Source organism: Streptomyces sp. Tue6028 (assembly GCF_002300165.1).
In the GTDB taxonomy this organism is placed as follows: Bacteria; Actinomycetota; Actinomycetes; order Streptomycetales; family Streptomycetaceae; genus Streptomyces; species Streptomyces siamensis.
Genome location: NZ_MLCE01000023.1, coordinates 226850 through 427565, shown reverse-complemented (window position 1 = coordinate 427565; position 200716 = coordinate 226850). Strand labels below are relative to the sequence as shown.

The following is a 200716-nucleotide window of genomic DNA, read 5'->3' as shown; positions in this document are numbered from 1 at the left end:
GGCGCGGCGGGCGGGCGGGCGGCCCGGGCGGGTGCGGGGGCGGCGGCGCGGCGGGTCGCGGGCGGCCCGCCGCGTCACCGGCGGCCGGGTTCCACGCGGCGTCCCACGGCTGTGCGGGTTCGTCGGCGGCCGGGTCACGCGCGGCGTCCCGCTCCTGCGCGACGTCACCGCCCACGGGGGCCGGCCGCCCGCCGACGGCCGTGTCGCCGACGGCCGTGTCGTCGACGCCGTCGTATCCCTCCTGCCAGCCGTGTGCCTCGGCCGGGTCGGCGTAGGCGTCATAGGCCGGGGAGGCCTCGCCGTCGCTCTGCGGGAGGTACACCTTCGGCGGGATCTCGGGGTCGCCGGGCTGCCAGGACATGAGGGCGGATTGTAGAGACCCCAAGGGGTCCGGGCCCAGTGCGGGGACGAAAGCGACGGAACCGGCACGTCTCACGTGGTGGAAAACACCCCCCACCATGCGTTACGCGGCCGTAAGCTCACGGGCATGCAGGTGATCCAGTCCACGAAGCTCGCCAACGTCTGCTACGAGATCCGGGGTCCGGTTCTTGAGGAGGCGATGCGGCTGGAAGCAGCCGGTCACCGCATCCTCAAGCTCAACACGGGCAACCCGGCCGCCTTCGGGTTCGAGTGCCCGCCGGAGATCCTGGAGGACATCCTCCGCAACGTCTCCTCCGCGCACGGGTACGGCGACGCCAAGGGCCTGCTCGCCGCGCGCCGGGCCGTCGTCATGCACAACCAGACGCTGGGCATCGAGACGGACGTCGAGCACGTCTTCATCGGCAACGGCGTCTCCGAGCTGATCGTGATGGCGATGCAGGCCCTGCTGGACGACGGCGACGAGGTCCTGGTGCCCGCTCCGGACTATCCGCTGTGGACGGCGGCCGTGTCCCTGTCCGGCGGTACGGCGGTGCACTACCGCTGCGACGAGCAGTCCGACTGGATGCCCGACCTCGCCGACGTGGAGCGGAAGGTCACCGACCGCACCAAGGCGATCGTCATCATCAACCCGAACAACCCGACGGGTGCGGTCTACGACGAGGCGATGATCCGGGGGCTCACCGACATCGCCCGGCGGCACAATCTGCTGGTCTGTTCCGACGAGATCTACGACAAGATCCTCTACGACGGGGCGACGCACACGGCGACGGCGGCGGTGGCCCCCGACCTGCTCACCCTCACCTTCAACGGCATGTCGAAGGCGTACCGGGTGGCGGGCTACCGGGTGGGCTGGATGTCGGTCTCGGGGCCGCGCGCGCACGCCGAGTCGTACATCGAGGGGCTGACGATCCTCGCGAACATGCGCCTGTGCGCGAACATGCCGGGCCAGCACGGCGTGGTGGCCGCACTGAGCGGACGGCAGACGATCAACGACCTGGTGCTGCCCGGCGGCCGGCTGATGGAGCAGCGGGACGTCGCCTACGAGCTGCTGACACAGATCCCGGGCGTGACGTGCGTCAAGCCGAAGGGGGCGCTGTATCTCTTCCCGCGCCTGGACCCCAAGGTCTTCAAGATCAAGGACGACCGGCAGATGGTCCTCGACCTGCTGCGCCGCGAGAAGATCATGGTCGTGCAGGGGACGGGCTTCAACTGGCCCGAGGCGGACCACTTCCGGGTGGTCACCCTGCCGACGGTCGCCGATCTGACGGACGCGGTGACGCGGATCGGGAAGTTCCTGGACGGCTACACCCAGCCCTGACGCTCACGCTGTGTGCGCGCCGTGCACAAATCTGCGACTCGGCTCAACTTTAGACGAAATCCAAGCTAGGATGGTTTCCTGTCAGAGCACAGGAGGCCATCCCATGTACGAACCGATCCGCACCAAGTCGGTCCACACGATGGCCGGCACCACTTCCTCGGACTTCCCCCACCGGTCGCGCGAGGAGGAGCTGGACATCCAGCTCGCCGGTCACCTCGCGGCGCTGCTCGCGGTCACGGACGAGATCCGCGCTCTCGCGCCCTCCGCCGACCTGGACGCGGCCGCCGAGCGGCTCACCGCACAGGTGGCGCGGCTGCGGGGCGGAGCGACGCCGGTGCGTGCCGCGGTGGCCGCCGCCCTGCACGAACCGCACCTCGTGGCGCTCCACCAGCGGGCGCACGCGCTCGCCGGCCGCGCCCTCGTCGTCGCGGCGTCCCGCGCCGACACCGCGGCGGCGATCCTCGCCGCCGAGCGCATGGACGCCCATGCCCCGGTCGCCGAGCCCCGCGAGCTCGCGCCCCACTGAGCCTCCGGGCTCCCCCTTGACGGCCCCGGTCCGCGTGCACCCGCAGCGACGCGCGGACCGGGCGCCATATGCCCCACACGTCGCGGTCCGGATCGCGCGGTCACCGCAGCCCGGCACACGCGGTCACCGCGCCCCGGCACGACCGGTCACGGCCCCCGCACGCGCGGACGCTCGCACCGCGGAGCCGGTCGCCCCGGACTCCGCACCTGTCTTGCCCGGGCAGTCGCCCGGGGCTCCGCAGCAGGCTCACCCGAACGGTCGCCCAGGGCTCCGCACCGCGGTGCGCGATCGACCGGGCGACCGTCTCCTCGTCGGTCCCGCGGACCGTGACGGACCGGCCGTCGACGGTGATCGTGACGGTGGGCGCGGGTCGCCGGGCGAAGCGCCAGGAGGAGGCGTGCGCGAGCGTCGGCCGCGGCGGAAGGAGGCGGCCCCTCCGGTTGCGTACCGGGACCCGGTGGTCACCCCCCGTTCACCCGCCGAGACCGGGAACGTTGGGTTCCGAGGCGCACGCTCCAGGCGTGAGACGTATCGCAGGAATCGTCCTGGCGGTGCTGTTGATCGGCGGAGTGGCAGCAGCCGTCGTCGCAGGCCGCGAAGGTCAGGACAAGGGCACGGCAACGAAGACCGTGCGAGGAGTGATCGGATCGGAGAAGGCGGAGTTCTTCGCCGATCCCGACGTGGTGAAGGCCCTGGCCGCCAAGGGCTACACCGTGAAGACGGAGACGTCCGGGTCCTGGGCCATGGAAGGGCTCGACCTCAAGGGGTACGACTTCGCGTTTCCGTCCAGCCAGGCACCGGCAGACGAGCTCGCCGGCAAGTACCACGCACGGCAGCCGCTGCCGAGGCCCTTCTACTCGCCGGTCGTCGTCGTGACGCACCGCAGCGCGGCACAGGTCCTCGCCGCCAACGGACTCGCCACCCTCGACAGGAACACCGGCACCCTCAAAATGGGGGCCTATCTCGACGCGGCCCGGCACGACCGGACCTGGCAGCAGCTCAAGGGCGCCGCGGCACACGGTGAGCTGACCGGCACGCTCTACATCGCCACCACCGACCCGGCCACCTCCAACTCCGGTGCCCTCTACCTCGCCGCCGCCTCCTACGTGGCCGACAAGGGACGCGTCGCGGCCTCCACCGCCGACGTCGAGCGCACCGCGCCCCTGATGCGCAAGCTCATCAGCGTGCAGGGCGCCCAGCAGTCCAGCACGGACGCGGCGTTCCGGGACTTCATCAGCGGCGCGGGCAATCCGCTCGTCCTCGTCTACGAGTCCCAGGTCGCCGCGCTGCTCGGCGAGGACGGCGGACGGGAGGCCGGCGACCTCACCGTCCTGTACCCGGACACCACCGCCAACAGCGACCACACGGTGGTCCCGCTCACCGATGCCGGCCGCGCGCTCGGCGAACTCCTCAGCGCCGACCCGACGCTGCGCAGGCTCGCCGTCCGGCACGGGTTCCGGCCGCAGGGCGCGACCGCCGAGTTCACCGCGGCGACCGCGGGCCGCACCTCGTACCTCAATCAGAAGCTGACCGGCGTCCGGCAGGCGCCCGTGCCCGCCTCCAAGGTGCTGCACGAGATGGCGCGCCGGGCCGGGAACTAGGGGGAAGCACCAAGTGACCAGCACAGACAACGAGTTCACCCTCACGCCGCCGCAGGCCGTGTCGGCCGTGCCCCGCGAGAAGGCCGGCGGGCTCGTCCCCGTCGAACCGTCCGTGCGGGACGAGATGGCGCGCCGCGCCGCCGAGTACGTCGGCGGACTCGCGGGCCTCGACGCCCGCTCCCCCGAATTCGCCGGCAAGGTCGGCGAGATCACGGGTCTGGGCGCCGGGGAGATGCGGGGCGCCGCCGCACAGTCCAACCGCATGCTGGAGCGCACGCTGCGCAGCCTGCCCGGCAAGGGCGAGGACGCCCAGTCCCATGTCGCGGGGTCGCTCGTCGAACTCCGGCGCGTGGTGGAGGACCTGGACCCGCGAGACCTGCCCGCGAGCAAGGGGAGGAAGTTCCTCTCCCGGCTCCCCGGCGGCAACAGGCTGCGCGACCACGTCGCCAAGTACGCCTCCGCGCAGGGCACCCTGAACAAGATCGTCGGCTCGCTGCGGGGCGGCCAGGACGAACTGCGCCGGGACAACGCGGCGTTGCAGACCGAGCGGGTCCGCCTGTGGGAGACGATGGGCAAGCTCCAGGAGTACGTCGTCCTCACCCAGGCCCTGGATACGGCCGTCGAGGAGCACATCGAGGACGTCGGGTCCACGGACCCGACGCAGGCCGACAGCCTCCGCTCCGACGTGCTGTTCCCGGTGCGCCAGAAGCACCAGGACCTGCTCACCCAGCTCGCCGTGTGCGCCCAGGGCTACCTCGCCATGGACGTGGTGCGGCGCAACAACGACGAGCTGATCAAGGGCGTCGACCGCGCGGCCACCACCACGGTCTCCGCCCTGCGCATCTCCGTGATGCTGGCCTCCGCCCTGGACAACCAGCGCAAGGTCGTCGACCAGGTCAACGCGCTGCGCGGCACCACCGAGGACCTCATCCGCGGCAACGCCGAGATGCTCGCCACCCAGAGCGGCGAGATCCAGCGGATCGCCGCCGACCCCGCCGTCGGCGCGGAGACCCTGCGCAGCGCCTTCCAGCAGATCTACCGCACGCTCGACGCGATCGACACGTACAAGCTCCAGGCGACGGAGTCGATGGCCGCGACGGTCGAGTCCCTGACGGCCGAGCTCCAGCACGCGGGCGCCTATCTGGAGCGCAGCCGGTCGCAGGGCGCGCTGGAAGGCGGGCTCGGATGAGACGACGCGCGGCGTGCGCCGTCGTGGCCCTCCTCGCGGTCGCGGCGTGCACGGCACCCGAGGACGAGAAGTCCGGCGGCGGGGCGCCCGAGCCCGGCACCCTGCGGGTCCTCGCCTCCAGCGAACTCGGTGACATGAAGCCGGTCCTCGACCGGATCCACGAGGACACCGGCATCACGGTGAAGCCGACCTACATGGGCACGCTCGCCGCCGTCGACCTGCTGGCGAAGGGGGAGGCGGACCGGTCGTACGACGCGCTGTGGCTGTCGTCGAACGACTATCTGCGGCTGCGCCCGAACGCGGCCCGCCGGGTCGTCTCGGAGACGCCCGTGATGTCGAGCCCGGTGGCCATCGGGGTGAAGCCGGCCACCGTGACCGAGCTGGGCTGGAATCCGGACGACGTCACCTGGTCCCAGGTCGAGAAGGCCGTGGCGGACGGGAAGCTGACGTACGGGATGACCGATCCCGCGCGCTCCAACTCCGGTTTCTCCACGCTGATCTCGGTGGCCTCGGGCCTGTCCGGAGCGCAGTCGGCGCTCACGGACGCGGACGTGTGGAAGGCGACGCCGCGGCTGCGGGAGTTCTTCGCGGGACAGAAGCTGACGTCGGGGTCCTCGGGCTGGCTGGCCACCGCGTACCGGAGGCGCGGCACTGTGGACGCGCTGTTCAACTACGAGTCGGTGCTGGAGGGGGTGAAGGGACTGACGGTGATCCGGCCGCGCGACGGCGTGGTCACCGCCGACTACCCCCTCTCCTCGCTCGCCACCGGCTCGGCGGACACCCGCGAGACCGTGCGCCGCCTCGCCGAGGCCCTGCGCACCCCGGCCGTCCAGCGGGAGATCACCCGGCGGACGCACCGCCGCCCGGTCGTCGCCTCGGTGCCTCCGGCGCCCGGGCTCGACACGAGCAGGCGGCGTGAACTCCCCTTCCCCGGCAACCGTTCCGTCGCCGACCGTCTCCTCGACTCGTACGAGAACAAGCTCCGCCGGCCGTCGCGGACCGTCTACGTCCTCGACACCTCCGGCTCGATGGGCGGCGACCGGCTCGGCCGGCTGAAGAAGGCGCTGACCGATCTGACGGGCGACTTCCGCGACCGCGAGGCGGTGACGCTGATGCCGTTCGGCTCGAAGGTCAAGAGCGTCCGCACGCACGTGGTGCGGCCCGAGGACCCGGAGACCGGGCTCGACGGCATCCGCGAGGACACCCGCGCGCTCACCGCCGACGGCGACACCGCGATCTACACGTCGTTGGAGAAGGCGTACGGACATCTCGGGTCCGACGGCGACACGTTCACGTCGATCGTTTTGATGACGGACGGCGAGAACACGACGGGCGCGGGCCCCCGGGAGTTCGACGGCTTCTACCGCCGGCTCCCCGCGGGGCGACGCGAGATCCCGGTCTTCCCCATCCTGTTCGGCGACTCCGACCGGAGCGAGCTCCAGCACATCGCCGACCTGACGGGCGGCCGTCTCTTCGACGCCCGCAAGGGCTCGCTCGACGGCGCCTTCGAGGAGATCCGTGGCTACCAGTAGGCTCGTCCGCTTCCTCGAATCCCGCAAGAACCTCGCCGGCAGCGCGTGCGGGCTCCTCGGCCTGGCGCTGACCTTCACCGGACTCGCGGGCCCGTACTGGCCCTTCGTCGTCGCGGGCCTGTACGGCGCGGGCGCGCTGATCGCCCCGCCCGAGCGGCCCGCCCTGCCGGACTTCCCCGATCCGTCCGCCCAACTGGAGGAACTGCGCGAGGACTTCGGGAAGCTGCGCGAATATCTGGACGGCGTCGAGCTGCCGCCGGCCGCGGCGGGCCGGCTCACCGAGCTGACCGGACTCCTCGCGGCGCTCTTGGACCCCGGCTGGGTCGCCGAGGTCCTCGCCCAGGACCCGGAGGGCGTGCACATGCTGTCCCGGGCGGTACGGCAGGACATCCCCGAGGCCGTCGACACCTTCGTACGGACGAGGTGGTGGACCCGGCTGGCGCCGGGCACCGAACCGCCGGAACGCCATCTGGAGCGCCAGCTCACCCTGCTGCACGAGGAGTCGGACCGGCTCGCGACGACGCTGCGGGAGGTCGAGGCACGCCGGCAGGAGTCGCACACGCGCTATCTGGAGGACCGGGGCCGCGCACAGTGACGTCACGCGTGCGGCGCGGCGGGCACGAGACCCCGCCCCGTGAGCGTCGTACGGGCCTGCCGTGAGCGCCGTACGGGCGTGCCCGGGTGCCGTCAGCTCAAGAGCCCGATGATCACCAGGACCACCAGCACCGCGATCAGAACGGCGACCTTGAGGGCCGCGGGCCACGGTCCGTCCGGGTCGTCCGGGTCCTGTCCCCGCTGCGGGTCCGGCACGGGTACCGACACCGGCGGCGGCCCGTTGAACACGTCGTGCCCGGTGGTCGCCGCCCGGGTGCACCACGGACAGGACGTGAGGTGGGAGCCGAAGGTGTGCAGCGGGCGGCTCGGGCAGACCCGCACCAGGGACCGCTCCTTGTCCAGCGCACGCAGCCATGCCTCCGCCGGAGGGCGTGCGGCGGGCGCGTGCACGCCTGGGCCGAAGGCGGCGCGGGCCAGGGTGAGCAGTTCGGGGGGCAGTACGGACGGGTCGATGGTGCCGCGCGGGATGACGACGCGCTCCGGGCGTACGACGTAGGAGCAGCTGGCGGCGATGTTGTCCTTGACGGTCGACTCGGAGGCGCTGTCGTGCGGGACACCCCCGAAGGGGTGGTTGCCGGCCGTCAGCAGCTGGTAGACGAGGACGGCGAGGGCGAAGTCGTCGGTGGCGCGGGTGGCGGGGCCGCCTGCCTGCCGCTCGGGGGACGAGTAGTCGGTGGTGTGCATCAGGCAGGGGAAGAGCTCACCGCTCACCGGGTCGTTGAAGGCGATCGAGTCGCAGTCCAGGAAGGTGACGAAGCCGTTCGCGTCGACCACCACGTTGCTGCTGGAGAAGTCGCCGATGACGAGGTTGTCGTAGTGCATGCGGGCGGTCATGAAGGCGAGGTTCCAGGCGACGCCGAGCAGGAAGCGCCAGTCGGCCCGGTCGGGGAACAGCTTGAGGCGCTGGGCGCGGGTGAACAGGCCGATGACCTGCACGTGAGCGGGTTCGCCGAAGCGGCGCATGGCGTAGCCGAGGAACTCCCCCTGCGGGCCTCGGGCGAGCGCGGTGGGCCAGGCCAGTTCGGGCGGCTGGGAGCGGTCGGTGGGGCGCGCGGCGAGCGGGGACATGGTCAGCATCCGCATCAGCCGCCGCTCCTGCTCCAGGCCGGGCGGCTCCCGGTAGAGCTTCACGACGATGCCGTCGTCGCCGACGACCGGGAACACGGCGGCCTGGCCGCCGCCCTTGAGCGGCAGTTCCGCGAGGGTGACCGGCTTTCCGTCGAGGAACACCGTGAGCCCGCTCATGGCCGCGCCTTGAGCACGGCCCGCAGCAGTGTCTTGTCGTCGGCGTTCAGGGCGGTCAGGCGGTCCGACCTCAGCAGGGTCGCGAGGCCCTCGTGGGCGCTGTCGGTGACCGGGCCGGGGGCGTCGAGGGAGCGGAACACGGCGTCGACGAACGAGACGTTCGGGGACGGCGTGCCGCTGCCCGCGCGGTTCAGCGCGGCCTGCACGAGTCCGTCGGTGGACAGCAGCACCCCGTCGATCCCCTCGTCGGACACGCAGTCGGTGTGCACCCAGCGGGCCGCGTCCGGCGAGGTGAGGAACACCGTCTCGTTGCTGTACTCGCTCGCCGCCATCGCCTGCGGCAGCAGATGGAACTGCCGTTCGCCGTCCTCCGCACCGGCCCGCAGCACGACGAAGCCGTCGCCCACGGTGAGATGGCCCAGCCAGCCCGGCGTCAGCACCACGACGGTGAGGGTGGTGGCGAAGTCCGCGGCCTCGGCCCCGGTCCGGTCCAGGAACACCTTGCTGACGTCGTGGAAGGCGTCGACCAGCAGCTCGTGGACGGCCTCGCCGGGGTGGCAGTCCGCCGCCGCGGCGGCCCGCCGCGCGAAGTGCTCCGCGGCCAGCTCCACCGCGAGCCGGGACCCCTCCTCGGAGCGCGGCCTGCTGCCGGCGCCGTCCGCGACCGCGAGGACCGCCACCGACGGCGACGCGGCGTAGGCGCAGGCGTCCTGGCAGGGCAGTCCCTGGCGGCGGTGGCGGTAGCCCTCGACGCTCATGCCGTGGATCCGCCACGGCGACTCCCGCTCGTCGACGGTGGCCATCGGTCAGGATTCCCAGGCCGGGCGCTGCGTCTTGAACTGGCTGAAGATCTTCTCGAAGACCTCGTCGCCCGCGCCCTTCTGCTCGGCGTTCGCGCTGGCGGACATCATCTGGAGCAGCTCGCGGAAGGGGAATCCCTGGAGCCGGGCGTTGAACTTCGGCGCGAAGGCCTGGAGCACCTGCTCGCCCATGTCGGTGATGCCGCCGACGCCTATCGCGTACAGCCGGAAGCGGCGGGCGCGCTGCTCGTCGGCGAGGACGGGGATCAACCGGCGCCAGGAGTCGGTGAGATGACCCGTGCCGTCGGTCGGCAGCCCGTCGGTGACCAGGCAGATCTGCGGCCGGTAGTACTGGAGGCCGGAGGCGCGCAGTTCGGCCTTGCGGGCCGCGACGATGTGCATCGACAGCTCCAGCGCCTCCGTCATCAGGGTCACCCCGGCGGCGGGGAGCTGCGGCGGCTGGAACGTGTGCGCGGGCACGAAGGGGCTCACCGGGGCGCGGGGGGCGAGGAGCTGGGGACCGCGCCAGGCGGCGACGCCCTGCCCGCCGAAGGTGACCACGGCGACCTCCACGCTGTAGCTGAGGCTGACGTCGTCGTGCAGTTCCCGGGTCCACTCCATGAGCGCGTTGTTGAGCGTCTGGATGGGCTGTCCGGCCATGGAGCTCGACGTGTCGAGGCAGAGCACGAGCGGCAGCCGCTGCGCGTTGTTCTCGAACTCGATGTCGGCATACTCCGCCGGCAGCGTGGGCGGGTACTCGCTGTGCATCTGTGTCTCCCGGTCTCAGGTCCTGGTGCCGTTGGCGTGCCGTCCGGTGGCCCGCGGGAACGCGTACAGGACGTCGGAGTCCCGTTCCCGCGCGTCGGTGACGTCGACGAGCCCGCCGGGGGCGGGGGGCGGCCGGCCGGGTTCCGCCCACACCGCCCGGTAGAGCACGCGGTCGATCTCGACGTAGCCCTGCGGGTGCAGTTCGGTGCGGACGACGGCCGACCTGGCGGGGCCGGGCACATTGCCGACGCGGCGTCCGTACCGGGGTGTCGGTGTCACCCTGAGGCGAGTGGTGGTCTCGTCGCGCGGGCGGGTTGTGGTCTCGTCGCGCGGGCGGACGGTGGTCTCGTCGCGCCGGCGGGTGGGTGCCGTGGTGGGCGGGACGGCCCCGACGCCGGGTGCGGCGAGGGCACGGCGGGACAGGGTGCCCACCGCGCGGGAGGACCGGCGGATCAGGAACAGCAGGGCGGCGAGCAGGACGACGAGCAGGACGCACAGGACCGCGAGGATCTGGGTGGCGGTGTCCCAGCCGGCGTCCGAGGCCTGGTCGGACGCCTTGTCCGCGCCCTTTTCCGCACCCTTGCCCGCCCCGGACGACTGCTTGCCGTCCGCCTTCTCGGTGTTCCTGGACGTGCCCGAGGGGGTGCCCGTGCCGCCGAACGGCGGGCCGGAGGGCCCGGCGATGGCGTACGTGTGCTCGGACAGATCGGCCGCCAGGTGCTCGGCGATCAGGTCGGCACCTCGTAGCGGGCCCTTGGCGAGCCGGGCGCACAGGTCCTTGGGGTTCTTGGGCCGGCAGGCCTGGAGATTCGTCAGTTCGCTCACGGCCTCGGCGGGCAGCCGGTCGATCGTGGCGTCCTGCTCGACGAGCCGGCCGGTCGCGTTCGCCAGCAGCAGGAGCGCGGTGCCGCCGCCTCCGGTGTGCCGGCTCTTCGGCACCTCGACGACGAGGTTGGCGCGGTCGCGCCACAGGGCGCCCTCGACGGCCCTGCGTTCCTGCGCGCTGCCGTCGAACCGCACCGGTTCGTCGAGCGTGACCCGAACGGCGCCGTCGCCGATGTTCCGCGACCAGCACTGGAGGCGCTCCCTGAAGTCCTTGCCGCAGGACGCGTCGGCCACCGATCCCGGTACCGCCACGGCGGCTGCCGGAGCCGTCGCGAGCAGCATTCCGGAAAGCGCGATGGAGCAGAACGAACGCCGCATGGGCAACCCCCCGTGGCCTGAAAGGCGCACCCCCGTCGCCTTGAAAGGCACTCGCCCATATTGGGGCCAACCGGCGGGCGTCCAAAAGGGGTTCGGGCCACATGACGGTTTTCACTTCTACAACTTGAATACCTGATGGCAGCGGGTGAACATCTGCCGCGCCCGTTCCACCCAATCACTGGCCAAAGCATCGAAATCCGTTTGGGTCATGCGGCAGGTCAGCGGGAGGTCGCACACTCCGGCCAGGCAGGGGCGTGGTCCGCGTACGTCCCACACGGACAACATGGGGTTCAGTTGTTCGGTATTCCATGCGTTCGACGCCGCGGCGGCGACGGCCAGTTGATCCTGGCGCAGATAATGGCCGTCGGTCGCGAACGCGACGAGAAGCCGTTTGGTCGTCATGAATCTCACGGTGACCATCCGTCCCGTTTCCTTCAGATCGAATTGCATGGAAACGGAAACGGTGTCGGTCACGGTGTGGTAATTCCGCGTGGCCACCCAGTTCTGCACCAACTGCCGCCAGTGCGTGCCGATCTCGAGGATGGCGTGGCCCCGGCCGGGAAAGGACTCAGGCGTCGCCACGGCCCACCGCCTCGGCGACCATCCTGTCGGTCAGACCGGCGTCCAGCAGCGCCTGCGCGTGCAGCAGCAGACAGGACGGCACGGACTCACTGACGCTCTGCCGGCGCCGGTTCGCCAGTTCATGGGTGCGCACCTTGATGCTGTGCGCCACGGTCGGCGGGGGCCAGGACGCCGGTTTCGGGGTCTGCTCCAGCAGGTCGGCGAGCAGCGTGTCCAGCGCGGGCCGGTCCTGCGGCTGCTTGGCCAGGCACCCGGAGATCAGCTCCCGCATCCCCGCGGGAACGCCGTCGAGTTGGGGTTCGGCCAGCACGACCCGGTAGCGCACCGCCTCACCGCTGCCGTGCGGCGGGCGGCCGGTGAGCGCGTACACCAGGACGCCACCGAGGGAGAACACGTCGCTCGGCGGGCCCACCGGAGCCCCCTTGATCTGTTCCGGCGACATGAAGGGCGGGGTGCCGACGACCACGCCGACCTGGGTGAGGCCGGGAGCGCCGTCCACCCGGGAGATCCCGAAGTCGATGACGCGCGGACCGTCGGAGGCGAGGAGCACGTTCGCCGGTTTCAGGTCGCGGTGCACGACACGGGCGGCGTGGATGGCCTGGAGCGCCTCCACCAGGCCCGCGCCGAGCCGGCGCACCTGCGGCTCTGGCAGCGGCCCGTCGGTGCGGACCGCCTCGGCGAGCGAGGGGCCGGGGACGTACATCGTGGCCAGCCAGGGGAGTTCGGCCTCCGTGTCGGCGTCGACCACGGCCGCGGTGTAGGCGCCGCTCACCACGCGTGCCGCGGCGACCTCTCGGGCGAACCGCTCCCGGAACTCGTGCTCGGCCGCCAGTTCCGGCCGCACCACCTTCACGGCGACCTCGCGCCCGGCCGGCGATCGTCCGAGATACACCCATCCCATCCCGCCGGAACCGAGCCGTCCCACGATGCGGTAGGGCCCGATCTTCATGGGATCGCTGACCGGTGTGCGCACCCCGCTCACCTCATTTCGGGGTTAGGTGCAGGATGTCAGGAGTGTCCCGCGAACGTGCGACTTTTTCAGCCGGTCCGGCACGTTCCGCGCACCGGTCGCCGCGGACCCCGGGACGGGCGGGGGCGGCGGGGAGCACGGGAAGAGCCGGGACCCCGCACGCCGTTGTGCGGGGTCCCGGCTCTTGTGAGGTGGTATCACCGCGGCCGGTCGTGACGATCGCTGGTCAGGGCACATCCAAACCGGCCGCGGAGTCTGTACGGGGACTCAGCCCAGGCGCTGCACCAGCGCGCGGTACTCGTCCCACAGTTCCTTCGGGGTGTGGTCGCCGAAGGTGTTGAGGTGCTCGGGCACCAGAGCGGCCTCCTCGCGCCACACGTCCTTGTCGACGGTGAGCAGGAAGTCGAGGTCCGACTCGGACAGTTCGAGCCCCTTGGTGTCGAGGGCGCCCTTGGCCGGCAGGATGCCGATCGGCGTCTCGACGCCCTCGGCCCGGCCGTCCAGGCGGTCCACGATCCACTTCAGGACGCGGCTGTTCTCACCGAAGCCCGGCCACACGAACTTGCCCGCGTCGTTCTTGCGGAACCAGTTCACGTAGTAGATCTTCGGGAGCTTCGACTGGTCCTTGTCCTTGGCGACGTCGACCCAGTGGCCCATGTAGTCGCCCATGTTGTAGCCGCAGAACGGCAGCATCGCGAACGGGTCGCGGCGCAGCTCGCCGACCTTGCCCTCGGCGGCGGCGGTCTTCTCGGAGGCGACGTTCGCGCCGAGGAAGACACCGTGGTTCCAGTCGAAGGACTCGGTGACCAGCGGGACCGCGCTGGCCCGGCGGCCGCCGAAGAGGATCGCCGAGATCGGCACGCCCTTGGGGTCCTCCCACTCGGGCGCGATGATCGGGCACTGCGAGGCGGGCACCGTGAAGCGGGCGTTCGGGTGCGCGGCGGGCGTACCGGACTCCGGCGTCCAGTCGTTGCCCTTCCAGTCGGTGAGGTGGGCCGGAGTCTCCTCCGTCATGCCCTCCCACCAGATGTCGTTGTCGTCGGTCAGCGCGACGTTGGTGAAGACGGAGTTGCCCCACAGCGTCTTCATCGCGTTGGCGTTGGTGTGCTCACCGGTGCCGGGCGCGACGCCGAAGAAGCCGGCCTCGGGGTTGATCGCGTACAGCCGGCCGTCCTCACCGAACCGCATCCAGGCGATGTCGTCGCCGATGGTCTCGACCGTCCAGCCGGAGATCGTGGGCTCCAGCATGGCGAGGTTGGTCTTGCCGCAGGCGCTCGGGAAGGCGGCGGCGACGTACTTGGACCCACCCTGCGGCGGGGTCAGTTTGAGGATCAGCATGTGCTCGGCGAGCCAGCCCTCGTCGCGCGCCATGACGGAGGCGATGCGCAGGGCGTAGCACTTCTTGCCGAGCAGGGCGTTGCCGCCGTAGCCCGAGCCGTACGACCAGATCTCGCGGGTCTCGGGGAAGTGGGAGATGTACTTCGTGGAGTTGCACGGCCAGGGCACGTCCGCCTCACCCTCGGCGAGCGGCGCTCCGAGCGTGTGCACGGCACGCACGAAGAAGCCGTCGGAGCCGAGTTCGTCGAGGACCGGCTGTCCCATGCGGGTCATGGTGCGCATGGACACGGCGACGTAGGCGGAGTCGGTGATCTCGACGCCTATCGCGGAGAGGTCGGAGCCGAGGGGGCCCATGCAGAACGGGACGACGTACATCGTCCGGCCCTTCATCGAGCCACGGAAGACGCCGCCCTGCCCGCCCTCGCCGGAGAAGATCTCCCGCATCTCGGCGGGGGCCTTCCAGTGGTTGGTCGGGCCAGCGTCCGCTTCCTTCTCGGAGCAGATGAACGTCCGGTCCTCGACCCGCGCGACATCGGTCGGGTCGGAGGCGGCGTAGTACGAGTTGGGGCGCTTGATCGGGTCGAGCTTCTTGAAGGTGCCCTTGCGGACGAGCTCCTCGCTCAGTCGCTCGTACTCGGCCTCGGATCCGTCACACCAGACCACGCTGTCCGGCTCGGTCAGTGCTGCGATCTCGTTGACCCACGAGATCAGTTCCTGGTGGTTGGTGGGGACGGCGGTTGTGGGAGCCGCGATGTCGCGCGCCACGATTGCTCCTAAATGAGGGGTTTTGTTGTTGTGCCCCGTGGGGGCTGCGACCCGGATGCTTCACGGTTGTCGATCTCTGGCGCTCATCCGGTGCCGACCGCACTCATTTGATCATCCGACGCATCCGCGCATATGTCCAGAGGTCCTCACACCTGAGCGGAGTGAGCATCGCCACTCGCCGGAAGGTTTCCTCCCGCACACCCGGGGTTCATCCCGGGTACCCGCGGGCCGGGGCGGGTCGCCCGGGCGGGCCGGGCCGACGTTCCCCGCCGTCCGAACACCCCGCGGAGCACGCACTTCGCGCACGGACACGGCCACAGGCCCGGACCGCGCCGGAGGCCGGTCACCCCGCCGCACCCCCCGGGCGCTCCCGCCGCTCGCGTGAGACCATGGCCACTAACGGCGTTCCATCACGCCGCGCTGATACGTAACTTACGGTTCCGTAGGTACCATGCGCGCATGACTGCGTCCGTCCCCGACGCGCCCACGGACTCGCCGGCCGACGGCGGCGATCCCGATGCGCTCTCCCCGTCGCATCCGGTCAAGCCCAAACTGCGCGGCTGGCTGCACCTCGGCATGTTTCCGGCCGTCCTCGTCTCAGGCCTGGTGCTCACGGCCCTCGCGGACTCCACCCGCGGCCGTATCGCCTGCGGGATCTACGTCCTGACGGCCTGCCTGCTGTTCGGCGTGAGCGCGCTGTACCACCGGGGCAACTGGAGCCCCCGCATGGACGGCGTCCTGCGCAGGCTCGACCACGCCAACATCTTCCTGATCATCGCGGGCACCTACACCCCGCTGACCATGCTGCTGCTGCCGAGCGCCAAGGGGCAGTGGCTCCTGTGGGGGATCTGGGCCGCCGCGGCGGCCGGCATCGTCTTCCGGGTGTTCTGGGTCGGCGCACCGCGCTGGCTCTACACCCCCTGCTACATCGCCATGGGCTGGGCGGCCGTCTTCTTCCTCCCGGACTTCATGCGCGCGGGCGGGATCGCGGTCCTCGTCCTCGTCATCGTCGGCGGCCTGCTCTACAGCGCGGGCGGGGTCATCTACGGCATCAAGCGGCCGAACCCGTCACCGCGCTGGTTCGGCTTCCACGAGGTCTTCCACTCCTTCACCCTCGCGGCGTTCGTCGTGCACTACGTCGGCATCTCGCTGGTGGCCTACCAGCACGGATAGCCCCTGCGACCTCCCTGCACCGAAGGGCCGCGGCTTTCGAGCCGCGGCCCTTCGTCGTACCCGGACATGGCTTCCGGACCACCCCGGGAGGGCCTCCGGCCCGGGAGCCATGTTGACAGACACCACTTTTTGAGAGCTACTCTCATTTCATGGTGACTCTCACGGATGATGGCGCCGCCGGGCACGACCCCCGCCGCTGGTGGGCCCTCGGGGCCCTGGTCGCGAGCCTGCTCGTGCTCGGTTTCGACATGACGATCCTCAATGTGGCGCTGCCGACGATGGCCCGGGACCTGGGCGCCTCCACGGGCGAGCAGCAGTGGATGGCGGACGCGTACGTCGTCGTCTTCGCCGCGCTGATGCTCCCGGCGGGCCTGCTCGGCGACCGCTTCGGGCGGCGCCGCATGCTCATCGCCGGTCTCGGCGTCTTCCTCGCCGGATCCCTGGTCGGCGCCCTCGTCGACGACGTCGCCTGGGTGATCGTCGCCCGCGCGCTGATGGGGATCGGCGGCGCGCTCGTGATGCCGCTCGCCCTGGCCGTGCTGCCCTCGCTGTTCGGGCCGGACGAGCAGACCAAGGCGGTCGGCGCGGTCTCGGCCGCCTCCGCGCTGGGGCTGCCGCTCGGCCCGATCGTCGGCGGCTGGCTGCTCGACCACTTCTGGTGGGGCTCGGTCTTCGTGGTCAACGTGCCCATGGCCGCCATCGGCATCACGGCCTGCCTGTTCCTGCTCCCCGAGACCCGCGACCCCTCCTCCCCCAAGGTCGACACCGTGTCCACCGCCCTCACCGCGGCCGGACTCAGCATCCTGATCTACGCGATCATCGAGGCCCCGCACCGCGGCTGGGGCGACCCGCTGGTCCTCGGCCTGCTCGGCGCCGCGCTCGTCCTGGTCGCGCTGCTCGTCCTGCGCGAGCGCCGCAGTGTCCGGCCGATGCTCGACCTCCCCCTGCTCGCCCAGCGCGGTTTCCTCCTGAACACGCTGGCCGCGACGCTGGTCATGTTCGTGCTGTCGGGCCTGATGTTCGTGCTGCCGCAGTACCTCCAGGCGGTGCTCGGGCACGACGCGTTCGGCACGGGTGTACGGATGCTGCCGATGATGGGCGGACTGCTGATCGCGTCCCGCGCCGCGGGCCCGGTGCTGGCACGGTTCGGGCCACGCGCCGTGATCAGCGCGGGTCTCGTCGTCCTCGCCTTCGCCGCGATCCTCGGCAGCCGCACTTCCGTCGACGACGGCTACGGCTTCACCGCCCTGTGGCTGTCCGTGGCCGGCCTCGGCTTCGGTTTCGCCGTGGTGCCCGCGATGTCCGCCGCCATCGGCGCGCTCCCCCGCGACCGGGCCGGCAGCGGCTCCGGGCTGCTGATGACGGTGCGCCAGGTGGGCAGCGCGACCGGCATCGCCCTGCTCGGCTCGCTCCTCGCGAGCGCCTACGCCGACCGTCTCGACACCTCCGCCCTGCCGCGCGCCGCCGCCGACGCGGCCGGTGACTCCGTGGTCGGCGCCCACGTGGTCGCCGGCCGGCTCGGCGACCACGCGCTGGCCGCCTCCGCGGACGCCGCGTACATCCACGGCATGGACCTGGTCCTGCTGGTCAGCGGTGTCGCCGCGCTGGTGACCGCCCTGCTGGCCGCGGCACTGCTGCGCAACCCCGAACCGGCGCCCGGCACCGCCCCCGAGCCGCACACCGGCATGGCCCCGGCACCCGCCGATGCCGGACAATGAACACCATGGCCGCCACCGCACACAGTTCCGCCTCCGCCGCGGGGCCCCGGCCCGGGCTCCGCGAGCGGAAGAAGATGAAGACCCGGACCGCGATCCGCGACGCGACGTACCGGCTGATCCAGCAGCAGGGGTACGACGCGACCACCATCGAACAGATCGCGGAGGCGGCCGAGGTCTCCCCGTCCACGGTGTTCCGCTACTTCCCGACCAAGGAGGACATCGTCCTCACCGACGAGTACGACCCGATGCTCGAGGAGGAACTCCGCGCGCGCCCCGCGGACGAGCCGTGGTTCGACTCCCTGCGGTACGTGCTGCGCAAGGCCATCGCCCTGGGCGACAACGAGGGACCGGAGGTGACCCGGCTGCGCACCCGGCTGATGGTGGAGGTGCCCGCCGTGCGCTCCCGGATGATGGAGAGCATGTCGGTCACCGGCCGGCTGCTGTGCCGGGCCATCGGCGAGCGCACCGGCCTCGACCCGGACGGTCTGGAGGTGCGGGTCTTCGCGATGTCGCTGATCGGCGGGCTGATGGAGACCTCCCTGTACTGGGCCGAGGGCGGTCACCGCGAGGACTTCGCCGAGGTCGTGGACCGGGCGGTGGACGTCCTGGAGCACGGTCTGGGCGGCGCGGCCGGGCAGGCCGCGGGCGCGGAAACCCCCAGGCCCCAGGGGCACCCCGCATGACATGCTGACGGGGTGAACGGACCGGAGATCCACGTCGAATTCGCCCCCGAACTGGGGATGTTCGTCCCGCACGCGCGACGCACGGGCGCCACCGCCGTGGGCACCGACGGATCCTCCACGCTCGGCCATGTCGTCGAGTCGCTGGGCGTCCCGCTGACCGAGGTCGGAGCCCTGGTCGTGGACGGGCGACCGGTGTCCTTCTCGCACATCCCGGCGGCCGGCGAATCGGTCCGGGTGCGGGCGGTCGAGCGCCCGCAGCAGGTGCCCGGCGCCCCGCTCCGCTTCCTCCTCGACGTCCACCTCGGCACGCTCGCCCGCCGGCTGCGGTTGCTGGGCGTCGACACGGCGTACGAGTCCACGGACATCGGCGACCCGGCGCTCGCCGCCCGGTCCGCGGCCGAGCGGCGCGTCATGCTCAGCCGTGACCGCGGCCTGCTGCGCCGCCGTGAGCTGTGGGCGGGCGCCTACGTCTACAGCACCCGGCCCGACGACCAACTCCGTGACGTCCTCGGCCGGTTCGCGCCGGAGCTGAGGCCGTGGACGCGCTGCACCGCGTGCAACGGCCTGCTCGTCGAGACCACCAAGGAGCAGGTCGCGGACCAGTTGGAGGGCGGCACCCAGCGGTCGTACGACGTCTTCGCGCAGTGCGGCGAATGCGGGCGCGCCTACTGGAAGGGCGCGCACCACGACCGTCTGGAGGCCATCGTGGTGCGCGCCCTGGCGGAGTTCGGGAGCCGCTGAGGCGGCGGCTCCCGGGGACCTAACGCTTCACCAGATCCCGTGCGCCGCAGGCGAGTCCGTCCCTACTGGGGTCGAGCCCCAGCGGATCGTCCTTGCCGTTGACCTTCAGCCGCCCGTAGTCGTTCTTCTTCAGCCAGGCGCAGCGGGAGGCCGCGGTCTTCCTCACGCCGTCCGGGAAGACCGTCGGCACACAGACACCGACGCCGCCGTAGTGGCGGTCGCAACCGGAGACGGTGGTGCCGACCTTCTGCGCACTCCGCTTCCGGCCCGGCTCGGCGACCTTGCCCTCCAGGGAGTCGGCGAAGGAGTGGACGTGCGCCGAGGCGGTGTCCGCCGCGAGCGCGGACGGTCCCTGGAGGTGCACCCACTTGGCGACAGAGGGCACACCGTTGGCGTCGACGGCGAAGAGCATGTACCAGCCGGGCGGCGCCAGATCGGGATTGCTCGTCACGTTCAGGTCGACGTTGTCGCCGTCGACGGACAGCGGCAGGTCCACGAACCGCTGGTTGGGGTCCGAGGAGTGGGTCACCGCGGCCGGGCGGATCAGCTCGGCCTTGGCGATGGGCCGGTCGACGGTGATGCGCTGCGTGTCGCCGTACACCCACTCGCTGTCGATCACCGAGGTGATCGTGGGGCGGGTGCCCTTGAGGAGGTAGGGCGGGGTGTAGATGGACACGTTGTGGTTCCAGGTGCCGTTGCCGGGGTTGTCGCCGGTGGCCATCACCCGGCCGTCGGGCAGCAGGAACGCCGACGAGTGGTAGCCGCGGGCCTCCGGGTCGGCGGCCACCGGGTCGAAGGCCGAGGTCGCCGGGTCGAAGATCGACGCCTCGAAGACGGGGTCGGCGCGGTTGTGCAGGCCGCCGCCCGTCTCCAGGACCTTCCCGTCGGGCAGCAGGACGGCGGAGACGTACATCTTGCCCTGGTCGCCGGTCTGGGCGACCTTGCCGTCGCCCAGGTCCACCGTGCCCTGCGGGATCGGCGGGCCGGCGGTGTAGACCGGATCTGCGGCCTTGAGGTCGATGATGTCGGTGAGCCGGCCCGCGTCCGGGTTGGAGTCGATGTTGCCGCCGCCGAGCGTCAGGACCTTCTGGTCCTGGGCCGGGGGCAGCAGCACGCTCGCGGACTGATCACGCTGGTCCTTGTTCTGGAGCCCCGGGACGGCGGTCGTGGTGTTGGCGTCGTAGTCGTAGATCGCGGAGCCCGTGCCCGGGGTGCCGTTGCCGAAGACATGGCTGCCCGAGTAGAAGAGCCGGCCGTCCTGCATGAGGATCATCGACGGGTACAGGCCCCAGTACGACCAGGTCTGGTTGACCTGCCACAGCGGCAGCCACTTCTGCTCGGCCGCCGACCAGCGTTCGGCGGTCACCGAGCCGGTGGAGTCCTCGCGCAGTCCGCCGAAGGAGATGATGTCGCCGTTGCCGAGCTCGGTGGCCGACGGATACCAGTGGCCGTCGTTCATGTCGTTGGTCCTGCTGTACGTCTCGGTGTCCGGGTCGAAGACGTACGACTCCTTGTAGCCCTCGTACCCGTGGCCGCCCGCGACCGGGAACGCCTTGTTGCCGCTCATGACCAGGACCCGCCCGTCGGACAGCTGGACGTGCCCGGCGCAGAACATGTCCTTCGGCGTGGGGATCACCTTGTACGTGCCGTTCGCCGGGTCGTAGACCGCGCTGGTGAACGTGCCCGCCTCGAAGTTCTCCTCGCTGTTGCCGGATCCCGCGATCAGCAGCACCTTGCCGTTCCTGAGGACGACGGAGTGCATGGACCGCACCGGGTTCTGGGTGGGCAGCACCGTCCACCTGCCGTCGGCGCACTCCTTCGCCGTGCCGGTGCACTCGGCGGGCGGGACCGGGTCGGAGACCTGCTCCATCGTGTAGTCGTCGGTGGTCGCCGAACCCGTGCCGTACACCGAGACACCCCAGGTGATGCGGTCGGTGCCGGCCGGGACCGCGGGCGTGCGGACCGTTGCCTGGGCCCAGCCGGCCGCCATGTCCAGGGTCTTGAGGTCGGTCCAGTACTGCCAGCCCGCCGTCGTGTCGTGCCGGAAGAGCGTGATCGCGGCGTCGGGGGTGGTGGTCTTGTACCAAAGCCCCAGGTCGTACTGCTTGCCCGCGCCGACCACCGGGGCGCAGTCGGTGGACTCGGTGATCAGCGCCTTGCGGTCGCCGTCGGCCCGGCGGGTCAGTGTGACCTTCATGGCCTTGGTCCCGGAGTGGGAGTCGGCGACGGTGGCGAACGTGAAGTCGTTGTCGCCCCAGCCGGACTTCTCCCAGCAGTGGGGCATGCCGTCGGCGCCGGCGGTCTCGAAGCCCGGGTTCGTGACGAGGTTGGCGGCGGACGCGGGCTGCGGCGCCACGAGCAGCAGGCCGGCGGCGAGGCCCGCCACGGCCAGCAGCGAGGTGGTCCGGCTCGGTCGCATCCGGAATCCGGTTCTGCTCACGCGCTTCTCCTCGCTGTGCGGCTCCGGCCCGCCGACGTGCCACGCCGGCGCGGCAGGTAGATCAGCGCCTCGGTCCCCACGAAGCGCAGGACGAACGTCGTCACCAGGGCCAGTGCGGTGGCACAGAGCGCGCCCATCCCGAAGCGGTCGACGAACAGCGCGATCAGCGGGATCCGCAGCACCAGGTCGGCGTTGGCGAGCAGCGCGAACCGGCCGACGCGGTCCCACCAGTGCCGGTGCCCGCGCCGCTCGCGGAACAGCAGGTGCTCGATGAGCAGGAAGTTCCAGGCGACCCCGAGCTGGTTGGCGAGGATCTCCGCCGGTACGTAGTGCATTCCGGCGGCGGTGAGGGCGTACAGGCCGAGCAGGTTCGGCACGAAGCCGGTGGCGCCGATCAGCCCGAAGACGATCATGCGGGCGACGGGTGAGGCGGTGCGCAGTCCGACGAGGTGGCGCAGGAAGCGGAAGCCCTCCTGCGCGGTCGACTTGGACTCGCCCGCGTACCGGTCCTGGAAGACGAAGGGCACCTCGGTGACCTGCCGCGGGCGGCTGCGGACGGCGAGTTCGAGCAGGATCTTGTAGCCGAGCGGCTTGAGGACGTCGGCGGTGACGGCGCTGCGGCGGATCGCGAAGAAGCCGCTCATCGGGTCGCTGATGCCGCTCAGCCGGCGCGGGAAGAGCGACTTGGTCAGCCAGGTCGCGCCGCGCGAGACGGCGATGCGGTAGCCGCCCGCGAGGCCTGCGCGGCTGCCGCCCTTGATGTACCGGCTGGCGACGACGAGCCCCGCGCCGGAGCGTTCGCCGCGGGCCACCAGTTCCGGCACCAGGGACGGCGGGTGCTGGAGGTCGCCGTCCATGACGACGATCCAGTCGGAGGTGGCCGCCTTCAGTCCCTCGACGACCGCGCCGCCGAGCCCGCCCACGGGTTCGTCGCGGTGCAGCACCGTCACGGGGAACGGGCAGTCCTGCGCCGCCCGGGAGATGACGTCCGGGGTGTCGTCGGTCGAGTCGTCCACGAAGACGACCTCGCAGGGCAGCCGCGCGGGCACCGCCTCGGTGATGCGGTACAGCAACTCCCGTATGTTCGCCGACTCGTTGAAGGTCGGTACGACGACGGTGACGGCGCCCGGCTCGGGGATCTCGGCCGGGTGTACCGCCGGATCCCCCAGTTCGTCCGGGACAGTGCTCTCGAAGCTGCTCATCGACTGCCTCCGGACGTCGCCGTGGTGGTGGTGTCGTTGATGTGCCTGATCTCGATGCGGTCCTCGCCCCGGCCGAAGGTCGCGACGGGTGTCGAGTGCTCGATGGCGGCCTTGACGGTGGGCAGGTCGACGGCGTCGCGCCGGACCGTCGGCGAGGCGACGACGTAGTCGAGGTCGCGCCAGCCGCGCGGCATCGTCCTGGTGACCGCCGGGTCGAGGTCGGCCTTGTAGAACCAGATGACGCCGAGGCCGGGCCGGTAACCCTGGTGCACGAGGTCGAGCCAGAGGGCGTCGTCGACGAGGACCCGGGTGTCCCGCGGGTCCTTCACCTCGGACCTCAGCCAGGCGGACGCGGCCCGGTAGGGCGCGTTCGCGTCGGTGGTCACGGCGGTTCGGTCCCCGTCGTACCACTCGGGCACGACATAGGCCCCGGCGGCCACCACGAGCACGGCCGCCAGGCCGCGGCGTCCCCAGGTGACGTACGTCTTCTCGGTGGTGTCGCGCCACCGTCGCAGTACCGCGTGGGAGACGCTGGCGGCGCCGCCGGCCAGGACCAGGGCGAGGAACGGCAGGGCCTGGATGACGTACATGGCGGGCAGGTAGCCGCTGGGGCGCATCGCCACCAGGGCGAGGATCGCGACGGTGAGCGCGGGTCCGGCGAGGGCGCGCGCGGTGACCGACCAGCGCCAGGTGACCAGGAGCAGCAGGGCGCCGGCGAGCCCGCCGAGGGGCAGGACGCGGTCGTAGTACAGCCAGGAGTGCAGGACTCCGTACGAGCCGCTGCCGGGGTCGAGGACGAAGCCGGAGCCGGGGCGGCTCATCTGGTACGTGATGCCGTCCCAGAGGGAGACGTGCCCGGAGCCGGGGAACAACTCGCCCTTGAGCAGGGCGAAGAGCGGGTACGCGAGGCCGATCAGCGCGCAGGCGGTGACGGCTCCGGTGAGCGCGAACTTGCGGGTGTCGCGGTGACTGTGGCGCCACATGGTGACGAACAGCGCGGGCAGGATGACGAGCATCGTCTCCTTGGTGAGCACGGCGGCCGCGGCCGCGATGCCCGCCCCGAAGTGGTGCCACAGATGGCGGCTCGGGGACGCGGCCAGGCAGAACGCGAGGAGCGTCCACATCACCGCGATGTTGTCGAGGAAGATCTCGCGCTGGAGCACGACCGACAGCGGGGACAGCCCGAAGAGCACCATCGCGAGGCCGGCCGCCCACGTCGGCAGCGAGAGCCGGCGGGCGAGCACGTACACGAGGACCGCGCTGACGGCGCTGATCAGCAGCATCGCCGTGCGCATCGAGCCGACGGTCATCGAGGAGGGGCTGAGGTGCGCGGGGATCCAGATCAGCAGGGCGATCTGGATCCAGCCGAGCGGCGGGTGGTCGTACCAGTACGTGTAGTGGGCCAGGCCCTTGCCCTGCTGGACGGCCCAGGCCTGGGCGAGGTAGGTGCCCTCGTCGTCGCTGAGGGTGGGGTAGTCGGCGATGTTCCAGCCCTGGACGACGAGGATCGCCGCGAGCAGCACCCCGCACAGGACGAGATCCGGGCGTGAGCTGCGAAAGCGCAGGGACGGGCGGGTGTCGCGGACGTTTTTGGGCGCAGGCGGCCGCTGCGCGGGGACCGTGGGTGTGGTCGCCGCGGGAAGAGTGGAGGTCACGCGGGAACGTCCTCTCGGATCGCTTCGGTGAGGTGCGCGCCGACATGACTGGTCAGCTCCCAGTCGTTGCGGCCCCGTTGCTCGCGCCAGACGGCGCGTACGGCGGCGCCCGCCAGCAGCACCTGGTAGAAGGGGCCGCCGACGATCAGCTTCAGGTAGTGGACGAAGCGGACCCGCAGCCCGTACTGCTTGCCGAAGTCGTGCAGTCCGACCAGTTCGAAGACGAACGTGACCAGGGCGGTCACGGCCGGCAGGAAGGTGATGAAGGCGATGCCGACCGGCACGTCGAGGAAGAGCGCGATGGCCACGTTGAGCGGGATGATCACGCCGGAGACGGCCTGGAGATAGGGCGTCATCAGCGTGTACCGGGCGAGCAGCCGCTGCCCGAAGCCGGGGAGCTGTTTCCAGTCCCTCTTCCGGTAGACCTGGAGGAAGCCCTGGTTCCACCGGGTGCGCTGCTTCAGCAGGGACATCAGCGAGCCCGGGGTCTCCTCCTTGGTCACCATGTCGGAGTCGTAGGCGACGACGACCTTCTTGCCGACGCTGGAGAGGCGTACACCGAGGTCGCAGTCCTCGGCTAGGCAGTCGGGGTCCCAGCCGTCGGCCTCCCGCAGGACGTCCGTGCGGACGAAGACGGTGTTGCCGCCGAGCGGGATGAATCCTTTCTGCGCGTGTAGATGGAGCCGCGAGCGGAACCAGAAGAAGTACTCCAGGCAGTTGCGCAGGCTGTACCAGCTGGAGTGGAAGTTGATGAGCTGGACGCCGCCCTGGACGACGTCCGCGCCCGTGGTGCGGAAGGCGTGGTCGACGTGGGCGAGCAGCTCCGGATGGACCTGGTCCTCGGCGTCGAAGACCCCGACCACGTCGCCCCGGCAGTGCGGCAGGGCCGTGTTCATGGCCTTCGGCTTGTTCTTCTTCTCGTGGTGGTCGACGACCACGCGCACCCGCGGGTCGCGCGCCTCGGCGGCGCGGGCCACCGCGGTGGTCTCGGGGTCGTCGTGGCCGACGATCACGATGATCTCGAAGTCGGTGTGGCCGGATTCGAGGAGCCGCTGGATGGTGTGGTCCAGCACGGCCTGCTCGTGCCGCGCGGGCAGCAGCAGCGAGAAGGACAGGCCCTCCCCGCCGTCCGGGCTGCTGAAGCGGGTGGAGGCCAGCACCTCGGGCGTACGCCACGCGTGCATCTGCCACCACAGGGTGAAGGCGGCCATCCAGAAGAGCACCAGTGAAATGGCAGCGATGAAGACAGACGTGAGCAAAAGATCCCCCCAGATCCCCTGTAACCCCCGGTCGCGACAGTGAGTGACATCTGTCGCGTCCCGGTCAGACACTATGGGGGATCTGTGAAGCGCACAGGATCTTTCGGTGAAGAGCGTGTTTCATCACACTCGGCCGACTAACTGAACAATCGGAACACTGGTGACGTTTGGGCGAGTTGGGATCAGACCTTTCGGCCGCTCAGGGCCGCTTCGAGCCGGTCGGGGTCGGTCGTCGGGACGTCGCAGGCGAAGTTACGGCAGACGTACGCGGCGGGCCGCCCGTCGACCAGAAGTCGGCCGGAAAGCAACGGTAGTTCGTCACTGTCCGCCACCCCCGCGGCGACGACGGCTCCCGGCGCCGTGCCCAGGAGCGCCGTACGGTGCAGCGCCCTGGTCGCCGGATCGCCGGCCGGTCCCACGACGGCGACCTCCCGCGGTCCGTCGAGGAGCGCCTCGGCCACCGCGAGACCCCAGCCGATGAAGCGCGGCGCGCGCGGCCCCAGCGCCTTCACCACTCCCAACGCCCGCTCGGCGGCGGTGCGATGGGGCTCGGCACCGGTCTGCGCCGCATAGCTCAGCAGCGCCCCGGCCGCGGCGCTCCACCCCGAGGGCGTGGCGTTGTCGGTGGGGTCCTGCGGCCGGCGGATCAACTCCTCGGCGTCGGCCGCCGTGTCGAACAGGGCGCCCGACTCGGCGTCCGTGAACTGCGTGAGCACATGGTCGAGCAGGAAGCCCGCGAACTCCAGCCAGACCCCCTCCCCGGTGATGGACGCCAGCGCCAGGAAACCCTCGGCGACATCCGCGTAGTCCTCCAGCACACCGGCGTTGGCCCCGACCTGACCGTCCTTGCTGGTACGGGCCAGTCGCGCGTGGTCGTCCATGTGCAGCCGCACCAGGAGATCGGCCGCGCCGATCGCGGCGTCCACGAGGTCGGGGCGGTCGAAGTACGCGCCGGTCTCCGCCAGAGCGGCGACCGCGAGGCCGTTCCACGCCGCGACCACCTTGTCGTCCCGGCCGGGGGCGGGACGGCCGGCGCGCGCGGCGAACAGCCGCTGCTGCACGGAGGCGATCCGGTCGGCGTCGACGACGCCCTCGTGCTGGGGCAGCCGCAGCACGGAGGCACCCTCCTCGAAGGTGCCCTCCTCCGTCACCCCGAAGTGCTGGGCGGCGAGTCCGGCGTCCTCGCCGAGGACCTCGCGCAGCTGCTCCGGCGTCCACACGTAGTACGCGCCCTCGACGTGGCGGCCCGTCCCGTCGTCGCTGTCGGCGTCCAGGGCGGAGGCGAACCCGCCCTCCTCCGTGCGCAGTTCACGCACCATGAAGTCCGCGGTCTCCAGGGCGACGCGGCGCGCGAGCTCGGAGCCGGTGACACGCCACAGATGGGCGTAGACCCGGCACAGCAGCGCGTTGTCGTACAGCATCTTCTCGAAGTGCGGCACGATCCACTCGCGGTCGACGGAGTACCGGGCGAACCCCCCGCCCAGCTGGTCGTAGATGCCGCCGCGCGCCATCCGTTCACAGGTGTCCACGGCCATCTGGAGCGCGCCCTCGGAGCCGGTCCGCGCGTGGTGCCGCAACAGGAACTCGATCACCATGGACGGCGGGAACTTCGGCGCCCCGCCGAATCCGCCGCGCGCCGTGTCGTAGTCCCGGGTGAGCCCGAGGAGCGCGCCGGCCAGCTCCTCCTCGCCGGGCACCCGGCCGTCGCCGAAACTCATCTCGCGCCCGGCCAGGTCCCGCACGATCTTCCCCGCGACCTCGGCGACCTCGTCGCGCCGGTCGGTCCAGGCGCTGGTGACACCCTCCAGGACCTGCGGGAAGGACGGCATGCCGTGGCGGGGCGCGGGCGGGAAGTAGGTGCCGAAGTAGAACGGCTCGGCGTCCGATGTGAGGAACACGGTCATGGGCCAGCCGCCCTGCCCGGTCGCGGCCTGCACGGCCTCCATGTAGACGGCGTCGACGTCCGGCCGCTCCTCGCGGTCGACCTTGACGCTCACGAAGTGCTCGTTCAGGTAGGCGGCGGTCGCCTCGTCCTCGAAGGACTCGTGCGCCATGACATGGCACCAGTGACAGCTGCTGTAGCCGACGCTCAGCAGCACCGGCACGTTCCGTCTGCGCGCCTCGTCGAAGGCCTCGGCCGACCACGGCCACCAGTCGACGGGGTTGTCGGCGTGCTGGAGCAGATACGGGGACGTCTCATGGGCCAGTCGGTTCACACTCCCACTCTCCCACGGTGTCCCGGGCGGCGGAGCGGCACGCGGGTGCCGGGCGCGCCCCCACGGGTGAGCCGTCCGCGCCGGGCCCCCGGGGCTGCCCGGCGTGGAGGAACAGGGCGGGCACTGCGCGAATGATCGACGGTCCTCTGTCCTTCACGTCCCGCACGAAGGACACTCGTAGGCCAAGGAGTTGCTGCCGGAGGGGGACGTGACATGCGGGACAGCCATCGGGCGGAGGCCGAGCGGCTGTTGGCCCGGGCCGTCGAGGAAGAGGTGCGGCGCTCGGGCGGGCGCGTCGACGGGGGCGTGCTGCTGTCGCGGGCACGGGCCGCCCTCGACGCGATGGGACAGACGGCCACCGAGGAGTACGGAGCGTACACACGCGCACTCGACGAGGCCGAGGCAGGACAGCTGACGTTCGGGCAACGCTACGCACGGGAGCGCGCCGGCACGTCCTTACTGGTCACGGCCGTGGCGGCGGCCGCCGCCGTCGTCGCGGACCTGGCGTTCGGCACGGGCGCGGGCACGGCGGTCGGCGCGGGCGCCACCGTCGCCGTGGCGGGAGCGGCGGCCACCGTGCTCAAGGTGACCGCCTCGCACGTGCCGGCCGCCAGCCGCCGGGCCGGGGCGCTCGGGCAGCCCGGCGGTGCCGAGCAGCTGCGGCTGCAGTGGCTGACCGCCCTGGAGGTCCGGGGCATCCGCCCCTTCCTCGACCAGCAGCGCGTGCTCAGCGCCTCCACGGGCGCCAAGCAGGGGGCGCCCCAGCTGCGCCGCACCGACAAGAGCGCGGCCGCCCGGCGACGCAATGTCCTGGAGCAGTCCTTCGGCCAACTACCCAAGCCGGAGGGCCCGTTCGCGGGCCGGCGGACGGAGCTGTCACGGATCGCGCAGTGGGTGCAAGCGGCACGGGCGAGCACCGAGACCCGACCGACGGTCGTGGTGCTGCACGGAGCGCCCGGCTCCGGCCGCAGCACCCTCGCGGTCCGGGCGGCGCACGACCTCAGGGACCAGTTCCGCGGCGCGTGCGTGGTGGACCTGCGGGGCGACAGCCCGGACGACCCGCCGCTGACCACCCGGGACGCCCTGCTGCACCTCCTCAACCGGCTCGGCGCGCCCCGCGAACAGCTCCTCTTCCGCGAACGCGCCTCACAGGACCAGCAGGTCAGGCGGCTGAGCGAGCTCTACCACCAGCATCTGACGGACCTGCCCGTGACGATCGTGCTGGACGACGCCAGCGACGCCGGACAGGTGCGCACCCTGATCCCCGAGCGCTCCGACAGCCTGGTCCTGGTCACCTCCCGGAAACCGCTCGACCTGTCCGCCGACCTCACCGCCTGGGTGCACCAGCTCCCCGTCGAGGCGCTGGACGCGGCCGGCGGCGAGGAACTGCTGAACGCGGCGGCCCAGGACGCCTCGGGCCCGTACGACGCCGAATCCAGCGACCGGGTGCGGGAGTTGTGCGGCGGGCTGCCGCTCGCCCTGCGCATCGCGGGCTCCTGCCTCGGCCCGCGCACCCCGCGCCGGCTGGCCACGGACCTGGAGGCGTACGGCCCGGTGGAACCCGTCGAGCGGGTGCTGTGGCTGCGCTACACCGACCAGTCGGACATGGCCCGCCGACTGCTGCGCCGGCTGGCCCTGGCGGGCCGCGCCTCCCTGGGCGCCGCCGCGGCGGCCTCCCTGCTGGCGACGGACGAACCGGAGGCGACCCGCCATCTCACCGTGCTCTCGCAGGCGGGGCTGATCGACCACGTGCGCGGCAGCCGCTACCGCCTGCACGACCTGGTCCGCTCCTTCGCCGCGGCCCGGTTGATGGACGAGGAGGAGCCCTCCGAGCGCACGGCGGCCCAGGAACGCCTGATCGTGAACTACGCGGAACTCGCCGACTCGGTGATCCGCCTCGTCGACGGCAAGACGTCCACCCGTGCGGACCAGTTCGGCCCGCACGGCTTCACCTCGCTCGACGCGGCGCTGCGCTGGCTGGACGACGAGTCGAGCTTCATCACGGCGGCGCTGCGGCACGCGGAGGGCGTCAACCAGGCGGCGGTGCTCAATCTGCTCGGCGCCCTGTGCGACTACTGCCTGCTGCGCGGCGACCTCTACCGCCTGGGCGAGATCAGCGAGCTGACCCAGGCCGTCGACCAGGGACTGCTGGTCCGCTCGGTCCAGTGGCGCACCGGCATCGCCGCCCGCCAGCTGGGCGAACTGGACAAGGCGCGCACCACCCTGGCCTCCGTCGTGGACCTCTACTTCGAGGCGCACCACGACGCGGGCGCGGCCCGGGCACTGTGCTCCCTCGGCATCACCCTGCACCACCAGGGCAACCTCACCGAGGCGGCGGCCAAGCTCCAGGAGGCCATGGACCTCCAGGCCTCCCCCGACCTGGCGGCCGACCGGGCCTGGACGATGCACGCGCTCGCCGCGGTGGAGCGGGACCGCTCCCGGCTCGCCCAGGCGCTCGACCTGCTGACCCAGGCGCTCGTCCTGCACCGCGAGAGCGAATCCGTGCACGGCGAGGCGTGGACCCATTTCCACCTCGGCCAGCTGGGCCTGCGCATGGGCGACGTGCCGCGCGCCGACCGCGAGCTGCGCGAGGCCCTGGACCTGTACGGCCGCACCCGTGACCCCCGCGGCGAGGCCTGGGCCCTCACCCAGCTGGCCCGCGCCCGGCTCGTCGAGGGCGACCCGTCCTCCGCGGTCGACGGCCTGCGCCAGGCCGCGTCCCGCCACCGCGAGAACGAGGACGCGCGCGGCGAGGCCTGGACCGTCTACTACCTCGGCCAGGCCCTGGAGGAGGCCGGCAACCTGAACCAGGCGGTCCGCGAGCTGGAACGCTCCCGGACGATGTTCTCCCGTATGCGGGACGTGTACGGGCTCGCGTGCGCCCGGCACCACTCGGCCCGGGTCACCCGCGACCAGCGCGCCGCCCAGACCGGCTCCCTGCGCAACTCCGGCTTCGCCCGCCAGCTCCTCGTCGACGCGCGCGCCGACTTCCAGCGCATCGGGGTCGCCCACGGCGAGGCGTGGACCTGCCTGGAGCTGGCGGTCGTCGACGCGGGGAACGCGCGCACGCAACAGGCTCTGACCCTGTGCGACGAGGCGGTGGACCTCTTCACCTCGTACGGCGACCGGCGGGGCGGGGACTGGGCCCGCTTCCTGCGCTGCACCCTGCTCCCGTACGCGGCCCCCGGGGGCTACGAGGTGGGCGCCGCCGTCGCCGAGGAGGAGCTCGCCCAGCTGTCCCGGGCCGGCCACACCTCCCGCGACGGAAAGCTGGACGACTGCATCGAGGCGTACCGACTGCTTCTGGAACGCGGGGTCGACCTGGACGCCGGCTGGCAGGCCTGGCGCCTGGGGCTGGTCCCGGGCCGCCACGCCCGGGACGTGATGGGGGTGGCGGTGCCGTCGGCCCGGTAGGACGGTCCTGTCGTTCGCGGAGGAGGGGGATCCGGTGGAGCTGGTCGGGCGCGCGCGGGAACTGGCCGGTGCGCGAGAGCAGTTGGCGGGTGGCCGCCCACTGGTGGTGACCGGCGAGCCCGGCATGGGCAAGTCCGCCTTCCTCGGCGTGCTCGCGCGGCAACTCGCCGAGGAGCGGGGGCTTCCGGTGTTCCGCGTGCGGGCCGCGGACTTCGGGCTCCGGTCCGACGTCACACTGCTGCGGCTGCTGGGCGCGTGCGGCGAGGCCGGTGCGCGGGCCCTCGCCGAGGTGGTCGGGCAGGCTCCGGCGGCGGTCCCGGACACCGTCGTGCACATCTGCCGGCAACTGTTCCTCGCACATCCCGCCGTCGTCGTCGTGGACGGAGTCCCCACGGACTCCGCGGCGAACGACCTGCTGGCCGACCTGGTCAGCGCCTTCTCCAGGACGTTGTCGGTCCTCCTGATGGGCTCGACGGACGCCCGGCCACCGCAGGGCGCGCCGGTCGCTCTCTGCCACCTGCGCCCGCTGGACCGGACCGACTCGGCGGCCCTCGTCGGCGAGGCGGCCGGGCACTCCGCCCTCACGGCCGTGGGAGAGTCCCTCGACGGGCTGGTGGAGGCCACGCGGGGCCTTCCCCTGCTGGCCCGGATCGTGGGGGCCCAGGTGGCGGTCGCGGTGGGCAGCGGGCGTCCTCCCACGCCCGTGCGGCTGCCGGCCCCGGCGTGGATGGCCGAAGAGGCGTGGAAGCTGCTCGAAGCCCTGTCCGCGCTCGACACCGAGGAGTTTCCGGCGGAACTGCTGGACACGCTGGCGCAAGGGCCTGGGGCGGTCCACGAACTGTGCCGGTACGAACTGCTCCACCCGGCCGGGGAGGGCGTTCTCCGGCTGCCTCCCGTGATCCGTTCGCTGGTCGACCGGAACTGGAGCGACGCCGAACTGCGCGACCGGTCGGCCGATGCCGAACGGGCTCTCGCCGCAGCCGCCGAGGCGAACCCCGCCGCGTACGACGGCCATCCGGCCGCCGTCGTCGACCTGGTCGGCCGTCCGGCCGTACCGGACGTCTTCACCGACACCCTGGCGCATCAGCTGGCCCGGCACGGCCGCCTCGCCGAGGTGCTGGTCCTGCGGCAGTTCCTCTGGGCCAGGACGGGACGGGTGACGCCGGACGTGCACCTGGCCGTCGCCGCCCGGGAATCCGGGCAGCCGGAGCGGGCGGTGGCTCTCCTCGCCGGACGCCCGGCCGACGACGACAGTGTCCTCGAACAGGCCGTCACGGCCCACCGCATGGGCCGGCTCCACGACGCCGAGGCCCACCTCTCCGCCCTCCCCTCCGGTCGCGGCGCCGACCCATGGGCCCTCCTCACCCGCGCCGCGGTCCTCTGCGACCGGGGTGATCTGCGCCCCGTCGGGCCACTGCTCCGCCGCGCCGTGGAGGCCCATCAGGTCCGGGGCGACCGACGCGGCGAGGCGTGGACGGTGTTCCAGTACGGGCGGCTGTGTCTGCTGCGCGGCGAGGTCGAGGACGCGGAGAAGCTCCTGCACAGCGCGAGGGAGGAGTTCCACACCCGCGGCGAGTCACGGGGTGTGGCCTGGGCGGCGACCGAGCTCGGGCGGCTGTCGCTGCAATCGGGGACCGCCGACATCGAAGGGCTCTACGACGCACGCCTTCTGCACGAGGCGGACGACGACCCGCGCGGCGCGGCCTGGGCGCACCTGTGGTGGATCCTGGCGATGACGGACGCGCCGAGTTTCCTGTGGGAGCACGAGTTCCCGGCGGTGACGAACCGCTTCCGAGAAGTCGGCGACCGGCTCGGCCAGGCCTGGGCGCTGCACCACCACGCGCTGACCCTGGGCCGTACGAGCAACACGGCCGACGGGCGGAGCGAGGCGGATCCGCTGTTCGACGAGGCCCTCCGGCTCTTCGAGGTCACGGACTGCGCGCACGGCACGGCCTGGACCCTGCTGGAGCGTGCCCTCCACGACCCCGTCCGCCGGTTCCCGCACCACCGCTGGTCGGGCGACATCCGCCACTGGTTCGGGCTCGTCGGCGACGACGCGGGCGAGGCCTGGGTCGAGCTCGCCGAGTCGGCGACGGGCTCCGAGCCGTCCCACGAGCTGGCCGGCCGCTACCCCGCCGACCTGCTGGACGCGGTGGAATGGGCCCCGGACGGCAATCTCCGCATCCCCCGCGCCGCCCGCTACACGCAGCCCGAACCCCGCGCCGACGCCCACGATCCGGAAGCGTCCAGATCCCGCGTCCGGGTGACTCTGCTGGACGGCACTCCTACCCGCATCGCCCTGGAGATCGTCTCCGGCGCCCGGCACCCGTGGTCCACGGACCCGCGCCCCGCACTCACCGCCCGCGCCGTCCCGCTCACCCTCGCCGAGGTCGAACCCCTGCACGCCATCAGCACCGAGGGAGCGGAGTTCCGCTTCGTCCCACGTCTGCCCGGTCGCCACCGCATCCGCTTCACGATCACCGACCAGGCCACCGGAACCGTCCTCCAGCAGGTCGAGACGGAGATCGACGTGTGGACGATCGGCCCGGCCCCGCGCACGGCGGTTCCCGAAGAGGCGCGGCGTGCGACGGCCGCCGAACCCGTGTGGAGGGCCTGAGCCCCATGCCCGGCGAACTTCCCACCGAGATCGTCCAGGACCCGAGCCACGGCTTCACCCGGCAGCCCGCCGCCTCCGTCCGCCACCCGGACCTGGTCCTCGCCCTCGACGCCTACGCCGACGACCACATCCGGGCCCGGATGTACGGGCCGGCCGTCCCCCCGTCCCCGACCGAGCACGCGGTGAAGCTGAGCGTGCGGCCCGCGGCGGTGACCGCGGCGGCGGCGGGTCTGCGGGAGCTGTGGAAGCGGGAACTGGTCGACTTCCAGCCGGTGGACGAGCACGGCATCCCCGTCATGGACCGTCCACGGCTGCCGTACGCCATGTGCCCGGATCTCACGGCGGAACCCAAGGAGGAGCACCGCGAGATCCTCGACGAGCTGGCCCGGCAGGGCGCCTACCTGCTGTACGGCGAGCTGTTGGGCGACGGCGGCGCGGGCACCCGGCGCTTCCGTGACGTCCTGACCCGGGTGCTGAGCGGCGACCGCACGCTGCGGATCCGTGTCGACTCCGACCTGTTCCTGCCCTGGCCGATGCTCTGCCTGCCGGAGGATCCCGCCGACGGCCCGGACGACGTCTTCCGGCGCTTCCTCGGCTACCGGCACCAGATCGAACAGACCGGCAGCTACTACCCGTCCATCGCCGACGACGAGTCGGCACCGCCGCGGCCCGTACCGGTGGTGAGCCTGAACCACGACAAGGGCATCGACCCGGAGGGCCGCACCCGGGCCGCCGACGTCGAGACCGCCCTCGCGACGAACACCGTCGCCGTCGAACGCACCCTGCGCAAGGAGCTGCTGGACGCCTTCGGCTCGGGCGCCCTGGACGAGCAGTTGATGTACTTCTGGTGCCACGGACACTTCCGGCACACCGCCGACGACAGCGCCCCGCTGCTCGTCGTGCAGTTGAGCGACCACAAGGACATCGACGCCCGCAGCGTCAGAGCACGGCGCACCTCCGAGGACCCACTGCTCACCTACCGGCCCCTGGTGCTGCTGAACGCCTGCTACGCGGGGCTGCCGGGCTCCGCCGAGCTGGTCCACCTGGGAGGCGCTCTCATCGAGGCGGGCGCGGGCGGTGTGCTGGGGCCGCAGATCGAGATGCCGCAGATGTTCGCCGCCGAGTACGCGTACGCGTTCGTCACCCGCTATCTGGGCGGCCGGGAGACCGCCGGCGAGATAGCCCACGGGCTGGCCCGGCACTTCGCCGACACCTGGAGCAATCCGCTCGGCTTCGCCTACACCCTGCACTGCGGCATGGACAGCAGACTGGAGCGGATCACCCGATGAACGCCACCGCGGCCGGGGTACGCGCCCCCGACATCCGCACCTTCGACCTGGACGAGTCCGGGTGGCCGCTGCGCCCCACCCGGTCGGGCCCACGTCCGGTGCCCGCCGCGCGCCTCGACGCGTATGTCGCCCAGCACCTCACGCCGCCGCCCTGGGCCACCGACATCGTCGTGTACGTGCACGGCTGGCAGACCTCCCGGGACGCGGCGCTGGACGCCGTCCGCGACCTCCTCGGCCTGGTGTCCCGGCAGTACGAGGGGCGTCGTGGTCTGTATCCCCGACTCGCCCGTCCGGGACGGCCGTTCGTCCCGTGGCCGGTCCTGGTCCGCTGGCCCTCCCGTTCCCTCCCGTCGCTCGGCGGCTACCGCCGTATCCGGGACCGGGCCCACGCCATGTCCACCGGTGGTCATGCCGCGCGGGTCATCGGACAGCTGCTCGGCTATCTGGACCGCCATCGGGCGGATCCGGCCGCCGCTCCCGTGCTGGCGAACCGCGACGGGCAGTATCTGCACCTCGTCGGGCACTCCTTCGGCTGCCGCTTCCTGTGCGAGGCAGTGCAGTGGGCGGCGGACGGGCCGCCGGGCGCCACACTCGGCTGGAGCACTCCGAGGCCGCCGGGCCGCCCGTTCACGGTCGACTCGATGCTGCTGCTGCAGATGGCGAGCCCCCGCGACGCGTTCGACTCGACCTTCCGGGCGCTCGCCGGGGCACCGCTGCACGGTCCGGTCGTGGCGACGTACTCGCAGCACGACCGCGCCACCGGCTTCTGGCATCTGCGCGCGGAGAAACGCGCGGGCATCGGGTACGCCGGCATCGGCACGGCGCCCGCGCCGGTGTCCGCCGTCGCCATGCGAGGCGTCGAGGAGCCGTATCCGCACGGCGTCCTCGACCACCGCTTCGTCAGCGTCGACGCCAGTGCCGTGTTCACTCGGGGGAACGGCCCTGCGGGTGCGCACTCCGACCATCTGCGGCCGGAGTGCGCGCACCTGCTGCTGTCCCTGGCGGACCATTCGCGCTGAGCCCGGCTCGGCGCGAGGGCCGGCTCAGCCCTTCGCCGGGGAGGCCTTCCCGCCGGAGCCGACGGCGCCCTTGCCCGGGGCCGCCGTGTCCTTCTCCGGGTCCTCCTCGAAGGTGACCTTGCCCATGTGGCGGTTCATGGACTTCATCAGCCCCCATACGGCCAGGGCCATCACCGCGAAGACGATGAAGCCGAGGACGCCGGGGGTGACCTTGTTCTCGTCGACCTCCTTGGCGAGGGGGACGAGGTGCGTCAGTGCCTGGCTTGCGCTCATGTCAGGCATTGTCGCGGATGCCCGCGAAGAGGTCGTCCTCGGGGAGGGAGGTGTCGACGAGAGACTTGGCGAGCTCGTACTCCTCGGTCGGCCAGACCTCCTTCTGGAGCTCCATCGGGACCTTGAACCAGCCGCCGTCGGGGTCGATCTGCGTGGCGTGCGCGATGAGCGCCTTGTCACGGATCTCGAAGAACTCGGCGCACGGGATGTGCGTGGTCAGCGTGCGCTCCGTGCGCTCGAACTCGCTCCAGCGCTTCAGCCACTCCCCGTACGGGGAGTCCAGGCCGCGGTCCAGCATGGCGTGGTGCAGCGCCTCGGTGCGCGGGCGGTTGAAGCCCTGGTTGTAGTACAGCTTCTGCGGCTGGAAACCCGGGCCGTACTCGGACTCCGGGTACTTCTCGGTGTCGGCCGCACCCTCGAACGCCACCATCGAGATCTTGTGGGTCATGATGTGGTCGGGGTGCGGGTAGCCGCCGTTCTCGTCGTAGGTGGTGATCACCTGCGGACGGAAGGAGCGGATCTGCTTGACCAGCTCACCGGCCGCCTTGTCCACGTCCTCCAGGGCGAAACAGCCCTCGGGAAGGGGCGGCAGCGGGTCGCCCTCGGGAAGGCCCGAGTCGACGAAGCCGAGCCATTCCTGCTTGACGCCGAGGATCTCGCGGGCCTCGTCCATCTCCTTCTTGCGTACCTCGTGGATGTGCTCCTCGATGTACTTGTCGCCCTGGAGCTTCGGATTGAGGATGGAGCCGCGCTCGCCGCCCGTGCAGGTCACGACCAGCACGTCCACCCCCTCGGACACGTACTTCGCCATGGTCGCCGCGCCCTTGCTCGACTCGTCGTCGGGGTGGGCGTGCACGGCCATCAGTCGCAGCTGGTCAGTCAAGACTCAATCCTCGGTCGGTCGGCTGTCGCCTCAGTGGTGGATCAGCGGTCGGCGCCCGGCGTGAGAGAGCGCCTCGGGCGGCTTCTATAGTGACGGAATCGGGGGGCCAATAATTCCAGGGCCCTGTCTACGGGCCCCCTTCCAGGACCCTGGTCCCGGCCCTGCCGAGAGGACGATCATGAGTACGGCGAGCACCCAGCTGCCCGAGGGCCGCTACGGCCGCTCCGCGGACGAGCGCGCCGACCGGAAACTCAAGATCATCGGTGGTGTTCTGGGCGTCGCCCTGCTGGCCCTGATCGGCTGGTTCGCGTACTACTACGTCGGCGGCAGCAAGATCAGCGCGGAAGTGATCACCTTCAAGGCGGTCTCGGACAGCGCCGTCGAGGTGCACCTGGAAGTACGCAAGGACGCGAGCGCCCACGGCTACTGCACGCTCCGCTCCCAGTCCGAGGACGGCGGAGAGGTGGGCCGGGCGGACTTCCGCTTCGACCAGAGCTCGTCACGCGTCGACAAGGTGGTTACCCTGCGTACGACGGCCCGTGGCACCACGGCGGAGCTGCTCGGCTGTCACGCGGACTGAGCGGACCGGCAGGCGGCGGGACCACACGGGCGGACATCGCCCGCAGCTCCTACCAGCACATACCCGCTGACCTGCATTGACGTAATTCTGATGCGTTATGTCCTCCCTTTCGAGCCACTGAATTGTTAGGCTCGTGGTTTCGCCCACCCGTGAAGGAACATTCTTCTGGGTAGGGCGATGCTTTGTATTCCCAGTACCTACGAGGAGCACCTGTGACCCAGACCAGCGAGAACGTCACCTGGCTGACCCAGGAGGCGTACAACCAGCTCAAGGCCGAGCTGGAGCACCTGTCTGGTCCTGCGCGCACGGAGATCGCCGCCAAGATCGCGGCCGCGCGCGAGGAGGGCGACCTGCGCGAGAACGGCGGGTACCACGCGGCCAAGGAGGAGCAGGGCAAGCAGGAGCTCCGTGTGCGCCAGCTGACCCAGCTCCTGGAGAACGCCAAGGTCGGCGAGGCTCCCGCGGCGGACGGTGTGGTCGCACCGGGCATGGTCGTCACCATCGCCTTCGACGGCGACGAGGACGACACCCTGGTCTTCCTGCTGGCCTCGCGCGAGTACGCGAGCTCCGACATCGAGACCTACTCCCCGCAGTCCCCGCTGGGCTCCGGTGTGAACGGCAAGAAGGTCGGCGAGGACGCCCAGTACGAGCTGCCGAACGGCAAGCTCGCCTCGGTGAAGATCCTCAAGGCCGAGCCGTACCAGGGCTGAGCCCGGGACCGACGACTACGACGATGCCCCCGGCCGTGCGGCCGGGGGCATCGTCATCTCGTGTCACGCGGTGGCGGACCGGTACTTGCGCACCGCCAGGGTCCGGAAGAGCACGATGATCAGGACCGAGTAGATCACCGAGGCCCAGACCGAGTGCTGCATGGGCCAGGCTTCCGACGTGGACTGCCCCGGGTTGGCGAAGAGCACCCGGCAGGCCTGGACGGTGGCGCTGAACGGGTTCCAGTCGGCGATGTGGCGCAGCCAGGGCGTCATGTTGCTGGAGTCCACGAACGCGTTCGAGATGAACGTGACCGGGAAGAGCCAGATCAGTCCGCCGGAGGTGGCCGCCTCCGGGGTGCGCACGGACAGGCCGATGAGCGCGCCGATCCAGGTGAACGCGTACCCCAGCAGGAGCAGGAGGCCGAAGGCGCCCAGCACCTTGAAGGCGTTGGTGTCGCCGTCGGAGCCGACGCGCCAGCCGACCAGGAGGGCGACCACCGCGAGGACCAGCAGGGTCAGCGCGGTCTGGACGAGGTCGGCGAGCGTGCGCCCGGTCAGCACCGCTCCGCGCGCCATGGGCAGCGAGCGGAAACGGTCGATCAGGCCCTTGTGCATGTCGTCGGCGATACCCGCGCCGGCACCCGCGGTGGCGAAGGTGACGGTCTGCGCGAAGATGCCCGCCATCAGGAAGTTGCGGTAGTCGGTGGGGCTGGTGCTGCCGCCGATCTGCATGGAGCCGCCGAAGACGTAGCTGAACAGCACCACGAACATGATCGGCTGGATCAGCCCGAAGATCACCATCTCCGGGATCCGGGACATCCTGATCAGGTTGCGCTTGGCGACGACCAGCGAGTCGCGCACGGACTGGCTGACCGGGTTCGAGGGTGCCGTGAGCTGCACGGCGTCACTGGCGGCACTCACTTGCCGGCCTCCTTCTTGCGCTGACGGCCCGTGCCGTCCGCCGCTGAGATGTCCTCGTCCTTCGCCTCGGCCAGATGGCCCGTGAGCGAGAGGAAGACGTCGTCGAGGGTGGGGCGGCGCAGGCCGATGTCGTCGATCTCGATGCCGCGGGTGTCCAGCTCACGGATGACCTCCGCGAGGAGCTTCGCGCCGCCGGTGACGGGCACGGTGAGCTTGCGGGTGTGCTCCTCGACCGTGGTCTCGCCCTTGCCGAAGCCCCGCAGCACCTCGGAGGCGGTCGCCATGTGCTCGCGGTCGTGCACGACGACCTCGACCCGCTCGCCGCCGGTCTGCGCCTTGAGCTGGTCGGCGGTGCCGCGGGCGATGACGCGGCCGTGGTCGACCACGCAGATGTCGTGCGCGAGGTGGTCGGCCTCTTCGAGGTACTGGGTGGTGAGCAGCAGCGTCGTGCCCCCGGAGACCAGCTGCTTGATGACGTCCCACAGCTGCTGGCGGTTGCGCGGGTCGAGGCCGGTCGTCGGCTCGTCCATGAACATCACCGGCGGGGAGACGACCAGGGCGGCCGCCAGGTCGAGCCGGCGGCGCATGCCGCCCGAGTACGTCTTGGCGGTGCGGTCGGCGGCGTCGCTGAGGTTGAACTGCTCCAGCAGCTCCTCGGCACGGACCTTCGCCGCCTTCGCCTTCATCTGGTAGAGCTGGCCGACCATCTGGAGGTTCTCGCGACCGGTCAGATATTCGTCGACCGCGGCGAACTGTCCGGAGAGGCCGACCCTGCGGCGGACCGCGTCGGGGTTCTTGAGCACGTCCACGCCCGCGACGACCGCCTTGCCGCTGTCGGGGCGCAGCAGGGTCGTCAGGCAGCGGACCGCGGTGGTCTTGCCCGCGCCGTTCGGACCGAGCAGGCCCAGGACGGTGCCCTCCGGGACATCGAGATCGACGCCGTCCAGAGCCCTTACGTCACCGAAGGTCTTCACCAGGCCTTCGGCATAGATGGCGCCTGGCATGTGAGTTTCTCCACGTCGTTGGGGATTTTCACGGAAATGTCTTGCTTTTGCCCTGTACGGCACGCCCGGCCGGTGGGGTATTCGTCCGCGGGCCGAGCGTATGGCAAGGGGCACACCGTAACGCGATGTATCGCGTCACTCAACAGATTTTTCCATCCGGGACCGACAGTGGGACGAACAGTGGCCCTGACCTCGGCCGATGCCTCGCAGGGCTCAGTCGATGACGGTGTACCCCGCCTCGCGCAGCGCCAGATTCACTTCGGCGCAGTGCTCGGGCCCCTTCGTCTCCAGGTGCAGCTCGACCTCCACCTCCGTGAGCCCGAGCCGTGGGTCGGTCCGTACGTGGCTCACATCGAGGACGTTAGCGTCCGCCACTGACAACACCCCGAGAAGTGTGGCGAGAGCCCCGGGACGGTCGGTCAGCCGCAGCGTGACCGCGAGGTAGCGGCCGCTCGCCGCCATGCCGTGCCGCAGGATGCGCTGGATCAGCAGCGGGTCCACGTTCCCGCCCGACAACAGGGCCACCACCGGGCCCTCGAAGCTGCGCGGATCCCGCAGCAGCGCGGCGACCGGACTCGCGCCGGCCGGCTCCACGACCAGCTTGGCGCGCTCCAGGCACAGCAGGAGCGCGCTCGACAGATTGTTCTCGGACACCGTGCGGACCTCGTCCACCAGTTCGTCGACGATCCGGAACGGCACGTCGCCGGGCCGGCCGACCTTGATGCCGTCGGCCATCGTCGCCGGGTTGTCGATCGACAGCGGACGCCCCGCCGCCAGCGACGGCGGGTACGCGGCGGCACCCTCGGCCTGCACGCCCACGATCCGCACGTCCGGGCGGATCGTCTTCACGGCGAGCGCGACGCCCGCGGCCAGCCCGCCGCCGCCCATGCCGACGACGATCGTGCGCACCTCGGGGCACTGCTCCAGGATCTCCAGCCCGACCGTGCCCTGGCCCGCGATGACGTCCGGATGGTCGAAGGGGTGGATGAAGACGGCACCCGTCTCGGCCGCGTACGTCTGAGCGGCGGCGAGCGTCTCGTCCACCACCTGGCCGTGCAGCCGCACGTCGGCCCCGTAGTCGCGGGTGGCCGCGACCTTCGGCAGCGGGGCGCCCGTCGGCATGAACACCGTGGCGCGCACGCCGAGCAGCGAGGAGGCCAGCGCGACACCCTGCGCGTGGTTGCCGGCGCTCGCCGCGACCACGCCCGCCGCGCGCTCCTCCGGCAGCAGCCCGGCGATCCGCACGTAGGCGCCGCGCAGCTTGAACGAACCGGTCCGCTGGAGGTTCTCGCACTTGAAGTGGACCGGAGCGCCGACCAGCTGGGTGAGGTACCTGCTGCCCTCCATCGCGGTCATCCGCGCCACGCCCGTGAGCATCTTCTGCGCGCCACGGACGTCGTCGAGAGTCACGCTGGGAAAGGAGTCAGCCGTGCTGTAGCTCATGACCACCAGTCTCGCAGTTCACGCGGGTCCGCTCCCTGCTTGACCACGCTGCGAGACTGGTTTACGCAGCGCCGGTACGACCCGCCTCCCGGCCGCGTACCCTGTCCCCCAACCCAGCCTCCCACGCATGAATTGAGCCCCCGGCCATGCCCACAACACCTGAAATGTCGATGGACATGACGACCGTCGGTGACACCGGTCTTCTCGACACGCTGCAGCACGAGGTCGCGGTGTTCGCGCGCCGTGCCGAACAGACCCGGCTCGGCGGGGTGGGGCAGGTGCGCAACTCCATGGACCGCGCCGCGTACCTGCTGCTCAACCGCCTCGACAAGGAAGGCCCGATGGGCGTCAAGGCGCTCGCCGCGAGCATGGGCATCGACTCCTCGACGGTCACCCGGCAGGTGGCCCCGCTCGTCGACACCGGGCTCGTGAAGCGGACCTCGCACCCCGAGGACGGGCGCGCGGTGGTGCTCCAGCTGTCGCCGCGCGGGCAGGCCCGGCTCGACGAAGTGCGCTCCTCCCGGCGTCAGTTGATGGCCGAGCTGACCCACGACTGGGCGCCGGAGGAGCGTGAGGCCTTCTGCACGCTCCTCACGCGCTTCAATGGCGCCCTCTCCGCACGTCAGGCGGCCCAGGGCGGGCCCGTCGCCGAGTCCCAGCCGACTTCCTGACCTCCGCGGACGCACTTCGCCGTGTCGGAGGCCCGGAGCGCCGCTGCCGCACGCGCGGGGCGGCCCGCCCGGAGGACGGCGCCGGGGAGGGGGTGTCCGGCGCGGGCGAGGTGTGCCCGCGCGCGCGTGGGTGTGCCCCGGGCTCTTGACCGGAAGGCGACGCCTGGCCTCATATGAGACCGGGTCCTCCTCGTACGCGGTGCGGCATGCCGTACGCGGCCGGGACCCCGTCCCCTCGGGGGCGCTCTCAGGCGGGAGGCGTGGTGCGAGAACGGCAGGCGTCCCAAGGCGCCCGCCGGGCCCGGGAGTTCGAGGCGTTCGTCGCGGGCGCGGCAGGGCGGCTGCTGCATGCCGCCACGCTGCTCACCGCCGAACCCCGCAACGCCAACCCGCGCGCGCGACGCCTGCTGGTGCAGGCCCTCGCCCACACGTACGCCTCCTGGGACCGGCTGCGCGGCGAGGACCCGTACGACTGCGCCCGCCAGCAGCTGGCCGTCCGCTTCGCGCGTTCGGCCTGGCACCAGTACGGGAGCTTCGGCCGGCCGCGCCCCTCCCCCGACCACGTGCTGGCCCGGCTCACGCCCCAGCAGCGCCTGATCGTGGTGCTGCGGCTGTACGAGGGGGTCGCCGAGGAACAGACGGCGGCCCTGCTCGGGCTGCCGGCGGAACGGGTGCGGACGATCTGCGCCCGCTCGATGGCGACGCTGCTGCACCCGCCGCGGGGCCCGGCACCGGCCGTCGTGGAGGTGGCGCCGTCATGAACGTGCACGATCGTGAGGCCGCCGTACGGCGGATGCTGGAGCAGGCGCCGCCCACGGTTCCGTCCGACCTGCACGCGGACGTCGTCCGCCGCGGAGGCCGCATGCTGCGCCGCAGGACGGCGGCCCGGCGCCTGATGTGGCTCGTGCTGTTCGCCGCGGCCGTCGCCTTCACCGTCTGGGCGGCGACGGCCCGCCCGTGGGTGGAGCCGCCGTCGCAGACGACCCCACCGCTGACCGGCTGGTGAACGGCTACTGCCCGAGGGCCTGCTGAAGGTCCTGGAGCAGATCGTCGACGTTCTCGATGCCCACGGAGAGGCGTACGAGGTCGGCGGGGACCTCCAGCGCCGAACCGGCCGCCGACGCGTGCGTCATGCGTCCCGGGTGCTCGATCAGGGACTCGACGCCGCCGAGGGACTCGCCCAGCGTGAACACCTTGGCGCGGTTGCAGACCTCGACGGCCGCCTCCTCGCCGCCGTCGACCTGGAAGGAGACCATGCCGCCGAACGCCTTCATCTGCTTGGCGGCGATCTCGTGACCGGGGTGCTCCGGCAGGCCCGGGTACAGGACGCGGGTCACGCGCGGGTGCCGGGTGAGCATCTCGGCGATCTTGCCCGCGTTCTCGCTGTGCCGGTCCATGCGCACGGACAGCGTCTTGGTGCCGCGCAGCACGAGCCAGGAGTCGAAGGGGCCGGCCACCGCGCCCATCGCGTTCTGGTGGTACGCCAGCTCCTCGCCGAGCTCCTGGTCACTGGTGATCAGGGCACCGCCGACGACGTCCGAGTGCCCGCCCATGTACTTGGTCAGGGAGTGCACGACGACGTCCGCGCCCAGCGCCAGCGGCTGCTGGAGGTAGGGGGTGGCGAAGGTGTTGTCGACGACGAGCCGGGCGCCCGCCTCGCGCGCGATCTGCGCGACCGCCGCGATGTCGGTGATGCCGAGCAGCGGGTTGGAGGGCGTCTCGACCCAGACGGCCTTCGTCTTCGGGGTGAGGGCGGCGCGCACCGAGTCGGGGTCGCTCGTGTCGGCCACGGACCATTCGACGCCCCACCGCGAGACGACCTTCGCGAAGAGGCGGAAGGTGCCGCCGTACGCGTCGTTCGGGATGACCACGTGGTCGCCGGGGCTGAGCAGCGTACGCAACAGGCAGTCCTCGGCCGCCAGTCCGGACGCGAACGCGAGGCCCCGACGGCCGCCCTCCAGGGCAGCGAGGTTCTCTTCCAGTGCGGTCCTGGTGGGGTTGGCGCTGCGGCTGTACTCGTAACCGCCGCGCAGCCCGCCGACGCCGTCCTGCTTGTAGGTCGAGACCTGGTAGATCGGCGGGACGACCGCGCCGGTGAGGGGATCGGCGGTGTTGCCCGCGTGGATCGCGAGGGTCTCGAAATGCTGACTGATGTGCCTGTCGCTCATGGGTCCCGAGCGTAGTGCGCCCGGGCGCCCGATGCCGCCGCACGCCCCTGACGCGACGGTCCGGGTCGGTCGGGGCGGATCCGGACCGGGGCCGGGGCCGGGCCGTTCGGGACCGGTCGGGCGGGGTCGGGCCGGGTGGCCGGGGCCGGACAGGGCGGGCCGGGGCCGGACACGGGCGTCCGCACCGCGCCCGGAGCCTGCCTGCCGGACCGGCCGGAGACTGCCTGCCGGACCGGCCGGAGACTGCCTGCCGGACCGATACCGGACCGGGTTGGCCAATTGTCGGACCCGTCTGGTTCGCTTGTGACATGGAGATTCTCTGGGTCCTGATGGCGCTGGCCATGTTCAGCCTGGTCCTGCTGCCGGTGCTGATGCGCAGGCGTGCCGGAATTCAGCAGGTCGCGCCCGGCGACCCGGACGCCGCGGACCCGGCGGACTACGGATTCCTGCGGCAGGAGGAGCTGGACATTCGCATGCCCGGCCCGGACCACGACCTGCTGGACGTGCTCGACCTCGTGCAGCGCACCCAGGACTACCGCGCCGCCTCGCAGCTCCTCGCCGGCACCGAGAGCGACGGGGAGCGCCGGTGGCAGCGGGTGCAGGCCTTCGCGGGCGCCGCGTCCCTGGAGCTCCAGCAGCGCCCCGGCGGTGTGAGCGAGACGCCCGGCGGGCAGTGGCTGCGCGTGTGGCGGGCCGAGGCCCCGAAGGACGCGGGCGGCGCCGCGGTGCACGCGGAGTTCCTGGTGCAGCAGGCGTGGCGCACGTCGACGCCCGGGACCGACGAGTTCCGGATCATCATGGAGGAGGCGAAGTCCGCCTGCGCCGAGGCCGCGCTGCTCGCCCCCGGCGACCCGGTGCCGTACATCGTCGAGCTGTCCGTGGCCCGCGGACTGTCCTACCCCCAGCCCGAGTTCGAGCAGCTCTGGCTGAAGATCCTGGACCGCGCGCCCTCCCACATGGGGGCGCATCTGGCGGCCCTGCACTACTGGTGCGAGAAGTGGCACGGCTCGCGTGACGTGGCCTACTCGTTCGCGGAGGCCGCCGCGGCGCGCGCCCCGCAGGGCTCGCTCCTCGCCGCCATGCCGCTCTTCGCGGTCTTCGAGCACCTCCCCGAGGTGAACCTGGTCCGCAGCTTCTACCAGAGCGAGGTCGTGACCAAGGCGGTGCACGGCGCACTGTTCGCGGTGCACGCCGCCCGCCCCGACGACCCGATGCTGGCCCACGTCCGCCACCTCCTGGTCTTCTTCCTGGTCCGCAGCGAGCGCTGGGCCGAGGCCATGGACCAGCTCCTGCACGTGGACGGCCACGTGGGCGCGCTGCCCTGGACCCTCACCGCCGACCCGGCCTCGGACTACGCGATATACCGCGCACTCGCGGTGGCGGGATACGAGGCGAACGGCGGCAGCCCGGCGACACTCCCGCACTGACACCGGCGGGTCCGCCCCGCGACGCCAGGCCACGCCACGCCACGCCGTTGATGAACGAGTCGCCCCCGTGGGCGAGTTCGGTCCTCATGGCACCGCGGCCCAGGAGCCGGGGCACCCCCTGCGGATCCGTGGGTGCCCGGCGGGCTCGTGTCGCGGGGCGCCGTCGAGACCGGCGGTCGGCGGACGCCGGGGGCGTCGAGCATTGCGGCGGAGGCCGCCGTTCCGTGCGGGCGCGAGACGGCGCACGACCGACGCGCGCGCGGCCCGGGGCGCACTTACGCTGAGAGGACTAACCGCCGACACGCAGGGGAATCCCGCGTTCCGCGGGTGGCGTGTGCGGCTCCTCACGGCACCGGAAGGTGGTCCCGTCATGGCCACTGCGTCTGACGCTCCCGTTCTCGACACGATCGCCGCGATGACCATCGATTCCATCGAGCGCTGCGGCATGGACGAGAGGACCCTGATCCTCACCCGTATCGCCGCGCTGGTGGCCATGGACGCTCCGCCGATCTCGTACCTGGCCCATGTCGATCCCGCGCTCAAGGCCGATCTGAGCATCGAGCAGTTGCAGGACGTGCTCGTAGCCATCGCACCCGTCGTGGGCACGGCACGCGTCATGTCGGCCGCGGGTCACATCGCCCAGGCGTTCGGCGTCGCCATCGCGCTGGCCGACAGCGAGGCCGAGGCCATCGCCAGGGCCGAGGCCCAGAGCCGCGGTCATTCCTGAACGACGGCCGGCCGCCGGGGACTCCCCGCACAGGCGACCGGCAGAGACGACCGGCACGAAGACCGGCAGGGACCAGGCAGGGATAACGGAAGGAGCACGACGCCTCCTGGCAACGTCAAGATCCATAGTGTCTGCGGCATGGACGGAATCGATGTTGCCAACGGCGTCGTGGGTGCCGTGCTCGGCATGGTGTTCGCGGTGTTGTTCCAGCAGCCGTTGCAGGATGCCTGGTACCGGCTGCGCCGGCGCTCGAGGAGCGCGATCCGCACGATGCGGCGGCGGGAGGAGTCGGAAGCGGCCTGGCGGACGTTCTCGCTCGGCCCCCTGCAGACGTCCGCCCTGATCGTCGAAGGTGACGGGGAGTCGCCGGTGCCGCCCGAGACGATCTACGTCCAGGTGCTGGAGGACGAGGTCAGGCTGCCCCCGGACATGGCCGGCTGGCGGGACGAGATCGCCGAGGAGAGCGAGCGGCTGCGTGCGGAGGGGCGCACTCCGCTGTGGAACGGCCCGCGGTACGCCGTCGAGTCGTTCGACATATCCCGTACCGCCCTGGACGAGCGGCCCGAGGTCCACCTGAGGCTGCGCCCGACCGACTACTACACCTTCCTCGCCGCCCAGCAGCTGGACCGCCGGCTCCCCGACGGCACGACCCCCCGCTCCCGCCATCTCGATCCCGACGCGCCGCTGACGGCTCCGGCCTTCCTGCAGTGCAGCTTCGCCGTCAACGTCGCGGTGGTCACCGCCGACGACATGCTGGTGGTGAGCCGGCGCAGCGACCGGGTCCGCATGGCGCCGGGCGTCTGGAACTCCTCGGTCAACGAGGGCCTTTCACGGCACATCGACTCCTCTGGCAGGAGCGCCCCGGACCTGTACGCGGCGGCCCGCCGCGGCATGCGGGAGGAACTGTCCCTGGAGCCCCACGAGTACACGCTCGATCTTCTGGCCTTCGTCCTGGACACGGACAAGCGGCACTGGAGCGCCCACTTCCACGCCAAGCTGAAGGAGCTCTCCGGCGAGAACCTCCGGACGCGGATGAGCCGGGGCGTCGCCGACCGGTGGGAACACCAGGCCATCGACTACGTGCCCTTCCGTCCGACGACGGTGGTCAAGTACATGCTGCGGCCCGACCGCATCCACCGCTGGGCGCCGCTGGCCCCGGCGCTCTTCCACCTCTCCCTGGTGCACGCCTTCAGCCGTACGCACGTCGAGCGGGCGGAGGCACAGGTCCTGCGCCGCCTGTAGCGGCCCGGCCACGTCGTGCGCGGCTCGCCCGCCGGGCTGGTCGGAACGGCCCGGAAGAAATTCGGGCGGCGATGTCGAGAACGCGTGACCGGCTCCGTCCCCGAGGTGGACGCGACCACAATGGGTCGCACGAACACCGAGGAGACCACCATGGCCAAGTACCTGCTGCTCAAGCACTACCGCGGCGCCCCGGCTTCGTTCAACGACGTGCCGATGGAGCAGTGGACGCCGGAGGAGATCTCGGCGCACGTGCAGTACATGAACGACTTCGCGGCGCGGCTCGAGAAGACCGGTGAGTTCGTCGGCGGTCAGGCGCTCGCCCCCGAGGGAGAGTGGGTCCGGTACGACGGTGAGGGGCGCCCGCCGGTCACCGACGGACCGTTCGCCGAGACCAAGGACCTCATCGCCGGCTGGATGGTGATCGACGTCGACAGCCACGAGCGGGCCGTCGAGCTGGCCGGAGAGCTGTCGGCCGCCCCAGGGGCGGGCGGGAAGCCGATCCACGAGTGGCTCGAACTGCGCCCGTTCCTGGCCGCGGAGCCCTCCGTCACGGAGTGCCCTCATCGATGAACGAGGCCCTGCTCCGGAGCCTCACGCCGAGCGTGCTCGCCGTCCTCGTCCGCCGCGGAGCCGACTTCGCGGCGGCCGAGGACGCCGTGCAGGACGCGCTCGTCGAGGCGCTCCGCGTCTGGCCGGCCGACCCGCCGCGCGATCCGAAGGGCTGGCTGGTCACCGTGGCCTGGCGCAAGTTCCTCGACGCCACCCGCGCCGACACGGCCCGGCGTCGGCGTGAGGACCTCGTCGACGAGGAGCCCGCGCCGGGTCCCGCGCCCGCGGCGGACGACACACTCCAGCTCTACTTCCTGTGCGCCCACCCGTCGCTGACGCCGTCGTCCGCGGTCGCGCTCACGCTGCGCGCGGTCGGCGGGCTGACCACCCGCCAGATCGCCCAGGCCTACCTGGTGCCCGAGGCGACGATGGCGCAGCGCATCAGCCGGGCCAAACGCACCGTCTCCGGCGTGCGGTTCGACCGGCCCGGGGACGTCGCCACCGTGCTGCGCGTCCTCTACCTGGTCTTCAACGAGGGCTACTCCGGCGACGTCGACCTCGCCGCCGAGGCCATCCGGCTCACCCGGCAGCTCGCGGCGTCGATCGACCACCCGGAGGTGGCGGGCCTGCTCGCCCTGATGCTGCTCCACCACGCCCGGCGCGCCGCCCGGACCGCGGCCGACGGCGGTCTGGTGCCGCTCGCCGAGCAGGACCGCGGCCGCTGGGACACCGGGATGATCGCCGAGGGCGTCGAGATCCTGCAGGCGGCCCTCGTCCGCGACCGGCTGGGCGAGTTCCAGGCCCAGGCGGCCATCGCCGCGCTTCACGCCGACGCGCCCACCGTCGAGGAGACCGACTGGGTGCAGATCGTCGAGTGGTACGACGAGCTCGTGCGCCTGACCGACAGCCCGGTCGTCCGGCTCAACCGCGTGGTCGCCGTCGGCGAGGCCGACGGCCCGCGCGCCGGGCTGGCGGCGCTCGCGGCGCTGGACGACGCCTCCGCGAGCTCTTCGAACGGCGGAGACCCCATGCCCCGCCGCACCGCGGTGGCGGCCTACCTCCACGAGCGCGACGGCGACCTGGTCACGGCGGCACGGCTGTACGCGGAGGCGGCCCGAAAGGCACCGAACCTCGCCGAGCGCGACCATCTGACCCGCCAGGCGGCCCGGCTCAACTCCCGCCGGAGCCGCTGACGGCTCACGCGCAGGCTCCCGCGGCACCCGCTCCGGCGGCCCCGGGCCGATCCGGTCGCCACACACTTCGGAACGCACGCGGGCGGCGCGGTCTGCCGACGCGGAAGGGCGCCCGCGGGCCGTGCGGCCCCGGGCGCCCCTCACCGGCACCGAGGCCGGCCGACACTAGATCGTCGCGGTGTCGATCACGAAGCGGTAGCGGACGTCGCTCGCCAGCACCCGCTCGTACGCGTCGTTGATCTCGGACGCGCTGATCAGCTCGATCTCGGCGCCGAAGCCGTGCTCGGCGCAGAAGTCGAGCATCTCCTGGGTCTCCCGGATGCCGCCGATGCCGGAGCCCGCGAGGGTCTTGCGGCCGCCGATCACCGAGAAGAGGTTGAGCCTGACCGGCTCCTCGGGGGCGCCGACGTTCACGAAGGCACCGTCGGTCCTGAGGAGGGACAGGTAGGCGTCCAGGTCGAGCGGGGCCGAGACCGTGGACAGGATGACGTCGAACGTGCCGCGCAGCTCCTCGAAGGTCTTCGGGTCGCTGGTGGCGTAGTAGTGGTCGGCGCCCAGCTTCAGGCCGTCGTCCTTCTTGCGCAGCGACTGCGACAGGACGGTGACCTCGGCGCCCAGCGCGTGGGCGATCTTGACGCCCATGTGGCCGAGGCCGCCCATGCCGAGGACGGCGACCTTCTTGCCGGGGCCGGCGTTCCAGTGCTTGAGCGGGGAGTACGTGGTGATGCCGGCGCAGAGCAGGGGTGCGGCCACGTCCAGCGACAGGCCGTCGGGGATGCGGACGACGTAGTTCTCGTCGACGACGATCTTCTCGGAGTAGCCGCCGTAGGTGGGCTCGCCGTCCTTGCCGACCGCGTTGTACGTGCCGGTCATTCCGCCGCCGGTGCAGTACTGCTCCAGGCCCGCCTTGCAGTTGTCGCACTCGCGGCAGGAGTCGACCATGCAGCCGACGCCCACCCGGTCGCCGACCTTGTACTTGGTGACGCCGGAGCCGACCTCGGAGACGATGCCGGCGATCTCGTGACCGGGCACCATCGGGAAGATGGCCTCGCCCCAGCCCTCGCGGGCCTGGTGGATGTCGGAGTGGCAGATGCCGGCGAACTTGATGTCGATCAGGACGTCGGCCGCGCCGACCTCGCGGCGCTCGATGGTGGTGCGCTCCAGCGGAGCCTTGGCGGCGGGAGCGGCGTAGGCAGCAACAGTGGTCATGCCGGGAGTTCTCCTCAGGAGTGGTCTGTGCCGTGCTCGGCCGGCTCCGGCCGAGCACGCATCCCAGACTGCCTCCGGCGCGGGGTTTCACCCAGGCCACGGCTTTGCGTACGCCCAGCGGTCCTACCACTGGCGGGGTCAGGATCCTCCGCGTACGACCGTGAATACTGGACGTATGAGCGAACCGCCCTCTCAGGAGCCCACCGGGGAAGTGGGCCGGTCGCTGGACCGGCGTGCGGAGCTGAGCGAGTTCCTGCGCAGTCGCCGGGCCCGGCTGAAGCCCGAGGACGTGGGGTTGCCGGACTTCGGACGGCACCGCCGCGTACCCGGGCTGCGCCGCGAGGAGCTGGCGCAGCTGGCCGGGGTGTCCGTGGCGTACTACACGCGGCTGGAACAGGGCAACGGCCGGAACGTGTCGGCGGAGGTCCTCGACGCGATCGCGCGGGCGCTGCGGCTGACGGACGCCGAGCACGCGCATCTCACCCACCTGGCGAAGCCCAAGCAGCACAAGAAGAAGCAGGCGGCCCGGCCGCAGCAGGTGCGCCCGGCGCTGCGGCAGCTGCTCGACTCGATGGACGGCGTCCCGGCGTACCTCACCGGGCGGCGCTCCGACATCCTCGCCTGGAACCGGATGGCCGCGGCGATCTTCGGCGACTGGTCCGAGATGCCGCCCCAGGAGCGCAACTGGGCGCGTCTGGTGTTCCTGAAGCCCGAGTACCGCGACCTGTACGTGGACTGGGAGCAGAAGGCGATCGACATCGTCTGCATGCTGCGTATGGACGCGGGCTGCCACCCGGACGATCCGCGACTGTCCGCGCTGGTCGGGGAGCTCTCCGTGAAGAGCGAGGACTTCCGCCGGCTGTGGGCGACGCACGACGTGAAGGAGAAGAGCCACGGGCTGAAGCATCTGCGGCATCCCCTGGTGGGCGAGCTCTCGCTGCGCTTCGAATCCTTCCGGCTGCTCGACGACGGTGAGCTGGCCCTGATCACGTATCACGCGGAGCCGGACTCGTCCTCGGCGGAGGCGCTGCGTCTGCTGGCTTCCTGGGGCACGGACGCGACCCGTGCGGGGGCGGCCGCACCGCAGTAGAACCACCGGCACGCCCCGCACACCGGTCGCGCCGTGCGTCACGGGCCGCCACGACGGGCACCGCACCCGGCACGAGGGGCCCGTCACGCCCGGCGCGGCGGCCCCGTCACGGCTGGTACGGCGGTGCGGCGCCCCAGGTCCACTTCGGCACCGGCTGCTCTCCCGGAGGGGTCGCGTCGGGGCCGGAGAAGTAGACGGCCAGACGTGTGCCCCACTCCACGTAGGCGAGGAAGGCCGAGCGGAACTCGGCGTCGGTGGGCAGCCCGGCGTCGTCGGCGGCGTCCTGGAGGAGGTTCACCCAGCGGCGGCGCTGCACCTCCGTGATGTTCTTGCCGAAGTGCTTGGCGACCATGTGCCCGTGGCCGCCCTGCGTCTCGGAGTACGCCGGCGGGCCGCCGAAGACCTCGCCGAGCCAGAGCGCCACGTGGACGGCGTGCTCGGGGGCCAGGCCCGCGAACAGGGGCGCCAGGAGGTCGTCCTTGAGCACCTTGCCGTAGAAGGACTCGGTGAGCCGGGTGAAGGCCTCGGCGCCGCCCGCCCAGGAGTAGAGCGTGGGGACCGACGCGCCGGCACCCCGCACCGTCGTCGGTTTGTAGTGGCGCATCTCCTCGATGTCGCCGATGAAGGGGCGGATCTCGGCGAGGAAGCCGGGGAAGAGCTCCGAATTGCGGAAGCCCTCGATGTGGTCCTCGGTCGACGTCCAGGTGATCCGCAGGATGAAGTGCTCGAAGTCCTCCTCGCAGCGGGCGAGTTCGTAGTCGACGCACTGCGGGGCGGCGGCGAGCCGGACGGCGGCCCGCGTGTAGGCGGCCAGGAACTCGGCCGACCGTTCCTCGGGGATGCGGTAGCGGATGTATTCGACGGTCGAAGCGGTCATGCCCTCACACAAACACGGACGGCCCGTCGGAAGCTCTGCTTCCGACGGGCCGCCGCCGCGTGTCAGCGTTGGGCGAAACGGGTCAGCGCTCGGCGAACCCGGGCGCCGCCGCCACGGTCACTTGCCGTAGTAGGCGTTGTAGATCGAGATCGTGGACTTGTTGCCCTTCTTGTCGGCGATCTTGGCGTGGAACGAGACGCCCTTGCCCTTCGCCGGGTTCTTGTAGGTGATCCTGCCGTTCCTGACGTCGGCCTTGGTCCACGTCTGGCCGTAGTCGTAGCTGACGTACACGGAAAGCGAGCGGAGGTTGGCCCCCGCGGCGGCGCCCTGGACGGTGACCGGGACGGTGACCTCGCGGCCGGCCGGTCCGCGGCTGTCCAGGCCGAGGGGCGCGCCGAAGCGGGCCGTGGACACCGGCAGCTTCACCCCGTCGGCCTTCTTGGAGCGGAACGTCCAGGAGGCGTCGATCCGCGTGGAGGCCGCGGCCACCTTCACGGAGCGCTTGACGGAGGTGGTCAGCCGGTAGGACGCGTCGGCGTCCGGCACCTTGAAGCGGCCGCTGCCGTCGAGCGGGTCGTCGTTCTCGGCGATCTTCGTGTTGTTGCGGTACAGGGTCGTCCTGACCGAGGTCACGAGGGAGGCCCCGGCGTGCGACTGCCCGTCGGCGAGCATCGGCAGGTAGCCGCTGATGTAGCGGCCGTCGCGGAAGACGCCGTACGCACTGCTGAGCTTCGGCCCGAAGACGCCGGTGTTGAAGGTCTTCGTGTAGCTCCTGCCCGCCGCGAAGGTCTGCGGGTCACCGAGCGTGTAGAACGCCTCGCCGAGCGGGAAGCCGTCGGCGTCCTTGCCGCCGTACTGCTCGAAGTCGAGGCTCCACTGCACGCGGTCGCCGGTGGACACGTGCAGCGTGCGGGTGCCGGGCAGCTTCTGCTCGACCCCGACGCCGAAGGCGAAGTCGTCGGTCAGAAAGCCGTACGCGGTGACGGCGCCCGTCTTGCCGGAGGCCGCGGCGCCCATGCCGGTCTTCACGGTGGCCAGGTCGCCCGCCTTGTAGTGCTTGACGTGCGCGCCCTGGAGCTTGGTCACCTTGCCGCCGGTGAAGATGTCGTACTCGGTGTCGTCGCCCTTGGTCCAGACGCCCGACCAGCTCTGCGTCAGGCCGGAGGAGAGCGCCGGGCCGATGTGGGCGACCCGCAGGTCCGCGAAGGACTCCACGCCGAAGCCGAAGCCGAAGTCGGAGGGCGCGTACATGTACGAGACGATCGCGGAGACGGGCTTGGCCCCGGCGTCCGGCACGGTGATGTCGGCGGACCTGGCCGTCCGCTGGTCGACGGTCACCGAGACGTTCCGGGTGACGCTCAGCCGGGGCTGGACGAGCCAGTCCAGGCCGCCTTCCAGCTTCTCGGGGTCCTTCACCAGCTGGGAGCTCAGGGCGTAGGTGCCCTTGGGGACCCGGACGGTCTCCGTGGCGCCGGTGCCCTGCGTGACGTAGTCGCGGCCCGCTCCGGTGTACGGGGTCAGATCGGTGAAGTGGGTGGGCTTCTCCCCGTCCCGCGTCACGTACTTCAGCTTGACGTCGTAGGACTCCACCTCGCGCTGCACGGCCGCGGCGGTGCGCACGGACTGGCCGCCGCCCGTGGCGGTCACGTACGCCGCGTACGCGCCGTCGGTGGTGCCGCCCAGCTTCGTGTCGGCCGTGATGCCGACGGAGGCCCTGCCGCCCGCCGGGACCTTCACCGTCTTCGCGCCGAGCGTGAAGAAGCCCGCGGGGGCCGGCCGGCCCTTGGGGCCGGTGGCGGTCACCGCGAGGGTCAGGGTGACGTCGGTCCTGCCCACGTTGCGGTAGGTGACGCTGCGGGTCACCGGCTTGTCGTCGGTGTGCGGCCACTGCGCGACGGGGAAGGCCACCGAGCTGGGGTCGGCGATGACGGTCTGCTTGATCGCCCGGTCGACGGCGATACGGCCGGTTCCCTGCTGGAACGGCGTGTACGCGCCGCCCTTCGCGGAGCCCGTGAGCGCGCCCTTGAGCTCGGCGAACGTCCAGTCCGGGTGCTCCTGCTTGAGGATCGCGGCGGCGCCCGCGACGTGCGGGGTCGCCATCGACGTACCGGAGATCGTCAGATAGCCCGGCGGCCTCTCGCCGACCTCCTTGGCGATGACGCTGCCCGGGGCCGCCGCGGCCGTGATGTCCACGCCCGGTGCGGTCACGTCGGGCTTGATCGCGCCGTCGAGGCCGGGGCCGCGGCTGGAGAAGGACGCCAGCTTGTCGTTGTCGTCGACGGCGCCGACGGTGAGCGCGTCGGCCGCGCTGCCCGGGGAGCCGACGGTCTGCTCGCCGAAGTCACCGTCGTTGCCCGCGGCGATGGCGAAGAGGATGCCCTTCTCCTCGGAGAGCTTGTTGACCTCCGCTTCCAGCGGGTCGATCTCCGGCGTGTCCCCTCCGCCCAGGCTGAGGTTGACGATGTCCGCGCCCTGGTCGGCGGCCCACTCCATGCCCGCGAGGATGCCGGAGTCGTCGCCGTAGCCGTCGTCGCTGAGGACCTTGCCGTTGAGGATCTTCGCGCCGGGCGCGACGCCCTTGTACTTGCCGTTCGACTTCGCGCCGGTGCCCGCCGCGATGGACGCGACGTGCGTGCCGTGTCCGAAGTGGTCGGTGGCGTCGGCGGAGGTGGAGAAGTTCTTGGCGGCGATCACCTGGTCCTTGAGGTCCGGGTGGGCCGCGTCGACCCCGGTGTCCAGGACGGCGATCTTGACGCCCTTGCCGTCGTAGCCGGCCGCCCACGCCTTGGGGGCGCCGATCTGGGGCACCGACTTGTCGAGGCTCGCCTTGCGGACGCCGTCGAGCCAGACGTGCGCGATGCCCGCGGCGGCCGTGCCGTCGTCCGTGACCGCGTTCCACAGCTCGGCCGCGTCCTGCCGCGGGGTGAGGACCGCGTCCGCGTTCAGTGACCTGAGGGTCCTGCGGACCGTGCCCGCGTCCCGGACGTCGGCCTTGGCGGCGGCCGCGGCGCCCCGGTAGCCGACGATCAGCTTCAGGCCCTGCTTCTGGGCCTTGCGGGTGGCCGCCCGGTTCAGTTCGGTGACGTCGAAGAGGCGCTTGTCGAGCCGCCCGGAGGCGATCAGCCGCTGGGCGTCGGCCGGCACGACGAAGGTGTGGCCGGCCGTCTTGCGGACGAACACGGGTATGTGGGCGCGGCCTTCGGCGCGTTCGAAGCCGACGACCCGTCCCCCGGCGTCGACGGCCACCCGGTCGCCGGTGATCAGCGTGATGTGGTGCCGGGCGGTGAGCCCGGAGGTCCCTTTGGCCGCGGAGTCGCTGCTCACGTGCGCGGCCTCGGCCGACGCCGGGCTGGTCATGCCCGCCGTCAGGGCCACGGCGGCCGCCGTGGCGATGCTCGCGACGCACGTTCTTTTCACTTGTCTGCGCAAGTCTCCCCCTGGAGAGGTGATCCGGACGAGGAACTCGTTCATCCGGCCGGGGGAGGTCCCGTACACATGCGCGTGCACCCCCCGGAACACGCAGTATGCCCGGGGGGTGATCGGCCGCCAATACAGTGGCGGGGGTGAAGAGTTGACGGGGTTGTTCCGCTACGCCCCCGCACTCCCCCTTCTGTACGTCTTCATGCCCTCGCGATTCCTGCGCTCCCTCATGCCCCCGCGTTCTCCTTGACGGTGATCCGGCCCTTGCGGATCGTCGCGAGTCGCGGGGCCTTCTTCGCGATCGACGAGTCGTGGGTGACCATGATGAAAGTGAGCCCGTACTCCTTCCACATGGCTTCCAGTACGTCCATGATCTCGTCGCGCATGGACTCGTCGAGGTTTCCTGTGGGCTCGTCGGCGAGCAGTACCTTGGGCTGCTTGACCAGGGCGCGGGCGATCGCGACGCGCTGCTGCTGACCGCCGGAGAGTTCGGCGGGCAGATGGCCGAGGCGCTCGGCGAGGCCCACCGACTCCAGTGCCGCGGCGGCCCGTTCGCGCCGCTCCTTCGTCTTCACACCGAGGGGGACGAGAGCGGTCTCGACGTTCTCCTGGGCGGTGAGCGTGGGGATCAGGTTGAAACTCTGGAAGACGAAACCGATGTTCTCGCTGCGCACTCGGGTCAGCTTGGCCTCGGACAGTCTCGCCATGTCCGTGCCGTCGAGTTCGACGCTGCCGGAGGTGGGACGGTCGAGTCCGCCCAGCATCTGGAGAAGGGTGGACTTTCCGCCGCCGGTGGGGCCCTGGATGACGAGCCGGTCCCCGGACCCGATGGTCAGATCGACGCCGGCGAGCGCGTCGACGACTTCCTTGCCCCGCGTATAGCGCTTGGTGACGCCTCTGAGTTCGTACATGGTGCAGCTCCTGGGATACGTGAGTACGTGGGGGCCGGGCTATTCGACGCGACGCAGGGCGTCGGCGGGGCGCAGCCGGGAGGCACGCCAGCCGCCGAAGGCGCCGGCGACGAGCCCGCCGGTGACGGCGAGGGCGACCGCGACGACGATGGTGTTCAGGCTGACGGGCGCGGTGAGCGCGACGTCGAGGGCCTTGCTCGCGGTCTGCCGGCCGGGGCCGCCGAAGACGCCGCCGCCCGGACCGCCGCCACCGGGGCCGCCGGATCCGCCGTTCGAACCGCCCAGCTCCGCCTGGAGGGTGGGGCTGATCTCGGTGACGACGTACGCGCCGGCGAGGCCGATCGCGATGCCGAGGGCGCCGCCGACCAGGCCGTTGACGATGGCCTCGCCGACGACCTGGCGGGTCACCCGGCCCGACTTCCAGCCGAGCGCCTTGAGGGTTCCGAACTCGCGCACGCGGCGGGAGACGGCCGAGGAGGTGAGCAGGCCGGCCACCAGGAAGGCGGCGACGAGCACCGCGATCGACAGCCACTTGCCGACGTTCGAGGCCAGGTCGGAGGCGGTGGACAGGGAGCCGGAGACGGTGTCGGCGAGGTCGGCGGAGGTGGTGACCGTGGTGCCGGAGATGTTCTTCTGGATGGTGCTCTTGACGCTGTCGATCTGCTGCGAGTCGGACGCCTTGACGTAGATCGTGGTGACCTTGTTCTTGGAGTCGCTGAGCGTCTGCGCCTGCTTGAGCGGGATGTAGAGGTTGGCCGCCGCGTCACCGCTGTCGGGCGTCGCGATGCCGATGACCTCGTACTTGACCTTCTTGATGGTGACGGTGCCGCCGACCTTGAGCTTCTTCTCCTTGGCGTACGACTTGTCGGCGACGACGACCTTGGCGTCGGTCTCCGAGGTCTTGAAGGTGCGTCCGCTGGTGATCTTCGAGGAGGTCAGCGGGCCGAGGGCGGGCTTGGTGACGTCGGTGCCGTAGACCGAGTAGTTGTTGACGTCGAAGTCGGCGCCGCCGCCCTCGACGCGGCCCTGCGGGGGCTGCTGGGTGCCGGGGCCGCCGCCCTGCCGGTTGCCGCCGGAGTCCGGGTCCTGCTTGAACTGACCGCGCGTGAACTGTCCGTCGATGCGGATGACTTGCAGGCTCAGGCCGCCGACGGAGTCCGCGACGCCCTTCTGCGCGTCGACCTTGGAGACCGTCGAGGCGGACAGGGTCTGGAAGCCCTGCACCATGACGCGATCGCTGCTCTGCTCCTCGTCCGAGTCGCTGTCCCGGGCGTCGAAGTTGAACCGCGGGCGCTGGCTGGAGCCGGTCGCGGGCGCCGCCGCCTTGGTGACCGTCATGTCCGTGCCCAGTCCGTACAGCGACTGGAGGACCTTGCCCTGCGCCTTCTCCATGCCGGAGGACACGGAACTGACCACGATGACCAGGGCGATGCCCAGGGCGAGTCCGGAGGCGACGACGAGGGCCGCCTTTCTGCGGCGGCGCAGTTCGCGCCTCAGGTAGGTGAAGAACATGGCCGCAAGGTAGGTACGGCGCGTGATGAAGGGATAAGGCCGAAATAAGAGAACGATGAGAAGGCTGTGCCGGGCCGTGAGAAGAGCTGTGCGTCGGCCCGGAAGCCTGTGCGAGCGCGCGGCCCGGGGAACGCGAAGGCGGCGGCGACCCGTGGGGGTCGCCGCCGCCTCGGCGGGTTCAGCGGGCTCAGACGGCCGAGCCGGCCTTCCACGCCGTCCAGTTCAGGTTCCAGCCGTTGAGGCCGTTGTCCGGGGCGATGGTCTTGTCGCCGGTGTTCTTCACGACGACGACGTCACCGATGAGCGAGTTGTCGTAGAACCACGCGGCAGGGGTGTTCTTGTCGCCGGCGCCCTTGGTGTCGGACAGGCCGACACAGCCGTGGCTGGTGTTCACCGCGCCGAAGATGGACTTGGCGCCCCAGTAGTTGCCGTGGATGAAGGTGCCGGAGTTCGACAGACGCATGGCGTGCGGCACGTCCTTGATGTCGTACTCGCCCTTGCCGTCGTCGTTCGTGAAGCCGACGGTCGAGCCGTCCATCCGGGTCTCCTTGAACTTCTCGGAGATCACCATCTGGCCCTGGTACGTCTTGTTCTCGGGGGAGCCCGCCGAGATCGGGATGGTCTTGATGGTCTTGCCGTCCTGGGTGACCTTCATGGTCTTGGTCTTGGCGTCGACGATCGAGACCTGGTTGCGGCCGATCTTGAAGGTGACCGTCTTCTGCTGCACGCCGTAGACGCCGCTCGCGCCCTCGACGCCGTCGAGGTCGAGCTTCAGGGTCACCGTGGAGCCGCCGGTCCAGTAGCTCTCGGGCCGGAAGTCCAGACGGTTGGCGTTGAACCAGTGACCGACGACCTCCTGGCCGCTGCTGGAGGAGACGGTGATCCCCTTCTGCACGGCGGCCTTGTCGGTGATCGCCTTGTTGAAGTTGATCGAGACCGGCATGCCGACGCCGACGGTGGAGCCGTCCTCCGGCGTGAAGTTGCCTATGAAGCTGTTGGCCGGGGAGACCGTCGTGAACGAGGCGTTCTCGTGGGCGGTGCGGCCCTCGGAGTCGGCGGCCTCGGCGGCGATCTTGTAGGTGGTGGCCCGCTGGAGCTGGCCGGTGGGCTTCCAGCTCTTCTTGTCGGCGGATATCTGGCCAGCGACCGCGGTGCCCTCCGCGGTCTGCATGGTGACGGACGTGAGCGTGCCCTTGCTCACCGTGACCGCGGTGCCGTTGTTGATGGAGGCGTTGTCGGAGCCGTCCTTGGGCGTGATCTTGATCTGGGCCTCTGAGGTCTTCTTGGCCGCCGCCTCGTCGACCTTGGCCTGCGACGAGCTGTCGCTGCCGCCGTCGCCGTCGGCCTTGGCGTTGCCGTCACTGCAGCCAGAGAGCACCAGAACACCGCCGAGCAGTGCGGACGCGGCCATCAGGCCCCTGCGCCGCTTACTGTCCGTCATCACACGCTTCTCCATCGTCGCCGAATAACCAAATGTCTCTAATGGCCCCGCAGGAACCATCAACGCTACGACCGGTTCGTCCCGTTCCACACCCGTCGGAAGTGTGGGGCACACCACGTTCGGACAAGCGCCGGGTGGTGCGGATGTGGTCAGTGCGTCTGCTGAGACGAAGAAACCCCGGACGGCGGTTGCCGCCCGGGGTCACGTTTCCCCAAGCCGCGTCAGCCGAGCGTGTCTTCCTCGTCGTCCTCGTCAGCATCATCCTCGTCGAGGTCCCAGTCGGGCGAATCGGGGTCGTATTCGATGGGCTCGCTGCTCCACGACGCCTGCGCGAGCTCGATCCCGGGCACTTCGCTGACCAGGTCGAACGGGTCCACCAGATAGGCGAGGGCCTCGGCCGTGTCTTCCGTCACCGCGTTCTCGGCGTGCGCGCGCTCGTCCGCGGGCATGTCGGTGTCCCCGGCGATACGCCGCAGCGCGGCCTTGGTGACGGCGTCGGCGTCGTCGATCTCCAGCACGAGTTCGACACGAAGCCGTACAAACTGTGATGTCTCAGGAGTACTCATGGGACGGAGCGTAAGGCCCAGGGGTTGCGCGACTTTCCCACGACCCGCGCCTTTCATTAGCATCGCCCCACACGGCCAATTCGCCCGCGCCACAAGGGGATCGATATTTCGTGTCCGCCGCACGTCGATCGTTGCTGACCGCCACCGCAGCCGGGACCCTCCTGGGTGCCCTGTGGTTCGTCCCGTCCGCCAACGCGACCCAGGACCAACCCAGTCCGGGCGCCTCGGCGTCGGCCACCGTGACGACGACCCCCGAGGCGCGCACCGCGACGGACCCGGACACGCAGTCCGACGGGACCCACACCCAGCTCGCCGACACCGGAAGCGTCGACACGACGCCGTACGTCGTCGGCGGCACCCTCTTCCTCGCCCTGGGCGCCGGATTCGTGACGTACTCGGTGCGCCGCGAGCGCACGATGGCCTGCTGAGCGCAGTACTCCGGTCCGGACCGACCCACGGGGAATCCATGCGAGACCTGACCGAGCTGACCGACGTCGAGGAGCCCTCCTGGCCGCTCCTGTCCGAGGCACTCGCCGCGAGCGGGGTGTCCATGGACGTCCTGCCCGCGGACCCGGCGCTGGGGCGCGCCACCCTGCTCCAGCTCCAGGTCACCGCGCGGTCCTGGCTGGGCGGTCTGGTGCTCAACTGCGGTGGCCTGGTGCTGGACAGCGGCTGGCTGCGCATCTACGGCAGCCCGGCCGCCGACACCTCCACGGGACTGCCCGGCGCGTCGGCGGACCTGCCGAGCCTCGCCGAGGTCAACGAGTTCCCCGAGCGGTTCGACCCGTCCTGGCGCCCCGCGAACGGACTCGTCGTCGGCCACGACGTGCTGGGCGGGGTCTTCCTCGTCAACGGCGCCGACCCGGAAGCGGCGGGCCGCCCCGGACGCCCCGGTGAGATCGTCTACTTCGCGCCGGACTCGCTGCGCTGGGAGGCCCTCGAAGTGGGCCACGGGGCGTGGCTCGAATGGTTCCTGCGCGAGGGCACCGACCGGTTCTACGACACCCTGCGCTGGCCGGGCTGGCGTGCCGAGTCCGGCCTCCTGGGCGGGACGCAGGGCCTCTCCGTCGTCCCGTTCCTGTGGTCGGCCGAGGCCCGACGCGACCTGCACTCGACCAGCCGTCGCGCGGTGCCGCTGGCCGAAATCCTCCAGCTCCACCGGGACTTCGCCCTGAAGCTCGACAAGGTCGACCCCGGGTTCTTCGGCAGCCCCTGACACCGGTCGGGACACGGGGCCCGCGGGCGGTGCGGCGCCGCTCCCCCGGCGAGGCTCGGCTCGGCCGGGCGGCTCGCCGAGACGGCCCGGCGGCCCGAAAGCCGTCGTGCACGGGCCGCCACCGCGTCACCGCGGGGCGCGGCACCAACTGCCCCGCCCCGGGGCCTCGAACGGGCTTCCGCGGGCGCGCTACGCGGCCCTGCGGCCGCCGCCGTCCCTGCCTCCGCCGTCCCTGCCGCCACGGCCCGCGCCACCGCGGTTCTGCCCGCCGCGGCCGCGACCGCCGCCGCTCTGCGCCACGGCCTCCTGGCCGCGGCCCGTGCGGCGTCGCGGAGCGCGCCCGGCGCCGTCCGTGCGGGCCGAGCCCGTGCCGCCCTCGGCCGTCGTACGGCGCCCGCCGCCGTCACCGGAACCGCCGCGGCGTCCCGTGCCGGTACGGGTCCTGCCCCGCGGCTTCGGCTGCTCGGCGGGCTGCGGCACCTCGATGACCACGGGGACACCGGAGGGCTCGCGGGCTCCGGTCAGACGGGTCAGCTCCTCGTCGCCGGACCTGACACGGGCGGTGCGCGGGCTGATGCCGGCGTCGGCCATCAGCCGGGTCATCTCCCGCTTCTGCTCCGGGAGTACGAGGGTGACGACGCTGCCGGACTCGCCCGCGCGCGCGGTGCGTCCGCCGCGGTGCAGGTAGTCCTTGTGGTCGGTGGGCGGGTCCACGTTGACGACCAGGTCGAGGTCGTCGATGTGGATGCCGCGGGCCGCCACGTTGGTGGCGACCAGCGCGGTGACCTGGCCGTTCTTGAACTGGTCGAGGGTGCGGTTGCGCTGCGGCTGGCTGCGCCCGCCGTGCAGCGCGGACGCCCGAACGCCGTTGGCGAGCAGCCGCTTGGTGAAGCGGTCGGCGCCGCGCTTGGTGTCGACGAAGAGGATCACCCGGCCGTCGCGCGCCGCGATCCGCATGGCGACGGCCTTCTTGTCGGTCTCGTCGGCCACGTGCAGCACGTGGTGCTCCATGGTGGTCACCGCGCCCGCCGACGGGTCGACGGAGTGCACCACGGGGTCGGTGAGGAACATCCGCACGAGACGGTCGATGTTCTTGTCGAGCGTCGCCGAGAACAGCAGCCGCTGGCCGTCCGGCTCGACCTGCCGCAGCAGCGCCGTGACCTGCGGCAAAAAGCCCATGTCGGCCATCTGGTCGGCCTCGTCGAGCACGGTGATCGCGACCTGGTCCAGGACGCAGTCACCCCGCTCTATGAGGTCCTTGAGGCGGCCCGGAGTGGCCACCAGCACCTCGGCGCCGCGGCGCAGCGCACCGGCCTGGCGGCCGATCGACATCCCGCCGACGGCCGTGGCGACGCGCAGCTGGACGGAGGTCGCGTACGGCGTCAGCGCGTCGTCGACCTGCTGGGCCAGCTCGCGGGTGGGCACCAGGACGAGGGCGAGCGGCGCCCTCGGCTCGGCACGGCGGCCCGCGGTGCGCGCCAGCAGGGCGAGCCCGAAGGCCAGCGTCTTGCCCGATCCCGTACGGCCGCGGCCGAGGACGTCACGGCCCGCGAGGGAGTTGGGCAGGGTCGCGCCCTGGATCGGGAAGGGCTCGGTGACACCGTTCGCGGCGAGGGTCTTCGTCAGCGCAGCGGGCATGTCCAGGGCGTCGAAGGAGTCGACGGCGGGCAGTGCGGGCGTGACGGTCTCGGGCAGGGAGAACTCCTGCGGCGGCGTGACCGGGCGGGTCGCGCCCCTGCCCGCACCACGGCCGGCGCCGCGGCTCGCGTTCCGCGCGGCACCACCCGTCCGAGCCGCACCGCCGGACCTGGCGGAACCGCCGGTCCTCGCGGAACCGCCGCTGCGTGCCGGGCCGTCGGACTTCGCGCCACTGTTCTGCACGGCGCCGCCGCTCCTCGTGGCGCCGCCGTTCTGGGCGTCGCCACGTGCGCGCGTCGGCCGCTTACGGGCGGGACGTTCGGATCGAGTCATGCTGGATCTGGTTTTCCTTCCTGGGCCCCACGGACTGCACGCTCCGAGCCCGTCCGCGGACGGGCGTTCACAGCACGAGCCGGGGCCCGCACCCGAAGGTGCGGGCCCCGGCTCTGGAAAAGCGCGTCCCCGAATCAGGCGGGGATGATGTTCTCCGCCTGCAGGCCCTTCTGGCCCTGCGTGACGTCGAACGAGACCTTCTGGCCCTCCAGCAGCTCACGGAAGCCGGAGCTCGCGATGTTGGAGTAGTGGGCGAAGACGTCGGGGCCGCCGCCGTCCTGCTCGATGAAGCCGAAGCCCTTTTCCGAGTTGAACCACTTCACGGTTCCTGTAGCCATGTTGTTCTCCCGAACAGGTAAGGGTCCCATCCGGAGATGCACCGGAAAAATGCCGGAGATGCCGGTAAAACAAAACGCGCCTGCGGAAGATTCCGATCAGGCGCACAAAGTAAATGGGTACCAAAACGTATCAATGCGAGACCCTAGCACACCGGGGAGGGCAGCCCGGTGCGGAGGGGTGCCGGCGGACGGCGCCCCTCCGCGTGCCACGGGGTCCGCTACTGGAGCGGACCGGTCACCGGCTCCACGGCCGTCAGCACCCCGCCCGCGCGCACGAACGCGTCCGCCGCCTCCAGGTCGGGGGCGAGGAAGCGGTCCGGCCCGGGGCCCTGGACGCCGGCCGCGCGGACGGCGTCGATGACCGCCTGCGTCGCGGGGGCCGGGGCCAGGCCTTCACGCAGCTCGATCGCGCGGGTGGCGGCGTACAGCTCGATGGCGACGATGCGGGTCAGGTTGCCCACGGCGGTGCGCAGCTTGCGCGCCGCGGACCAGCCCATGGAGACGTGGTCCTCCTGCATCGCCGAGGACGGGATGGAGTCCGCGGACGCCGGGACGGCGAGGCGCTTCATCTCGCTCACCAGGGCGGCCTGCGTGTACTGGGCGATCATCAGGCCCGAGTCGACGCCGGCGTCGTCCGCGAGGAACGGCGGCAGGCCGTGCGAACGGTTCTTGTCGAGGAGCCGGTCGGTGCGGCGCTCGGCGATGGAGCCGAGGTCGGCGGCGGCGATCGCGAGGAAGTCGAGTACGTAGGCGACGGGGGCGCCGTGGAAGTTGCCGTTCGACTCGACGCGGCCGTCGGGCAGCACGACCGGGTTGTCGACCGCCGAGGCCAGCTCGCGCTCGGCGACCGTGCGCGCGTGGGCGAGGGTGTCGCGGCCCGCGCCGGCGACCTGCGGCGCGCAGCGCACGGAGTAGGCGTCCTGGACGCGCGGGGCGTCGTCCTGGTGGTGCCCGGTGAGTTCCGAACCCTTCAGCACGGCCAGCATGTTGGCGGCGCTGGCGCCCTGTCCGGGGTGCGGGCGGATCGCGTGCAGTTCGGGCGCGAGGACCTTGTCGGTGCCGAGCAGCGCTTCGAGCGAGAGGGCGGCCGTGACGTCGGCCGACTTGTACAGCGCCTCCAGGTCGGCGAGGGCCATGACCAGCATGCCGAGCATGCCGTCGGTGCCGTTCAGGAGGGCGAGTCCCTCCTTCTCGCGAAGCTCCACGGGGGTGATGCCGTGTTCGGCGAGGAGCTCGCCGGCGGGGCGGACGGTGCCGTCGGGGCCCTCCGCGTCGCCCTCGCCCATGAGCGTGAGCGCGCAGTGGGACAGCGGCGCCAGGTCGCCGGAGCAGCCGAGCGAGCCGTACTCGTGAACAACCGGGGTGATGCCGGCGTTCAGGATGTCCGCCATGGTCTGCGCGACCTCGGGGCGTACGCCCGTGTGGCCGGAGCAGACGGTCTTGAGCCGCAGGAACATCAGCGCGCGGACGACCTCGCGCTCGACGCGCGGGCCCATCCCGGCCGCGTGCGAGCGGACGATGTTGCGCTGCAGCTGGGCGCGCAGCTCCCGGCTGATGTGCCGGGTCGCGAGGGCGCCGAACCCGGTGGAGACGCCGTAGACGGGCTCCGGCTTGGCCGCCAGCGCGTCCACGATCTCGCGGGCCGCGGCGAGGGCCGCCACCGCCTCGCCGGAGAGCTCGATCCGGGCGTCGTCGCGCGCCACGGCAAGAACGTCGGACGCGGTCACCCCGGACGTCCCCACCACCACAGTGTGCATATCCATATTCAGGAGCGTACGCAGTGAATTCGTTGATGTCACTAGTGGGTGCCGGGTTGACCCCTTACTCCGGCGAACGTCACAGCGGACCTCCGGACGTCCGGGGCAACCCGGTCCGCGACGGCGGGCAGGTCAGGGGCGCAGCTGATGGCGTCCGCGGAAGCGGCGGCGCTCCCCCTCGGTGGGTGACGGAGCGTCCGCGAGCTGTACGACCGGGTCGTCGGGGCCCTCGCGCCCGGCGACGACGGGCCGTGCCGCGCGGACGGCCTTGGCCCGGTACTGGGCCGCGTCCGCGAGCCGGAACAGCCGGCGGGCGGACCGTACGGGCCCGATCGCCTCCTCGGTCGAGGCGACCCCGCACGCCACACCCTCTCCAAGCTCCAACTCGGCCGCACGGCGGCACAGTTCGTCGGCGATCCGGACCACGGCGGCCGCCGGCGGGCCCACCGCCAGCAGACAGAACTCGTCGCCGCCGAGGCGGGCGGCCAGGGTCCCCGGAAGCATGGCCCCGCACAGGGACAGCACCGACCCGAACCGTTCGAGGAGCCGGTCGCCGACCGCGTGCCCGCGGGTGTCGTTGACGCGCTTGAGCCCGTTCAGGTCGCAGACCACGAGGCTGACCACGACACCGTCCTTCTTGTACTGCTCGACCGCCTCGTCGAGGCGCATGTCGACGGCACGGCGGTTGGCGAGCCCGGTGAGGGAGTCCGTGAACGCCAGCCGCCGTGCCTCCTCCAGGCGTTCGGTCTGCGCTATCCCGGCGGCGACGACGGAGGCGAGCACGGTCGCGAAGTCGGCGTCGGCCCGGTCGAAGACCGGAGTACCGGCGGAGCGGGCCACGTACAGCTCGCCCCAGGCCCGGCCGTGCAGGACGATCGGGGCGACCACGCAGCAGCCGCGCCCCCGTCGGCGCAGTGCGGCGACGCGCTGGTGGCAGTACCCGGCGCCGCCGCCCGCCGGGCCGTCGGCGGTCTCCACCCAGGCGTTCGGGCCACCACCGCCCGCCCAGCGCTCGTGCAGGAACTCGGTGATCTCCGGGAACTGGTGCACCGGATAGGACTCCCCGTCCGGGAACTCGGCCTCGTCCGCCGCCCGGTCGCCCACGTTGGCGAGCACCCTCAGCCGCCCGAGCTCGCGCTCCCACACGGAGAGCGCGGCGAAGTTTCCGGCCAGCGCGTGGCACGCGCCGAGGGCCGCGGCCCGCCACGACTCGCGCGGGGTGCGTGCCGCCGCCATCCCCTGCGCCAGCTCCACCACGGCCTTCAGCCGACTGTCCTCACCCATCACCCCAGGCTAGGTAAAAACATGGCATTTAGGGACATTGATACGGCGAACAGGGGTCCGAGGGGGCGGGCACCGCCGGAAGGGACCGGAAGGGGAGCCCGGCGGGAGCCGCCCGGAGCGCCGGAGGGAGTCGCCGGAAGGGGGCCGGCGCGAGCCGCCCGAGACGTCGGAGGGAGCCGCCGGAAGAGGCGGGGAGGCTCCGGCGGGAGCCCTGCCGGGCGCCCCGCCGGACAGGCGCCGGCAGGCCCTTTCACTCGCCGGGCCACTGCGGGGCGCGCTTCTCGTTGAAGGCCGCCACGCCCTCGGCCCGGTCCCCCGAGAAGGCGACCGACCGCCACGCGGAGTCCTCGACCTCCAGGCCCGCACGCAGGTCCAGGCCGTGACCGAGCCGCAGCGCCCGCTTGGCCGCGCGCAGACCGACGGGAGAGTTCGCGGCGATGCGCGCGGCGAGCGCGAGGGCCTCCGCCGTGTCCCGCCCCGCCTCCACCAGTTCGTCCACGAGGCCCAACTCCCGCGCCTCGGCCGCCTCCAGGCGCCGCGCCGAGAAGATGAGCTCGGCCGCGCGGGCCGCGCCGACCCGCCGGGGCAGCAACTGTGTGCCGCCGCCGCCGGGGATCACCCCGACGGACACCTCGGGCAGCCCGACGACCGCCGTGCGGTCGGCCACGATCAGATCGCACGACAGCGCCAGCTCGAACCCGCCGCCCAGCGCGAAGCCGTGCACGGCCGCGATGGTCGGCATCGGCAGCTCCAGGACACCCGTGTACGCGGCCCGCGCCACCGGACGCTGCCGCACCAGGTCGGCGTCGGTGAAGGAATTGCGCTCCTTCAGGTCGGCGCCGACACAGAAGGCCCGCTCATGGGTGGACGCGAGCACCACCACGCGTACGTCCCGGTCGGCGGCGAGCGCATCGCAGGCCCCGGCGATCGAGCGGGCCATCTCGGTGGACACCGCGTTCATGGCCTTGGGCCGGTCGAGGGCGAGCTCGGCGACGTGCCCGTGCCGCCGTACGGCGACGAACTCCCCGAACCGCCGTTCGTCGACCTGCTCCGTCGTCGACTCCGGCCCCTGCTCCGCCATGACGCCCTCCCGGTTAACGTGGGTTAACAACCGACGCCCCGATCATCGCAGCCGACGCCGCCCCAGGAAACCCGCTCCCCCGCCCCGTACGTCCCCGTTCGGGTGACATCCGGCCCAACTCCCGCCCATCGCGCGCGAACCGTGCATAACCTGCGCACCGCCACAGCGCTTCGGGGGGCGCGGGCACGTAGGGGAGGGACGACCATGACGAACGGCCATACGACAGACGTCGACAGGACCCGCCCGGAACCTCAGGCCGGCCCCACGAAGAGCAGCGCGCCACGGACCGGCCCCGCGCCGGCCCGCACGACAGATCCGGCTCCTTGCGGAACGGCCCCGGCCCCCACCATCGCCGCGGCCCGACCGGACGACCTCACCCCCACACCCACCGACACGGCAGGGGACGCCACCCACGGGGCCGCGGACGACGGCGGGTCGTCGGTGGGCGGCGCGTCGAGGGCCGGCACGGACACCGACGGCACCCCGGAGAGCGATACGGCCGGCAGCGGCACCCCGGAAGGCGCCTCAGGCAGCGCTCGGCGCTCCGGAAGCGGTGGTGGCGGCACGAAGGGCGGCCCGGTCCGGTCCGCCCCCGTGGCGGACGGTGCCCGCGGGACCCGCACCGAGCCCTCGGGGCCCCGCCCTCGCGAGGGGGCGCCGAAGTCCGGGGACGCGGCCGTCGCGCCCGGGCGGTTCCGCCCCGTGCGGGGCCGGCACCGCAGGCCGCGGCCGAGGCGCGTGCTCTTCGCCGTGGGGGGACTCGCGCTCGCCGCGGGGGTGCTGAGCCTCGCGCGGGTGGCCCCCGACTCGGTGATCGGGGGCGGCGGGAGCGCGGAGGCCGAGCCGCGCGCGGGGAACGCCACCGACCCCGCGGGCTCGGCGGGGTCCGCCGTCACCACGGTGGAGGCGGTGCCCTCTGCGCGATCGACCGCCGCCACGGCGTCCGGCGTGATGGGCGGTGCCGCCACGACTCCGGCATCGGACGACAGCGGCACTCCCACGGCGCCCCCGACGACGCCCTCGGCCGTCCCGACGACACCGTGGCCCCACGGCAGTGCCGTCGCGAGCGACGCACCGGGCGCGACGGGCATCCCCTCGGTGCCGATGACCACCCCGCCGCCGCGGGCGACGACCGCCCCGGCCACTCCGACGCCGGGCGCCAGCAGTCACGCCCCGGCGCCGCGGCCCGAGCCGCCAGGCGTGTGCGTCCCGATCGTCGGCATCTGTGTGCACGGGCTGTCGGCGCCCGGCCTCCCGGGTCTGCCCGGATGAGCGGCCGACGGCCGGCCGGTGCCCCGGTGTCCGGCCCGCCGCGACGACCGGCCTACGGCCCGGCCGGTGCGCGGATGCCCAGGACTACGACTCGGTGTCCCGGCGTGCGAGCAACCACGGCTCGATCACACCGAGGCCACGCACCGGGCGCTGCCACATCGGCTGGAGGGCGAAACGGTAGGTGGGCGGTTCCTCGCCCTCCTTCTCGGCGGTGGCCGCGGCCTCGGCGGCCTCCGCCTCGGAGGCCGGGGCCTCCCCGGTGCGGATCAATTCCTCCGCGAACGCGCCGTCCACCAGGACGGCGTCGCGCGGTGCTATCGACGTGAGCCGGCTCGCGAGGTTCACGGTGGTGCCGAACACGTCGCCCATCCGCGTGGTCACCGTGCCGAAGGCGATGCCGACGCGCAGCTCGGGCATCGTCTCGTCGTGCGCCATCGTCTCGATGAGCCGCAGCGCGATCTCGGCGGCGATCCCGGCGTCGTCCGCCGCGTACAGCACCTCGTCGCCGAGGGTCTTGATGAGGCGTCCCCCGTGCGCGGCCACCAGGTCGGCCGCAGTGGTCTCGAAGGCCTCGACGAGCTCGCCGAGTTCCTCCTCCTCCATGCGGCGGGTCAGCCGGGTGAAGCCCACGAGGTCGGCGAAGCCGACGGCGAGGCGCCGGTCGACCATCTCCTCGTCGTCCGCCGCCTGCACGACCCGGCCGGTGGCGGCGGCGAGCTGGCGCCGCCAGACGTAGACGAGGAACTCCTCCAGCTCGGGCAGGAGCAGCTCGATCAGGGGGTACGTCACCTCGGTGCGGGTCATCCCCGGTTCCGGAGGCTCCGTGAGGCCCTCCAGGAAGGAGTCGATCTGCCACTCGGCGAGACGGGCCGTGGTCTGGCCGGTGGAACGGGCGACCTGCACTGCCATGGCCTCGCTGAGCAGCCCCGCCTCGACGAGACCGGCCAGGCGCCGCAGGGCGAGCACGTCCGCCTCGGTGAGCGCCTTGGCCTGCCCGATGTCGGCGAAGCCCATGGCCCGCCAGAAGCGGGACGCCAGCTCCATGGAGACACCGGCGCTGCGGGCTGCCTGGAAGGGCGTGTAGCGGCGCTCCGCGCCGAGGATGAGCCCTTCCAGGCGGAGCGCCAGGGGGTCCTCGCCGTCCTCGGGCTCGGCGGGGAGGTCCATGCGGCCGTTCAGGTCGGTACGGGCGTCGGGGCCCGTGTCGGACCCGGCGTCCGGCCGTGTCCCGGGCCGGGCGTCGGCCGGCGAGGGCGACGCGTCGGTGACCGGCCCGGCGGTACGGCCCGGCTCGCCGTCAGGGGCGGGCCGGGCGCCCGCGTCGGAGCCGGTGTCGTCGACGGTCACGCCTGCTGCCCTTCCGATCTGCCGAGGTCAGATATCGGCCGCGCTCAACTCTACGGCAGGTGTGCGCTGGCTCACTCCCGACGCCGGGACCCAGGTCGGGAGGTTTCCACGGGCACCGTCCCGGCCGGGGGTTTTCGGCCGCCGGGGCTCCCTACGCGGGCCGCAGGTGCACCACGTCGCCCGCGCCGACGGGCTGCTGCACGCCCGTTTCCGTGGCGATGACCAGCCGGCCGTCCCCGTCCAGGGCGACGGCCTCGCCGGTGATCGAGCGGTCGCCCGGCAGTTCGGCGCGGACCACTCGTCCGAGCGTCGCGCACCCGGCGGCGTACGTCTCCTGGAGACCGGATGCGACGGGGTCGCCGGCGGCGTCGCGCCACCGCAGGTACCAGTCCTCCAGGGACCGCAGCACGGCCCGCAGCACGGTGTCACGGTCCGTGCTCACCGCTCCCGCGAGCGCCAGCGACCCGGCCCCCGGCACCGGCAGTTCGTCCTCGCGCAGGGTGACGTTGATGCCGATGCCGACCACGACGGAGTCCGTCCCGGCGCGCTCGGCGAGGATGCCTCCGGCCTTGCGTTCCTCCCCGTCGACGGTCACCAGCAGGTCGTTGGGCCACTTGAGTGCCGTGTCGACGCCGGCGGCGCGGGACAGCCCGGTCGCGACGGCGACGCCGGTGAGCAGCGGCAGCCAGCCCCAGCGCTCGACGGGGACCCCGGTGGGCTTGAGCAGGACGGAGAAGAAGAGGCCGGAGCGGGCGGGCGCCGTCCAGCTGCGGTCGAGACGGCCGCGCCCGGCGTTCTGTTCCTCGGCGACGAGGACGGCGCCCTCGTCCGCCTTCCCGTCGCCGGCCAGGGCGACGAGGTCGGAGTTGGTGGATCCGGTGCGCTCCACCACCTGGACATCGCGCCACAGGCTGCCGTGCTCGCCTTCGCGGACGAGCGCCCGGTTCAGGGCGGTGGCGTTCAGGGGCGGTCGGTCCAGGTCGGACCACCGGTTGTCGTTCGCGTCTGAAGCATCTCGCGGCGTCATGCAACCCACCCTAGGTGTGGTAAACGCCGCACTGCTGAACGGTAGGCACGCCACTACGCTACGGATGAGTAGCAAGTCCCCCTTCTGAGCACCTCACCCTCACGTCCCCCTAGAGCAGGCAGGGAGCCGCATCCCGATGTCCGAGCCGGAAGAGCTGCAACACCCCGACATCCACACCACCGCGGGCAAGCTCGCGGACTTGCAGCGCCGCATCCAAGAGGCGACGCACGCCGGCTCGGAGCGCGCCGTCGAGAAGCAGCACGCGAAGGGCAAGCTGACGGCCCGTGAGCGCATCGAACTCCTGATGGACGAGGGGTCCTTCGTCGAGTTCGACGAGTTCGCCCGGCACCGCTCGACCGACTTCGGGCTGGAGAAGAACCGTCCCTACGGCGACGGCGTCGTCACCGGCTACGGCATGGTCGACGGCCGCCCCGTCGCCGTGTTCTCGCAGGACTTCACCGTCTTCGGCGGCGCGCTCGGCGAGGTCTTCGGCCAGAAGATCATGAAGGTGATGGACTTCGCGCTGAAGACCGGCTGCCCGGTCATCGGCATCAACGACTCCGGCGGCGCCCGTATCCAGGAAGGCGTCAGCGCGCTGGGCATGTACGGCGAGATCTTCCGCCGCAACACCCATGCCTCCGGCGTCATCCCGCAGATCTCGCTCGTGGTCGGCCCCTGCGCGGGCGGCGCGGTCTACTCCCCCGCCATCACCGACTTCACGATCATGGTCGACCAGACCTCGCACATGTTCATCACCGGCCCCGACGTCATCAAGACGGTCACCGGCGAGGACGTCGGCTTCGAGGAACTGGGCGGCGCCCGCACCCACAACGCCACCTCCGGCGTCGCCCACCACATGGCCGGCGACGAGAAGGACGCCATCGAGTACGTCAAGCAGCTCCTGTCGTACCTGCCGTCCAACAACCTCTCCGAGCCTCCCGCGTTCGCCGAGGAGGCCGACCTCGCCCTCACCGACGAGGACCGCGAGCTGGACACCATCGTGCCCGACAGCGCGAACCAGCCGTACGACATGCACGCGGTCATCGAACACGTCCTGGACGACGCCGAGTTCTTCGAGACCCAGCCGCTGTTCGCGCCGAACATCCTCACCGGCTTCGGCCGCGTCGAGGGCCACCCCGTCGGCATCGTCGCCAACCAGCCGATGCAGTTCGCCGGCTGCCTGGACATCGACGCCAGCGAGAAGGCCGCCCGCTTCGTGCGCACCTGTGACGCCTTCAACGTCCCGGTCATCACCTTCGTCGACGTCCCCGGCTTCCTGCCCGGCGTCGGACAGGAGCACGAGGGCATCATCCGCCGCGGCGCCAAGCTGATCTACGCCTACGCCGAGGCCACCGTGCCCCTGATCACGGTCATCACCCGCAAGGCCTTCGGCGGCGCCTACGACGTCATGGGCTCCAAGCACCTGGGCGCCGACATCAACCTGGCCTGGCCCACCGCCCAGATCGCCGTCATGGGCGCCCAGGGCGCGGTCAACATCCTGCACCGCCGCACCATCGCCGCCGCCGAGGACCAGGACGCCACCCGCGCCCGCCTCATCCAGGAGTACGAGGACACGCTCCTCAACCCCTACACGGCCGCCGAACGCGGTTACATCGACGGCGTGATCATGCCCTCGCAGACCCGCTCGCACATCGTCCGCGGCCTGCGTCAGCTGCGCACCAAGCGGGAATCACTCCCTCCGAAGAAGCACGGCAACATCCCCCTCTAGACCCCGATCGGACTCCTGGGAGCAGACATGACGATCAAGGTCGTACGGGGCAATCCGACCCCTGAGGAGCTGGCCGCCGCACTGGCGGTGGTCAGGGCGCGCGCCGCGGCGGCGGCCTCTGCCCCGTCGGGCGCGCGCCGCGAGCCGGACGCCTGGGCCGACCCGGCCCGGCTGGCGATGAGCCGCCTGCCGGCCCCGGGGCCGAAGGCGTGGGGCCGCACCTACTGGCCCGGCTAGGACGACGGCCCGGGGTTCAACCGGCCGGCGCGGGACGTCCCGGGCCGGCCGGTGGAACCCCGGGTCCGTGTCCCGTGAGCCCCCGGAAGTTGAGTACGCGTACTCAGGCGCCCGGCCCCCCGTCCGCCGCACGATCGGGGACATGCTGTGGTCCGACCCCGAGAACGAACCCCCCGAGGAACTCCGCGACATGCAGGAGATGTTGCGGCGCCTGGGCATTCTCGTGGCGCTGGCCATGGTGCTCGCGATGATCCTGCTCGGCGTGATGTGAGCCGCCCGGTCGGGCGGAGCGGACGGACACCGGCCGGCGGCCCGGACCGCGCCGATACCCTGAGCGCATGACCGATCAGCCGCGCCGCCGTCTCGTGCTGGCCTCGCAGTCCCCCGCCCGGCTCAACCTGCTGCGGCAGGCCGGACTCGCCCCCGAGGTGATCGTGAGCGGGGTGGACGAGGAGGCCGTCAGCGCCCCCACCCCCGCCGAACTCGCCCTCGCGCTGGCCGAGGCGAAGGCCTCCGTCGTCGCGGCCCGCCCCGAGGTGCAGGGCGCACTGGTGATCGGCTGCGACTCCGTCCTCGACCTGGACGGCCAGGCCCTGGGCAAGCCCGCGGACAGCGAGGAGGCCACCGCGCGCTGGAAGGCGATGCGCGGCCGGGCCGGAACCCTCCAGACGGGGCACTGCATCTACGACACGGCGGCCAAGCGCTACGCCTCGGCGACCGCGTCCACCGTGGTCCGCTTCGGCGAGCCCACGGACGAGGAGATCGCCGCCTACGTCGCCTCGGGCGAACCCCTCCACGTGGCGGGCGCCTTCACCCTCGACGGCCGCTCGGCGCCGTTCATCGAGGGCATCGACGGCGACCACGGCAATGTCATCGGCATCTCGCTGCCGCTCGTGCGCAGGCTCCTCGCCGAGCTGGGCGTCGGCATCACCGAGCTGTGGACGCCGCGGGAGAAGTGATCAGGAGGCGGAGGGGGCCGGAGGGGCCGCGACCGGGGCTCCTCCGCCGTTGTCTCCGTCCTTGCCACCCTCGGGCACGGCGTCGGCCGGACCGGCCGCCTCACGGCGGTCGTACGCCAGCAGGGTGAACACGATCAGCCCGAGCACGACCATCATGAAGGCGAACGCGCCCCAGCCCACGAGCCCCACCGTGAACGCGCCGAGCAGGCCGTGCACCACGGCGGCGCTGATCAGCAGGACACGCCCGAGAACGCGCGGTGCGCGGTCGCGGAGGGCGACCAGCAGGGCGGTGAGGGCACAGGCCGCGAAGTACAGGCCGAAGACCAGCCCGCCCACCTTCGACGACACGGACATCATGTCGGGGTCGAGCCCTGCCAGGGACATGTCCTGGCGGTCGACGACCACGCCGAGGAACCAGTTCAGCAGCGCGATGCCGATCGCCTCCACGAAGAGCACGATCGCCGTCACCCACGCCACCGGTCTGCGCACCACCGGTCCCCACCCACTTCCGCGTGCTGTTACTCCCAGTACGTCAAGACATCGCGAACGCTACTAACGGGTAAACCGCGGGACAAGAGGTCTGCGCGGGGCAAAGAATCATTGGGCCATTCGTAGGGACTCCACAAAGAAACCTTGTGGGCCGCAGCACGGAGTCACAGAGACCTTGACCACACCGGAGGGCTAGGGTTCAGGGAAGGATTCCAGCGTGCTGCGGTGCGACAAGGGATTTCGCGGGTCGGTCGAGCCCCGCATCACGCTCCGTGTGGGCAAGCTCACCACTGGGGACGGGTCGAAACGTCGTGTCGGCTGTCCCTAAACTCGGCTTGTTTCAAGGAGGGAGCCATCGTGCGCAAGGTGCTCATCGCCAACCGTGGCGAAATCGCTGTCCGCGTGGCCCGGGCATGCCGGGATGCCGGGATCGCGAGCGTTGCCGTGTATGCCGAACCGGACCGGGACGCTCTGCATGTCCGTGCGGCGGACGAAGCGTTCGCATTGGGCGGTGACACCCCGGCCACCAGTTACCTGGACATCGCCAAGGTGCTCCAGGCCGCCAAGGACTCGGGGGCGGACGCGATCCACCCCGGTTACGGCTTCCTGTCCGAGAACGCGGAGTTCGCGCAGGCGGTTCTGGACGCCGACCTGATCTGGATCGGCCCGCCGCCGCACGCCATCCGCGACCTGGGTGACAAGGTCGCCGCCCGGCACATCGCCCAGCGCGCCGGTGCCCCGCTGGTCGCCGGCACCCCCGACCCGGTCTCCGGGGCCGACGAGGTCGTCGCGTTCGCCCAGGAGCACGGCCTGCCCATCGCGATCAAGGCCGCCTTCGGCGGCGGCGGCCGCGGTCTGAAGGTCGCCCGCACCCTCGAAGAGGTCCCGGAGCTGTACGAGTCGGCCGTGCGCGAGGCCGTCGCCGCCTTCGGCCGCGGCGAGTGCTTCGTCGAGCGCTACCTCGACAAGCCCCGCCACGTCGAGACCCAGTGCCTGGCCGACACCCACGGCAACGTGGTCGTCGTCTCGACCCGCGACTGCTCCCTGCAGCGCCGCCACCAGAAGCTCGTCGAGGAAGCTCCCGCCCCCTTCCTGTCCGACGCGCAGGTGCAGGAGCTCTACTCCTCCTCCAAGGCCATCCTCAAGGAGGCCGGCTACGTCGGCGCGGGCACCGTGGAGTTCCTCGTCGGCAACGACGGCACGATCTCCTTCCTCGAGGTCAACACCCGCCTCCAGGTCGAGCACCCGGTCACCGAGGAAGTCGCCGGCATCGACCTGGTCCGCGAGATGTTCCGTATCGCCGACGGCGAGGCCCTCGGCTACGACGACCCGGAACTGCGCGGCCACTCCTTCGAGTTCCGCATCAACGGCGAGGACCCGGGCCGCAACTTCCTGCCCGCCCCCGGCACCGTCACCCGTTTCGACCCGCCGACCGGTCCCGGCGTGCGCCTGGACGCCGGCGTCGAGGCCGGCAGCGTGATCGGCCCCGCCTGGGACTCCCTGCTCGCCAAGCTCGTCGTCACCGGCGCCACCCGCGAACAGGCCCTGCAGCGCGCCTCCCGCGCCCTGGAGGAGTTCCAGGTCGAGGGCATGGCCACCGCCATCCCCTTCCACCGCGCGGTGGTCAAGGACCCGGCCTTCGCCCCAGAGCTGACCGGCACCACCAACCCGTTCACGGTCCACACCCGCTGGATCGAGACCGAGTTCGTGAACGAGATCAAGCCGTTCGCCGCTCCGGCCGACGCCGAGACCGACGAGGAGCCGGGCCGCGAGACCGTCGTCGTCGAGGTCGGCGGCAAGCGCCTGGAAGTCTCCCTGCCCTCCTCCCTGGGCATGTCGCTGGCCCGCACCGGCCTCGCCGCGGGCGCCAAGCCCAAGCGTCGCGCCGCCAAGAAGTCGGGCCCCGTCGCGTCGGGCGACACCCTGGCCTCCCCCATGCAGGGCACGATCGTCAAGATCGCTGTCGAGGAGGGCCAGGAGGTCAAGGAAGGCGACCTGGTCGTCGTCCTCGAAGCGATGAAGATGGAGCAGCCGCTCAACGCCCACCGCTCCGGCACCATCAAGGGCCTGTCCGCCGAAGTCGGCGCCTCCGTCACCGCGGGCGCCGCCATCTGCGAGATCAAGGACTGACCCGCGGCCACGGCCGCGGACAACAGCACAGCAGTACCGAACCCGGGAGCGCCCGGCGGACCGCATCGACCGGTCCGTCGGGCGCTCCGGTCCTTCCGGCGCCCGTCACCGTCCGGGCGTGCGGGTGCCGCCCGGGGCGACCGCCCGCGGGCGCCGATGGCATGCTGGACCGCATCCGCACGGCAGGAGAGGTCAGGTGGCGACCATGGCGGGCCCGACCGCACGGGAGAGGGCGCACGTCCCCGCGTCCCCGGTGAGCCACGGGGCGCCGCGCGCCATGCGTGCCGACGCCCGGCGCAACCACGAACGGCTGGTCGCCGAGGCGCGGTCCGCGTTCGCCGAGCACGGCACCGACGCGTCCCTGGAGGACGTGGCCCGGCGTGCGGGGGTGGGGATCGGCACGCTGTACCGCCACTTCCCCAATCGGCACTCCCTGATGAGCGCGGTGTTCGAGGACGCGGTCGGCGACCTCCTGTCCCGCTCGCGTGAGCTCCTCGACGCACCGCAGCCGTGCACCGCCCTGGTGGAGTGGCTGCGCGCCATCATCACTCATGCGGGTGAGTACCGCGGGCTCGCGCGTGCCCTCATGTCGGCCGCCCGGGACGACACTTCGGATCTCGCGCGGTGCAGCGGCCCGATGACCGAGGCGGGCAGCGCCCTTCTGCGCCGCGCCCAGGACGCCGGTGCCGTACGCCCCGACGTCTCGATCGGCGATCTGCTCCAGCTGACCAACGCGATCGCGCTGGCCGCCGAGGAGACCCCTGACGAGCCCGAACTGGCGGACCGTCTGCTCGGCCTGACCCTGCGTGGCCTGAAGGCGTGACCCCGCGCGGGGCCCGGCCGGTGGGACAGGCCCCGTCGCAGGCCCCCGCGGGAGTGCCGGAGGGCCCGTCAGGAGCGGTCAGCGGCGGCGGAGATCGGCCACCCTGGCCCGCTCGCCCTGCGGCTGTTCCCCGAGGACCGTGGCGCTGCGCAGCTGCGGGCCCGTGCCCGGAACCACCTGGCCCCGGCGCGGTCCCGGGAGGGGCACGTCCCGGCGTGGCTGACGCCCCGCCGGGACCGGATCCCCTCCCGCGCCGCCCGAGGCGGATGACCCCGCCACCGCGATCTGGACGCCCTGGTCGGCCAGCGCCTGGAGTTCGGTGACCGCGCGGTCGTCGTGCGCCGGCGGCTCGTCGGTGACCAGACGCGTGATCACGTCGGTCGGCACGGTCTGGAACATCGTGTCCGTGCCGAGCTTGGTGTGGTCGGCGAGGACGACGACCTCGGCCGCCGCCTGCACCAGGGCCCGGTCCACGGACGCCGAGAGCATGTTGGACGTGGACAGGCCCCGCTCGGCGGTCAGCCCGCTCCCGGAGAGGAAGGCCCGGGAGACGCGCAGCCCCTGGAGGGACTGCTCGGCGCCGGAGCCGACCAGGGCGTAGTTGGAACCGCGCAGGGTGCCGCCGGTCATCACGACCTCGACACGGTTGGCGTGGGCCAGCGCCTGTGCCACCAGCAGGGAGTTGGTGACGACGGTCAGTCCGGGCACCCGCGCGAGCCGGCGTGCCAGCTCCTGCGTGGTGGTCCCCGCGCCCACCACGATGGCCTCGCCCTCTTCGACGAGACCCGCGGCGAGATCGGCGATGGCCGTCTTCTCGGCGGTCGCGAGATGCGATTTCTGCGGAAAGCCGGACTCTCGCGTGAACCCGCCCGGCAATACCGCACCGCCATGCCGGCGGTCGAGGAGTCCTTCTGCCTCCAGTGCGCGCACGTCCCGCCGTACGGTCACTTCGGAGGTCTGGACGACGCGGGCGAGCTCACGGAGCGACACGGCCCCGTTCGCACGCACCATTTCGAGGATCAATTGGCGACGTTCTGCAGCGAACACGAAACTGACAGTAACCCCAACGACCGTCTGGTTTCAGCAGTTTGCGCCGAATAACAGAAGTTGTTCGCATGGCAGGGCGCGAGGTGGTATAGGCGCCTACTCACGCCGCCTATGCCGTACGAATGGTCGACGACTCCCCGTGACCGGCCGGGGAGCGTCGTGGGACGTCAGCGGGCCTCAGCCCTCTCCGGTGGCCTTCCGGGTGTGCAACTGCCGTGCCACCTCGGCGATCGAGCCCGAGAGCGAGGGGTACACGGTGAAGGCCTTGGCGATCTGCTCGACCGTCAGATTGTTGTCGACCGCGATCGAGATCGGATGGATCAGTTCCGAGGCGCGCGGGGCCACCACGACACCGCCGACCACGATCCCGGTGCCCGGGCGGCAGAAGATCTTGACGAAGCCGTCCCGGATGCCCTGCATCTTGGCGCGCGGGTTGCGCAGCAGCGGCAGCTTCACAACGCGGGCCTCGATCTTGCCGGCGTCGACGTCCGCCTGGGTGTAACCCACGGTGGCGATCTCGGGGTCGGTGAAGACGTTCGACGAGACCGTCTTCAGGTTCAGCGGGGCCACCGCGTCGCCGAGGAAGTGGTACATGGCGATGCGGCCCTGCATGGCGGCGACGGACGCGAGAGCGAAAACACCGGTCACGTCACCGGCCGCGTACACACCCGGAGCGGTCGTCCGCGACACCTTGTCGGTCCAGATGTGACCGGAGTCCCTGACCTTGACGCCGGCTTCCTCCAGGCCCATCCCGCTGCTGTTCGGAATGGCGCCGACCGCCATCAGGCAGTGCGACCCGCTGATGACCCGGCCGTCGGAGAGCGTGACCTCGACGCGGTCGCCGACCCGCTTGGCGGACTCCGCGCGGGAACGCGCCATGACGTTCATACCGCGGCGGCGGAAGACGTCCTCCAGGACGGCCGCCGCGTCCGGGTCCTCGCCGGGCAGCACCCGGTCGCGGCTGGAGACGAGCGTGACGCGTGAGCCGAGCGCCTGGTAGGCGCCCGCGAACTCGGCGCCTGTGACACCGGAACCGACCACGATGAGCTCCTCGGGGAGCTCGTCGAGGTCGTAGACCTGGGTCCAGTTCAGGATGCGCTCGCCGTCGGGCTGCGCGTCGGGCAGCTCGCGGGGGTGACCGCCGGTCGCGATGAGCACGGCGTCGGCGACGAGCGTCTCCTCGGTGCCGTCCGCGGCCCGCACCACGACCTTGCGGGAGCCGTCCAGGGCCTGCATGCCCTCCAGGCGTCCCCGGCCGCGCAGGACGCGTGCGCCGGCGCGCGTGACGGAGGCCGTGATGTCGTGCGACTGGGCGAGCGCGAGACGCTTCACACGGCGGTTGACCTTGCCGAGGTCGACGCCGACCACCTTGGCCGCCTGCTCCAGCGGAGGCGTGTCGTCGGCGACGATGATCCCCAGCTCCTCGTACGAGGAGTCGAAGGTGGTCATCACCTCGGCCGTGGCGATAAGGGTCTTCGACGGCACGCAGTCGGTGAGCACCGACGCCCCGCCCAGACCGTCGCAGTCGACGACGGTCACCTCCGCGCCGAGCTGGGCGGCCACCAGGGCCGCCTCGTATCCGCCGGGTCCGCCACCGATGATCACGATCCGAGTCACGTACTCCATTGTCCCGCACGCTTCAAGGTGCCGACGCCCCGGGGGCCGACGCGCGTGCTTTCGAGCCACTTCTGTTACGCGAGAGGCGCACGGGTCCACTGCCGTACCCTCGACCGCATGTCGCTCTACGCCGCGTACGCCGGCAATCTCGACCCGCGGCTGATGACGCGCCGCGCCCCGCATTCGCCGCTCCGCGCCATCGGCTGGCTGAACGGCTGGCGGCTCACGTTCGGCGGGGAGCACATGGGCTGGGAGGGTGCGCTCGCGACGATCGTCGAGGCGCCGGGCTCGCAGGTGTTCGTGGCGCTGTACGACATCGCCCCGCCGGACGAGGACTCCATGGACCGCTGGGAGGGGGTCGGCCTCGACGTCTACCGGCGGATGCGCGTACGCGTGCACACGCTGGAGGGCGAGGAATCCGCGTGGGTGTACGTCCTCAACGGGTACGAGGGCGGCCTCCCCTCGGCGCGCTACCTCGGCGAGGTCGCCGACGCGGCGGAGTCGGCCGGGGCGCCGCACGACTACGTCATGGAGCTCCGCAAGCGGCCCTGCTGAGCACGCCGCGAAGATCACCTCTCCCGTCTTCCGCCGCGCGTCTTGTCGGAAACGACAAGACAACGATCGCAAGACCGTGAGCTCCGTCATCTACGCGCGTAGGCCAAGACCGGCTACGCTCATCGCGTGAACGCATCTCTTCTTCCGGACGACATCCAGGGCGACCCCTACGCCGCCGCCGACGCCGCCGCCTCGCGTCTGCGCGAGCTGACCGGCGCCGAGACCCACGACGTCGCCCTCGTGATGGGCTCCGGCTGGGCTCCGGCCGTGGACGCCCTCGGCTCCCCCGAGGCCGAGTTCCAGGTCACCGAGCTGCCCGGGTTCCCCCCGCCGGCCGTCGAGGGGCACGGCGGCACGATCCGCTCGTACCGGCTCGGTGACAAGCGGGCCCTGGTCTTCCTGGGCCGCACCCACTACTACGAGGGTCGCGGCGTCGCCTCCGTCGCGCACGGCGTGCGGACCGCCGTCGCCGCCGGCTGCAAGACCATCGTGCTCACCAACGGCTGCGGCGGTCTGCGCGAGGGCATGCGCCCCGGGCAGCCGGTGCTGATCAGCGACCACATCAACCTGACGGCCGCCTCGCCGATCGTCGGCGCGAACTTCGTGGACCTGACGGACCTGTACTCGCCGCGGCTGCGCGCGCTGTGCAAGGAGGTCGACCCCAGCCTGGAGGAGGGCGTCTACGCCCAGTTCCCCGGGCCGCACTACGAGACGCCCGCCGAGATCCGGATGGCCCGGGTCATCGGCGCGGACCTGGTGGGCATGTCGACGACCCTGGAAGCCATCGCCGCGCGTGAGGCGGGCGCCGAGGTGCTCGGCATCTCCCTCGTCACCAACCTCGCCGCGGGCATGACGGGTGAACCCCTCAACCACGAGGAGGTCCTCCAGGCCGGCCGCGACTCCGCCGCCCGCATGGGCGAGCTGCTCACCCAGGTGCTGGACCGGCTGTAGTCCGGCTCCGGCCGCGGTTCCCCGGCCCCTGGGGGACGACAGGGGCGCAGGGGCGGACCCGTCGTGACGGCCGCCGGTGACGTAGAAGACGAAGAGAGAGGTTCACCCGAGGTGCAGGACGAACTCATCGCACGGGCCGAGGCGTGGCTGGCCGAGGACCCCGACGCGGACACCCGTGCGGAACTCGCCGCGTTGATCGACGCCGGGGACGTCACGGAGATCGCCGAGCGCTTCAGCGGCACCCTGCAGTTCGGCACCGCCGGCCTGCGCGGCGAGCTCGGCGCGGGCCCGATGCGGATGAACCGCTCCGTCGTCATACGCGCCGCCGCGGGTCTGGCCGCCTACCTGAAGGCCGCCGGGCAGGCCGGCGGTCTCGTCGTCGTCGGCTACGACGCCCGTCACAAGTCCGCTGACTTCGCGCGCGACACCGCTGCGGTGATGACCGGCGCGGGGCTGCGCGCCGCCGTGCTCCCCCGGCCACTGCCCACTCCCGTCCTCGCCTTCGCCATCCGGCACCTCGGCGCGGTGGCGGGCGTCGAGGTCACGGCCAGCCACAACCCGCCCCGCGACAACGGCTACAAGGTCTACCTGGGCGACGGTTCGCAGATCGTCCCCCCGGCGGACGCGGAGATCGCGGCCGAGATCGACGCCGTCCGCGCGCTCGCCGACGTGCCCCGTCCGGAGTCCGGCTGGGAGACCCTCGGCGAGGACGTCCTGGACGCCTATCTGGCCCGTACGGACGCCGTGCTGGCCAAGGGGTCGCCGCGTACCGCCCGCACCGTCTACACGGCGATGCACGGCGTCGGCAAGGACGTGCTGCTCGCGGCCTTCGACCGGGCGGGCTTCCCCGCGCCGGTCCTGGTCGCCGAACAGGCCGAGCCGGACCCGGACTTCCCGACCGTCGCCTTCCCGAACCCGGAAGAGCCCGGCGCGATGGACCTCGCCTTCGCGAAGGCCCGCGAGACCGGCCCCGACCTGATCGTCGCGAACGACCCCGACGCCGACCGCTGCGCGGTGGCCGTCAAGGAGCGCGGCGAAGCGGGCGACTGGCGGATGCTGCGCGGTGACGAGGTCGGCGCGCTGCTCGGCGAGCACCTGGTGCGCCGCGGGGCGCGCGGCACCTTCGCCGAGTCGATCGTCTCCTCGTCCCTGCTCGGCCGGATCGCCGAGAAGGCCGGCCTGCCGTACGTGGAGACCCTCACCGGCTTCAAGTGGATCGCCCGCGCGGACGGGCTGCGCTACGGGTACGAGGAGGCGCTCGGCTACTGCGTCGACCCGGACGGCGTGCGCGACAAGGACGGCATCACCGCCGCCCTCCTGATCACCGAGCTCGCCTCCGAGCTCAAGGAGCAGGGACGGACCCTGCTGGACCTCCTCGACGACATCGCCGTCGAGTACGGCCTGCACGCCACCGACCAGCTGTCGGTCCGGGTGGAGGACCTGACCGTCATCGCCGACGCCATGCTGCGCCTGCGCGAGCGGCCGCCGACGCGGCTCGGCGGTCTGGCGATCACGAACGCCGAGGACCTGACCAAGGGCACGGACACCCTCCCGCCCACGGACGGCCTGCGCTACACGCTGGACGGCGCGCGGGTCGTCGTCCGCCCGAGCGGCACGGAGCCGAAGTTGAAGTGCTACCTGGAGGTCGTGGTGCCGGTGGGTTCCCGGGACGGCCTCCCCGAGGCCCATGCCGAGGCCACCGCGCTGCTCGCGGCGATCAAGCGGGACCTGTCGGCCGCCGCCGGCATCTGAGGCAGCCCGGTGCGGGCCCGTCGAACGGACGCGCCCGCACCGAACGCCTTTCCCCTCACCGCCCTTACGGGTGATTTCCGCACGGCAGTTGTCGCAGCACTCCCGGGCGCCACCGCGGGACCGAGGCACGGTTACCGGTAGCGCACCGCCGAGTCCCAGGAGCTGCCGCGTGTCCTCGACCGCTTCCCGGCCGACAACCGCCCCACCCCGGAACGCCCCGAGCGGACTCTCCCCCACCACCCCACGCCGGCCGCGGCAGGTCACCGTCGCGGCCCGGTTCCGCGCCGCGCTGCGCCGCGCGGGCCCCGCCCTGCTCGCCTACGCGGCCGTACGCCTCGTCGGCCTCCTCGTGCTCACCGTGTGGGCCCACCGCCGGCACCACGGCGTCTGGCCGCTGCTGGCGACGAAGTGGGACGCGGACTGGTACCTCGGCATCGCCGACCACGGCTACACGCGTCTGCTGGGCGCCGCCTACGACGCCAACAACCTCGCCTTCTTCCCGCTGTACCCGGTGCTCGTCAAGGCGGTCGCCGCCGTCACCCCGGGCACCCGTGCCACGACCGGCGTCGCGATCGCCGTCGTGGGCTCCTTCGCCGCCGCCTGGGGGATCCACGCGGTGGGCAGCCATCTGCACGGCCGCCGCGTGGGCGTCCTGCTGACCGTGCTGTGGGCGGCGCTCCCGGTGGGCATGGTCGAGTGGATGGGGTACACGGAGTCGCTGTTCACCGCGTTCGCCGCGTGGTCGCTGTACGCGGTGCTCACCGGCCGCTGGCTCTGGGCCGGTTCGCTGGCGGCGCTGTCGGGACTGACCCGCCCGACGGGCATCGCGGTCGCCGCGGCGGTCACCGTCACGGCCCTGCTGTCGCTGCGCCGCGGGTTCTCGGCCCGCGCGCTCGCGGCGGCCCTGACCGCCCCCGCCGGCTGGCTGGCGTACGTCGGCTGGGTGGGCCTGCGGCTGCACCGCTGGGACGGCTACTTCGCCGTCCAGCGGATGTGGCACAACGAGTGGGACGGGGGCACCGAGACCCTGCGCCGGCTGCGGGAGATCCTCGGGCAGAACTCGGCGCCCGAACTGTTCCTCGTCATGGTCACCGTGACGCTGCTGGTGTCCGTCGCCCTGTACGCGCTGTCCCTCTGGGACCGCCAGCCGCTCCCGCTGCTGGTCTTCACCGGGGTCCTGCTGCTGATCGTCCTCGGCAGCGGGGGCGTCTACTTCCCGCGGGCCCGCTTCCTGCTGCCCGGCTTCCCGCTGCTGCTCCCGGCGGCTCTGCACCTGGCCCGGTCCTCGCCCCGGTTCCGCACCGTGGCACTGACCGGCGCGATCCTGCTCTCGGCGTACTGCAGCGCGTACATGGCGCTGGTGTGGCCGAGCGCGCCGTGACCGGGCCGCCCCGGCGGGGTGCGGGTCAGCCCGTCGCCAGCAGGATGGCGAGCAGGACCGCCCCGGCGATCGCGGGTCCCATCACCTCGTACGCCCAGCGCACGGTGACCTCGCCCTGTGCGCTCGGCTCGCCGGCCCTGGTCTCCGCGAGCCGGCGCAGATCGTCCATGATCTGGTCGGTCGTGGCACGGGTCGGCGCGGTGGCGGGCTGGTGGGAGCGGCCGAAGCCCAGCGGCGACGGGCGGCCCGCCGAGCCCGGACGGCGTCCGTCGCCGTCGGCGGCACGCGCCTGCTGCTTGGCGACCTTCTTGCGGGCGCGCAGCGAGACGGGCACCGCCCACAGCTGGTACTTCGTGCCGGAGGCGGCGACGACCTCGTTGGAGTAGCTGGAGCGCAGGGAGGCGACCTGGGCCCAGGGCAGCACGATGACGCGGAACGGGTTGCGGACGCGCAGCCGGTCCTCGTTCGCGAAGACCGCGGGCCGCAGGGTGAACGCGGACACCAGCGGGACGACGAGGATCAGCGCGGCGAGGGCCAGCCAGGGGGTGCGGCCGTGCCCCGAGATCAGCGCGTCGACGCCGAGCCAGCCCGCGATGAGGAGCAGCAGGGCGCCGCCCGCGATACCGGCGGGCGACCGGTAGATCCGGTCCTTCGACTCGGGTCGCGAGGCGTCCGGTACGGGTGACTGGGGGTCCGGGGTGCTCATGGCCCCGATTGTGCCCGACGCCCCCACCACCCCCACCCCTACCCCGCCCACCAGCCGCCCCCGGCCTCCCGGAAGCCTCCCCACCAGCCGCCTCCGGCCTCCCTGAAGCCTCCCCACCGACCGACGGCCCACCGGCAGGCGGCCCACCGGCCGACCGCACGGCTTCGGCCCCGCCCGGCCGCCCCGAGCCCTCCGGGACTTCCTCACTGCCCGGTCGGCCCACCGGGTGGCGCCCCAGGACACTCCCGGCAGGATCCAGCCCCTCCGGCGTCCGAGGAACGGCCTCCGGGGCGGAACCCGGGGCCAAAGGACGGATGGCTCCCTCCCCGGACGGGCATGATCCAGCCCCTCCGGCTGCTTGAGGAGCGGGGTCCGGGGCGGAGCCCCAGGGCAAGGGACGGGTGACTCCCACCCGCCCCGACACTCCCCCGGCAAGACCCAGCCCCTCCGGCGCTTGAGGAGCGGGGTTCCGGGGCGGAGCCCCGGGGCAAGGGACGGGCAGGGGCGGAGGGGGCGACATCCCGTCCGGCCGCAGAATGGGGAGGAACGGACGGGACCACCCCGATCCGGAATCCGGATGCGGACGGACAGCCAAGGCCACGGCCCGGCCCCGCTCCGCCCAGGGAGCGCCCCGACACGGAGAGCGAAGAAGGCACCCACTCCCGCCCCGGGGGTGTACAGCCGCTACGCGCGTAGATATGCTCGTCTGGTGACCATGCCCACCTCTGCACCCGCTGCCCTCGCTGACGCCACCGCGTCCGACAGCACGCTGCGCCGCTTCCTCCATGGGCTGCCCGGCGTCGACGCGGTCGGCCTGGAGGCGCGCGCCGCCTCGCTCGGCACCCGTTCCATCAAGACCACCGCGAAGGCGTACGCCATCGACCTCGCCATCTCGATGGTCGACCTGACGACGCTGGAAGGCGCGGACACCCCGGGCAAGGTCCGGGCGCTCGGCGCCAAGGCGGTCCACCCCGACCCGACCGACCCCGCGACCCCCACCACGGCCGCGGTCTGCGTCTATCCCGACATGGTGGCCGTCGCCAAGGAGGCCGTCGCCGGCTCCGGCGTGAAGGTCGCCTCGGTGGCCACCGCCTTCCCGGCGGGCCGCGCCGCGCTCGATGTGAAGCTGGCCGACGTGCGTGACGCCGTCGCCGCGGGTGCCGACGAGATCGACATGGTCATCGACCGCGGGGCCTTCCTCGCGGGCCACTACATGAAGGTGTACGAGGAGATCGTCGCCGTGAAGGAGGCCTCGGGCGCCGCGCGCCTGAAGGTCATCTTCGAGACCGGCGAGCTGTCGACGTACGACAACATCCGCCGCGCCTCCTGGCTCGGCATGCTGGCCGGGGCGGACTTCATCAAGACCTCCACCGGCAAGGTCGCCGTGAACGCGACGCCGGCGAACACGCTGCTCATGCTGGAGGCGGTCCGCGACTTCCGCGCGCAGACCGGGGTGCAGGTCGGCGTGAAGCCGGCCGGCGGCATCCGCACCTCCAAGGACGCCATCAAGTTCCTGGTCCTGGTGAACGAGACGGCGGGCGAGGACTGGCTCGACAACCACTGGTTCCGCTTCGGCGCCTCCTCGCTCCTGAACGACCTGCTGATGCAGCGTCAGAAGCTGGCCACCGGCCGCTACTCCGGCCCCGACTACGTGACGGTGGACTGATCACCATGACCATCGAGAAGCGGTCATCCGCATTCGAGTACGCGCCCGCGCCGGAGTCCCGCGCGGTCGTCGACATCGCCCCGTCGTACGGGCTCTTCATCGACGGCGAGTTCACCGAGGCGGCGGACGGCAGGGTCTTCAAGACCGTCAGCCCCGCCACCGAGGAGGTCCTCTCCGAGGTCGCCCAGGCCGGCGCCGAGGACGTGGACCGTGCCGTGAAGGCGGCCCGCAAGGCGTTCGAGAAGTGGTCGGCGCTGCCCGGCTCCGAGCGCGCCAAGTACCTCTTCCGCATCGCGCGGATCATCCAGGAGCGCTCCCGTGAGCTCGCCGTCCTGGAGACGCTGGACAACGGCAAGCCCATCAAGGAGACCCGCGACGCGGACCTCCCCCTGGTCGCCGCGCACTTCTTCTACTACGCGGGCTGGGCCGACAAGCTCGACCACGCCGGCTTCGGCGCGGACCCCCGGCCCCTCGGCGTCGCGGGCCAGGTCATCCCCTGGAACTTCCCGCTGCTGATGCTGGCGTGGAAGATCGCCCCGGCGCTGGCGACCGGCAACACGGTCGTACTGAAGCCCGCCGAGACCACGCCGCTGAGCGCCCTATTCTTCGCGGACATCTGCCGCCAGGCGGGCCTGCCCAAGGGCGTCGTCAACATCCTTCCGGGGTACGGCGACGCGGGCGCGGCGCTCGTCGAGCACCCGGACGTGAACAAGGTGGCCTTCACCGGCTCCACCGCCGTCGGCAAGGCGATCGCCCGTCAGGTCGCGGGCACCGACAAGAAGGTCACGCTCGAACTGGGCGGCAAGGGCGCGAACATCGTCTTCGACGACGCCCCGATCGACCAGGCCGTCGAGGGCATCGTCAGCGGCATCTTCTTCAACCAGGGCCAGGTCTGCTGCGCGGGCTCCCGCCTGCTCGTCCAGGAGTCGATCCACGACGAGCTGCTGGACTCCCTCAAGCGCCGGCTGTCCACCCTGCGTCTGGGCGACCCGCTCGACAAGAACACCGACATCGGTGCGATCAACTCCGCCGAGCAGCTGGCGCGGATCACCGCGCTCGCGGACAAGGGCGAGGCCGAGGGCGCCGAGCGCTGGTCGCCGGCCTGCGAACTGCCCTCGTCCGGCTACTGGTTCGCGCCGACGCTGTTCACGAACGTCACCCAGGCGCACACCATCGCCCGGGACGAGATCTTCGGCCCGGTGCTGTCGGTCCTGACCTTCCGCACCCCGGACGAGGCGGTCGCCAAGGCCAACAACTCCCAGTACGGCCTGTCGGCGGGCATCTGGACGGAGAAGGGCTCCCGCATCCTGGCGGTGGCGAACAAGCTCCGCGCCGGTGTCGTCTGGTCCAACACGTTCAACAAGTTCGACCCGACCTCGCCGTTCGGCGGCTACAAGGAGTCGGGCTTCGGCCGCGAGGGCGGTCGTCACGGCCTGGAGGCGTACCTCGATGTCTGACCGTTTGAGCGTCTTCAAGACCTACAAGCTGTACGTGGGCGGGAAGTTCCCGCGTTCCGAGAGCGGCCGGGTGTTCGAGGTGACCGACTCCAAGGGCAAGTGGCTGGCGAACGCGCCGCAGTCGAGCCGCAAGGACGCCCGTGACGCGGTCGTCGCCGCGCGCAAGGCGTTCGGCGGCTGGTCCGGGGCGACGGCGTACAACCGCGGCCAGGTCCTCTACCGCGTCGCGGAGATGCTGGAGGGCCGCAAGGAGCAGTTCGCGCGGGAGGTCGCGGACGCCGAGGGGCTGTCGAAGTCGAAGGCCGCGGCCGTCGTGGACGCGACGATCGACCGGTGGATCTGGTACGCGGGCTGGACGGACAAGATCGCCCAGGTCGTGGGCGGCGGCAACCCGGTCGCGGGCCCGTACTTCAACCTGTCCACGCCCGAGCCGACGGGTGTCGTGGCCGTGCTGGCCCCGCAGGAGTCGTCCTTCCTGGGCCTGGTCTCGGTGCTCGCCCCGGTGATCGCGACCGGCAACACGGCCGTCGTGGTCACCAGCGAGAAGTCCCCGCTCCCGGCGCTGTCGCTGGGCGAGGTGCTGGCGACCTCCGACGTCCCCGGCGGCGTCGTCAACGTGCTGTCGGGCCGGACCGCGGAGATCGCGGCGCCGCTGGCCGCGCACCAGGACGTCAACGCGATCGACCTCGCGGGCGCCGACGAGGTGCTGGCCAAGGAGCTGGAGATCGCCGCCGCGGACAATCTCAAGCGGGTCGTCCGTCCACAGGCTGTGGATTACTTTGCGACGCCCGGCATCGAGCGCCTCACGGCGTTCCTGGAGACGAAGACCGTCTGGCACCCGACCGGCGCGCTGGGCGCGTCCGGCTCGTCCTACTGAGCCCTTCGTCCCGCGCCTCGCACCGAGGACCCGGGACCCCGATCCGTGTCCCCGGGGTCCCGCACGACAGAGAGCCGCGCTTCCCCTCCGTCCGGGGGGAGCGCGGCTCTCTCGTGTCCGGCGTCAGCCGTGCAGCAGGCCCGTCGCCTGGCCGAGGACCGGGATGCTGCCCACCGACGGCGCCTGTGCGAGCGGCCTGGTCAGCGCCTGCGACGACAGCGGCTTGAAGTCGGCGAGCTGTGTGCCCACCCCGTTGTCGAGCGGGTCCACTCCGGTGCCGGCCAGCGGGTTGGGCTTCAGTCCCTCCACAGGGCCGGTCACATGTCCCACGGTGCCGGTCAGGGCCTCGACGCCCGCCTGCGGGTCGAGATTGCCCATGGAGGTGGGCCGGGTGCGCATGACGTCCACGGCGGGGGCCGTGTCCGCGAAGGCCGGGGTGGCCGCGGCCGCGCCGGCAGCGACCACCCCGACCGCGGCGGCGATGCGCGCGGTGGTGCGGGCCATGGTGGTCTGCCGGGCTGCGTGTCGCGCCATCAGATTTCCTCTTCGAAGAGCGGAGAGCAACGTGAACGACACGCACAGTAGTTGACCCGTGTGCGTTCCGGGCCGTCCCGGCGGCGGATTCGCCCCTGCGGGTCATAGGGCATATCAGCGCCAGTCCACCCTGTGCGTCAGCCGTACCCCGTGCGTGGTGAAGTCGATCTCGATCCGGTCCTGGTCGGCCATGGTGAAGCCGCTGTGGAAACTGCTGCGGTCGGCGCCGATGTAGACGTAGTGCACCCGTCCGGGGTGGCTCAGCCCTTCGGAAGGAGCCGACGACGTCCTGGAACGCCCGATCGACCGGAGTGCCCTCGAGCCGGTGCGCGGCTCGGCGATCCGCTTCCTGACCCCGCCGTCCGGGCGGCTGAATCCGGTGGAGGGCTGGGACGAGGTGGTCGCGCACCCCGCGGTGATCCATGCCGAGCCGGCCGTCGCCCCGGGCGACGTCATCGAGCCGCACCGCTCGGTCGGCAACCGGGTGGCCCTGATCGCGGTCGGCGCCGACACCCCGGAGGAGGCGCAGGCCCTGGCGCGGAAGCTGGACGCGTCGGTGCGCTTCGTGACGGAGCCGGTGTCCGAACAGGGGACGAGCCCGTGGCGGGCCAGGAGCCGGAACCGGCCACGGAGCCCGTCACGGGCTGATTCCGGCGGGGCCGGGGCGGGCCCCGGGAAGGGGATAATGTCCTGGAGGCGTCCGACGCGTGGCGAAGCCAGGCCGATTCACAGAAGGTCCAGAACATTGGGTACCCAGCCCCCGATACCCACCCGTGTGGTGCTGCTCTGCGGCCCCTCCGGCTCCGGGAAGTCCCTTCTCGCAGCGGACTCCGGGCTCCCCGTCCTCCGCCTCGACGACTTCTACAAGGAAGGCACCGACCCGACGCTGCCGCTGGTCGAGGACAGCCAGGACATCGACTGGGACCATCCGCTGTCCTGGGACGCGGACGCCGCGGTCGCCGCGATCGAGCAGCTGTGCCGTACGGGCGGGACGACGATCCCCGTGTACGACATCTCGCTGAGCGCCCGTACCGGCAGCGAGACACTGCGCTTCGAGCGGACGCCGCTGTTCATCGCGGAGGGGGTCTTCGCCGCGGAGATCGTGGAGCGCTGCCGGGAGCTGGGCCTGCTGGCGGACGCGCTGTGCCTGTCGCGCGGCCCGGTCACCACGTTCCGCCGCCGGTTCCTGCGCGATCTGCGCGAGGGCCGCAAGTCGGTACCGTTCCTGCTGCGCCGCGGCTGGCGGCTGATGCGCGCCGAGCGCTCGATCGTGGCGCGCCAGGCGGCTCTGGGCGCGCACCCCTGTGACAAGGCCGAGGCGCTGGGCCGGCTGACCGCCGCTGCCGCCGGACGCCGGGTGACCGCGCGCCCGACGGCGGCATAGCGGCCCGGCGCCCGGTGGCGCGGGGCCGGGTCAGCCGCCCGGGCAGCCCGCGGTGGCGCCGGACCAGCAGTGTGAGGACCACTTGTTGTCGTCCGAGCCGGTGAAGTTCGTGGAGGCGCCGGCCGGCACGCCCCACCTGTCGCCCGCCCAGTTGTCCAGCTGGTAGAACCACAGGTTGTTGTCGGGGTCCCTGTTCTTGGCCGCGCTCGCCTTGTTGTCGATGGTGGTCGACGTTCCGTGGAAGACGAGACCGCTGTAGCTCTTCTTGCTGGACAGCGTGTCGTAGATGCCGCCCGAGTAGTCCGCGAGGCGGTAGATGCAGGCTTCGTCCGTGTTGCAGGTGCCGTCGTTGCCGGCCGCCTGCGCGGGGGTCGTCGCGGCGAGGATCGCGGCGACGGACATCGCCGATGCGGCCGCGAGAACGCGTGCGCTTCTCATTCCGTACCCTTCTTTCCGGCGCTGTGGGGCCCACCGCCCGTGCGGGCGGAGAGCGCCGTACTGCGCTCGTGACCCTGGCACACCGACCGGCGCCGTACCGGAACGCGTTCCGGTGAATGGCCGAAAGATCGTCGACCATGACCAGAAACCGGTTACTCGAACTGTCATTCGCCTGACGGCACTTGACGGCCCGCAGCACGAGTGATCATCTGAAACATGCTCAACTGGACGAGACCGGCGACCCGTTCTCGGGCGACAATCACCGTGACGGCCGCCGTCGCGCTCCTCGCCACCGCCTGCTCCTCGGGCGAGCAGGCCCGGGGCGGGCACGACGGGCGCGACGGCGAGGACACCGCGCCCGCGGTCGCCACCTCCTTCGCCCACGCTCCGAAGGCGTACCCCCTGGACGCCTATCTCCCGGACGCGCGGGAGACCGATGCCGTCAACCGCGCCGTCTCCGTCCTGGCCCGCTCCTGCATGAGGAAGTACGGCGTGAGCTGGCCCGCCTACCAGGCGCCCGCCGGTGAACTGCCGCCCAACGCACGCAAGTACGGGCCCACGGACCTGGAGTCGGTCCGCGTCTACGGCTACAAGCCGCCGCTGCCCGACGGCGTCACCAAGCGGCAGGCCGTGGCGGCGCAGCGGCGGGGCGCGGCACAGGAGCGGACGATCACGCCCGCCGCGAAGGCCGTCTACACCGGTACCGCACAGCGGGCCGACAAGGGGAGCGGAACGGCCGCGGCCCCGGTACCGGACGGAGTGCCCGAGGGCGGCTGCCACGGCGCGGCCCAGCGCGCCGCCCTGGCCGACCGGGCCGCCGACGACCTGATGGTCGTTCAGAACCTGTTCCTCGAAGCCTCCGCCACCACCCGCGAGGACGCCGCGGTCCGCGCCCTCGACAAGCGGTGGAGCGCCTGCATGGGCAAGTCCGGACTGCGCTATCCCGACCCGCTCTCCGCGGTCGACGACACCACCTGGCGCAGCCGGCGGACGAGCCCGGACGGACCGCACCCGGGCTTCCCCGCTCCCTCCGCCGAGGAGATCAGGACGGCGGAGGCCGACGTGCGCTGCAAGAGCGCCACCGACTATGTGGTGACGCGTCACGACATCGAGTCAGGGCACCAGAAGCGGCTGGTCGGGCAGCACAAGAAGGCGCTGGCCGCGGTCGCGGAACGCAAGCGGCGCATGGTCGAGCGGTCGCGCTCGGTCCTCGCGGACGAGAAGAAGAAGACGGGGTAGCCCGCAACGCGCGGCACACGAAAAGAGGTCCAGGCGAACCCCCCGTCCGCCTGGACCTTCTCTCGTTTCCCCCGTGGTCCCCCGTGACCCCGTTGGTTCCCCCCGGCACCACTCCCCCGAGTGCTGCCTGTTTCCCCTTGCGTTCCCCCCAGACCTTCAGGCGACGAGCTCCCCGAAGGACTCCTCCTCGTCACGGCCGAAGCTGAGGACCTCGTCCTCGCGCAGCCGGCGGAGGGACCGCCAGATGCTCGACTTCACCGTGCCGACACTGATGTCGAGGATGTCCGCGATCTCCGGATCGGTGCGGCCCTCGTAGTAGCGGAGGACCAGCATCGTCCGCTGGAGTTCCGGCAGCCGGGCGAGCGCCTGCCACAGCACGGCGCGCAGCTCGGTGCCACGCATCGCGTCCGTGTCACCGGCCGTCTCCGGCAGTTCCTCGGTCGGGTACTCGTTCAGCTTGCGGCGGCGCCACGCGCTGATGTGCAGGTTCGTCATGGTGCGGCGGAGGTAGCCCCCGACCGCGGCCTTGTCGCTGATCCGGTCCCAGGCCTTGTACGTCGAGAACAGCGCGCTCTGCAGCAGGTCCTCGGCCTCGAACCGGTCACCGGTGAGGTGATAGGCGGTTGCGTACAGGGAGGCACGACGCTCCTGGACGTAGGCGGTGAACGCCGCTTCCGCATTCGCCGTCTCCGCCGTCTGGCGGCGTTCCCCCGTGCCCTCCCCGTACGCGGCTCCCCCGTGAGCCTTCCCCCCGGCAGCGCCCGCGGCGGATGCCGCGGGGCTCTCCCCCGTGAACGCGTCAACCACCGTCATGTAGGCGGTGTGCTGACGCCCGGTGCCGCGAGCGCACCCCCGCCCGCTCACGGCACCGGACTTCTCCGTGACCCGGGTGACGTCGTGCAGACGCGTGACAACTGCGCTAGTGCTGGTGCTGTGCAGCGTATTCATCTCGCGCCCCCCGTCGTGGAGTCCCGGTTCTTCGGTTCGTTCGCCGTACTGCCTTGCTCGTGTCGAAAAGCTTGCCCGGGGCACTTCATGGCCGTGTCCGCCGACTGTCACAGACCTGTCACAGGGCCCGTCCGTGGGCGCGCCACAGGCCGATCACAGAGAAGAGCGGTACGACTACGCAGATGACCACTCGGGTCCTCCCCGCCACGCGGGAGGGCCCTCCTTCTGTGCGGGAGATGGATGGGAGCGCTCCAACGGTCGATACCCGGCCATGACATGGGCCAGAATGACGTTCGTGCCTTCCCTGTTGCTGATCGAGGACGACGACGCCATCCGTACGGCCCTGGAGCTCTCTTTGACGCGCCAGGGACACCGTGTGGCCACCGCTGCCACCGGCGAGGACGGTCTGAAACTGCTGCGCGAGCAGCGACCGGATCTGATCGTGCTGGACGTGATGCTGCCCGGCATCGACGGATTCGAGGTGTGCCGGCGCATCCGGCGCACCGACCAGCTGCCGATCATCCTGCTGACCGCGCGCAGCGACGACATCGACGTCGTGGTCGGCCTGGAGTCCGGCGCCGACGACTATGTCGTCAAGCCCGTGCAGGGCCGGGTGCTCGACGCCCGTATCCGTGCCGTGCTGCGACGCGGCGAGCGTGAGGCCAACGACTCGGCCACGTTCGGCTCGCTGGTCATCGACCGTGCCGCGATGACGGTCACCAAGAACGGCGAGGACCTCCAACTGACGCCCACCGAGCTGCGGTTGCTGCTGGAGCTGAGCCGCCGTCCCGGTCAGGCGCTGTCCCGACAGCAGTTGCTGCGTCTGGTGTGGGAGCACGACTACCTGGGCGACTCGCGGCTCGTCGACGCGTGTGTGCAGCGGCTGCGCGCCAAGGTCGAGGACGTTCCCTCCTCCCCCACCCTGATCCGCACCGTGCGGGGCGTCGGCTATCGCCTGGACTCGCCGTCGTGAGCGACGCGAGAGCGGCCGTCGGGCCGCGCCCCGACGGGGGCCGTCGTCGAACCCTCCGCGCACCGGGACCGCAGATCGCGTCCGTGCGCCGCACGCGCGGGGAAGCGAGCGTTCGGACACCGTGACCAAACCGCAGGACGAGCTCCGCGGCTGGGCCGCGGCGCGCAAGGCGCTGCTGTCCGGCCTGCGTTTCACCAGCCTGCGGCTGCGGCTGGTCGTGGTGTTCGGGCTGGTCGCGCTGACGGCCGCCGTGTCGGCGTCGGGCATCGCGTACTGGCTCAACCGCGAGGCCGTGCTGACGCGTACGCAGGACGCGGTGCTGCGCGACTTCCAGCAGGAGATGCGCAACCACGCGAGCATGCTGCCGGTGCACCCCGGGCAGGACGAACTCCAGCGCACGGCCGGGCAGATGGCCAACAGCAGCCAGCGCTTCAGCGTGCTCCTGGTCGCCGAGGACAGCGCCGGCAAGACCGTCGTCGGCAACTCCGCGCTGGACACCTTCACGCTGGAGGACGTGCCCGAGTCCCTGCAGAAGGCGGTGAACAGGAAGCAGCCGCTGAACTCGAACAACGAGTCCCAGTACCACCTGTACTGGCAGCGCATCACCGACAACGACAAGCCGTACCTCGTGGGCGGCGCCAAGGTGATCGGCGGCACCACCACCGGCTACATGCTCAAGTCCCTCGAACCCGAGGCGAAGGACCTCAACTCGCTCGCGTGGTCCCTGGGCATCGCCACCGGACTCGCGCTGATCGGCTCCGCGCTGCTCGCCCAGGCCGCCGCGACCACGGTCCTCAAGCCCGTGCACCGTCTGGGCATCGCGGCCCGCCGCCTCGGCGAGGGCAAGCTCGACACCCGGCTGCGGGTCTCCGGCACCGACGAACTCGCCGACCTGTCGAGGACGTTCAACCGTACGGCGGAAGCACTGGAGAAACGGGTCGCGGACATGAGCGCCCGGGACGAGGCCTCGCGCCGCTTCGTGGCGGACATGTCGCACGAACTGCGGACGCCGCTGACGGCGATCACGGCCGTCACCGAGGTCCTGGAGGAGGAGCTCGACGCGGAGACCGGCAGCGTCGACCCGATGATCGAGCCGGCCGTGCGCCTCGTCGTCAGCGAGACCCGCAGACTCGGCGACCTCGTCGAGAACCTGATGGAGGTCACCCGTTTCGACGCGGGCACCGCGCGCCTCGTCCTCGACTACGTGGACATCGCCGACCAGATCACGGCGTGCATCGACGCGCGCGCCTGGCTGGACGCGGTGGACCTGGACGCGGAGCGCGGCATCATGGCGCGCCTCGACCCGCGCCGCCTCGACGTCATCCTGGCGAACCTGATCGGCAACGCCCTCAAGCACGGTGGCTCGCCGGTGCGGGTGGCCGTGCGGCTGGAGGGCGAGGAACTGGTCATCGAGGTGCGGGACCACGGTCCCGGCATCCCCGAGGACGTCCTGCCGCACGTCTTCGACCGCTTCTACAAGGCGAGCGCGTCGCGCCCGCGCTCCGAGGGCAGCGGTCTCGGACTGTCCATCGCCCTGGAGAACGCGCACATCCACGGCGGCGAGATCACCGCGGCGAACTCCCCCGAGGGAGGAGCGGTGTTCACGCTGCGCCTGCCCCAGGACGCGTCGGAGCTGCTCGCCGACGATCCCCGCGACAGGAACGGGAACGGCACGGAAGGCACCGCCGGATGACCACCGCACGACCCCTCGGCCGGCGTGGCGTACGCCCCTGGCTGGCCGTCCCGCTGCTCGCCGCGCTGCTCGCGGGCTGCGGCATCCGCTCCACCCAGGTCCCCACGGACTTCGGCCCGGCGCCGTCGCGGGTGCCCTGCGCCCTGTCGGGCACCGACATCTCCACCCAGTCCTCGCGGGGGGTGCCGGTCCAGGTCTTCCTGCTGTGCTCGGCCCAGTTGGTCACCGTCGACCGGTCGGTCCGCATCCCGGACGGGACCGCGGAGGCGGCACGCCGCGTCCTGGTCGCCCAGGGGCTCCTCGACGAGCTGGCCGAGACGCCCTCCCCGCCCGAGCAGCAGGCCGGCTACACCACGGACGTCCGCGGCGGCATGACGGTCAGCGGCCCCCGGGGCAGGGATCCCGAGAACACGCTCCGGCTGAGCACCCCGCCGGAGAACCTCACCCGGGCGGCGCTGGCCCAGATCGTCTGCACCTTCGCCGACTCGGCCGCCGCCGAGGACGACGGCTCGGTGGTCCTCGGCGGTCCCGTGCCGGCCCCGCTCCGCAGCTACCAGTGCACCCCCGAGGTCCGTTCCGATCCCGGCACCAACGCGCCCCCGTCGTCGGCGGTCGAGGGCTAGGGGGTTTCGTTCGGATCGGGTCGGATCAGTCCGCGGCGTCCGGTGCGGTGCATCGCAAGACGGAGGATCACCCGCGTCATGCGCGTACTCGGGTGGTCCGACGACGCGGCGAGGTGCCGTGCCGGGCGTCGCGAACCCGGGCTGATCCCGACGAAACTCCGTAGGGATTCCCCCGACCGTGCGGGGCCGGCGTCCGGACGGGTCGAAAACCTGTCGCCCCGGAACCGATCGTGCCGGGCGCCGCGTCTACGGGGTCGTGCAGCGTCAAGGCTCAGACGGCGGCAGTGCCGTGACCCGCGTCCGTGTGGCAGGAGGTGTCCTCCTCGTCGCACACCTCGCCCTCGTCGCCTGGATCACACTGCGCCCCCTGGACGTCCCCTGGGTGAGCGCCGCCAATCTGCGGCCGTTCGCGGGGATCAGAGCCGACCTCGCACTGGGCCCCCAGGCGGCGGCCCGCCGCATCGCCGAGGGGGTCGGCCTGCTCGCCCCGCTCGGGGTGCTGCTTCCCCTGGCGGGCGGCAAGCTGGCCGTCTCCCGTCTCGGCTCCCTGACCCGTACGGTCGCCGCGGGCGCCCTGATCTCACTGGGCATCGAGCTGCTGCAGACCGGCGTACCCGGGCAGGTCGTGGACGTCGACTCCATGCTGCTCAACACCGTCGGCGTGGCCCTCGCCCACCTCGCCGTCGTGCCCGCGGCCCGCGCCCGGCTCCGCCGACGGGCCGGGACCCGCGACGGCGCGGCCCTTCCCCGGGAGGACACGGCTCAGGGTCGGACCCCGACGATTCCCAGGGTCGGGATCGCACCGTAGAGCGAGGCCTGTCCCGCTTCGTCCGCGTAGCGTCGAAGACATCGAAGGCCGGAGAGTCCGGCACTCGGAGACGGTTCGCGAAGGAGCCACCATGACCGCCCTTGCCCGCCCCACGAACGGCCGCATGATCGGCGGAGTGTGCGCCGCGCTGGCACGGCGCTTCGGCACCTCCGCGACCACGATGCGCGTCATCTTCCTGGTGTCGTGCCTGCTGCCCGGCCCGCAGTTCCTGCTCTACATAGCGCTGTGGATCCTGTTCCCGTCCGAGGACAAGGCCCGCACCGCCTGGTGAGCCGCCTCCCGCGCACGCGCCGATGGGGCGCACCCCAACCGGGGTGCGCCCCATCGGCGTTGTGCACACGGACGGCGTCAGCCGATCGGCAGACCGTTCACCGGGAGGCCGTGGGTGGGCAGTCCCTGCACCGGCAGGCCTCCGAGCAGTCCGGCCACCGGCGCGGTGGGCCCGTCGGCGAGAAGCTTCGCCGCGGCGGGCTGTGCGGCTGCCACACCCGTGCCGAGCGCGCTCTGCCCCTGGGTGAGCGCCTCACCGGCACCGGGCAGCGCCTTGGCGACGTTCTCGGCGGGCAGGGTCTGGGTGACCGTGTCCAGCGCCGCGGAGGTGTCCGGCACGGCCGGCGCCGCGCTGGCGGCACCCGCGCCGGCCGCGGCGAAGGCGGCACCGAGAGCGGCGACACCGAGGGTCTTGGCAGCAGACTGCTTCATTTCTAACGCGTCCTTGGATCCGTGAGGCGGGGTGAGCGGTCCAAAAACGTAAACACGCGAGGCAACGCGTCGCAAACATCGAAAAACGGCCGAGTCATGGAGATGGGGTGAAGACCCGGCCGCCTCCCGACCCCTCTCATCAGGCCTGATTCGCCGCAGAACCGCTGGTGGAGGCGGTCTGCTGGAACAGCCATTCGGACTTCAGTTCTGCATATCCGGGCTTGATCACGTCATTGATCATGGCGAGTCGTTCATCGAAAGGAATGAATGCTGACTTCATAGCATTGACCGAGAACCATTGCATGTCGTCGAGCGTGTAACCGAATGCGTCGACAAGATGCTCGAATTCACGGGTCATGCTCGTACCGGACATGAGCCGGTTGTCGGTGTTCACCGTCGCGCGGAAGTGCAGCCGTCGCAGCAGTCCGATCGGATGGGCGCCGTACGAGTCGGCGGCACCGGTCTGGAGGTTGGAGCTGGGGCACAGCTCCAACGGGATGCGCTTGTCACGGACGTACGAGGCGAGTCGCCCGAGCTCCACCGAGCCGTCCTCGCGCACCTGGATGTCGTCGATGATCCGGACGCCGTGGCCGAGCCGGTCGGCGCCGCACCACTGGAGGGCCTGCCAGATGGAGGGCAGCCCGAAGGCCTCGCCGGCATGGATGGTGAAGTGGTTGTTCTCCCGCTTGAGGTACTCGAAGGCGTCGAGGTGCCGGGTGGGCGGGTAGCCCGCCTCGGCACCGGCGATGTCGAACCCGACGACGCCCAGGTCGCGGTAGCGGTTGGCCAGTTCCGCGATCTCCAGGGCGCGGGCCGCGTGCCGCATGGCGGTCAGCAGGGCGCCGACCCTGATCCGGTGGCCGCTCTCCCGGGCGCGGCGCTCCCCTTCCCGGAAGCCCTCGTTGACCGCCTCGACGACCTCTTCGAGGGTGAGGCCGCCCTCCAGGTGCTGCTCGGGCGCGTAGCGGACCTCGGCGTAGACGACGCCGTCCTCGGCGAGGTCCTCGGCGCACTCGGCGGCGACCCGGACGAGGGCGTCCCGGGTCTGCATGACGGCGCACGTGTGGGCGAAGGTCTCCAGATACCGCTCCAGGGAGCCGGAGTCCGCGGCCTCGCGGAACCAGACGCCGAGCTTGTCGGGATCGGTCTCGGGGAGACCGGAGTACCCCGTCTCCTCGGCGAGTTCGACGATCGTGCCGGGGCGCAGGCCCCCGTCGAGGTGGTCGTGCAGCAGCACCTTGGGCGCCCGGCGGATCTGTTCCGAGCTCGGCGTGTTCTGGATCTGGCTCGTCATTTCCGCACTGTAGCCCCTACGCGCGTAGAACTCCTGTTGTACGAACCCGTCGATACGTAACGGTGACCGTGCGGACGGGTGGCGTACACCGTCGCTTCTGAGACTGTTCTGTCATGGCACAGCAAGCGACGCCGGTTCGCACGGCCCGGCTGGGGAGGGCGCTCGGCCCGGAGCCGACGGCGGTCAGCGCAGTGGTTCTGCTGCTCCCGGGCGGCGAGGAGACCTCAGCCCGCAGGCCGTCCCCCATGATGGCGACCGCCTCGGTCCGGGCGCTGGGGCGCCGCCTCACCCGCGCCGGACAGGCGGACGGCCTGGTCACGCACGTGGTGCACTACCGGTTTCGCGGCTGGAACGGCAGCGAGGCGCACCTGGCGCGCGACGCCTCCTGGGCCGTCGACGAGGTCGTACGCCGCTACGGCGACGTCGCCGTCTGCCTCGTCGGCATCGGCATGGGCGGCCGGGCGGCACTGCGCTCGGCCGGTCACTCCGCCGTCAACTCCGTCCTGGCGCTGGCCCCTTGGCTGCCCGAGGAGGACGTGGCAGCGCCACCCGAACCGGTGAAGCAGCTGGCCGGCCGGCGGGTGCTGATCGTGCACGGCACCAAGGACGAACGCACCGACCCGGAGCTGTCCTTCCGGCTCGCGGCGCGCGCGAAGAAGGCCAACCGCGACATCTGCCGCTTCGAGGTCCACGCCGACGGACACGCGCTGCACCAGTACCGGAACGAAGTCCTCGCCCTGGCCGAGGACTTCGTGCTGGGCACACTGTTCGGGCACGCCTTCTCCCGGCCCGTGGAGGACGCGCTGGCGGCGCCGCCGCCGCTGGGTCTGCGGATGCCGCTGGCGGCGGGTTTCGGGCAGTCGCTGAAGCGGCGCTGAGATCCCTGCCGTCCCCGCCGTCTTTGTCGGCCGGGTGCCGGCGCGGGCTCCCGGCCGGGACACCGTCCGGGGCGCTGTCCGGGGCGCTGTCCGGGGCGCTGTCCGGGGCGCTGTCCGGCCGGACAGCCGGCTGCCTGGTCAGTCCGGCAGGAGATGGCCCCGCCGGGACAGCAGGAACCTCTTGAACGCGGCCACCGGCGGCGTGTCCGGATGGCCGTCCAGCCAGGCCACCCCGATCTCGCGCACGGCGCGCGGAGCGGTGACGGTGAGCTCGACGACTCCCGGCCGGGCCACGGCCGGCGGCGGCAGCAGAGCCACGCCGAGGTCGGCGGCCACCAGCCCGCGGAGCGTCTCGGTCTCTTCCCCCTCGAAGGCGATCCGCGGTTTGAAGCCGGCCTCCCGGCACAGGTCGTCCGTGATGCGGCGCAGCCCGTAGCCGGGTTCGAGGGTAACGAAGGTCTCGTCCGCGGCCTCGGCGAGACGGATGCGCTTGCGGGAGGCGAGCCGGTGGTCGGCCGGCACCACGAGCCGCAGCTTCTGCTCGTCGAGACGGCGGGCCACCAGATCGGGCGCGTCCGGCACGGGCGAGGTGAGGCACAGGTCCAGCTCGCCCGAGCGCAGCCGCTCCAGCATCGCCTCGCCGTAGTTCTGGACGAGGCTGAAGCGGACGCGGGGATGATCGGCGCGGAAGGCGCGGATCAGTCCCGGAACGGTCTCCGACCCCATGGTGTGCAGGAAGCCGAAGGCGACCTTGCCGGTGGCCGGGTCGGCGTCCGCCCGCACCTCGTCGGCGGCGCGCTCGATCTCGGACAGGGCGCGCTCGACGGAGGCGAGGAAGGTGCGGCCCGCCGGCGTCAGCGAGACCGTACGGCCGCGGCGGGCGAACAGGTCGACTCCCAGGTCCTGTTCGAGCCTCACCATGGCCCGCGACAGCGTCGACTGCGGGACCTGCATCTCCTGGGCGGCCCGGGTCACATGCTCGATGCGGGCGACCCCGGCGAAGTACGCGAGGCGTGGCGCAAGCACCGCCGCGATGTCTTCTGTGTCACTGGACGGTGACAGGCGCGTCTCTGACCTCTTCTCATGCATCACAGGAACGATTATGACGATTCCATGCATTGGACGGATGAGCTGCGGCTGCTTAGTTTCGAGGTATGCCTTCCGCCAGTACCGGGGCGTCCACCACCCTGGACGCCGCCACTCCGTCCGCTTCCACCGCCTCCGCGCCCGTCTCCGGGGGCGACACCCGCATGGCCCCGGGTGGGCCGGGATACCGCCGGATGAGCTTCGCTCTCTTCCTGGCGGGCGTCGCGACCTTCGCGCTCCTCTACTCCACCCAGGCCCTCCTCCCCCTCGTCTCCACGGACTTCGGGGTCACCGCGAGTGAGGCGAGCTGGACGGTGTCGGCCGCGACCGGCGCACTGGCCCTCTTCGTCCTGCCCATGAGCGCCCTGTCGGAGCGCTTCGGACGGCGTACGTTGATGACGGCGTCCCTGGCGGTGGCGGTGACGGTCGGGCTGCTGGTCCCCTTCGCCCCCTCGATCGGCGCGCTGGTCGCGCTGCGCGCGGTGCAGGGCGCGGCACTGGCCGGTCTCCCGGCCTCTGCGACCGCGTACCTGGCCGAGGAGGTCCGCCCCAAGGCGTTGATCACGGCGATCGGCCTGTTCGTGGCGGGCAACAGCGTCGGCGGGATGAGCGGCCGGGTCATCACCGGCTGGGTCGCGCAGGAATGGGGCTGGCGGGTCGCCGTCGGCGCGATCGGAGTGATCGCGGTGGCCTGCGCGGTCGCGTTCCGGCTGCTGCTCCCCGCGCCCCGGCACTTCACGCCCGGCTCGCTGCGGCCGCGGGTGCTGGCCCGCACGGTCCGCGACCACCTCGCGAACCCCCTGCTGTGCCGGCTGTACGCGATCGGCGCGCTGTTCATGACGGTGTTCGGCGGGGTCTACACCGTGATCGGCTTCCGCCTGACCGACGCCCCCTTCTCCCTCCCGCAGGGCATCGTCGGCTCGATCTTCCTCGTCTACCTGGTGGGCACCGTGTCCGCGTCGACCGCGGGCCGGCTCGTCACCCGTCTCGGCCGCCGGGGCGCGCTGTACCTGGCGGGCGGCACGACCACCGCGGGGCTCCTGCTCTCCCTGGCCGACTCGCTGGCGACGGTCCTGATCGGGCTGGTCCTGATCACCGCGGGCTTCTTCGCCGGACACGCCGTGGCGTCGTCGTCCGTCAGCCACACCGCTCAGCGGGGGCGCGCCCAGGCGTCCGCGCTCTACCAGTCCGCGTACTACATCGGGTCCAGCGCCGGCAGCACGCTCGGGGCGGTCGCCTTCCACGCGGGGGGCTGGGCCGGGACCGTGGCCCTCGGCCTGTTCGCCGTCCTCGGCGTCGTCACCATCACTCTCTTCGGCTCCCACGCGGCCCGCGCCCACACCCGCACGGCGGCCACGGCCCACTGAGGTCCGGGCCCCGCGCCGGGGAGTCCCGGCCCGTCCGGCGACCGAGGACGAGACCTTCCACGCCGATGCGCAGTTCCGCGGACCAAGCCCGAAGGACACCCGGGAACCCGCAGCCGGACCCCTTCCGAGCTGCGGGTTCGTCCACTCCGGGGGCCATTGTCAGTGGGCTGCGGTAGCTTCCGAGGTGCTGGCGCGACGACGCGCGGAACGGAACAGCCTCAGGGGTGGGTTGGCGATGAGCGACGGTACGGCGACGACAACAGACCTGGACGTCCGGCTGGAGAAGCACCGGGTCGAGCTGACGGGCTACTGCTACCGCATGCTCGGCTCCTCCTTCGAGGCCGAGGACGCGGTCCAGGACACGATGGTCCGCGCCTGGCGGAGCTACGACAAGTTCGAGGGCCGCTCCTCGATGCGGTCCTGGCTGTACCGCATCGCGACGAACGTCTGCCTGGACATGCTGAACGCGGGCAACCGAAGGGCTCGTCCCATGGACCTCTCCGCTCCCTCGCCGCTGGCCCAGGCGGCACTCACCCCTCGTCCGGACAACACATGGCTGGAGCCGGTCCCCGACGCGCGTGTGCTCCCGACCACCGCCGACCCGGCGGAGGCCGCGGTCGCGAAGGAGTCGGTGCGCCTCGCCTTCATGGCGGCCCTCCAGCAACTGCCGCCCAAGCAGCGTGCCGTGCTCATCCTGCGCGAGGTCCTCGCGTGGAAGGCGAGCGAGGTCGCCGAGCTCCTCGGTACCTCGGTCGCGTCGGTCAACAGCGCGCTCCAGCGGGCCCGCGCGACGCTCGCCGACAGTGACGCGGCGGGCGCCGACGCCGCCGTGTCCGACCCGCTCGACGAGGAACAGAGCAAGCTCCTGGAGCGCTATGTGGCCGCGTTCGAGGGGTACGACATGACGGCGCTGACGGCGCTGCTGCACGAAGACGCGATCATGACGATGCCGCCGTTCGACCTCTGGCTGCGCGGCACGGACGACATCACCGGATTCATGACGACCATGGGCGCCGCGTGCGAGGGTTCGCGGCTGGTGCCGGTCGAGGTGAACGGCCTGCCCGGCTTCGCCCAGTACAAGCCCGACCCGGAGGAGGGCGGGTTCACGCCCTGGGCGGTTCAGGTGCTGGAGATCTCAAAGGGGCGCATCGCCGGTTTCCACTGCTTCCTGGACACCGCCCGCTGGTTCCCGCTCTTCGGGCTCCCCCTCCGTCTCGAAGCGGAGACCGACCAGGGCGAGTAGGCCGCGCAGCGCGGGGTCCGGATCGCGAAGACGTATGCGGCCCCCCGCGCGCCGGGCGGTCAGCTCCAGTCGCGCCAGCGCGTCGACGACGGCCAGCCCCGGCGGACCGATCCCGGCGACGTCACAGACCACGACCCCGCCCCCGGCCGCCTTCAGCCGGGCGAGCAGGTCGTCGCAGAGCCGGGGCACCTCGTCCCTGGTGACGAGTCCTGGCAGCACGAGTACGGCGGGTGTCGTGGAATCCACAGTCAGTAGACCGATCGGGAGCGGGGAACTCATCGCGTAGTCCGTAAAGGATCACATTGACCTGCGCCCAGCCTTCCCCGGAGGGTTAGGTGTATGCCCCAAGAATCAGCGCCTCCCGCGATAGCCGACGGCTTCCTCACCGCCGGGGAGGTGCCGTGCAGGGGGTGCTGACGGGCTTCGCGGTCATCGCCGTGGTGATCGGCGTCGGGTATGTGATCGGGCGGCGCGGCCACCTCGGGGACAACGGCCGGGAGGTGCTGACCAAGCTCGCCTTCCATGTCGCCTCGCCCGCACTGCTGTTCACGACGCTCGCGCAGGCCGACCTGTCGGTCATCTTCTCCAGCCGCCTGCTGGTCACGGCGATGAGCACGGCCGCGGCGGCCGGTGTGTTCGTCGCGGTCGGCGTCGTGCGCCGCTGGGGCGTGGGCCGCACGACGATCGGCGCCCTCTGCTCCAGCTATGTCAACTCCGGGAACCTGGGCATCCCGATCGCCGTGTACGTGCTCGGCGACGCCTCGCTGGTGGCGCCCGTGCTGCTGTTCCAGCAGATCATGGTCACCCCCATCGCCCTCACCGTCCTCGACCTCACCGGGGGCGGCGAGAGGCGTCCCCTGTGGCAGCGGCTGATCACCCCGCTGCGCAACCCCATCGCGGTCGGCTCGCTCGGCGGGGTCGCGGTGTCGGCGACCGGTCTGACCGTGCCGGGACCGATCCTCGACCCGCTCCAGCTGATCGGGGGCATGTCGGTCCCCGCGGTACTGCTGGCGTTCGGCATCTCGCTGTGCGGCAGCAGCATGCCGGGGCGCGGCTTCGACCGGTATCCGGTGCTGCTGTCCGTCGCGCTGAAGGCGGTCGGCCAGCCGCTCGCCGCCTGGGCGCTGGCCGTCGGCGTGTTCGGACTGCACGGCGCGCCGCTGCTCGACGTGGTGGTCACCTCGGCCCTGCCCGCCGCGCAGAACCTGTTCACGTACGCGTCGCGCTACCAGGTCGGCGAGACCCTGGCCCGCGAGTCGATCCTGCTGTCGACGATCCTCGCCGTGCCGGTCCTCGTGGTGGTCGCCGCCGTGCTGGGCTGACGCCGGAACGCCGACGGGGCCGGCGCCGAAGCGCCGGCCCCGTCGGGGTCGTCCCGGTCAGGCGATCCGGTCGAGCACGATCGGCGTCGCCGTGAAGTCCGTGCCGGCGTCCGCGATGTCGTACGAACCGTCGACCGCCTGCAGCGCGTACTCGAAGCGCTCCGGGGTGTCGGTGTGCAGAGTGAGCAGCGGCTGGCCCGCGGCCACCGTGTCGCCCGGCTTGGCGTGCAGTTCCACGCCCGCGCCGGCCTGCACCGGGTCCTCCTTGCGGGCGCGGCCGGCGCCGAGGCGCCAGGCGGCGATGCCGATGTCGTACGCGTCGAGACGGGTCAGCACGCCGGAGGCCGGGGCGGTCACCACGTGCTGCTCACGGGCGACGGGCAACGCGGCGTCCGGGTCACCGCCCTGCGCGGCGATCATGCGGCGCCACACGTCCATCGCGGAGCCGTCGGCCAGCGCCTTCGCCGGGTCCGCGTCCTTGATGCCGGCGGCGTCGAGCATCTCGCGCGCGAGGGCGACGGTGAGGTCGACGACGTCGGCCGGGCCGCCGCCCGCCAGGACCTCCACGGACTCGCGGACCTCCAGGGCGTTGCCCGCGGTCAGGCCGAGCGGCGTCGACATGTCGGTGAGCAACGCGACCGTCTTCACCCCGTGGTCGGTGCCGAGGCCCACCATCGTGGACGCCAGCTCCCGCGCGTCCTCGATGGTCTTCATGAAGGCGCCGGTGCCGACCTTCACGTCCAGGACGAGCGAACCCGTGCCCTCCGCGATCTTCTTCGACATGATCGAGGAGGCGATCAGCGGGATCGCCTCGACCGTGCCGGTGACGTCGCGCAGCGCGTACAGCTTCTTGTCCGCGGGGGCCAGGCCGTCGCCCGCCGCGCAGATCACCGCGCCGGTCGTGTCGAGGACGTCCAGCATCTCCTCGTTGGACAGCAGCGCGCGCCAGCCGGGGATGGACTCCAGCTTGTCGAGTGTGCCACCGGTGTGGCCGAGGCCGCGTCCGGACAGCTGCGGGACCGCGGCGCCGCAGGCGGCCACGAGGGGCGCCAGCGGGAGCGTGATCTTGTCGCCGACGCCACCCGTCGAGTGCTTGTCGGCGGTCGGGCGGGACAGCGAGGAGAAGTCCATGCGCTCGCCGGAGGCGATCATCGCCGCGGTCCAGCGGGCGATCTCGCGGCGGTTCATGCCGTTGAGCAGGATCGCCATGTTGAGCGCGGCCATCTGGTAGTCGGCGACCTCGCCGCGGGTGTACGCGTCGACGACCCAGTCGATCTGCGCGTCGCTGAGCTCACCGCGGTCCCGCTTGGTGCGGATGACGGAGACGGCGTCCATGGCCATGGCTTTCCTTCCGAAGAAATGGGCGGCCCCTCCCGGCGGGATCAGGAGATCACAGGACCGGGAGGGGCCGCGGGAATTACTGGGCGAGATGGCCGGGCCCGAAGGCCTGCGGCAGCATCTCGGAGAGCGGCAGGACTCCGGCCGGCGTCTCCAGCAGCAGCTCGGGACCGCCGAACTCGAAGAGCAGCTGGCGGCAGCGTCCGCACGGGACGAGGATCTCGCCCTGTCCGTCGACACACGTGAAGTGCGTCAGCCGGCCGCCGCCCGTGTTCTGCAGCTGGGAGACCAGACCGCACTCGGCGCACAGCCCGAGCCCGTACGAGGCGTTCTCGACGTTGCAGCCGGAGACCGTCCGGCCGTCGTCGACGAGGGCCGCGCAGCCGACCGGGTAGCCCGAGTACGGGGAGTACGAGCGGGACATGGCGTCCCGCGCGACGGCCCGCAGGGCCTCCCAGTCGACGGCCGCGGATCCCGCGCCGGCGGCGGTCACTTGCCCTGTCCCTTCCGGTACGGCATGCCGTCCGCCTTCGGCATCCGCAGGCGCTGCGCCGAGAGCGAGAGGACGAGCAGGGTGATGACGTACGGCGTGGCCGAGACGATCTGGTTCGGCACCTCGTCGGTGAGGGAGTACCAGAGGAACACGAGCACACCGACGACCAGGGTGATCACGGAGGTCACGTACTTCTTCTTGACCACCGACCAGATCGCGCCGATGACGAGCAGGATGGCACCGAGGAGCAGCAGCGCGTGGACGTTCTCGGCGCCGCCGCGCAGGTTGAGGCTGTCGGTGTAGCCGAACAGGCCCGCGCCGATGGCGAGTCCGCCCGGCATCCAGTTGCCGAAGATCATCGCGGCGAGACCGATGTAGCCGCGGCCGCTGGTCTGGCCCTCCAGGTAGAAGGGGTTGGCGACGATCGACAGGAAGACACCGCCGAGGCCGGCCAGGCCACCGGAGATGATCACGGCCAGGTACTTGTACTTGTAGACGTTGACGCCCAGCGACTCGGCCGCGATCGGGTTCTCGCCGCAGGACCGCAGGCGCAGACCGAAGGGCGTACGCCAGAGGATCCACCAGGTGGCGGGGATCAGCGCGACGGCGATCAGGGTCAGCCAGGAGACGTTGGTGACCAGGCCGCCGAGCAGACCCGCGATGTCCGAGAGGAAGAACCAGCCCTTGGAGTTGAGCGTGCTGAGCCAGTCGGAGAGTCCTGGCACCGTGAAGTGGCCGAGGGACTCGACCGGCGGAGACTGCTTGGCCGAGCCGCCCTGGACGCCCTCGAAGGCGAGGGGGGCCAGGTAGCGGGTGGCACCGAGCGCCAGGATGTTGATGGCCACACCGGAGACGATGTGGTTGACGTTGAAGGTGACGGTGATGATCGCGTGCAGCAGGCCGCCGATCGCGCCGCCGATGATGCCGACCAGGACACCGGTCCACGGACCCCACTGGTAGCCGGCCCAGGCGCCGAACCAGGTGCCGAGGATCATCATGCCTTCGAGGCCGATGTTGACGACGCCCGAGCGCTCCGCCCAGAGGCCACCGAGACCGGCGAGGCCGATCGGGACGGCCAGCTGGAGCGCGGTCGACATCTGACTGACGTTGGTGATGCCGTCGGCGCCCGTGATGATGCGGACGATCGAGGTCAGCGCCAGGCCGCCCGCGATGACCAGCAGGAGGACGGGGAGCGACAGCCGGCGGCTGCCGGGTGCCGCGGGCTGCAGCGTGGGCTGGTTGACGTCGGTTGCGGTGGTCATCGGCCAGCCACCTCCTTCTCGGTGTTGTTGGCGGCGCCGAGGACGTGGCCCGCGGCGAGTTCCGCGCCGACACGGCGCTGCTGACGGCGCAGACCCCACTCGCGCACGGCCTCGTACGAGACCACGACCGCGATCACGATCAGGCCCTGCATGATGACCGCGATCTCCTTGTCGTAGCCGTGGAAGTCCAGCTCGGGCGACGCCTTGTCGAGCCAGGCCCACAGCAGCGCCGCGAAGGCGATGCCCACCGGGCTGTTGCGGCCGAGCAGCGCGATGCCGATGCCGAGGAAGCCGATGCCGGTCGGGAAGTTCAGGCTGTAGGTGTGCGTGTCGCCGAGCAGGATCGGCAGGCCCGCGAGGCCGGCCATGCCACCGGAGACGAGCATGGCGGTGAGCACCATGCGCTTGGGGTCCACACCGCTGGCCGAGGCGGCGCTCTCCGAGGCGCCGGAGGCGCGCAGGTCGAAGCCGAAGCGGGTGCGGTTGAGGACGACCCAGTAGCCGATGCCGAGGACGACCGCGAGGATCACCAGGCCGTAGATCTCTCCGGCCTCGCCCATGCTGAAGCCGGGCACCCAGCCGGACTTGTGCATCTCGCCGGTGGTGTTGTTGTTGCCGACCTTGACGCCGAAGACGCTGGGCAGCCACAGGTAGGCGATGACGGAGGTCGCGATCGCGTTGAGCATGATCGTCGCGACGACCTCGCTGACGCCGCGGGTGACCTTGAGGACACCGGCGATGCCGGCCCAGAACGCGCCGGTGAAGACCGCGGTCAGGATCAGCAGCGGGACCTGGAGCGCCGCCGGCAGCGCGACGTGGGCGCCGACGACCGCGGCCATCATGGCGGCGAGCTGGTACTGCCCGTCCACACCGATGTTGAACAGGTTCATCCGGAAGCCGATGGCCACCGCGAGGGCCGCGATGTAGTACAGCGAGGCCTGGTTGATGATCAGGACCTGGATGTCGGAGAACGTGGCCTGCTCGAACATGATCGAGTACGGCTCGATCGGGTTCTTGCCCGATGCGATCAGCACGACCGAGGTCAGCGCCACGGCCACGACGAGCGCGATGACCGGCCCGGCCACCGCGAGGAGCAGGCGCTCCTTGTCGAACTTCTTCATCAGCGGGCCTCGTCTTCCGGGGCGTCTGCCGGGGTTTCGGCGTGCTCTTCGAGCTCCGCCTGCGCTGCGAGCTCTTCGTTCTCGAGGTGTCCGGAGGCGGCGCCGGTCATGGCCGAGCCGAGCTCCTCCGGGGTGATGGTGGCCGGGTCGGCGTCCGCGACGAGCCGGCCGTTGTAGATCACCCGGAGCGTGTCGGACAGGCCGATCAGCTCGTCCAGGTCCGCGGAGATCAGCAGCACGGCCAGGCCCTCGCGGCGCGCCGCGCGGATCTGGTCCCAGATCTGCGCCTGTGCGCCGACGTCCACACCGCGGGTGGGGTGGGCGGCGATCAGGAACTTCGGGTTGTGGCTCATCTCGCGCCCGACGATCAGCTTCTGCTGGTTGCCGCCGGACAGGGAGGCGGCGGTGACGTCGATGCCGGGCGTACGGACGTCGTACTCCTTGACGATCCGCTTGGTGTCCTCCTGTGCACCCTTGATGTCGAGCCAGACGCCCTTCGCGTTGGGCTTCTCGGTGACGTGACCGAGGATGCGGTTCTCCCAGAGCGGGGCCTCCAGGAGGAGACCGTGCCGGTGGCGGTCCTCGGGGATGTAGCCGATGCCCTGCTCGCGGCGCTTGCGGGTGGCCCAGGCGGTGATGTCCTCGCCGAGGAAGGTGACGGAGCCGGAGTCGGCGCGCTTGAGGCCGATCAGCGCGTCGATGAGCTCGGTCTGGCCGTTGCCCTCGACGCCGGCGATGCCCATGACCTCGCCCGCGTGGATGGTGAAGGTGACGTCGTCGAGGACGCGCTTCACCGCACCGGCGGTCTCGGCCGTGTCCTCCGCGACCAGGCCGCTGTCCGGCGTCGGCTCGGCGAGGTCGCCGAGGGAGGCACCACCGCTGGCGAAGGCCGTGAGGCCCTTGACCTGGATGACCGGCTGGTCCGTGACGGTGGACTCGGCGGTCTCCGGCGTGGGCAGCTCGCTGCCGACCATCAGCTCGGCGAGCTGGCGGGGCGTCGTCTCGGCGGGGACGGCGGTGCCGACCGTCGTACCGCGGCGGATGACCGTGATGTCGTCGGCGACCGACAGGACCTCGCCCAGCTTGTGCGAGATGAAGATGACGGACAGGCCCTCGGACTTGAGCTCGCGCAGGTTGTCGAAGAGTGCGTCGACCTCCTGCGGCACGAGGACGGCGGTGGGCTCGTCCAGGATCAGGATGCGGGCGCCGCGGTAGAGAACCTTGAGGATCTCCACACGCTGGCGGTCGGCGACACCGAGGTTCTCGACCAGGACGTCGGGGCGGACGCCGAGGCCGTAGCGCTCGGAGATCTCCGCGATCTTGCGGCGGGCCTTGGCGCCGATGCCGTACAGCTTCTCGCTGCCCAGGACGACGTTCTCCAGGACGGTGAGGTTGTCGGCCAGCATGAAGTGCTGGTGGACCATGCCGATGCCGCGCACGATGGCGTCGGCGGGCGACGAGAAGGTGACCTGCTCGCCGTCGACGGCGATGGTGCCCTCGTCCGGCTTCTGCATGCCGTAGAGGATCTTCATCAGCGTCGACTTGCCGGCGCCGTTCTCGCCGACCAGAGCGTGGACCGTGCCCTTGCGGACGCTGAGGTGGATGTCGTGGTTGGCCACGACACCGGGGAACCGCTTGGTGATCCCGGCGAGTTCGACAGCGGTCACCTGACCGTTGACCGCGCCGGCCGGAGGGCTGCTGGACGCGTTGATGGCGCACTCTCCTGAGGGAAAGGGGGTCGTCTACGCGCGTAGCGCCCCTACGGCAACGAAGGGGGCCACGCCCCGCGAGAACGGGATACGGGGAGCCGGACTCCTCGTATCCCGTTGAGCGGACGTAACCCCGCGGTTACCAAGCGGCTCCGAGGCAGGACAGGTGCGCTCCCGTGCCGGGCGGCAGGGGGTCGCGCCTGTACGTCCTCGGGGCCGCATGGCTGCTCCTGAGGTCTTGCTCGTCAGCTGGTCTTGACCTTGATCTCGCCGCTGATGATCTTCTCCTGGGCCGCCTTGACGGCGTCCTGGATCGCCTTGTTGCTCTTGAACTCCGGGTTGGAATCGGCCAGGCCGACCTCACCGGTCTTCAGATCGCCCCGTACGATACCGGTCTCCGGCTTGCCGTCCTCGACCGACTTCGCAAGGTTGTATACCGCACTCGCCACGTTCTTGGTCGCCGAAGTCAGGATCGAGTCCTTGTACTTGCTCAGGGCTTCCTGCTCGTACTGGTCGGAGTCGACACCGATCGCCCACACCTTGTTGGCGGCGGCGGCCTCGATGACACCCTGACCGGACAGACCGGCCGCCGCGTAGACGACGTCGGCCTTCTTCTCGATCTGGCCCTCGGCGGCCGTCTTGCCCTTGTCGGGGCTGGAGAAGCCGCCCTCCTCGGCGGTCTGCGTCAGGTACTGGGAGAGGACCTTGACGCCCGGCTTGGTGTCCTTGACACCCTGCTCGAAGCCCGCCTCGAACTTGTGGATCAGCGGAACGTCCACGCCGCCCACGAAGCCGACCGTGTCGGACTTGGTGGCCTTGGCGGCCGCGACACCGGCAAGGTAGGAGGCCTCCTGCTCGGAGAAGACCAGGTCCGCGACGTTCTTCGACGTGACGGTGGAGTCGTCGACGATGCCGAAGGTGGTGTCGGGGTACTTCTCCGCGGCGGCCTTGATGGCCGGGCCGTAGGCGTAGCCGATGCCGATGACCGGGTTGTAGCCCTGCTTGGCCAGCGAGACCAGGCGCTGCGTCTTGTCCGCGTCCGTCTCGCCGTCGGTGGGCTCGACGTCGGCGGTCTCGTACTTGAACTCCGCCTTCGCCTTCTTCAGGCCCTCGAACGCGGCGTCGTTGAAGGACTGGTCGCCCTTGCCGCCGACGTCGTACGCGATGGCGAGGCCCTTGTCGCCCTTGCTGTCCGAGGACGAGCTGGAGGTCGAGGTGCCGCCACAGGCGGAGAGAGCGAGGGCGAGAGAGGCGGTCGCAGTACCTGCGAGCGCGATGCGGGTAACCCGGCGCATGTGTTGTGCTCCTGTCGTACAAGCGCCTGACGGTTCAGCTTCGGCGCTGGCTTCGCCGCAGATTAACGCGCGTAGACCAACTAGAAAACCCCTTCTGTCCACCTTGTTATCCGGCTGTGCCCGACGCCACGTGCGCGCCGTGCGGAGACTTGCCGAACGCAAAGGCGCTGTGGCGGTGGGTGACCTGCGCGGGACGCACGAGAGCGGGCGGGCACCATGGGTACCCGCCCGCTCTGTGTAACTTCGACCACATTCGCCGGTTGTGGCGGAGGCGAGCCTCAGCGCGCCCGTGCGGTCACTACTCGGTCTTGACCTTGATGGAGCCGCCGACGATGCCCTCCTTGGCCTTGGCCACGGCGTCGGTGAGGCCGGAGATCTCCGCCATCTTCGGGTTGCTGTCGGCGAGGCCGACGCCGTCCACCTTCAGGTCGAAGGTCTGCGTGCCGGTCAACGGCTTGCCGTCCTTGACGGACTTGGCGAGCGAGTACACGGCACCGCCGACGTCCTTGAGCGCGGAGGTCAGGATCGAGTCCTTGTACTTGGCCAGCGCTTCCTGCTTGTACTGGTCGGAGTCGACGCCGATCGCCCACACCTTCGCCTTGGCGGCGGCCTCGATCACGCCCTGACCGGACAGGCCGGCCGCCTGGTAGACGACGTCGGCCTTCTTCTCGATCTGACCCTCGGCGGCGGCCTTGCCCTTGTCGGGGCTGGAGAAGCCGCCCTCCTCGGCGGTCTGCGTCAGGTACTGGGAGAGGACCTTGACGCCCGGCTTGGTGTCCTGGACACCCTGCTTGTAGCCCGCCTCGAACTTGTGGATCAGCGGGATGTCCACGCCGCCCACGAAGCCGACCGTGTTGGACTTGGTGGCCTTGGCGGCCGCGACACCGGCGAGGTAGGAGGACTCCTGCTCGGCGAAGACCAGGGACGCCACGTTGTCGCCCTCGACGACCGAGTCGACGATGCCGAAGCTGGTCTTCGGGTACTTCTTGGCCACCGCCTCCAGGGCGGGACCGTAGGCGAAGCCGATGCCGATGACCGGGTTGTAGCCCTGCTTGGCCAGCGACGCGAGGCGCTGCTCCTTGTCGGCGTCGGTCTCGCCGTCGGTGGGCTCGATGTCGGCGGTCTTGTACTTGAACTCCGCCTTCGCCTTCTTCAGGCCCTCGTACGCGGCGTCGTTGAAGGACTGGTCGCCCTTGCCGCCGACGTCGTAGGCAATGGCGAGACCCTTGCCGGTCTTGCTGCTGTCGCCGCTGCCCTTGTCGCTGTCATTGCTGGTGCCGCCGCAGGCCGTGGCGGCGAGTGCGAGCGACGCGACCCCCACCGCGACGCGGGTCAGGCTGGATATCCGACGCATCTGAAGTTCCCCATTCTCCAAAGCCCCGCAGTGGGTGCTGAGTTCGGCGCAGATTAACGCGCGTAGACCGTCCAGGGAACGGGGTACCGCGTGGCCGTTATCCATTCGTGCCGATGGCCGGTTACGTCCTTGTGAACCACGGGGCCGAAAGGAGCAAGGGGGCGCACAACACCCGCCACCGGCATCACCCTTCGCGTCCGCAAGGAGCGGCCCGCGTGACGAGGCCCGTGGCCACGGATGGCTCGGCCCACGCTACTGCGCGACGGTGAAGGGCGCGACCTAGTCACCGGCCGCGCCCGCCCTCCTCACGCCCCGGCGTCCAGCAGTGCCGCCGCCGTGAACAGCTCGACGCCGACGGTGATGGCCGACTCGTCCGCGTCGAAGTCGCCGCGGTGCAGGTCGCGGGTGGTGCGGTCGCCCGGAGTGCGCACCCCCAGGCGGGCCATCGCGCCCGGCACATGCTCCAGGTACCAGGAGAAGTCCTCACCGCCGAGGCTCTGTTCGGTGTCCTCGATGGAGTGCGCCCCGCGCCGTGCGGTCATCGCGTGGCGCAGGAGCTCCGAGACGGCCGGGTCGTTGACGACCGGGGGGACGCCGCGGATGTAGTTGATCTCGGACTTGGCGCGGTAGAGGTTCGCGATCTCGTCGATCGCGGCGTGCAGCAGGTCGGGCGCGGCCCGCCAGGCCTCCAGGTCGAGGCAGCGCACGGTCCCGGAGAGCTCGGCGTGCTGCGGGATGACGTTGCAGGCGTGGCCCGACTCGATACGGCCCCAGGTCACGGCGAGCCCGCTGCGGGCGTCGACGCGCCGGGCGACGAGGGCCGGCACGTCGGTGACGACACGGGCGGCCGCGGTGACGAGGTCGGTGGTGAGGTGCGGGCGCGCGGTGTGCCCGCCCGCGCCGTCGAGAGAGACCTCGAGCCGGTCGCACGCCGAGGTGATGGCGCCGTGCCGCAGTCCGATGCGCCCCGCGTCCACCCTCGGGTCGCAGTGCACGCCGATGATGCGCCCCACGCCGTCGAGGACGCCCGAGTCGATCGCGTCCGGGGCGCCGCCGGGCAGCACCTCCTCCGCGGGCTGGAAGATCAGCCGCACGGGGCGGGGCAGCCGCCCCTCGCGATGCAGCTCGGCGAGGACCAGCCCGGCGCCGAGCACGACCGTCGTGTGGATGTCGTGGCCGCAGGCATGGGCACGGTCGGGCACGGTGGACCGGTACGCACAGTCGGTCTTGGTGTCCGGGATGGGCAGCGCGTCGATGTCGGCGCGCAGCGCGAGCATGGGCCGTACGCCGTCCCAGTCGCCGATGTCGCAGATGAGTCCGGTGCCGATGGCGAGCACTCGCGGCTGAAGGCCGGCCTGCTCCAGGCGCGCCTTGAGCGCCGCTGTGGTGCGGAACTCCTGGTTGCCGAGCTCGGGGTGCATGTGCAGGTCTCGGCGGAACGCAACGAGTTCGGCGCGCAGTGCCTCGGGCAGCGCGCCGGGGAGCAGCGGTTCCCCGGGGAGATCGGCCTCGGACTCTCGGGACATCAGTTGGTTCACCCTTTGAAGGGTAGGGCGATCGGGCGGCCGACCGACCCACGATCAACAAAACTTCAGCCCGTTAGGGGAAGAAAAATCGGCCGCGCACCGCATAGCTATTGGCGGGGATGGGTAAACTCGCCCGGCTTTCCGGGCGATTGAATCTTGGGCCGATGTGGTGACCGGCCGTCGATTCCTGTCCGCGAGGGCGCGCGGAACCCTTCCGGGGAACGCTCGGGGTTCCCGAGGCCATTCCCGTACCCCACGCATACCACGTCCGCGCCCTTCGCCCGCCGCCGGACGCTCATGTGAGCGCCACTGTTCCAACATGGGGCGTGCGCCTCGGGGTGTCGGGGCGTCAGGCCGTGCTCACCGCCGAGAGCCGGTGGACGTCGCGTGCGGTGCCCGTGACCCCCGACAGGAAGCCCTGCGCGCGCGGGGAGGCGTTCTCCGTCAGCCAGGCCGGGTCGATGTCGCAGACGGCCACGCGGACCTCGGTGCCCACGAGGGCGAGCGGGAGGGTGTGGACGACCGTCGACGGGAAGCTCAGAATCGTACGGCCGATGGGGCCGCGGCGGGCGATCAGTTCGAGGGGCAGGTCGGGGCGGACGATCTCCAGCCCGGTCTCGGCGGCCAGCCGGTGCAGCTTGTCGGTGCTCTCGCGGCGGTGCGCGAAGTAGCGGGTCGCGCCGTGGGCGGCGGCGAGGGAGCGCACCGCCTCCAGGTAGCGGTCCGGGTCGACGACCCCGGTCTCGACGAGGGACGTGCCGACGAGGTCGGCGCCCTTGGTGATGCGGGGCGGCCCGAAGCGGGCGCGGGTCCAGGAGAAGTCGTTGGCGGTGACGCGGACGCCGTCCGGCGCCGATTCGATCGGCATGGAGGAGAAGACCTCGACCGTGCGGTGCTCGGTCGGGGTGAGACGTCGGCGGGCCGAGGCGGAGACCGGCGCGAAGAGCACGTCGCGCGGGCCGGGGCGGCCGCCGCGCCGGTGCCAGCGCACCAGGCGCTCGCCGCGCGCGAGCTGGGCGACGAACTCCATCGTGGCCGTGCCGTCGTCGACCACGACCAGGTCCTGGGCCCGGGTGATGGTCAGCAGCAGCTGAACGTACCGGGAGAAGGGGTCCCCCATGACGATGCGCCGGGCCCGGCGGAGCAGCGGGGCCAGTCCCCCGATGGTGTGGAAGGGGGCGGTGGTGCCGCCGCGTGCCTCCTCCCAGCGGACCTTGTGGCCCTCGTCGCGGGCCAGCTCGGCCATGCGGCGCAACTGGCCGCGGGTCATCGGGTCGTTCGGGGAAAGGACGACGAGGGTGAGCTCCGCGCCGGGCGCCGTCGCGCGGGTGAGCCCCGCGTCGGCCGCCGCCGCGGCACTGTGGGCGTGCGTGTGCGCCCACTCCAGCACGTTCAGGAGCTGTACCGGACTCTCGACGAAGGCGAGGGTGTGGCTGCCGGCGGAACCGGCGCGGGGGCTCATCGGTGTACGACCGTCCCGTCGTAAGGGGCTCAGACCGCGACCGGCTCGCCCGCGGCGGCGGCGATCTCCGCCTCGGCGACGACGCCCGCGACACGGCGCAGCTTCTTCATGGGGCCGAGCTCGGACTCGTAGACCTTCTTGACGCCGTCACCGAGGGAGGCCTCGATGGTGCGGATGTCACGGACGAGGCGCGTCAGGCCCTGCGGCTCGACGGAGGCCGCCTGGTCGGAGCCCCACATGGCGCGGTCGAGGGTGATGTGGCGCTCGACGAAGGTGGCGCCCAGGGCGACCGCGGCGAGCGTGGTCTGCAGGCCGGTCTCGTGGCCCGAGTAGCCGATCGGGACGTTCGGGTACTCGGCCTGAAGGGTGTTGATGACGCGCAGGTTGAGCTCCTCGGCCTTGGCCGGGTAGGTCGACGTGGCGTGGCACAGCAGGATGTTGTCCGAGCCGAGGACCTCGACCGCGTGGCGGATCTGCTTCGGGGTCGACATGCCGGTGGACAGGATGACCGTGCGGCCGGTGGCGCGCAGCGAACGCAGCAGCTCGTCGTCGGTCAGGGACGCGGACGCGACCTTGTGGGCCGGAACGTCGAACTTCTCCAGGAAGGCGACGGCCTCGGTGTCCCACGGGGAGGCGAACCAGGCGATGCCCTTCTCCTTGGAGTACTCGTCGATCTGGCGGTACTCGTCCTCACCGAACTCCACGCGGTGGCGGTAGTCGATGTAGGTCATGCGGCCCCAGGGGGTGTCGCGCTCGATGTCCCACTGGTCGCGCGGGGTGCAGATCTCCGGCGTGCGCTTCTGGAACTTCACGGCGTCGCAGCCGGCCTCGGCGGCGGCGTCGATCAGCTTGAAGGCGTTCTCGAGCTCGCCGTTGTGGTTGATGCCGATCTCGCCGACGACGTAGACGGGGTGGCCCGGGCCGGCGGTCTTCGAACCGAAGGTGCGCAGACGGGAGTTGGTGCTCATGGTGGAGAAGTTCCTTACTTGTCGAGGGAATCGAGAGAGGGGCCGAGGATCCAGCTGGCGATCTCTCGGATCGCGCCGTCACCGCCGGGGACGGTGGTGACCGCGCGTGCGGCGCCGCGCACGACGTCGTGGGCGCTCGCGACCGCCACGGGCCAGCCGACGAGGGCGAAGCACGGGAGGTCGTTGACGTCGTTGCCGACGTAGAGCACGCGCTCAGGCGCGATGCCCTGCTCCTCGCACCACTGCTTCAGTGCGAGGTCTTTCCGGTCGATGCCGTGCAGCACGGGGATCTGGAGCTTGCGTGCGCGTGCGGCGACGACCGGGTTCTTCTCCGTGGACAGGATGAGCATCGTCAGGCCGCTCCTGCGGAGGGCCGCGATGCCGAGGCCGTCCCCGCGGTGCACGGAGACGATCTCCCGTCCGTCGGAGTCGATCAGCACCCTGTCGTCGGTCTGGGTGCCGTCGAAGTCGAGGACGACCGCGTCGATGTCGTCGGCGGTCGGGAGGGAGCCGGGACGGTTGGCGTCGAAGAGGGGCGCGAGGGCACGGGCGCGGGCGAGATCGTGCGGGTCGTCGATCTCCAGGACCCGCGCGGGGTCGGTGCGCACCGGCTCGGTGCGGCCGAAGAAGCGGTGCTTGTGCTCGCGCAGGCCCGTCGCGTCCATCGCGTAGGCCGCGCCGGTCTCCAGGAGGTCCTGGGGGCGGTCCTGGCGCCGGGGGCGGAAGGACTTGTCGTGGTTGACGCCGTAGCCGCCCTCCGTGCCGGTGGAGTTGGCGACCTTGGTGGTGCCTCCCGCGCCGGCCGCGCTCGCCTCGGCGGTGCGCGCGGTGTCCACGACGGCGGGGTCGTCGGCCGCGTCCCGCCAGATGAACCCGTGGAACGGGGCCACGGTCAGGGCGGTGTCCGCGCCGTTCTCGACGACCGCCGCGGCGACGCCATCGATGTCCTCGCGGACGATGAACGGGCTGGTGCACTGGACGAGGAGGACCACGTCGACGGCCGAGCCGTGCAGCGCCTCGTGGGCGTCCATGGCGTGCAGGACGGCGGCCTCGGAGGTCGCGGTGTCGCCGGCGATGGCGGCGGGGCGCAGCACGACCTCGGCGCCGGCCTGCCGGGCCGCCGCCGCGATCGCCTGGTCGTCCGTGGAGACCACGACGTCCGTGACGAGGCGGGTCGCGCGGCACTCGCGCACCGCGCGGGCCACCAGCGGCACACCGCCGACCGGGAGGAGGTTCTTCGCGGGCACGCCCTTGGAGCCGCCGCGCGCGGGGATCACCGCGAGCACCCGGCGCATGGGCGCCGCTTGGTCCGCTTCCTGATGGGTCATGCGCTGTTCTCCTTGACGAGGGAGGCGAGAGAGGCGTGGGGGGCGGGGGTTTCCGGGCGCGTCGCGCCGACCGGCGGCGCTCACAGCTCACCCATCCGCCGGATCACCGGTGCCACGCGCTGGACGCCGTGGCGGTAGGCACCGCGGGCCGCCCGGCGCACGATCTGCCGTACGGGGCTGGGCTCCTTGTCCGCCGCGGGCGCGCCGGGCAGCGGGCTGCCGTCCGGGCCGAGGTGGTGGCGGGCGAGGATGCCGGGCAGGTAGCCGGGCGCGGTGACGGGCGTGTAGTAGGGCGCGAGCGGCGGCAGGCTCCCGGCCTCCAGCAGCTCGCCGATGCGCAGGCGCGCCCCGTCGAAGGCCGTCTCGTAGGAGCCTCCCTGCGAGGAGGGGCCTCCGGCGACGACGCCCTGCCGGGCCACCCAGGCCGCGTCGGGCGTGGGCCGGTGTCCGTCGTCGAGCTGGTCCCAGGAGGCGAGGCAGCCGGAGCCGACGAAATGGTGGTTGCCGAGCGCCTCGCGCACCCCGAGGTCGGTCAGGACGACGGTCGGGATGCGCCGGTGCAGCGACTCCAGGGCCGCGGTGGAGCTGACCGTGACCAGCAGGTCGGTACGGTCCAGGACCTCGCCCATGTGCCCGTACACGAGGCGGAAGTTGGGCGGCAGGTCGGTCTTCTGCGCCAGCTTCTGGTAGGGCAGTTCCTCGATGTGCGTGGTGTGCTCGCCCGGCTTGGAGCGCAGTTTGAGCAGCACCTCGCGCTCCGGGTGCAGGCGGGCGTGCCCGACCAGCCGGTCGAGCAGGTATGTGCGGTCCTTGCGGCTCTCCGGCACGGAGGGCTGCGCGGCGAAGACGACCGTGTACGGGTCGTTCCCGGTGTAGTCCGCACCGCCGAGGAAGGGCAGCGCGACCTCGGTCACCGAGGAGGCGTCGGCGCCCACTCCTTCGTACACGGCCCGGAACCGGTCCGCGTCCTGGCGGGAGTTGGCGAGAACCAGGTCCGCGCCGTGCCGCAGGAGCAGGCCGTCGGCGAGCTTCTCGTAGACGACGCCGACGTAGCCGGTGACGACCACGGGCCGCCGCGTGCGCCCGTCCCAGGCGTGGGCGAGGCCGTGCAGCATCGCCTGGACGGCGCCGCCGACCAGCGCGAGGACCAGGACGTCGTACGGCTCCTTCGCCATCTCGCGCAGGAATTCGACGGCGGTGACCTCGCGGAGGGAATCCGCGCGGACGCCGACCTCTTCGAGCTGGCGGGCGGTGGGAGTGGCACGGCCGCGCAGGAGGAAGCCGTCGAGGCGCATGTCCGATTCGGCAGGGGAAAGGCGGTTCGCGGTGAGCGAGCCCCATTTCCACCGGGTATCGGAATCCGCGAGGACGGCCACCCGCAGGGACTTCGTGGTACTTGCTGGCACGCCGAAGACGCTAGGAAGCCATTTCGAGGTGCGGCCCAACCCGAATGCAACAAACGGTTAACAGCACATCGACGAATGGCGAATCGGGCCGCGCCACGCACGGAAATCAGCTGGGTTCACGGCTTCGCCACGCGTCGTTCACCTGACATCTCACCAACGGTCAAGACGAATGCCGGGCCGCCGCCTAACGTCACGTGGGTGGTCAAGCTCTCCGTCATCGTGCCGTTCTACAACGTGCAGCAATATGCGCCCGACACCCTGAAGAGCCTGCGTGCGAACGCACGCGAGGACTTCGAATTCATTCTCGTCGACGACTGCTCGCGCGACGAGACACCTGACATTCTCGCGCGCGCGGAGCGCGAGCTCCCGGGTGCGGTGTATGTCAGACACGAGAAGAACGGAGGGCTGGCGACCGCGCGGAACACAGGCATCGACACCGCGCGCGGCGAATACCTCACGTTCCTCGACGGGGACGACTGGCTCGCCCCCGGCTACTACCAGCAACTCCTGTCCTCCATCGAGGAGTTGGGCTGCGACTTCGTGCGCACGGACCATGTCCAGTGCACCGCGCGGGCCCGCACCGTCAACCGGGTCCCGCACGGCCGGCGCGGTGTGGTGATGAATCCGCGCGACGCGATCCTGCCCGCCGACCGGTCCACGTCCGTCGACTACGCGTACGCCTGGGCGGGCATCTACCACCGCCGTCTGGTCGACCGCGGCCTGCTGCACTTCACCGACGGGCTGCGTACGGCCGAGGACCGGCCGTGGATCTGGAAGCTGCACCGGGAGGCCGAATCCTTCGCCACGGTGGGGCTGCTCGGCGTGTTCTACCGGCGTGGCGTGGCCTCCTCACTGACGCAGATCGGCGACGTACGTCAGCTGGATTTCATTCGGGCGTTCGATCAGGTCGTGGCGGAAACCGCCGAGGACCGTGACGCGGAAAAACTCCTGCCCAAAGCCGTGCGCACGTATTGCGCGATTATTTCCCATCACCTTGGATCCATCGAAAGGTTCGAGCCACCCGTGGCACGGAAACTCAAGTCGATGAGCGCGGTCGCCCTGCGGCGCATGCCGCAGGACGTGCTCGACGACGCCCTCGACTCGATGGACGTCCAGCGCGCCAGCCGGCTGCGCCGGCTGCGCCGCCGGCCCGCTCCCGGCACGGGGGTGGCCGCGTGACCACCCAGATCTTCATGGCGTCCACGCTGTACGGCACGGCCACGCTCGCCGCCGCCCTGGACACCGACTGCTTCGCCCCCGCCGACCGGCGCATCCTGCTCGTCTCCAACAACGCGGCGACGCCCGAGACGACGCCCGGCGTGGACGAGATGCCGGGCTTCGAGCGGATGCGCGGCCGGTTCGACGACGTGATCTCGTGGAACGAGACCATCTCGCCCTTCCACCCCGGCGGCTGGGCCCCGCGCCTGGACGACGTGCCCCTGTGGGAGCGGCACCTGCGGCTCGCCTGGGACCTCGGCGACGACGACGTCGAGCTGGCGGTCGAGTCGATCCAGGTGAACCCGGCGCTGGGTGTCGCGCAGATCTTCACCGGCGCGCCCGTCACCGTGTACGCCGACGGTCTGATGAGCTACGGCCCCACCCGCAACAAGATCGACCCGTTGGTCGGCACCCGGGTGACCGGGCTGCTCCACCTGGACCTGGTCCCCGGTCTGGTCCCGCTGCTGCTCACCGAGTTCGACGTGCGGCCGGAGATCGTGCCGACGGACGCGTTCGTCAAGGTGCTCGGCGAACTCGTCGACACCGGCGACGCGTTGCCCGCGATCGACGAGCCCGCGCTGCTCCTCGGCCAGTACCTCTCCGCGCTCGGCATCCTGACCGCCGAGGAGGAGGAGGACCTGCACGTACGGATGCTGAAGGGCGCGATCGCGCTCGGTCACACCCGCGTGGTGTTCAAACCCCATCCGACGGCTCCCGCCCGCTGGTCGCGGACCCTGGAGAAGGAGGCCGAGCGACTCGGCGCCGACCTCACCGTGCTGGACACACCGGTCCTCGCCGAGGTGCTCTACCAGCGGATGCGCCCCGCCCTGGTCGTCGGCTGCTTCTCCACCGCGCTGCTCACGGCGTCCGCGCTGTACGGCCTGCCCGTCGCCCGCATCGGCACCGGGTCGCTGCTGGACCGCCTCACCCCGTACGAGAACAGCAACCGCATCCCCGTCACCGTCGTGGACGCCCTGCTGCCGGAGCTCACGGACAAGGCGGCGGTCGCCGAGCAGCGGCGCGCCCTGGACGTCACGGCGCTCACCGCGCTCGTGCAGGCGGTCGGGTTCGCGATGCAGCCGAAGATCTACCCGGAACTGCGCGGGACCGCCGAGGACTACCTGACGCACCATCTGAGCGACGACACCTGGCGGTACTTCAAGCGCCGCAGACTCACCTCGCTGGCGCTGCCGGGCGCGGTTCCGGCGCAGCTCGCCTTCATCCCGCGCAACGCGACGGTCCGCCGGGTGGCGCGCCGCGCCCGGTCGCTGAAGCGGGCGACGCTCGGATGACCGCCTCGGCCGCCGGGCCCGCCGCCGCGCCCCTGGACACCACGCCCACGAAATCCACGCCGGGCACCGGGGCCGACGGTGTCCCGCCCCGGATACTGACCCGGGCGCACGCTCCGCGCCTGCGTGCGCTCGACGGACTGCGGCTCGTCGCCGCGCTGATGGTCGCCGGGTACCACTACGGGGGACGCGACGGCGAGGTGACGCAGGCGTGGGGCAGTTCCCCCCAGCATCAATTCCCCCTGCTGCACTCGTACTTCGCGTACGGCTGTCTGGGCGTCCAGGTCTTCTTCGTCATCAGCGGGTTCGTGATCTGCATGAGCGGCTGGGGCCGCACCCTGCGCGCGTTCTTCGCCTCCCGTGCCTCCCGCCTGCTGCCCGCCTACTGGGCGGCGATCGTCATCGTGACGGCGGTGTTCGCGCTGCCCGTGGTCGCGTACAAGGCGGTCTCGCCGAGCGACGCGCTGGTGAACCTGACGATGCTCCAGCAGCCCCTGGGCGTCGACCGGGTGCTCGGCGTGTGCTGGACGCTGTGGGCGGAGGTCCGCTTCTACGCGCTGTTCGCGCTGTGCATCGTGCTGCCCGGCGCGAGCCGGCAGCGGGTGATCCTCTTCTGCGCGGGCTGGACGCTGGCGGCGGCGATCGCGCAGGCCGCGAACGAGCCGCTCCTCAACCTGGTCCTGATGCCGGAGTACGCGCCGTTCTTCATCGGCGGCGTCGGCCTCTACCTCGTGCACCGCGACCGGCGGGACGCGTACGCCTGGGGCATCGTCGGCGTGAGCTGGCTGATCGGCCAGCACTACGCCGTCCAGCGGCTGTGGCACGCTCCCAACCCGGACTTCTTCTCGTACCGCACCTCGTTCGGCATCGTCCTCGTCGTCACGCTCGGCTACGTGGCCGTGGCCGCGATCGCGCTCGGCTGGCTGAACTGGGCGAACTGGCGCTGGCTGAGCGTCGCCGGTGCGCTGACGTACCCCTTCTACCTGGTCCACGAGCACCTGGGCTGGGTGGCCATCCAGGCCTATCACCGCACGCTGCACATCCCGTCCTACGGCACGTTCCTGCTGACGGTCGCCACGATGCTGCTGCTGGCCTGGCTGCTCAACCGCTACGTCGAGGAGTGGCTCACTCCGAAGATCCGCACGGCCCTGTCGCGCCCCCGCTCCTAGCGGCTCTCGAGCGCCGGGCGGGCCCACCACGGCCGGTCCGGCGCTCGACGACGTGGATGTCCGGGCAAGTTGGCCTGCCGTTCATCTCGGTGGCCGTTTGGGGGTGTGTCCCCGGGCAGGCGTACGGCAGTCCCCGTACCCCGCCAGCTCCGCCAGGGAGTGATCTCTCCTCATGACAGCCGCACCAGGCACGACCCGGCCGCCCCGCACGCTCGACGACGTCCCCGGCTGGTTCCCCGTTCTCGACCAGGTGCTCTTCGACTGGTTCCTCGACCGACAGGAGGCCACCCGTGTCCGGGGCGACCTGCTGGAGGTCGGGGTCTACCTGGGCAAGAGCGCGATCTTCCTGGGGCGCCGCCCGCGGGAGGGCGAGCGCTACACCGTGTGCGACCTCTTCGAGGGCGACGCGCCCGACGACGCCAACAAGGCGGAGTCGACGAAGTCGTACCGCACCCTCACCCGGCAGGCCTTCGAGGAGAACTATCTCTCCTTCCACGACACGCTGCCGCGCGTCCTGGAGGGCCCCAGTTCCCGCGTTCCCGCCGAGGTCGCTCCCGGCTCCTGCCGGTTCGTCCACATCGACGCCTCGCATCTGTACGAGCATGTGCACGGCGACATCGGCGCCGCCCACGACGTGCTGGTGCCCGGCGGGGTGGTGGTGCTGGACGACTTCCGCTCGGAGCACACGCCGGGCGTCTCGATCGCCGTGTGGGAGGCCGTGCTCAACCGGGGCCTGCGCCCCATCTGTCTGAGCACGCAGAAGCTGTACGGCACCTGGGGCGACCCCGGCCCCGTGCAGGAGGAGCTGCTGGCGATGGCGCGCGGGCGCGGAGACTGCCGGCTCAGCGTCCAGGAGGCGGCCGGCCACCGCATCGTCCGGCTCAAGTCCGACGGCATGAGGGCACCGGAGTTCCCGCCCGCACGGTTCGTGCCGGCCCCGAGGGGTGCCGCGTCGGACGACGCGCCCGCCTCCGCCTCGCCCGCCCCGCACCCCGTGCGCCGCCGCGGGCGCGGTCGCCGTCTGGCCGCCGACCTGCTGCCGCCCGTCGTCACCCGGGCGATCCGCAACGCCCGTACGGGCCGCGGCTAGCGGGAGTCTCCTCCCGCGCCGTAGCGGGCCTCGATGCCCGCGATCACCAGGGCCAGCCCTTCCTCGAAGTGCTGGTCGTAGTCCTCGAAGATCTCCGCGCCCGCCGCGGCCGACAGGGGGAAGTCGGCCATCAGGCGGGCGCGTTCTTCGACGTCGTACCCCTCGCGGCGCTCACCCGGCAGGGGCTGGACGCCCTGTTCCTCGGTGACGTAGCCGATCGTGTAGAGGAACGCCGTCGTCGTCGCGCGGACCGCCTGGGCGAGGGTGTGGCCGGCCTCGGTGAACAGCCGCAGGGTCCGCTCCATCTCGACCGCGTGCAGGGTGCCGGTGAAGCGTGAGCCGCTGAAGACCTTGGCGCCGTCGCGGTAGCTCAGCAGCGCGGTGCGCAGTCCGCGGTTGGCGCTCAGGAGGCGCTGCTGCCAGGTGGTGTCGGCCGTGTCCCGGGCGTCGTCGACCATGCGCCGGTACATCTCCGTCGCCATCTCGTCGAGCAGTTCCTGCTTGTTCTTGAAGTGCCAGTACAGGGCCGGTGCCTGGACGTTCAGCTCCTTGGCGATGGCGCGGAGGGTGAGGCCGTCGAGACCGGCCTCGTTCAGCAGCCGCAGCGCGGTGGCGACGACCTGCTTCTTGTCCAGCTTGGGGGATCTCTGGGTGACCACGCTTGACAGTTTAACGCCGTTAAGCGCATGCTGCCGCCATGGAACTTAACAGCGTTAAGGAGACGGTCGTGGACAAGGACGCACGCGTCGGCACGGACGTACTCGTCGTGGGGGCCGGCCCCACCGGACTCGCCCTCGCCGTCGACCTCACCCGGCGCGGCGTGCCGGCACTCGTGGCGGAACGCTCCACCGCGCTCTTCCCGGGCTCGCGCGGCAAGGGACTCCAGCCCCGCACCCTGGAGGTCCTCGACGACCTCGGCGTGCACGACGCGATCCAGCGGGCGGGCGGCCCCTATCCGGTCGGGATGATCTGGCGCGACGGCCAACGGCAGGCCGAGCACCGGATGTTCGACGAGAGCCCCGCGAGCGAGACCGCGCCGTACGGCACGCCGTGGATGGTGCCCCAGTGGCGCACGCAGGAGATCCTCTTCACTCGGCTGGAGGAACTGGGCGGCGAGGTCACCTTCGGGCGGGAGCTCGTCTCGCTCACCCAGGACGCGGACGGGGTGACCGCCCGCTTCGCCGCCGGCCCGCCCGTCCGCGCGCGGTACGCGGTCGCCGCCGACGGAGGCCGATCCGCGGTGCGGCGCGCGCTGGGGATCGGCATGGCGGGCGAGACCGTGGACCCGAGTCCGACCCTGGTGGCCGACGTCCGCGTCAGCGGGCTCGACCGCGACAACTGGCACGTCTTCCCACCGGCCGCGGAGGGCGGGGGATTCCTCGCGCTCTGCCCGCTCGCGGGCACCGACGACTTCCAGCTCACGGCCCAGTTCCCCGAGGGCACGGACGTCGACCTGTCCCCCGACGCCATCCGCAAGGTCGTCGCCGCCCGCACGCACCTGGCGCCCGACGCAGTGACCGAGGTCCGCTGGGCCTCGGACTTCCGCCCGCGCACCGGCCTCGCCGAACGCTTCCGCGCGGGCCGCGTGTTCCTCGCCGGGGACGCCGCGCACATCCACTCCCCCGCCGGCGGACAGGGCCTCAACACCAGCATCCAGGACGCGTACAACCTGGGCTGGAAGCTCGGCGCGGTGCTGCGCGACGGGGCGCCCGACGCACTCCTCGACTCGTACGAGGAGGAACGGCTGCCCAACGCCGCCGACATGCTCGGCCTGTCCACACGGGTCCACCGCGGCGAGGTCCGGCGCGGGGCGGCCACCCAGCAGCTCGGGCTCGGCTACCGCGACCGCACGCTCGCGGTGGAGACCCGCACGGGCCTCACCGAGGACGCGCTGCACGCCGGCGACCGCGCCCCCGACGGCATCTGCGACGGCCTACGCCTCTTCGACGCCTTCCAGGGGCCGCGGTGGACGCTGCTGGCGGTCGGCACGGACGCGGACCTGCCGCACCTCTCCGGCGTCCGCACCGTCCGGATCGCGGACCACGACGCCTACGGGCGCGGCCTGTTCCTCGTCCGCCCGGACGGTTACGTCGGCTGGGCGGGCACCTCGGCGGACGGCCTCGCGCCGTACGCGGCCGGCGTGGGCCTGCGGTGAGCGGACCGTCAGCCGGCCGTCTGGCGGAGCGTCAGGCGCTGGCGAGCGTGAGCTTGACGGCGAAGCCGAGGAAGAGGGCGCCCGCGGCTGTCGTGGCACCCGCGGACAGCCGCTTGCGCCTGCGGAAGGCCGACGCCAGCCGGGTGCCGCTGAAGATCAGCGCCGTGAGGTAGAGGAAGCTGGCGAGCTGCGCGAAGGCGCCGAGGACCACGAACGACAGGGCGGGGTGGGCGTAGCCCGGGTCCACGAACTGCACGAAGAAGGCGACGAAGAACAGGATCGCCTTCGGGTTGAACAGGCTGATCACGAACGCGCGCCGGTACGGCCGTTCCCCGGCGGCCTCCACGGCCTCGCCGGACTCCACGACCCGCTCGCGCCGGGTCCGCCACATCCCCCGGGCGGCCCGCAGCATCCCGACCGCCAGCCACGTCAGATAGCCGGCGCCCGCGTACTTCACGATCCCGAACAGCACGGCGTTCGCCTGCAGCAGCGACGCGACGCCCGCCGCCGACAGCGTCATCAGCACGGTGTCCCCGCACCACACGCCCGCGGCGGCGGTGTAACCGGCGCGGACGCCCCGGCGGGCCGCGACCGAGAGCACGTACAGCGAGTTCGGACCCGGCAGCAGCACGATCAGCACGAGGCCCGCCAGATAGGTGGGCAGATCAATGACACCAAGCATGAGGTGGAGTGTCGCACGCGCGCACGACACTCCACCCACGGGTTTCGCCCGGTGAGACAGGGCCGGTCCGGGCGTGGACCGCGTGCCGGCTCAGAAGGCGTCGGACGGCACGTACGTGCCCCAGACCTCGCGCAGCGCGTTGCAGACCTCGCCGACCGTGGCGCGGGCGCGGAGGGCGTCCTTCATCGGGTAGAGGACGTTGTCCGTGCCCTCGGCCGCCTTCTTGAGGTCGGCGAGGGCGGTGTCCACCGCGGCCTGGTCGCGCTCGGCGCGCAGCTTGGCGAGGCGCTCGGCCTGCTGGGCCTCGATCGCCGGGTCGACGCGGAGCGGCTCGTAGGGCTCCTCGACGTCGATCGTGTAGCGGTTGACGCCGACGACGACCCGCTCGCCCGAGTCGGTCTCCTGGGCGATCCGGTACGCCGAGCGCTCGATCTCGCTCTTCTGGAAGCCGTGCTCGATGGCGTTGACCGCGCCGCCCAGGTCCTCGACCTTGCCCATGAGTTCGACGGCCGCCGCCTCGACCTCGTCGGTCATCTTCTCGATGACGTACGAGCCCGCGAAGGGGTCCACGGTGGCGGTGACGTCCGTCTCGTAGGCCAGCACCTGCTGGGTGCGCAGCGCCAGGCGCGCGGACTTGTCGGTGGGGAGCGCGATCGCCTCGTCGAAGGAGTTGGTGTGCAGGGACTGCGTGCCGCCGAGGACGGCGGCCAGCCCCTGGACGGCGACGCGGACCAGGTTCACCTCCGGCTGCTGCGCGGTCAGCTGTACACCGGCGGTCTGCGTGTGGAAGCGCAGCATGAGGGACTTCGGGTTCTTGGCGCCGAACTCGTCCCGCATGACCCGGGCCCAGATCCTGCGCGCGGCACGGAACTTGGCGACCTCTTCGAGGATCGTCGTGCGGGCGACGAAGAAGAAGGAGAGGCGGGGGGCGAAGTCGTCCACGTCCATGCCGGCGGCGACCGCCGTGCGGACGTACTCGATGCCGTCAGCGAGCGTGAACGCGATCTCCTGCGCGGGCGAGGCACCCGCCTCCGCCATGTGGTAGCCCGAGATCGAGATGGTGTTCCACTTCGGGATCTCGGCCTTGCAGTACTTGAAGATGTCCGCGATCAGACGCAGCGAGGGCTTCGGCGGGAAGATGTACGTGCCCCGCGCGATGTACTCCTTGAGCACGTCGTTCTGGATCGTGCCCGTCAGCTGGTCGGCCGGCACGCCCTGCTCCTCGCCGACCAGCTGGTACATGAGCAGGAGCAGCGACGCGGGCGCGTTGATGGTCATCGACGTGGAGACCTTGTCGAGCGGGATCCCGCCGAACAGCACGCGCATGTCGTCGATCGAGTCGATGGCGACGCCGACCTTGCCGACCTCACCGTGCGCGATGGCCGCGTCCGAGTCGTGGCCCATCTGGGTGGGCAGGTCGAAGGCGACCGACAGGCCCATGGTGCCGTTGGCGATCAGCTGCTTGTAGCGGGCGTTGGACTCCACGGCCGTGCCGAAGCCGGCGTACTGCCGCATCGTCCACGGGCGGCCGGTGTACATCGACGGATACACACCGCGGGTGAAGGGGTACGAACCCGGCGCGCCCAGCTTCTCGGACGGGTCCCAGCCCTCCAGAGTCTCCGGCCCGTACACCGGCTCGATGGGCAGACCGGACTCGGATTCGCGCGCCATGTGCTGTGCCTCCCGCTGAAGCTACTTACTAGTAGGACCCGACCCTCGCGACGGACTGTAGCGGCGGCCGTGCGCCCGGTGGAGTGCCCCACGCTGGGACCTTCCTCACAGACCGGTTCACGGACCTGTTCCGCGGTTCGTTTCGTTTCGTTTCCACTTCTCGCTCTCCACCATGCCGTCTAGTTCGCAACCGGTCACGCGCGGGGAGCATCTCAGGTGACACAACAGCGAAACGGGGGGTCCGAATGCGTACGACGGGCATGGGGAGATCGCTGGCCGCCCTCGCGGCCCTCATCGTGCTGAGCGGCTGCACGGCGCAGGCCGTGGACGCCCATGGGAAGCAGCCGCCGCCCGTGCGCGGCGACAGCGGCGGCCCGTCGGCGTCCGAGGACGGCAAGGAGAGCGGGAAGCCGAGCGGCAAGCCGGGCGCCACCGCCCCGAAGATCCTGTGGTCCCGGGGCGACAAGGGCCGCGACGTCCGCGAGCTCCAGGCCCGGCTGCACCAGGTCGCCTGGCTCATCACCCCGCCGACGGGGAGGTACGACTCCCCGACGGTGAAGGCGGTCGAGGGCTTCCAGGGCAAGCGGGGTCTGCCGCGCACCGGTGAGCTGGACACCGTCACCTGGCAGCGGTTGCGGAAGATGACGCACGCGCCGGCGTCCTGGGAGCTGTACCCGTACGGCGGTCAGCCGGCCGCGAAGCCGGATCCGCGCTGCATGACGGGCCGGGTGCTGTGCATCAGCAAGACGAGCCGGACGCTGCGCTGGATGGTCGACGGGAAGACCGTCTCGTCGATGGACGTGCGGTTCGGTTCGCAGTACACGCCGACCCGCGAGGGTGTGTTCAGCGTCTATTTCAAGTCGCGGTACCACGTGTCGACGATCTACCACACGGCCATGCCGTACGCGATGTTCTTCAGCGGGGGCCAGGCGGTCCACTACTCCTCGGACTTCGCGGCCCGCGGCTACTACGGCGCTTCGCACGGCTGCGTCAACGTCCGGGACGAGGGGAAGATCGCTTCCCTGTTCGCACAGGTCCGCAACGGCGACAAGGTCGTCGTGTACTGGTGAGCGCCGGGGCCCGGGAGAGGGTGTGGGGCGCGGGCGGGACCGGGGGAACGTGTCCCGCCCGCGCCAGGTGCACAGAGCCGTGGGTACGGGGGGAACCCCGGCTCCGTGCTACGGCCGATGACCAGTCGGCTCACCCATTACTGCGTCGCGGCGGCCGAAAACGTCACACCCGGGCCGAAGAAAGTTGAAAGAAGTACGAAACCGCAGGTCAGAGGCGGTGCCCTTGCGCCGGGTGCGGCAACGCCCCGAGGAACCGCGCACTGCGGCGGGGTGCGCGCGGCGCTTTCAGTGGGCGGTGAGGAGCGAGGTGAGGGCGCTCTGCGTCGCCGTCGGTGACGGCGACGACGGCGGTGACGTCCGCGGCAGCAGCGGGCTCAGCGCGGAGTACGAAGGTGACGGCGTGCCGATGACGCCGTTGTGGTGGCCGTCGCCGGGCAGTATGTGATGGCTGTCGCCGTCACCGCCCTGCTCGCCCTGGTCCCCCTGGTCCCCCCGGTCGTCACGGCCGGAGCCTTTGCCGTCGCCCTCGTCGCGGTCGGAGCGGTCGTCGAGCCGGTTCAGCAGGCCGGCGCAGTAGGTCTTCACCCGTCCGCTGCCGCCGGCCGCGTCCTCCAGGCCGCGCCTGCGTCCCGCGTCGAGGTCCTTGCCGGCCAGGATGTCGCGGCAGGACAGCCGCGTACGCCTCCACCACTCGCGCGTGCGGTCGGAGTCGTCCTTGCCCTTGGAGCCCGGCCGGGTTCCCGGGGTGGCGTCGTCGTCCGTGCGGTCGTCCGGCGAGGCCGGTCCGCGTCCGGAGGGGCCGTTCGTGGTGCCGTCGGGCGTCGGCGTCACGGAGCCGCCGGGAGTCGCCGGCGACGGCGAGACGAGCGGCTGTTCCGGTGTGCGGGCCGCGGTGACCGAGGCGGCCGGAGCGGGCTTGTCGTCACGGAACGGAGTCGGCAGGACGCCGGTCCCGGCCGCCACGGCGACCCCGCCGATCATCCCCGCGGCCAGCGCCGCGGCGAGCCCGACCCGCACGGGACGGCCCCAGCGAACCCCGCGGCGGCCCACACCGGGCCGCCCGATCCGTACGAGTCCGGCGTCCGCCGCATGCGCCCCGGGGCGGGCGAGGGCACGGCGGCCGAGCTGCACGGCCTCACCGTCCCCGCTGGTACGCGCCTTGCGGAAGGCGGCCAACGCGGCTTCCTCGCCCGGGAGTTCACTGCCGTTAGGCACGGTTCCCGGGGACAGCGTTCCGAGCGCGTCGGCGAGCCGCTCCGCCTGGGCCCGGGAGTCGGCGTCGACGGCTTCCAGCGGCTCACCGCGCAGCAATCGCTCCGCCGCTTCGCGGTTCAGCCACCTGTACTGCTCGTCGGCCATCACATGTCCTTCTGCGTCCGCGAACGCGTATGCGTCACACCCGCGGACGTCACCGCGCGTGTGCGCGATCCTCTTTGTGGGGGAACGGCACCGAGTCCGCCGCCGGTGTCCGCGTCGCCGGCGAGCAGTTCCGCGAGCCGCTTCAGGCCGCGGTGCGCCGCCGTGCGGACCGCGCCCGGGCGCTTGCCGAGGGTCTCCGCGGCGGACTTGGCGTCCAGGCCGACGACGACGCGCAGGACGACGGCCTCCGCCTGGTCCTGCGGGAGCTGGGCTATCAGCGAGAGGGTGCTGTCGGTGGCGAGGGCCTCGATGGCCTCGCCCGCCGTGTCGGACTCGGCGGCCCTGCCGGTCAGTTCGGTCTCGTCGCCGCCTATCGCGGGTCGCCGCCCGCGCATCCGTACGTGGTCGAGCGCCCGGTTGCGGGCGATACGGGCGGCCCACCCGCGGAACCGGTCGGCATCGCCGCTGAACCGCTCCAGGTCGCGCGCGATCTGCAACCAGGCCTCGGACGTGACGTCTTCCGCGTCCGCCTCACCGACCAGCGTCCGTACATATCCGAGCAGCCGTGGGTGCACCGTGCGGTACACAGTCCGGAACGCGGTCTCGTCCCCGTCCTGTGCAGCAAGCACCGCGGCGGTCAGCTCCGCGTCGTCCCCCAGCACCGCGCCTCTCTTGCGCCTAAGCCGGCGCCGCTCTCGCGGGCCGGGTTCTCGCCGTCGTGGTCGTCGTTCGTCGGCCGCGGTTCCAGGACCGCGGTCGGCTGCGGCGGCCCGTCGTCCCCCGCACTCCGGCGCGAAAGGCACGTTACGGCGTGAAACCGCTGCTCGTCCATGTTCGTACAGCATGCAACTAAGTCGTGACGCAGAGAGGTGTGACACAAAACGCAGCCGCGGCGCTGTAGAGAGTACGGGCCGCCGCGCGGCCCGTGCCGCGCGACGGCCGGGGCCTCTCCTGTGGGGGGTGGCGGCCCCGGCCGTTGCCATCGGCCAAGGCGCCTGCGTGGTCACGGGGCGCCTCTTTTCGTCTTCGGGGCACGCCCGTTCACGCCCTCGCCGGGTCCGTCCACGTCGTCGGAGGGTCCGCCCGCGCCTGCGGAATGCCGGTCCGCGCCCGCGGCGCATGGCCGGATCGCGCCCTCGGGCCGTGCCGGTCGCCGGCCCGCGGCGGGTGGCCGGCGCTCGGTTGCGCCGACGCGCCGGGCGCGCCGCGTGAGCCGGTGCATCGCGTCGGCCACCCGGGCTTCGCGGGACGCGTGGACCTTGTGAGCGATCTGGCTCTGCGGACCGCGCGGGTCTGAACGGGACGCTTGCGAACGGTGCTACGGCTTGCCGTTGGACTTCGCCGGTTTCGTCGGCGACGCGGTCGCGGGCGAGGCCGGCCCCTGCGTGGCGCCCGGCTGCTTGGTGTTCCCGGTCCCGGCCCCGTTCCCGTTCCCGTTCCTGGGCGCGTCGGCCAACTGCTCGGCGCAGTACGCCGCGACCTTGTCCTCACCCCCGGCGGCGGTGACGAGACGCTGCCAGGCCGTCGAGTTCAGGGCCTTGCCCCGGTCCTTCACCGAGTCGTAGGCGCGGCAGTGGGCGACGGTGTCCTGGGCCTGCGTCGGGTGGGCGGACGCACGGCCCCGCCCGGAGGGGTCCGGGGTGGCAAGGGTGGGCGACTCCCCCGGGAGGGACTCGGCGGCGGGACGGTCCGGAACACTCCTCGACGGCCGCGCCGTGGCCCTGCCCTGGTCGTCGCCGTCCTCGTCCGACGCCGAGCCGATCGCCGCGACCGCGACCCCGCCCAGCGTCAGACTGGCCAGCAGTACGGCACACATGGCCTTCAGCGAACGGATCGCCCGCCGCTGCTCGCGCGGCCGCCAGTCGTCGCGGCGCCGGGTCCGCGCGGCCAGCGCGCCTTCGTCCCGGGCGGTACGGAAGGCGGCGACGGCACGGGCCTCGCTCTCGGCGTCGACGGTCTCCGCCCGCACGGCGGAGGCGAGGAGCTCACCGAGGTCGGGCCGGCCCGCTTCGCCCGGGTGCGCGACCCGACGGTCGGACGAGCCGCCGTGACCGTGTCGTTCACCCATGTCCGGATCCATCCCTGCCCGACACCTTCTTGGACTTCTTGCCGTTCATCCCGACTCCCCCAGCGTTCTGGGGCCTTCATCCGTCACACCACCGACGCCGAGCTGCTGGGCCAGACGTTTGAGGCCGCGGTGGGCCGCGGTGCGCACCGCGCCGGGCCGCTTGCCCAGGACCCGCGCGGCGGCCGGCCCGTCGAGTCCGACGACCACACGCAGGAGGACCGCCTCCGCCTGGTCGCGCGGCAGTCCTGCCACCATGCGCAGGGCGTCCTGCGTGGAGAGGGACTCCAGCGCCTGGTCGTGGGTGTTGTACGCGCCGGGCAGTTCGAGCAGGTCCTGTTCCAGGGCGGTCGCCCGCGGCCGCACCTTGAGCCGGCGCAGATGGTCCAGTGCGCGGTGTCGGGCGATGGTCGCGGTCCAGCCGCGGAAGCCCGCCCCGTCGCCCCGGAAGCGTCCGAGGTCCCGCGCGATCTCCAGCCAGGCGTCGGACGCCACGTCCTCCGCGTCGTCGCCGACGATCCCACGCAGGTATCCCAGCAGTCCGGGCTGCACGATCCGGTAGGCCGCGGCGAAGGCGACCTCGTCCCCCTCCTGCGCCCGCGCGACGGCCGCGCCCAGCTCCGCATCGCGTGCCTGCACGCGGCGGGGTTCCCCTCCTAGACCCAACACAGTCCTCGTTTTGTACCGAGATCGTCCGGATTCACGCCGTGCGACACGGTCGGCCGCGTGCACGCTTCCACGCCCCTCTGCGTCAGGCGGCACAGAAATGTCACAGCCTGTCAGGCACCTCACACGTCCCACGTCCCCCTGACGCCGCTCCTGCACGGTGGCCACGCCCCCTTCACCCGGACCGCCTGCCACCGCCGACCGCGGCCCTGACCTGCGGAACTCGCCCGTGCAGCTGGAGATAGAACGTCCGCACGGACTCCCGTTCCCCGACCTCGAACCGCTTGACGACCTTCCCCAGCGGATTCCAGACCCTCCCGTCGGGCATCCGCACACCGCAGGGCTGGCCGAACAGCTCGCGCTGCCCGGCGTCGAGCTCGACCCAGCGCGCCCCGGCCCGCCGCACCAGGACCTCGCCGGTGTAGGCGCCGATCCCGAACAGCACCTGCTGGACGGCGGCCCGATCGGAGCCGCCCTTGCGCAGTCCGTCCAGGATGAAGTCGACGACGCGCAGGCTGTTGACGGAGTAGTCCAGCGGCAGCCGGTTCCGCGCCGTGACCTGTCGCACGAACCGCTCCGCGTGCCGACGCATCCGCAACTCGGCCGGCCCCCGCTCCTCCATGGCTCCCGCTCCTCACTCCACCGCGCACGAGCGCGCCACTCCCCCGGTCACCAGACCAAGCGGAAGGCGCGCCGCGAACATCACGTGCGGCGACAGTGACAAAGGTCATGCGAGGAAAGTCCCGTCCTCATACAACTATTGGGCCGGCTCAAGCGTCCGAAGCCCTCGCGCCGACGGACCTCCCGGGCCGGACCTCCCGCGGGCCGTACCCGGCTGTCCCGGCTATTGCGTGGACCGGTCCTCTCCCGCCCCCCGCGGCAGCAGCTCCGCCCCGCTCAGGATCAGCATGTCCGCCACGAAGCAGGCGACCTCACCGTCGATGTCCCGGCCGATCCACACCGGATAGGCGCCGTCGCCCCGGCCGCTCGGGTAGGCGATCAGGTTGGTGCCGGTGGCCGCGTCGTCCACGACCGCGATGCCGTGGTCGTCCTCCGTCAGCACGCCCGCCACCTGGCCGTCCCAGAACCTGCGGCCGAGGTCCGCGGCCGTGCTCGCGTCGGCGAAGGCGCCGGTGCCGGCGTCGACGCCGAAGCCGTAGAACTGCCCGTCCCGCAGGAGTCGTTCGTCCTGTCCGGGGAGCAGCGCCAACTCCCATCGCACCGCCGGGCGTCCGGACACGAGGACGCGGGCGGCGGTGTACTCGTCGAGGATCAGCGTCCGTCCCTCGTGCTCGGCCGTGTACCCCGCGGAGGCGAGCTGCACCGGATAGTCGCCGGGCGCCACCGTCACCGTGAACCCGCCGTCCTGCTCGCACTCCCTGTACGTGGGGTCGCGGGCCACCAGCCGTCCGCTGGGCAGCCGCAGCGTCCCCGCCGGGATCGGGTCCCAGACGGTGTACTCGTGCCGGTCCGTCGAGAAGCGGGCGCCGGGCGTGAACAGCTCGTTCAGGTGCCGGGGCCGCATCCCCCGCGGCGCCCGCCAGTTCGGACCGCCGGACTCGCCGGTCCGGGCGACCTCCACCGCCTCCCGCAGTTCGCAGCCGGGCGCGTGATCGCTGCCGAGCGGCGCGAGCAGCCCCTTCCACTGTCCGAACTCCGGTACGGGGAACCATCGTTGTTCCTCGGGGACGTCCGCGGTCGTGTGCCGCGAGCCGCCCCTGTCGCCCTGCGGTTCGACGATCTGGGTCCCCCGCCCGTCCGGCCGCAGCTCGATCGTCACCCGCCCCGCGTCCGCCGCGAATTCCGGGCTCCCCTCGTCGGGGTACGCCCAGCCGCGCCGGCAGGCGAGGAAGAGCCGGTCCGCCGTGAGCCGCCGCAGGTCCACCTCCATGAACCGCCGCCCGTGCAGGTCGGACACCCAGATGCCGAGGTAGTGGTGCGACCAGTCCACGTGCGCGACGATCGCCCCGAGGCTGTCGGCCTGCCTCAACACCACCGCGTACGGCTCCCCCGCGGCGTCGCGGGCCGCGGCGGCCTCGGCACCGATCGGCCCGAGCACGGCCCCGCGCCCGAAGTCCCACCCCTCGCCGTACACGACATCGATGATCTCCGTGCCGTTCATCGGGCCGCTCTCCTCCACGCTCGCTCACACAGTCGGACACAGGATCCGGGGTCCTCGGCGCCGCTCTCCCGGCGCCCGGGGCTCCGGGAGAAAGTCATCGGCCGGCGTCGGCGGGCAGCGTCACCCTGCCCGTGAACACGCCGTGGTTGTCGGCCCGTACCTCCTGGCTCACCGTGATGTCTCCGCCGCGGTACGGGACGAGGAACGTGTACGCGTAGCGGTGCGAGACGAGCCGGTATCCGTGCGCCGCGTCCAGGTTCCATGTCTCGGTGAAACTCTTGAGCGTGATGCTGCCGTCGGACGCCGTCACCCCGGCGTCCCGCAGTTGGGCCAGCGTGGGCTCCATCTCGCGGACCGCCCGTTTCAGCGCGGGACGGCTGCGGGCCGCAGGCAACGACCAGCCGGCGGCGGAGACCTGGAGGCGCACGTCACGGCCGCCCGCGCCCGTCCGCTGCACCTTCGCGCTCTTCGCGTACGCGCCGAACGCCTCCAGCTCGGCCACGGGATCCTCGACGTCGTTGGCGATGTCGGGGTCGCTCAGCGGCCCCTGCTTCCACGCCTCGGCGCCCTCCTTGACGTAGCCGGCGCCGCCGACGACGTAGACCAGCTCGGGCTTGCGCACCTCCTTGCTGGTGGTGATCAGGCCGTTCTGCCGGAGCGCGGCGGGGGCCGTGGTGCGGTCGGCGGTCGCCGCGTACGTGGCGGTGGAGGGCCGCTGCCCCTGCATGAGGAGCGTCTCGCTGCCGCGCAGGGCGAACGTCCACCCCTTCTCGGCCGCCATGGCCTGGCGGGCCCTGGCGGTGAACTGTTCCGCGGTCCTCGGCTTCGGCGCCGGCCCGCGCCCGGCACCGGGGCGTGACGTGGCCGTCGGCCCGTCCGCGGCCCGCGTCGTCCGCGAAGAGGCGGTGCGCTCGCCCGCCGACTTCCGCTTGCCGCCGCCGTGCGGCGAGCATCCGGAGACGGCGACCGCGGTCGCGGTCGCCACCGACAGCACGGCGACCGTGCGCCGCTTTCCTGGGCGAAGACGTGTTCCGGGCAGCACGGAGTAACCCTTCGGCAGGGAGGGAGAGCTCGATTGCGGCCCGGTTATACAACAGCCGCCGACGCGACCGCGAGCGCCCGGGCATAACGGCACACATCGGAATCCCGGCCGCCGAATCCGGTGCGACGGGCCGTTCACCGCCGGGAGATGACGGACGAAGCCCCTGGTGCCGGCGGCGTGCGGCCGGTCAGCCGAACATGCCGGCGTAGGGATCCGGCTCGCCGGTCCAGGGATCCAGCCCCGCCTTCAGCAGACGCTGCTGCTCGCGCTCGGTCAGGAAGGTCACCGACCACCTTCCCCAGAGGGAGAGGTCGCCGAGGGGACAGTCGTCGAAGTCGGCTCGCAGCAGTCGCGAGAGGAACTCCACCATCCCGCAGTTGTAGCGGCCCCACTCGCCGTCGTCCCTGTTGTAGACCAGGACGGGCCAGGTGTCGGGGTCGTCGCCGGAGGCGTCCCAGCACAGGATGTCCGCGCTGGAGTCGGCCCCCCAGGCGATCAGCACGGGCGCCGGCCCGGCCCACTCCGGCGGCTTCCGGGCGCTCACCCATGCCTCTTCGGCGTTCGCCGTCTCGTGGAGCATGCCGCCGAACGCGGACGTCGGCCGGCCCCCTCCGGGTTCGGGTTCCTCGATCACCAGACAACTCTGGAGGGTCCCGGAGCCGTACCGCTCGACGAAATGCCGGTAGTCGCGGGGGAACTCCGTGCCCCAGGACTCGCTCATACGCGCCCAGTCGACCGACACGTCGGGTCCGGTCGGTGCCTGCACGAGCCCTTGGAGCCTCTCCCATTCGGACATATCAGCCATATCGGTCACCCTTTGCTCCTCCACGGACACCGGCCACAGCAGGACGATCTCGTCGATCCTGCCGTGCCGGCCGGGCAGGGCCGGGCGGTGGGGTGACGCAGGTCGCATCGCCTGTGGTGACGCTTTGCGATCGCTGTGCGCTGTGACTCATCGGACCACTCGTGTGACGGGTGGTGTTTCTGAGGACTTGTTTCCGAGAGATCTTTTCCAGGGGTGGGGCAGTTGAGTCGCAGGACTGGCCATGCGTACAAACCGCTGACTCTGAAGCGGAGGGCATGGCTGACGATCGGGGCCGTGGTACTGGGCGGCGCGGGCGTCGTCACCTATGCCGTAGCAAACCCGTCCGCACAGTCGGACGACCGTGCCGGAGCACGCAAGCCCGCCGTGCACACGGTCAAACTCAAGGACAAGGGCGCGGGCCGCAAGGGCCTCGGCAAGCAGGACACCGACCGCTTCAGCGCCGTACTGCTGACCTGGAGCGACCCGGACGCGAAGCCGAAGGGCACGCCCGAGGTGCGGTACCGGGAGCGGGAGTCCGGCAAGTGGTCGGGGTGGCAGAAGCTGCCTGACGACCCGTTCTCGGCCGACGGCGAGGAAGGCAGGAAGGCCGCGCAGCGCGGCGGCACGGCGTCCGTGTGGACCGGCGACGCGGACGGCGTCGAGGTCCGCGTGATCGGCGCCGACGGCACGGAGGCCGCTGGGCAGCCGGCGGGCATGGACGTGCGGCTGCTCGACCCGGGCACCGATCCGAAGCGGAGCACGGAGCCCGCGGCGTACACGCTCCCGGTGGAGGAGACCACGCCCGCGACGACCGACTCGCCGACCCCGGCCGACCCGGTGCCGACGACCACGGATCCCGCGACCCCGACGGACACGGCCTCCCCCACCGACACCGCCTCGCCGACCACCGAGCCGCCGAGCCCGTCGTCGACCGACACCGCCTCGCCGACGCCGTCGCCCACCGACACCGTCCCCGCGCCCCGCCCGTCGACGGTGGTCAAGCCGCCGGTCATCACCCAGGCGGAGTGGGGCGCGTCGACCGACTACGACGGAACGCCCGCGTACGGCACCGAGATCAAGGCGGCCGTGGTCCACCACACCGGTGTCGACAGCGACAACAAGCTCTCCTGCGGCGAGTCCCGCGCCCGGATGCGCACCATCCAGCAGGAGCACTTCTCGCGCGGCTACTTCGACATCGGCTACAACTTCGTCGTCGACAAGTGCGGTCAGATCTTCGAGGGCCGCAGCGGCGGCATGGACCTGCCCGTGATCGGCGCGCACGACATCGGCTTCAACACCAACACGGTCGGCATCTCGTACATAGGCAACTACGAGAACGCGAAGCCGACCCGCGCGGGCCTGGAGGCCATCTCCCGCATCGTCGCCTGGAAGTTCGGCATGTACGGCGTCGACCCCAACGGCAAGGTGACGCTGGTCTCCGGCAGCCCCAAGGGCCAGGACGGCAACCTCGTCGACAAGGGCACGTCGATCACGCTGCCGACGGTCTTCGGACACCGTGACACCAACGCCACCGCGTGCCCCGGCGCCAACCTCTATCCGAAGCTCGCCGAGATCCGCAGGTACGCCGCGAGCGCCGGCCGGAACTCCGCGATCCCGACGTCCGACTACAACCGTGACGGCGTCAACGACCTCGTCGCCGGTACGCCCAAGGCGTCGGGCGGCGTCGGCAGCCTCACCGTGGTGCCCGGCGGCCTGAACGGCCCGGTCCCGGCGTCGAAGGTGACGCTCACGCAGAACAGCGCGGGCGTCCCCGGCTCCTCCGAGGCGGGCGACAACTGGGGTGCCGCCACCGCGTGGGGCGACGTGAACGGCGACGGCTACGCGGACCTCGCGGTCGGCGCGCCCGGCGAGGACGACACGAGCGGCAACGCGGACCGCGGCTCGGTCACCGTGCTCTACGGTCCGGCCCTGAACACCGGCTTCTCGTACGCCACTTCCGGTGTGACCGCCGCCGGCGCCAAGCTCGGCTCGGCCGTCGCGGTCGGCGACTTCGACGCGAACGGCAAGGCGGACGTGTTCTCCGCGGGCACCGGCAAGGGCGGCAACTGGAACGCCCGCCTCACCGGCGGCGCCACCCAGACCGGCACCCTCACCACCTCGACGAGCGCGATCGCTTACGCCGACGCCGCCACCGGCGACTTCAACCGGGACGGCTACACGGACGTGGCCCTCAACTACCGTGACGCGGGCGGCATCGGCCGGGTCACCTGGTTCAAGGGCGGCGCGTCGGGCCTGACGAAGGTCTCCACGCTCAGCGTGAAGGGCGGCCGTTCCATCGCCGCCGGTGACGTGAACGGCAACGGCTACGACGACATCGTCATCGGCCAGCCCTACACCTCGGAGTCCGGCGCCGTCTCCGGCGGCCAGGTCACCATGGTCCCCGGCACCTCCACCGGCTTCACCACCACCGGCATGACGACGGTCCAGCAGGACACTGCGGGTGTGCCGGGCGCCAACGAGTCCGGTGACGCGCTCGGTTCGTCCGTGTCCGTCGGCGACTACAACCTCGACGGTTACGCGGACGTCCTCGCCGGCGCACCGAACGAGGACATCACGCGCTCGTCGGTCAACCGCTCCAACGCCGGCACCACCCTGCTGCTGAAGGGCACCTCGACGGGCCTGACCGGGTCCGGAGCGATCGCCGTGTCCCAGGACACCTCCGGGGTGCCCGGCTCCACCGAGACCGACGACAAGCTCGGCTCGGCCGTCTCGCTCGCCGACCTCTCCGGGTACGGCCGCACCGACCTGGTCCTCGGCACCGAGGGCGAGGACGGCGGCGACGGCATCCTGCTGTACGTGCCCAGCAACAGCACCGGCCTCGGTCTGACGCAGGCCACGGTGTACAGCAAGACCATGCTCGGCACTCCGGCGGGCGCCCACCTGGGGCAGACGCTGACGCCGTAGCGGCAGCGATCCCCGTCAGGGCCACGAGGGGGCCGTGCGACATACGGACGTATGTCGCACGGCCCCCTCTTCGTGTTCCCCGCGCCTCTGCCGGAATCCGCCGCGCCGAACGGGGCGGAACCCGCCAGGGGGTTTCGTTCGGATCAGCCCGGGTCCGCGACGCCCGAACGAAACCCCCTAGCCCACGGCCTCGCGGCACAGCAGCCGCAGCGAGCCGTCGCCCGCGTAGCAGCGGCGGGCCTCCTCGATCGGGTCCCACAGGCGCCCGTCGGGCGTGCGCAGCCAGTGGTCGCCGCCCGTCTCCCACCATTCGCCGCCCGTGCACCTGACGACGACCTCACCGGCGTACGCGCCGAATCCGCGCAGCGCCGTCTCGACGGCGGCGAACGGCGCGCCCTCCCGGCGTATCTCCTCGATCAGCCGGTCCACGCGCCACAGGCTCTGGGCCGAATAGTCGAGGCGCAGCCGGGCGCCCTCACGCATCGTCGCGACCGTGTCCGCCGCCCAGCGCACGGGCTTCGCCGCCGCCGGGGGCCTCGTTGCCCGAGTCGAGTCCACACTCATTGCGTTCACATTCCAAAGAGCGTGGTCGGGACCGGATTCGTCACGCGCCCGGTGGGTGTTCGCGACACCGGCTCAGGACCGCCATCTCCCTCGCCGGACAGTCACAGGAACCCCTCAGGCCAACGGGTTTGGACCTGCCGCGGCCACGCCGCGTCCGCCCGCGCCGGGACCGGCCCGAACCCTCCCGGACCGGTCCGCGCCGGCCGGCCCGTGCGCGTGCGCGTGCCTACGCCCTTCCCCGCGCCCTGCGCGACACCACCGCCCGCAGCACGCGCCGGCCCTCCGTGGACACGTCCAGGGCCGGACGCAGTCCTCCGGTGCCGTGGTCGGCGAGCAGTTCCAGGACGGTGACCTGGCGGCGCAGTTCGGCGGCGACGAGCGGCGACATGCCGTCCGTGCGGCCCTCGCGACGGGACGTCACGCACGACGCGCCGTCCTCGGCGGCGTCCAGCAGCCGGTGGATCTGCAGGGCCGCGACGGAACAGGCGTCGGCCCAGGGGCGCAGGTCTGCGGTGGAGCATTCGGCGGGTGCCGCGTCGAGCATGCGGCGGGCGAGCACGACGGCCTCGTCCTCGTCGGCCGCGGCCGGCTCGGGGGCGTCCGCGTCGAGTCTGGTGCGCGCCTCCTTCAGGCGGTCGCCCCATGCGTTCCCGTCCGCCAGGCTCGCCCACAACGGCCGCAGGATCTCGTCGTCGCCGCCCAGCAGAGGCACGCACCGATCCAAACAAGCCAGACCGCTCGCCGCCAGACCTCGCTCGTCGGCCTGAGCGATCAGTTCCACCAGGCTCATCACGCCTCCCTCGAAATGCCTCGACAGGGCGCCCTTGTCTCACGGAGCCCGCACTTCCCCTTACTGCGTGCGACGGTCCGGGAGTGTCACAGGGGCACCACACCGAGTCGGTCGAGGAACCGGAAGAAGAGGTTTTCGGCCAACGGGTCGGGTCCCGCGGTCAGCACGTCGAGCAGCGATTCCGCGGTGACCGCGTGACCGGCCTCGGCGGCCCAGGCGACGGCCCGCGCCGCGGCGTCGCCCGGTTCGAGGAAGTAGTCGTCGACGCCGAGCTCGTCCTCGCCGCCGCCCAGGTACCCGGCCATCGCCTCCCGCGCCAGGCAGGTGGTCCACGCGCCGCTCTCGGGGGCGGCGGCCTCGACGGCCACGCAGTCGCTGTCCATGACGTATCCGAAGAGAGCGGGCGCGCCGGTCTCCCGGGCGAGTGTGTTCATGTTCCCGACGTCCCCGTCACCGCCCGGGTACTCCCACACCTGCCAGCCTGCCGGCGCCTCCCCGCGCAGCACCATGCCGCGCGCCCCGGCCAGCGTGTCCAGCTCCGCGAGCGGTGCCTCGCTTCTGCCCACGACGTAGTAGCCCCAGTAGCCCATGCCGGTTCCCCCCGGTGTCTCGGTTCGGCGACTCGGGCCGAATACACCACAGGGGATGGGCAGTTGGCTACGGAAAGGGATGATTCGGTGCGGGTCAGGCCGCCGCGGCGACGAGCGGACCGCGCCGGGCCTTGTCGTCCTGCATACGGGTCAGACGCCGCACGAAGAGCACCGCGAGGACGGCGGCCACCACCCACAGAACTTCGGCGACTCCCAGCATGCCCATCGCCTCGCGCAGTTCGGCGGGCGTGTCGGCGCTGCGTACGGACCGGCTGGACAGCCGGTCGGTGAGCGCGGCGGCCACCCACGTGAGCCACCAGGAGTTGAGGAGGAGGTGCGACGACGAGGGCATCCGCGTCCCGTCCGCCAGGGACAGTGTCGGCAGCGGTGCGCTCGCGTCCCAGACGTCGGCGGCGACACGGCGCGGGAACCACAGGTTCACCACGGGAACGAACCAGCCCCAGACGGCCCAGCCGCGCCTCATCCGGTGCTCCTGCGGACCGAACACCTCCGCGTTGACCCGCACCCGGTGGAACCAGCAGACGAACACGACGGCGGTGGCGAGCTCCAGCACGAACTGGAGCCCGCCCGAGACGACGAGGAGCCGGTCCGCCCGGTCCACGTCGTCCTGGTCCACCGCCGTGAACGCCCCGGCGGCGATGTCGCTGACGAGCCCGTACGCCGAGAAGACCGAGTAGAGGGTGAAGAGTCCTGCGGCGGCCGACACGACGAGCATGACGACCGTGGCCTGGGCGAGACCGACGGGCGAGCGCAGGTGCGCGGCCGGCGGCTGCGAGCTGCCCGACCGCTGTGAGCCGGCGAACCGCCGTGCGCTGCCCGGCCGCTGGGGGGCGGCCGTCGCGACGATGCAGATGTCGCACAGGCCGTCCCCGGCCGTCGCTTCGAAGTGCCGACAATGCGTGCAGAGCATGGCTGAGGGACCCCCCACGGGTTCAGAAGACGGAGACCGGGCGGGTCCCTCCCCAGGACCTCGCGCACGGCATGCGGAACATACGGTTCGCCGTGCCCGGCCGTCCACCCCGTCGGGGGCCCGTGCTCAGCCCAGCCGGTTCGCGAGTGCCTTGAAGTCGGCCCAGGACAGCGCCGGTTTCCGGGGGTCCCACAGCTTCTGGACCGTCGCGCGCAGCGGCATGCGGATGCCGGCGGCGACCTGGTCCTGCGTCTGGGCGGTCGAGCGGTCGCACCAGACGGCGAAACTCCCGCCGAGGATCTGGGAGTCGTACTTCGCGGACACCGGCGTCGACCCGCGCAGGACGAGCGGGGTCCACTGCTCGTAGATGCGCTGCCCGGTCGGGTACACGAAGGTCTGCGGCTCGCCGAGGACGTAGTAGAGGTACTCGTCGTTGTAGTTGATGACCTTGCGGCCTTCGCTCAGGTACTCGACCGGCAGCCGGGCCCCGATCTCCTTGCCCGTCCAGTACGCCACCTGGAGATCGGCGTCCGCCTTGACCTGGCCGCCGCGGAAGAACCCGTCGTTCCACGCCCGTGCCGTCCGGTCGTGGCCGTGGACGACGGCGGCCCGGTCGTTGAGCCAGCCGGTCGCCAGATCGGCGACGCTCGCGCCGGGCCCGTACTTGGTGCGGGCGGCGGAGGCCAGCTGCGGGAAGGACGCCGCCGGGTTCGACACCGTCAGCGCCTGGTACTCGTCGCCGCCGAGGTGCCAGTACGGGCCGGGGAAGAGGTCCGCGTACTCGTTGAGCAGGTCGTCGACCAGGTTCGCCGCGGCGGGGTCGGAGATGTCGACGGCGCCCCGCGTGGCGACACCCGACACGTTGCGCAGCTGGAGGTCGGGGTGCGCGGCGATGACCGCGCCCAGGTGGCCCGGCGAGTCGATCTCGGGGACGACATTGATGTGCCGGCTCGCCGCGAGGTCGATGATCCTGCGGACCTCCGCCTTGCTGAGGTGCTCCTTCGAGACGATCTCGGGGTGCGTGTCCGACTCGATGCGGAAGCCCTGGTCGTCCGAGAAGTGCAGGCCGAGCTGATTGAACTTCAGGTCGCCCAGCTCACGGACCCGGTCCTCGATCCAGTCGGCCGTGAAGTGCTTGCGGGCGATGTCGAGCATGAACCCGCGCTGTTCCTTCGCGGGCCGGTCGTTCACGACCCCCTCCGGCGCGGTGCCGCCGCCGTGCACCTCCTGCTTGAGGGTGCGCGTGCCGTAGAAGACTCCAGCCTCGGCGGGGGCCGTGATGGTGACCCGGCGGTTCTTGACGGTCAGGGTGTACGACTCGGGGCCCGCGCTGCCGTGGTCGAGGCCGAGCTCCACGTCGCCGTCCTTGGCCGCGGTCCGCCCCGCGTACGTCAGCTTCAGCTCTCCCGCGATCAGCCGTCCCTCGTCGGCGAGTGCGTCGTCGTGCACCACCACGCGGGCCCCGGAGGCGGGACGCCATCCGGGCCCCCGGGCCGGGGTGTGCTCACGTACGGCGGGAATGGTCCGGGGCGCCTGCGACAGGGGGTACGACCGGGTGGGCGAGGGCTGCGCGCCGGGCGAGGTGCCCGACCGGGCGGCCGTCGACGTCCCGGCCCCTGTCGGCTCCCCGTCGCCTCCGGGCCAGAACGCGAAGGCCGCGGCGACGGCGCCCGCCACGACCACGGCCGCGCCGCCCACGACGGCGCCCGTGCGCCGGGCCCGCCGCTCCGGCGCCCGCCGCCTGCGGCCGGTCACAGCTCACCTCCCGTGCCCGCGCCCCCGCTTCGGCAGGGACCGGCGGCGTCCGGCGCGCACCGGGAGCCGCCGGGCGCAGGCGCCGCGTGCCCTCGCAGGGCGATCCCGGGTGCCGCGTGCGCTCGCGGGGCGAGCCGCGAAGCCGCTCGGGGCGCACGGTCGATCCCTGGTGCCGCGTGCGCTCGCGGGGCGAGCCGCGAAGCCGCTCGGGGCGCACGGTCGATCCCTGGTGCCGCGTGTCCTCGCGGGGCGGTCCATGGTGCGGCTTGCGCCGTTCGGACGAACTGTGGGGCCGTCGGATCACGCCGGGCGTGGCGCGGCGGCCGCGGAGGTATCGAGGAGACCTCCGGCCCTCCGGGCGCTCCCCACATACCCCTGCGAACGTTCCGCATCACGCTGCCCTCACTTCGCCACCGAGGTCCACTGCACAGCGAACCTAAGCCCAGAGCCCGCATCATCCGTCCACCGCACATTCCGAAACTCTCCCGTGCGGGTGAAATTCGGGCATCCATCGGACAGCTTCCAGCACACCTCGATAGCGTGAGTGGCACAACTTTCACTCCTTCCCCTGCCGAAACACGCGTGACGCCCACGACGTCACGGCCCGGACCTTCTCTCCCACCGCCGAGGACCTACGCTGCCGTCGCACCGTCACCCACGCCTCCCCGGCCAGGTCGCCCTCCCCGAGCAGAAGAGCGCGGCACCGTCCCCGGGCCGCCTCGCACGGTTCAACGCCGCGCCCGCCGACGTGGTCACCCGTGCCCTGCTCGCCTGCTGCGGCAGCCTGCGCTGGGCCCAGCGCCTGGCCGACCACCGGCCCTACCCGGACCTGGGCGCGCTGCTCGCCGCGGCCGACGAGGCGGCGTACGACCTGACCCCCGCCGACCTCGCCGAGGCGCTGGCCGGCGAGTCGCTCACCCTGCTCCCGGACGGCGCGTACTCCGCCGCGCACACCGCACTGAGCGCCGCGCACGCCGCGTACGAGAGCCGATTCGGTCACGTGTTCGTCATCTGCCTGGACGGCTTCGGGCCGGAGGAGGCCCTCGACCAGGTGCTGGCCGGAATCCGGGCCCGCCTGGCGAACGAGCCCGAGGAGGAGCGCGTCCTGACGGCCGAGGAGCTCAGGCGACTCGCCCGGGGACGCATCTCCCGGCTTGTACGTACGTTCGACGATTCGTCGGGATCTCATCCGGAAACGGCGGAATCGAAGGATTCGGGCCACCCGGATAGCCCGTACGTGCCTGTTTGATTGCCTGTTTGATCACACCAGCGGGGCCGCTGTAAGCGTTCCGACAAGTCGTCGCTACGATGGCCGGGGCCGGTGGACCGTACCCGGCCGGGCCCGACCGACACAGAAGCCGGCGCGGCCCCAATCCCCGCTCCCGGAGGGTTCTTCCGTGCCGGCTGGAACGCTGTACCGCGGCCGGGAAGGAATGTGGTCCTGGGTGGCTCACCGAGTCACCGGCGTCCTCATCTTCTTCTTCCTGTTCGTACACGTGCTGGACACCGCTCTCGTCCGTGTCTCCCCCGAGGACTACGACAAGGTCGTGTCCACGTACAAGACGCCGATCGTCGCGCTGCTGGAGTACGGCCTCGTCGCCGCCATCCTCTTCCACGCGCTCAACGGCCTGCGCGTCATCGCCGTCGACTTCTGGTCGAAGGGACCGCGCTACCAGAAGCAGATGCTCTGGTCCGTCGTCGGTATCTGGATCGTGCTGATGGCCGGGGCGCTCTACCCCGTCCTCGGTCACGCATTCCGCGAAGTCTTCGGGAGCTGACGCAGATGTCCACTACTGACACCGCCGCTTCCGGCATCGGCCCCGTCGAGGGCGCGGGCGCGTTCTCGGCGTACAGCGTCGACAACCCTGCCCCGGTCATCGAGGCCCCCCGCAAGCGCACCAAGAAGACCCCGAAGTCGACCCGCGGCAATTTCGAGATGTACGGCTGGCTGTTCATGCGCCTGTCCGGCATCGTCCTGGTCGTCCTGGTCATCGGCCACCTGCTCATCCAGCTCGTCCTCGACGGCGGCGTCTCCAAGGTCGGCTTCGCCTTCGTGGCCGGCCGCTGGGCCAACCCGTGGTGGCAGGTCTGGGACCTCGCGATGCTGTGGCTCGCCATGCTGCACGGCGCCAACGGCCTGCGTACCGTCATCAACGACTACGCGGAGCGCGCCAACACGCGCCTTTGGCTGAAGGGCCTGCTGTACACCGCCACGGTGTTCACGATCCTGCTGGGCACGCTGGTGATCTTCACCTTCGACCCGAACATCCGCTAGGCACGGGGCTGAGGCAACCACTCATGAAGATCCACAAGTACGACACCGTCATCGTCGGCGCCGGTGGCGCCGGCATGCGCGCCGCCATCGAGGCGACGAAGCGCAGCCGCACCGCCGTGCTGACGAAGCTCTACCCGACCCGCTCCCACACGGGCGCCGCGCAGGGCGGCATGGCCGCCGCGCTCGCCAACGTGGAGGAGGACAACTGGGAGTGGCACACCTTCGACACGGTCAAGGGTGGTGACTACCTGGTCGACCAGGACGCCGCCGAGATCCTGGCGAAGGAGGCCATCGACTCGGTCCTCGACCTGGAGAAGATGGGCCTGCCGTTCAACCGGACGCCCGACGGGACGATCGACCAGCGCCGCTTCGGCGGCCACAGCCGCAACCACGGCGAGGCCCCGGTCCGCCGCTCCTGCTACGCGGCCGACCGCACCGGTCACATGATCCTCCAGACGCTGTACCAGAACTGCGTGAAGGAGGGCGTGGAGTTCTTCAACGAGTTCTACGTCCTCGACCAGCTGATCACCGAGATCGACGGGGTCAAGCACTCGGCCGGCGTCGTCGCCTACGAGCTCGCGACCGGCGAGATCCACATCTTCCAGGCGAAGGCCGTGATCTACGCGTCCGGCGGCACCGGCAAGTTCTTCAAGGTGACCTCCAACGCGCACACGCTGACCGGTGACGGCCAGGCCGCCGTCTACCGCCGCGGGCTGCCGCTGGAGGACATGGAGTTCTTCCAGTTCCACCCGACCGGCATCTGGCGCATGGGCATCCTGCTGACGGAGGGCGCCCGCGGTGAGGGCGGCATCCTCCGCAACAAGGACGGCGAGCGCTTCATGGAGAAGTACGCGCCGGTCATGAAGGACCTCGCGTCCCGTGACGTCGTCTCCCGCTCCATCTACACGGAGATCCGCGAGGGCCGCGGCTGCGGTCCCGAGGGCGACCACGTCTACCTCGACCTCACGCACCTCCCGCCGGAGCAGCTGGACGCCAAGCTGCCCGACATCACGGAGTTCGCGCGCACCTACCTCGGCATCGAGCCCTACACGGACCCGATCCCGATCCAGCCCACCGCGCACTACGCGATGGGCGGCATCCCGACTAACGTCGAGGGTGAGGTCCTGTCGGACAACACCACCGTCGTCCCGGGTCTGTACGCGGCCGGCGAGGTCGCCTGCGTCTCCGTGCACGGCGCCAACCGCCTCGGCACCAACTCGCTCCTGGACATCAACGTGTTCGGGCGCCGCGCCGGCATCGCCGCCGCCGAGTACTCGGCGAAGGCCGACTACGTCGAGCTGCCGGAGGACCCGGCCGAGCAGGTCGTCGCGCAGGTCGAGCAGCTGCGTGCCTCCACGGGCACCGAGCGGGTCGCGGAGATCCGCCGGGAGCTCCAGGAGTGCATGGACGCCAACGTGATGGTGTTCCGCACCGAGCAGACGATCAAGACGGCGGTCGAGAAGATCGCCGAGCTGCGCGAGCGGTACAGGAACGTCTCGATCCAGGACAAGGGCAGGCGGTTCAACACCGACCTGCTGGAGGCCATCGAGCTGGGCAACCTGCTCGACCTGGCCGAGGTCATGGCCGTGTCCGCCCTCGCCCGCAAGGAGTCCCGCGGCGGTCACTACCGCGAGGACTACCCGAACCGCGACGACGTCAACTTCATGCGCCACACCATGGCGTACCGCGAGGTCGGCGACGACGGCACCGAGTCCATCCGTCTCGACTACAAGCCGGTCGTCCAGACCCGCTACCAGCCGATGGAGCGTAAGTACTGATGGCTACCCCTGTTCTGGACAAGGTCGAGGCGGAGTCCGCCGCCTCTCCCTACATCACCGTCACCTTCCGGATCCGCCGCTTCAACCCGGAGATCTCGGCGGAGGCGGTCTGGGAAGACTTCCAGCTGGAGATCGACCCGAAGGAGCGCGTCCTCGACGGTCTGCACAAGATCAAGTGGGACGTCGACGGCACGCTGACCTTCCGTCGCTCCTGCGCGCACGGCATCTGCGGCTCGGACGCCATGCGGATCAACGGCAAGAACCGCCTTGCCTGCAAGACGCTGATCAAGGACATCAACCCCGAGAAGCCGATCACGGTCGAGCCCATCAAGGGCCTGACGGTCCTCAAGGACCTGGTCGTCGACATGGAGCCGTTCTTCCAGGCGTACCGCGACGTCATGCCCTTCCTCATCACGAAGGACACGAACGAGCCGACGCGTGAGCGTTTCCAGACCGCCGAGGACCGCGAGCGCTTCGACGACACGACCAAGTGCATCCTGTGCGCGGCGTGCACGTCCTCGTGCCCGGTGTTCTGGAACGACGGCCAGTACTTCGGTCCGGCCGCCATCGTGAACGCCCACCGCTTCATCTTCGACTCGCGCGACGAGGCGGGCGAGCAGCGCCTGGAGATCCTCAACGACAAGGACGGCGTGTGGCGTTGCCGCACGACGTTCAACTGCACGGACGCCTGCCCGCGCGGCATCGAGGTCACCAAGGCGATCCAGGAAGTGAAGAGGGCGCTGATCACTCGGCGCTTCTGAATTCCCTTGCGTCACAACTGAATCGAAGGCCCCGTCTCCATCCGGCATACGCCTGGAGACGGGGCCTTCTTCTACGTGGTCGGCCGTATTTCCCGGATGACAGGTCTCTGTCACACTGCCAATTCGGCGACCGGACCTTCGCGGGGGCCGGTGGTACGGGAGGGGGTCCATGAATACCGAAGTGACTTCTGACTACGAACCAGTCGCCTATCCAGTACCGCTGGGACTGGTGAGAGCTTCCGAGACAGCGCTTTTCATCGCATCGCCGCTCCTCGCCGCCGGTTCACTCTCGCTGATCGGAGTCGTCTGCGCGGACGCGGAAAAGATCCGTTTCGCAGGACCCGCGTTGCTGCTCCTCGTCGCGGCCGTCATCGCGCTGCTGTTGAGCATCCAACTCGGCTATCACGCACGCCAATGGATCTATTCGTACGAGGACCTCAAGAACTGGAGCGCCCAGGGGCAACCAAGCCCCGACGCCGTGGGGAAGCAGGCAACGGACTACCAGAAGGGGAGGGAGAAGCTCGAACACGCGGGAATGGCATACAACGCGGGAACCGTCTTCCTCGCTTTCGGCGTCGCGTTCGTCCTCGTCCCCCGCGGCCACAACGACCTTGCGGTATGGCGCTGGTTCGCAACGGCATTTGTCTCGGCGTTCGCGGTCGGGGAGACGGCCTGGATACTCAACACCTATCTGCGCTGGCGCCATTGGCTTCTGCGGTACAGGACCATCAGAGCTCATCGGTCGCTGAAGGAGGTGGACCAGCATGATGCATGACGTGGCTCTTCCCGGCTTGCCGGTGCAGTTGATCCAGTGTCCGCTCTGCGGAAAACGCCCCGACCCGGTGGACGTCTATCCCTACCGTGCGCCGAGCCGTTGGAGGGGGCTGCTGGAGAAAGGCGACAAGGCCGCAGTCATCGAATTCCTCCGAAGGGATCGCGCCTTCTTTCAGCACGGTCTCGTCGAGGGCAAGCGCTGTCCGGCCGACATACTCCCCGGTCCCGGGCTGGACGGACCGCCCACTCGAGAACAGATCACAGCCAGAGTCAGCGCGCTCAAGGAACTCCTCGGTCTCCTGTAGACCTCACAAGGGTTCGCCGTCCCCGTCCCGCGCGTCCCCGTCCCGCTCCACCTGGTGCGAGTAGGGGATGTCGGGTCGCTCCGCACCGGCGAAGAGGGCCGAGATCCCGGCGAAGACGTCCTCCTCGTCCTCCCGCGTGGGCAGCGGGTAGTGGAGCGCTTCCAGCAGATCGAAGCGGTGCAGGTCGTACGCGGCATGCATCAGACCCGCGTACGCCTGCGCGGCGGTCACCGCCCCCTTGTAGGCGACCGCCACCAGGACCAGACCCGCTCCGCACAGCCACCAGTGGGACGGCTCGTCGTACATCGCCGTCGCACCCGCCCCGGTGAGCGCCAGGAACGACCAGCACAGGTTGACCGCACTGTCGAGAGCGTCCCGGGTGGAGCTCAGTACGGCAGCCATGCGGTCCGAGACCTGAAGATAGATGCGCGGCCACGAACTCAGCGTCGTCAGCCCGTACCGTTCTCCGGCACTCAGTTCTCCCGCGCGCAGAGCGTTTCCCAGCGCGGTGGGCAACAGGGCTTCGGGAGGTGGCCAGGCGGCAAGACGGCGATACGCGTCGGCCTGTACCCGCCGACCCGAGTCGCCGCGCGGCGTAGCGTCCACCCGCGCTCTCAGCACCCTCCGGCGTCGCCGCTGCATCCGTACGAGAATGCCCGCGAGCGGCGCCGTGAGTGGCCAGCGGTCCCAGTACCCCTCCAGCACGCGGACCGCCCGGACCTGGAACGGCCGCAGCAACAGACCGAGCAGTGCCGCACCGAGGACGATTCCGGCAACAAGGCCGAGAACCTCTTCGGGACGCTCCGGCACGACCCCGTGCCAATCACTACGCCCATGGAAACTGCGCGCACGCACGAGGGCGACGACACCGGCCACGAACAAGGCGCACGGTGCGAACTGCACCGCCAGCAGCCGACGCACGAAGCCCGCCCTCCCCATACTCCCCTCAGCGCTCTTCAGTATGGGGCTCTACGGCTCACACCTCTCCTCGGCCTCCCGGAAGGCCGGCTTCCCTGCCGAGGACGCCGGCCTCCGGCGGTCACAACTGACTCAGGATCGAAGGATCCGTGATCCCCGTGTCGTCGGCCAGGAGGATCGCCTTGCTGAGGATCACGCCCAGCATGCGGTCGCCCTCGAAGGGGAGGTAGCCGGTCTGGGGGGCTCCCGGGGCGGACTTGGGGACGATACACAGGTACTGGTCGTTCGGGGTCATGAGGATGTTGCCCGAGCCCAGGTGGATCTTGTACGTGTGGCGTTCGCCCCGGACGTGCAGGAAGCGGCCCTCCAGGGTGCAGCGGTCGGCTATCGCCAGGCGCGGGACCAGACGGTCCAGGAGGGCGCGGCGGGTCTCGGCGCTCTGGTTCAGCTCGCCGAAGCCGTACGTCGTCCAGTACTCGCGGAAGCGTCCTCCGGGGCCGCCGTCCTGCCAGGTCGGGTCGTTCCCGACGCTCCCGACGCCGACGAACAGGTCGACGTCGCGCAGGACTTCGGACAGGACGAGGGGCGGGATGTCGGTGAGCGGGACGGGTTCCACCGGCTCCTGCCCGTCCCGCAGCCACATGCGGTACTCGCCGCCGCAGCAGTGCGCCGAGTTCTCCGGGGCGTCGATCGGATAGAAGCGGACCTGGTCGGTGCGCAGGCGCAGATAGCTGCCCGACTCGGTGGTGTCCTCGCCGTACTCCTCGCCGTCGCCCTCGATCCAGTACTCGGCGCGCAGGCCCCACTGGGGCAGGTCGCGTGAGGCGGGCGGCGCCTCGTCGTCGACGCACAGACGGAGCTTGTTGCGCCAGCCCCTGATCGCGGCGAGGGAGTTGAACTGGTGCTGGCGCAGGATGTGCGCCGCGAAACGGTTCGAGTAGGTGCCCGTGGTGCGCTCGGCGTCCGTGAGCAGGTACACCTCGCGGTGGGCCTGCTTGAAGGGCTGGGTGATCTCGTGCCGCTCCAGCCAGTCCCGCCAGGCGACGACCTCGGCGGGCTCGCGGCCGACGGGGTGCCAGAGTTCGACTTCGGAGCCTTCGGTCACGGACTCGTCGGCGAGGGTGCGCAGCTCGCCGTCCGCGAACCCGGCGGGCGTGCCGTCGACGGTCCACAGGAGACGGCGGGCGAGCGTGCCCACCAGAGGATGGTCGAGGTAGCGCTCGCGCCACGGGCCGTACGCCCAGGTGCGCCGGGCGAGGAACTGCCGGTCCAGACGCTCCGCTTGCGCCGACAGCATCCTGTCGATGTCCTTGACCGCCGCCTTCAGCTCCTTGAGCTCCTCGGCGTGGTCGCGCCGCACTGTCGCGGGCACCGCCTTCACGGACTTGCCCGCCGCGTTGCGCCAGCTCAGCACCGCCCGGGAGCCGAGGACGTCGAGCGTCGCGGTGGCCTCGCCGAAACGGTGCACGGCCCTGCCGACCTCGTCGAGGCCGTACGCCGGGACGGCCAGTTCCTCGATCTCCTCCCGGCTCAACCCGAGGGCCGCGGCCCGCGCCTCCAGGGCGCCGTCGAGCAGCTTCGCCGTGTTCTTGTACGTCACCCGGGTGGCGAGCCGGGCGAGTTCGGCGAGCGCGGCCTCGCTGTCGATGCGTGCGAGGGCGACGACCCCGGCGTTGGCGACCTTCGGATTGCGCGGGCCGAGTCCGGCGACCTTCTTCAGGGAGGTCTCGACGAGCGTGCCGAGCGCCCTGGCGGTGTCGGGGTGGGCGGGCAGGAGGGAGAGCAGCCAGGCGAGGCCGCGCAGCGCGTTCGCGTTCCAGGGGTCGTACGCGTTGTTGATGTCCGCCTCCCACGACTTTCGCTCCAGCGGGAGGGTCCGGGGGCGGCCGACGAGGGCGAGCCAGGGCAGCGCGGTGTCGCGGACGCGGTCCGGGCCGAGGGCGTCGATGAGCGCGGCGGCCCGCCTGTCCCATGTGGCGCTGGGCTTGGAGGCGGTGGCGGAGACGGCGTGGGTGAGCAGTGCGTGCCAGGGGTCGTCGGGCCCGGAGAGGTGTTCGATGGCCGTCTCGGCCCACTCCTCCCCGACGTTGAGGACCGGTTCGGTGAGCTTCTTCGCCAGCTCGCCCAGGTCGTGGGAGCGGTACGCGTCCATGGCGGTGCGGCGGAAGACCGCGACGACGGCAGGGGCGAGGGGGCGTCCGGCGGCCAGCTCCGCCTCGGCCAGGACGTCGAGCCGTGCCGCGTACCAGAAGGAGTGCTGCCGGCCGAGTTCGTCGAGCTGCTTGAGACGTTCGGGGGCGAGCCGGTCGCCGGGGAGGTCTCTGGCGAGGATGCCGATCAGCGTCATCGCGTTGCTCTTGGCGACGGACTCCTCCCCGACCGAGTGGTAGCGCGCCACCAGGGCGTCGGCGAGGACCGTCCGCCGCTCGACGGGCAGTTCGCGCAACAGGTCGAGCATCGTCGCCCAGCCGCCGCCCCAGTAGCCCTTGTTCTCCAGGGCGGCCTTGAGGGCCAGGTCGGCGACCTTGCCCATGTTGTCCTCGGCGATCCGGTTGCGGATGCGCTGTTCGTAGGACCGCGTGCCGGTCATGGTCAGCCCCCCACCAGTGCGACGAGCTTCAGGAAGGTGACCTCGGTGCCGAGGACGAGGTCGACCTCCTCGTCGAGGTCGGTCAGCTGCCGGTCCCCGACGAGCACCAGGAAGCCGTTCCCCGCGAAGGCCGCGAGGGCCAGGTCCGTCTGGGCCTGCGGGTCTATCCGCCGGGGCGTGCGCAACGCGTATCCGTTCAGCACGCGCTCGGTGTCCTCGGGCTGCACCAGTCCCTGGAACACCCCCGTCGCACGCGCGTTGTACTCGGCGACCTCCTGGAAGACCCTGCGCCGGATCAGCTCGCGCACCGCGAGCCGCTCCTCGGCGATCTCGACCCCCCAGCCGGCGCTCCGGCCCCCACTCGTCGTCTCGTCGACGAACGTCACCATTCCCATGCCGAAGACCGTACGAGACGCCACTGACAACGGACGGGCCGGAAGTCCCTCATCCCAATGGGTGATCGCGGGCCGGGCCCACGGTCGGCTCTGCTCTGCGGCCGGCCGAGATCCCTAACCTGAGGACATGTCAGATGACGTGTCATACGAACTGCTCGGAATCGACAACGTACTGCTGCCCGTCGGGAACCTCGACGAGGCGGTCCGCTTCTACGAGCTGGCCGGGTTCCCGGTGGCGTTCCGGCTCGACGAGGCCGGGATCGCCGCGTTGAAGGTGGGCGGCGAGACGCCGGGCGTGCTGCTGCGGCTGGACGAGGGGCTGAGCCACCGGCCGCCGCCCTGGGCCGTGCCGCGGGTGTGGCTGGAGGTCCGGGACGCCCGCGCCGCGGCGAGCGCTCTCGCCGCGGCGGGGATCCGACCGCTGGACGCCCCCTTCCCCGTCGCCACCGGATGGACCGTCGAGATCGCCGACCCCTGGGGCAATGTCGTGGGCCTCACGGACTACAACAAGCGGCCCGAACTGGCCCGCGCCGCACGGACGTAGCGGTGGCGCACGGGAGTCCCCGCACATGTGGACCGCACACCCACCTCTCGACTTGAACATGTTCAAAAGGAGGTCTACATTCATTCCCGACAGCGTTTTGAACGCGTTCAAGAAGGGGTGGGGACATGGACCTCACAGTCGTCGCGTACGTCATCTACCTGCTGGTCAGCATCGCGCTGACCGTCTGGGTGGCACGCACCCTGAGCCGCAACGGACGGATCTTCCTGGCCGACGTGCTGCACGGCAACGAGAAGCTCGCCGACGCCGTCAACCATCTGCTGGTGGTCGGCTTCTACCTGGTCAACCTGGGCTTCGTCGCGCTCTACCTGAACCAGGACGAGACGATCGGCAACGCCCGGGAGGTCTTCGAGGCCCTCTCGACCAAGCTCGGCGTCGTCCTGCTCGTCCTCGGGGTCATGCACCTGGGCAACGTCTACGTGCTGAACAAGATCCGGCGCCGCGGCGTGATGGAGCGGGAGCAGCTGCCGCCCGTCGCGCCCACCGGCTGGGTCGCGCCGACGGCCGGGGCGTGACCCCGATGGCCGGCGCCGCCGCCACCGGGGACCGGGACGCCGCGCGCGTCCCGGTCCTCGGGCTCACCGTCCTCTACGACGCGCAGTGCCCGCTGTGCGGCTTCCTCCGCGACTGGCTGGCGCGCCAGCCCTGCCTGGTCCCCCTCCGGTTCGTCCCGGCGGCGTCGGACGAGGCCCGGCAGCGCTTCCCGGAACTCGATCACGCGGCGACCCTCGGCGAGATCACCGTCGTCGGGGACGGCGGACAGGTCTACAAGGGACCCGCCGCCTGGATCGTGACCCTCTGGGCGCTGCGCGAGCACCGGCCGCTCGCGCACCGGCTGAGCACACCGGCCGGCTCCCGGCTGGCGAAGGGTGCGGTCCTCGCCGCCGCGAAGTGGCGCGGGGCCCACGCGAACGGTCAGTGGGCCGGCTCCCCCGACAACGGGCAGTGGACCGGCTCCCCCGACCGCGGCCAGTGGGGCGGCGGCGCCTACCACTGGGGCGACGGATGGCGTTACGACCCGGGCTCGGGGTGGAGGTACGAGCCGCCCGCCTGCGACAGCGGGGCCTGCTCCACGGGGCCCACTCGTTAGGCTCGTCCCCGTGCCAGCACCAACAGACCGCCCCGGTCCCGACGAGAGCCCTGAGAAGGGGTCCGCCAAGAGCCCCGCGAAGAGCGAGCAGACCCGCGCCCTGATCCTGGAGACGGCGATGCGCCTGTTCCAGGAGCGGGGCTACGACAAGACGACCATGCGGGCCATCGCGAAGGAGGCCGGGGTCTCCGTCGGGAACGCGTACTACTACTTCGACGGCAAGGAACACCTGATCCAGGGCTTCTACGACCGGATCGCGGCCGAGCACCAGGTGGCGGTGCGGGAGGTGCTGGACCGCGAGAAGGACCTGGAGGCCCGGATCGGCGGCGTGCTGAAGGCCTGGCTGGACATCGCGACCCCGTACCACGAGTTCGCGGTGCAGTTCTTCAAGAACGCGGCCGACCCGGACAGCCCGCTCAGCCCCTTCTCCCCGGAGTCGGAGCACGCGCGCGTGGAGGCCATCAGCGTCCACCGGGAAGTGCTCGCCGGGGCGAAGACGAAGGTGCCGGAGGAACTGCGGGACGTGCTGCCCGAGTTGCTGTGGCTCTCCCAGATGGGACTCGTCCTGTACTGGGTGTTCGACCGCACGGAAGGACGTGAGCGCAGCTACCGGCTCGCCGAGCGGGGCGCCCGCCTCACCGCGCGCGGAGTCTCCCTGGCCCGCTTCCGCGTCCTGCGGCCGCTCGTCCTCGAGGTGCACGAGCTGTTCACGGACTTCCTGCCCGGCATGACCAAGGCGCTGCCCGACCCGTCGAAGCCGAAGAAGAAGGGCTAGCGACCGGGCCCGTGCCCGCAGCAGGGGGCACGGGCACGGGCCCGGTCGCCGTCAGGTACCGCGGCCGTTCAGTTGACCGCGTCCACCTCCCCCTGCAGCAGTTCCACGTCGTGCACGAGCGGTTCGTCGGACACCACCACGTGGTGCGCCCGCGCCCCGTACGACGGAGCGGTCGCCGAGAGCAGATACGTACCCGGGGCCGGTACCGAGACGATGTACGAACCGTCCGCCAGTGACGTCACCCGGTCCAGCTGGCGTCCGCCCTTGGACAGCAGTGTGAGGACCGCGCCGTCGACCGCCGCACCCTCCGCGTCGCGGACGAAGCCGTGCACCACCGACGCGCTGCCCGCCGCCACGGAGGCGGTGGGCTCGGGCAGTTCCTCCGCCGGCTCCACCGCCAGGTGCGGCAGCCGCTTGTCCAGCCCCGCGGGCAGCCACCAGTTGGCGTTGCCGAGCAGATGCATCGCCGCCGGCACCAGCGCCGTACGCAGGATGAAGGCGTCGAGGGCGACGGCCGCGGCCAGGCCCACCCCCGCCATCGCCGCGCCCGAGTCGCCGCTCAGCACGAAGGCCAGGAACACACAGACCATGATCAGGGCGGCGGAGTTGATGACGCGGCTGGTCTCCGCGAGGCCGACGCGCACGGCGCGCGCGTTGTCCTTCGTATGCACCCACTCCTCGTGCATCCGGCTCACCAGGAACACCTGGTAGTCCATGGACAGGCCGAAGAGCAGCGACAGCATGATGACCGGCAGGAAGGCGTTGATCGGCCCCTCCTTGCCGAGGCCGAGCAGCTCCAGCCCCCAGCCCCACTGGAAGATCGCCACCAGGACGCCGAAGGACGCGGCGGCCGCGATCAGGTTCATCAGCGCCGCCGTCAGCGGCACCACGAGGGAGCGGAAGGCGACCAGCAGGAGCAGGAAGCCGAGGCCGATGATCGTGGCCACGAAGTACGGCAGCCGGTCGCCGGTGATGGTCGCGAAGTCCTTGGAGACGGCCGTCACCCCGCCCACATGGGCCTGGGCCCCCGCCTCCGGGATCACCCGGTCCCGCAGCGTGTCGATGAGCTCGTCGGTCCGCTCCGACTGCGGCGAGGACCTGGGCACCACCTGGATGACCGTCACGCCGTTCGCGGGAGGCAGCGCGGCGGCCCTGGCGACCCCGTCGGTCGCCCGGATGTCCTTGACCAGCGTGTCCGTGTCCCCGCTGGACGCCACCACCTGCAAGGGGCCGTTGAAGCCGGGGCCGAAGCCCTCGGCGAGCAGGTCGTACGCCTTCCGGGTCGTCGTCGACGCGTCGTCGTTGCCCTGGTCGGTGGCGCCGAGCCGCAGGCCGAGGACCGGCAGCGCGAGCACGGCCATGATGGCCACGGCCAGGACGGCGATCGTGCGGGGGCGCCGCTGCACGGTCTGCGACCAGCGGGCCGCCGCGCCGCTCGTGCGCTCCGGCTCGGGCCCCGTCGCGGCGAGTTTGCGCCGCTGACGGCGGCTGAGCACCCGGGTGCCGAGCACGCCGAGGAGCGCGGGCAGCAGGGTGACCGCGGCGAGCACGCTGAAGACGACGGTGAGCGAGGTGCCGATGACGACACCGTCCAGGAAGCGGAGATTGGTGACGAGCATCCCGGCGAGTGCGATGCACACGGTGCCGCCCGCGAACAGCACGGCCCGCCCCGAGGTGTTGAGGGCGGTGACCGCGGACTCCTCCGGGTCCGCGCCGCGCAGGATGCCGCGCCGGTGCCGGGTGACGATGAACAGCGCGTAATCGATGCCGACACCGAGCCCGATCAGGGTGGCGAGCAGCGGGGCGAGGTCGGGCACGTCGGTGACGTGGCTGATCAGCTGGGTGGAGAACAGGCCGGTGCCGACGCCGAAGATCGCGACGCCGATCGGCAGGAGCATCGCGAACAGCGAGCCGAACGCGAGGAACAGCACGACGGCCGCGGCCAGGATGCCGATCATCTCGGCGAGCCCGGTGGGCGGCTCCTGCACCCGCTGGATCGCCTGCCCACCCAACTCGACCTGAAGACCTCCGCGTTCGGCTCCCTGTGCGGTGTCGAGGACATCCTGCACGAGCTCCTTCGGTACGGCGTTGGCCTGCTCGGCGAAGGTGATCTGCGCGTAGGCGATCTTCCCGTCCGAGCTGATCTGCGCCGCGCCCTGCGCGCCGGAGTACGGCCCCGCGACCCCTCCGACTCCCTTCATCCTGCCGATGTCGTCCAGTGCGGGCTGGATACGGGACCGGACGTCCTGGTCCCGGACCGTCCCCTCGTCGACCTTCCACACCACCGTGTCGGTGTCTCCCGCGCTGTCCGGGAAGGCCTTCTCCATCAGGTCGTACGCGCGCTTGGAGTCCGTGTTCGGAAGGGAGAAGACATTCGCGTAGTCCGTGCCCGCGGTGGACGCCGCGAAGCCCAGTCCGAACAGTCCCCCCAGCCACAACAACAGGACCACCAGCCGGTGCCGATAGCACCACCGTGCCAATGCCGTCACGCTCAACGCTCCTTGTTCGTCGGTCGAATCGGTCCGTCGGTCCCCCAGGTCCTGCACCCACCCTCCGTGTCGCGGCGCGCGCGGGGACACGACACGCCCATGACTCTCAAGGAACTCCAAAGCGGGAGCCGCCCCGCGGGACGACGGGCGTACGGATACTGGGGGCATGACCGCTCACGAGGGAGCCACCGTCCTCGTCGTCGAGGACGAGCCGAGCATCGCGGACGTCCTCGCCATCGCCCTGCGCTACCACCGCTTCGAGGTGATGACCGCCGGCACCGTCCGTGAGGCGCTCGCGCTCGCCGAACGCACCCGGCCCGACGCGGCCCTGCTCGACGTGATGCTGCCGGACGGCGACGGCCGGGCGCTCGGCCGTGAACTGCGCGGACGGCGACCGGACCTGGCGATCGTGTTCCTCACCGCGCGGGACGCCCCCGCCGAGATCGTGGGCGCGCTCGGCTTCGGCGACGACTACATCACCAAGCCGTTCAACATCGACGAGGTCGTCGCCCGGATCACCGCCGTCCTGCGCCGCACCCGCTCCGACGACGTCCTGCCGCAGCGTCCGCCGCTGCGCTACGGCGACCTGGAGCTGGACGAGACGACGTACCGCGTCCACCGCTCGGGCCGCACGGTCGAACTCACCCCCACCGAGTACGCCCTGCTGCGCTTCCTCGTCCGCAACGGCGGGCGGATCGTCCCCAAGGAGCAACTCCTGCGCCACGTATGGCAGTACGAGCACTCCGCCGAGTCCACCGTCGTGGAGACCTACATCAGCTACCTGCGGCGCAAGCTCGAACCGCTGGGCCCGCCGCTGATCCAGACCCGGCGGGGCGTCGGCTACGGACTCGCCTGATGATCCGGCTCCCGCCCTACATCCCGCTCCCCCGCTGCCGGCACGGTCTGCGCTCCCTGCGCGGCAAGCTGACCCTCGCGAACGTGGCCCTGCTGGCCCTCGGCATCGTCGTGACGACCGCCGTGAGCCTCATGGGCATGCGGCACTATCTGCTCGACCAGGTCGACGCGGAGCTCGACCAGACGCGGAAGTCGCTGAGCAGCGCCCGGCTCAGCATGCGGGAGATCGACTCGCTGAGCACCCTCGCCTTCATCCGCGACCGGCTCGTCCCCGCGACCGAGCAGTCCCCGAAACCGGACTCGGTCTTCGCCTGGGTCGACGGGAAGGGCAGGGCGGTCTCCCTCGGCGGCTTCGAACCGACCGACACCCAGAAGGCCTTCGCCGACGCAGTGGGCGACCCCGGCGCGCTCGCCCGTGCCGGGGAACCGCACGACGTGACCGTGCGCGGGGACGCCTACCGGGCGACCGCCGCCCGCCTCACCGACGGCACGTACGTCCTGCTCGCCACGTCGACGGAAGGCCTGCACAAAGGCATAGCGAAGGCGCTCCGGCTCGATCTGACCGTCGGCACCCTCCTGCTGGCGCTCCTCGCGGTGCTCACGATGATCGGTGTCAGCCGCCGGATGCGGCCGCTGGAGGACATGGTGGAGACCTCGTCGGCGATCGCCGAGGGAGACCTCACCCGGCGCGTGCCCTCCAGCCACCATCCGACACAGGAGGTCGAGCAGCTGCGGATCGCCCTCAACTCGATGCTCCAGCAGGTGGAATCGGCGTACCGGACGCGCGAGCGCAGCGCGGCCCAGCTGCGCCGCTTCGTCGGGGACGCCTCGCACGAGCTGCGCACCCCGCTGGCCGCCATCCGCGGCTACCTCCAGCTGTACGACAAGGGGATGCTGACGGATCCGGTCGAGCGCCGCAGGGCCTGGGACCGGATGAACGCCGAAGTCGACCGCATGGGACGGCTGGTGGACGAGTTGCTGACCCTGGCCCGCCTCGACCAGCGCCCCGAACTGCGGTTCCGGAACATCGATCTGAGCCGGCTGGTGCGGGACGCCGCCGAGGACCTGCGGGCCCAGCAGCCGGAGCGGCCGGTGACCGTGGGCGCGGACGGAACGCTGCTCGTGCACGCCGACGAGTCGGGGCTGCGGCAGGTGCTCGGCAACCTCGTGGGGAACGTACGCACCCACACGCCCGTCGACGTGCCCGTGCGGCTCGGTGTGGAGCGCGAGGACGGGGTGGTCCGTCTGTGCGTCGCGGACGAGGGACCGGGGCTCGATGAGGAGGACGCCGCCCGCATCTTCGACCGGTTCTTCCGGACCGGGGGCGGGGCGGGCAGCGGGCTCGGCATGGCCATCGTGCAGGGTGTGGTGACGGCGCACGGTGGTGAGGTGGCGGTGCGGACGGCACCGGGCCGGGGGCTGGCGGTGACGGTGACCCTGCCGGTGCGGTGACGGCCCCGCGTACTCCCGCCGCCGACGCGGTGACCTGCTAGAACGGACTTGGGAAGAAGCTGACCGGGACGATTGAACGCAGGCAGCCACGACGCCGTACACAGGTGAAGGCGGCCCTGACGTCTCCAGCCGGGTCCGCCGCGCCATCACCGGGCTTCGCACGGAAGGACCGCCGGGTTGTCGTCCAACACGAGTTCTCGACAGCTGCCGCACACGGACGAGGAGACTCCGCAGGCGGGGCCGGCGCCGGAGCCGCCCGCGGACACCGCCACCGGGGTCACCACCGCGGCGGGGGACGGTGACACCGCCGGGGCCCCCGCGTCCGAGGGCGGCGACGTCGCCACGCACGCAGACGGTGAGACCACCGGGAGCGCTGTCGCGTCCGAGGACGACGGCACCCCTCCGGCCGCCCCGGTGGAAGGCCCCGCCACGGCGGACGCCACCGGCAACGACAGCGCCTCGGTCGACGCCGCTCCCGATGAAGGCGACTCGGGGGACGCCACCCCTGGTGACAGCGACGCGGCCGAAGCCGCCCCCGACGACAGCGACGCGGCCGACGCCACCCCTGGTGACAGCGACGCGGCCGAGGCCGCCCCCGCTCTCGCCCCTGGGGACGACGAGGCCTCCGACGGTTCGCCGGCGCCCGTCCGCTCCCGATGGCGGTTGCGGCGCGGGCGCGGCTGGCGGCAGAAGCACCCCGTCGCGGCCCGCATCCTGGCGTGGACCCTGACGTTCCTGGCCGCCGCGCTCGTGCTGTTCGCGCTGCTGATGCCGAGCAAGGTGGACAACTTCCGGCCCGCCGAGTTCACCCGCCTCCCGGCGGAGGCGATCTTCGGCGCCGCCGTGCTGATCGTCCTGCCGCGCACCCCGCGGATCGTCGTGGCCGCGCTCGCCGGGCTCGGCCTGGGCGCGCTGACGGTCCTGAACCTCCTCGACATCGGCTTCAACGAGTACCTGGGCCGGGGCTTCAACGTCGTCCTCGACTGGAGCCTGTTCGGCGACGCGGAGGCGTATCTGCGGGACACGATGGGCGGCAGGGGCGCGCTCGCCATCGTCGTCGCCGTCGTGGCGCTGGTGGTCGCCGTGCTCGCCCTGACCGCGCTGGCGGTGGTCCGGCTCGCCAACCTCCTGGCCCGGCACAGCGTCGCCTCGACACGGACGACACTGGTGCTGGGAACCGTCTGGATCACCTGCGCGGCGCTCGGCGTGCAGGTCGCCGACGTACCGATCGCCGCCGACCACACGGCCGCGGTCGTCCAGGACCGTGCCCATCGCGTGCGGGACACACTGCGGGACGAGGCGGCGTTCGCCCGGATCGCCAAGAAGGACGACTTCGCCGACACCCCGCCGGACCAGCTGCTGACCGGGCTGCGCGGCAAGGACATGATGATCACGTTCATCGAGAGCTACGGCCGCAGCGCCATCGAGGATCCGGTCATCGCACCCGGCGTCGACGCGACGCTGACCGCCGAGAACGACAAGCTCCGCAAGGCCGGGTTCGCGGCGAAGAGCGGCTGGCTCACCTCGGCGACGTACGGCGGAAGCAGCTGGCTGGGCCACTCGACCTTCCTCTCGGGCCTGTGGATCAACAACCAGCAGCGCTACCGCACCGTCACCGCGGGCGAGCACCTCACCCTCACCAAGGCCTTCCGCAAGACGGGCGCCTGGGACACGGTCGGCATCATGCCGGGCATCCAGAAGGCCTGGCCGGAAGCCAAGTTCTACGGCCTCGACAAGGTCTACGACTCCCGTGAACTCGGCTACAAGGGACCGAAGTTCAGCTGGTCGACCATGCCCGACCAGTACGCCCTGACCGCGTTCGAGCGCCTGGTGCACGGAAAGAAGCACGACAAGCCGCTGATGTCGGAGATCATCCTGACCTCCAGCCACCAGCCGTGGGCACCGATCCCGAAGACGGTCCCGCAGGACCAGGTCGGCGACGGCTCGGTCTACGACGCCATCGAGAAGGCGGGCAAGAAGCCCTCGGACATCATCACCGACTCCACCAAGTCGAAGCAGGAGTACGGGAAGTCCATCCAGTACTCGGTGACCAGCCTCATCGACTACCTGGTGAAGTACGGCGACAAGAACACCGTGCTGGTCTTCCTCGGCGACCACCAGCCCATCGCCCGGGTCAGCGGCAACCACGCCAGCCGTGACGTCCCCTGCGCGATCGTCGCCAAGGACCCGAAGGTCCTCGACAGGATCGCCGACTGGGGCTGGTCGGACGGGCTGCAGCCCGAACACGACGCCCCGGTGTGGAAGATGAGCTCGTTCCGGGACCGCTTCCTGACGGCCTACGGGTCAACGCCCTCCCCCTGACGGCCCCGACAGACCTCACAGCCGCTCACCCTGCCGGCCGGCCCGCCCGAGGACACCCCGGGCGGGCCGCCGTGTCGTCGGAGGCGGGACGGGCTCACCGTGACACAGGGCGCGGGGCGGTCCCGCGGTGTCCCGTGCGCGGTCAGATCCAGCCCAGCCGCCAGAGCCGGAACACGCCGGTCCCGTCCGACAGGTACTGGCCGCCCCCGACGTCCTCGCTGCTGAGGACGTACTCCTTGCGCTGCCACAGCGGAATCAGCGGGACGTCCTCGGCCACCACGTCCTGCAGCCGCCGGAAGTCGCTCGTCGTGCGGCCGCGGTCCGCGGCCTGCTGCGTGTCCAGGATCAGCTGGTCGACGGCCTTGCTGCTGTAGCCGTTCTTCATGCTGTTGCCGGTGCCGACGAGCTGGGCTCCGAAGGTGTCCGGGTCGGGGTAGTCGGCGACCCAGCCGACCGCCCAGGCGTCCAGCTTCCCCTCCGCGTACCGCTTCTGGAAGTCGGCCCACTCGTAGCCCCGGGTGGTCACCCGGAACAGCCCGCTCGCCTCCAGCTGCCGCTTGAGCTCGGCGGCCTCCGGCCCGGCCGCGCCCCGGCCGCGGCCGTACCCGTAGGTGAAGCGCACGGGCAGCTCGACCCCGGCCTCCTCCAGCAGCTCCCGCGCCTTCTTGCGGTCCGGCTCGGGGTAGGCGTCGAAGAACGACGTCGAGTGCCCGGTGATGCCCGCCGGGATCAGCCCGTACAGCGCGTCTGTCGTGCCCTTGTACGTCCGGCTGACCAGCTCCTCGCGGTTGATGACCGCGGCAATGGCCTGCCGCACCCGCCGGTCGTGCAGCGGCGAGCCCGCCCGCACGTCGAGGACGAGGTTGCGGGTCTCGGCGCTGTCGACCTCCGCGACGCGCTGCCCGGGATCGCTCGGCGAGAGGCGGGCGAGCAGGTCGGGGGGCAGCTGGCGGGCCGCCACGTCGAACTTCTTCGCCTTCCAGCCGTCCGCCAGCGCCTGCGAGGTGCGGTAGTAGCGCAGCACGACGGGCCTGCCGGTCTCGCCGACGGCGCCCTTGTAGCGGGGGTTGGGACGGAGCACGGCACGCTCGTTCTTCGTATACGTCTTCAGGACGTAGGGTCCGGTGCCGTCGGCGCCGGTGTCGGTGCGCAGTGTGCGCTTCGGGTAGCGGTCGCGGTCGACGATCGAACCGGCGGCGGTCGCCACCTTGAACGGGAACGTGGCGTCGGGCGACGACAGATGGAAGGTGACGGTCCGTCCGCTCGCGTCCACCGTGCCGAGGGTGGCGAAGAGCGAGGCGGGGCCCACCTCGGAGTTGATGCGCTTGACCCGCTCGAAGGAGTACTTGACGTCCTCGGCGGTCGCCTTGCGCCCGCTCGGGAAGGTCAGGTCGTCGCGCAGCGTGCAGCGGTACGTCCGCAGGCCGGTGCCCACGAAGCCGCAGGTCCTCGCCGCGTCCGGGACGGGGGCCGCTCCGCCCGGCTCGAACGTCAGCAGCGACTGGAAGACGTTGCTGAACAGCGCCCAGGAGCCGGCGTCATAGCCGCCGGCCGGGTCGAGCGAGGTGACGGCGTCCGTCGTCCCGACCGTGATGGTCCGGTCGTCGTCGTCCTGCGCCGGCAACAGCTGCCAGGCGCCCACACTCACGCCCGCCAGTACGAGCAGCGTCGCCAGAATCCGCATGCGAACAGATCGCATCGGTGCCCTCCCCAGGCCCACCGCGAGTCACTCCCCTAGTGACGCGGATCACCTAACCACAGGTGTTTCGGCCGAGGGAGGGGCTTTGTGAAACCTGGACCGGGCGGATCCGAACGTTCATTTCAGGCCTGTTTCACAGCTGGTCCACAGACTTCTCCGGGGCCCTTTCCGCCCTGCTCCGGAGTCCGTTCCCGCGGGGTCCCGGAACCGGTTCTCACGCCTGCCGGGAGGCCAGTTCGACGACCGTGATGTCCGAGGGCGCGCCCACCCGGGTCGGCGGCCCCCAGGCTCCCGCGCCGCGGGAGACGTAGAGCTGGGTGTCCCCGTAGCGCTCCAGTCCGGCGAGCGTCGGGTTGGCGGCGTCCGCGACGAGGTTCCCGGGCCACAACTGCCCTCCGTGGGTGTGCCCGGAGAGCTGGAGGTCGACCCCGTGGCGCACGGCCTCGTGGATCTGTACGGGCTGGTGGGCGAGGAGCACGCAGGCCCGCGAGGTGTCCCTGTCCCCGAGCGCCCTGCCGAAGTCGGGCCCCTGGCCCTCGCTCTCGCCCTGCACGTCGTTGACGCCCGCGAGATCGAATCCGGCCAGCTCGGTGCGCGCGTTCTCCAGGGGGTGGATGCCCAGCTCCCGCACCTGCCTGACCCACTGTTCGGCGCCGGAGAAGTACTCGTGGTTCCCGGTGACGAAGAAGGCCCCGTGGCGGGCCCGCAGTCCGGCCAGGGGCGCGGAGGCGGGTCCGAGGTCCTTCACACTGCCGTCGACCAGGTCACCGACCACGGCGATGAGATCGGGCTGTGTGGAGTTGATCGTGTCGACGACCTTCTGCGCGAAGCCCCGCCCGAGCACCGGGCCGAGGTGGATGTCGCTGACCACCGCGATCCGGAAGCCGTGCGCGGAACGCGGGAGCTTGGCGAGCGGCACGGTGACCCGCTTCACCGCCGGCCCGCGCAGAACCCCGTACGTCCCGTATCCGACGGTCCCCACGGCCGCGGCGGCGGCTGCGCCACCGACCACCCGCGAGACGAAGAGCCGCCGGGAGGGCCCGGTGGCTCCGGCCGTGTCCGGGGCGGATCCTCCCGCGGCGCCCGGCTCCGCCGCAGGGGTCGGGCCGTCGCCCGGGCCGTCGGTGGACGGCGCGTCGGCGAGGCCCGTGGCGCGAGCACCCGGCTCGGCGCCGGCGCCTTCGGACGCGCCGCGGCCCGGCGCCGAGCCGACGGTGACGTCGCGCGCCCCCGTGACGACCGCGGCCGGTGTCCCGGCGACGGCGGCCCCGTCCTCGGCGGCGGACGACTGCCCGGCCGCGGCGCTCCGCCGGGTGAGCCCCCATCGCGCGAGCGGCCGCAGGACCTCCCCCACCAGGAGCGCCAGCAACAGGTAGAGGGACAGCGCCATCCACAGGAACCCGGGCCACGCCAGCACCTGCTGGAGCCGGAACGGCGCTCCCGCGCGCTCGCTCGCGATCGCGCCGAACATCAGCAGCGGTCCCGCGACGAAGAGCACGGTGCCCGAACGGCGCGCGAGCCCCGGCCCGGACGTGGTGTCCCGCACGAGGCGCCGCCAGGCGTACCAGTGCAGCGCGCCGAAGGCCGCCAGCACGGCGAGACCCACCAGTACGAACACGATCACCACGTCGCGGAGTCCCCCGTCATGACGTCCGGCGCAAAGCGCGTACCCCGCGCAACCCGATGACCCCGACGACCGTCCCCAAGACAAAGGAGACGACGGCGAGCGTCAGGTGCACCCAGAAGTACGCCGTCGGATCGCCCGCGTCGTCGAACGCGAGCCCGCTGCCGTCCTTGTACAGATTCTTGATGAAAGTGACCCAAATGACCCAGCTCCACACCCCGAAGGCGAGCAGGAACCAGGACACGGGGCGGCTGAGCTTCATGGGTTCAGTATCGCCGTCGTCGGCCGGGACCCGGTGTCGGGGTGGGGAGGGTGATGGGACTTCGCGACCGGAGCCCTGTACTTTCTCGACCGTGCCCGCCACCAAAAAGACCGTCAAGCGATCCTTGTTGGTCACTTCAGCCGCTCTGTTGTCCCTTTCACTGACGGCCGCCCCGGCCCTCGCCGACGGATCCCCGTCACCGAGCACCAGCCCGAGCGCCACTCCCCCGGCGGACATGTCGGTCGTCGGCGGCGAACGGCTCGGCCGGCCGGGCACCCAGGTGGATCTCGGCAGCGGCGCCCCCGTCCTGCCCAAGGACCTCACCGCACGCTCCTGGATCGTCGCCGACGCCGAATCCGGTGACGTGCTGGCCGCGCACAACGCGCACTGGCGGCTGCCCCCGGCGAGCACCATGAAGATGCTGTTCGCCGACACGCTGCTGCCGAAGTTCCCGAAGTCCACCGAGCACAAGGTGGTCCCCTCCGACCTGGCGGGCATCGGCTCGGGCTCCAGCATGGTGGGGATAAAGGAGGACGAGACCTACACGGTCCACGACCTGTGGCTCGGCGTCTTCCTGCGCTCCGGCAACGACGCCGTGCACGTGCTGTCCGCGATGAACAACGGCGTCGACCAGACGGTCAAGGACATGCAGGCGCACGCCACCGAACTCCAGGCCCTCGACACGAACGTGGTCAGCCCGGACGGCTACGACGCCAAGGGCCAGGTGTCTTCGGCGTACGACCTGACGCTGTTCGCCCGCTCGGGGCTTCAGAAGAAGGATTTCCGGGAGTACTGCTCGACGGTGCGGGCCGACTTCCCGGGCGAGACGAAGAAGAACAAGAAGGGCAAGAAGAGCCGCGAGTCCTTCGAGATCCAGAACACCAACCGTCTCCTGACCGGCGACAGCGACATCTCCACGTACCAGGGCATCGCCGGGGTCAAGAACGGCAACACCACGAACGCGGGCGCCACCTTCACCGGTGTCGCCGAGCGCGACGGCAAGGTGCTGCTCGTCACGGTCATGAACCCGGAGAAGAACGAACACAACGAGGTCTACAAGGAGACCGCGCGACTGTTCGACTGGGGTTTCCAGGCCGCGGGCAAGATCCAGCCGGTCGGTGAACTGGTGCCGCCGAAGGGCGTCGACACCACCGCGCAGCCGGGTGCGAAGGCGTCCGGCGGGACCGCCGAGGACGACCGCGCGTCCAGCAAGCCGGTGGCGGCCGCCACCGACACCCGGAGCGGTTCGAGCGGCATCGGGATCGCGCTGGCGGTGGCCGGCGGCTTCGTCGTCCTGCTCGCGGCGGGCGTGTTCCTCGTCAACCGCCGGTGGCCGCTGCCCGACCTGATGCGCCGTCGCCGCTGACCGGCGAACGCGCCGCGCCGCCCTTTGCCCCTCCGTCTTCCTGGGCCTCCGGCTCCTGCGGGGGCGGCGCGCCCTCCTCCGCCGGGGACTCCTCGCTCGGCGTCGCCGTCCAGGCGGCGCAGAACAGCAGCAGTTTCGCGGTGAAGTTGATCCACAGCAGCAACGCGATCGGCACGCCGAAGGCGCCGTACATGCTCTTCGAGGCGACACCCCGCATGTAGCCGCTGAGCAGCAGCTTGAGCAGCTCGAAGCCGGCCGCGCCCATCAGCGCGGCGACGATCAGCCGGTGGCGCGGCGGCTCGACGCCGGGCAACAGCGTCAGGAGGTACAGCAGGAGCAGGAACCCGCCGAGCACGGCGACGGCGAACGCTGCCACCTGGAGCACCGTCTCGCCCCAGCCGCTCTCGTCGATGGACAGCCGTCGGGCCGTCCAGCCCACCGTCGTGGACGCGATGGTGGAGGCGGCGATGGTGACGAGCGCCGCGCCGCCGAGTCCGACGAGCACACCCGCGTCCTTGATCTTGCGCAGGACGGGGTTCTCTTCACTGTCCGGCAGCTCCCAGACGGCCCGCAGGCACTCCCGCATCGAGCCGACCCAGCCGATGCCGGTGAACAGCAGGAAGACGCCGGCGATCACTCCGATCGTGGCGGCGTTCTGGACGAGGCCGCTGACGTCCAGCTGGTCGGAGATCCCGGGCACCTGCTCGGCCAGCTTGTCCTGGAGGTCCTTCTGCTGCTGGGTGCTGAGGGTGGCCGCCGCGATCGCCGCGGCGACCGTCAGCAGCGGGAACAGCGCCACGAAGCTGATGAACGTCATGGCCGCGGCGAGCCGCGTCCACTTCACCCGGTCCAGACGCTCGTAGGAGCGCCACGCGTGCGTGGCCATCAGGCGTGTGACCAACGGCCCCACGCCGGGGAGCTTCTTCAGCCAGTCCATGATCCGACTCTGCCCTCACCTCGGAAAACCAATGTTCGGGTACCCCAAAAACGCAGGACAGTGGCGATCGCCATGCCGATTCCGGCCCCCGAGACGGTGTCCGCGCGCTGCGAGGTGAGGCCGAGACCGTAGTGACTGACGGCGATGCACAGCAGTTGGACGAGGGCTCCGGCGATGTTGACCGCGAAGAAGACCGCGTACTGGCGCATGCCGCGCACCGCCGTGTGCCGGTAGGTGCCGAGCGCGTTGCCCGCGTAGGCGACCGAGCAGCCCGCCACGAACGACAGCGCCTTGGCGGTCAGCGGGTCCAGCCCCACGGGTCCGCGCAGCCAGACGAACAGGCCGAGGTCGGTGGCGTAGGCGAGGATTCCGGCGGTGGCGAAGCCGAGCAGCTCCTGGCCGAGCCCCCGCTGGGCGACGCTCACCAGTTGGCCACCGCGAGCCCGTACATCGCCAGCCAGACCAGGCCGATGAGCGCGAGGGCACGGTCGTGCAGGACCACGTCCTCGGGCTCGCCCGCGGTGCCGCGGTCGGCGAAGACGGCGTAGCGCAGGACCGCCAGGATGAAGGCCACCATCGACAGCTGCCGCCACGGGAGCAGGCCGGTGCTCGGCACCCCGCCCTCCTCGAGGGCCCACAGGCAGTAGCCGAGGACGGAGACCCCGGCGGCCAGCTGCCACACGAAGCGGAGATAGCCGGTGGTGTACTCGGTGAGCAACGCGCGCGTGGCGCCCGCTTTCCCGGCCATCTGCACGGCCTCGGAGTAACGCTTCGCCGAGACCATGAACAGCGCCCCGAAGCCGGTGGTGATCAGGAACCAGCGCGAGAGCGGGATGCCGAGGGCGAGCCCGCCGACCATCGCGCGCATCAGGAACCCGGTCGTCACGACGACGAGGTCGACCACCAGGACGTGCTTCAGGCTGACGCAGTACGCCAGTTGCATGCCGATGTACGCGGTCAGCAGCGCGGCGACGGCCGGTGAGCAGAGCACGGCCGCGGCGGCCGGCGCGAGGACCGCGAGGGCGCCTCCGACTGCGTACGCGACCGGGACGGGGACCTGGCCCGCGGCGACCGGGCGGTGCCGCTTGACCGGGTGGGCCCGGTCGGCGTCGGCGTCCCGGGCGTCGTTGATCAGGTACACGGCGGCGGCACAGGCGGTGAACAGCGCGAACACGAGAGCGAGTTGGACGAGCGCATGCTCGGAGAAGAGCCGTCCCGCGGCGGCCGGGGCGGCCACGACGAGCACGTTCTTCACCCACTGGCGGGGGCGAGCGGTCCTGAGCAGGCCGCGGGCCAGACCGCCCAGCCCCCGCTCCGGTGCCGCGACGGCCGGTGTGCGCTCCAGGAGCGCCGTGCGCTCAGCCATGGCCGCCCCCGATCCAGCGGGCGCCCAGCCGGGCCGTCAGGGCCCCCAGGGCGGCGCCCGCGGCGACGTCCGAGGGGTAGTGGACGCCGACGACGAGCCGGGAGAGGCACATCGCGGCGGCGACCGGCGTGGCCACGTACGCGCCGAGCGCGCCGAAGGCGACCGCCGCGGCCGCCGACGAGGAGGCGTGCGAGCTCGGGAAGGAGTGGCGCCCTGCGGTGCGAGCCAGCGGCACCAGGTGGGCGGGGCGCGGGCGGCGCACGATCCGCTTCACCCCCATGCTGGCGAGGTGCGCGGTCGTGGTGAGCGCCGTCGCGCGCAGCCACGCGGCCCGCCGCTCACGGTCGACGGCGGCCCCGGTGAGCCCCGCCGCGAGCCACAGCGCGCCGTGCTCGCCGCTCCAGGACAGGGCGCGCGCGACGGCCGCCACCCGCGGATGTTCCGTACCGCACTCGTGGAGCGCGGCCAGCAGTCGACGGTCCACGTCCTCGCCGAGCCCGTGCGCGTCGTCACGCCGGTGGTCCATGTCGAGCCGTCGGTCCACGTCGTCCCGGTCGTCCCGGTCGTCAAGGTCGTCCATGCGATCTCACTCTTCTAGGGAGTGGCCGCAGAATTACGGCAATCTTGGACGACATCCCATTAATCACCCATTTCGGTGAGGAGCCGTGAGGTAAGGGATGATTCCGGTGTTATGCACCCTTGTCGGCGCTACGGTCACGGTCATGCCTGCCGACACCGTCTCCGTCACGGGTTGGGGCCGCACCGCCCCGACCGCCGCCCGTCTGGTCCGCCCGCGCACGTACGAGGAGGCGGCGGCCGCGGTCCGGGCGTGCGGGGCACGCGGCAGCATCGCCCGGGGCCTCGGACGGGCGTACGGGGACGCCGCGCAGAACGCGGGCGGAGCCGTGCTCGACATGACGGGCCTCGACCGGATCCACGCGATCGACGCGGACGGCGGCACCGTCCTGTGCGACGCCGGGGTGTCCCTGCACCGGCTGATGGAAGTCCTGCTGCCCCTCGGCTGGTTCGTGCCGGTCACCCCCGGAACCCGCTATGTGACGGTCGGCGGCGCGATCGGCGCGGACATCCACGGCAAGAACCACCACGTGTCGGGCTCGTTCGCCCGCCACGTCCTCTCCTTCGAACTCCTCACCGCCGACGGCCGGATCCGTACGGTCGGCCACGGCACCCCCCTCTTCGACGCGACGGCCGGCGGCATGGGCCTGACCGGTGTGATCCTCACGGCGACCGTCCGGCTCCAGCCCGTCGAGACCGCGCTGATGTCCGTCGACACCGAACGCGCCGCGGACCTGGACGACTTGATGGCCCGCCTCACCGCGACCGACCACCGCTACCGGTATTCGGTCGCCTGGATCGACCTGCTCGCCCGCGGCGCTTCCCTGGGGCGCTCGGTACTGACCCGGGGCGAGCACGCGCCGCTGGCCGCGCTGCCGCCCCGCGCGCGCCGGCATCCCCTGGTGTTCCGGCCCGCGCAGTTCCCGTCCGCCCCGTCGTTCGTGCCGGAGGGCCTCCTGGGGCGTACGACGGTGGGGCTGTTCAACGAGCTCTGGTACCGCAAGGCACCACGCGCGCGTGCCGGTGAGCTCCAGAAGATCTCGACCTTCTTCCACCCCCTCGACGGGGTTCCCCACTGGAACCGGGTCTACGGGCGCGGCGGCTTCGTCCAGTACCAGTTCGTCGTCGGACACGGACAGGAGGAGGCCCTGCACCGGATCGTGCGGCGTATCTCCGAGCGCCGGTGCCCGTCCTTCCTCGCCGTCCTCAAGCGCTTCGGGGAGGCCGATCCCGGCTGGCTGTCCTTCCCCGTGCCCGGCTGGACCCTCGCCCTGGACGTCCCCGCGAACCTGACGGGGCTCGGCGCCTTCCTCGACGAACTGGACGAGGAGGTGGCCGCGGCCGGCGGCCGGGTGTACCTGGCCAAGGACGCGCGGCTGCGCCCCGAGCTGCTGGCCGGGATGTACCCGCGGATCGCCGAGTTCCGCGCCCTGCGGCAGGAACTGGACCCCGCGCGGGTCTTCACCTCCGACCTGTCCCGACGCCTCGACCTCTAGTCCCGCGTGCCGTCCTCGCATCCCGCGCGCCGGCCGCCGCTCCCGCACTCCCCCCTCGCGGCCCCGTCCCCGTCGTCCGCGCACGCCCCGTCGCCCGCCCTCTCTCGCCCTTAGGAGCTGCCATGAAGGACGCCTTCGGCATCCCCCAGTCCCTGCTGATCCTCGGCGGTACGTCCGAGATCGCGCTGGCCACCGCGCGGCGGCTGATCGTCCGGCGCACCCGCACCGTGTGGCTGGCCGGACGCCCGTCGCCGGAACTGGAGCAGGCCGCCGGGCAACTGCGCGGGATGGGCGCGGACGTCCGTACCGTCGCCTTCGACGCCCTCGACAGCGCCTCCCACGAGACCGTGCTCGGCAAGGTCTTCGCGGAGGGCGACATCGACATGGTGCTGCTCGCCTTCGGCGTCCTCGGCGACCAGGCACGGGACGAGAAGGAGCCGTTGGCCGCGGCGCGGGTCGCGCAGACCAACTACACGGGCGCGGTGTCCGCGGGCCTGATCGCGGCGCGGGCCCTCCAGTCCCAGGGGCACGGCTCCCTGGTGGTGCTCTCCTCGGTCGCCGGCGAGCGCGCCCGCCGCTCCAACTTCATCTACGGCTCCAGCAAGGCGGGCCTCGACGCCTTCTCGCAGGGCCTGGGCGACGCGCTGTACGGCACGGGCGTGCACGTGATGGTCGTACGGCCCGGATTCGTGCGGACGAAGATGACGGCGGGGCTGCCGCAGGCACCGATGGCCACCACCCCCGAGGCGGTCGCGGCGGCCGTCGAGACGGGTCTGCGGCGGCGCTCGGAGACGGTGTGGGTACCGGGGGCGCTGCGGTTCGTGATGGCGGCCCTGCGGCACCTGCCGCGCCCGCTGTTCCGGCGACTGCCGATCTGACACCCGCGCGGGCGCCGGGTCGGGCTCTTGGACAGGCGCGGGGGCCGCGGACCCGGCAGGGCGTGGGTGCCGAGTGCTCGCGCGGCGGCCGGGAGTCCGGTGACGCACCCGCGGGGTCACCCGGACGACGTCCCGAGGGGCGCTCCGGCGGGCGCCGGGCGCTCAGCGGGCCAGGACGCTCAGCGGGCCGGCAGCGTGCTGTCGACCTCGGGTGCCCCCGCCTGCGGCGGCACCAGCGTCCCGCCGAAGGGGAACTCCCGCAGCTTGCGCCAGATGCCGTCGGCGCCCTGCTCGTAGAGCGCGAATCCGGCACACGGCCACTGGGCCTCGTACCCGGACAGCTCCTCGAAGGCCCGGTCCATCGCGGCGTCGTCGATGCCGTGCGCCACGGTGACGTGCGGGTGATACGGGAAGTGCAGCTCACGGGCGACGGGACCGGACGCGTCCCGGACCTGCGTCTGGAGCCGGGTGCAGGCCTCTGCCCCCTCGACGACCCGCACGAAGACGACGGGCGACAGGGGGCGGAAGGTGCCCGTGCCGTACAGCCGCATCGGGAAGGGGCGCCCGGCGGTGGCGACCCCGGTGAGGTGCGCCTCGACCGCGGGCAGCGCCGAGTCGTCGACCTCCGTCGGCGGCAGCAGGGTGACGTGCGTGGGGATGCCGGAAGCCGCGGCGTCGCCGAAGCTCAGGCGCCGCTCCTGGAGCAGGCTGCCGTGAGGCTCCGGGACCGCGATCGACACGCCGATCGTTACGGTCCCCACGTCGTCTCCTGTCGTTGTTTCGAGGTCCGCCGCCCCGGCGCGGGCAGGGGTGGCTGCTCGGCCGGTCCGGCTATCGACTGTACGGCGGTACGGCCCGTCGGCGGCGGCCGTACGAGTGTCGCGCTCGTCTCGTACGCACTGCCGAACGGGCTGTGGTAGGGGCGGTCGCACCGCTGCCGTGGCAGCGGTGTCGGCCGTCAGTGTTTGGCGGGCAGGAAGCCGACCCTGTCGTACGCCTGGGAGAGCGTCTCCGCGGCGACGACACGCGCCTTCTCGGCGCCCTTGGCCAGGATCGAGTCGAGCGTCTCCGGGTCGTCCAGATACTGCTGGGTGCGCTCCCGGAACGGCGTCACGAAGTCGACCATGACCTCGGCGAGGTCCGTCTTGAGCGCACCGTAGCCCTTGCCGGTGTACTTCTGCTCCAGTTCCGCGATACCGGTGCCGGTGAGGGTCGAGTAGATGGTCAGCAGGTTGCTGATACCCGGCTTCAGGTCCGCGTCATACCTGATGACGGTGTCCGTGTCCGTGACCGCGCTCTTGACCTTCTTGGCGGTCGCCTTCGGATCGTCGAGCAGGTTGATGAGGCCCTTCGGCGTCGACGCCGACTTGCTCATCTTGATCGTCGGGTCCTGGAGGTCGAAGATCTTCGCCGTCTCCTTGAGGATGTACGGCTTCGGGATCGTGAACGTCTGGCCGAAACGGCCGTTGAAACGCTCGGCGAGGTCGCGGGTGAGCTCGATGTGCTGGCGCTGGTCCTCGCCGACCGGGACCTCGTTGGCCTGGTAGAGCAGGATGTCCGCGACCTGGAGGACCGGGTAGGTGAACAGACCGACGGAGGCGCGGTCGGCACCCTGCTTGGCGGACTTGTCCTTGAACTGGGTCATGCGGGACGCCTCGCCGAAGCCGGTGAGGCAGTTCATGATCCAGGCGAGCTGGGCGTGCTCGGGGACATGGCTCTGGACGAACAGCGTGCAGCGCTCCGGGTCGAGACCGGCGGCGAGCAGCTGCGCGGCGGCGAGCCGGGTGTTGGCACGCAGGTCCGCGGGGTCCTGCGGCACGGTGATCGCGTGCAGGTCGACGACCATGTAGAACGCGTCGTGGGACTCCTGGAGGGCCACCCACTGGCGGACCGCGCCCAGGTAGTTGCCGAGGTGGAACGAGCCCGCGGTGGGCTGGATCCCGGAGAGGACGCGAGGACGATCTGAGGCCATGGGGCCCATTCTCTCAGGTGACTCTCATTGCTCGGGAACAGGTGGGAACCGATCCGCCTCCGGCGGTGTAACAAGAGTGTGAGGACGCGGGAGGGGGGCCGCATCGTCGTCGACGAGGCCGTGGTGATCGCACGCGTACGCGCCGGTGAGCCGGAGGCGTATGCGGACCTGGTCCGTGCCCACACGGGCATCGCGATCAGGGCGGCCAGGGCGCTGGGGGCGGGTGCGGACGCGGAGGACGTGGTGCAGCAGGCCTTCATCAAGGCGTACTGCTCGCTGGGGCGCTTTCGGGACGGCGCGGCGTTCAAGCCGTGGCTGCTGTCGATCGTCGCCAATGAGACGAGGAACACAGTGCGGACGGCGGTGCGCCAGCGGACCCTGGCGGGCCGGGAGGCCGCGTTCGTGGAGGCGGAGCCGCTGATACCGGAAGCGGCGGACCCGGCGGTCGCGGCGCTGGAGACGGAGCGCCGGACGGCGCTGCTGGCCGCCCTGGAGCAGCTGAGCGAGGAGCACCGCCTCGTCGTCACCTACCGCTATCTGCTGGAGATGGACGAGCCCGAGACGGCGCAGGCGCTGGGCTGGCCGCGCGGCACGGTGAAGTCCCGGCTCAACCGCGCCCTGCGCAAGCTGAGCCGGCTGCTGCCGGACTTCGGGGCCCTGGAGCGGGAAGGGGGTGAAGGGCATGAGTGAGCGGAGCGGTCGGGGCGGGTCCCGCGGCGACCGGAGGCGGCGGGGCGGCGAGGACGTCTCGCGGCTGCCGGAGGAGCTCCGGGCGCTCGGGCGCTCGCTGGACCGGCCGGATGCGGCCGACGGCGAGTCGATGGTCGAGCGGGTGCTGGAGCAGATGCTCGCCGAGCACATCGCGGTCCCGGTGACCGAGCCGCCGGGCGTCCGCGACCGGATGCGGGCGGTGCTGCGCTGGGCGCGGGCGCGCCGGCGCGGGCTGACGGCGGGCCTGTGCGGACTGCTCACGGTTCTCGTGCTCACGCCTCCGGTGCGCGCCGCGGTCGTCGGCTGGTTCGGCTTCGGCGGGGTCGAGGTGCGGTACGACCCGTCGGCGGCGCCCTCGCCCGGCGCGCGGGTACCGGGGTGCGGGCCTTCGCTGACCCTGGCGCAGGCCGGCCGGCGGGCCGGGTTCACCCCGCTCGTGCCCGGCGCCCTCGGCGTGCCCGACGCGGTGACGGTGACGCGTGAGCCGAAGGGGCGGCTGCTGATGAGCCTGTGCTGGCAGGAGCACGGGCGCACGGTCCGGCTGGACGAGTACCCCGCGCAGCTGGACATCGGCTTCTCCAAGACGGTGCGTGAGCCCCCGGAATGGGTGGCGCTCGGCGCCCCCGAGGACTATGGCCGCCAGGCCCTGTGGTTCGCGAAGCCGCATCTGCTGAGCTTCTGGCTGGTCGACGACGACGGCGACCGCTTCACCCGCTCGGTGCGGACCGCGGGACCCACGCTGCTGTGGCTGCACTCCGGCGGTGAGGTGACCCTGCGTCTGGAGGGCGTGGCGTCGAAGGAGCGGGCGGTGTCGATCGCCAAGTCGCTGAAATAGCACGTGTTTCCTACGGGTGAGGCAGCGCGCGAATCCGTCGGTGCCGAGTGGGAACCCCGGCGGGTCGAGCGGTGTACCAGAAGTGAGACAACGCGTGCGGGCGGGCCGCACGCGGGGCGACCGGCTGGTTGGGGGTCCGGATGCGCAGGCTTCGTGAACTGCTGTCGGTGGCGGGGGCGTTGGCCGTGGCACTCGCGGTGGTGCTGATCGCGGCGCCCTCGGCGACGGCCGGTGGACCGACGAGCGTGCTGGTGGTCTCGCCGGAGAGCGCGCAGACCGCCTCGCTGTACTACTCGGACGAGGAGTACGGGGAGTTGACGCGCCTGCTGGGCGAGCCCGACGCGGGCGACCGTGAGGAGCCGCCGGGCCTGAGCGTGGCGAGCGGGCGTCAGCTCAATGTCACGTGGCTGGCGCACGACGTGTCGCCGTGGCGGGTCGACCGCGTCTATCCGGACTCGTCGCGCGGCAAGGAGGTCTGGATACACACGGCCACCGATATCCGGAGCATGAACGGCTATTGGCACAAGGCCGCGCACCCCGCCCAGGTGCGGGCGCTGTTCAAGAAGCTCGGCGTCCTGGGCAAGCCGTCGCCCGAGGGGGCGGCGGGAGTCCCCCCGGGCGCGTGGGAGTCGGCGGACGACTCCGCCGGCGCGGCGACCCCGACCCCGGCCGGGGAGGTCCGCGCGGGGACGACGACGAGGCCGGCCGCGGCCGCCTCCGACGACGGCACCGACTGGTGGTGGGCTCTGCCCGGAGCGGCGGCCGGGGCGCTGCTGGCCCGGATGTGGCGGCCTCGCGGGGGTGAACCTCACCAGGAGTTGCGGGACATGTGAGGAGCCGCGGGGAGGCGGGCAGACGGGTGAGGGGGACGCATGGGGAAGAGGGGGACGGATGAGATTCCGGATCGGTCAGGAGAGGTCCCGGCCCGCCCGGCGGGGGCGGCGACCCGGCACGAGCAGAGGGCGCCTCGCCCGGTCGGAACGCCGGCCGGCCCGGACGAGGCTGTGGACCGGCGGGGTGGCGCCGTGGCTCGGCGAGACGGGGTCGCGGCTCGACGGGAGCGGGCCGTGGACCGGCGGGGTCGCGTCGTGGCGCGGCGGGACGCGGGCGGGGACCGAAGGCACGAGGCTGTGGACCGGTGGGACGCGAAAGGGGACGGGCCGGAGGCAGGTGTGGCTTCTGTTACTGGTCGTCGTGGCGGCGGCCGCGCTCGGCGCTCCGGGCGCTCGGGCCTCTGCACGGGATGCGGCGCACGATTCGGCGCGCGGCTCGGCGCGGGCGAAGGCCGACACTCCCGACCTGGCGCTGGTCGTCGCCGGTGACACGGGACGGGCGACCTCGCTGCACTCCGGGGAGCGGGACTTCGTACGGCTGTGGCGGCTGCTCTCCCCGCGGTACACGGGGACGGAGCGGGTTCCCGAGGCATGGGTGGAGGGCCGTTTCCCCGAGGTGCGGGCCACCGTGATCTGGGGGCTCACAGGAGTGGGGGGCTGGCCGCAGACCAGCAGGGCACCGGGTGGCGATGTCGCCATCGAGCGTCAGGACCAGGTGTTCGTCGCCGCGGACGGCACTCCATGGGTGCGGACTGATCCTTCCCCCGACGTCCGGGACGACGACATCCGCTGGCACCGGGCCCCACGCGCTGTGTTCGACCAACTGGACGAGGAGGGAGACCTGTTCGGCTCGGGAAGCACCTCGGGGCGCGTGGCGGAGCCGGACGCGGCGGACAGCGTGAGGTGGGCGGTACCCGGGCTGGCGGCGGGGCTGGTCCTCGGTGCAGGGGGCTCCGTCCTGATACGCCGCGCGGCGGCCCGGCGTGAGGCTGCCGGACCGCCGCGGGAACCACGACAGGAGCTGATCGATCTGTAGCCCGCGCGAGGCGCGTCAGCCGAGGTCGATCTCCGGGTAGAGCGGGAAACCGGCGAGCAGGTCGGTGGCGCGGTGGGCGATCTCGTCGGAGATCTTCGCGTCCAGGACGTGCTGGGCCTTGGACGGGCTGCCCTTGGCCGTGGTGCCGGGTTCGGCGGAGGTCAGGACGCGGTCGATCAGGCCCGCGATCTCGTCCATCTCGGCCGTGCCCAGACCACGGGTGGTCAGCGCGGGCGTGCCGATGCGGATGCCGGAGGTGTACCAGGCGCCGTTGGGGTCGGCGGGGATGGCGTTGCGGTTGGTGACGATGCCCGAGTCGAGCAGGGCGGACTCGGCCTGACGGCCGGTGAGGCCGTAGGAGGAGGCGACGTCGATCAGGTTGAGGTGATTGTCGGTGCCGCCGGTGACCAGCGTGGCGCCGCGGCGCATCAGGCCCTCGGCGAGGGCACGGGAGTTGTCGACGACGGCCTGTGCGTAGTCGCGGAACTCGGGGCGGCGGGCCTCGGCGAGCGCGACGGCCTTGGCCGCCATGACGTGCGGGAGGGGGCCGCCGAGGACCATCGGGCAGCCGCGGTCGACCTGCTCGGCGAGGCTCTCGTCGCACAGCACCATGCCGCCGCGCGGGCCGCGCAGCGACTTGTGCGTGGTGGTGGTGACGATCTGCGCGTGCGGGACGGGATCGAAGTCTCCGGTGAGCACCTTGCCGGCGACGAGGCCCGCGAAGTGCGCCATGTCGACCATGAGCGTGGCGCCGACCTCGTCGGCGATCTCGCGCATGATCCGGAAGTTCACCAGGCGGGGGTACGCGGAGTAGCCGGCGACGATGATGAGCGGCTTGAACTCTCGGGCGGAGACGCGCAGGGCCTCGTAGTCGATGAGGCCGGTGGCGGGGTCGGTGCCGTAGGAGCGCTGGTCGAACATCTTGCCGGAGATGTTCGGGCGGAAGCCGTGGGTGAGGTGGCCGCCGGCGTCGAGGGACATACCGAGCATGCGCTGGTTGCCGAAGGCGTGGCGCAGTTCGGCCCAGTCGGCCTCGGTGAGGTCGTTGACGTTGCGGACGCCGGCGCGCTCCAGGGCGGGGGCCTCGACGCGGGCGGCGAGGACGGCCCAGAAGGCCACGAGGTTGGCGTCGATGCCGGAGTGCGGCTGGGCGTAGGCGTGCTCGGCGCCGAAGAGCTCGCGGGCGTGCTCGGCGGCGAGGGCCTCGACGGTGTCGACGTTGCGGCAGCCGGCGTAGAAGCGACGGCCGACGGTCCCCTCGGCGTACTTGTCGCTGAACCAGTTGCCCATGGCGAGGAGCGTGGCCGGGGAGGCGTAGTTCTCCGACGCGATCAGCTTGAGCATGTCGCGCTGGTCGGCGACCTCCTGGCCGATGGCGTCGGCGACGCGGGGCTCCACGGCCCGGATCACGTCCAGGGCACTGCGGAACGCGGTGGACTCGGTGGAAAGGGGCTCTGGCATGACGGCCTCCGGACGTGGTGTTCAGCGTTCACGGGTCGGCCCAGGCGCACGGCACACAGTTCGAGGGGCCGCTCCCCGATGGTCGGTCCCATCCCAGCGCGCCAGTCACGGCCCCGCCGGTCAGCCTACCGGGCGCGCCGGATCTGCGGGTTCCCCGGTCCACCATGCGAGCGACGGTAGGAAGGAGGCCGGGGCCCACCGTCGGCGGGCGCCACTCCCCGCCCGGGAGGACATGCCGTCCCCCGCCCGGGAGCACGTATCCGCCCGTGGTCCGGGAAGCGCGAGCCGCCCGGTCCGGGCAGCACGTGCCGCCCCGTGCGCGGGCACGCGCGTCGCCCCGTGCCGCTCGTCAAGAAACGGAGATCGCGTGACCGCTACGGAGACGACGAAGGCGTTCATCGCCTCGGCCGACGCGCACAGCGCGCACAACTACCACCCGCTGCCGGTCGTCGTGGCGACGGCGGACGGGGCCTGGATGACGGACGTCGAGGGGCGCCGTTACCTCGACATGCTGGCCGGATACTCGGCGCTGAACTTCGGGCACGGCAACCGGCGGCTGATCGAGGCGGCGAAGGCGCAGCTGGAGCGGGTGACGCTGACGTCGCGGGCGTTCCACCACGACCGGTTCGCGGACTTCTGCCGGGAGCTGGCGGCGCTGTGCGGCATGGAGATGGTGCTGCCGATGAACACGGGCGCGGAGGCGGTGGAGACCGCGGTGAAGACGGCCCGGAAGTGGGGGTACCGCGTGAAGGGGGTGCCCGCGGAGAGGGCGAAGATCGTCGTCGCGGGGAACAACTTCCACGGCCGTACGACCACGCTCATCAGTTTCTCCACGGACCCGGAGGCGCGGGCGGACTTCGGACCGTACACGCCGGGATTCGAGATCGTGCCGTACGGGGACCTGACCGCGATGCGGGCGGCGCTGACGGAGAACACGGTCGCCGTGCTGCTGGAGCCGATCCAGGGCGAGGCGGGGGTGCTGGTGCCGCCCCCGGGCTACCTGCCGGGGGTGCGGGAACTGACCCGCGAGCGGAACGTGCTGTTCGTCGCGGACGAGATCCAGTCGGGTCTCGGCCGCACGGGGAAGACGTTCGCGTGCGAGCACGAGGGGGTCGTGCCGGACGTGTACGTGCTGGGCAAGGCGCTCGGGGGCGGGGTCGTCCCCGTGTCGGCGGTGGTGGCGGGCGCCGACGTGCTGGGGGTGTTCCGGCCCGGGGAGCACGGTTCGACGTTCGGGGGCAATCCGCTGGCCTGCGCGGTGGCGTTGGAGGTGATCGCGATGCTGCGGTCGGGCGAGTACCAGCGGCGGGCGGCCGAGCTGGGTGCGCATCTGCACCAGGAGCTGGGCCGGTTGAAGGACTCCGGTCATGTCACGCAGGTCCGCGGGCGCGGGCTGTGGGCGGGCGTCGACATCGCCCCGGCGTACGGCACGGGCCGGGAGATCTCCGAGAAGCTGGTGGACCGCGGCGTCCTGGTGAAGGACACCCACGGCGTCACGATCCGGATCGCCCCGCCGCTGGTCATCTCCGAGGAGGACCTCGACTGGGGGCTCGGCCGACTCCGCGAGGTGCTGGGGGCCTAGGGGGTGCGGCGCGGGTGCCCGCCGTGGCACGGGCTCGGCCCCGGCCCCCGTGTCGGCGGGCGCCCGGGGCCAGGGTTCGCGCACCGGGCCGTCAGAGGATCACGTGCGGCAGGAAGCGGGCGTACTCGTCCGTGACCAGGCCGGACGACTCGCGGATGCCGAGGCCCGCCGACTCGTCCTCGACGACCCAGGCGCCCAGGACGACACGGTTGCCGTCGAAGGACGGGAGGGGGGCCAGCTCCTGGTAGACGCAGGGCTCGTCGGTCCGTACGGCCGGGGCGGCGCCCGGTTCGTGCACGGTGACGCCGGCGCCCTCGCGGCCGAGGAGCGGCTTGGCCACGTAGCCCCGGCCGGCGGCCAGTTCGCGCGGGCCGTCGAGGTGGGCGGGGAGCAGGTTCGGGTGGTCCGGGTAGAGCTCCCAGAGGATGGCGAGGAGGGCCTTGTTGGAGAGGAGCATCTTCCAGGCCGGCTCGATCCACAGCGTCGTGCCCGTGCCGCCGCCGTTGTCGAGGGTGTCCAGGACGTGTCCGGCGAAGCGGTCGGCCGTGAGCCACTCCCAGGGGTAGAGCTTGAAGCAGCTGCGGATGAAGCGGAGCGAGTTGTCGACGAAGCGGCCGGAGAGGGGGTCCCAGCCGATCTCCTCCATGGAGATCCAGTCGGTGTCGAGGCCCGCCTGCTCGGCGGTCTCCTTGAGGTAGGCGACCGTCATCAGGTCCTCGCCGAGTTCGTCGGCGGAGGAGTGCGCGAAGTGCAGCGGGCTGCCCGGCGGCAGGAGGGGCGCCTGCTTCTTCCAGGCGGCGACGAGGCGTTCGTGCAGGGAGTTCCACTGGTCGGCGCCGGGGAAGCGGTCCTCCATCCAGAACCACTGCGGGCTCGCGGCCTCGACGAGGGAGGTCGGCGTGTCGGCGTTGTACTCCAGCAGCTTGGCGGGGCCCGTGCCGTCGTAGCGCAGGTCGAAACGGCCGTAGACGGAGGGGAGTTCGGCGCGCCGCCGCCACGCCTCGGCGACGGCCCGCACGACGTGCGGGTCGGTGATGCCGAGGTCGGCGAAGCGGTCCGTGCGGACGATGTGCTCGGCCGCGGCCAGGCACATGCGGTGCAGTTCGTCCACGACCTCCTCCAGCGCCTCGACCTCGGGGAGCGAGAAGACGTAGTACGCGCTCTCGTCCCAGTAGGGGCGCAGGGAGTCGTCGGGGTGGCGGGTGAGCGGATAGATGAGGCCCTGTTCCTCGACGGTCCGCTGCCAGTCGGGGCGGGGTGCGATGGTGCGGCGTTCCACGAGACGTCTCCTGCTCAGCCGCCGGAGCTGCCCTTGCCGCTGCCGAAGCCGCCGCGGTCGACGCCGCTGTGGCTGCCGCCGGAGCCGCCGGAACCCTTGCTCGGCTTGACGAAGGAGCCGCCGTCGACCCAGCCGCTCTTCTTCTTGCCGCCGTAGTACCAACTGCCGTTGACGGACACCTTGGTGGACTTGCAGTTCTTGTCGGCGACGACCCGGTAGCCCTTGGCGAGGTTGTAGCTGTCGCGGTCGACGCAGCGCTTGTCCGGCTCCGAGGAGCAGGCCGTGAGTGCGGCGGCGAGGAGTCCCATGCCGCCGAGCACGACGGTGCCCGAGCGCAGTTGACGACGTGTGTCCGCCATGTCCGTTCCCCCGTTGATTCGTTCGGTTCGACTTTGCTTCGTTTGTGCTTCTTCTTGGACGTTCGGCGATCAGAGTAGAGAGCACCGCAGGACGAGCGTGCGACGGCCCCCTGCGATGCGGGCTCCCCTACAGTCGCTTCGTGCTCTTTGGAATGGTGTGCGCGCTTGGTGCGTCGGTCTGCTTCGGAACCGCGACCGTGCTCCAGGCGATGGCGGCGCGCGCGGCGGCCGGCACCGGGCCGGGCGGGGAAGCGGCGCTGTTGCTGCGCGCGCTGCGGCAATGGCGCTATCTGGCCGGGCTCGCGCTCGACGGGGTCGGGTTCCTGCTCCAGATCGCCGCGCTCCGGTCGATTCCGATCTACACGGTGGGGGCGGCGCTCGCCGCGAGCCTCGCCGTGACGGCGGTCGTGGCCTCACGGCTGCTGCGGGTGCGACTGAGCCGGGTCGAGTGGGGCGCGGTGGGACTGGTGTGTGCGGGGCTCGCGATGCTGGGGCTGGCGTCGGGCACCGAGGGCGACCGCCCGGGGTCGGCGGCTCTGAAGTACGCGATGCTGGGCACGGCCGTCGGGGTGCTGCTGCTGGGCCTCGTGAGCGGGCGGCTGCCCGAGCGGGGGCGCCCGCTCGTCCTCGGCCTCGGCGCCGGCTTCGGCTTCGGTGTGGTCGAGGTGTCGGTGCGGCTCATCGACGACCTCGACCCGGGCGCGCTGCTGGCCAATCCGGCGACGTACGCACTGCTCATCGGCGGCGGCGCGGCGTTCCTGCTGCTCACCTCGGCCCTTCAGCGCGGCTCCGTGACGACCGCGACCGCCGGGCTGGTGATCGGGGAGACGATCGGGCCCGCCCTGGTGGGCGTGGCGTGGCTGGGCGACCGCACGCGGGAGGGGCTCGCCTGGCTGGCGGTCCTCGGCTTCGCGATCGCGGTGGCGGGCGCGCTGGCGCTGGCCCGCTTCGGCGAGGCCCCGGTGCAGGAATCGACGTAGCCGCTTCGGCTCCCTCGGCGGGCGGCGGGTCCGCTGCGTCGCGGCTCCGGTGCGAGCACGCCACCGCCGCTCCCGGCCAGCTCGGCAGCAGCGGTCCACGTCCGCCCGGCCCAGGTGCAGGCTCCGGGCCCCCCTCGGCGAGCCCTCGCTACAGAGAGCGCGACAGTCCCCTCGGCTCCGCGGCAACCGGAAACCCGGGCCGCCAGCCAGGGCCAGGAGCCCGGGCCGCGAGCCGAGGACCGGGAGCCCGGACCGCGAGCCGGGAAACGGGAGCCGGGACCGGGAGCCCGGGTCGCGAGCCGGGACCGGGAGCCGGGAGCCGGAAGCCCGGGCTGCGAGCCGGAGAACGGGAGCCGGGAGCCGGGACCGGGAGCCCGGGCCGCCAGCCGGAGAACGGGAAACGGGAGCCTGAGCCGGGAGCCGGAAGCCCGGGCTGCGAGCCGGAGAACGGGAGCCGGGAGCCGGGACCGGGAGCCCGGGCCGCGAGCCGGAGAACGGGGCCGGGAGCCGGAGCCGGGAAACGGGAGCCTGAGCCGGGAGCCAGGTCAGGGCAGCGCTCGGCACAGCGCGTCGAGCGCCCCCGACCACGCGTGGTCCGGCGGTGTCCCGTACCCCACCACCAGCGCGTCCTGCGGTTCCGTGGCCGCGTCGGGGTGGCGGTAGCGCGTCAGGCCGTGGACGGCCAGCCCCTGCCAGGCCGCCGCCCGGACCACCGACTGTTCGGTGCCCGCGGGAAGCCTGAGGACGGCGTGCAGGCCGGCCGCGATTCCGGTGGCGTGGACCGACGGAGCGCGATCGGCGAGGGCCGCGACCAGCGCGTCGCGGCGCCGCCGGTAGCGCAGCCGGGCCGCCCGGACGTGCCGGTCGTAGGCGCCGGAGGTGAGGAACTCCGCGAGGGTGAGCTGGTCCAGCGCCCCGGTCGACCAGCCCCCGCCGCCCTTGAGCGCGGTGACCTCGGGCGCGAGCGACGGCGGCAGGACCAGCCAGCCCAGACGCAGCGCGGGGGCCAGGGACTTGCTCGCGGTGCCCAGGTGGACGACGTGCTGGGGGTCCAGTCCCTGGAGCGCGCCGACGGGCTGGCGGTCGTAGCGGAACTCGCCGTCGTAGTCGTCCTCCAGGATCACGCCGCCGGTGCGGCGGGCCCAGTCCACGACGGCGGCACGGCGCTCGGGATGGAGCGGCACCCCCATGGGGAACTGGTGCGCGGGTGTGAGCAGGACGGCTCCGACCCCGGCCAGGTCGTCGGTGCGGGCGCCGAGTCCGTCGAGGGGCAGCGGGACGGTCCGCAGGCCCGAACGGTGCAGGAGGTTCCAGTGCAGATCGAGCCCGTAGGCCTCGACGGCCACGGAGCGCACGCCGCGCTGCCGCAGGACCGTGCCGAGCAGCGTCAGACCGTCGGCGAAGCCGGAGCAGATCACGATGCGCTCCGGATCGGCCCGCACTCCGCGGGCGCGGGAGAGGTAGCCGGACAGGGCGGTGCGCAGTTCGGGGCGGCCGCGCGGATCGCCGTAGCCGAGGGCCTCGTGCGGCGCGGCGGTCAGCGCCCGGCGGGCCGCCCTGAGCCACGCGGTGCGCGGGAAGGAGGCGAGGTCCGGGCTGCCGGGGACGAGGTCGTAGGCGGGGCGCCCCTGCTCGCGGCGGCGCGGCGCCGTCTCCGGGGCGGGCGGGACGACCGTCCGCTCGGCCACCCTGGTACCCGAGCCCTGGCGTGCGGTGAGCCAGCCCTCGGCGACGAGGTCGGCGTACGCGTCGGCGACCGTGTTGCGGGCGATGCCCAGGTCGACGGCGAGCGACCGGGAGGAGGGGAGCCGGGTGCCGGGCGCGAGCCGGCCGCTGCGGACGGCCTCGCGCAACGCGTCCGTCAGCCCTTTGCGCACCCCGGACCCGGTCGGCTCGACATGGAGGTCGAATCCCTCGGCCCCCAAAGTGGCCCGTGACTCTGCCATGGAAATGGACCATACTCCTGGGCTACTCCGCCCGTAGTGTCGGGACACATGACGACGCATGACGACACCACGACCACCGGCCGGACCACCGAATACGTTCCCGAGCACACCCCCCGCCTGGACTGGGCCAAGCTCGCCCCCGACGTGTACAAGGCGATGATCAAGCTCGACGCGGCGGCCCGGAAGGGTCTGGACCCCGTGATCCTGGAGCTGGTGAAGATCCGCGCCTCGCAGCTCAACCACTGCGCCTTCTGCCTGGACATGCACACCAAGGACGCGATCGCCGCGGGTGAGAGCGTCGAGCGGATCATCCAGCTCGGCGCGTGGGAGGAGTCGAAGCACTTCTACACGCAGAAGGAGGTCGCGGCGCTCGAACTGACCGAGGCGGTCACGGTCCTCACGGACGGTTTCGTGCCCGACGAGGTGTACGAGCAGGCCGCCAAGCACTTCGAGGAGGCCGAACTGGCCCAGCTGATCGCCGCGATCACGGTGATCAACGCCTGGAACCGGTTCGGCGTGACCTGCCGGCTGGTGGCCGGACACTACCGGGCCGGACAGTACAAGTGACGGGCTCGGACGGGAGCACCCGGACGAGCCACCTCGACGCCGAGGTGCGGACCGCGATGCAGGCGCTCAGCGCCGCCGCGAAGAAGGGCCTCGGGGACCCGGCGCTCGCGGAGATGGTCATGATCCGCGCCTCGCAGCTCAACCACTGCGCGTTCTGTCTCGACATGCATGTGAAACTCGCCCGCAAGCACGGGGTCGACGACGACCGCATCCAGCTCCTCAACGCCTGGGAGGAGGCCGAGGAGGCGTTCGGCGCACGCGAGCGGGCGGCGTTCGCCCTGACCGACGCCGTCACGGTCCTGACGGACGGATTCGTGCCGGACGAGGTCTACGAGCGCGCCGCCGAGCACTTCGACGAGGCGGGACTCGCGCATCTCATCGGCCTGATCACCGCCATCAACAGCTGGAACCGGCTGATGGTGACCCGGCGCATCGCACCGGGCGCCACCGCGTGGTGAGTCAGGGCACGGACAGGGCCGAGACGTTCCGGGCACTGCACCTGGGCCGCCCGCCGGGTGACCCGCTGGTGCTGCCGGGCCCCTGGGACGCGGCCAGTGCGCGGGTGTTCGTGGACGCCGGATTCCCTGCGCTCGCCACGCCCAGCGCCGGGGTCGCCGCCTCCCTCGGGTACGAGGACGGGTCGACGCCCGCCGAGGAGATGTTCGCGGCGGTCGCTCGGATCGTCCGCGCGGTCGACGTGCCCGTGTCCGCGGACGTCGAGGACGGCTACGGGCTCCCGCCCCAGGAACTGGTGGAGCGGCTCCTGGGGACGGGTGCGGTCGGCTGCAATCTGGAGGACTCGGCGGGAGGCGTCCTCAAGGACCCCGCCCGGCACGCCGACTGGCTGGCCGAGGTGCGGACCGCCGCCGGGGACCGGCTCTTCGTCAACGCCCGGGTCGACACGTTCGTGTGCGGGGACCCGGATCCGGAGCGGGCCATCGAGCGGGCCGCGCTGTACGTCGCCGCGGGCGCCGACTGCGTGTACCCCATCGGCGCTCCCGTCGACGTACTCCCCCAGCTGCGCGCCGGGATCGAGGGGCCCGTCAACGTGTTCGCCAGGACCGGCGACGCCCCGCTCGACGAGCAGCTCACGGAGCTCGGCGAACGGGGCGCCACCCGCGTCACGTTCGGGCCGGGACTGCAGCGCCGGACCGCTCAGGCCCTGGGGGAGATCGCCGCGGAACTCCGGCGGTAGGCAGGACCCCCACCGTCGGCGGGACGCCGGCGGTGGGCGGGACCCCCGCCGCCGACGGGACTCCGGCGGCGGGGGCTGCGGAAGCAGGCAGGGTCAGGGCAGCCACGCCCGCCACGTCGACTCGTGGCTGCCCACCCACTTCTTCGCCGCCTCCTCGGGCGTCAGCTTGTCGTTGGCGATCATCAGGGAGACCTCGTTCTGGTCCTCGGTCGTCCACTTGAACTTCTTCAGGAAGTCCGCCGCCTTGCCGCCGCTCTTCGCGAAGTCCGTGTTGAGGTACTTCTGGAGCGGGGTGTGCGGATAGGCGCAGGCGACCTTCGCGGCGTCGGCGTCGCAGCCCTCCTTGTAGGCGGGGAGCTTCACCTCCGTCATCGGGACCTTCTCGAAGAGCCACTGCGGGGAGTACCAGTAGGTGAGGAAGGGCTTCTTCTCCTTGGCGAACTGCTTGATCTGGGTGATCTGCGCCGCCTCGGAACCCGAGAACACCACCTGGTAGTTCAGCTTCAGGTTGTTCACCAGCGCCTTGTCGTTGGTGACGTAGGACGGGGAGCCGTCCAGGAGCTGGCCCTTGCCGCCGCTCTCGGCCGTACGCAACTGGTCGGCGTACTTGTCGAGGTTCTTCCAGTCGGTCACGTCCGGGTGCTGCTCGGCGAAGTACGTCGGGACGTACCAGCCGATGTGCCCGGTCACCCCGAGCTGTCCGCCCTTCGTGATCGTCTTCTTGTCGTCGACGTACCGCTTCTCCTGGTCGGGGTGGCCCCAGTCCTCCAGGATCGCGTCGACGCGGCCCTGGCTGAGCGCGTCCCAGGCGGGGACCTCGTCGACCTGGACGGTGTCGACGCGGTAGCCCATCTCGTGCTCCAGCAGGTACTGGGCGACGGCCACGTTGGCCTGCGCGCCCACCCAGGACTGCACGGACAGGGTGACCGTCTTCGTGCCCTGGGCGTTCGCGAACGGCGAGGCCTGCTTGGTCATGTCGGCGGCGCCGCAGCCGGTCAGCAGCAGGAGCGCCGATCCGCCCGCCACCGCGGCGGTGGTACGAAATCGCATGTCACGCTCCCTTCTTCGCGCGGCGTTCGGTGGGCTGGGTCACCCGGTCGAGCATCAGGCCGAGGCAGACGATCGCGGCGCCGGCGACCAGTCCGGTCGCCAGGTCGCCCTGCGCCAGACCGAAGACGACGTCGTAGCCGAGCGCTCCACCGCCGACGAGACCGCCGATGATGACCACGGCGAGGACGAGCACGACGCCCTGGTTGACGGCGAGCAGCAGGGCCGGCCGGGCCAGCGGAAGCTGGACCTGGCGCAGTTGCTGACCGCTGGTCGCGCCCATCGAGCGGGCCGACTCCAGTGCGGCGGGGTCCACCGCGCGCAGCCCCTGGGTGGTGATGCGGACCACGGCGGGCAGGGCGTAGACGACGGCCGCGGCGACGGCGGGCGCGCGGCCCACGCCGAACAGCGCCACCACCGGGATCAGGTAGACGAACTGCGGCATGGTCTGGAAGACGTCCAGCACGGGCCGCAGCAGCCGCTCGACGCGCTCGCTGCGCGCCGCCGCGATACCGGTGGCGAAGCCCAGCACCAGGGTCACCGCCACGGCCGCGAGGACCTGCGACAGCGTGTCCAGGGACGGCTTCCACACGCCCAGCACGCCGATCGCGGCCATGGCGAGGACGGCGGTGAGCGCGGTGCGCCAGGTGCCGATCAGCCAGGCCAGAGCGGCGACGATCAGCAGGACCGACCACCAGGGCAGCCACAGCAGGCCGTCCCGGAGCGGGTCGAGGACCCAGGTCGTGAAGTGGCCCGCCCAGTCGGCGGTGCCCCCGATGACGGGGACGCCGGAGTAGAGGTGGTTCGTCATCCAGTCGACGACCCGGTTCACGGGCTCGGCGATGCCCACCACCCACGATCCGGGCCAGTCGAGACGGCCGGCGAGGCGTCCGACGACCGCGACGGCCACGGCGGCGGCCGCGGCGTACGCCCAGGGCGCGAGGGCGCGTTCCGACTCGCCGAGCCGCTCCCCCGCGGCGGCCGTGACCCGGTCCAGGACGACGGCGAGCAGCACGATGGGGATGCCGGCGGCGAGCGCGGCGCCCACGTCGACGGAGGCGAGGGCCTGGTAGACGCGGTCACCGAGACCGCCCGCACCGATCACGGACGCGATGACGGCCATGGAAAGCGCCATCATGATCGTCTGGTTGAGGCCGAGCAGGAGCTCCTTGCGGGCCAGCGGGAGCCGGGCGGTGGTCAGCCGCTGCCGGGCGGTGGCGCCCAGCGAGGCGACGGCCTCCATCACGCCGGTGTCCGCGTCGCGCAGCCCGAGCGCGGTGAGGCGGGCCATGGGCGGGGCGGCGTAGACGACGGTGGCGAGCACGGCCGCGGGGACGCCGATGCCGAAGACCAGCACGACGGGGAGCAGGTAGGCGAAGGCGGGCAGGACCTGCATGGTGTCCAGGACGGGCCGCAGCGCGCGGTACGTGCGGTCGGACAGGCCCGCGGCCAGGCCGAGCAGTGCGCCCAGGACCACGGACGCGAGGACGGCGACCACCATGAGCGCCAGTGTCTGCATGGTGGGCACCCACATGCCGAGCACGCCGCAGGCGAGGAACGCCGCGGCCGTGCCGAGCGCCAGCCGTACACCGGCGGTCCGCCAGGCGACGAGTGCCGCCACGGCCGTCACGCCGGCCCAGCCGGCGGCGAGCAGCACGAGGTAGACGGCGCGCACGGCCAGGACGACGGCGTTGCTGACGTACCCGAAGAAGTACAGGAACAGCGGGTGGCTGTCGCGGTTGTCGATGATCCAGTCGCTGGTCCGGCCGAGCGGCCCGCCGAGGTCGACGGTGAGGGCGTGCGGCCAGGTGCCGCTGGCCCAGCGGGAGTCGAGGACGGGTACGACGACGGCCGCGGCGACGGCGAGCAGCAGGAGCTTGCCCACGGCCCGGTGTCTGAGCAGTCCGCCGATCCGGGAAGGGGCGAGCGGCGCGGTGACGGTGGCCATCAGACCACCTCCTTGTCCTGCTCCGTTCCGGCGGCGGCGCCGAGGTCGGACCCGCTTCCGGTGGCCGCGCCGAGGTCGGACCCGCTTCCGGCCGCGCTGTCCCGGCCGGAGCCGGACCCGGCGGCGTCGGCGCGACCGGACTCGGCCTGTACCGCGTCACCCGCACCGGACTGCGTCCCGGCGACGACACCGAGCAGGCGCTCGTGGTCGACGACGCCGAGACAGCGGCCGCCGTCCATGACCCGGGCGGGGGCGCCGGTCCGGGCCACCGCCTCGATCGCCTGGGACACGGTCGCGTCGGGCGCCAGGGCCGGACCGCTGCCCGTCTCGTGCGCGGACGCCGCCCGCATCGCGGTACGGACGGTCACGACCTGCTCGCGCGGGACGTCCCGGACGAACTCCCGTACGTAGTCGTCGGCGGGCGAGCCGACGATCTCCTCGGGGGTGCCGAGCTGGACGATCCTGCCGTCGCGCATCAGGGCGATCCGGTCGCCCAGGCGCAGGGCCTCGTTCAGGTCGTGGGTGATGAAGACCATCGTGCGGCCCTCCTCGCGGTGCAGCCGGACGACCTCCTCCTGCATGTCGCGCCGGATCAGCGGGTCGAGCGCGCTGAACGGCTCGTCGAACAGCAGGACCTCCGGGTCCACCGCGAGGGCGCGGGCCAGGCCGACGCGCTGCTGCTGACCGCCGGAGAGCTGGCCCGGCCTGCGCTGCTCCAGGCCCTCCAGGCCGACCTTGGTGACGATCTCCGCGGCCCTGGCGCGGCGCTCCTCCTTGCCGACGCCCTGGATCTCCAGGCCGTAGGCGACGTTGTCGAGGACCGTGCGGTGCGGCAGCAGACCGAAGTGCTGGAAGACCATCGCGGCGCGGTGGCGGCGGAGTTCACGCAGCCGGGTCCGGTCCATGGCGAGGACGTCCTCGCCGTCGATGGCGAGGCTGCCGGACGTCGGTTCGATGAGCCGCGTCAGACACCTGACCAGGGTGGACTTGCCGGAGCCGGACAGGCCCATGACGACGAAGACCTCGCCCTTGCGGACGTCGAAGCCGACGTCGCGGACGGCGGCCGTGCAGCCGGTGCGCGAGCGCAGCTCGGCGGGGGCGAGTGCGGCGAGTTCGGGGTCCGCGGGGACGCGCTCGGCCTTCGGGCCGAACACCTTCCACAGGTTGTGCACGGAGAAGACGGGCTCGACGGCCTTGTTCTCCTGGAGGGTTGCCGTACTCATCACTCACCACCACCGATCAGATCGACGCACTTCTCCCCGACCATGAGCACCCCGATCATCGGGTTCACGGCGGGCATGGTCGGGAAGACGGACGCGTCGGCGATCCGGATCCCGTCGAGGCCGCGGATGCGCAGCTCGGGGTCCACGACGGCGAGTTCGTCGGCCGGGTCACCCATGCGGCAGGTGCCCGCGGGGTGGTAGACGGTGTGCGCGACCTGGCGGGCGTAGGCGCTGAGCTCCTCGTCGTCCGTGATGCCGGGGCCGGGGCACACCTCCCGCTTGAGCCAGCCGGCCAGCGGCTCGGACTTGGCGATCTCGCGGGCGATCTTGATGCCGTCGACGAGGGTGCGCCCGTCGTAGTCGTCCTCGTCCGTGAAGTAGCGGAAGTCCAGGGCGGGCTTGACGGACGGGTCGGCGCTGGTGAGGTACAGCCGGCCGCGGCTGCGCGGCTTGGGGATGTTCGGGGTCATCGAGACGCCGTGCGCCGGGCGTTCGTAGCCCAGTCGCTCCGGGTTGTCCGTGAAGGGGACCTGGTAGAAGTGGAACATCAGGTCGGGTCCCTGGTGCTCCGGGTCCCGGCGGACGAACAGGCCCGCGTCGGAGTCCATCGCGGAGTTCTCGGGGATCGGGCCGTCGGTCTCCCACACGATGACCGACTCGGGGTGGTCGAGCAGGTTCTCGCCGACCCCGGGCAGGTCGTGCGCGACGGGTATGCCGAGCCGCTCCAGGTCCTCCTTCGGCCCGATGCCGGAGTGCATCAGCAGCCGCGGCGAGTCCACGGCGCCCGCGCACAGCACGACCTCGTTCCGCGCGCTCACGAGGATCTCCTCGCCGTCCTTGGTGCGCACGTGCACGCCGGTCGCGCGAGTCCCGTCCAGCTCCAGCCGGTACGCCCAGGTCTCCAGCAGGATCGTCAGATTGGGCCGCTGGTCCATGACGGGGTGCAGGTACGCCACGGACGCGCTCGACCGCTTGTTGTTCTCGGGGTGGTAGGCGAGGTCGAAGAAGCCGACGCCCTCGGTGAACGGCTTCTCGTTGAAGCCCTCGACGCGCGGCACTCCGAGCGCGGTCCGAGCGGCGTCGACGAAGTCGCGTGCGATGGCGTTCCGGTCCTTCTCGTCGACCGGGACGATGTTGTTGAGCAGACGCGCGTAGTACGCCTCCATCGGCACCGCGCCCCAGCCCTCGGCCCCCGACGCCTCCCACTCGTCCCAGTCGGACGGCAGCGGCTTGAACGCGATCAGCGTGTTGTGGGACGAGCAGCCGCCGAGCACCCGGGCGCGGCTGTGCCGGATGTGCGAGTTGCCGCGCGGCTGCGGGGTCGTCGGGTAGTCGTAGTCGAGTTCCCCGCCGAGCAGGCCCATCCAGCGGCGCAGGGTGAGGACGTCGTCGCGGTCCACGTCACTGGGACCGCCTTCGATGACGGCGACGGTGACGTCGGGGTTCTCGGTGAGGCGGGAGGCGATCACGGAGCCCGCCGTGCCGCCGCCGATGACGACGTAGTCGTACGTGTTCTCGTGCATGTGGTCGTGCTCCAGGGTGCGGGTGGTGGGGGTTGCGTCGGGGGCCGGACCGCGGCCGGTCCGGGCGGGGACCGGTGTCAGCCCGCGAACCAGCGGACCGGCTTGGGCGCCAGGTTCTGGTACACGTGCTTGGTCTCGCGGTACTCGGCGAGACCGGCCGGGCCGAGTTCGCGCCCCACACCGCTCTTTCCGAAACCGCCCCACTCCGCCTGTGGGAGGTAGGGGTGGAAGTCGTTGATCCAGACGGTGCCGTGCCGCAGCCGTCCGGCGACGCGCCGGGCGCGGCCCGCGTCGGCGGTCCAGACGGCGCCGGCGAGCCCGTACTCGGTGTCGTTGGCGAGGGCGACGGCCTCGTCCTCGGTGCGGAAGGTCTCCACCGTCAGGACGGGTCCGAACACCTCCTCGCGGACGACCTTCATGTCCCGGTGGCACTGGTCGAGGACGGTCGGCTCGTAGAAGTAGCCGGCGGCGGGCCGCACGTCGGACGGCTCGGGCCGCTTGCCGCCGGAGCGCAGCACCGCCCCCTCGGCGAGCGCGGAGGCGACGTACGCCTCCGTCTTCTCGCGCTGCTGCTCGGAGACGAGCGGGCCGCACTCGACGCCGTCCTCGGTGCCGCGGCCGAGCCTGATCCGGGCGGCCCGGCGGGCGAGTTCGGCCACGAACCGCTCGCGGACCGATTCCTCGACGATGAGCCGCGAACCGGCCGAGCAGACCTGGCCGCTGTGGATGAAGGCGGCGTTGAGGGCCTGATCGACCGCGGTGTCGAAACCCTCCTCGGTCGCGCAGGCGTCGGCGAAGACGACGTTCGGGTTCTTGCCGCCCAGCTCCAGGGCGACCTTCTTGACGCCCGCCGCGGCGGCCTGGCCCACCTTGGTCCCGCTGACGAGCCCGCCGGTGAAGGAGACGAGGTCGACGCCGGGGTGCTCGGCGAGGCGCGCGCCGACGCTCTGGCCGGGTCCGGTGACGATGTTGGCGACGCCGGCCGGGAGTCCGGCCTCGGCGAGCAGCCGGATCAGGGCGACGGTCGTCAGCGGGGTGATCTCGCTCGGCTTGACGACGAAGGTGTTCCCGGCGGCGAGCGCGGGGGCGATCTTCCAACTGGCCTGGAGCAGCGGGTAGTTCCAGGGGGTGATCATCGTGCACACGCCGACCGGCTCGTGCACGACGACGCTGTGGACCTCGTCGGTCCCGGCGTCCACGACCCGCCCGCCGCCCTCGCCCACGACGAGATCGGCGAAGTAGCGGAAGGCGTCGGCGACGCAGTCGATGTCGACGCGGCCCTCCTCGACGGTCTTGCCCGCGTCACGGCTCTCGAGCAGCCCGAGCTCCTCGCGGTCGCGCACCAGGAGGTCGGCGACGCGACGGAGCAGGGCGGCCCGGTCGGCGGTGGGGGTACGGGGCCAGGGGCCCTCGTCGAAGGCGCGGCGGGCCGCCTCGACGGCCGCGTCCGCATCCCGCTCGTCACCCTCCGCGACCACGGCGAACGGCTTGGCATCGGCGGGATCGAGGATCTCCCGGGTGGCGCGGGAGACGGCGTCGCGCCATTCGCCGCCCACGTGGATGGTCTGTTCTGCCTGCTGTCCGGCCATGATCGGTGTTGCCTTCCGTTCCTGTTCCATGCCCCCGGGTCACACGCATGTCGCCCTTGGGGACCGGGAGCACCTGCCCCCCGACCTGGGATGCATGCACAACCGGTCACCAAAAGTGCCCCGGGTCACTGAAAAGTCCCAGCAAATCGGGCCAGAACAGCTGAAATCCTCTACCGAGAGTGACCGGAAGCCAGGAGAGCGGCCCCGAGCGAGCCCGACACCCCGAGTACGGGTACCGGGCTCCGGACCCACCACACCCTGGACGCCGAACTTTCCTTTGACTAAAGTCAAAGGAATATGGAGCCCGTGTCAGCGAACCCGTCAGCGCCCCCGCCGGCCCATCACGTGCATGCGCTGCGCCGCTTCAACCGCTACTTCACCCGCCGCATCGGCGCGCTCGACGACCACTACCTCGGCCAGGACCGCCCGCTCGGCGAGGCCCGGCTGTTGTTCGAGATCGGCGGCGAGGGCGCCTCGCTGCGCGAGCTGAGGAGCCGACTCGGCCTGGACGCCGGGTACTTGAGCCGCATGGTGCGAGCCCTGGAGACACAGGGACTCGTCCGGGTG

The 200716-nt window shown here is 71.7% G+C and carries 180 protein-coding genes, 3 pseudogenes and 1 riboswitch (1 of these 184 only partly in view); of the genes and pseudogenes, 87 read left to right on the top strand and 96 right to left on the bottom strand.

The window, feature by feature from the left end:
- Positions 1–361 (bottom strand): annotated as a pseudogene (locus tag BKI49_RS23870) (hypothetical protein); the annotation flags it as partial.
- A 126-nt stretch (positions 362–487) separates the two neighbouring features.
- Between BKI49_RS23870 and BKI49_RS23865 the strand changes: the two are divergent.
- Together BKI49_RS23865 and BKI49_RS23860 are read left to right on the top strand one after the other, a co-directional pair.
- Positions 488–1699 carry a pyridoxal phosphate-dependent aminotransferase gene (locus tag BKI49_RS23865; RefSeq protein ID WP_095936294.1) on the top strand — a complete coding sequence of 404 codons (1212 nt, stop codon included), beginning with the start codon at positions 488–490 and terminating at the stop codon, positions 1697–1699.
- Positions 1700–1802: 103 nt separating this feature from the next.
- On the top strand, positions 1803–2225 hold the full coding sequence (locus BKI49_RS23860) for an SCO4983 family protein (protein WP_095936293.1): 423 nt from the start codon (positions 1803–1805) through the stop codon (positions 2223–2225).
- 100 nt (positions 2226–2325) lie between these two features.
- Here BKI49_RS23860 and BKI49_RS35975 read toward each other — a convergent pair.
- Positions 2326–2607: pseudogene (locus tag BKI49_RS35975) on the bottom strand (hypothetical protein); the annotation flags it as partial.
- 139 nt (positions 2608–2746) lie between these two features.
- Between BKI49_RS35975 and BKI49_RS23855 the strand changes: the two are divergent.
- From BKI49_RS23855 to BKI49_RS23840, 4 genes are read left to right on the top strand one after another with little or no spacing between them, the layout of a single operon-like run.
- Complete coding sequence (locus tag BKI49_RS23855; protein WP_095936292.1) at positions 2747–3826, top strand: substrate-binding domain-containing protein; 1080 nt, start codon at positions 2747–2749, stop codon at positions 3824–3826.
- A 13-nt stretch (positions 3827–3839) separates the two neighbouring features.
- Positions 3840–5015 (top strand): toxic anion resistance protein, encoded by a 1176-nt coding sequence (locus BKI49_RS23850; RefSeq protein ID WP_095936291.1) that lies wholly within the window; start codon positions 3840–3842, stop codon positions 5013–5015.
- Complete coding sequence (locus BKI49_RS23845; protein WP_095936290.1) at positions 5012–6547, top strand: substrate-binding and vWA domain-containing protein; 1536 nt, start codon at positions 5012–5014, stop codon at positions 6545–6547. The genes BKI49_RS23850 and BKI49_RS23845 overlap by 4 nt, the downstream gene beginning before the upstream one ends.
- Positions 6534–7142 (top strand): hypothetical protein, encoded by a 609-nt coding sequence (locus BKI49_RS23840; RefSeq protein ID WP_095936289.1) that lies wholly within the window; start codon positions 6534–6536, stop codon positions 7140–7142. The genes BKI49_RS23845 and BKI49_RS23840 overlap by 14 nt, the downstream gene beginning before the upstream one ends.
- Before the next feature lie 92 nt (positions 7143–7234).
- On the opposite strand, the gene BKI49_RS23835 is transcribed toward BKI49_RS23840, so the two are convergent.
- The 7 genes from BKI49_RS23835 to BKI49_RS23805 form a co-directional block, all read right to left on the bottom strand.
- Positions 7235–8407, bottom strand: coding sequence for a hypothetical protein (locus BKI49_RS23835; protein ID WP_095936288.1), 1173 nt, complete (start codon positions 8405–8407; stop codon positions 7235–7237).
- Entirely contained in the window at positions 8404–9210 is an 807-nt protein-coding gene (locus tag BKI49_RS23830) for a PP2C family serine/threonine-protein phosphatase (protein ID WP_095936287.1), read from the bottom strand. Before BKI49_RS23830 ends, BKI49_RS23835 begins: the two co-directional genes overlap by 4 nt.
- Before the next feature lie 3 nt (positions 9211–9213).
- On the bottom strand, positions 9214–9975 hold the full coding sequence (locus BKI49_RS23825; protein WP_095936286.1) for a vWA domain-containing protein: 762 nt from the start codon (positions 9973–9975) through the stop codon (positions 9214–9216).
- 15 nt (positions 9976–9990) lie between these two features.
- Positions 9991–11178 carry a hypothetical protein gene (locus BKI49_RS35390; RefSeq protein ID WP_179332548.1) on the bottom strand — a complete coding sequence of 396 codons (1188 nt, stop codon included), beginning with the start codon at positions 11176–11178 and terminating at the stop codon, positions 9991–9993.
- A gap of 117 nt (positions 11179–11295) precedes the next feature.
- On the bottom strand, positions 11296–11760 hold the full coding sequence (locus BKI49_RS23815) for a hypothetical protein (protein ID WP_095936285.1): 465 nt from the start codon (positions 11758–11760) through the stop codon (positions 11296–11298).
- Positions 11747–12733 (bottom strand): serine/threonine-protein kinase, encoded by a 987-nt coding sequence (locus tag BKI49_RS23810; RefSeq protein WP_095936284.1) that lies wholly within the window; start codon positions 12731–12733, stop codon positions 11747–11749. The genes BKI49_RS23815 and BKI49_RS23810 overlap by 14 nt, the downstream gene beginning before the upstream one ends.
- Before the next feature lie 264 nt (positions 12734–12997).
- Entirely contained in the window at positions 12998–14833 is a 1836-nt protein-coding gene (locus BKI49_RS23805; protein ID WP_095936283.1) for a phosphoenolpyruvate carboxykinase (GTP), read from the bottom strand.
- Between the two features lie 459 nt (positions 14834–15292).
- Here BKI49_RS23805 and trhA point away from each other — a divergent pair, with 459 nt between their 5' ends.
- From trhA to BKI49_RS23785, 4 genes are all read left to right on the top strand, one after another.
- Positions 15293–16006, top strand: a complete 714-nt coding sequence (gene trhA, locus BKI49_RS23800; RefSeq protein ID WP_095936282.1) for a PAQR family membrane homeostasis protein TrhA — start codon at positions 15293–15295, stop codon at positions 16004–16006.
- Positions 16007–16155: 149 nt separating this feature from the next.
- A complete protein-coding gene (locus tag BKI49_RS23795; RefSeq protein ID WP_095936281.1) occupies positions 16156–17724 on the top strand; it encodes an MFS transporter in 1569 nt (522 codons plus the stop codon).
- The gene (locus BKI49_RS23790; protein WP_373557580.1) at positions 17721–18407 is read left to right on the top strand and encodes a TetR/AcrR family transcriptional regulator; all 687 of its coding nucleotides are present in this window, start codon (positions 17721–17723) and stop codon (positions 18405–18407) included. The genes BKI49_RS23795 and BKI49_RS23790 overlap by 4 nt, the downstream gene beginning before the upstream one ends.
- A 12-nt stretch (positions 18408–18419) precedes the next feature.
- Positions 18420–19148, top strand: a complete 729-nt coding sequence (locus BKI49_RS23785) for a Mut7-C RNAse domain-containing protein (RefSeq protein WP_095936280.1) — start codon at positions 18420–18422, stop codon at positions 19146–19148.
- 19 nt (positions 19149–19167) lie between these two features.
- Here the strand turns inward: BKI49_RS23785 and BKI49_RS23780 are convergent, their stop codons facing one another.
- From BKI49_RS23780 to BKI49_RS23760, 5 genes are all read right to left on the bottom strand, one after another.
- A complete protein-coding gene (locus BKI49_RS23780) occupies positions 19168–21567 on the bottom strand; it encodes a galactose oxidase early set domain-containing protein (RefSeq protein ID WP_095936279.1) in 2400 nt (799 codons plus the stop codon).
- A gap of 17 nt (positions 21568–21584) precedes the next feature.
- Entirely contained in the window at positions 21585–22790 is a 1206-nt protein-coding gene (locus BKI49_RS23775; protein ID WP_095936278.1) for a glycosyltransferase, read from the bottom strand.
- Positions 22787–24445, bottom strand: a complete 1659-nt coding sequence (locus BKI49_RS23770; protein WP_095936277.1) for an ArnT family glycosyltransferase — start codon at positions 24443–24445, stop codon at positions 22787–22789. The genes BKI49_RS23775 and BKI49_RS23770 overlap by 4 nt, the downstream gene beginning before the upstream one ends.
- The gene (locus tag BKI49_RS23765; protein ID WP_095936276.1) at positions 24442–25704 is read right to left on the bottom strand and encodes a glycosyltransferase; all 1263 of its coding nucleotides are present in this window, start codon (positions 25702–25704) and stop codon (positions 24442–24444) included. The genes BKI49_RS23770 and BKI49_RS23765 overlap by 4 nt, the downstream gene beginning before the upstream one ends.
- 182 nt (positions 25705–25886) lie before the next feature.
- Positions 25887–27920 carry a thioredoxin domain-containing protein gene (locus tag BKI49_RS23760; RefSeq protein WP_095936275.1) on the bottom strand — a complete coding sequence of 678 codons (2034 nt, stop codon included), beginning with the start codon at positions 27918–27920 and terminating at the stop codon, positions 25887–25889.
- A gap of 213 nt (positions 27921–28133) precedes the next feature.
- On the opposite strand from BKI49_RS23760, the gene BKI49_RS23755 reads away from it, so the two are divergent.
- From BKI49_RS23755 to BKI49_RS23740, 4 genes are read left to right on the top strand one after another with little or no spacing between them, the layout of a single operon-like run.
- Positions 28134–31334 (top strand): tetratricopeptide repeat protein, encoded by a 3201-nt coding sequence (locus BKI49_RS23755; protein ID WP_095936274.1) that lies wholly within the window; start codon positions 28134–28136, stop codon positions 31332–31334.
- A gap of 34 nt (positions 31335–31368) precedes the next feature.
- Positions 31369–33951 carry an ATP-binding protein gene (locus BKI49_RS35385; protein ID WP_095936273.1) on the top strand — a complete coding sequence of 861 codons (2583 nt, stop codon included), beginning with the start codon at positions 31369–31371 and terminating at the stop codon, positions 33949–33951.
- A gap of 5 nt (positions 33952–33956) precedes the next feature.
- A complete protein-coding gene (locus BKI49_RS23745) occupies positions 33957–35240 on the top strand; it encodes a CHAT domain-containing protein (RefSeq protein WP_179332547.1) in 1284 nt (427 codons plus the stop codon).
- Entirely contained in the window at positions 35237–36259 is a 1023-nt protein-coding gene (locus tag BKI49_RS23740) for a hypothetical protein (RefSeq protein WP_179332546.1), read from the top strand. Before BKI49_RS23745 ends, BKI49_RS23740 begins: the two co-directional genes overlap by 4 nt.
- A gap of 24 nt (positions 36260–36283) precedes the next feature.
- On the opposite strand, the gene BKI49_RS23735 is transcribed toward BKI49_RS23740, so the two are convergent.
- Both BKI49_RS23735 and mca read right to left on the bottom strand, forming a co-directional pair.
- Positions 36284–36541: a hypothetical protein gene (locus BKI49_RS23735; protein WP_095936271.1), complete on the bottom strand. Its 258-nt coding sequence runs from the start codon at positions 36539–36541 to the stop codon at positions 36284–36286.
- Positions 36534–37394, bottom strand: a complete 861-nt coding sequence (mca, locus tag BKI49_RS23730) for a mycothiol conjugate amidase Mca (RefSeq protein WP_179332552.1) — start codon at positions 37392–37394, stop codon at positions 36534–36536. The genes BKI49_RS23735 and mca overlap by 8 nt, the downstream gene beginning before the upstream one ends.
- A gap of 199 nt (positions 37395–37593) precedes the next feature.
- Between mca and BKI49_RS23725 the strand changes: the two genes are divergently transcribed.
- Positions 37594–37995: a DUF4307 domain-containing protein gene (locus tag BKI49_RS23725; protein WP_095936269.1), complete on the top strand. Its 402-nt coding sequence runs from the start codon at positions 37594–37596 to the stop codon at positions 37993–37995.
- Positions 37996–38207: 212 nt separating this feature from the next.
- Positions 38208–38705 carry a transcription elongation factor GreA gene (gene greA, locus BKI49_RS23720; protein WP_095936268.1) on the top strand — a complete coding sequence of 166 codons (498 nt, stop codon included), beginning with the start codon at positions 38208–38210 and terminating at the stop codon, positions 38703–38705.
- A 63-nt stretch (positions 38706–38768) separates the two neighbouring features.
- Here the strand turns inward: greA and BKI49_RS23715 are convergent, their stop codons facing one another.
- The 3 genes from BKI49_RS23715 to ilvA form a co-directional block, all read right to left on the bottom strand.
- Positions 38769–39626, bottom strand: coding sequence for an ABC transporter permease (locus BKI49_RS23715; RefSeq protein ID WP_095936267.1), 858 nt, complete (start codon positions 39624–39626; stop codon positions 38769–38771).
- Positions 39623–40630 (bottom strand): ATP-binding cassette domain-containing protein, encoded by a 1008-nt coding sequence (locus BKI49_RS23710; protein ID WP_095936266.1) that lies wholly within the window; start codon positions 40628–40630, stop codon positions 39623–39625. The genes BKI49_RS23715 and BKI49_RS23710 overlap by 4 nt, the downstream gene beginning before the upstream one ends.
- A gap of 213 nt (positions 40631–40843) precedes the next feature.
- Positions 40844–42073 carry a threonine ammonia-lyase gene (gene ilvA / locus BKI49_RS23705; protein WP_095936331.1) on the bottom strand — a complete coding sequence of 410 codons (1230 nt, stop codon included), beginning with the start codon at positions 42071–42073 and terminating at the stop codon, positions 40844–40846.
- A gap of 164 nt (positions 42074–42237) precedes the next feature.
- On the opposite strand from ilvA, the gene BKI49_RS23700 reads away from it, so the two are divergent.
- The 3 genes from BKI49_RS23700 to BKI49_RS35965 all read left to right on the top strand — a co-directional run bounded on the left by BKI49_RS23700 (position 42238) and on the right by BKI49_RS35965 (position 43750).
- Complete coding sequence (locus BKI49_RS23700; protein ID WP_179332545.1) at positions 42238–42744, top strand: MarR family winged helix-turn-helix transcriptional regulator; 507 nt, start codon at positions 42238–42240, stop codon at positions 42742–42744.
- 263 nt (positions 42745–43007) lie between these two features.
- On the top strand, positions 43008–43505 hold the full coding sequence (locus BKI49_RS35970; RefSeq protein WP_257004926.1) for a sigma factor-like helix-turn-helix DNA-binding protein: 498 nt from the start codon (positions 43008–43010) through the stop codon (positions 43503–43505).
- On the top strand, positions 43502–43750 hold the full coding sequence (locus BKI49_RS35965; protein WP_257004925.1) for a hypothetical protein: 249 nt from the start codon (positions 43502–43504) through the stop codon (positions 43748–43750). The genes BKI49_RS35970 and BKI49_RS35965 overlap by 4 nt, the downstream gene beginning before the upstream one ends.
- Before the next feature lie 4 nt (positions 43751–43754).
- Here the strand turns inward: BKI49_RS35965 and BKI49_RS23690 are convergent, their stop codons facing one another.
- Positions 43755–44912 (bottom strand): cystathionine gamma-synthase, encoded by a 1158-nt coding sequence (locus BKI49_RS23690; RefSeq protein ID WP_095936265.1) that lies wholly within the window; start codon positions 44910–44912, stop codon positions 43755–43757.
- A 308-nt stretch (positions 44913–45220) separates the two neighbouring features.
- Here BKI49_RS23690 and BKI49_RS23685 point away from each other — a divergent pair, with 308 nt between their 5' ends.
- From BKI49_RS23685 to BKI49_RS23665, 5 genes are all read left to right on the top strand, one after another.
- A complete protein-coding gene (locus BKI49_RS23685) occupies positions 45221–46339 on the top strand; it encodes a hypothetical protein (RefSeq protein WP_095936264.1) in 1119 nt (372 codons plus the stop codon).
- Positions 46340–46709: 370 nt separating this feature from the next.
- Positions 46710–47066 (top strand): carboxymuconolactone decarboxylase family protein, encoded by a 357-nt coding sequence (locus BKI49_RS23680; protein WP_095936263.1) that lies wholly within the window; start codon positions 46710–46712, stop codon positions 47064–47066.
- Positions 47067–47204: 138 nt separating this feature from the next.
- Positions 47205–48308, top strand: coding sequence for an NUDIX hydrolase (locus BKI49_RS23675; protein ID WP_095936262.1), 1104 nt, complete (start codon positions 47205–47207; stop codon positions 48306–48308).
- A 150-nt stretch (positions 48309–48458) separates the two neighbouring features.
- Entirely contained in the window at positions 48459–48878 is a 420-nt protein-coding gene (locus BKI49_RS23670; RefSeq protein WP_095936328.1) for a YciI family protein, read from the top strand.
- Positions 48875–50050, top strand: a complete 1176-nt coding sequence (locus tag BKI49_RS23665) for an RNA polymerase sigma factor (RefSeq protein ID WP_095936261.1) — start codon at positions 48875–48877, stop codon at positions 50048–50050. The genes BKI49_RS23670 and BKI49_RS23665 overlap by 4 nt, the downstream gene beginning before the upstream one ends.
- A gap of 165 nt (positions 50051–50215) precedes the next feature.
- On the opposite strand, the gene BKI49_RS23660 is transcribed toward BKI49_RS23665, so the two are convergent.
- Entirely contained in the window at positions 50216–51259 is a 1044-nt protein-coding gene (locus BKI49_RS23660) for an NAD(P)-dependent alcohol dehydrogenase (RefSeq protein WP_095936260.1), read from the bottom strand.
- Between the two features lie 175 nt (positions 51260–51434).
- Here BKI49_RS23660 and BKI49_RS23655 point away from each other — a divergent pair, with 175 nt between their 5' ends.
- A complete protein-coding gene (locus BKI49_RS23655) occupies positions 51435–52349 on the top strand; it encodes a helix-turn-helix domain-containing protein (protein WP_095936259.1) in 915 nt (304 codons plus the stop codon).
- Positions 52350–52455: 106 nt separating this feature from the next.
- Here the strand turns inward: BKI49_RS23655 and BKI49_RS23650 are convergent, their stop codons facing one another.
- The 6 genes from BKI49_RS23650 to BKI49_RS23615 form a co-directional block, all read right to left on the bottom strand.
- Entirely contained in the window at positions 52456–53226 is a 771-nt protein-coding gene (locus BKI49_RS23650) for a group II truncated hemoglobin (protein ID WP_095936258.1), read from the bottom strand.
- Positions 53227–53343: 117 nt separating this feature from the next.
- Positions 53344–56583, bottom strand: coding sequence for a S8 family peptidase (locus BKI49_RS23645; RefSeq protein WP_095936327.1), 3240 nt, complete (start codon positions 56581–56583; stop codon positions 53344–53346).
- Positions 56584–56873: 290 nt separating this feature from the next.
- Positions 56874–57557 carry an ABC transporter ATP-binding protein gene (locus BKI49_RS23635; RefSeq protein ID WP_095936256.1) on the bottom strand — a complete coding sequence of 228 codons (684 nt, stop codon included), beginning with the start codon at positions 57555–57557 and terminating at the stop codon, positions 56874–56876.
- Positions 57558–57596: 39 nt separating this feature from the next.
- Positions 57597–59069: an ABC transporter permease gene (locus BKI49_RS23625; RefSeq protein ID WP_095936255.1), complete on the bottom strand. Its 1473-nt coding sequence runs from the start codon at positions 59067–59069 to the stop codon at positions 57597–57599.
- A gap of 187 nt (positions 59070–59256) precedes the next feature.
- Positions 59257–60525: a L,D-transpeptidase gene (locus tag BKI49_RS23620; protein WP_095936254.1), complete on the bottom strand. Its 1269-nt coding sequence runs from the start codon at positions 60523–60525 to the stop codon at positions 59257–59259.
- A gap of 206 nt (positions 60526–60731) precedes the next feature.
- Positions 60732–61076, bottom strand: coding sequence for a hypothetical protein (locus tag BKI49_RS23615; protein ID WP_095936253.1), 345 nt, complete (start codon positions 61074–61076; stop codon positions 60732–60734).
- A 110-nt stretch (positions 61077–61186) separates the two neighbouring features.
- Between BKI49_RS23615 and BKI49_RS23610 the strand changes: the two genes are divergently transcribed.
- Together BKI49_RS23610 and BKI49_RS23605 are read left to right on the top strand one after the other, a co-directional pair.
- Positions 61187–61504 carry a hypothetical protein gene (locus tag BKI49_RS23610; RefSeq protein WP_257004924.1) on the top strand — a complete coding sequence of 106 codons (318 nt, stop codon included), beginning with the start codon at positions 61187–61189 and terminating at the stop codon, positions 61502–61504.
- A gap of 38 nt (positions 61505–61542) precedes the next feature.
- Positions 61543–62292 (top strand): DUF2625 family protein, encoded by a 750-nt coding sequence (locus tag BKI49_RS23605; RefSeq protein ID WP_095936251.1) that lies wholly within the window; start codon positions 61543–61545, stop codon positions 62290–62292.
- Between the two features lie 189 nt (positions 62293–62481).
- Here the strand turns inward: BKI49_RS23605 and BKI49_RS23600 are convergent, their stop codons facing one another.
- From BKI49_RS23600 to BKI49_RS23580, 5 genes are all read right to left on the bottom strand, one after another.
- The gene (locus BKI49_RS23600) at positions 62482–64263 is read right to left on the bottom strand and encodes a DEAD/DEAH box helicase (protein WP_257004923.1); all 1782 of its coding nucleotides are present in this window, start codon (positions 64261–64263) and stop codon (positions 62482–62484) included.
- A gap of 134 nt (positions 64264–64397) precedes the next feature.
- Positions 64398–64601 carry a cold-shock protein gene (locus tag BKI49_RS23595; RefSeq protein ID WP_095936249.1) on the bottom strand — a complete coding sequence of 68 codons (204 nt, stop codon included), beginning with the start codon at positions 64599–64601 and terminating at the stop codon, positions 64398–64400.
- 218 nt (positions 64602–64819) lie between these two features.
- Entirely contained in the window at positions 64820–66358 is a 1539-nt protein-coding gene (gene hutH, locus BKI49_RS23590; RefSeq protein ID WP_095936248.1) for a histidine ammonia-lyase, read from the bottom strand.
- 132 nt (positions 66359–66490) lie between these two features.
- The gene (locus tag BKI49_RS23585; protein ID WP_095936247.1) at positions 66491–67642 is read right to left on the bottom strand and encodes a GGDEF domain-containing protein; all 1152 of its coding nucleotides are present in this window, start codon (positions 67640–67642) and stop codon (positions 66491–66493) included.
- Between the two features lie 250 nt (positions 67643–67892).
- Positions 67893–68723, bottom strand: coding sequence for an enoyl-CoA hydratase/isomerase family protein (locus BKI49_RS23580; protein ID WP_095936246.1), 831 nt, complete (start codon positions 68721–68723; stop codon positions 67893–67895).
- 750 nt (positions 68724–69473) lie between these two features.
- Here BKI49_RS23580 and BKI49_RS23570 point away from each other — a divergent pair.
- Complete coding sequence (locus BKI49_RS23570) at positions 69474–69995, top strand: hypothetical protein (protein ID WP_257004922.1); 522 nt, start codon at positions 69474–69476, stop codon at positions 69993–69995.
- 84 nt (positions 69996–70079) lie between these two features.
- Here the strand turns inward: BKI49_RS23570 and BKI49_RS23565 are convergent, their stop codons facing one another.
- Both BKI49_RS23565 and BKI49_RS23560 read right to left on the bottom strand, forming a co-directional pair.
- Positions 70080–71174: an adenylate/guanylate cyclase domain-containing protein gene (locus tag BKI49_RS23565; protein WP_373557582.1), complete on the bottom strand. Its 1095-nt coding sequence runs from the start codon at positions 71172–71174 to the stop codon at positions 70080–70082.
- Positions 71175–71493: 319 nt separating this feature from the next.
- A complete protein-coding gene (locus tag BKI49_RS23560; RefSeq protein WP_095936244.1) occupies positions 71494–72369 on the bottom strand; it encodes a biotin--[acetyl-CoA-carboxylase] ligase in 876 nt (291 codons plus the stop codon).
- Between the two features lie 136 nt (positions 72370–72505).
- On the opposite strand from BKI49_RS23560, the gene BKI49_RS23555 reads away from it, so the two are divergent.
- The 4 genes from BKI49_RS23555 to BKI49_RS23540 all read left to right on the top strand — a co-directional run bounded on the left by BKI49_RS23555 (position 72506) and on the right by BKI49_RS23540 (position 75294).
- A complete protein-coding gene (locus tag BKI49_RS23555) occupies positions 72506–74098 on the top strand; it encodes an acyl-CoA carboxylase subunit beta (protein WP_095936243.1) in 1593 nt (530 codons plus the stop codon).
- A 27-nt stretch (positions 74099–74125) separates the two neighbouring features.
- Complete coding sequence (locus BKI49_RS23550; protein WP_028802995.1) at positions 74126–74335, top strand: acyl-CoA carboxylase epsilon subunit; 210 nt, start codon at positions 74126–74128, stop codon at positions 74333–74335.
- A 142-nt stretch (positions 74336–74477) separates the two neighbouring features.
- Complete coding sequence (gene mmpB, locus BKI49_RS35960; protein ID WP_095936324.1) at positions 74478–74606, top strand: morphogenic membrane protein MmpB; 129 nt, start codon at positions 74478–74480, stop codon at positions 74604–74606.
- Between the two features lie 67 nt (positions 74607–74673).
- Positions 74674–75294 carry a Maf family protein gene (locus BKI49_RS23540; RefSeq protein WP_095936242.1) on the top strand — a complete coding sequence of 207 codons (621 nt, stop codon included), beginning with the start codon at positions 74674–74676 and terminating at the stop codon, positions 75292–75294.
- On the opposite strand, the gene BKI49_RS23535 is transcribed toward BKI49_RS23540, so the two are convergent.
- Positions 75295–75786, bottom strand: a complete 492-nt coding sequence (locus BKI49_RS23535; protein WP_095936241.1) for a hypothetical protein — start codon at positions 75784–75786, stop codon at positions 75295–75297. It abuts the gene before it with no gap.
- Positions 75787–76140: 354 nt separating this feature from the next.
- Here BKI49_RS23535 and BKI49_RS23530 point away from each other — a divergent pair, with 354 nt between their 5' ends.
- Both BKI49_RS23530 and BKI49_RS23525 read left to right on the top strand, forming a co-directional pair.
- Positions 76141–77913 carry an acetyl/propionyl/methylcrotonyl-CoA carboxylase subunit alpha gene (locus BKI49_RS23530; protein ID WP_095936240.1) on the top strand — a complete coding sequence of 591 codons (1773 nt, stop codon included), beginning with the start codon at positions 76141–76143 and terminating at the stop codon, positions 77911–77913.
- A gap of 277 nt (positions 77914–78190) precedes the next feature.
- Entirely contained in the window at positions 78191–78736 is a 546-nt protein-coding gene (locus BKI49_RS23525; protein WP_179332551.1) for a TetR/AcrR family transcriptional regulator, read from the top strand.
- Between the two features lie 78 nt (positions 78737–78814).
- On the opposite strand, the gene BKI49_RS23520 is transcribed toward BKI49_RS23525, so the two are convergent.
- Positions 78815–79783: a DeoR/GlpR family DNA-binding transcription regulator gene (locus tag BKI49_RS23520; protein WP_078629255.1), complete on the bottom strand. Its 969-nt coding sequence runs from the start codon at positions 79781–79783 to the stop codon at positions 78815–78817.
- 177 nt (positions 79784–79960) lie between these two features.
- Complete coding sequence (locus BKI49_RS23515) at positions 79961–81409, bottom strand: NAD(P)H-quinone dehydrogenase (protein ID WP_095936239.1); 1449 nt, start codon at positions 81407–81409, stop codon at positions 79961–79963.
- 108 nt (positions 81410–81517) lie between these two features.
- On the opposite strand from BKI49_RS23515, the gene BKI49_RS23510 reads away from it, so the two are divergent.
- From BKI49_RS23510 to BKI49_RS23495, 4 genes are all read left to right on the top strand, one after another.
- Positions 81518–81955, top strand: a complete 438-nt coding sequence (locus tag BKI49_RS23510) for a gamma-glutamylcyclotransferase family protein (RefSeq protein WP_095936238.1) — start codon at positions 81518–81520, stop codon at positions 81953–81955.
- A gap of 126 nt (positions 81956–82081) precedes the next feature.
- Positions 82082–82906, top strand: coding sequence for a purine-nucleoside phosphorylase (locus BKI49_RS23505; RefSeq protein WP_095936237.1), 825 nt, complete (start codon positions 82082–82084; stop codon positions 82904–82906).
- A 111-nt stretch (positions 82907–83017) separates the two neighbouring features.
- Complete coding sequence (locus BKI49_RS23500; RefSeq protein WP_095936236.1) at positions 83018–84658, top strand: phospho-sugar mutase; 1641 nt, start codon at positions 83018–83020, stop codon at positions 84656–84658.
- A 169-nt stretch (positions 84659–84827) separates the two neighbouring features.
- On the top strand, positions 84828–86039 hold the full coding sequence (locus BKI49_RS23495; protein ID WP_373557579.1) for a hypothetical protein: 1212 nt from the start codon (positions 84828–84830) through the stop codon (positions 86037–86039).
- A 25-nt stretch (positions 86040–86064) separates the two neighbouring features.
- Here the strand turns inward: BKI49_RS23495 and BKI49_RS23490 are convergent, their stop codons facing one another.
- The gene (locus tag BKI49_RS23490) at positions 86065–86745 is read right to left on the bottom strand and encodes a PH domain-containing protein (protein WP_095936235.1); all 681 of its coding nucleotides are present in this window, start codon (positions 86743–86745) and stop codon (positions 86065–86067) included.
- Between the two features lie 715 nt (positions 86746–87460).
- On the opposite strand from BKI49_RS23490, the gene deoC reads away from it, so the two are divergent.
- The 3 genes from deoC to BKI49_RS23475 are packed head-to-tail and all read left to right on the top strand — an operon-like array spanning position 87461 to position 90745.
- Positions 87461–88411: a deoxyribose-phosphate aldolase gene (gene deoC / locus BKI49_RS23485; RefSeq protein ID WP_037765347.1), complete on the top strand. Its 951-nt coding sequence runs from the start codon at positions 87461–87463 to the stop codon at positions 88409–88411.
- 5 nt (positions 88412–88416) lie between these two features.
- Positions 88417–89868: an aldehyde dehydrogenase family protein gene (locus BKI49_RS23480; RefSeq protein ID WP_095936234.1), complete on the top strand. Its 1452-nt coding sequence runs from the start codon at positions 88417–88419 to the stop codon at positions 89866–89868.
- Entirely contained in the window at positions 89861–90745 is an 885-nt protein-coding gene (locus BKI49_RS23475; RefSeq protein WP_095936233.1) for an aldehyde dehydrogenase family protein, read from the top strand. The genes BKI49_RS23480 and BKI49_RS23475 overlap by 8 nt, the downstream gene beginning before the upstream one ends.
- A 123-nt stretch (positions 90746–90868) precedes the next feature.
- Here the strand turns inward: BKI49_RS23475 and BKI49_RS23470 are convergent, their stop codons facing one another.
- Both BKI49_RS23470 and BKI49_RS36350 read right to left on the bottom strand, forming a co-directional pair.
- Complete coding sequence (locus tag BKI49_RS23470; RefSeq protein WP_095936232.1) at positions 90869–91279, bottom strand: hypothetical protein; 411 nt, start codon at positions 91277–91279, stop codon at positions 90869–90871.
- Positions 91280–91393: 114 nt separating this feature from the next.
- Positions 91394–91525, bottom strand: a complete 132-nt coding sequence (locus BKI49_RS36350) for a hypothetical protein (RefSeq protein WP_373557578.1) — start codon at positions 91523–91525, stop codon at positions 91394–91396.
- A 79-nt stretch (positions 91526–91604) separates the two neighbouring features.
- Here BKI49_RS36350 and BKI49_RS36345 point away from each other — a divergent pair.
- Positions 91605–91793: pseudogene (locus tag BKI49_RS36345) on the top strand (ATP-grasp domain-containing protein); the annotation flags it as partial.
- Positions 91794–92024: 231 nt separating this feature from the next.
- Positions 92025–92663: a uridine kinase family protein gene (locus BKI49_RS35950; RefSeq protein WP_095936231.1), complete on the top strand. Its 639-nt coding sequence runs from the start codon at positions 92025–92027 to the stop codon at positions 92661–92663.
- Positions 92664–92693: 30 nt separating this feature from the next.
- Here the strand turns inward: BKI49_RS35950 and BKI49_RS23455 are convergent, their stop codons facing one another.
- A complete protein-coding gene (locus BKI49_RS23455) occupies positions 92694–93101 on the bottom strand; it encodes a peptidase inhibitor family I36 protein (RefSeq protein ID WP_179332542.1) in 408 nt (135 codons plus the stop codon).
- 264 nt (positions 93102–93365) lie between these two features.
- Between BKI49_RS23455 and BKI49_RS23450 the strand changes: the two genes are divergently transcribed.
- Positions 93366–94340 carry a hypothetical protein gene (locus BKI49_RS23450; RefSeq protein WP_095936229.1) on the top strand — a complete coding sequence of 325 codons (975 nt, stop codon included), beginning with the start codon at positions 93366–93368 and terminating at the stop codon, positions 94338–94340.
- A 156-nt stretch (positions 94341–94496) separates the two neighbouring features.
- Here the strand turns inward: BKI49_RS23450 and BKI49_RS23445 are convergent, their stop codons facing one another.
- Complete coding sequence (locus BKI49_RS23445) at positions 94497–95288, bottom strand: SigE family RNA polymerase sigma factor (RefSeq protein ID WP_095936228.1); 792 nt, start codon at positions 95286–95288, stop codon at positions 94497–94499.
- A 295-nt stretch (positions 95289–95583) separates the two neighbouring features.
- Between BKI49_RS23445 and afsQ1 the strand changes: the two genes are divergently transcribed.
- From afsQ1 to BKI49_RS23420, 5 genes are all read left to right on the top strand, one after another.
- Entirely contained in the window at positions 95584–96261 is a 678-nt protein-coding gene (gene afsQ1 / locus BKI49_RS23440; RefSeq protein ID WP_028802973.1) for a two-component system response regulator AfsQ1, read from the top strand.
- A 121-nt stretch (positions 96262–96382) separates the two neighbouring features.
- Complete coding sequence (locus tag BKI49_RS23435; RefSeq protein WP_095936227.1) at positions 96383–97954, top strand: sensor histidine kinase; 1572 nt, start codon at positions 96383–96385, stop codon at positions 97952–97954.
- Positions 97951–98577 carry a hypothetical protein gene (locus BKI49_RS23430; protein WP_095936226.1) on the top strand — a complete coding sequence of 209 codons (627 nt, stop codon included), beginning with the start codon at positions 97951–97953 and terminating at the stop codon, positions 98575–98577. The genes BKI49_RS23435 and BKI49_RS23430 overlap by 4 nt, the downstream gene beginning before the upstream one ends.
- 256 nt (positions 98578–98833) lie before the next feature.
- On the top strand, positions 98834–99385 hold the full coding sequence (locus BKI49_RS23425) for a VanZ family protein (protein ID WP_095936225.1): 552 nt from the start codon (positions 98834–98836) through the stop codon (positions 99383–99385).
- Between the two features lie 91 nt (positions 99386–99476).
- Positions 99477–99677 (top strand): PspC domain-containing protein, encoded by a 201-nt coding sequence (locus BKI49_RS23420; RefSeq protein WP_095936224.1) that lies wholly within the window; start codon positions 99477–99479, stop codon positions 99675–99677.
- A gap of 77 nt (positions 99678–99754) precedes the next feature.
- Here the strand turns inward: BKI49_RS23420 and BKI49_RS23415 are convergent, their stop codons facing one another.
- Entirely contained in the window at positions 99755–100108 is a 354-nt protein-coding gene (locus BKI49_RS23415; protein WP_095936223.1) for an ATP-binding protein, read from the bottom strand.
- 139 nt (positions 100109–100247) lie between these two features.
- Positions 100248–101402 (bottom strand): adenosine deaminase, encoded by a 1155-nt coding sequence (locus tag BKI49_RS23410; RefSeq protein WP_095936222.1) that lies wholly within the window; start codon positions 101400–101402, stop codon positions 100248–100250.
- A 113-nt stretch (positions 101403–101515) separates the two neighbouring features.
- On the opposite strand from BKI49_RS23410, the gene BKI49_RS23405 reads away from it, so the two are divergent.
- Complete coding sequence (locus BKI49_RS23405) at positions 101516–102280, top strand: alpha/beta hydrolase (protein WP_095936221.1); 765 nt, start codon at positions 101516–101518, stop codon at positions 102278–102280.
- A 138-nt stretch (positions 102281–102418) separates the two neighbouring features.
- Here BKI49_RS23405 and BKI49_RS23400 read toward each other — a convergent pair whose 3' ends face one another.
- Positions 102419–103369, bottom strand: coding sequence for a LysR family transcriptional regulator (locus BKI49_RS23400; protein WP_095936220.1), 951 nt, complete (start codon positions 103367–103369; stop codon positions 102419–102421).
- A gap of 65 nt (positions 103370–103434) precedes the next feature.
- Here BKI49_RS23400 and BKI49_RS23395 point away from each other — a divergent pair, with 65 nt between their 5' ends.
- Both BKI49_RS23395 and BKI49_RS23390 read left to right on the top strand, forming a co-directional pair.
- Entirely contained in the window at positions 103435–104733 is a 1299-nt protein-coding gene (locus tag BKI49_RS23395; RefSeq protein WP_095936219.1) for an MFS transporter, read from the top strand.
- 235 nt (positions 104734–104968) lie between these two features.
- A complete protein-coding gene (locus BKI49_RS23390; RefSeq protein WP_095936218.1) occupies positions 104969–105976 on the top strand; it encodes a sigma-70 family RNA polymerase sigma factor in 1008 nt (335 codons plus the stop codon).
- Here the strand turns inward: BKI49_RS23390 and BKI49_RS23385 are convergent.
- Positions 105869–106255, bottom strand: a complete 387-nt coding sequence (locus tag BKI49_RS23385; protein ID WP_078629251.1) for an STAS domain-containing protein — start codon at positions 106253–106255, stop codon at positions 105869–105871. The genes BKI49_RS23390 and BKI49_RS23385 overlap by 108 nt on opposite strands.
- Before the next feature lie 122 nt (positions 106256–106377).
- On the opposite strand from BKI49_RS23385, the gene BKI49_RS23380 reads away from it, so the two are divergent.
- Positions 106378–107298: an AEC family transporter gene (locus tag BKI49_RS23380; protein ID WP_095936217.1), complete on the top strand. Its 921-nt coding sequence runs from the start codon at positions 106378–106380 to the stop codon at positions 107296–107298.
- 57 nt (positions 107299–107355) lie between these two features.
- Here BKI49_RS23380 and BKI49_RS23375 read toward each other — a convergent pair whose 3' ends face one another.
- The 12 genes from BKI49_RS23375 to BKI49_RS23320 all read right to left on the bottom strand — a co-directional run bounded on the left by BKI49_RS23375 (position 107356) and on the right by BKI49_RS23320 (position 122560).
- On the bottom strand, positions 107356–108633 hold the full coding sequence (locus BKI49_RS23375) for a thymidine phosphorylase (RefSeq protein WP_179332550.1): 1278 nt from the start codon (positions 108631–108633) through the stop codon (positions 107356–107358).
- 82 nt (positions 108634–108715) lie between these two features.
- Positions 108716–109129, bottom strand: a complete 414-nt coding sequence (locus tag BKI49_RS23370; RefSeq protein WP_095936215.1) for a cytidine deaminase — start codon at positions 109127–109129, stop codon at positions 108716–108718.
- A complete protein-coding gene (locus BKI49_RS23365) occupies positions 109126–110391 on the bottom strand; it encodes an ABC transporter permease (protein WP_095936214.1) in 1266 nt (421 codons plus the stop codon). Before BKI49_RS23365 ends, BKI49_RS23370 begins: the two co-directional genes overlap by 4 nt.
- Positions 110388–111512 carry an ABC transporter permease gene (locus tag BKI49_RS23360; RefSeq protein WP_095936213.1) on the bottom strand — a complete coding sequence of 375 codons (1125 nt, stop codon included), beginning with the start codon at positions 111510–111512 and terminating at the stop codon, positions 110388–110390. Before BKI49_RS23360 ends, BKI49_RS23365 begins: the two co-directional genes overlap by 4 nt.
- A complete protein-coding gene (locus tag BKI49_RS23355) occupies positions 111512–113179 on the bottom strand; it encodes an ABC transporter ATP-binding protein (protein WP_095936212.1) in 1668 nt (555 codons plus the stop codon). Before BKI49_RS23355 ends, BKI49_RS23360 begins: the two co-directional genes overlap by 1 nt.
- A gap of 287 nt (positions 113180–113466) precedes the next feature.
- Positions 113467–114516 carry a BMP family lipoprotein gene (locus BKI49_RS23350; RefSeq protein ID WP_095936211.1) on the bottom strand — a complete coding sequence of 350 codons (1050 nt, stop codon included), beginning with the start codon at positions 114514–114516 and terminating at the stop codon, positions 113467–113469.
- A 298-nt stretch (positions 114517–114814) separates the two neighbouring features.
- Positions 114815–115870 carry a BMP family lipoprotein gene (locus tag BKI49_RS23345; RefSeq protein WP_095936210.1) on the bottom strand — a complete coding sequence of 352 codons (1056 nt, stop codon included), beginning with the start codon at positions 115868–115870 and terminating at the stop codon, positions 114815–114817.
- Between the two features lie 305 nt (positions 115871–116175).
- Complete coding sequence (locus tag BKI49_RS23340) at positions 116176–117396, bottom strand: amidohydrolase (RefSeq protein WP_095936209.1); 1221 nt, start codon at positions 117394–117396, stop codon at positions 116176–116178.
- Positions 117397–117745: 349 nt separating this feature from the next.
- Positions 117746–118858: a hypothetical protein gene (locus tag BKI49_RS23335; protein ID WP_095936208.1), complete on the bottom strand. Its 1113-nt coding sequence runs from the start codon at positions 118856–118858 to the stop codon at positions 117746–117748.
- A 29-nt stretch (positions 118859–118887) separates the two neighbouring features.
- A complete protein-coding gene (locus tag BKI49_RS23330) occupies positions 118888–119826 on the bottom strand; it encodes an N-acetylneuraminate synthase family protein (RefSeq protein WP_028802952.1) in 939 nt (312 codons plus the stop codon).
- A gap of 14 nt (positions 119827–119840) precedes the next feature.
- Positions 119841–121154 (bottom strand): N-acylneuraminate cytidylyltransferase, encoded by a 1314-nt coding sequence (locus tag BKI49_RS23325; RefSeq protein ID WP_095936207.1) that lies wholly within the window; start codon positions 121152–121154, stop codon positions 119841–119843.
- Between the two features lie 80 nt (positions 121155–121234).
- Complete coding sequence (locus BKI49_RS23320; protein WP_095936206.1) at positions 121235–122560, bottom strand: DUF6716 putative glycosyltransferase; 1326 nt, start codon at positions 122558–122560, stop codon at positions 121235–121237.
- Between the two features lie 198 nt (positions 122561–122758).
- Here BKI49_RS23320 and BKI49_RS23315 point away from each other — a divergent pair, with 198 nt between their 5' ends.
- The 4 genes from BKI49_RS23315 (at position 122759) to BKI49_RS23300 (ending at position 127326) form a co-directional block, all read left to right on the top strand.
- The gene (locus tag BKI49_RS23315) at positions 122759–123739 is read left to right on the top strand and encodes a glycosyltransferase family 2 protein (RefSeq protein ID WP_095936205.1); all 981 of its coding nucleotides are present in this window, start codon (positions 122759–122761) and stop codon (positions 123737–123739) included.
- On the top strand, positions 123736–125070 hold the full coding sequence (locus tag BKI49_RS23310; protein WP_095936204.1) for a polysialyltransferase family glycosyltransferase: 1335 nt from the start codon (positions 123736–123738) through the stop codon (positions 125068–125070). Before BKI49_RS23315 ends, BKI49_RS23310 begins: the two co-directional genes overlap by 4 nt.
- A complete protein-coding gene (locus BKI49_RS23305; RefSeq protein ID WP_095936203.1) occupies positions 125067–126236 on the top strand; it encodes an acyltransferase family protein in 1170 nt (389 codons plus the stop codon). Before BKI49_RS23310 ends, BKI49_RS23305 begins: the two co-directional genes overlap by 4 nt.
- A gap of 172 nt (positions 126237–126408) precedes the next feature.
- Positions 126409–127326, top strand: a complete 918-nt coding sequence (locus BKI49_RS23300) for a class I SAM-dependent methyltransferase (RefSeq protein WP_095936202.1) — start codon at positions 126409–126411, stop codon at positions 127324–127326.
- Here the strand turns inward: BKI49_RS23300 and BKI49_RS23295 are convergent.
- The gene (locus tag BKI49_RS23295; protein ID WP_095936201.1) at positions 127323–127985 is read right to left on the bottom strand and encodes a TetR/AcrR family transcriptional regulator; all 663 of its coding nucleotides are present in this window, start codon (positions 127983–127985) and stop codon (positions 127323–127325) included. The genes BKI49_RS23300 and BKI49_RS23295 overlap by 4 nt on opposite strands.
- A 38-nt stretch (positions 127986–128023) precedes the next feature.
- On the opposite strand from BKI49_RS23295, the gene BKI49_RS23290 reads away from it, so the two are divergent.
- Entirely contained in the window at positions 128024–129481 is a 1458-nt protein-coding gene (locus tag BKI49_RS23290) for an FAD-dependent oxidoreductase (protein ID WP_095936200.1), read from the top strand.
- 31 nt (positions 129482–129512) lie between these two features.
- Here BKI49_RS23290 and leuE read toward each other — a convergent pair whose 3' ends face one another.
- Together leuE and BKI49_RS23280 are read right to left on the bottom strand one after the other, a co-directional pair.
- A complete protein-coding gene (gene leuE / locus BKI49_RS23285) occupies positions 129513–130163 on the bottom strand; it encodes a leucine efflux protein LeuE (RefSeq protein ID WP_095936199.1) in 651 nt (216 codons plus the stop codon).
- Positions 130164–130253: 90 nt separating this feature from the next.
- On the bottom strand, positions 130254–131834 hold the full coding sequence (locus tag BKI49_RS23280) for an acyl-CoA mutase large subunit family protein (protein WP_095936198.1): 1581 nt from the start codon (positions 131832–131834) through the stop codon (positions 130254–130256).
- A gap of 245 nt (positions 131835–132079) precedes the next feature.
- Here BKI49_RS23280 and BKI49_RS23275 point away from each other — a divergent pair, with 245 nt between their 5' ends.
- Positions 132080–132904 (top strand): L,D-transpeptidase family protein, encoded by an 825-nt coding sequence (locus tag BKI49_RS23275; RefSeq protein ID WP_095936197.1) that lies wholly within the window; start codon positions 132080–132082, stop codon positions 132902–132904.
- A 285-nt stretch (positions 132905–133189) separates the two neighbouring features.
- Here BKI49_RS23275 and BKI49_RS23270 read toward each other — a convergent pair whose 3' ends face one another.
- The 8 genes from BKI49_RS23270 to BKI49_RS23235 all read right to left on the bottom strand — a co-directional run bounded on the left by BKI49_RS23270 (position 133190) and on the right by BKI49_RS23235 (position 140963).
- Positions 133190–134263, bottom strand: a complete 1074-nt coding sequence (locus BKI49_RS23270; RefSeq protein ID WP_095936196.1) for a hypothetical protein — start codon at positions 134261–134263, stop codon at positions 133190–133192.
- On the bottom strand, positions 134263–134925 hold the full coding sequence (locus BKI49_RS23265) for an RNA polymerase sigma factor (protein ID WP_095936195.1): 663 nt from the start codon (positions 134923–134925) through the stop codon (positions 134263–134265). Before BKI49_RS23265 ends, BKI49_RS23270 begins: the two co-directional genes overlap by 1 nt.
- Positions 134926–135581: 656 nt before the next feature.
- A complete protein-coding gene (locus tag BKI49_RS23260) occupies positions 135582–136331 on the bottom strand; it encodes a hypothetical protein (protein ID WP_143658504.1) in 750 nt (249 codons plus the stop codon).
- A 45-nt stretch (positions 136332–136376) separates the two neighbouring features.
- Positions 136377–136994 (bottom strand): RNA polymerase sigma factor, encoded by a 618-nt coding sequence (locus BKI49_RS23255; RefSeq protein WP_095936193.1) that lies wholly within the window; start codon positions 136992–136994, stop codon positions 136377–136379.
- 175 nt (positions 136995–137169) lie between these two features.
- Positions 137170–137616 (bottom strand): hypothetical protein, encoded by a 447-nt coding sequence (locus tag BKI49_RS23250; RefSeq protein ID WP_257004920.1) that lies wholly within the window; start codon positions 137614–137616, stop codon positions 137170–137172.
- Between the two features lie 222 nt (positions 137617–137838).
- Positions 137839–139116, bottom strand: a complete 1278-nt coding sequence (locus BKI49_RS23245) for a DUF4241 domain-containing protein (RefSeq protein WP_095936192.1) — start codon at positions 139114–139116, stop codon at positions 137839–137841.
- A gap of 94 nt (positions 139117–139210) precedes the next feature.
- Complete coding sequence (locus BKI49_RS23240; RefSeq protein WP_143658502.1) at positions 139211–140158, bottom strand: hypothetical protein; 948 nt, start codon at positions 140156–140158, stop codon at positions 139211–139213.
- Between the two features lie 187 nt (positions 140159–140345).
- Positions 140346–140963 (bottom strand): SMI1/KNR4 family protein, encoded by a 618-nt coding sequence (locus tag BKI49_RS23235; protein ID WP_179332539.1) that lies wholly within the window; start codon positions 140961–140963, stop codon positions 140346–140348.
- 294 nt (positions 140964–141257) lie between these two features.
- On the opposite strand from BKI49_RS23235, the gene BKI49_RS23230 reads away from it, so the two are divergent.
- Positions 141258–143888: an FG-GAP-like repeat-containing protein gene (locus tag BKI49_RS23230; RefSeq protein WP_257004919.1), complete on the top strand. Its 2631-nt coding sequence runs from the start codon at positions 141258–141260 to the stop codon at positions 143886–143888.
- 177 nt (positions 143889–144065) lie between these two features.
- Here BKI49_RS23230 and BKI49_RS23225 read toward each other — a convergent pair whose 3' ends face one another.
- The 5 genes from BKI49_RS23225 to BKI49_RS23205 form a co-directional block, all read right to left on the bottom strand.
- Positions 144066–144452: a hypothetical protein gene (locus tag BKI49_RS23225; RefSeq protein ID WP_078629248.1), complete on the bottom strand. Its 387-nt coding sequence runs from the start codon at positions 144450–144452 to the stop codon at positions 144066–144068.
- A 226-nt stretch (positions 144453–144678) separates the two neighbouring features.
- Complete coding sequence (locus tag BKI49_RS23220) at positions 144679–145242, bottom strand: hypothetical protein (RefSeq protein WP_095936189.1); 564 nt, start codon at positions 145240–145242, stop codon at positions 144679–144681.
- Positions 145243–145328: 86 nt separating this feature from the next.
- The gene (locus BKI49_RS23215; protein WP_095936188.1) at positions 145329–145832 is read right to left on the bottom strand and encodes a hypothetical protein; all 504 of its coding nucleotides are present in this window, start codon (positions 145830–145832) and stop codon (positions 145329–145331) included.
- Between the two features lie 94 nt (positions 145833–145926).
- Positions 145927–146763, bottom strand: a complete 837-nt coding sequence (locus BKI49_RS23210; RefSeq protein ID WP_095936187.1) for a DUF4328 domain-containing protein — start codon at positions 146761–146763, stop codon at positions 145927–145929.
- A 126-nt stretch (positions 146764–146889) separates the two neighbouring features.
- Positions 146890–148461 carry a beta-N-acetylhexosaminidase gene (locus BKI49_RS23205; RefSeq protein ID WP_373557581.1) on the bottom strand — a complete coding sequence of 524 codons (1572 nt, stop codon included), beginning with the start codon at positions 148459–148461 and terminating at the stop codon, positions 146890–146892.
- Positions 148462–149155: 694 nt separating this feature from the next.
- On the opposite strand from BKI49_RS23205, the gene BKI49_RS23200 reads away from it, so the two are divergent.
- The 7 genes from BKI49_RS23200 to BKI49_RS23170 all read left to right on the top strand — a co-directional run bounded on the left by BKI49_RS23200 (position 149156) and on the right by BKI49_RS23170 (position 154411).
- Complete coding sequence (locus BKI49_RS23200) at positions 149156–149767, top strand: 2-oxo-4-hydroxy-4-carboxy-5-ureidoimidazoline decarboxylase (RefSeq protein WP_095936185.1); 612 nt, start codon at positions 149156–149158, stop codon at positions 149765–149767.
- Between the two features lie 148 nt (positions 149768–149915).
- The gene (gene sdhC, locus BKI49_RS23195) at positions 149916–150296 is read left to right on the top strand and encodes a succinate dehydrogenase, cytochrome b556 subunit (protein WP_078629246.1); all 381 of its coding nucleotides are present in this window, start codon (positions 149916–149918) and stop codon (positions 150294–150296) included.
- Positions 150297–150301: 5 nt separating this feature from the next.
- On the top strand, positions 150302–150793 hold the full coding sequence (locus BKI49_RS23190; protein ID WP_095936184.1) for a succinate dehydrogenase hydrophobic membrane anchor subunit: 492 nt from the start codon (positions 150302–150304) through the stop codon (positions 150791–150793).
- Positions 150794–150816: 23 nt separating this feature from the next.
- Complete coding sequence (gene sdhA / locus BKI49_RS23185) at positions 150817–152571, top strand: succinate dehydrogenase flavoprotein subunit (RefSeq protein WP_095936183.1); 1755 nt, start codon at positions 150817–150819, stop codon at positions 152569–152571.
- On the top strand, positions 152571–153332 hold the full coding sequence (locus BKI49_RS23180; RefSeq protein WP_095936182.1) for a succinate dehydrogenase iron-sulfur subunit: 762 nt from the start codon (positions 152571–152573) through the stop codon (positions 153330–153332). Before sdhA ends, BKI49_RS23180 begins: the two co-directional genes overlap by 1 nt.
- Positions 153333–153501: 169 nt before the next feature.
- Complete coding sequence (locus tag BKI49_RS23175) at positions 153502–154107, top strand: hypothetical protein (protein ID WP_143658500.1); 606 nt, start codon at positions 153502–153504, stop codon at positions 154105–154107.
- The gene (locus BKI49_RS23170) at positions 154097–154411 is read left to right on the top strand and encodes a hypothetical protein (protein ID WP_095936180.1); all 315 of its coding nucleotides are present in this window, start codon (positions 154097–154099) and stop codon (positions 154409–154411) included. The genes BKI49_RS23175 and BKI49_RS23170 overlap by 11 nt, the downstream gene beginning before the upstream one ends.
- Positions 154412–154414: 3 nt before the next feature.
- Here BKI49_RS23170 and BKI49_RS23165 read toward each other — a convergent pair whose 3' ends face one another.
- The 3 genes from BKI49_RS23165 to BKI49_RS23155 all read right to left on the bottom strand — a co-directional run bounded on the left by BKI49_RS23165 (position 154415) and on the right by BKI49_RS23155 (position 158314).
- Positions 154415–155221 (bottom strand): hypothetical protein, encoded by an 807-nt coding sequence (locus BKI49_RS23165; protein ID WP_257004918.1) that lies wholly within the window; start codon positions 155219–155221, stop codon positions 154415–154417.
- A 229-nt stretch (positions 155222–155450) separates the two neighbouring features.
- Positions 155451–157919 carry a DUF4132 domain-containing protein gene (locus BKI49_RS23160; RefSeq protein WP_095936179.1) on the bottom strand — a complete coding sequence of 823 codons (2469 nt, stop codon included), beginning with the start codon at positions 157917–157919 and terminating at the stop codon, positions 155451–155453.
- 2 nt (positions 157920–157921) lie between these two features.
- Complete coding sequence (locus tag BKI49_RS23155) at positions 157922–158314, bottom strand: hypothetical protein (RefSeq protein WP_095936178.1); 393 nt, start codon at positions 158312–158314, stop codon at positions 157922–157924.
- Positions 158315–158441: 127 nt separating this feature from the next.
- On the opposite strand from BKI49_RS23155, the gene BKI49_RS23150 reads away from it, so the two are divergent.
- From BKI49_RS23150 to BKI49_RS23135, 4 genes are all read left to right on the top strand, one after another.
- Positions 158442–158858, top strand: coding sequence for a VOC family protein (locus tag BKI49_RS23150; RefSeq protein ID WP_095936177.1), 417 nt, complete (start codon positions 158442–158444; stop codon positions 158856–158858).
- A 125-nt stretch (positions 158859–158983) separates the two neighbouring features.
- Positions 158984–159391: a hypothetical protein gene (locus BKI49_RS23145; RefSeq protein ID WP_095936176.1), complete on the top strand. Its 408-nt coding sequence runs from the start codon at positions 158984–158986 to the stop codon at positions 159389–159391.
- A 5-nt stretch (positions 159392–159396) separates the two neighbouring features.
- Entirely contained in the window at positions 159397–159966 is a 570-nt protein-coding gene (locus BKI49_RS23140) for a thiol-disulfide oxidoreductase DCC family protein (protein WP_095936318.1), read from the top strand.
- A gap of 10 nt (positions 159967–159976) precedes the next feature.
- The gene (locus tag BKI49_RS23135) at positions 159977–160741 is read left to right on the top strand and encodes a TetR/AcrR family transcriptional regulator (RefSeq protein ID WP_095936175.1); all 765 of its coding nucleotides are present in this window, start codon (positions 159977–159979) and stop codon (positions 160739–160741) included.
- Between the two features lie 68 nt (positions 160742–160809).
- On the opposite strand, the gene BKI49_RS23130 is transcribed toward BKI49_RS23135, so the two are convergent.
- A complete protein-coding gene (locus tag BKI49_RS23130) occupies positions 160810–163221 on the bottom strand; it encodes an MMPL family transporter (protein ID WP_095936174.1) in 2412 nt (803 codons plus the stop codon).
- A 175-nt stretch (positions 163222–163396) separates the two neighbouring features.
- On the opposite strand from BKI49_RS23130, the gene BKI49_RS23125 reads away from it, so the two are divergent.
- The 3 genes from BKI49_RS23125 to BKI49_RS23115 all read left to right on the top strand — a co-directional run bounded on the left by BKI49_RS23125 (position 163397) and on the right by BKI49_RS23115 (position 167859).
- Positions 163397–164086 (top strand): response regulator transcription factor, encoded by a 690-nt coding sequence (locus BKI49_RS23125; RefSeq protein ID WP_095936173.1) that lies wholly within the window; start codon positions 163397–163399, stop codon positions 164084–164086.
- Complete coding sequence (locus BKI49_RS23120) at positions 164086–165537, top strand: sensor histidine kinase (protein ID WP_095936172.1); 1452 nt, start codon at positions 164086–164088, stop codon at positions 165535–165537. The genes BKI49_RS23125 and BKI49_RS23120 overlap by 1 nt, the downstream gene beginning before the upstream one ends.
- 177 nt (positions 165538–165714) lie before the next feature.
- Complete coding sequence (locus BKI49_RS23115) at positions 165715–167859, top strand: sulfatase-like hydrolase/transferase (protein WP_107469409.1); 2145 nt, start codon at positions 165715–165717, stop codon at positions 167857–167859.
- A 142-nt stretch (positions 167860–168001) separates the two neighbouring features.
- Here BKI49_RS23115 and BKI49_RS23110 read toward each other — a convergent pair whose 3' ends face one another.
- From BKI49_RS23110 to BKI49_RS23100, 3 genes are all read right to left on the bottom strand, one after another.
- The gene (locus BKI49_RS23110; RefSeq protein WP_095936171.1) at positions 168002–169558 is read right to left on the bottom strand and encodes an ABC transporter substrate-binding protein; all 1557 of its coding nucleotides are present in this window, start codon (positions 169556–169558) and stop codon (positions 168002–168004) included.
- Positions 169559–169772: 214 nt separating this feature from the next.
- Positions 169773–171185, bottom strand: a complete 1413-nt coding sequence (locus BKI49_RS23105; protein WP_095936170.1) for a metallophosphoesterase — start codon at positions 171183–171185, stop codon at positions 169773–169775.
- A gap of 16 nt (positions 171186–171201) precedes the next feature.
- The gene (locus tag BKI49_RS23100; protein ID WP_028802923.1) at positions 171202–171444 is read right to left on the bottom strand and encodes an SCO4848 family membrane protein; all 243 of its coding nucleotides are present in this window, start codon (positions 171442–171444) and stop codon (positions 171202–171204) included.
- 91 nt (positions 171445–171535) lie between these two features.
- On the opposite strand from BKI49_RS23100, the gene BKI49_RS23095 reads away from it, so the two are divergent.
- On the top strand, positions 171536–172810 hold the full coding sequence (locus BKI49_RS23095) for a D-alanyl-D-alanine carboxypeptidase family protein (RefSeq protein WP_373557577.1): 1275 nt from the start codon (positions 171536–171538) through the stop codon (positions 172808–172810).
- On the opposite strand, the gene BKI49_RS23090 is transcribed toward BKI49_RS23095, so the two are convergent.
- The 4 genes from BKI49_RS23090 to BKI49_RS23075 are packed head-to-tail and all read right to left on the bottom strand — an operon-like array spanning position 172764 to position 175639.
- Positions 172764–173747, bottom strand: coding sequence for a YihY/virulence factor BrkB family protein (locus tag BKI49_RS23090; protein WP_095936168.1), 984 nt, complete (start codon positions 173745–173747; stop codon positions 172764–172766). The genes BKI49_RS23095 and BKI49_RS23090 overlap by 47 nt on opposite strands.
- Positions 173735–174172, bottom strand: a complete 438-nt coding sequence (locus tag BKI49_RS23085; RefSeq protein ID WP_095936167.1) for a GtrA family protein — start codon at positions 174170–174172, stop codon at positions 173735–173737. Before BKI49_RS23085 ends, BKI49_RS23090 begins: the two co-directional genes overlap by 13 nt.
- On the bottom strand, positions 174169–175113 hold the full coding sequence (locus BKI49_RS23080) for a decaprenyl-phosphate phosphoribosyltransferase (protein ID WP_095936166.1): 945 nt from the start codon (positions 175111–175113) through the stop codon (positions 174169–174171). The genes BKI49_RS23085 and BKI49_RS23080 overlap by 4 nt, the downstream gene beginning before the upstream one ends.
- Positions 175106–175639, bottom strand: coding sequence for a phosphatase PAP2 family protein (locus BKI49_RS23075; RefSeq protein WP_095936316.1), 534 nt, complete (start codon positions 175637–175639; stop codon positions 175106–175108). Before BKI49_RS23075 ends, BKI49_RS23080 begins: the two co-directional genes overlap by 8 nt.
- A gap of 196 nt (positions 175640–175835) precedes the next feature.
- Here BKI49_RS23075 and BKI49_RS23070 point away from each other — a divergent pair, with 196 nt between their 5' ends.
- Complete coding sequence (locus BKI49_RS23070; protein WP_095936165.1) at positions 175836–177185, top strand: decaprenylphosphoryl-beta-D-ribose oxidase; 1350 nt, start codon at positions 175836–175838, stop codon at positions 177183–177185.
- 122 nt (positions 177186–177307) lie between these two features.
- Complete coding sequence (locus BKI49_RS23065) at positions 177308–178063, top strand: decaprenylphospho-beta-D-erythro-pentofuranosid-2-ulose 2-reductase (protein ID WP_095936164.1); 756 nt, start codon at positions 177308–177310, stop codon at positions 178061–178063.
- A 179-nt stretch (positions 178064–178242) separates the two neighbouring features.
- Here the strand turns inward: BKI49_RS23065 and BKI49_RS23060 are convergent, their stop codons facing one another.
- Both BKI49_RS23060 and trpS read right to left on the bottom strand, forming a co-directional pair.
- Positions 178243–178824: a 2'-5' RNA ligase family protein gene (locus BKI49_RS23060; protein ID WP_095936163.1), complete on the bottom strand. Its 582-nt coding sequence runs from the start codon at positions 178822–178824 to the stop codon at positions 178243–178245.
- A gap of 197 nt (positions 178825–179021) precedes the next feature.
- The gene (trpS, locus tag BKI49_RS23055; RefSeq protein ID WP_028802914.1) at positions 179022–180035 is read right to left on the bottom strand and encodes a tryptophan--tRNA ligase; all 1014 of its coding nucleotides are present in this window, start codon (positions 180033–180035) and stop codon (positions 179022–179024) included.
- Between the two features lie 78 nt (positions 180036–180113).
- Here trpS and BKI49_RS23050 point away from each other — a divergent pair, with 78 nt between their 5' ends.
- The 4 genes from BKI49_RS23050 to BKI49_RS23035 all read left to right on the top strand — a co-directional run bounded on the left by BKI49_RS23050 (position 180114) and on the right by BKI49_RS23035 (position 183450).
- A complete protein-coding gene (locus BKI49_RS23050; RefSeq protein ID WP_179332538.1) occupies positions 180114–180725 on the top strand; it encodes an RNA polymerase sigma factor in 612 nt (203 codons plus the stop codon).
- On the top strand, positions 180718–181581 hold the full coding sequence (locus BKI49_RS23045; RefSeq protein ID WP_257004917.1) for a hypothetical protein: 864 nt from the start codon (positions 180718–180720) through the stop codon (positions 181579–181581). The genes BKI49_RS23050 and BKI49_RS23045 overlap by 8 nt, the downstream gene beginning before the upstream one ends.
- A 140-nt stretch (positions 181582–181721) precedes the next feature.
- Positions 181722–182414 (top strand): hypothetical protein, encoded by a 693-nt coding sequence (locus BKI49_RS23040; protein ID WP_257004916.1) that lies wholly within the window; start codon positions 181722–181724, stop codon positions 182412–182414.
- A 337-nt stretch (positions 182415–182751) separates the two neighbouring features.
- Positions 182752–183450, top strand: a complete 699-nt coding sequence (locus tag BKI49_RS23035; RefSeq protein WP_373557576.1) for a hypothetical protein — start codon at positions 182752–182754, stop codon at positions 183448–183450.
- A gap of 15 nt (positions 183451–183465) precedes the next feature.
- Here BKI49_RS23035 and BKI49_RS23030 read toward each other — a convergent pair whose 3' ends face one another.
- Positions 183466–184911: a glycine hydroxymethyltransferase gene (locus BKI49_RS23030; RefSeq protein WP_095936161.1), complete on the bottom strand. Its 1446-nt coding sequence runs from the start codon at positions 184909–184911 to the stop codon at positions 183466–183468.
- 31 nt (positions 184912–184942) lie between these two features.
- Positions 184943–185030: riboswitch (ZMP/ZTP riboswitch) on the bottom strand.
- Positions 185031–185278: 248 nt separating this feature from the next.
- On the opposite strand from BKI49_RS23030, the gene rocD reads away from it, so the two are divergent.
- Positions 185279–186493 carry an ornithine--oxo-acid transaminase gene (gene rocD / locus BKI49_RS23025; RefSeq protein WP_257004915.1) on the top strand — a complete coding sequence of 405 codons (1215 nt, stop codon included), beginning with the start codon at positions 185279–185281 and terminating at the stop codon, positions 186491–186493.
- A 91-nt stretch (positions 186494–186584) separates the two neighbouring features.
- Here the strand turns inward: rocD and BKI49_RS23020 are convergent, their stop codons facing one another.
- On the bottom strand, positions 186585–187772 hold the full coding sequence (locus tag BKI49_RS23020) for a glutathionylspermidine synthase family protein (protein ID WP_095936159.1): 1188 nt from the start codon (positions 187770–187772) through the stop codon (positions 186585–186587).
- 14 nt (positions 187773–187786) lie between these two features.
- Positions 187787–188131 (bottom strand): hypothetical protein, encoded by a 345-nt coding sequence (locus tag BKI49_RS23015; RefSeq protein ID WP_095936158.1) that lies wholly within the window; start codon positions 188129–188131, stop codon positions 187787–187789.
- Between the two features lie 152 nt (positions 188132–188283).
- On the opposite strand from BKI49_RS23015, the gene BKI49_RS23010 reads away from it, so the two are divergent.
- Positions 188284–189111 carry a DMT family protein gene (locus tag BKI49_RS23010; protein ID WP_095936157.1) on the top strand — a complete coding sequence of 276 codons (828 nt, stop codon included), beginning with the start codon at positions 188284–188286 and terminating at the stop codon, positions 189109–189111.
- A gap of 545 nt (positions 189112–189656) precedes the next feature.
- Here the strand turns inward: BKI49_RS23010 and pdxR are convergent.
- Positions 189657–191057 carry a MocR-like pyridoxine biosynthesis transcription factor PdxR gene (gene pdxR, locus BKI49_RS23005; RefSeq protein ID WP_095936156.1) on the bottom strand — a complete coding sequence of 467 codons (1401 nt, stop codon included), beginning with the start codon at positions 191055–191057 and terminating at the stop codon, positions 189657–189659.
- A gap of 48 nt (positions 191058–191105) precedes the next feature.
- On the opposite strand from pdxR, the gene BKI49_RS23000 reads away from it, so the two are divergent.
- The 3 genes from BKI49_RS23000 to BKI49_RS22990 are packed head-to-tail and all read left to right on the top strand — an operon-like array spanning position 191106 to position 192819.
- On the top strand, positions 191106–191624 hold the full coding sequence (locus BKI49_RS23000; RefSeq protein WP_095936312.1) for a carboxymuconolactone decarboxylase family protein: 519 nt from the start codon (positions 191106–191108) through the stop codon (positions 191622–191624).
- Positions 191625–191680: 56 nt separating this feature from the next.
- Positions 191681–192082 carry a carboxymuconolactone decarboxylase family protein gene (locus BKI49_RS22995; protein ID WP_095936311.1) on the top strand — a complete coding sequence of 134 codons (402 nt, stop codon included), beginning with the start codon at positions 191681–191683 and terminating at the stop codon, positions 192080–192082.
- On the top strand, positions 192079–192819 hold the full coding sequence (locus tag BKI49_RS22990; RefSeq protein WP_095936310.1) for an isocitrate lyase/PEP mutase family protein: 741 nt from the start codon (positions 192079–192081) through the stop codon (positions 192817–192819). The genes BKI49_RS22995 and BKI49_RS22990 overlap by 4 nt, the downstream gene beginning before the upstream one ends.
- Positions 192820–192912: 93 nt before the next feature.
- Here BKI49_RS22990 and BKI49_RS22985 read toward each other — a convergent pair whose 3' ends face one another.
- The 5 genes from BKI49_RS22985 to BKI49_RS22965 all read right to left on the bottom strand — a co-directional run bounded on the left by BKI49_RS22985 (position 192913) and on the right by BKI49_RS22965 (position 200149).
- Entirely contained in the window at positions 192913–193869 is a 957-nt protein-coding gene (locus BKI49_RS22985; RefSeq protein ID WP_095936155.1) for an ABC transporter substrate-binding protein, read from the bottom strand.
- A 1-nt stretch (position 193870) separates the two neighbouring features.
- Positions 193871–195814, bottom strand: coding sequence for an ABC transporter permease (locus tag BKI49_RS22980; protein WP_095936154.1), 1944 nt, complete (start codon positions 195812–195814; stop codon positions 193871–193873).
- On the bottom strand, positions 195814–197037 hold the full coding sequence (locus BKI49_RS22975; RefSeq protein WP_095936153.1) for a quaternary amine ABC transporter ATP-binding protein: 1224 nt from the start codon (positions 197035–197037) through the stop codon (positions 195814–195816). The genes BKI49_RS22980 and BKI49_RS22975 overlap by 1 nt, the downstream gene beginning before the upstream one ends.
- Positions 197037–198560 carry a GMC family oxidoreductase gene (locus BKI49_RS22970; protein ID WP_095936152.1) on the bottom strand — a complete coding sequence of 508 codons (1524 nt, stop codon included), beginning with the start codon at positions 198558–198560 and terminating at the stop codon, positions 197037–197039. The genes BKI49_RS22975 and BKI49_RS22970 overlap by 1 nt, the downstream gene beginning before the upstream one ends.
- 77 nt (positions 198561–198637) lie before the next feature.
- Complete coding sequence (locus BKI49_RS22965; protein ID WP_095936151.1) at positions 198638–200149, bottom strand: aldehyde dehydrogenase family protein; 1512 nt, start codon at positions 200147–200149, stop codon at positions 198638–198640.
- Positions 200150–200446: 297 nt separating this feature from the next.
- Here BKI49_RS22965 and BKI49_RS22960 point away from each other — a divergent pair, with 297 nt between their 5' ends.
- Positions 200447–200716, top strand: the beginning of a protein-coding gene (locus BKI49_RS22960; protein ID WP_095936150.1) for a bifunctional helix-turn-helix transcriptional regulator/GNAT family N-acetyltransferase. It continues 657 nt past the right edge of the window; only the first 270 of its 927 coding nucleotides appear in the window; the start codon lies at positions 200447–200449; the stop codon falls past the right edge of the window.

Coding starts and splice junctions, on each gene's coding strand:
- BKI49_RS23325 (WP_095936207.1), bottom strand. CDS start 121,154: ATGACCCATCAGGAAGCGGACCAAGCGGCGCCCATGCGCCGGGTGCTC.
- BKI49_RS23755 (WP_095936274.1), top strand. CDS start 28,134: ATGCGGGACAGCCATCGGGCGGAGGCCGAGCGGCTGTTGGCCCGGGCC.
- BKI49_RS23455 (WP_179332542.1), bottom strand. CDS start 93,101: ATGAGAAGCGCACGCGTTCTCGCGGCCGCATCGGCGATGTCCGTCGCC.
- BKI49_RS22975 (WP_095936153.1), bottom strand. CDS start 197,037: ATGAGTACGGCAACCCTCCAGGAGAACAAGGCCGTCGAGCCCGTCTTC.
- mca (WP_179332552.1), bottom strand. CDS start 37,394: ATGGCCGTGCACGCCCACCCCGACGACGAGTCGAGCAAGGGCGCGGCG.
- BKI49_RS23080 (WP_095936166.1), bottom strand. CDS start 175,113: ATGGCTGAGCGCACGGCGCTCCTGGAGCGCACACCGGCCGTCGCGGCA.
- BKI49_RS23690 (WP_095936265.1), bottom strand. CDS start 44,912: ATGAGCGACAGGCACATCAGTCAGCATTTCGAGACCCTCGCGATCCAC.
- BKI49_RS23395 (WP_095936219.1), top strand. CDS start 103,435: ATGCCTTCCGCCAGTACCGGGGCGTCCACCACCCTGGACGCCGCCACT.
- BKI49_RS23725 (WP_095936269.1), top strand. CDS start 37,594: ATGAGTACGGCGAGCACCCAGCTGCCCGAGGGCCGCTACGGCCGCTCC.
- BKI49_RS23365 (WP_095936214.1), bottom strand. CDS start 110,391: ATGACCACCGCAACCGACGTCAACCAGCCCACGCTGCAGCCCGCGGCA.
- BKI49_RS23110 (WP_095936171.1), bottom strand. CDS start 169,558: ATGCGATCTGTTCGCATGCGGATTCTGGCGACGCTGCTCGTACTGGCG.
- BKI49_RS23780 (WP_095936279.1), bottom strand. CDS start 21,567: ATGCGACCGAGCCGGACCACCTCGCTGCTGGCCGTGGCGGGCCTCGCC.
- BKI49_RS23290 (WP_095936200.1), top strand. CDS start 128,024: ATGGAACTTAACAGCGTTAAGGAGACGGTCGTGGACAAGGACGCACGC.
- BKI49_RS23225 (WP_078629248.1), bottom strand. CDS start 144,452: ATGAGTGTGGACTCGACTCGGGCAACGAGGCCCCCGGCGGCGGCGAAG.
- BKI49_RS23065 (WP_095936164.1), top strand. CDS start 177,308: ATGAAGGACGCCTTCGGCATCCCCCAGTCCCTGCTGATCCTCGGCGGT.
- BKI49_RS23825 (WP_095936286.1), bottom strand. CDS start 9,975: ATGCACAGCGAGTACCCGCCCACGCTGCCGGCGGAGTATGCCGACATC.
- BKI49_RS23645 (WP_095936327.1), bottom strand. CDS start 56,583: ATGACCAGCCCGGCGTCGGCCGAGGCCGCGCACGTGAGCAGCGACTCC.
- leuE (WP_095936199.1), bottom strand. CDS start 130,163: ATGCTTGGTGTCATTGATCTGCCCACCTATCTGGCGGGCCTCGTGCTG.
- BKI49_RS23360 (WP_095936213.1), bottom strand. CDS start 111,512: ATGAAGAAGTTCGACAAGGAGCGCCTGCTCCTCGCGGTGGCCGGGCCG.
- BKI49_RS23480 (WP_095936234.1), top strand. CDS start 88,417: ATGACCATCGAGAAGCGGTCATCCGCATTCGAGTACGCGCCCGCGCCG.
- BKI49_RS23700 (WP_179332545.1), top strand. CDS start 42,238: ATGTCGATGGACATGACGACCGTCGGTGACACCGGTCTTCTCGACACG.
- BKI49_RS35390 (WP_179332548.1), bottom strand. CDS start 11,178: ATGCGGCGTTCGTTCTGCTCCATCGCGCTTTCCGGAATGCTGCTCGCG.
- pdxR (WP_095936156.1), bottom strand. CDS start 191,057: ATGGCAGAGTCACGGGCCACTTTGGGGGCCGAGGGATTCGACCTCCAT.
- BKI49_RS23160 (WP_095936179.1), bottom strand. CDS start 157,919: ATGACCGGCACGCGGTCCTACGAACAGCGCATCCGCAACCGGATCGCC.
- BKI49_RS23795 (WP_095936281.1), top strand. CDS start 16,156: ATGGTGACTCTCACGGATGATGGCGCCGCCGGGCACGACCCCCGCCGC.
- BKI49_RS23515 (WP_095936239.1), bottom strand. CDS start 81,409: ATGGAGTACGTGACTCGGATCGTGATCATCGGTGGCGGACCCGGCGGA.
- BKI49_RS22965 (WP_095936151.1), bottom strand. CDS start 200,149: ATGGCCGGACAGCAGGCAGAACAGACCATCCACGTGGGCGGCGAATGG.
- BKI49_RS23030 (WP_095936161.1), bottom strand. CDS start 184,911: ATGCCAGAGCCCCTTTCCACCGAGTCCACCGCGTTCCGCAGTGCCCTG.
- BKI49_RS23600 (WP_257004923.1), bottom strand. CDS start 64,263: ATGACTCGATCCGAACGTCCCGCCCGTAAGCGGCCGACGCGCGCACGT.
- BKI49_RS23615 (WP_095936253.1), bottom strand. CDS start 61,076: ATGAGTACTCCTGAGACATCACAGTTTGTACGGCTTCGTGTCGAACTC.
- BKI49_RS23040 (WP_257004916.1), top strand. CDS start 181,722: ATGCGCAGGCTTCGTGAACTGCTGTCGGTGGCGGGGGCGTTGGCCGTG.
- BKI49_RS23860 (WP_095936293.1), top strand. CDS start 1,803: ATGTACGAACCGATCCGCACCAAGTCGGTCCACACGATGGCCGGCACC.
- BKI49_RS23430 (WP_095936226.1), top strand. CDS start 97,951: ATGACCACCGCACGACCCCTCGGCCGGCGTGGCGTACGCCCCTGGCTG.
- BKI49_RS23585 (WP_095936247.1), bottom strand. CDS start 67,642: ATGGGTGAGGACAGTCGGCTGAAGGCCGTGGTGGAGCTGGCGCAGGGG.
- BKI49_RS23410 (WP_095936222.1), bottom strand. CDS start 101,402: ATGACGAGCCAGATCCAGAACACGCCGAGCTCGGAACAGATCCGCCGG.
- BKI49_RS23250 (WP_257004920.1), bottom strand. CDS start 137,616: ATGGAGGAGCGGGGGCCGGCCGAGTTGCGGATGCGTCGGCACGCGGAG.
- BKI49_RS23385 (WP_078629251.1), bottom strand. CDS start 106,255: ATGAGTTCCCCGCTCCCGATCGGTCTACTGACTGTGGATTCCACGACA.
- deoC (WP_037765347.1), top strand. CDS start 87,461: ATGCCCACCTCTGCACCCGCTGCCCTCGCTGACGCCACCGCGTCCGAC.
- BKI49_RS23120 (WP_095936172.1), top strand. CDS start 164,086: ATGATCCGGCTCCCGCCCTACATCCCGCTCCCCCGCTGCCGGCACGGT.
- BKI49_RS23475 (WP_095936233.1), top strand. CDS start 89,861: ATGTCTGACCGTTTGAGCGTCTTCAAGACCTACAAGCTGTACGTGGGC.
- trpS (WP_028802914.1), bottom strand. CDS start 180,035: ATGGCCTCAGATCGTCCTCGCGTCCTCTCCGGGATCCAGCCCACCGCG.
- BKI49_RS23415 (WP_095936223.1), bottom strand. CDS start 100,108: ATGAAGCAGTCTGCTGCCAAGACCCTCGGTGTCGCCGCTCTCGGTGCC.
- BKI49_RS23845 (WP_095936290.1), top strand. CDS start 5,012: ATGAGACGACGCGCGGCGTGCGCCGTCGTGGCCCTCCTCGCGGTCGCG.
- trhA (WP_095936282.1), top strand. CDS start 15,293: ATGACTGCGTCCGTCCCCGACGCGCCCACGGACTCGCCGGCCGACGGC.
- BKI49_RS23175 (WP_143658500.1), top strand. CDS start 153,502: ATGAATACCGAAGTGACTTCTGACTACGAACCAGTCGCCTATCCAGTA.
- BKI49_RS23420 (WP_095936224.1), top strand. CDS start 99,477: ATGACCGCCCTTGCCCGCCCCACGAACGGCCGCATGATCGGCGGAGTG.
- BKI49_RS23675 (WP_095936262.1), top strand. CDS start 47,205: ATGGACGGAATCGATGTTGCCAACGGCGTCGTGGGTGCCGTGCTCGGC.
- BKI49_RS22995 (WP_095936311.1), top strand. CDS start 191,681: ATGCAGGCGCTCAGCGCCGCCGCGAAGAAGGGCCTCGGGGACCCGGCG.
- BKI49_RS23155 (WP_095936178.1), bottom strand. CDS start 158,314: ATGGGAATGGTGACGTTCGTCGACGAGACGACGAGTGGGGGCCGGAGC.
- BKI49_RS23140 (WP_095936318.1), top strand. CDS start 159,397: ATGGCCGGCGCCGCCGCCACCGGGGACCGGGACGCCGCGCGCGTCCCG.
- BKI49_RS23635 (WP_095936256.1), bottom strand. CDS start 57,557: ATGTACGAACTCAGAGGCGTCACCAAGCGCTATACGCGGGGCAAGGAA.
- BKI49_RS23550 (WP_028802995.1), top strand. CDS start 74,126: ATGACGATCAAGGTCGTACGGGGCAATCCGACCCCTGAGGAGCTGGCC.
- BKI49_RS23330 (WP_028802952.1), bottom strand. CDS start 119,826: ATGAGCACCAACTCCCGTCTGCGCACCTTCGGTTCGAAGACCGCCGGC.
- BKI49_RS23790 (WP_373557580.1), top strand. CDS start 17,721: ATGAACACCATGGCCGCCACCGCACACAGTTCCGCCTCCGCCGCGGGG.
- BKI49_RS23375 (WP_179332550.1), bottom strand. CDS start 108,633: ATGGACGCCGTCTCCGTCATCCGCACCAAGCGGGACCGCGGTGAGCTC.
- BKI49_RS23580 (WP_095936246.1), bottom strand. CDS start 68,723: ATGGCGGAGCAGGGGCCGGAGTCGACGACGGAGCAGGTCGACGAACGG.
- BKI49_RS23740 (WP_179332546.1), top strand. CDS start 35,237: ATGAACGCCACCGCGGCCGGGGTACGCGCCCCCGACATCCGCACCTTC.
- BKI49_RS23470 (WP_095936232.1), bottom strand. CDS start 91,279: ATGGCGCGACACGCAGCCCGGCAGACCACCATGGCCCGCACCACCGCG.
- BKI49_RS23260 (WP_143658504.1), bottom strand. CDS start 136,331: ATGGGTGAACGACACGGTCACGGCGGCTCGTCCGACCGTCGGGTCGCG.
- BKI49_RS23340 (WP_095936209.1), bottom strand. CDS start 117,396: ATGTCCCGAGAGTCCGAGGCCGATCTCCCCGGGGAACCGCTGCTCCCC.
- BKI49_RS23540 (WP_095936242.1), top strand. CDS start 74,674: ATGACCGATCAGCCGCGCCGCCGTCTCGTGCTGGCCTCGCAGTCCCCC.
- BKI49_RS23390 (WP_095936218.1), top strand. CDS start 104,969: ATGAGCGACGGTACGGCGACGACAACAGACCTGGACGTCCGGCTGGAG.
- BKI49_RS23660 (WP_095936260.1), bottom strand. CDS start 51,259: ATGACCACTGTTGCTGCCTACGCCGCTCCCGCCGCCAAGGCTCCGCTG.
- BKI49_RS23190 (WP_095936184.1), top strand. CDS start 150,302: ATGTCCACTACTGACACCGCCGCTTCCGGCATCGGCCCCGTCGAGGGC.
- BKI49_RS23650 (WP_095936258.1), bottom strand. CDS start 53,226: ATGACCGCTTCGACCGTCGAATACATCCGCTACCGCATCCCCGAGGAA.
- BKI49_RS23000 (WP_095936312.1), top strand. CDS start 191,106: ATGACGACGCATGACGACACCACGACCACCGGCCGGACCACCGAATAC.
- BKI49_RS23275 (WP_095936197.1), top strand. CDS start 132,080: ATGCGTACGACGGGCATGGGGAGATCGCTGGCCGCCCTCGCGGCCCTC.
- BKI49_RS23280 (WP_095936198.1), bottom strand. CDS start 131,834: ATGGCGCGCGAATCCGAGTCCGGTCTGCCCATCGAGCCGGTGTACGGG.
- BKI49_RS23605 (WP_095936251.1), top strand. CDS start 61,543: ATGCGAGACCTGACCGAGCTGACCGACGTCGAGGAGCCCTCCTGGCCG.
- BKI49_RS23555 (WP_095936243.1), top strand. CDS start 72,506: ATGTCCGAGCCGGAAGAGCTGCAACACCCCGACATCCACACCACCGCG.
- BKI49_RS23400 (WP_095936220.1), bottom strand. CDS start 103,369: ATGCATGAGAAGAGGTCAGAGACGCGCCTGTCACCGTCCAGTGACACA.
- BKI49_RS23865 (WP_095936294.1), top strand. CDS start 488: ATGCAGGTGATCCAGTCCACGAAGCTCGCCAACGTCTGCTACGAGATC.
- BKI49_RS23445 (WP_095936228.1), bottom strand. CDS start 95,288: ATGAATACGCTGCACAGCACCAGCACTAGCGCAGTTGTCACGCGTCTG.
- BKI49_RS23735 (WP_095936271.1), bottom strand. CDS start 36,541: ATGCCTGACATGAGCGCAAGCCAGGCACTGACGCACCTCGTCCCCCTC.
- BKI49_RS23625 (WP_095936255.1), bottom strand. CDS start 59,069: ATGTTCTTCACCTACCTGAGGCGCGAACTGCGCCGCCGCAGAAAGGCG.
- BKI49_RS23405 (WP_095936221.1), top strand. CDS start 101,516: ATGGCACAGCAAGCGACGCCGGTTCGCACGGCCCGGCTGGGGAGGGCG.
- BKI49_RS23830 (WP_095936287.1), bottom strand. CDS start 9,210: ATGGCCACCGTCGACGAGCGGGAGTCGCCGTGGCGGATCCACGGCATG.
- BKI49_RS23090 (WP_095936168.1), bottom strand. CDS start 173,747: ATGGACTGGCTGAAGAAGCTCCCCGGCGTGGGGCCGTTGGTCACACGC.
- BKI49_RS23595 (WP_095936249.1), bottom strand. CDS start 64,601: ATGGCTACAGGAACCGTGAAGTGGTTCAACTCGGAAAAGGGCTTCGGC.
- BKI49_RS23045 (WP_257004917.1), top strand. CDS start 180,718: ATGAGTGAGCGGAGCGGTCGGGGCGGGTCCCGCGGCGACCGGAGGCGG.
- BKI49_RS23070 (WP_095936165.1), top strand. CDS start 175,836: ATGCCTGCCGACACCGTCTCCGTCACGGGTTGGGGCCGCACCGCCCCG.
- BKI49_RS23075 (WP_095936316.1), bottom strand. CDS start 175,639: ATGGACCACCGGCGTGACGACGCGCACGGGCTCGGCGAGGACGTGGAC.
- BKI49_RS23620 (WP_095936254.1), bottom strand. CDS start 60,525: ATGGAGAAGCGTGTGATGACGGACAGTAAGCGGCGCAGGGGCCTGATG.
- BKI49_RS23270 (WP_095936196.1), bottom strand. CDS start 134,263: ATGGCCGACGAGCAGTACAGGTGGCTGAACCGCGAAGCGGCGGAGCGA.
- ilvA (WP_095936331.1), bottom strand. CDS start 42,073: ATGAGCTACAGCACGGCTGACTCCTTTCCCAGCGTGACTCTCGACGAC.
- BKI49_RS23685 (WP_095936264.1), top strand. CDS start 45,221: ATGGAGATTCTCTGGGTCCTGATGGCGCTGGCCATGTTCAGCCTGGTC.
- BKI49_RS22985 (WP_095936155.1), bottom strand. CDS start 193,869: ATGCGATTTCGTACCACCGCCGCGGTGGCGGGCGGATCGGCGCTCCTG.
- BKI49_RS23300 (WP_095936202.1), top strand. CDS start 126,409: ATGACAGCCGCACCAGGCACGACCCGGCCGCCCCGCACGCTCGACGAC.
- BKI49_RS23670 (WP_095936328.1), top strand. CDS start 48,459: ATGGCCAAGTACCTGCTGCTCAAGCACTACCGCGGCGCCCCGGCTTCG.
- BKI49_RS23835 (WP_095936288.1), bottom strand. CDS start 8,407: ATGAGCGGGCTCACGGTGTTCCTCGACGGAAAGCCGGTCACCCTCGCG.
- BKI49_RS23710 (WP_095936266.1), bottom strand. CDS start 40,630: ATGCCAGGCGCCATCTATGCCGAAGGCCTGGTGAAGACCTTCGGTGAC.
- BKI49_RS23010 (WP_095936157.1), top strand. CDS start 188,284: ATGGTGTGCGCGCTTGGTGCGTCGGTCTGCTTCGGAACCGCGACCGTG.
- BKI49_RS23490 (WP_095936235.1), bottom strand. CDS start 86,745: ATGAGCACCCCGGACCCCCAGTCACCCGTACCGGACGCCTCGCGACCC.
- BKI49_RS23015 (WP_095936158.1), bottom strand. CDS start 188,131: ATGGCGGACACACGTCGTCAACTGCGCTCGGGCACCGTCGTGCTCGGC.
- BKI49_RS23235 (WP_179332539.1), bottom strand. CDS start 140,963: ATGGCTGATATGTCCGAATGGGAGAGGCTCCAAGGGCTCGTGCAGGCA.
- BKI49_RS23560 (WP_095936244.1), bottom strand. CDS start 72,369: ATGACGCCGCGAGATGCTTCAGACGCGAACGACAACCGGTGGTCCGAC.
- BKI49_RS23180 (WP_095936182.1), top strand. CDS start 152,571: ATGGCTACCCCTGTTCTGGACAAGGTCGAGGCGGAGTCCGCCGCCTCT.
- BKI49_RS23745 (WP_179332547.1), top strand. CDS start 33,957: ATGCCCGGCGAACTTCCCACCGAGATCGTCCAGGACCCGAGCCACGGC.
- BKI49_RS23220 (WP_095936189.1), bottom strand. CDS start 145,242: ATGAGCCTGGTGGAACTGATCGCTCAGGCCGACGAGCGAGGTCTGGCG.
- BKI49_RS23170 (WP_095936180.1), top strand. CDS start 154,097: ATGATGCATGACGTGGCTCTTCCCGGCTTGCCGGTGCAGTTGATCCAG.
- BKI49_RS22980 (WP_095936154.1), bottom strand. CDS start 195,814: ATGGCCACCGTCACCGCGCCGCTCGCCCCTTCCCGGATCGGCGGACTG.
- BKI49_RS23145 (WP_095936176.1), top strand. CDS start 158,984: ATGGACCTCACAGTCGTCGCGTACGTCATCTACCTGCTGGTCAGCATC.
- BKI49_RS23150 (WP_095936177.1), top strand. CDS start 158,442: ATGTCAGATGACGTGTCATACGAACTGCTCGGAATCGACAACGTACTG.
- mmpB (WP_095936324.1), top strand. CDS start 74,478: ATGCTGTGGTCCGACCCCGAGAACGAACCCCCCGAGGAACTCCGCGAC.
- BKI49_RS23680 (WP_095936263.1), top strand. CDS start 46,710: ATGGCCACTGCGTCTGACGCTCCCGTTCTCGACACGATCGCCGCGATG.
- sdhA (WP_095936183.1), top strand. CDS start 150,817: ATGAAGATCCACAAGTACGACACCGTCATCGTCGGCGCCGGTGGCGCC.
- BKI49_RS23510 (WP_095936238.1), top strand. CDS start 81,518: ATGTCGCTCTACGCCGCGTACGCCGGCAATCTCGACCCGCGGCTGATG.
- BKI49_RS23305 (WP_095936203.1), top strand. CDS start 125,067: ATGACCGCCTCGGCCGCCGGGCCCGCCGCCGCGCCCCTGGACACCACG.
- BKI49_RS23775 (WP_095936278.1), bottom strand. CDS start 22,790: ATGAGCAGCTTCGAGAGCACTGTCCCGGACGAACTGGGGGATCCGGCG.
- hutH (WP_095936248.1), bottom strand. CDS start 66,358: ATGCACACTGTGGTGGTGGGGACGTCCGGGGTGACCGCGTCCGACGTT.
- BKI49_RS23210 (WP_095936187.1), bottom strand. CDS start 146,763: ATGCTCTGCACGCATTGTCGGCACTTCGAAGCGACGGCCGGGGACGGC.
- BKI49_RS22970 (WP_095936152.1), bottom strand. CDS start 198,560: ATGCACGAGAACACGTACGACTACGTCGTCATCGGCGGCGGCACGGCG.
- BKI49_RS35965 (WP_257004925.1), top strand. CDS start 43,502: ATGAACGTGCACGATCGTGAGGCCGCCGTACGGCGGATGCTGGAGCAG.
- BKI49_RS23335 (WP_095936208.1), bottom strand. CDS start 118,858: ATGAGCCCCCGCGCCGGTTCCGCCGGCAGCCACACCCTCGCCTTCGTC.
- BKI49_RS23245 (WP_095936192.1), bottom strand. CDS start 139,116: ATGAACGGCACGGAGATCATCGATGTCGTGTACGGCGAGGGGTGGGAC.
- BKI49_RS23655 (WP_095936259.1), top strand. CDS start 51,435: ATGAGCGAACCGCCCTCTCAGGAGCCCACCGGGGAAGTGGGCCGGTCG.
- BKI49_RS23350 (WP_095936211.1), bottom strand. CDS start 114,516: ATGCGCCGGGTTACCCGCATCGCGCTCGCAGGTACTGCGACCGCCTCT.
- BKI49_RS23125 (WP_095936173.1), top strand. CDS start 163,397: ATGACCGCTCACGAGGGAGCCACCGTCCTCGTCGTCGAGGACGAGCCG.
- BKI49_RS23345 (WP_095936210.1), bottom strand. CDS start 115,870: ATGCGTCGGATATCCAGCCTGACCCGCGTCGCGGTGGGGGTCGCGTCG.
- BKI49_RS23525 (WP_179332551.1), top strand. CDS start 78,191: ATGCGTGCCGACGCCCGGCGCAACCACGAACGGCTGGTCGCCGAGGCG.
- BKI49_RS23215 (WP_095936188.1), bottom strand. CDS start 145,832: ATGGGCTACTGGGGCTACTACGTCGTGGGCAGAAGCGAGGCACCGCTC.
- BKI49_RS23100 (WP_028802923.1), bottom strand. CDS start 171,444: ATGAAGCTCAGCCGCCCCGTGTCCTGGTTCCTGCTCGCCTTCGGGGTG.
- BKI49_RS23665 (WP_095936261.1), top strand. CDS start 48,875: ATGAACGAGGCCCTGCTCCGGAGCCTCACGCCGAGCGTGCTCGCCGTC.